Origin of the sequence: Vibrio clamense (genome assembly GCF_050337905.1) — a bacterium.
Lineage (GTDB): Bacteria > Pseudomonadota > Gammaproteobacteria > Enterobacterales > Vibrionaceae > Vibrio > Vibrio cortegadensis.
Map to the genome: position 1 here is coordinate 57672 of NZ_JAKJTJ010000022.1, position 230686 is coordinate 288357.

The window sequence follows — 230686 nt, forward strand, 5'->3', positions numbered from 1 at the left end:
CGGGTTCGCTGCTGGGTCACCAAAACGTAGCTCAATACGACGTGCTTTCGGGCTTGGCACGACTGGAATACGGATAGATGCAGAACGGTTACGTGCTGAGTAAGCAAGCATTACAGGCGCTTCGAATCCAGGAACAAGACGCTTGTACGAGTTTGTCGCTGGGTTTGCAAATGCGTTGATTGCACGAGCGTGCTTGATGATACCGCCGATGTAGTAAAGTGCCATTTCAGATAGGCCGCCGTACTTGTCACCTGCAAATAAGTTTTGGCCGTCTTTGTTTAAAGACATATGCACGTGCATACCAGAACCGTTATCACCAGCGAGTGGTTTTGGCATGAATGTCGCTGTTTTACCGAAAGCGTGCGCTACGTTATGTACCACATACTTATAGATTTGAGTTTCATCTGCTTTATTCGTCAGCGTGTTGAATCGAGTCGCAATTTCGTTTTGACCCGCAGTCGCTACTTCATGGTGGTGTGCTTCAACAACTAAGCCCATCTCTTCCATTACTAGACACATTGCAGAACGAATATCTTGAGATGAATCAACAGGAGCTACTGGGAAGTAACCACCTTTAACGCCAGGACGGTGACCTTTGTTACCACCTTCGAAATCAGCACCAGTATTCCATGCCGCTTCTACGTCATCAATTTTGAAGAAAGAACCTGACATATCTGTTGAGAATTTCACATCATCAAATAGGAAGAATTCTGGTTCTGGACCAACAAGAACAGTATCAGCGATACCCGTTGCGCGTAGGTATTCTTCAGAACGTTTTGCGATTGAGCGAGGGTCACGATCGTAGCCTTGCATTGTTGCAGGCTCAAGAATGTCACAACGAATGTTGAGTGTTGGATCTGCAGTGAATGGGTCTAAAACCGCACTTGCTGCATCTGGCATCATTACCATGTCAGATTCGTTGATTCCTTTCCAGCCAGCAACTGAAGATCCATCAAACATTTTACCGTCTTCAAAGAAATCAGCATCAATTTGGTGAGAAGGAATTGAGATATGTTGCTCTTTACCTTTTGTGTCGGTAAAGCGTAGGTCAATAAACTTAACTTCGTTTTCTTGGATTAGCGACAGAACATTTTCTACTGACATCGTGGATAACCTCCAGTGTTATTAAATCGATATTGGGTGCGATTCTATTCATTAAGAGTAAATAGTAATCGGCATTGATTAATGACCATTTGCATAGAACTAATCGATGCTGACTATTCTTAATGAGCTTACATAAAGAGTAAGCCAAAACCGTGCCAAAAAAATTATTCCTTTAATTTCATTGATTTGAAGCGTTTGTGATTTTGTTTTTATCTTCTACTGCACCAAGATGATCCTGAGACGCACTGTTTTGGTGCATTTTATTGATGATGCACTAAAATGAATCACAAACGCATACTATTCAGCATCTTCTTGCAGATATTGTCAATCCACTTTTTATAAGAAAGGGCGCTTATATGTGTGTTATTCGTCACTTTTGGAGTGGATAAGAAATAAAAATTTCAATTCAGATCACATATTTTTGGGTTTCTGCAGAATATCTGGTATATTATTGACCGTTTTTTAAATCAGTTGGCGGCACTCCTGCGGCTACTTTTTATGAGTGAATCGAAAATCCATGTCTACTCCACAGATTGATAAGTTAAGAAATATCGCGATTATCGCGCACGTTGACCACGGTAAAACAACTCTGGTTGATAAATTGCTACAGCAATCAGGTACACTTGAATCTCGTGGTGAAGCTGAAGAGCGCGTCATGGATTCGAATGATATCGAAAAAGAACGTGGCATCACGATTCTTGCTAAGAACACAGCAATTAATTGGAACGATTACCGTATCAACATCGTAGATACTCCTGGACACGCGGACTTCGGTGGCGAAGTTGAGCGTATTATGTCTATGGTAGATTCTGTTCTACTGATCGTTGATGCAGTTGATGGCCCAATGCCTCAAACGCGTTTCGTTACACAGAAAGCATTCTCACACGGTCTTAAGCCGATCGTTGTAATCAACAAGATTGACCGCCCTGGCGCTCGTCCTGATTGGGTTATGGATCAAATCTTTGACCTATTCGACAACCTAGGTGCTACTGATGAGCAACTAGACTTCACAACTGTTTACGCATCGGCTCTAAACGGCTGGGCAACAATGGAAGAAGGCGTTGTTGGCGAAGACATGGAACCACTGTTCCAAGCGGTTGTTGATACAGTAGAAGCTCCACAAGTTGACCTTGATGGCGCACTACAAATGCAAGTTTCTCAACTAGATTACAGCTCTTACGTAGGTGTTATCGGTGTTTGTCGTGTAACTCGTGGTTCAGTTAAACCTAACCAACAAGTTACAATCGTTGGCTCTGATGGCAAGAAACGTAACGGTAAAGTAGGTACGGTTCTTGGTTACCTAGGTCTTGAGCGTCACGAAGTTGAACAAGCGAATGCTGGTGACATCATTGCAATCACAGGTCTTGGTGAGCTGAAAATTTCAGACACTATCTGTGACGTAAACGAAGTTGAAGCGATGACTCCGCTTTCTGTTGATGAACCAACAGTAACAATGACGTTCCAAGTAAACACTTCTCCGTTCGCGGGTAAAGAAGGTAAGTTCGTTACTTCACGTAACATCCTTGAGCGTCTTGAAAAAGAACTAGTACACAACGTAGCACTACGTGTTGAAGAAACAGATAGCCCAGACCGTTTCCGCGTTTCTGGTCGTGGTGAACTTCACCTATCTATCCTTATCGAAAACATGCGTCGTGAAGGTTTCGAGCTAGCAGTATCTCGTCCAGAAGTAATCATCAAAGAAGAAGATGGTAAGCTAATGGAACCGTTTGAAACGGTAACTATCGATGTTGTTGAAGAGCACCAAGGTGCAATCATGGAAAGTATTGGTGTTCGTAAAGGCGAACTAACTGATATGGCACCAGATGGCAAAGGCCGTGTTCGCATGGACTTCATGATGCCTTCTCGTGGTCTTATCGGTTTCCAAACTGAATTCCTAACAATGACGTCTGGTTCTGGCCTTATCTACCACTCATTTGATCACTACGGCGATCACAAAGGTGGCGTAATCGGTCAACGTGCGAACGGCGTACTAATCTCGAACGGTATGGGTAAAGCAGTAACTTACTCACTATTCAACCTTCAAGATCGTGGTCGTTTATTTGCAGAGCACGGTGACGAAGTATATGAAGGTCAAATCATCGGTATTCATAACCGTGCAAACGACCTGACTATCAACTGTCTACGTGGTAAGCAACTAACTAACGTACGTGCATCTGGTACTGATGAAGCTCAAACGCTTTCTCCTGCTATCAAGTACACACTTGAGCAAGCTCTAGAATTCATCGATGATGATGAACTAGTAGAAGTAACACCAGAAAGCATTCGTATTCGTAAGCGTCTTCTTACTGAAAACGAACGTAAACGTGCAAGCCGTCCAGCGAAGTAATTCGTTAAACGCGTAAGCAAAAATCTAAGGCCCTGCTAGAAATAGCGGGGCTTTTTTTTAACTAATCAATGTGCGTTACATTGAGGCGAATAGATGAAATACGATATGAAGCCTATTGTTATTACAGGTGGCCCTGGTGCAGGAAAAACGACATTAGCCAATGCATTGGGAGCTTGTGGCTTTAAGGTCTACTCTGAAGGTTCACGCACTCTGATTGAGCAACAGAGCCAATTGGATGATGGAGTATTACCGTGGACGGATTTACCCGCATTCGCTGAGTTGTGTTTAGAGTTGATGGCGGAACAAAAGCGGGCCGCATTAGCCGATGCAAAGATGAGCATTATGGATCGAGCGATCCCTGATATTTGTGCTTATTTGGAGCAGGGAGAGATTGAGGTAAGTGAAGCGTATCGTAGCGAGAGTTTGGGCTACCATCAAAAAGTATTTCTTTGTGCACCGCAGCGTGAGATTTACGTCCAAGATGACGTGCGTCCTCACCCGTTTACGGAAGCGTTAGAGATCCATCAGAAGTTAGTTAAGGTTTATCAGGCTTTTGATTATGAGGTGGTGAATGTACCGTGGGGAAGTGTCGCTGAAAGAGTGGAATTTATTCTGGCTGAATTGCACGTACCATCAGTGGAACAATACGATTGCTAAAGTAAACGCGACAAACATTCTATGCCGCGTCCACTTTGCCTATAAATAATGTTGTTGCTTGCTGTTTTCGTATTTTGCTGTTCAGAGATTTCGCTATTTAGCCGCCTAGTTATTTAGCCGTCTAGTTATTTAGTAGACCCGTTATCTAACAGCCCAGTTATTCAACAGATCCGTTATTTAGCATTCAACTTTTTCAGAAATTTATCGGACTCTGCGATAGCGGTATTCATCTGTTTAATCGCATAACTAATATCTTGCTCCAATGACATAAACTCTCCTTGAAGTGAGCCTATCGCACTCGCGTTTAAGTTATGTTTTAAGTAGAGAGTATTGTCACGCAGTGTATTGAGCACGGGCGTCATTTTTTGCTCTGCACGTTTCATCGCTTTCAGCATCGCCGTGTAAGAGGTTTTGGTCTCACGTAGCTTTTGTTCGCTTGAACGACGTAATTTACTGCTGGTGTATAAATCTAACTCGGTTTGCCATTCATCAAACAGCGCATCAGAAACATCTTCGATAGCGGCTATTTTATTGCGAACATCTTGTGCCGCTTGCTCGCTGTCTTGGTATTTATCATTTATTTTATTATAAATGGCCTCAAGCTCGCCTCCGTCAAATTTGGTCAGTGCTGATAACGCTTCGAGAGCACTGGTAAACTCTTGTTGGGCATCTTGTTGAGACTCTTTGGCATCCTCAACGCGATCGACCATGATGTCTCGTTTATGGTAGCCGACTTGTTCCATTGCTGAGTAATATGCGCTTTGACATCCACTTAACGTAAAAACTGATAGCAGAATGATAAGTACGTAGGGCATCCTATTTCTCCATACATAGGTATAATCAATTATTAATAAGACTATGAACGAGTTATTTGGGAGATACAAGTTGAGAATCGAACAGATTACACAGCAATTGGTGCCATTTGGACGCTATTTGCTCACGCGAATGAGCCATGACCGAGTCAATGTAAATGCGGGCTACCTTGCTTACATTACGCTGCTTTCGATTGTGCCACTGCTGACTGTTTTGTTATCGATACTGTCTTCATTTCCAGTTTTTGAGAATGTAGGCGTGGTATTACAAAAATTCATCATCACTCATTTTGTCCCTGCGGCGGGAGATGCGGTTCATGGCGCATTAACCGAATTTGTCGCCAATACTGGGAAAATGACGGCAGTTGGCGCTGCATTTTTGTTTATTGCGGCATTAATGTTGATTTCGAATATTGATAAGAATCTTAACTACATTTGGCGAGTGACTGCAAAACGCCGCGCTGTCTTTTCATTTTCAATGTACTGGATGGTATTGACGCTTGGTCCTGTACTGATTGGTGCCAGTATTGCGGCAACATCGTATGTGACCTCTCTCAACTTTCTGGAGAGTGAAACGATCTCTGGGGTATATCACACATTACTTCGCTGGCTGCCTTTTATCCTCTCTTTAAGTACTTTTGTTGGCTTATATCTGTTGGTTCCAAATAAGAAGGTACACATTAGCCATGCGGTGATGGGTGCATTAGTGGCGGCACTGCTTTTTGAGATGAGTAAGAAAGGCTTTGCCCTTTATATAACCCAGTTTCCTTCTTACCAATTGATTTATGGCGCATTAGCCGCAATTCCTATCCTGTTTGTGTGGGTGTATTTATGTTGGTTGATTGTATTAATTGGGGCGGAAGTTACAGCAGCATTAGGCGAAAGTGCTCAGTGGAGTTCGAAGCAAGAAGTGCTAAACTCGACCATAATTAGTGATGAAGAAGAAGGAATTACCAGTGATAGCACTGATCCAAAGAGTAAGTGAAGCCGCTGTTAAAGTGGAAGGTGAAGTCGTTGGTGAGATAGAGCAAGGCTTATTGGTGTTGCTCGGCGTAGAAAGAGATGACGATGAGGCAAAAGCGAAACGCTTGATGGAGCGTGTGACGACTTATCGCGTGTTTGGTGACGATGACGACAAGATGAATTTGAATGTAAAACAAGTCAATGGAAGTGTACTTGTGGTCTCTCAATTTACTTTGCCTGCGGATACAAAGAAAGGCACCCGAGCCGGATTTTCTCGTGGCGCTCACCCTGCCGACGCTGAGCGTTTGTATGATTTCTTTGCTGATCAATGTGAGCAAGTATTGCCAACTGAACGTGGTCGCTTTGCTGCTGATATGAAAGTATCATTAGTTAACGATGGTCCCGTGACGTTTTGGTTGCAGGTATAGCGGTAAATAGGATTTTTCTAAAAAAGGATTTTCATGTTTAAACTTATTACTCCAAAGACGGAGAATCAGCTAAACAAGTACTACCATTTTCGCTGGCAGATGCTACGTGAGCCATGGCGGATGCCGATTGGTTCAGAGCGAGATGAGTATGACCCAATGAGTCACCATCGGATGATTGTTGATGGCCGTGGTCGACCTATCGCGGTTGGGCGACTTTACATTACCCCCGATAACGAAGGGCAAATTCGTTTTATGGCGGTGAAAAACTCGGCTCGAAATAAAGGGATGGGATCTCTGCTCCTTGTGACCCTTGAGTCTCTTGCACGTCAAGAAGGGGCTAAACGTCTGGTTTGTAGTGCGCGTGAAGATGCGATTTCATTTTACGAGAAGAATGGTTTTGAAAGCCAAGGCAACTTGAATGACCAACGCGGGCCTGTACGTCATCAACAGATGATTAAACCTCTCGATCCAATGGCAGATGTGCTTCGTCGGCCAGAATGGTGTAGTGAACTGCAAGAACGCTGGGAGAATCATATTCCGATCAGTGACAAGATGGGAATCAAGATCAACCAGTACACGGGATACCAATTCGAGTGTAGTGCGCAGCTCAATCCAAACTTAAACCCACACAACACCATGTTTGCGGGTTCTGCCTTTACCCTCGCGACTTTAACGGGGTGGGGGATGGCTTGGTTATTGATGAAAGAGCGTAACTTGAAAGGGGATATTGTGTTGGCTGATAGCAATATTCGTTACCGCCACCCCGTTGAGGAGAGCCCCGTTGCGATGACTTCTTTAGATGGGATCAGTGGTGATTTGGATCGGCTGGCTTCAGGGCGTAAAGCTCGGATTGTTATCAATGTCACTATCTATAGTGGAGACGTCGCGGCGGTGCAGTTTATTGGAACTTACATGCTGCTACCCAACTATAAAGCGGTGCTAAATAGTAGCATGTAAGCGCAATGATAATAATTGCGCCCTTGTCACGATAGTGGCCAGTTCATTAGCGATGGCCGTATGGATCAATCTTGAATGAGCGGGGTAATATACCAATCGTAGTAAATAACTGGTCATCCTAGCTTGTTAAAATATTCGATAACGGCGTTAGAAATTTTGATTGTAGAATAACTACTTATCGAAAATTTCTGCCTTGTTCTCAAGCATTTTTCCTACGCTTTTTATGACCATCTACTTACTGTGATTGGTATTATCCGTTAAGCATTGATCTTCGGCTTGGCTAATATCAGAAGTCAGCGCTCCAGTGTGTTTCTGACAAGCTTGTTGATACTCTAGCATAACCTTCTCTTTCTTTGGTAACGCTAGATCGTATTGCCCTTCAATTTTCCCATCAATATCACTTCCAATGATGGTGATTTTATTGACATTAATTCGCCCTCGATCCATTTGAATCTGAATATCTGAGATCTCTACAGGGACGGATACCTCTTCCTCATTTTGAGTCATAAACTCCGCTGATGGCGTTATGGTTTCATTCTCTTTTAGTACCTCTTTTAGCTCCTCTTGAGTTTGAGGCTGAAGCTGAGAGGCTTGTGTCGGCAGCGGTTTCGGTGCTATGTGCTGTTGAGGTGGGTTCGTAATCGCAGCATTTCGAATCGAGCCTTGCAGCTGCCCCGTTAAAGAGTGAGCGAACATGAGTTTATCTCCTGCGAGCCCTGACGCGGTGAGTTCGAATTCAGCTAAACCATGCAGTTCAAAAGGTAACTTCAAAGGCTTAACTAGAGGTTGAATGTCTAGCCCATCGACACCAATCTCGAGTTGCCATGGTTGACTCGGCTTAGAAAATGTCATGGTGGCGCTGGCTTCGATGTAACCTTGTTGTAAAGGGAAGAATAGGCGATTGAGCCGCCAGTCACCATGCTGACTCTCCATTTCAAAGAGCCCCTGTGAGGCCACAATATTTTGATAGCTGGCACTGTTGGCACTCATGGTTAATGAACCATTCCAGATACCTTGGCGACCTTTCCTGATGAGTTCTAACGACTTTCCTTCCGCACTCATGCCTGAGAGTTGCCAAAATGGTTCAGTCGCAAGTTGAATAAATTGGCTACGTTCAATGTTGAGTTGCTCAATAGAGAGTGATTGATAATCGTGAAAAAGCTTGCCTAACCAGTGAGTTGAGTTCTCTTGCTCTGCTATCCATTTGACACCGTTGATCGAGAGATTTTGTAGCTTGGCAGAGTTGGGTGAGAACTGCCCATTAAAAGCAACAAACCCTTGAAGTAAGGAGGCATTGAAATTCGATATCTTAATGGAATTAGGAAAGAAATTCGCTTGAAAACTCGGCTCGATCCACTGCTCTCCTTGATAAATAACACTTTCCGCATTGAGTGATAAATATCCAGAGTCTTGCTGCCAAATGTTCGTTGGAAAAGTGAGATCTTCAATCGAGGCGTCAACATTAATAAGGTGGATGTCATTGAAAGCTAAATCGCTGTTTAGGATGTCGACACTATTAAGATCCCAATTCACTGGAGCAATGTTTTCCCAAGGCTTGGCAAGAATACGTTCTACCTGTTTCTGGTTTAGGTTGAGCTTATTGAGAGTGACATTGATGAGTGACCAACGATCATTTATCTGTTCTGCTTGTCCTGATATTTGAGCATCACGCCACTCAAAAGAGAGACCATAAATAGTGCTGCGCTCTTGCTTGTAGTTGCTGCTGATCAGCAGTTGATTGAACGCCTCACCTTGCCAGTAAACCTGGTCAGCACTGAGCTGAACTTTACCAAATGGCATGATCTGGTTGGCGTGCGACCAAAGTGGTTTTTCTATTTGTATATTCATTCCACGGGCACTGAAATGACCGTCTGAATAATCCAAATTATTGATGGCTAATTGAGAGACTAGGACGTTCTCTGGTGGATGGGTCGCGTTGATGCCTTGCTGTAGGCTTAACCCGTCAATCAAGACGCTATCAATGGCAAGCTTGCCCTCTTTTATCAGGCGAGAGTTCAGCCAGATATCCACTTGATCAATATAGCTTAGGTCTGTTTTTTCAAAACTTACGTCATGCAGAGTGAAGTGAGTCGGGAACTCGTACGTCACTTTTTTAATATGGGTTGGTATCAGGATCGAAGACGATGGATATTGGATGCTAGAGTGTTGACTGGCAAGCCGTTGAGAATAAGAAGAGAGCAGTGAATTAACCAGCGGGGTCGCGTACTGAGTGTGTAATACGCCTATTAATACACATAACGTGGCCGTTAGCAGCAGAAGCAGAACAATGACTGCTTTAATGGCTCTATTCATTCCCTGATTGCCTTTTTTCAATATTCAGATTGATACAGTGGCCCAAATTCGATCTTTCATCAACAAAAAAAGCCCCTCAAAAGAGGGGCTTGCTCGTGATTTCTTGGTTTTAGTCTAGTTGAGGGCCTGCTGCAACGAGTGCTTTACCTTCGTCATTATCAGTGTATTGAGCGAAGTTTTTGATAAAGCGTTGTGCTAGATCTTCCGCTTTGCTACTCCACTGTAGTGGATCGACGTACGTATCTCGTGGGTCCAAGATTTCGGCATCAACACCATGTAGAGATGTTGGTACTTCTAAATTGAACATTGGGATAATCTTCGTTTTAGCATCATCGATAGAGCCATCTAAGATAGCGTCAATAATACCGCGAGTATCTTGGATGGAGATACGTTTACCCGTGCCATTCCAACCAGTATTGACAAGGTAAGCTTCCGCGCCAGCCGCTTCCATACGTTTCACCAGTACTTCAGCATACTGAGTTGGGTGAAGTGTTAGGAATGCAGCACCAAATGCAGCAGAGAACGTTGGTGTTGGCTCTGTGATGCCACGCTCTGTACCTGCCAGTTTAGCGGTAAAGCCTGATAGGAAGTGGTACTTCGTTTGTTCTGGCGTCAATTTAGAAACAGGAGGTAGTACACCAAATGCATCCGCGGTTAAGAAAATAACTTTCTGAGCATGGCCTGCTTTTGAAACTGGCTTAACGATATTATCGATGTGGTGAATTGGGTAAGACACACGAGTGTTTTCTGTTTTAGACCCATCATCAAAATCGATAGAGCCATCGCCACGAACCGTCACATTTTCTAGTAGTGCATCACGGCGGATCGCGTTGTAAATGTCAGGTTCCGCTTCTTTTGAAAGACGAATGGTTTTCGCGTAGCAACCACCTTCAAAGTTAAAGATACCTTCATCATCCCAACCGTGCTCATCATCACCAATGAGCTGACGTTTAGGATCGGTAGATAGAGTCGTTTTACCTGTACCAGAAAGACCAAAGAAGATCGCAACGTCGTCTTTTTCACCAACGTTTGCAGAACAGTGCATAGAAGCGATGCCTTTTAGAGGAAGTAGGTAGTTCATCATTGCGAACATACCTTTTTTCATTTCACCACCGTACCAAGTACCGCCGATGATTTGAACGCGCTCTGTTAGGTTGAAAGCCACGAAGTTTTCAGAGTTAAGACCATGCTCTTTCCACTTAGGATTAGTGGTTTTTGCACCATTCATAACAACGAAATCAGGTTCGAATGAAGCAAGTTCTTCTTCTGAAGGGCGAATGAACATATTTTTAACGAAGTGAGCTTGCCATGCGACTTCAGTAATGAAGCGAACGGCTAGGCGTGTATCTTGGTTCGCGCCACAGTAACCATCGAGTACGAATAGACGTTTACCTGAAAGCTGCTCAGTGACTAACGCTTTTAGATCGTCCCATACTTCAGGGGTGATGGCTTTGTTGTCATTTTTACCTTGATCAGACCACCACATCGTGTCGCGTGTTGTCTCATCTTTAACGATAAATTTATCTTTTGGTGAGCGTCCAGTAAAGATACCAGTATCAACTGCAACCGCACCTAGTTCCGTTACTACGCCTTTTTCGTAGCCTTCTAAACCTTCGCGCGTTTCTTCAGCAAACAATTGGTCATAACTAGGGTTATGTACAACCTCAGATACGCCAGATAATCCATGTTTTGTCAGATCGATTTGTGCAGCCTTTGTATGTTCCATAACGGTCATAGGTGCTCCTTGTAGGATATTTTGTAGGGATTTTGTAATAATTTTTGTTTTGTAATCTGCTCACCATGCTAACAACGAGATAGGGAGAAAACAGGGATATAGTTCAAAAAATACCCATGTCATATTCGTGGATTTAAGTGTCTCGTCACATATTGGCGCCTATTATTTTATCCTGTCCGCAATCCTTTGCGCTAGAGCTAAATGATTATTAATTTCAAAAAAATAAGTGAGGAATTTGGCCGTTTAAGCCTTGCTATGACTGGGTTTGGATCACAAAAAAGGCCAGCGAAATGCTGGCCTTAGTACGGGTTTTATGTGCTTCTTAATTTATGCAAATTAATGAACAGTGTTGCTATCACTGGCAGCATCGCTGTACATGGTATCTACGTTGCTCTTGTCGAACGTGTAATTCGTGCCGCAGTAATCACAATGTAAAGAAATAGATCCTTCCGATGCAAGAATGTCGTAAACCTCTTCTTTTGCAATCGTCATGATGGCAGATGCACTACGTTCACGTGAACAGCCGCAATGAAATTCCACATCTTGAGGTGTAAATACTTGTACTTTTTCTTGATTATATAAGCGATAAAGCAGCTCATTTGCTTCAAGAGTGAACAGTTCTTCATTTTTAACAGTATTGGTTAGCTGCTCTAGGTGCTCAAAGTCGTTAGGAGAACCTGTTCCATCCGGCATTACCTGCAACAGCATACCCGCTGCATGAGCTTTACCTTGGTGTTCACCTAAGCGAATCCATAAGCGGGTTTTAAGTTGCTCTGAACGCTCAAAGTAACCCTCTAGCACTTGTGCAAGGTTGTCACCCTCTAAGCCAACAACACCTTGATAGCGTTCGCCCTTCTTCGGCGTAATGGTGATCACTAGGTGGCCTTTACCAATAAGGTCATGCAAACCAGCATCATCAGCAATATCACCTTCAAAGCGTGCGACACCACGAACTTTCTGATCGTGGTCGCCATTGATTACCGCAAGAGATACGGGACCATCGCCTTGAAGTTGTAGTGTGATTGAACCTTCAAATTTTAACGTTGCCGTTAATAGAGTAGTGGCTACTAGCAATTCACCCAGTAAATTTTGAACGGGTGCAGGGTATTCTTTGCTAGATATAATTTGTTGGTAAGTTTCGTCTAATTGCACTAATTCGCCACGAACCGATAGGTTGTCAAATAGGTAGCGGTTTAAAACGTTTTGTGCCGTTGGTTTCGTTGTCATAAGGGCGATCCAGCTTATTGTTGCTTAAATTTAATGATGTTGCGGCGCTGCTTTTTATCAGGGCGGCGTTCAGGGCTTGGGCTAACGGCATGTAACTTGCGATCTTGTGCATGTTGCTCACGCTTGGCCACGCTTTCTTGTGTTTCTGTATAAAGGGTTTGAGCTTCTGGTGCTCCTCGTCGCTGATCAGAGACTTTCTCGATAGTGACGGTTTTTTCTTCATTTCCTTGACGCAAAGTGATAACTGCCCCAAGTTCAACAATTTTACTTGGTTTACTTCGTTGACCATTATAGTGGACTTTGCCACCATCAACCATGTTACGAGCAACGGAACGAGTCTTGTAAAAACGTGCCGCCCATAACCATTTGTCTAGCCTTACTGCTGATGTTGGGGAACTCATAACGCGAATGTACCTCTAAGTGAGATGGTGAATCGTCATATACTGCTGCTAACAATGGTGATTGCGATCAAATTTTTCAAGGTTACTTGCAAATTCAGTCTTCGCTCTCAGCCTAATTTGTTGACTGTGTTATAGTTCGTCCCTATTTTACCCGCGATAAAATTGGCGGTTAATATGCGTATGGTAGAAAGCCAAGAATGAAGAAGGAATCGAATTTTTGAAACGATTAGAGCTCGGAAGCGGAATCAATAGTAGCCCGCTATATATGCGGTTATTGAATAACGGGCCAGCACTCCAGCAACAGATCAGTTTTGTACTAACACTAGTCTTAATCGCAGCGTCTGCTTGGATACTAGGGCAAATCATATGGTTCGTTCAGCCTCAAAGCGGAGCTCTAGTCCCATGGAAAGCGCAAGTCTCTCAAAACCGTGGTAATCATCAATCGCAGCAGATGGATCTATCTGACTTACAAAGTATCAACCTGTTTGGCGCTTATGATGAAAAAAGACCTCAAGTGATCGCTAAACCTGTTGTGCAAGATGCGCCGAAAACACGTCTTAATCTTGTGCTCGTGGGTGCGGTGGCAAGTTCAAACCCTAATACCAGTTTAGCGGTTATAGCCAATCGCGGTAAGCAAGCGACATACGGTATCAATGAAGAAATTGAAGGCACTCGCGCTAAGTTGAAAGCGGTATTGATTGATCGAGTCATTATTGATAACTCTGGACGAGATGAGACGTTAATGCTCGAAGGTTTAGAGTATAAGAAGCTTTCCGTTTCGGAACCGAGTAATAAAAAAACCGTTTCTAATGTCCGTGGTAACAACCCATCAAGCGCTCGTGATAAGTTAGCCAAGATAAAACAAACGATTACTCGTGATCCACAACAGATATTCCAATACGTTCGTCTATCCCAAGTTAAGCAGGGTGGTAAAGTACGAGGCTATCGCGTTAGCCCGGGTAAAGAGCCAGAGTTATTTCAGTCGGTTGGTTTACAAAGCGGCGATATAGCCACGCAACTGAATGGGTTAGACCTCACCGATCCAAAGGCGATGGGGCAAATATTTAGGTCGATTTCTGATTTGACAGAGCTGAGTCTCACTGTCGAGAGAGATGGACAGCAACACGACATCTATATTGAATTTTAGCGACACCATCATCGATATTGATAACGAATTATACATTTAAGATAAGAAGACAGACTCATGCCACATGGGGTGAGTAGAGGGAGAGGTTCGTGAAACATTGGTTGAAGAAGAGTGCATGGTTGTTAGCGGGATGCTTATTCTGTACTCCAGCGGCTATCGCAAATGATTTTAGTGCGAGTTTTAAAGGAACAGACATTCAAGAATTCATCAATATTGTTGGTCGAAATCTAGAAAAAACCATCATTGTTGATCCTGCCGTTCGAGGCAAAATCGACGTCCGTAGTTACGATGTACTCAATGAAGAGCAGTATTACAGCTTCTTCTTGAACGTATTAGAAGTCTACGGTTTTGCGGTGGTTGAAATGGACACCGGCATCTTGAAAATCATTAAAGCGAAAGATGCAAAAACCTCAGCAATTCCTGTAGTGGGCAATAACGAACGCATTAAAGGCGACAGCGTGATCACTCGTGTTGTGGCTGTAAGAAATGTATCTGTTCGTGAATTATCTCCATTATTACGTCAGCTAAATGATAATGCGGGCGCGGGTAACGTCGTTCACTACGACCCTGCTAACATTATTTTGATTACTGGCCGTGCAGCGGTGGTGAATCGCTTAGCGGAAATCATCAAACGTGTTGACCAAGCGGGTGACAAAGAGATTGAAGTAGTAGAGCTAGCAAATGCCTCTGCTGCTGAAATGGTACGTATTGTTGAAGCGTTAAATAAAACCACCAATACAAAAAATACCCCTGCTTTCTTACAGCCTAAATTGGTGGCCGATGAGCGCACCAACTCTATTCTGATTTCAGGTGACCCGAAAGTGCGTGAACGCCTACGTCGTCTGATTGAACAACTGGATGTTGAAATGGCGACCAAAGGTAATAACCGTGTGGTTTACCTGAAATACGCGAAAGCAGAAGACATGGTGGATGTGCTAAAAGGCGTATCAGACAACCTGCAAGCGGAGAAACAGTCGGGCGGTAAGAACAGTAAAACTAAGCGCGGTGATGTCGTGATTGCGGCGCATAAAGGCACCAATTCTCTCGTGATCACCGCTCCGCCAGATATCATGAATGCGATTCAAGATGTGATTGCTCAGCTTGATATTCGTCGTGCACAAGTGCTGATTGAAGCATTGATTGTTGAGATGTCAGAAGGCGACGGGGTGAACCTAGGTGTTCAGTGGGGCAACCTAGAAACCGGCGCGATGATCCAGTACGGCAACACGGGCGCATCAATCGGCCAAGTGATGGTTGGATTGGAAGAAGCAAAAGATCAAAATAAGGTTGAATATAAGCTCGATAGTAATAATAACCCAGTACCAATACAAACCACGGAAGAAGGTGATTACTCTACTTTAGCAAGCGCATTAGGGAAGGTGAACGGCGCAGCCATGAGTGTAGTCATGGGTGACTGGACTGCCTTGATTAGTGCTGTCGCGACAGATTCTAATTCGAACATCCTCTCTTCTCCAAGCATTACAGTGATGGACAATGGCGAAGCTTCTTTCATCGTGGGTGAAGAAGTACCGGTATTGACGGGTTCAAGTGCGAGTTCGGGTAATGACAACCCATTCCAAACCGTTGATCGTAAAGAAGTGGGTATCAAGCTGAAAGTGGTACCACAAATCAACGAAGGCGACTCGGTTCAGCTACAAATTGAGCAAGAAGTATCGAACGTTCTTGGCGCGAATGGTGCGGTTGATGTCCGTTTTGCTAAACGTCAGCTTAATACGACCGTGATTGTGCAAGATGGACAGATGCTGGTGCTTGGTGGTCTGATTGATGAGCGTGCATTAGAGAGTGAATCTAAAGTGCCGCTATTAGGTGACATTCCGTATTTGGGGCACCTATTTAAATCAACCAGCACTCAAGTTGAGAAAAAGAACCTGATGGTGTTCATTAAGCCAACCATTATTCGTGATGGAATGAGTGCTGATGGCATTACTCAACGTAAATACAACTACATTCGAGCTGAGCAGCTATTCAAAGCGGATCAAGGCTTGAAGTTGATGGATAACAGCTTGATTCCGGTATTGCCTGAGTTTGGTGATGACATTCGTCACCCCGCAGAAATTCAAGCGTTTCTAGATCAAATGAAAGAGACGCAATAATGGTTGATATGTTGGATACGGCGCCAGCTTATCGTCGTCTACCTTTTAGTTTCGCCAACCGATTTAAACTGGTATTGGAGTACGCTCACCCAGAGCGTCCCCCGATCTTGTTTTATGTTGCGCCCATCAAGGCAGCGGCATTAATGGAAGTTCGTCGAGTGCTAAAAGGGGCTTTTACGCCTGAAGCGATTTCAGAAGAGCTGTTTGAAAAAAAACTGACCGATGCCTATCAACGTGATTCGTCGGAAGCGCGTCAGTTAATGGAAGATATCGGAGCCGATAACGATGATTTCTTCTCTCTTGCGGAAGAACTACCACAAGATGAAGACCTACTTGAGTCGGAAGACGACGCACCTATCATCAAATTGATCAACGCCATGCTTGGTGAGGCGATCAAAGAGGGTGCTTCTGATATTCATATTGAGACATTCGAAAAAACCTTATCGATTCGCTTCCGTATCGATGGTGTGTTGCGCGACGTTCTAGCGCCAAGCCGTAAACTCTCACCACTGTTGGTGTCGAGGGTTAAAGTGATGGCCAAGTTGGATATTGCAGAAAAGCGTGTTCCACAAGATGGTCGTATCTCTTTGCGTATTGGTGGCCGAGCGGTGGATGTGCGTGTTTCGACCATGCCATCATCACACGGTGAGCGTGTGGTAATGCGTCTTTTAGACAAAAACGCGACCCGCTTAGATCTACACAGTTTAGGCATGACAGCCGAAAATCATGAAAATTTCCGCCGTTTGATCAAACGTCCTCACGGTATTATTTTGGTGACGGGCCCGACGGGTTCAGGTAAATCAACCACCTTGTATGCGGGCTTGCAAGAGCTGAATAGCAACGAGCGAAATATCCTCACGGTTGAAGACCCGATTGAATTTGATATTGACGGTATCGGCCAAACTCAAGTTAACCCAAAAGTGGATATGACGTTTGCGCGTGGTTTACGTGCCATTCTTCGTCAAGATCCCGATGTGGTGATGGTCGGGGAAATTCGTGACCTAGAGACGGCGCAAATTGCGGTTCAAGCATCATTAACGGGTCACTTAGTGATGTCGACATTGCACACGAATACCGCTGTTGGTGCGATTACTCGTCTGCGTGATATGGGGATCGAACCTTTCCTTATCTCGTCATCATTATTGGGAGTATTGGCTCAACGCTTAGTGAGAACATTATGTTCAGACTGCAAAGTGCCTTACCAAGCCGATAATGAGCAGAAGAAACTGTTTAATCTCGGCAGTGATCAAGAGTTGGTGCTGTACAAAGCTCATGGTTGTGAGCAGTGTAATAACAAAGGCTACCGTGGCCGAACGGGTATCCATGAACTTCTAATGATAGATGAATCCGTCCAAGAACTGATTCATGGCGAAGCGGGTGAACAAGCGATTGATAAGTGCATCCGATCTAAAACGCCAAGTATTCGTGATGATGGCTTAGCGAAAGTGAAACGTGGCATAACCTCGCTTGAAGAAGTTATGCGAGTGACTAAGGAAGCATAATGGCGGCGTTTGAATACAAAGCCTTAAACGAAAAAGGCAGACAGAAAAAAGGGGTTATCGAAGGTGATAATGCTCGTCAAGTTCGCCAGCGTTTAAAAGAGCAAGGCTTAGTCCCGATTGAAGTGGTGGAAACACAGACCAAAGCGAAAGCCGATAAAGCCAGTGGTAAATCTTCAGGTTTTAAGCGTGGCATCAGTACGCCTGATCTCGCTTTGATTACGCGTCAGTTATCGACATTAGTACAATCAGGCATGCCACTTGAAGAGTGCTTAAAAGCCGTTTCTGAGCAGTCTGAAAAACCACGAATTCGCACCATGATGGCCGCTATTCGTTCAAAGGTGACGGAAGGTTACACGTTGGCAGACAGTTTTGCGGATTATCCGCATATTTTTGATGAACTGTTTCGTTCAATGGTTGCTGCGGGTGAAAAATCGGGTCATTTAGATGGCGTTTTGGAGCGACTTGCCGACTATGCTGAAAACCGCCAAAAGATGCGTTCTAAGTTGCAACAAGCGATGATCTATCCGGTTGTGCTTGTCGTCTTTGCTGTGGTGATTGTGTCATTTTTGCTGGCAAGCGTGGTGCCAAAAATCGTCGAACCTATTTTGCAGATGGGTCAAGAGCTGCCTCAATCCACTCAAATACTGCTAGCATCCAGCGAATTTATTCAAAACTGGGGGTTGATGCTGCTCTCTGTGGTCGTGGTCAGCATATATCTTTGCAAGCTTGCCTTGAGTAAACCTAGCATTCGTCTGAGTTGGGATAGAAAAATCCTCTCGATGCCGCTGATCGGAAAGATATCGAAAGGATTAAACACCTCCCGCTTTGCCCATACATTATCGATTTGTACGTCGAGTGCGATCCCTATTCTGGAAGGGATGAAAGTGGCAGTGGATGTGATGTCGAATCAGTATGTGAAAAATCAAGTCACGGCCGCAGCTGATAATGTGCGCGAAGGTTCGAGTTTGCGTAAAGCCCTTGAACAAACCAAATTGTTTCCACCAATGATGCTGCATATGATCGCCAGTGGTGAACAAAGTGGTCAGTTGGAGCAGATGCTGACACGAGCGGCGAACACGCAAGATCAAAACTTTGAATCTACCGTCAATATCGCGTTGGGTATTTTTACCCCTGCACTGATCGCGTTAATGGCGAGTTTGGTGCTGTTTATTGTGATGGCAACCTTGATGCCAATGCTGGAAATGAATAACTTAATTAGTGGGTAGTGTCGTCAATATACGCAGTCAATTTTACACACTATTAATATAATGCATCGTCAATTTTAGAGCTGTCTTGTCAGCAATTAGAGAATTTTAGTTCGGAGAGAAACATGAAAAATAGAATGAAAAAACAAGCGGGCTTTACACTATTAGAAGTCATGGTTGTGGTGGTTATCTTAGGCGTACTCGCAAGTTTTGTTGTTCCGAACTTGTTAGGTAACAAAGAGAAAGCCGACCAACAGAAAGCCGTGACCGATATTATCGCGTTAGAAAATGCGTTAGATATGTATAAGCTAGATAACAGCGTTTACCCAACAACAGACCAAGGCTTAGAAGCGTTGGTCACCAAACCAAGCAGCCCTGAGCCACGTAATTACCGTGACAATGGTTACATCAAGCGTCTTCCAAATGACCCATGGGGCAACGAGTACCAATACCTTAGCCCTGGTGATAACGGTAATATTGATATCTTTACGCTTGGTGCTGATGGTCAAGAAGGTGGTGAAGATATTTCAGCCGATATTGGCAACTGGAACATTCAGGACTTTCAATAAGAGATAGCGTGGGTAGCGATTTCGCTGCCCATTTTACTCTTATGAGCCCCGATCAATATCAAGTGATACGGCGGTTATATAACATAGTATGACAATCAAACGAGCCACAGGCTTTACCCTCATTGAGATTATGCTGGTATTGGTACTACTTTCCGTTAGTGCCGTAGCGGTGATCGCGACGCTGCCTGATAATAGTGATGATCTTAGTAAAAAACAGGCTCAACGCTTTTATCAGCGCTTCATGTTACTCAATGAAGAAGCAGTGCTAAGCGGTAAAGATTTTGGTATTCGAGTTGATGAGAGTAAGTCTACTTATGTTTACCTCACGCTGGCGGCTGATGGTTGGCAAGAGCTTGAGATGGACCGAATTCCAGCGGTGACAGAGTTAGATGAAAGTATCGCACTTCAGCTAACCTTGGGCGGTGGTGCGTGGGGAAGTGATGACCGACTTTTTGAGCCGAGCAACTTATTTGATGAGAACATGTTCGGCGGAGATACCCAATCTGACAATCTCTTCGCTGATGAAAAGAAGAAAAAACCTCAAAAACCACCACAACTCTTTTTACTCTCAAGTGGTGAACTGACTCCGTTTGTTTTAGCGATTTATCCCAACGTTGGAGATGCTGCTCAAGATGGTTGGCGTATTTCCGTGAAAGAGACGGGAGCGGTGCATCTACTCACCCCTGGAGAGAGCGATGAAGAATAACCGAACTCGTGGGATGACGTTGTTAGAAGTGCTGGTGGCACTCGCGATTTTTGCGACCGCAGCCATAAGCGTGATTCGATCGGTGACTCAGCATATTAATACTGTCAGCTATCTAGAAGAGAAGATGTTCGCAGGAATGGTGGTTGATAACCAGATGGCGAAAGTACTGCTGAGCACTGATAAGTTAAAAGCTCAGAAAGGCGAAGCTGAAATGGCAGGTAGAACTTGGTATTGGAAAGTAACGCCGGTTAACACCAGTGGCGACTTACTCAAGGCGTTTGATGTGAGTGCTTCATTAGAGAAAGGCGGAAGCCCATTATCGACGGTGAGAAGTTATGTGGTTAAATAAACGATCCTCAAACCGCTCAACCGCGAGTTCATCCATCAAATCTGCAGGCTTTACCCTGATTGAAGTTTTGGTGTCGATAGCCATTTTCTCTACCTTAAGTCTTGCGGCTTATCAGGTGGTGAATCAAATACAGCGCAGTAATGAAGTCTCTTTAGAGCGCAGCACTCGAATTAATGAACTTCAACGTTCACTGGTCATGATGGACAGTGATTTTCGTCAAATGGCGTTGAGGCAGTTCCGTACTGATGGCGAAGAGCCGACATCTGCCCTTCTTCAGTGGCAAGAGTATCTGTTGGACTCTGACGCGAAAGGGGTCATGTTTACTCGTTTAGGTTGGCATAACCCACAACAGCAATTTCCTCGTGGGGAAGTGACTAAAGTCGGCTATCGATTAAAAGAATCCACCCTTGAGCGTGTCTGGTGGCGTTATCCCGATACACCAGCAGGGCAAGCTGGCGTGGTGACACCGCTGCTGACTCAAGTGGAAAGTTTAGATTTACGTTTTTACGATGGAAAAAGCTGGCAGAAACAGTGGCAGAGCAAACTCTCTCTACCCAAAGCCGTTTCTGTAGTGCTAACTCTTGAAGATTTTGGCGAAATTGAGCGGATTTACCTCACGTCGGGCGGAAGCATTAAGCTTCAAGATAATGCTAATTCTCAGGATTCGAGCAGCAGTTCTCAAGTGAGTGGTGGCAACAATGGTTAATACCTCTCGTGTGAAGCTGAAAGCGCTCAATCAACCAAGACGCCGACAAACGGGTGTCGCGTTGATCGTGGTTTTGATGTTACTAGCCATCATGGCTTCCATCGCAGCCAGCATGTCTGAGCGTCTGTTTGTGCAATTTCAGCGTGCCGGAAATCAGGTGAATTACCAGCAAGCCTATTGGTATAGTTTAGGAGTTGAATCGTTAGCAAAAGTGGCGATTGAGCAGAGCTACAAAGACAGTGATACCGTGAACCTTAACCAAGGTTGGGCGTTAGAAGAACAAGTGTATCCACTTGATTATGGAGAAGTATCTGGGCGAATTATTGATCGCCAAGCCTGTTTTAATCTGAATGCATTAGCTCAAGTAAAAGCGAATCTGTCATCTACGGATCGTCCATATTTAGTTAAAGTATTGCAACGGTTGTTAGAGGAATCTGATGTTGAAAATTATTCAGCAGAGGTCATCTCTGATTCGGTGTGGGAATTTGTCGACAGCGATACCAATGTGACCTCCTCTTCTGGTGTAGAAGACAGTACTTATGAAGCGTTAAAACCCTCGTATCTCTCGCCAAATAGTTTAATGGCAGATAGCAGTGAATTGCGAGCGGTGTACCAAGTTAAAGGTGACGTGGTTCAGAAAGTTGATAATCTCGTGTGCGCTCTACCAACCGACAATTGGCGTTTAAATGTGAATACACTCGCGCCGGAGCAGGCCACGCTTTTAGTCGCAATGTTTGATCCTGAACTCAGTGAGTCGAATGCTAAAGACTTGATCGAAAGCCGTCCTTTTGATGGTTGGGCAAGTGTGGATGAATTTATGGCAGAGGCCGATATTGCCGCTGTTAATGAGAAAACAAAGAAGCAGGCAAAATCTTACTTAAGTGTAGATAGTGCTTATTTTGAATTGGATGCACAAATTTTAGTGGATGATTCGCGGGTGCGGATCCGAAGCCTTTTGTACAGCGATAATCGGAAAACTGTGACGGTAGTACGCCGTCGTTTTGGAGGGATCAGTGAGCGAGTTTCTGACCGTTCGGCTGAGTAGCGAACATAATGTACCGATCCAATGGCTTGTTTGGTCTACAAACCAAAGTGAAGTGATTGCGAGTGGCCAGTTAGACAGTTATTTACAATTAGAAGAGTTGGTGCCTTATGCACAGCAGAGAACCACGATCGTCTTACTGTCGAGCAGCGATGTGGTTATGACGACGGTTGATATTCCGGCAGGCGCGGCGCGTCAGTTTGAAAGTATGTTGCCTTATTTGGTGGAAGATGAGATCGCTCAAGATGCCGATGAGCTGCATTTTAGTGTCTTAGAGAAATCAGGTCAGAAAGCGTCAGTTTGTGGGGTTGATCAGAATTGGCTCAGCCAAATATTAGGTCAATTCAAACAGCTTGGTATTGAGATCAAAAAAGTCTTACCGGATGGATTAGCATTGCCAGTCGTAGATAATGGTATGAGTGCGGTGCAGGTTGGTCAGCAGTGGTTGATGCGCAAAAATGCTTATCAAGCGGTGGCGGTTGATCAAGATTGGCTTCCACTGTTCTGCCAGTCAGATTGGTTTTTAGGATCGGAAGCGGATACTGAAGGTGCTGCTGAGCAAAGTATACAGTGCTACAGCGAACTGCCCGACGAATCCGTGTTAGTTGGCTCAACCTGTAAGTGGGAGCAGCAGCCAGCAACGCTTGTGATGCAGATCCTCGCGCAAGAGGCGATAGCCAGCTCTATCAACTTATTAACGGGCCACTTTAAACCCAAGTCATCATTACTGAAATACTGGAAAACGTGGCAAAAAGTCGCGATTGCTAGCACCTTTTTGATCGCCGTTTTAGCTACGCAGCAAGTGTTACTCGTTAATCAGTATGAAGCTCAGGTGAAAGCTTATCGCGCCGAAAGTGAACGCATTTTCCGTAGCGTGTTCCCTGATAAAAGAAAGATCCCAACAGTGAGTTACCTAAAGCGTCAAATGACGACTGAGCAGCAACGCTTGTCTGGTTCTGGCCAAGCGGATTCTATGCTTACATGGATAAACCTACTGCCTAAAACGTTGGGGACCATCTCTAGTATTGAGTTGCAAAGCTTAAAATATGATGGCAATCGTGGCGAAGTTCGCCTCCAAGCAAGCGGTGCCGATTTCCAAAATTTTGAACAAGCACGAGTTAAGTTGTCTGAACAATTTAATGTTGAACAAGGCCAACTGAATCGCACCGGTGATTCGGTGATGGGCAGTTTCGTCTTAAAGCGTAAGTGAGGGAGAAAACAGTGAAGAATTTACTTTCCTTACTACAAACGTGGTGGACGAGTATTAGCCAGCGTGAGCAGCGATTAGTGATTGGTTGCTCAGTGTTACTTACAATTGGCGTGATTTACTGGGGGCTGTTGCAACCATTGAATGTACGAGCGGAACAGGCTCAACTTCGTATCACCAGTGAGAAACAGCTGCTTAGTTGGGTAGAAAATAAAGCGGATGAAATTGTTGCGTTACGCAGTGCTGGCGGCATTAAAGTCTCTAATCAGCCACTTAACCAGATTATTTCTTCCTCGACTCGAGGTTATAAAATTGAATTAATTCGGGTTCAACCTCGTAATGAAATGCTACAGGTTTGGATTAAACCTGTGCCTTTCAATCAGTTCCTCTCTTGGATCGCTTATCTAAAAGATCAGAAAGGGGTTGAGGTTGAATTTATGGATATTGACCGCTCAGAAAAATCGGGTGTGATTGATGTGAATAGACTCCAATTTAAGCGAGGCAATTGAAGTGAAACGCGGGATTCTTTATAGCGTCATATTTGTATTGGTATTCTCAGTCAGTTTGTTGGCTCATCTACCCATCTCTTTTGTACTGCAACACATGCCGAGCGTTCGAGGGCTTAAAATCGAAGGCGCTCAAGGTACGGTTTGGCAGGGTCGAGCGGATCAAGTGAGTTGGCAGAAGCGAAATTATGGTGCTGCAAACTGGGATTTTCAGTTAAGCCAACTATTCCAAGCGAAAGCTGAATTTGCCGTCCGCTTTGGACGTGGCAGTGATATTGGGCTGCATGGTAAAGGCATGGTTGGGTATGGTTTGTCGGGCCCTTATGCGGAGAGTGTTGTGGCGTCAATGCCAGCAGAGCAAGCATTAGCCTTATCTCCTATGCCAATTCCCGTTCCTGTGACTCTGAATGGTCAATTAGAGCTAACCATTAAGCAGATGACTTACGCGAGCCCTTGGTGCCAAGCGGGTGAAGGTTCACTGGCGTGGAGTAGTAGCAGTGTTGAATCGCCAATTGGAAGCCTTGATTTAGGGCCAGTGATTGCCGACTTTACTTGTGCGGATAGTAAGATCAGTGCGAAGGGTGGACAGCAGAGTTCCAATGTTAGCAGTGAATTTACCGGTGAGTTAACCCCTAACCGTCGTTATAGCAGCCAAGCGTGGTTTAAACCTGGCGCCGAATTCCCTGCGGCTATGAAGGCACAATTAAAATGGTTAGGTAATCCTGATGGGCAAGGTAAGTATCAGTTTAACTACCAAGGCCGTTTTTAAGCCGATGTTTCTCAGAATCTGGTTAGGTTAGCTGTCACTGGCTAGGTCTAGCGGAGACGGATTACGTTTCGCTGAAACTGAGCTGTGTATTGCTTCTGCACTTAATAAAAATCCCTCGCACTTGTCGAGGGATTTTTGTTTGCATGAATGCCTGTGAGTATGGGGTGATTAATCTTTCACTTGCAGAATATTGTCCCAAGGTAGGGCTTCATCACCGATAACAATAAAGTTAGGGTTCTCCAATGTATCTCTTTCGTTGTATGAGAGTGGATCCAGTAGGGTACTTAATATTCGGCCACCGGCCTCTTCAACGATGCATTGAGTCGCGGCGGTATCCCACTCTCCAGTCGGTCCTAAACGAAGGTAACAGTCCACTGCTCCTTCTGCGACTAAGCACGCTTTGAGTGCCGCAGAGCCGAGAGGAACAAGATCATAATTCCACTGAGCGCTCATGCGATTGGTGATGCAATTGATGTCTTGGCGACGGCTGATCGCAATGGCAATAGATTGCTGACTGCCTTCATGTTTGTGAGTTTTAATCTTAACGCTCTCAGCCATGTCAGGGATTTTCCATGCCCCTTTCCCTTGATAGGCATAATAGGTGACACCAGAAACTGGCGCATATACTACACCCATCACCGGTTTGTTATTTTCGACAAGAGCGATGATGGTTGCGAAGTCACCACTACGAGCAATAAATTCTTGGGTGCCATCAAGAGGGTCAACCAACCAGTATCGATTCCATTGAGAGCGCTGTTCGAAGCTGATATCGGTATCTTCTTCAGAAAGAACCGGAATGTCTGGCGTGAGCTCGGTCAGTCGCTCCATGATCAATTTATGCGCGGCAAGATCGGCACTCGTTACTGGAGTTTCATCACTTTTAGTAAACGCTTCATACTGTTTGGATTCGTAGATATCTAGAATCAACTGTCCAGCAGAACGAGCGACTTCAATGACTGATGGAATAAGATGAGACAAATCTTTTGTAATGGGCATAAACGTTCCTATTTATTCTCCGAGTGTCGGTAAAGCTCGCAATGTGAGTAGTAGCGCAGTAATGCTTCTGGCTTCGCAAAAATCTAAATGAGTCAGTAACTCTTCGGCTTGTGCCAGTGGCCAACGTACTATTTCCAGTGGCTCTGGTTCATCCCCTTCCAGTGTTTGTGGGTAAAGGCCTTGAGCGATGAACAGCGTCATTTTACTGGAAAAATAAGAGGGGGCGAGAATGACCTCTTTTAACGGTGTTAGTTTGTGACTACCAAAACCTATCTCTTCTTTTAATTCACGATCTGCAGCTTGCAACGCGGTTTCACCTGCATCAATGAGCCCTTTTGGAAAGCCTAGCTCATAACGTTCCGTTCCGGCGGCATATTCACGCACTAATAAAATATCACCGCGTTCTGTAATAGGAACCATCATGACTGCGTGGCGACCACTCGGTTTCATGCGTTCATAGGTTCGTTCAACCCCATTAGAGAAACGCAGATCCATTGATTCGATAGAGAATAGTTTTGATTGAGCGACGATCTGTTGAGCCAGAATCTCAGGCCCTTTCTTTTTGCTCATGTTCGCTCACTCCTTAGCGTTGGTCACTTTCAATGATGAGAGTCTCTAATATATGGGAAAAAGTAATGATTTGGAAAGGGTGAGTTTTTAAGTAATCGATTTATTTATCGATATATATCAGTAATGAGGGCTCTATTCGTAAAGTGTCACAACAGAATCGTTTTACTGCCGGAACTGGGGCGTCACCTATTTTGAGAAGGGCATTCATTCATCGGTGATTTTCAGGTAAAGAAAAGGCTGACACTTTCATGTCAGCCTCTCAATATTTGGGTTGGAACTACTTTTTTCTAAGTAAACGCTTTCTTCTTAGTAAGCACTCTCTTCTTAGTAGTAAGAGTGTTCGCCGCGATCGTGCTCTGTTGCATCACGAACCGCAGTTAGTTCACCTTCGAACTGTTGAAGCAGCTCTTTCTCGATGCCTTCTTTTAAAGTGACATCAACCATAGAACAACCGTTACAACCGCCACCAAAGGCAACAATTGCTGCGCCATCTTCAGTGATCTCAACAAGGCTTACGTGACCGCCGTGGCCTGCCAGTTGTGGGTTAACTTGAGTTTGGATGGCGTATTCTACACGTTCCATCAGTGATGCATCGTCAGCCACTTTGCGCATTTTCGCATTTGGCGCTTTTAGCGTTAACTGAGAACCCATCTTATCAGTGACAAAGTCAATCTCTGCTTCATCTAGGAAAGGTAAGCTCAGCTCATCAACATACGCTGAAAAGTGTTCAAAAGGTAGCTGTGTATCCGTGGATTCAATCGCTTCTTGTGGGCAGTAAGATACGCCACACTCTGCGTTTTGAGTTCCAGGGTTAACCACGAATACGCGAATATTCGTGCCTTCAGGCTGCTGACCTAATAGGTTAGCAAAATGAGATTGAGCAGTTTCTGTAATTGTAATATTTGACACGACGAATACCTGAGTAAAATTGTAGGTTATTAGCACCATTCTACTCCTGTCAGAATATGAATTCAGCCCTTTTTTATTCTAATTCACCTCTTGTTATAACCAAATGAATCGCAAGAGTTTTAGCTGGCTGGTTCAGGAGTACGGCATACACAGTAAATATCAATTCTTTCGACGCCCACTTCAAGTAGTAATTTACATAAATGTCGTACTGTACATCCTGTGGTAACGACATCATCAACAATCGCGACGTGAGAAGCCTTTGGTATCCGTGATAATTGGAACGCTTGATGAAGGTTCACTTGCCTCTGCTCTTTAGATAACCCCTGTTGTGCGGGGGTAGACCGAGTGCGAATAAAAGCTTGTTTAAGGTGGATTGAGTTTGGGGATTGTTTTGCCAGATAGTGAGCGAGCAGTTCACTCTGATTGAAACCTCTTCTTATGTATCGTTGCCAATGTAAGGGGACGCCAGTGATGATGGGAGCGGGTTGATCAATGTTATTAGCGAGTAGTCGAGCCAAGTTTTTAGCGAACCAGTATTTCTTTTGATACTTAAATTGATGAACGTAGCCAGAGGTCGGGAAAGTGTAATCATTGACACAATATAAGCGGTGCCATAACGGTGGGTTTGATAAGCAGTTACCGCATTGATCTACCGTCGTTAAGGTGGGGATCCCACAACGTAGGCAGCGGGGTTGAGATAGAAAGTATTGATAGCAGTGCTGGCACCACATGTCCGTTACCAAGCGATTCTCTATATTGAGCCCGCACAAATGGCACTGGCTTAATCGGTTGAGGAGTGTGGTTTTTTCTCGCCAATGAGATAACATGAATTTCACTTAATAGATGGACAACAGAGATACGTTAGCGTGATAGCAACGTCGCTCAGTATGGAATTAGTGGGAGAATTTGAGAGCATGAGCACACCTTTATATTGGCATGTCACTGGGCGAGGCAATGATCTGGTTTTAGTTCATGGCTGGGGTATGAATGGCGCGGTTTGGCAGCAGACGGTTGATGCGTTGTCTCCTCATTTTCGTGTCCATGTTGTCGATTTACCCGGCTATGGACACAGTGCGGAATGCCACGCTGAAAATCTTGAGCAAATTGCCCAGCAGCTTCTTGAACAAGCGCCAAAGCAAGCTATTTGGGTTGGTTGGTCTTTAGGTGGATTAGTCGCCACGCACATGGCGCTGCATCATGCGGATTATGTCAGTAAGCTCGTGACGGTTGCCAGTTCTCCTAAATTCTCCGCCGAAAAACCATGGCGCGGAATACAGCCTAACGTGTTGAGCGCCTTTACGGATCAACTGGTGGATGATTTTCAAACGACGATTGAGCGTTTTATGGCGTTGCAAGCGATGGGGAGTCCTTCTGCGAGACACGATCTTAAGCAGCTAAAACAAGCGGTATTGTCGAGGCCGATGCCCAACCCAAAATCGTTACTCGCAGGGTTAACCATGCTCGCGGATGTGGATTTGCGCCATCAACTGCCTGATCTCTCGATGCCGTTACTGCGTTTGTATGGGCGTTTAGATGGGTTGGTGCCAATTAAGGTCGCAAAGGATTTGGATAAAAGCTTACCGGAAAGTGAGCAGTTTATTTTCACTCAATCGTCGCACGCGCCTTTCATGACCGAGCCTGAGGCATTTTGTCATCAGTTGATTCGTTTTGACGAGCAAGTATAAGTGTAAATAAATTGCTAAATAAATGAACAAACTGGTCGATATATAACCTAACCAAACAGAGCGCTAGGTTTGAACTGACCTGTAGTGAGTTGATGAAAACGAGCGATTGCTTTGAATGGGGCTGTTTGGAGACAAGCAGAGAGTAACTTCGGGCGATGCTGAGGAGGTTTCGACGATGATTGTGTCACCCACGACAGTAAGTGTGCCACTGATCGCCCCATCGGTAAATGTACAAACGGAACAGGTTGCGCGCGACAATAAAGTGCGAGAACCCGTAATGCCGACCGTAGCGTTAGCAAAAGCCAATGCGGAGCGTAAGGTTAAAGCAGACGATAAACGTCGAAGGCAATCTTCTTGGGATCCATCAGAGCACCCTGGGTATTCAATGGAAACAGAGTCAGAGACTGCTGCTGTTAATCATGAAGAGTTGAAGGACCCAATAGATAGGTTGTTCGATTTGATTGCTTTACAGACCTATAGCAAAGATCAAGGCAAGAGTTACACCATACGATTTCGGCTGCCTAAGCACATTTTAGATGCAGCGATTAAAGAGGGGCAAATGGAGCGACGGCGAAAGGTGATTAAATATCATTATGGTCATGCTGTTGTACCCAATACACCTTCAGAAGTAATAGCGATACTATGAACATGATGTTAATGATCAGAGCCATCGAATAAAGGCCAATACGCAAGTATTGGCCTTTTTATTGGTTTATCGCGCTAATTGGTTCATCGCGCTATTTGTTCATCGCATTATGAGCCCATGACTGATTAGTTCATGAAAGATTCGCTCATGGAAGATTAGCGACTATTTTTTTGCTTTAGCAAATGCCGCCGCGAAAGCGCCACCCATTGCTGCATTTTGAGGAGCAGAACGCTGATCTCGGTTTTGTTGTTGTCGACCTGACTGTTGACGCTCTTGCTGTTGGCGTGCCGGTTTCGATGCTTGGTTTTGTCCTGAAGAGCGTTGGCTGCGATTATCTTGTCCTGGCTCATCGTTAAGGCGCATTGTCAGAGCGATACGTTTACGCTGGGCATCAACTTCCATGACTTTTACTTTCACGATATCACCCGCTTTCACCACTTCTCGTGGATCGGCAACGTAGCGATCGGTTAGCGCAGAAATATGCACTAAGCCATCTTGGTGAACGCCGATATCAACGAAGGCACCAAAGTTAGCCACGTTTGATACAACGCCTTCCAGTACCATGCCAATCTCAAGATCGGAAACCGTGTTTACCCCTTCTGCAAATGTCGCGGTTTTGAACTCTGGACGTGGATCTCGTCCTGGTTTATCAAGCTCTTTGATGATGTCGGTGATCGTAGGGACACCAAAGTTATCGTCAGTGTAATCAATCGCATGCAAACCGCGTAGGAACTGGCTATCGCCAATCAAGCCTTTCACATCTTTGCTGTTTTTTGCTGCGATGGTTTTCACTAATGGGTACGCTTCTGGGTGAACAGAAGAGGCATCTAGAGGGTTTTTACCATCCATGATTCGTAAGAAACCCGCACACTGTTCAAAAGCTTTTGGCCCAAGACGCGCGACTTTCTTCAATGCAGTACGAGCTTCAAATCGTCCATTTTCATCGCGGTAATCGACAATGTTCTGTGCAATCGTATTTGAGAGGCCAGCAACCCGCGTCAGTAGAGCGGCAGAAGCGGTATTCACATCAACACCAACCGCATTCACACAATCTTCAACAATCGCGTCTAGACGTTTTGCTAGCATGCTCTGGCTTACATCGTGCTGGTATTGGCCCACCCCGATAGATTTTGGATCAATCTTCACTAACTCTGCGAGAGGATCTTGCAAACGACGAGCAATCGACACCGCGCCCCGGATTGATACATCCATGTCTGGGAACTCTTTTGCCGCTAATTCGGAAGCCGAATAAACCGATGCCCCAGCTTCGCTCACAATGATTTTTTGTACTTTTAGGTTGCCGCGTTTAATGACATCAGCAACGAAAGAGTCCGTTTCACGTGAAGCCGTACCATTACCAATCGCAATCAGATCAACGTTGTATTTTCGTACCATCTGCTCAACGACATGAGCGGATTTGTCGTACTGCTTTTGTGGTGGGTGAGGGTAGATGGTTTCTGTCGCGAGGACTTTACCTGTCGGGTCAACAATCGCAATCTTAGAGCCAGTACGTAAACCCGGATCAAGCCCCAGCGTTGCACGAGGCCCAGCCGGTGCCGCCATGAGTAGATCTTTTAGGTTGGTGGCAAACACTTCAATGGCTTCCACTTCCGCACGCTCTTTCATGCTGCCCATCAGCTCAGTTTCCATGTGCATTGATACTTTAATGCGCCACGCCCAGCTGATCACTTGTTTACGCCAAGCATCGGCGGGTGCATTGCTCAGTGAAATGCCGTAATGGTCGGAAATAATCGTTTCGCAGTAAGAGCTACGAATACTTTCATCTTGCGCGGGATCGGCATTCATAGAAAGTTGTAAGAAGCCTTCGTTGCGGCCACGTAGCATCGCAAGCGCACGGTGTGAGGGGGCTTTGCTGATCGCCTCATTATGTTCGAAATAGTCTTTAAATTTTTCGCCTGCTTGCTCTTTGCCTGCGACCACTCGCGCAGAAAGTTCAGCGTTACGGGTTAGATAAGTTCGGACTTTTTCGAGTAAGTTCGCATCTTCGGCAATGCGTTCCATGATAATGACTCTTGCCCCGTCTAGTGCCGCTTTGGTATCCGCAATGCCTTTGTCGCTGCTGATGTATTTATCCGCTTCAGACTCAGGGTTGGTCTGTGGTTCATTCCATAATTTGTCGGCGAGTGGTTCAAGTCCCGCTTCAATGGCGATTTGGCCTTTGGTGCGACGTTTTTGTTTGTATGGAAGGTATAAATCTTCAAGGCGAGTTTTACTGTCTGCATCATTGATCTCTTTTTGCAATTCAGGTGTCATCTTGCCTTGGTCTTGAATCGCCTTGATGATGCTTTGACGGCGATCATTAAGCTCTCTGAGATAAGATAAGCGAGTGTCTAAATTACGCAGTTGAGTATCATCGAGTCCACCCGTCACCTCTTTACGGTATCGGGCAATGAAAGGGACGGTGTTTCCGTCATCGATTAAGGTAACCGCTGCGATCACTTGCTCAGAGCGTACATTCAGCTCTTGAGCAATTTGTTGGCAAATAACTTGGCTCATCCGTGGGGTCTCATCTCTATTTCAGGCTAAACTTTCTTAGCTCTAGCCGTCGGTATGAATAATTTTATGCTAATAACATGGGGGCGAAGTTAGCTATTTCCAATCTCACCCGATGAAGTTGTCAATTCTAAATAGATATTGAATTTTTATTACACTGTTAAGTTAATATTTTGTCAAAACCTCAACTTCAATCAGAACTTATGAGCATATGAGGGCTCGAATGTGGATAATTAGTAATCATGAACGATATGGGAATATAGAATGCTGAAGATACCATCAATACTGACATCATTGGTCGATGAGATACGAACCGTTGCTACTCGGTCTTTTTCGCTTATTGTTACGCCAGCGAAAACAGTATTGGCTGCTCGTTTATCCCTTATGTCGCTTATATCGTTCATGTTACTGCTCATTTTGATGTCGTGGAGCGTCGGTTTACAAGCAAATGAACTCTCTTCTGCGACCACTCAATACCCGGTGTATGAAGTCGATAATAAAATTGTCTTAGGGCGAGTTGAGCGTGTCTATTATTCAGATATTGATGCTTTAAGTGGTGTCCCTTTTGTCGGGAAAATTGATACCGGAGCCGACACCACTTCCATGCATGCCGACAATATTCAAGTCTTCAGCGACACTCCTGAACTGCAAGGTTTACCGAAGCTAGAATTATTGAAAGCGCTAGAAAAAGCGTTTGATAAAACACCGGACAGGGTAAGTGCGAGCGTCTCTTTTACTCTTCGACACCCTTACACAGGAAAAGAGGTTAAGGTGCAACGTCCTCTTGAAAATATAGGTGTTATCCGCAGCCGAACCAGCGAAATGCCCCTTTATCGACCCGTCATTAACTTGCCATTGACCATTGCAGGAAAGACGGTGAACACCAAGGTGAACTTGACCGATCGAGGTAACTTTTCAGCCTCTATCTTGATAGGAAAAAGCTTTCTTGAGCATAACGCTTGGGTATTAGCAGGCTATGATTACTTACAACAGCAGCCGAACTCGAAAATTGTGGGGAAAAAAGAGCAGTTAGAGTTAGCGGGCTTACCGATTGAAACGTGGTTCCTTGGGATCAACCAATATTCCAATATGCATGCTGAAAACATCCATGTCGATCCACAAGCACAACGTGTTACTTTCGAGATGGTCAGTGTTGAGGGGATAAAAAAAATGTTGTCATTACCCTTGGTGCGAATGTTGAATGTGAATGGTCACGAACGCCCATTGGTTAACTTACCCGTCATGCTTGGTGATGAGGTTCACTATATGCAGGCGTATTTAAAAGACAGAGGTGAGTCATCTTCCATATTGAGTGTGGGGCAGGATACGTTGAATCAATACTTCATGATTGATACCGATGAAGAGGATTTCCTTGCGACTCAATTGAAAGCGGAACCATCGACAAAAAACGGCAAAGTGAACGCTTCCCAATACACTTATCAGCAGAGAATTGATCAACATAAGCCTTTAGTTGTCTCTACCTTTGAACACGTTGTGATTGATGGTTACAAACTTCAAGCTGAGCCCTCTTTTACAGTAAAAACGCCAATGCTTAAAGTCGAAAGCTATGAGATGACAACGGGGGCAAGCCGCACGGTTAGCTACTACTTGAAAGATAGTGCAGGCAATAAACAGAAAATAACCAAACCAGTGATCAAAAGAATCAAAGTGGGCAATTCAGTAAGACCGATTATTGAGGGGGATTTTGAATTAGGTGGGCGACATAAAACGCTTCAATTTGCTTTAGAAACACTCGACCAAGATAAAGAAAATGACGCTTACTTTGTGATTGGTAAGAAAATGGTAAAAGATGGCGTGCTTATCAATACGCGCTCCGATCACTTATTGGAAGACTATCCACTGTTTCGAGCAGGACACATTGAAAAGGCGACCGTGGAAGGGATGACCTTTCCGGTTAAATTGGATACCGGTGCCGATGTAAGTTCAATGCATGCTCTTAATATTAAACAATTCAAGCAAGATGGAAAACCGATGGTGAGCTTCACCTATCAAAATGAGCAGGGACAAAAACAAGATTTCACTCAACCTATGGTGGATGTGATGCGAATCAAAGCGAAGAAAGGTGAGAAACCAACCATTAGGCCTGTAGTTGAGATGAACGTGCAACTGGGGAAGGTAAATAAAACCATTCGGGTAAACCTTCAAGATCGCTCTCGATTCCGCTACAGCATGATCTTAGGTAAGAACTTACTGAAGTACGGAGCGCTGGTGGGGAGTGATGAGGACTACTTGCTGAATCAATGACAGTCGAGACTGATTGACAATGATGACTCATTTTCGGTACTACTAGATAAAACTTTACTCGTATAGAGATGCGACATTGAAAACCAAACTGATTACTCGGGAAGGCTACAACAAACTGAAGCAAGAGCACGATTACCTATGGCATGAGAGACGCCCAGAAGTGACCAAAATTGTTACTTGGGCAGCAAGCTTAGGCGATCGCTCTGAAAATGCGGATTACACTTTTAATAAGCGTTTATTAAGACAAATTGATCGCCGAGTTCGGTTTCTACGTAAGTTCTTACCGGATGTCACGATTGTTGATTATTCACCTCAGCAAGAAGGAAAAGCCTTTTTTGGTGCGTGGATAGAGATCGAAAATGAAGCTGGTGAAGTGAAAAAGTTTCGTATTGTTGGCCCTGAAGAAATTTATGGAGATAGTAAAGGCTACATCTCGATAGATTCACCAATGGCGAGAGCACTGCTCAAAAAAGAAGTGGATGATGAATTTGTGGTGCGTACACCAGAAGGTGATAAAGAGTGGTTCATTAACTCAATCACTTACGAGAAGCCGCAAGCATAGCCGAGCGCTTAGTTAATAATATCGTTAAGCATTGAGTTTGGCCTGAACGAACGGTGGGGCTACAGGTAATGCTTGATGTGACATACTTGTCGAAATACTGACCAAGTTAGGCGAGTTGATGCGTTACTATGTAGGCAAAGGCAACAAACGTTAACAATTATTTAGGCGACTTTTTCCCTGAGTCTGTTACATTTTTCACTGCCTTATCTCTTGAGGTGGACGCTTTTAATAGGTGGAATCAGTAGATGCAAGAAAATCATAAAATATTAGTGGTCGATGATGACGCGCGTTTGCGTGCATTACTAGAACGTTACTTGTCTGAGCAAGGCTTCCAAGTACGTAGTGTCGCTAACAGTGAGCAGATGGACCGCCTGTTAACTCGTGAAAATTTCCACCTTATGGTGCTGGATCTCATGTTACCTGGGGAAGATGGCTTATCGATTTGTCGTCGTCTTCGTAGTGCCAATAACATGCTGCCTATCTTAATGTTAACGGCAAAAGGCGATGAGGTTGATCGCATTGTTGGGCTGGAAGTGGGTGCCGATGATTATTTGCCAAAACCCTTCAACCCACGTGAACTGCTTGCTCGAATTAAAGCGGTGTTGCGACGCCAAGTAGTAGAAGCTCCGGGCGCGCCAAGCTCAGAAGAGTTGATGGTTGAATTTGGTGAGTTTCGCTTAAACCTTGGTACTCGCGAAATGTTCCGTAATGAAGAGCCGATGCCGCTAACGTCGGGTGAATTTGCGGTACTTAAATCTCTAGTTACCAATGCGCGTGAACCGATGTCGCGTGATAAGTTGATGAACATGGCTCGTGGCCGAGAGTATTCTGCAATGGAACGCTCTATCGATGTTCAGATCTCACGTTTACGCCGAATGTTAGAAGAAGATCCAAGCAAACCACGCTATATTCAGACCGTGTGGGGTTTGGGGTATGTGTTTGTGCCAGATGGAAAAGAGGCATAACCCAATTCGATAAACCCTTGGCATGTTCCGAGGGTTTTTTATTTTCAGGTTAGACTTTCTCCTCACCTCTCACTCCCTGTTTCTCACTCGCCAAAGGTTTTCTAGATGCGTATTCGTAGCTCCCTTACTCAATCTATATTGCTGTTCATCACTCTGTTGGTGGCAAGCCAAGCTTATTCGTATTACGCCGTGTTCTATTACGCTCTGATGCCGAGCATGCAGCAGTTTAATAAAATTTTGGCGCATGAATTACGCTTGGTGCTAGACGAGCAAGATGAACTCGACTTAAAAACACCTTTAAGAAGACAGTTGCTTGAAGAGCTTGGTGTCACCATTCATGGCAAAGGCACCCCTTCGACGGAAGAGTTTGAGCATGCTGTGACCATCGATTTAATGAGTGAAGAGATGAGTGAAGAACTTGGCTCCACCACTAATGTTAGATTGATTCTCGGTGAAGATAGTTACGTATTATGGATGGATATCGATGCGTTGCCAAACTCGTTAATTCGGATCCCATTATCGGAGTTACAAGAGGAAGACTTTGCGCCTTTGTTTAACAATAGTTTGTTGATGGCACTGTTAATCATCGCTGGAGGTTGGCTATTCATCCGCCTGCAAAATCGACCATTAGTCGCCCTCGAAAAAGCGGCCAAAGTGGTTGGGAGCGGAGAAATTCCATCCCCCTTACCAGCAAAAGGTCCGTCAGAAATTCGTTCGGTGACGCGAGCATTTAACCAGATGTCCAAAGGTATTCAGCAGTTAGAAGAGGACCGCGCGTTATTAATGGCGGGCATTAGCCATGATTTACGAACGCCTCTGACTCGTATACGTCTTGCGACTGAAATGATGTCACCAGAAGATAGCTACTTAGCGGAAGGGATCATCAGTGATACCGAAGAGTGTAATCAGATCATCAGTCAGTTTATGGATTATTTGAAGCCTGTGAATGTGGAGTCGTTTGAAAGTGTGGATTTGAACGATATTGCCAGCGATGTTGCCAGTGCTGAAGGGGGGTATGAGGTTGAAATTGAAACACATATTGACCACACCATAAAACTGGCGCGAGGCAATCCCATTGCGATGAAGCGGGCGGTGAGTAATTTGGTGGTAAATGCACTGCGTTACGGTAATGGTTGGGTACGAGTGAGTACTGGAATGACGGCTGATAGCAAATTGATTTGGGTGTGCGTTGAAGACAATGGGCCCGGAATTGAATCGAATCAGATTGATAAACTATTCGAACCTTTTACTCGTGGCGATACCGCAAGAGGGAGTGAGGGAACAGGATTAGGTTTAGCCATCGTCAAACGGATTGTGAGCCAGCATCATGGTTCGGTTGTGATGAATAATCGCAGTGACGGTGGGCTCAAAGCTCAAATTAATTTTCCTGTTCGTGGTTAGATCATTGAATTTATGACTGTCTCTTAAAAATAAAAATGAGTTTGACGCGATATGGCATCAAACTCATTTCTAGCTTCTAGCTTCTAGCTTCTAGCTTCTAGCTTCTTCTGCTTCGATCTCTTCATCTTCTAATTTTTCAGGAAGCAAAAGGTTAAGCAAAATTGCGGTTACCCCGCCAGCGGCCACACCTGAAGAGAAGATGTTTTTGATGAACTCCGGCATAAACTGCAAGATCTCAGGTTTTTGTGCGATGCCCAATCCCATTGAAAATGAGAGTGCCATGATGAGAATGGCACGGCGATCAAGATCTACACGTGAAATGATTCGTACCCCCGCAGCGGCAATCGTACCAAACATAACAATCGTCGCTCCGCCAAGAACCGGCTCAGGGATCAACTGTACAAAACTTGCAACGCCCGGGAACAAACCAAGCAGTATTAGCATGCCTGCAATAAAGTAGCCCACGTAACGGCTTGCAACACCTGTCAGTAAAATGATGCCGTTATTTTGGCTAAAAGTAGAGTTCGGGAAAGTATTAAATACCGCCGCAATCGCCGAATTCAGGCCATCCGCGAGAACACCACCTTTGATGCGCTTCATGTAAACAGGGCCTTTTACTGGCTCTCCGGATACTTCTGAAGTAGCTGTAATGTCGCCAATCGCTTCCAGTGCCGTGATGAGGAAAATAAGAACCAGTGGGATGAATAGAGACCAGTCAAAGCTTAAGCCAAACTGCATCGGAACCGGTAGCGCAATAAGTTCTGTTTCTGCCAGTGTTGAAGTGTCAATCATGCCCATGAAGTAGGCCATCATGTAACCGACAAACATGGCAATCACAATGGAGGCAACACGAATATAAGAGTTACTTGAACGGTTTAATATGACGATTAAGCCAAGAACCGTCCCTGCCAACGCGAGCTTATCTAAGCTACCAAAACTGCCATCGGCTAATGCTGAGTAGCCTCCACCGATAGAAACCAAACCCACTTGAATCAAGGTTAGGCCGATAAGTGTTACGACGATGCCAGATACGAGTGGAGTGATAATACGACGCGCATGTTCAAGTACGCGAGAAAGTAGAATTTCACTAAATGATGCTACAAGGATGGTGCCTAAAATGGCAGCCATGACGGTATCAATGCTTGCGCCTCCGGCTTTTAACGACAAACCTGCCGCAATAATAGGACCGATAAAATTGAAACTTGTTCCTTGAATGGAGAGCAAGCCTGATCCGATAGGACCAATGGTTTTAATTTGGATAAACGATGAAATACCAGAAGCGAACAGTGACATGCTGATAATGGTATTTGTCTGCTCAGGTGTGACACCTAGAGCTTGGCAGATAATCAAAGAGGGCGTGATGACGGCGACAAACATGGCGAGCAAGTGCTGTGTGGCCGCAAAAAGTGTTTGTAAAAGCGGTGGGCGATCATTGAGTTGATAGATCAGTTCCGACTTGCGTGCTGCGTTCGGGGTTTTCATGTGTTTATCCTAATTGTGACTAAGTTGCTTAGAGTTCGCTGAATGGGAACGCTAAGTTGAGTCGGTCTTCATCTGTGATTGCTGTTAATCAGAATCGACTCAGGTTGGGTTGAGTAGTGTTCTTACTCAAAATTTGTGCGCGATTATAAATAAACGAAAACAAAAAGCAAACGGTTGCGTGCGTGTTGTGGCGAGAAATTGATCTGAAATAAACAAACCGAACGGGTTGTGCCCATTCGGTATATTTGAGGAAAGCTCAGCTTGGAAAGGAGAGCCTAAAAAGGATCTCGTAGGAAAAGGGCTCTTAGCAAGGCGCTTTTAACAAGAGGCTCTGAACAAGAAGCTCCTAACAATAATAGCTATGCCTTAGCGTAGACGTCGCGATCACCTAGCCAGCGATCGATAATTGCGAGGGCATTATCAGGATAACTATCGTGAATGTAGCGCGCCATGCGCTGAACTTCTGGAATTAAGCGTTGATCTCTCACTAAGTCTGCAATTTTGAAATCGGCCATTCCGGTTTGCTTGGTGCCAAGCAGTTCACCGGGTCCACGGATCTCTAAATCACGCTGTGCAATTACAAATCCATCATTACTTTCGCGGAGCACCCCTAAGCGCTTTTGTGCGGTTTTTGATAATGGTGCGTGATACAAGAGTACACAATGACTCGCGACTGAACCTCGCCCTACACGGCCTCTTAGCTGGTGGAGTTGCGCTAAACCGAGCCTTTCTGGATTTTCGATGATCATTAAACTTGAATTAGGCACATCCACACCGACTTCAATAACCGTCGTCGCGACTAATAGATGCAGCTCGTTATCCTTGAACTGCTTCATGACCGCTTGTTTTTCTGCCGATTTCATTCGACCGTGCACCAGACCAATTTTCACATCTGGCAAAATGCGTTGCAGCTCTTCCGCCGTATCCGCTGCCGCTTGCGCTTCCAAAGCTTCTGACTCATCAATCAGTGTGCAGACCCAATAAGCTTGTTTTCCCTCATTAAGACAGGCATTTCGCACTCGTTCAATAATATCATCGCGTTTGGTATCGGGAATGGCGACGGTTTGGATCGGGGTTCTTCCCGGTGGCAGTTCATCTATCACTGAGGTTTCGAGGTCGGCATACGCTGTCATGGCCAGCGTCCTTGGAATGGGAGTCGCGGTCATGATTAATTGATGTGGATACGAGCCCTGTTTTGCTCCTTTTTCACGTAACTCTAGACGCTGGTGGACACCAAATCGATGTTGTTCATCAATGATCACAAGAGCGAGGTTTTTAAACGCTACATGTTCCTGAAACAGTGCGTGAGTTCCCACTACCATTTGCGCTTCGCCGCTGGCAATGCGCGCCAGTTCAGTCTCTTTGGCTTTACCTTTGAGTTTGCCTGCAAGCCAACCTACTTGTACTCCCATGCTTTCAAACCATTGGCCAAAATTGATGGCATGTTGCTCTGCGAGTAGTTCTGTTGGGGCCATTAGTGCCACCTGATAACCATGCTCAATCGCTCTAACCGCGGCAAGTGCAGCAACCAATGTTTTTCCGGAACCCACATCGCCCTGAACCAAGCGCATCATAGGGTGAGACTTGATTAGGTCATCTTCAATCTCTTTCACCACGCGAGATTGGGCATTGGTTGGAGTAAACGGAAGTTGTTGCAGTAACTGCTGTTTGAGATTGGACACTTCCGCGAGTGGCAAAGCAACATCTTGTTGTCCTTTGCTTCGAACAGAGAGCATAGAAAGATTTTGTGCCAGCAACTCTTCAATAATAAGGCGTTGCTGAGCTGGGTGTCGCCCTTCATCAAACTCCTCAAGATTAATACTTGGTGGTGGACGATGAATGGTATGCAGCGCTTCCCCTAGCGTAATTTGGTGATCGTATAATCCTGACGGTAATAGTTCACTGACGGCTGCTTTATCGAGTAGGGTTAAGGCTTGATCGGTCAGGTTACGTAGTGTTATTTGCCTTAACCCATCGGTGGTGGGGTAGACGGGCGTTAGGTTTTGCTCAATATCTGGCTTTTGAGTTGGGACGTAAAATTTATAATCAGGATGAACAATTTCGAGTCCGATTCCCCCACGCTTGATCTCTCCATAAGCATGAACTTGTTTCCCTTCGGTAAAGTTGTTCTTCATGCCGGCGGTAAAATTGAAAAACTTCAGGCTCACCGTGCCATTGCCGTCACTGATTTTCACCGACAGCATTTTACGTTTGCCGAAGATGGTATCGACGCTCATGACTTTGCCTTGTACCGCCGCCCATAACCCAGCATGCAGTTTGACCATGGGATGGATACGAGTGCGATCTTCGTAGCGAAGTGGCAGATGAAAGAGCAGATCTTGAACGTTATTGAGCCCGACTTTTGCTAGCTTTTCAGCGACTTTGGCACCCACTCCAGAGAGCGAAGTAAGGGAGATGGCTGAAAGGAGTTGGGACATAAATAGCGCTCTTACAGAAAGGAAAAATAGATAAACTATTCAAGCATTTTACTGTCTTTTTGTACAGGGAGAATTTGCAGTGATATGAGACAGTTATTGAATTGAGCTAATGATGACGATGTGAAATATTGAGCGACGAGATACAAAAATACCCTGTATTTGGCTTATTGAGAATAAGTAAAACACAGGGTATTCAATATCTAAATCGGCTTTATTTGCGTTTCGTTTATGGGCGCAATATTGACGAGTCCCAAACGAGTACGCTAGCCGTTAGTTCTTCTTTCGGCGAACCTTTAGAACATGCGGCATGACACGAATACGTTTCATGATTTTCGCTAGATGTACGCGGTCTTTGGTGGTCAATAGCACCGTCACGGTGTACAGACGGCCATCGCGCTCTTCTGTTGAAAGGCCATGAATGTTTGAACCCGTCTTAGAGATCACATTGGTTAACTCTGCCAATGCACCTTGATGGTTTTGAACATCAACTTGCAATTCAGCGGTAAACTCTTGATCGTATTCATCAGACCATTCAACCGCCATGTACTTGTCTGGCTCACGTTGATAACCGCGAACATTCGGACACGTTTCACGGTGAACCACTAAGCCTTTACCCGGTGATACATGCGCAATGATGTGATCATCAGGAATTGGGTGACAACATTTGGCGAAGTTGAGCAGTATGCCTTCAGCACCACGGATAGGCAGCTTTTTCCTCGGCTTGCCGTCTGTGCCTTCGACTTCTGTTAATTCATCTGCTGAGCCAAGTAAGCGACGAGCAATAACAATACTCATTAACTCACCCAGTCCAATAGCTGCCAGCAACTCATCCATGTCAGCCATTTTCAGCTCAGAAAGAACATGTTGAACGTTTTCTTCTGCGAGATCCGTAATTGAGCTCTCACCCAATGCGTGATTTAGCAGACGACGACCCAATGTGACGGAGTCTTCACGGCGCATGGTTTTCAGAACTTGACGGATCTTAGTTCGAGCGCGAGAAGTCACAACATAGTTGAGCCATGCAGCATTTGGACGAGCACCAGGCGCGCTGATGATCTCAATGGTTTGGCCATTTTTGAGCGCTTTGCTGAGTGGGTAAGGATTAAGATCGACTCTTGCTCCTACACACATATTGCCAACGTCAGTATGCACGGCATAAGCGAAATCGACAGCCGTTGCGCCTACTGGAAGTTCAACGATGCGACCTTTTGGCGAGAAAACGTAGATCTCATCTGGGAACAGATCAGATTTCACATTTTCAATAAATTCAAATGAGTTACCGGCGCTTTGTTGCAACTCTAATAAGCTTTGCATCCAGCGCTGAGCTTTCACCTGAGCGGTTGTGCCAGTGCGATCGCCATTGCCTTTATAAGACCAGTGTGCCGCGACACCTTTGTCTGCCATTTGATCCATATCTTCAGTACGGATTTGCACTTCCACAGGCACGCCGTGAGGGCCAACCATTGAAGTGTGCAGAGATTGGTAGCCATTGGCTTTTGGTACTGCAATGTAATCTTTCATGCGACCAGGACGTGGCTTGTACAGGCTGTGTACTTGACCAAGCGCACGATAACAAGTATCGGCACTGTCTACAACGACACGAAAAGCGTAGATATCCATGATGGTGTGGAAACGCTGCTCTTTGGTTTTCATCTTGTTATAGATGGAGAACAGGTTCTTTTCACGACCAAATACACGAACGTTAAGGCCAACATCTTCAAGACGGCCTTTGATTTCGGTATGGATACGCTCGATCATTTCGTTACGGTTGCCACGCGCGACCTTCACCACATTTTTTAAAACGCGGTAACGGTTAGGGTATAAAGCTTCGAAACCGAGCTCTTCAAGTTCAGTCTTAATATTATGAATACCAAGACGATGAGCAAGAGGAGAGTAGATCTCTAACGTTTCACGAGCAATGCGGCGTTTTTTATCGGGGCGTAATGCTCCCAAAGTGCGCATGTTGTGAGTGCGGTCGGCAAGTTTGATCAAGATAACGCGAATGTCTTGCACCATGGCAAGAACCATCTTACGAAAGTTTTCGGCTTGCGCTTCTTTGCGATCACGAAATTTAAGCTTATCCAGCTTAGATACACCATCCACAAGCTCAGCCACAGTAGTACCAAATTGAGCTTCGAGCTCCTCTTTGGTCACTTCAGTATCTTCAATAACATCGTGAAGAAGGGCTGCTTGCAAGCTCTCAATATCTAGGCGCATTTCCGCCAGAATACGAGAAACAGCAACAGGGTGGATAATATACGGTTCACCGCTTGAGCGGGTTTGCCCTTCATGGGCGTCTCTCGCTACCACATAAGATTGACGCAGAGCCTCAACTTGAGGCTCTGTTAGGTATTCTTGGGCAACGTCTTTGAGGCTATCAAATAGATACAAATTAAAGGCCCGGAAGGTTACTTGATTCGAATAATCGTATTAACGAGTGTGAGCGATGCTGCTAACTGCTGCTAGCTCTGCCGCTTCTTGCTCTTGTTGCTCTTGACGTTCACGAGCATCTAATACGTCTTTAGTGATAAGGCCTTCTTCGATTTCGCGAAGTGCGATAACCGTTGGCTTATCATTTTCTTCAGGCACTAGTGAATCTTTACCGCCAGTCTGCATCTGACGTGCGCGACGTGCAGAGATAAGAACTAGGTCGAAACGATTACCAACTTTTTCAACAGCGTCTTGTACAGTTACGCGTGCCATAAGAGAACTCCAAATAGTTTATTAAATTTATTTTTAATGACGAGAAAGTATACAAGCTAAAAAGATTACTTTCTAGCTTGCTGTTTACTTATTCTCTAAGGAAAGCACTGTTCTCATAAGAAAACGGGTTAGTTGAGAGTGATTACTCCGCTAACAGTGCGGTCAGCATACCAGTATACTTGGCAGACTGTTTATCTTGTTTCAAACGTTCAGCACGAATAATTGCTCTGAAATCCATCAATGCAGCATCAAAGTCATCATTAATGATCACATAATCATATTCGCTGTAATGAGATATTTCTGATTTCGCTTCACTCATGCGTTTTGCAATAACTTCTTCGCTATCTTGGCCGCGCGTATTTAAGCGACGCTCTAGCTCACCATTTGATGGTGGCAGAATAAAGACGCTTTTTGCCTGAGGCATTTGCTTGCGGATCTGACGTGCACCTTGCCAATCAATATCAAGGAAAACATCAATACCTTTGTTTAGGTTATCTTCAATCCAAACTCGTGATGTGCCGTAGTAGTTACCAAATACTTCAGCATATTCGAGGAACTCTTCTTTCTTGATGAGATCTTCAAAATGGTGTTTTTCTACGAAATGGTAATGCATACCATCTTCTTCACCTGGGCGCATGCCTCGAGTGGTATGAGATACAGATACCTTCATTGCGTAGGTTGGGTTGGTTTCCAGCATAGCTGAGATTAAGCTCGATTTTCCTGCGCCGCTTGGTGCAGACACGATGTAAAGAGTACCTTTGCCCATCTGTATTATTCCACTGTTGTTTTGGATTGTATGCCAGCTAAAAATTGCCGACATAGTAAAGATAGCACCAACCTGTATCAAAAAACGTGATTGTGAGTTTTATCGATATTCAGGTCAGAAAAATGGAGGCGAAGAGTAGCACGATCTTGAAGATCTTCTCAAGAAAAAGCTGTTTGTGCTCGTGTAAGAAAAACGCTCAAGTAAGCTTTAATAACGAGCAAAGACTGCTTGAATTATGTTCGATGTCAAAATAATGTGAAATAGTTACTTATTATTCATAATATCAATGTGATTTTTAATTGAAATTTAATAGTATATTATGTCATTTAATTTGTAGTTAGTTAGGGTTTTAAAATGTCAGACAGTTTACTTATCGTTGATGATTCATCGTTTTCTCGCCGAATGATCAAGCGCGCAATTCCACAAAGCTGGGAAGTAAGCATTACTGAAGCTTCGGGCGGAGAAGATGCACTTTCTCAATGCTCAAACTCTAATTTTGATATTCTTTTCCTTGATATTACAATGCCGGACATAGATGGTATTGAAGTGCTTAAGCGCCTTAAAACGATGGAATACAGTGCAAGTGTTTACGTTATTTCTGCGGATATTCAACCTGCAATACGTGAAGAAGCGTTCCAACTTGGCGCAAAAGGCTTTTTACCAAAACCGATCTCTGCTGAAGAGCTTGAATCATTTTTACGCCAGGAGGGCGTGCAATTATGAGTTCGATCCATTTAAATGCTGATGAGTTTGATGCGCTGCGTGAGCTGACTAATATTGGTATGGGCCGTGCAGGTGCTAAATTATCTGAGCTGTTTGAAAGTAAGGTGAAGCTATCTGTCCCTCATGTTGATTTAGTATCACAAGAAAAGATCACCGCTTTAGTCCAAGATTTTGGTCAAAAATCTGATCCAGTGAATATCGTGCAACAAGAATTCATTGGTGAAATGATTGGTCGCTCTTCAGTTATGTACGGTGGTGGAACGTTTACTTCATTAATGGGTTACTTAGGCTATGATGAAGAAGACGCAACATCAACGGCAACTCAACATGAAATTCTTAATGAGTTAACGAATGTCATTAATAGTGCGAGCCTTTCTGGTTTATCGGAAGAGTTGCAACTTGATTTACACCTGTCTCAGCCTGCAATTTTGTTCTTTGATACGCAAAGTACTCAAGTTGATGATAGCCGATTAGCGTACTCGGATTCCGATGCACATATTCTATTGATTGATATTAAGTTAGAGATCGAAGAGAAAGGCGTGCATTGTGACAATATTATCTCTTTAAAAGAGGAAGGGCTTATTAACCTAGTCTCTTCACTACGGAAACTGATGGCATGATAGAAAGTGGTGAATTTGATTTCTCTTCGGTTCTAGAGTCGATGTCAACAGCGGGCGTTTTTGCTGTTGACCGCCGTCTGAATGTGATTTTTTGGAATCGCTTCATGGAGATCCATAGCAAACTCAAATCAGAAGAGATTCTTAATCAACACTTACCTCGGTTTTTCCCAGAACTCAAAGAAGGCTGGTTTGCCAAAAAAGTGCGTTCAGTGATGGTGCTAGGAAATCAATCCTACACCAACTGGACGCAGCGCCCGTACTTGCTACATTTCCCGACGAGTCAGTTTTCGGGTGTTGAGTCATCGCAGATGTATCAAAACTGTGCGATGTGGCCGTTGCTGGATACGAATGGCACCGTCCAAGGTGTGTGCATCTCGATACATGATGTGACCGAGATGGCTCAAGCACAGTTGTTGCTTGAAGAGGCGACAGAGCAAGTACTGACTCTTGAAGAGACAAGTAACCGTGACGAACTCACTGGTTTATACAACCGCCGTTACTTCTTTGAACAGCTAAACCATGACATTGCGCGTTGTAAGCGTTATGAATGGTCTCTGACATACGCGATTTTTGATGTCGATAAATTTAAACATATCAACGATACCTATGGTCACCCAGTTGGCGATGAAGTCTTAAAAGAGCTGGGAAATCGTGTTCATCACTGTTTGCGAACATCTGATACGTTATGCCGTTTTGGTGGCGAAGAGTTTGTTCTTCTACTGCCTAATTTACCTGACGAATTCGCGCGCGGTGTATTAGAGAGAATTTGCCAATCTATCGCGAAAAAACCAATTACTGTCGATGGTGTCGATATTCCAGTCACGATTAGCGTGGGCGGCGGCATTGTGGATTTTGAAGTGCCTGCAAAAGATATTTTATCTGATACAGATAAAGCACTTTATAAAGCAAAACAGAGTGGCAGGAACTGTGTCGTAATGGCTTCTGATTGCAAGAATGATTGATTTTTATATGCTTCGATTAATATCAGAAAAGCCCTAGTGATTAGGGCTTTTTTGATCCGATAGAGTCAGAATGGCGATTAGAATATTAAACTCATCAAAAATCAAATGGATGCACTCAAGTCTTTCTTTGTTATTAATTATTGACCACCAATTTAACCACCAGTGGTTCACTTCCTAGATACAAGCCTATTAGGCTATGAAGTACCTTAACTCAACCCCCCTGCCTGACGCAAAGTATCAGCTTTGAGTTTCCTTCTCCAGTTACGTGATAGTTATTCATATCTCTATGGGTGTTATAGTGTCCATAAATTACAAAATAACGCTATAATAGACATTACTGTATCCAATAAGGCTGCGTATGAAATTTTCACTTTTAGATGATACCGATGTAAGCCAAGCTTTTTCTACTCATCTGCGTGGCTTACGCAAACAAGCGAAGCTATCGCGAGAGGCACTGGCCCAGCGTAGTTGTGTACCTGCTTCGACCATAAAAAAGTTTGAACTCACCGGACAAATTTCATTTCGTCAGCTGCTGCTTTTGTGGCAGTCGCTGGATTCACTAGACAGACTTTATCAATTGACACAAACAACGTCTGACCGTACCGCTTTACCGACCAGTATAGAAGAGGTGCTTAAAGATGAGCTTTAAATCCATCCAAAAGTTGAATGTGGAGCGCACTCTCACAACGGGCGAAACTGTATCTGTGGGTGTATTAGCGCAAAACCGCCAAGGTGTTTTCTTTCAGTACGATGAAAACTATATAAGCAGGTTTGGCAATTTATCCCCTTTTACGCTTCAAGATGATGCGCGATTGCAGCAAGCACAGAAAGGGCCGCACCAAGGCATTCACGGCGTTTTTGGTGATAGTCTTCCCGATGGTTGGGGTTTGCTGTTGCAAGATCGAGTATTCCGCCAACAAGGTATTTTGCCAGCACAAGTAACAGCAATGGATAGGCTGGCTTTTGTTGGCCAGCAAGGAATGGGGGCATTGTCTTTTACGCCTGTATCAGAGCTCTCATTAGAAAATCGTTCAGATATTGATTTGGAAACACTTGGCCTTGAAGCCCAAACCTTGTTCGACCAGTCCCTCTCTGATGAGTTAGACGGTAGCACTCAGCAAGTGTTAGCAACCTTGGTAGCCGTCGGTAGCTCTGGCGGTGCTAGACCTAAAGCGCAAATTTATATGCCTGCTGGCGACGCGACCCAATGCCGCACCTATGCACAACCTGGCGATGAAGCATGGTTAGTTAAGTTTACTTCTAAGAACTTAGCCTTGGGCCACGAAGAAGGTTTGTGTGAAGCGGCCTATTTAGAAATGGCTGGGTTGGCAAAATGTCAGCCACCGACGTGGCAGTTAATCGAAGCACCTACAAGTAGTGGTGCTAAAGCATGGCTTGCGTTAAAGCGTTTCGATTATTTACCCGCGCAAGAGAAGGCTGGGCGTTTACATATGCACAGTGCCTGCGGCTTATTGGATGCTGATTTTCGAAGCCCGAGCTTAGACTACAGCGACCTTATTAAAGCCAGTCGTCAACTCTGTAAGTCACCAGCTGCTGGGCAACTTCAATTTCGTCGCGCAATGTTTAACTTATTTGCCGCGAACCAAGATGATCACAGTAAGAACTGGGGCTTTTTACAGGCAGATAATGGAAGCTGGCAACTCGCACCATTTTACGATGTAACGTTTAGCCCTCACCCTTTTAACGAGCATGCTACTGCCTTTGCTGGCTACGGAAAAGCGCCACCACTCAAAGTGATGCAAAAGCTGGCTGCTAGTGCAGGCTTTGCTAATTGGAAGGAAGCGCAGCAATGCATTCAAGAGGTAGTTGATGCCACTAGTCAGTTTAGGCAGCTTGCTAAGCAACACGGGGTGAGTAAGACCACTGTGTCAGCGATAGAAAAAACACTTGCAGAGCGTAAGCAAGAAAATGCGGCATTGCTGGTTTGAGGTGGCGTTTCTTAAGTTGGCGTAGCATTAAGATAAAATAAGACGAGTAGATAAAACATGAAACCAGGTCGAAATGAACCTTGCTCTTGTGGCAGCGGTAAAAAGTACAAACGTTGCTGCATGAACAGTATATCTAAGCAACACGCATCAATGCTGGATGATATTGAGCAAGTTGCTGCAATGAACCCTAACTTGTCTATAGAAGAACTTAATATTGTTGCAGAGCAAAAAATGAAGGCGGCTAATGAACGGCCTCATCCTGACTTTTGTGGCCTTTCGCCAACACAAATGAGTAATTGGTTTTATGCACCTTTCAAGGAATTGGAACAGGTCACGATAAAGACGCCAGACGATCTTAAGACCAGCCCGGTGATGCGTTACTTAAAATTGATATTAGATGAAGCAATGCAAAACGATGGCTCATTTAAAGCCACCAGCAAGGGCAACTTACCGACAATAATCGTCAAACAGGCCAGTGAATTATTGCCAGAGTTTGCAGTATCTCAATTTGAACGACATATCAGTATCAGTGAATATGCAGGCAGTAACGAAGATAAATTTAATGCATTGCATTACAGCCGAGTGCTAGCAGAGATAGCGGGTATAATCTATCGCCGCAGTGGCCGTTATCATGTTAAAAAAGCAGCTCAAAAGCAGTACCTAGCACACGGCATTCAAGCGTTCTTTATCCCAATGCTCGAAGCGGCAACCTCTCAGTACAATTGGGGCTACCTAGATGGATGGGAGCACGAGATTGATTTAAGAACCTTCTGGCTATTTATGCTGTGGCGCTTGCAAAGTCATGGCAATACAAAGCAGTTGATTGAAGAGGTCATTACCGCATTCCCTGACTTACTGCTGAGATGCCCTGAAGATGAGTACTCGACCCCAAGTCAGCTACTAGGCACAATGATTGAATCGCGTTTTATTAAACGGTTTCTGGAGTTTTGGGGTTTTGTGACGGTTGCGCCAATGAAGCATATTGATGATTTCCGGGCGCCAAATAAAGTAGAAGTTCAGCCATTGATGACGCTCGCTTTCCAATTCAAGCTTGAAATCTGATAAAGGGAAGAGGATGTGTTAGATATCTCGATGCTAGATAAGGGTGTAAGTCAGCTAAAGGGGGTTATGCTTTGGATTTCAGGGATGTCATCATTACTTTTTAGCCGTTAACTTAATTATTAATGGCTATTGTTTTACCCACCGTTAACCTTTGTGGTAAATCTATCATGCCCACCATCGTATTAAATAATACGATGGTGGGAAGGTATTTTAATTACTTAAATACAATTGTAAATTTACTCGATATTCTGGATCTGCTCGCGCATTTGTTCGATAAGCACTTTCAGTTCAACACCTGAAGCGGTGATATCGGTACTGATTGATTTTGATGCCAGCGTGTTCGACTCACGGTTGAACTCTTGCATCATGAAGTCCAGTTTACGGCCGCATGCGCCACCTTTCTTCAATACTACGTTGGCTTCTTTAACGTGAGAATCTAAACGGTCTAGCTCTTCTGCAACGTCAGATTTTTGTGCCAGTAGAATAAGCTCTTGTTCCACGCGAGAACCTTCAAGTTCGATTTTAGCGTCTTCAAATTTAGTCAGTAGACGTTCACGTTGCCACTCTAGGATTTCAGGCATACGAGCGCGTACTTTTACCACTTCATCGGTAATTGCATCTAGACGCTGTACAATGAGCGCCTTCATGTTCTCACCTTCGCGAGCACGGGCGTCAATAAATTCTGCAATCGCATCGTTGAACGCTTCAAGTAGGTCTTTATTGATGGCATCCATGTCTTGCTCTGGTGTTTCCATCACTCCAGGCCAGTTCATGATTTGGAATGGATTTAAGCGGCTCTCTTCGCCAGTCATACCCATTACTTGGTTGGCTGCATTGATCACTTGCTGAGCTAGGCCTTCGTTAATGCTTAATTCGCCTTTAGCTGCAGGGTTCGCTTCAAAGCGCAGGTTACATTCAACTTTGCCGCGAGCAAGACGCTTGCGAAAACGTTCGCGTAGAATTGGCTCTAAACCACGGAACTGCTCTGGCATGCGAAAATAAGTTTCTAGATAACGTTGGTTTACGCTGCGGATTTCCCAAACGGCGGTACCCCAGTCACCTTTTACTTCTTTACGTGCATAAGCGGTCATGCTGTAGATCATTGAATTGTCCTTTACTTAGGAGAGATGAAAATTATGTGGTCGATATGTTAGCACAGAAAATAGAAAAGAGACGAGATGAGCCTATCGCGTACTCGACCCTAAAGCCTTCTTTCGTTATAATCTCGCCCCAACCGAATTCATCCCATTCATAGGTAGTATTTCATGCGTCCAAATGACCGCGCTGTAGATCAAGTTCGTCCAATTAAAATTACTCGTAACTTTACTGCTTATGCTGAAGGCTCAGTATTGGTGGAGTTCGGCAACACCAAAGTATTGTGTAACGCAACAGTAGAAGAGAACGTGCCACGTTGGTTGAAAGGCCAAGGTAAAGGCTGGGTAACCGCTGAGTACGGCATGTTACCGCGTGCAACTCATACTCGTAACCGCCGTGAAGCCGCAAGTGGCAAGCAGGGTGGTCGTACAATGGAAATCCAACGTCTTATCGCTCGTAGCCTACGTGCTGTTGTGGATTTAAAAGCGATGGGTGAAATCATGATCACCGTTGACTGTGACGTAATCCAAGCGGATGGCGGAACTCGTACTGCTTCTATTTCTGGTGCAAGTGTGGCAATGGCTGATGCAATCCAAAGCTTGATTGCAAAAGGCAAACTGAAAAGTAACCCGATGAAAGGGCACGTTGCGGCCGTTTCTGTTGGTATCGTAAACCAAGAAGCACTGTGTGACTTAGAATACACGGAAGACTCAGCAGCCGACACAGACATGAATGTTGTCATGACAGAAGATGGCAAGATGATTGAAGTGCAAGGCACCGCAGAGGGCGAACCGTTCAGTCATGCAGAGTTGTTAGAATTACTGGCTCTGGCAAATAAAGGCATTGCCGACATTGTCGAAGCGCAGAAATTGGCGTTAGCCGAATAATTTATTGAGTAGCTCCCAATTTGGGGGCTATTTTTTTATCTGGTTTTCCCCAACCAGTGACTTTATATAGGCCAGTAGTCGTGGCCTTTATTATGAGAGGAAAAACATGAAAGCATATCAACGTGAATTTATTGAGTTTGCACTAGAGAAAGAAGTTCTAAAGTTTGGTGAGTTTACTTTAAAGTCTGGTCGTAAGAGCCCTTACTTCTTTAATGCTGGATTGTTTAACACAGGACGTGATTTAGCGCGCTTAGGTCGTTTCTATGCTGCAGCGTTGGCGGATTCTGGCATTGAATTTGATGTGTTGTTTGGCCCTGCTTACAAAGGGATCCCAATCGCCACTACAACCGCGGTTGCTCTGGCTGATCATCATGATGTGGACACGCCTTACTGTTTTAACCGTAAAGAAGCGAAAAATCATGGTGAAGGTGGCAACCTTGTCGGAAGCGATCTTGAAGGTCGAATCATGTTGGTTGACGATGTGATCACAGCAGGTACCGCAATTCGTGAATCTATGGAGATCATCCAAGCGAACGGTGCTGACTTGGCTGGCGTATTGGTTGCGATTGACCGCCAAGAAAAAGGTAAAGGTGAATTGTCTGCGATTCAAGAAGTAGAGCGAGATTTCGGTTGTGCGATCATTTCAATCGTCAGTTTGACAGACCTTGTGACTTTCTTAGAAGAGAAGGGCACCAGTGTTGAGTATTTAGAGGCGGTGAAAGCGTATCGTGCTCAATACGGGATTTAGTTTTTCGCACGGGTAAAGCACCCAAGCTGATGCGCTGCTTAATACTATGAGTGGTTAAAAAAACGCGGATACCCAATTGGGATCCGCGTTTTTGTTGATTCGCTATTTTATTTGAGCGCTGAGCAGAGCCCAGTAAGCATCAAAGTTTTCAGTCGGCTGATATTTAAAATCAGAACGAACAAAACGATTCAAACTCCCTTCCACTTGACCAAGCAGTTGTGCCGCTAAAATACCTTCATCAACAGGGAAAGATTTGCCTTCACGTAGTTTTCTTTCTCTTAAAATCTGGCGTAAAGAGGTTTCAATACGCTCAAACAGTTGATTAATTCGTTCACGCAGTCGTTCGTTTTCAAACATCAACGCATGACCCGATAAGATCCGAGTTAACCCTGGGTTTCTCTCTGAAAATGCCAGTATTAATTGAAGCACCAGTCGAATGCGTTCCAGCGTATCCTTTTCTTCATCAAGAATACGGTTAATTCGTGACATGAGTGAATCTTCAATAAATTCAATCAGCCCTTCAAACATTCGAGCTTTACTTGGAAAGTGTCGATATAAAGCAGCTTCAGATACTCCGACCTGTTTTGCCAGCTTTGCCGTTGTTATGCGTGAAGCACCATCGGTAGACTCTAACATCTGAGCAAGCGCCTGAAGTATCTCTTCACGACGATTGGTTTTTCTTGTACCGGCCATGACTCCGATTCCTTGTTATAACTATATTTGAATAGACATTATTTTTATTGTTTGGGGGTTATCCCAATAGGTTGATTCTAATCTGTTTGATGATTTCTTGTCCTAACTCTAACTTAGAAGCGAGAGGTAACGCCTTTTCGCCACCTTGCCAAAATAGGTGCAAAGCGTTGTCGTTGCTATTAAACCCTTGCCCCGGCAGAGAGACATCATTGGCACAGATCATATCTAAGTTTTTACGACTTAGTTTGGAGCGAGCGTAGGTTTCCACATCTTGAGTCTCTGCTGCAAAGCCAACAGTAAAAGGTCGGTTCTCTTTTAAATTGGCAACGGCTGCAACGATATCTGGATTTTTCACCATATGAATGGTCATTGAGTCGACATCATCGGTTTTTTTCAACTTTTGATCCGCAATCTGAGCCGGGCGGTAATCCGCGACAGCAGCACAGCTAATGAAAACATCATGACTCGTTGCATGTTCTAGTGCGGCATCATGCATCTGTTGTGCGCTAGAAACATTAATTCGATCTACATTCGTAGGAGTGCTAAGGGAAACCGGGCCGCTGATCAGTGTGACTTTTGCCCCTTGTTCTGCCGCAGATTGAGCAATCGCGTAACCCATTTTTCCAGAGCTATGGTTGGTAATATAGCGGACAGGATCAATCGCTTCGCAGGTTGGGCCTGCAGTGATCAAGATTGATTTTCCTTGCAGAGCTTTAGGTTGAAAAAATGCTTCACAGTGATGCACTAACTGCATAGGTTCGAGCATGCGCCCTGGGCCAACATCTCCACAAGCTTGCTCACCAGCCGCTGGACCCCAAATAGTCATACCACGGCGCTGTAATGTGGCGATGTTCTCTTGAGTCGCGAGGTTTTGATACATTTGCTGATTCATTGCAGGAGAGACCGCAATCGGTGAATCTGTCGCAAGAACCAGAGTGCTCAATAAATCATTGCCCATGCCAGCAGCCATACGAGCAATGAGATCGGCAGTCGCAGGGGCCAATAAAATGAGATCCGCCCATTTGGCTAACTCAATGTGTCCCATCGAGGCTTCAGCTGAAGGGTCAAGCAAGCTACTTGATACTGGTCTGCCAGATACGGCCTGCATGGTGAGCGGAGTGATAAACTCTTTCGCTGCTTTTGTCATCACGACTTGAACGTCAGCACCGCGTTCGATGAGGCGTCTTGTGAGTTCTGCACATTTATAGGCTGCAATACCGCCACTTATTCCAAGTAGGATTTTTTTTCCAGCAAGTGTTTTCATCAATTATTCTCCAGATTTATCTCAGGATTTTATCACAGACATTTGATTATTTTTGCTCTTCTTATGGATAAAAGAGGAACAAGTCAAAGCAATAGGATGCGGTTTATTCAAATTTATAGAAAGATCGGCTTACTCACAGATATTCCTAAATGTGAAGGCATGATATTGATAATCAAACAATAACAACAATAGGAATATCAATGTTACTTGCGCTAAAAAGTAAAACGAAACTGCTGCTTCTCACGGTCATTCCTCTTATAACCATTACCGCTTTGGTGACTCTGGTTTACTACTGGAACGGAACTAAGAGCCTAGATATTGAAGCAGAAGAGTATCGTACTGAACTCGTGGACACGAAAAAAAGCGAGCTACAAGCCTACTTAATGATGGGCGTGACCGCCGTTAGTGAGTTGTATGACTCCGATATCAATGGTGAAAATCGAGCTCAAGCAAAGGCGATTCTTAAAGCGATGCGCTTTGAAAGTGATGGCTACTTCTTTGCTTATGATTCTCAAGGGGTCAATACGCTTCATGCGATCAAACCACAATTAGAGGGAAAAAATCTTTATGGCTTAAAAGATGAGAACGGTGTGCCCGTTATTGCTGGTTTAATTGACGCGTCTAAAAATGGCGATGGTTTTCTCTATTTTTCGTGGCATAAACCATCGATAGATAAACAAGCTCCGAAATTAGGTTATGCGGAATACATGCCTAAATGGGATTGGGTGTTAGGCACAGGTATCTATATTGATGACATTGATCAGCAAGTGTCGATGTATCGGTTAGATAGAGAGAACCAACTGAAAGAGCATACACTTTCTGCTATTGGGTTATCGTCTGTCGGTTTGTTGCTTACTATCCTGATCGTGAGCTTTTTTGTGTCAAAAGGCATTGCACCATTGCAGCATATCGTGGATTCGTTAAAAGATGTGGCGGCTGGAGATGGCGACTTAACTGCCCGATTAAAAGTAGAGAGCCAAGATGAGATTGGTGATGTCGCGTTAGCATTTAATGAATTCATGGATAAGTTACATCCTCTTATTCAAGATATTCGACAATCGGCAGAATCTGTCCAGCAAGCTGCGAGCGATTTAGACAGTCAAACATGTGGTGCCAGCAGTCAGATGCAAACCCACTGCCTTGAAACCGACAAAGTGGTTACTGCTGTGACTGAAATGAGTGCGACCTCTCGTGAGGTGGCCAATAATACCAATGCGACTTCAAGTGCGATTGAATCAGCAAATCGTCAAATTTCAGATGCTCAAGAAGAGGTCGATTTGGCTATTAACGGGATCGAAAGCTTAGTGAGTGAAGTGAACACCACTTCTGAAGCGATTCAGGCATTAAGCCAGCAAACTGAAAAAATCACCAATGTATTGCAAGTGATCGGTGAGATTGCGGGTCAGACAAATCTGTTGGCCTTGAATGCTGCGATTGAAGCGGCAAGGGCTGGCGAGCAGGGTCGTGGTTTTGCTGTGGTGGCGGATGAGGTGCGCTCGTTGGCAAGCCGTACCCAAAACAGTACTCAAGAGATAAGTGAAATGCTGCAGTCTTTACATTCAGGGGTGAGTTTAGCGGTTAGCACCATGAATTCCAGCCAAGAGCGCGGTAATCAAACTGTCGCGGAGTCCGTGCAAATTCGAGATAGCTTGATGGGAATTCAGCAAGCGGTCGGGACTATTCAAGATATGGGGATTCAAACCGCCTCTGCTGCCGAGCAACAAAGTGCTGTTGCGGAAGATATTAATCAGAACTTAGTGTCGATTCAGCATATTGTTAATGAGTTAAGTGGGAACTTGCAGCAATCTGAAACGATCAGTGCAACGCTGTCAGAATCCGGTAAGCAAATGAGCGCTTTGGTCGGACACTTTAAGCTATAACTCTCTATCTTAGTTAATTATCAATTACATTAAACATTAGATCCTCTCTAATAACGGCGAAGGAAAATTGCAACCTTCGCCGAATCTGTTTCCTATAGTGAAAACTTAGGGAGCTTATATGAGCCTAAAATCCATTCCAGCTGAATCTATGCCACGTGAGAAGTTACTCAATCATGGCCCCCACTCACTCACTGATGCAGAGCTACTGGCTATTTTTCTACGCACGGGCACGAAAGGAATGAATGTGCTTGAGCTTGCCGACTTTTTGATTAAAGACTTTGGATCGCTTCGGCGGCTCTTTTCCTCTACTGAAGAGGAGTTCTGCAGCCACAAGGGACTTGGCACTGCAAAATATGTCCAGTTACAAGCCATTGTAGAGATGACCCAACGCTATTTAGCAGAAACGCTAAAGCGGGGAGATGCACTAACGAGCCCGGAGCAGACGAAGCTTTATCTATCGAGTGTGTTGCGAGATCGGCAGAGAGAAGCGTTCTATATATTGTTTCTAGACAACCAGCATCGTGTCATTCGTGATGAAGTGATGTTTGAAGGAACGATTGACGCTGCGTCTGTGTATCCAAGAGAAGTGGTTAAACGTGCCCTTTATCATAATTCTGCCGCTTTAATACTGGCACATAACCATCCAAGTGGTGTTGCAGAGCCCAGTCAGGCGGATCGAAGAATCACCAGAAGGCTGTGTGAAGCGATGGAACTTGTTGATATTCGGATACTTGATCACTTTGTTGTAGGGGATGGAGAGGTCGTCTCTTTTGCCGAAAGAGGGTGGATGTAAACATGACGTAGATCTATTTCACATTTTAGGTTGTGACATCGTCAGAATCTGCTATTATTCGCCCACTAATTTTTGAACCTAAATCAGCTCAATTACTCATTGAAAGCCGCCTTGCTCAAAAAAAGATCACGAAATCCGTCAAAAGGATCTGTTCGGGTCTTGAGCAATGCATATCAAGTTAGTATAATGCGCGACCTTTGATAGCCTTGAATGGATTTTCCATAATGGTTTTACCTCTATTTTCATAATTGATAGAGAGGTTCGGCCACCAAGGTTGATATCGAGCTGAAACGATTTGGAGAGACATTCATGTCCCGAGTATGCCAAGTAACTGGTAAGCGTCCAGTAACGGGTAACAACCGTTCGCACGCACGAAATGCTACCAAGCGTCGTTTTCTGCCGAACCTACAAACTCACCGTTTTTGGGTAGAGAGCGAAAAACGTTTTGTTAAACTACGTCTAACTGCTAAAGGCATGCGTATTATTGATAAGAAAGGCATCGATGCTGTTCTTGTTGATATCCGTGCACGTGGCGAAAACGTTTAAGAGGAATTAAGCAATGGCTAAAGGCATTCGTGAGAAAATCCGTCTAGTATCTTCTGCTGGAACAGGTCACTTCTACACAACTGACAAAAACAAGCGTAACATGCCAGGCAAATTTGAGATCAAGAAATTTGATCCAGTAGTTCGCCAGCACGTTATGTACAAAGAAGCTAAAATCAAGTAATTGATTTCCTTCGATGTAAATAGATAAAAACCCAGCTTTCGAGTTGGGTTTTTTTATACCCAAAATTCAAGTTTCGCTTATCGGCAACACTCTTATTTCTATTATGGTGTTAATGAGCTTCAGACTCTCGATGAGATTTTGTTCGTTCCAATGTTTCTATGTTAAATTTACTCTCATACCGAATAGATGATCTTATTAAATATGATCGTTTTTGCCGACTTTAGCCGCAAGGAGCAGCCATTGAATCGCCCAGCCCGTCGCCGTCGTTGGAACAATATCTTAATTTTAAGTGTTGTTGCTTTCATGGCGGTGTTAAACCTACCTTCGGTGATTAAAACTTATTTAGTAGAAGAGCCGATCAGTCGTTATCCCTATTTACTGGATCCAAACAGTGACGTTCAGGCATTGCACTTTAATCAATGGTCATTAGAGCAAAACCAAGGGCGATGGCGATCAAGCTTGCCAACAGAAGTCGCTCCGGAAGCGTTAGTTGAAAGGTGGCGTGATCTGGTTGGAACTAACGTTGATTCAGAGACTTACAATGGTTTGAAACCACTGTTGAATAACCCTAAAACGGTTGAAGTGTGGTATGAAGATCAGGAAGAGCCTCAGAGGATCACTTACTATCAAGCGCCTCAATTTTGGTTATTAAAAAATTGGCAAGGTGAGTGGATTGCGATCTCGGTAGAGAAAGATTTCCTATTCCCTATGGAGGCCAGTGAATAACCATGCCTGAATTACCAGAAGTTGAAGTCAGTAAAATGGGAATTTCGCCTCACCTAGTGGGTGAAACCATTGATAAGATTATTGTTCGCCAGCCCAAACTGCGCTGGCCGATACCGGAAGAGATTCATTTATTGCATGGCAAAGTGGTCAAAAGCATTACTCGTCGTGCGAAATACTTGTTAATTAATACCGATGAAGGCTCTGCGATAGTCCATTTGGGTATGTCGGGATCATTACGAGTTCTCGACAATGATTTTCCTGCAGATAAACATGATCATGTGGATCTCAAATTAACCAATGGAAAAGTACTTCGTTATAACGATCCACGACGCTTTGGTGCTTGGTTGTGGTGTGCACCTGGTGAATCTCATTCCGTTCTAGATAATTGTGGGCCTGAACCGTTAACTGATGATTTTTATCCTGAGTATGTAATGGATAAAGCGAAAAAAAAGCGGGTTGCGGTGAAACAATTCATTATGGATAACAAAGTGGTGGTTGGCGTCGGTAATATCTACGCTAACGAATCACTCTTTAATGCTCACATTCATCCTTTACGACCTGCAAATAGCCTTTCTCTGCTTGAATGGACTCGATTCGTTCATGACATTAAGCAAGTACTTGCTACCGCAATTAAGCAAGGTGGGACAACGCTAAAAGATTTTTCTCAAGCGGATGGTAAACCGGGGTATTTTGCTCAAGAGTTGCAAGTTTATGGTAAAGGTGGAGAGCCGTGTCCTAAATGTGGGTCAATACTGCAAGAGCAAAAAATTGCCCAACGTAATACTTTTTTCTGTGAAGGGTGCCAGAAGTGAACCTCACATAAACAAGATTAAATAATGTGCTATATTGCAGAGCTTAAAATATTTGAATTATATCTACACCTTATAAGTGATTTATCATGAACTTCCAGCATAATTTTCGCCACCTGATTCGAGTGATCTCGACCTTGGTTTTGGGTGGCCTTATCCTCTTGTCTCTCGCCCGTGGTCTTTTCTTTAGCCAAATTGTTGAATTTGAGCAATTGGTTGGTTTAAGTAGTGATGTGTGGCAAGCCTTTATTGTTGGAGCTCGATTTGATGCGAAAATTGTCTCTATCGCTTTTGCGCCTCTATTACTTATTGGGTTGAGTGTTGGTGCTTTCCCAAAGGTATATCAACGTTTCTCTCGTGGTATTCCAAGTTATGTCGCTCTTATTTTCTTTCTCTTAGCGGCCTTCTCAATCGGTAATTACTATTACTATGTGACATATGGTAGCTACATTGATGTTTTCGTGTTTGGTTTGTTTGATGATGATACGAAAGCCGTGCTGGAAAATGCGTGGGAAGATTACCCGATAATTCACTCATTTTTAGCGTCAATTGCTATTTCTGCTTTAGCATTTCTAGGTACCGCTAAGCTGTTACGCCGAGCGGAAAAGTGGCAGTGGAGTAAGCGTCATTGGGCCGTTACTACTGTCTCTGTTGTGTTGACTATTTTAGTCTATGTGGTGATTGCTCGTGGTTCGATTGGTACTTTGCCGCTTAAGCGTTATCACGCGAATGTTTCTCAGTACAAAGCGTTGAACATAATTACTCCCAATGCATTTATGGCGCTCGATTGGGCAAAAAGTGACTATAAGAAGCAGTCCAAATTTGAACCTATTTCAGCCGAAGCCGTTGAAGCTCAGATGTTGAAAGTGTTAGGCCAACCAACCCCAGTTTATCAAACCCCTAAAAATGATTATTTAGAAGCAAATAAGCCCAACGTTGTAATGGCGTTGATGGAAGGGATGGGGATGAATGTTCTTATTGAGGATGACGCGAGTAATAACGACCTACTTGGCTCGTTACGTGAAGGCTTTGAGCAAGATTTTGTATTTAAGCGCTTTCTTGCCGGAACATCCGCAACCATTGATAGCATCGTCATGATGCTGTTCCACAGTAATATACCGACCATTAGCCATTCAAGTGCTCAGAAGGTGGTGCTACCAAGTTCGGCGGTATTGCCTTATAAACAGGCTGGTTACGAAGTGGTGTTTATTTATGGCGGCAACAGTATGTGGCGTAATTTGGCGAATTATTTACCGCGCCAAGGTTTTGATACGGTTTACGATGAAAACAGCATCAAAAAAGCGTTCCCAGCGGCAGAAGAGTACGCTGATACTTGGGGTGTTCCCGATGAGTATACGTTCAAGTTTGCTCGTAAGTTACTAGATGAAGCTGAAAAACCCTTGATGATTTACATCATGACGGTAACCAATCATTCTCCATTTAGAGCGCCAGCTGATTATCAGCCTAAGCCAGTGAAAGTAAGCGAACGGTTAACAACACTGCTTGGGCCTATGGAAGATCAAGCGCATGCTTTACTGGAAACGTATCAGTATTCGAATGATTCACTAGGCCAATTTGTTCAAGGGATTAAAGGCTCTGAGTTAGGAAGTAAGACGATTGTAGCCGCGTCTGGTGATCACCGTGTGCGATATCTAGAAACAGAGACGGCGAGTGAGTTTGGCTTAACATTTGGCGTTCCATTTTATATGTATGTGCCAGATGTGATATTGGAACATTCTGATTATCGTTTTGATCGTAATCGAATCGGTTCCCATCGAGATGTTTTTCCTACGTTGTATAATTTTAGTTTATCGGATCAATCTTACGTCTCTCTGGGAGGTGAGAATTTGTTGTCATCCAATGCGATTAGTAATATTGGCTATAACGCATCTCGAAGTGTCCATGGCCTAGGTTCTTATGCTAATTCTCAGCCTGAAAAGTTATATCCATGGAAAGATTTATCCAGTTTGAAGTCTGATCCAGTGACGACGGAAAATGTAGATGCGGATTGGAGTGAAGAATATCGTAAGCTTCAGGACTACTATTTACGTTCACAGGTAGTTATTGGTAAAGACAATTAAGAGAAGTTAGAGGCACAGTTTTAAAACAAAGCTGTGCCTTTACAGTTTTTTGCTTTTTGCTTTTTGCTTTTTGCTTTTTGCTTTTTGCTAATCGCCATTTTTAGCGTGTAGAGCATCCGCAATTATTTTAGGTACAAACTGCGATACATCACCACCATGGATGGCAACTTCTCTAACAATGGTTGAAGAGATGAAAGAGTACTCTTCTGCTGGCGTTAAAAACACACTCTCAAGCCCTGGCATTAGGCGGCGATACATATTCGTAAGACCAAATTCGTACTCAAAATCGACGGTGGTACGTAAGCCTCGGATCAGCACATTCGCATTGACCTGTTTTGCAAAGTCCACCATTAACCCGCTGAAGCCTTGAGCTGAAACGTTATCTAGGTGTTGGGTTATTTGTTTACAGAACTCAACACGCTCTTCCAAGGTAAACATGGTGTTTTTGCTTGGACTTGCCGCGACCGCAATAATGACCTCATCAAACATACTGGCCGCGCGTTCGATTAAATCCAAATGACCGTTAGTCATAGGATCAAACGTTCCTGGGTATAAAACTTTTTTGGTCATCATCCACGCTCTATTTGTTGATATATGATTTCATATTCTTGTGCTGTTGTTTCTATTTCAAACTTAATTAAGTTGTTCTTGGCGCCTAACTTGAGTTGCTCATAGAGTTCGTCAGATTGTTTGATCTTTTGTATGAGTTGACTCAGTTGCGCAGCATCCCCTACATCAAATAATAATCCAGAAACGCTATCTTGGATTACGTCAGGTATCCCTCCGGCTTTGGAGCCTATAACAGGAAGGCCTGCAGCCATCGCTTCAAGAATTACCGATCCCATCCCTTCAGTGTAGGAGGTATGAATTAATAAATCTGCCGCCTCGAACCAATCTCCAATATTCGGTTGATTGCCTACTAAAGATACGTTGCCGATATCATGTGCTAACTGCTGAAGTGATTCTTCTTCTGGCCCATCGCCAAGCAAAGCAAAGTGGATATCTGTTTGAGATTGCAGCTCTTTTGCCGCGTTTATCGCGACATCAAACCCCTTATGAGGGTACATTTTAGCGGCTTTTATGACTAAAAATTTATGGCTAAACTGCTCTCTTATTTTTTGTACAGCAACAGGATCGTAGGAATAACGCGCAGGAGAATCGGGAATGAAAGAACACTTAGCATCAGGATGACGCCCTAATACCACTTCAACTACTTTATTACTCACACCGGTAATATGAGCAGCAGCAGCATATGCCATCCGTGATAATCTTTTGTTTTTTAATGGGTTATCAATTCTTCTTGTTATTATATATTGAGTTCCAAACAACAATTTTTGTATATACGCCCAGTAGATAGCTCGCCCTTCATGGACATGCATCACCGTGCAATCATTAGTAATACATCGCCTATGATTGAATAAAAAATGTTTGGTAGGAAATAACCGACATGGCAATTTTTTTACTTCATCATAAAAAGGGCTTCTGGGGTGAGCAACAACTGTTATGTCATAACCCATTTCAATTTGGTGTTTAATTAGCACTAAATTTTGTCTTTCACCACCACTAAACCCCGTTGCTAAGTTAACATGGCAAATGTGCATGTTTGATCCTTATTTATCAATAATTTGAGCGTGGTTTTAGAATGCTTGATCAGGTTTTTTAGCCGATGTTCGGATCCACAAATCCGCATATTTGATGATGGTATAGTGCGTTGATAGAAGCGAAAGTAGTAATCCTTGTTTGCCGTCGAGAAAACCAGCTTTAATGATATACATTTTAATGAAACAGGCGATGGAATGAGTAATGATTTGAGAAAATCGTCCTTTCTTACCTTGTTTTGCTTTATCTGCACTCCAGGCTAAAGCATACGAGTTCGACTTCCTTAAATAATGCTGTAAATCATTATAAGTAAAGTGGATGGCATCTCCATCGAGTTGCTTTATCTGCATCCCCTGAGTAACTTCCACTTTTTCGTGAACTTGAGCATCGTTGTATTGGGTAAGTTGCGTTGGGTAGAGACGAACAACATTGTCAGGATACCAACCACAATGGCGGATATAGCGACCAAACACCCAATTTAGACGGCAGATACTATATAACGTATTCTTTTCATTAGTACTTACGGCTTGCTGGATGCTCTGCTTTAGTTCTGGAGTGACTCGCTCATCAGCATCTAGCCATAACACGAAATCGGACTCTATATACTGCTGAGCGACTCTTCGTTGAGGCCCAAATCCAGGCCAATTCTCATTAACATAAAATTTGTCGGTGTATTTAAGGGCGACATTTTTCGTGTCATCACTGCTGCCTGAATCTAAGATTACGATTTCATCAACCCAATCAGTGACAGTTCGCAAGCAGGCATCAAGATTTTGTGCTTCGTTTTTAACGATAAGTGCAACTGCGATGGTAGGTGTATTGCTATTGGGCATCTGAGTCGTTACCTTTTGTTATTTGTTCAAATGACTGGATTACTGCTTCAAGTGAAATCTCTGCCATCACGTGATCACCTTTTACTCGAGTGCTCCAAGCTAATTGCTCGACAGGTTTATTGTGTTGTTGCTCTGCGAATAAATCATAGACGCTAACCACATTGTGTAAATTATTATATGGGCCTGTTCGTTTTGGATTACTGTGTCCATACAAGCCGATCACCGGAGTGCCTTGAGTGGTGGCTAGATGAGCAGGGCCAGAGTCGGGCGCTAAAACTAAATCTGCAAGCTTAATCACAGCCGTCAGCTGTTTTAATGTGGTCTTCCCGACTAAGTTAAGAGCACTATGTTTCATCTTGCTTTGAATGGCTTGCGTGAGCGTTTGTTCTCTTTGTGAAGGCGATCCGCATAAAGCCACTTGATACCCCTGATCAATCACATGATCTGCGAATTGAGCATAACGCTCTGTTAGCCAATTGCGTTCGTCTTTACTGGCCGCAGGACAAATTAAAATTGTGGGTAATTGCTGGAGAAGCTTGTTGGCAGCATCAAAATCCTGCTGAGTAATCGGCAGTTGCCAGTTGGGATCACTTGGTGGCACGCCTAAATAATGAATAAAAGAGAAAAAACTATCGAGTACATGTTGTGATTGAGTATCCGGTATTTTTTTATTGGTAAATAGCCATTGTCCTTCTTTGGCACGTTTAAAATTAAATCCCACTTTATACTTGGCTTTGATGCCAGTCGTTAGAAAGCTGGCTCTTAATGCTAACTGCATGTGAACTAAAGCATCAAACTTGCGGTCTTTTAATTGTTTCCATACTTGCCTCATGCCCGCGAGGCCGGTTTTCTTGTCAAAAACAATGAGCTCAACACCATCGAGGCCGTCAAGTAGCTGAGCTTCTACTTTACCGATAATCCAAGTAATTTTTGTCTCAGGCCAATGGCTTTGCAAAGCTTGGATCGCTGAAACGGCATGGCAAACATCACCAATAGCGGAAAGCCGTAAAAAACAGACAGAATCAGGCGCTTGAGAAAAGAGAGGCATAACGAAGGCTCATAAAATTAATTGGCTAAGATTATGCAGATAGACGAGATAAATGTAAAATAGCGCGCACTAGACCTATTTAACAAAAGACAGAATAGAGAACTATGACACAGGTGAATCAAGGAAAACCGGGTAATACTGGTATTAAGCGTGTAATTAAGGCCACTGGTTACTCTATACAGGGGTTAAAAGCCGCTTTTAAGCATGAAGCAGCCATTCGTCAAGAGCTTGGTTTATTAGTGGTTGCTATTCTGCTGTTATGTTGGCTTGATGTGACGATGTTAGAACGCATTGTGATGTTAAGTTCAGTTGTGCTTGTGTTGATTGTGGAGTTGATTAACTCTGCGATTGAAGCGGTTGTCGATCGTATCGGCGTTGAGCACCATGAACTCAGTGGCCGAGCAAAGGATATCGGTTCTTCTGCGGTTTTAGTTGCATTGGTTCTCGCCGGTTTTATTTGGCTGACGATCATTGTTAGCCATTACTTTCATTTATAGCACTGACTTAATTATCGGTTTATAGCACCTAATATGATTCAACATATCGTAATGGCTAACCAAGCATTTTGGTTTGATGACCAACTACTCAAAGAACCGGTTGAACGTGTTTTCGACGCGGAATATTGGCATGAACAAAGCAAAGTAACAGGTAGTGCGACTGGTCGAGGAACGACTTGGTTTGTGCAGCTTGAAACTATGCAAGCTGCTTTGCGCCATTATCGACGTGGTGGCTTGTTTGGTAAGTTAGTTAAGGATCAGTACTGGTTTACTGACTGGAACCTGTCGCGTAGTGCTGAAGAATTTAACCTACTCCATCTGTTAATTGATGCTGGCGTAAATGTACCTAAGCCAATCGCAGCACGCGTGACAAAAATGGGCTTAACCTATAAAGCCGATTTATTAAGTGAAAAAATACCCAACGCCAAGGATTTAGTGGATATATTACAAATAAGATCATTGAGCAGAGATGAATATGTTTCTATTGGCTGCGAAGTCGCGAAAATGCATCAGGCAAACGTGAATCACACCGATCTTAATATCCACAATATCTTAATCGATGGGCAGAACAAGGTGTGGATTATCGATTTCGATAAATGTGCCCAAGAGCCGGTCGCATCAAATGGGAAATGGAAGCAAAGTAACCTAGATCGTTTGCTGCGCTCGTTTAAGAAAGAACAGAAAAAACGTAATATTCAATGGGACGAACCTGAGTTCCAGTATTTATTTAGTGGCTATCAGCGCGGTGCTGGTCGTCAATCATCACGTTCAGTATAGGAAGATTCAATGCCGTTTAAGCAAAAACTCCATGCGCATGGCTGGTTTATTCTCTTTAATGCGCTAGTGGCCATTGCGATTGCTTGCCGTTACTACGCATTTTTACCTGAGTTCCCATCCGACTCTCTTACTATTGTGTTTCTGTTCGCTGGAACCTTTAGCCAAATGGTATTGCTCGCGGCATTGATCGGTTTGATCTCTATGCCTGCTTTGCTGTTGCCTAAGCGTGGTAGAAACCTTGTTCAAGCGGTTATTGCTTCCTTAGGCATTGCTGTTTTGTTCATTGATACGATTGTCTTTGCCCAATACCGTTTTCATATAAATGCGGTCGTTCTTGACCTTGTATTGTCTGGACAGGTGGTGAGTTTTCCATTAGTGACGTGGTTAACCGTTATTGGTGGCGTGTTGGTTTTGCTTGCTGCTCAATTTGCAGTAGTAACTTGGCTAGAACGCAGTAATAACCCAGTGAGACAAGCGCCATTAAATCGTTACAAACTCGGTAAGAAATTTGCTTGGGTGACGTTTATTACGTTATTAATAACCAATGTTACCCATATCTGGGCGGCGGCAAATGTTTATCAGCCTGTCACTATGGTTAAGCGTTACCTTCCGGTTTTTTATCCTGCAACAGCAAACTCGTTTATGGAAAAAAGAGGTTGGATCGATCTCAAAGCAATCCAACAACAAAAAGCGATGAGTATTCGTCCGAAAAGTGACTTAAATTATCCACTGACGCCAGTGAAATTTAATGCTGTAGAAGCACCAACCAATATCTTACTCGTTGTAGTCGATTCATGGAGAGCGGATACCTTTAACGCAGATAACACACCATATATGTGGGAATACGCGAAAAATGGTGTAATGTTCCAGGATCATATCGCAACCGGTAACGCTACTCGTACTGGTATCTTTGGTCTATTTTATGGGCTGCCTGGAACTTATTGGCACGGCTTCCTTGCCAACCAACAGTCACCAGTATTGGTTGATAGATTACAAGAGCTTGATTACCAACTAGGTCTATTCTCAGCTGCTCGCCTAACGAGCCCAGAGTTCCACCAAACTGTATTCGTAAATGTGCCAGATATACGCGTTACCTCTATTGGTCGATCCCCATCCGCTCGTGATAAACGTTTAACGGAAGATTGGATGGATTGGTATGATAAACGCGATAAAAGTAAGCCAGCATTTTCATTCTTATTTTATGATGCGCCACACGGCTATGACTTCCCGGCTGATTTTGAGCATAAATATGAGCCGATGATTGATAGGGTTGATTATCTTGAACTAGATAATGATTCTGATAGAGAAGGTTTCATTAATCGCTACAAAACCAGTGTTCGTTATGTCGATACCCAAGTGAAACGTGCTTTAGATAAGCTCAAAGCGGCAGGTGATTTGGAAAATACACTTGTTATTATCACTGGTGATCACAGCCAAGAGATGAATGACAACAAACAAAACTACTGGGGACACAACAGCAACTTCACTCGCGCTCAAACCCATGTGCCATTTGTGATGTTCGGCCCAGGCGTCAGTTCTGTTGGTCAATTGGCTGATAATGCGAAACTGACCACTTCCCATGAAGATGTAGCTCCTACATTAATGAACCATTATTTAGGGTCAACGGGTGAAGTTGAAAGCTACTCTACAGGTGCTGATTTGTTTGGTGACAAGGTGAAACGCGACTGGATCATGAGTTCAAGTTACAGTGGATACGCTATTATCTATGATGATGTGATCATTGAAGTAAATGGTACGGGGCAATCTCAAATTCTTGATAGCTCTTATCGACCACTAAAAGGCGAAACCATGAACTATCAATACGTCCAGCAAGCGCTCGAGAAGATCAGTCGTTTTAGGAAGTAGTTTTTTTAATACAAGCAATCGTAATTACGGCCCTTACTACGCATCTAATTTTCAGTAAGGGCGGTAGATATAGTGATACAAAAGCTGGAATTAAGAGGTCAATGAATGCGTGATTTTACCCAATGGGAAGTCATTGGAAAGGGTAGAGAACGAACTTGTTATCAGGATCCTGAGGATAAATCCCGTTGTATAAAAGTGAGCCGTAAGAGCAACGCAAAGCAATCTTTGAAAGAGATCAAATATTTTAGTTTATTGAATAAAAAATCATGCCCTTTTACACATATCCCGAAAATGTATCAGGTTATAGAACAAGCTGATCTAATAGGTGTGGAGCAAGAGGTGATACTCGATGACTCTGGATCTATCTCTAAAACATTGCACTTCTATATTGTTGAAGAAAGAACTTATGCAGAAATGGATGCATTTTATGAGCAGTTAGCGATATTCAGAGATTACTTAATAGAAAACCATATTATCCCTAGTGATTTGGTTATGAGTAACCTGCTTGTCAGGCAAAAGAACGATGAGCTAAGAATTTATATGATAGATGGTTTTGGTGCTGCAGAATTCATTCCTTTATCAAACTATATTCCGTGGCTAGGCCGAAGGAAAATAGAAAGAAAATGGGAGCAGTTTATGAGTAAATTGCTAAACCCGTCGGTGAAGACATACCAAAAAGATTTTTATACTCGATATATTGAAACTTAAGCATCACCGCTCATAAATTAGAGATCTGATGATTTCCATCATCAAGGTGACGATCCACTTATTCGATAATCAAAAAAACTATAAGGTTTGACATGAAGATTTTAGTTACCGGAGGTGCCGGCTTTATAGGTTCAGCCGTTGTGCGCCATATAATTAATGCAACGAGTGATACCGTGGTGAATCTAGATAAGCTTACCTACGCTGGTAATTTAGATTCCCTTGCCGATATTATGGATAATCCTCGTTATTCATTTGAGCAGGTTGATATATGTGACAGAGAATCTCTTGATCAAGTTTTTAGTCAACATCAACCAGATCTGGTAATGCACCTTGCCGCAGAATCGCATGTTGATCGCTCAATTGATGGACCAGCAGCCTTTATTGAAACGAATATTTTAGGCACGTATACCTTACTTGAAGCTGCTCGCCGCTATTGGTTACAGCTTAATGATACCCGCAAGTCAGCTTTTAAATTCCACCACATCTCAACAGATGAAGTCTATGGTGACCTAGAAGGCACGGATGATCTATTTACAGAAAACACATCATATGCTCCAAGTAGCCCTTATTCTGCATCAAAAGCTTCCAGCGATCATTTAGTTCGAGCTTGGCAGCGGACTTATGGTTTCCCCACTCTTGTGACTAATTGTTCAAATAACTATGGACCTTATCACTTTCCAGAAAAGCTGATTCCTCTAATGATCTTAAATGCTCTTGAGGGAAAGCCACTTCCTGTATATGGCAACGGAATGCAAATTCGAGATTGGTTATATGTCGAAGATCATGCTCGTGCGCTATATAAAGTGGTGACAGAAGGAGAGGTTGGTGAAACCTACAATATTGGTGGTCATAACGAAAAAGCGAACATAAAAGTCGTTCAAACTATTTGTTCGCTTCTAGAAGAGTTGCGACCTAATAAGCCACAAGGTGTAGCGCATTATCAAGATTTAATTACCTATGTAACAGACCGCCCTGGTCATGATGTTCGCTACGCAATTGATGCTACAAAAATTGCGAGTGAGTTGAATTGGACTCCGCAAGAGACTTTTGAATCCGGAATTCGTAAAACCGTTGAGTGGTATTTATCAAATAAAGAGTGGTGGAGCCGAGTGCTTGATGGCTCTTATAGCTTAGAGCGTTTAGGGGGAGGGCTGTAAAGATGAAAGGAATAATTCTAGCGGGTGGATCTGGTACGCGGCTTTACCCTTTGACTCGTGGCGTCTCTAAGCAGCTATTGCCTGTTTATGATAAGCCTATGATCTATTACCCGTTGTCAGTATTAATGCTGGCTGGAATTCGAGAGATTCTCGTGATCACCACTCCTGAAGATCAGGATGGATTTAAAAGGCTTTTAGGTGATGGGAGCGACTTTGGCATTGAACTTGAGTATGCCGTTCAACCAAGCCCTGATGGTTTAGCTCAAGCTTTTATCATAGGCGAAGACTTTATCGGCGATGACTCAGTTTGCTTAGTTCTTGGTGATAATGTTTTTTATGGTCAAGGTTTTACACCTATTTTGCAACGAGCGGCATCACGAGAAACAGGGGCGACTGTCTTTGGTTATAAGGTGAAAGATCCCGAGCGGTTTGGTGTTGTAGAATTTGATTCACAAATGCAAGCGTTATCGATCGAAGAGAAACCTGTTATTCCTAAATCAGACTATGCAGTCACGGGATTGTATTTTTATGATAATCAAGTTGTTGAGTTAGCGAAAAAAGTAAAACCTTCAGCGCGAGGTGAATTAGAGATATCCACTTTAAATCAAATGTACCTAGATTTAGGGAAGTTGAATGTCCAATTGCTAGGTCGCGGTTTTGCTTGGCTAGATACGGGAACTCATGAAAGCTTACAAGAAGCCTCCTCTTTTGTTCAAACCATTGAGAATGTACAAGGGCTAAAAGTTGCTTGCTTGGAAGAAATTGCCTACAGGAATGGTTGGTTAACTAGTGAGCAAGTGATGGTCGCTGGAAAAGCATTACAGAAAAATGATTATGGGCAGTACTTGCTAGCATTACTTAACGAATAAGAACAAACAGTATTTGGCTCTATTTGTAGAGCCAAATATTGGAGTGTGTAACGGAATAACCATTGCGAATATATAAGTTCATAGCAGGAATGTTACTCGTTTGAGTTGCTACATTTATAGATGAAGCATTATGTTGGCTTGCGTAATCTTCAACAATTGTGAGTAGTTTTGAACCTACCCCTGTGCCTCTAAAATCTTTTGATACACCGATTAACCCAATCGTACAGCTATCTAACTGAATTTTTACCGTAACATAGCCCATAATATTGCCTTTGGTATCTTTAATAAGCAGGCACGCGTCATCAAATTGTCCAAGAACTGCTTTTCTTAGCCACTCCAAATAGAACTGGTTTCTCTCTTCTTGACTAAACCAAGGTTCAATAAATCGGCTATGATGATAGATGTTGTCTGCCATAGATAGCAATTGTGGTAGGTCTGTCGAAGTCGCTATATCTAGTGGCAAACCGTGTTGTGTGCCAACCTGTTTAACGAAACCTATATCCCCCTCACAATAAACAAACCCATCCTGCTGGAGTTGCTGTTTTTTGTTTAGATCATCACTGGCGATACGTGTCGTGATAACATCAAAATTAGAGCTATTATCGCAATGAATACAACTTTTTTCCCAAGTAACATCGCCAATGCAGCGGTTAAAAAAAGAAGAATCCCACGAACGAGGGACATATGTCAGTATACTTTTTTTCATTTGGAGATAGTTTCCTGCAATGTGGTGGTAACGTTAAAGACAATGAAGATGTTATCATAGACGTATATGATGAAGGCTTAAATTTATATTCTTAGCCAGTCCATTTTATCTTAGTAGCGAGTTAACAGTATGATACCTTTCAATAAAGCCCCAGTGACCGGACTAGAGGTTGATTTTATCCAGCAAGCGGTAAATAGTGGTAAGTTAGCTGGAGATGGCGATTTTTCTAAGCGATGTGAAAAATGGTTTGAGGATACAACAGGCAGTTTAAAGACACTGCTGACACCTTCATGTACGCATGCTTTAGAGTTAGCAGCACTTCTTATCGATACGCAGCCTGGCGATGAAATCATCATGCCAAGCTATACCTTTGTTAGTACGGCAAATGCTTTTGTGCTAAGAGGCGCTAAGATTGTTTTTGTTGATATTCGCCCAGACACGATGAATATTGATGAGAATTTGATAGAGGACGCGATCACCTCTCGTACCAAAGCCATTGTGCCAGTTCATTATGCGGGCGTTGCATGTGAGATGGATACGATAATGGCGATTGCTAGTAAGTATTCTCTTTATGTAATAGAAGATGCAGCACAAGGCGTGATGTCAAAGTATAAAGACAAAGCTTTAGGATCTATTGGTCATATGGCGGCGTTTAGTTTTCATGAAACAAAAAACTACACCAGTGGTGGTGAAGGTGGCTTGCTACTTGTTAATGATAAATCTCTCGTCTCACGCGCCGAAATTATGCGAGAAAAAGGTACGAATAGAAGCCAATTTTTCAGAGGTATGGTAGACAAATACACTTGGGTTGATATAGGAAGTAGCTTATTACCAAGTGAGATTCAATCAGCTTACCTTTGGGGGCAATTGCTTGAGGCTGAGAAAATTAACGACAAGAGATTGGATGACTGGCATTTTTATTACAAGGCTCTGAAACCATTGGCCGATAGCGGCAAAGTAGCGTTGCCCATTATTCCTGAGGGTCTGACGCACAACGCACATATGTTCTACCTCAAGCTTAAAGACTTTAAATCTCGAACTGCGTTTATAAAGGAGATGAAAAATCAAAATATTTTGACGCCGTTTCATTACATTCCTTTGCATTCATCTCCAGCAGGGCAAGACTTTGGTGTCTTTTTTGGGGAGGATATATTTACAACAAAAGAAAGTGAAAAATTGGTTCGGTTACCAATGTATTACGGTTTAGGCTCAATAGAAAGAGATGAAATTGTTGCAGCTATCTATAAAAGCTTGGAGTCTTAATGTTTCAACTTAAACATGTATTTGTTATTGCAGCCAAAGATAACTTTTTTTACTTAAATGCTGACGCTCTCATCAACAAAGCTGGTGTCGATCCAAATAAAATGGCGGTACTCGTTTTTGGCGCAAGCAAAACGGATGTAGACATGATGATGAAGGTTGATGGTGTTACATACGACACCGTCAACGAGCAAAATATAGCCGCACTCATTGAGGCTAAAACAATAACTTTTATGTCGGTCAATGCTCAAAATAGCCAATATATTAATAATGTACTTGAGCTAGATAGCAATATGGTTGATAAAGTGCATATTTTTGTTACCGATGATGAAGTAGATCGTTGGAATCAAAGCTATCAGAAATACGGTGAACTTAAGGTTAGTGTTTCACCAAACATTACTCAGCAGGAAGTAGATGCAATTAATAAATTGCGTTTGTTTATCGGTCATTCTGGGACGTTTATTACTAAAGTAAGAGAGATTTTGAAGCGAGATGATGTGAAGTTCATTGATGCTGGTGTGATCTTCGATACTTTAGCCTGTAATATCATAGCCCCTCTTAATGAAGCGATATTGAAAGGTGATAAGTCGGTAGGAAAAGAGCAAAAAATACTTATTGGAACAAAACAAAAATCATTTGATTTAAGCGAAATTAAATCAATTTTGCTTTCACTTTGCCAATATAAGGCAGGAGAAAGCTATAAAATACTTCTGATGTGGCATAAGAAGCATAGAAAACAGAGAATACTCCTCGACCTATACATTACATGGCTACGTCATGTGAAGCGGCAAACAATTGATATTTCATATGTCACAGCGTTATCTCCAGTGGCATATACAGCATTGATCTCTTCATGTTCACATATTGTCTTGCAGCGTCGAGGTGGAGCAAGTACCGTCCGTTCTTACCTTAAGTTAGGTAAAGGTATTCTTTGTGTCCCTGCTGGTTCAGAAAATGAATTTGGATTCGAAGACGCATTAGGTTTAGATGTCATCAGTTTTCATTCGTCTGATGAGTTAGTTTCAGGAATACTTAATTCGAAAATTAATATTCGCTTGAATGCTGAAAAAACTATAGCGGAAGAAAATCGATCAATCAAAATATTAAAACAAATATATCTTTAATAGTTGAATGTTTTTCGTAAAGGTGAATGTAGTTAACGGGATACATTACCAATAATTTGTCGTGCAGGCGCGACTTTCGTTTTTATAAATAGGGTGTGACTTTGAAATTTAGGGAAGATATAAATGGCTTGAGGGCTATTGCTGTTATGGGGGTGGTGCTTTTCCACTTTATGCCAAAGAACCTCTCAGGAGGGTTTGCTGGTGTTGATATCTTCTTTGTTATTTCAGGTTTTTTAATGACGGGGATTATATTCAACGGCTTCGAATTAAGTAAGTTTTCAATACTTAAATTTTATCGTTCAAGGCTTAATCGAATAGTTCCAGCATTAGCATTTCTATGTATTGCGATCATGTTTTTGGGTTGGTTTATATTAATACCATCAGACTATAAGGTATTAGGGAAGCATGTAACCAGCAGTATGTTATTTTTCTCCAATATTACGTATCTGAGGGAATCTGGATATTTTGACGCCGCATCACATGATAAATGGCTACTGCATACTTGGTCACTGTCCGTTGAGTGGCAGTTCTATTTAATTTATCCATTAATATTGGTTGCTTTGAAGCGTGTCTTATCAGTTAAAGCAATGAAGAAAGCTGTTTTAGTTTGTACTGCTATTGGGTTTATTGTGAGTGTGATAGTGACTTACAGATGGACTGAATCAGCTTATTACTTGCTTCCAACAAGAATGTGGCAAATGTTGATTGGAGGTGTGGTTTTCTTATATCCAATTACACTGAAGGATAATAATAAAAGATTCCTCGAAGGTCTCGGCGTCTTCATGATCTTAGGGTCTTATTTTTTCCTCTCAGAGAAACAGCCTTGGCCAGGTTATTGGGCTCTTGTACCTGTATTAGGAGCGGTACTTATCATAGTATCGCATCGAGGAAAAAGTACCATTACAGGTAATTACTTTTTTCAAAAGATAGGGGCTTGGTCATACTCTATTTATCTTTGGCATTGGCCTATTGTTGTACTTATTAATTACTACGCTCTAAGCAGCCTTTATAATTATTTGGGGATTATACTCTCAATCTTAATTGGTTGGGGTAGTTATGCATATATTGAAAGTATTAAATTTAATAGAAACAGGTTTAATGTAAGTGAGTATAGGAAAAATAAAGTTTGGCATCTGGTTCCTCTTCTATTCTTATTAATTGTAGGTATAGGTGGGCGAGTAATATACAAAACAAATGGTGCCGAATGGCATTATTCACAACGTGTGATTGATGTTGTTGGAGAAAGGAACAATAAAAATCCAAGACGAAAAGAGTGCCATGTTGGTGCAGGCAAGGTTCCTGAGTGTGTTTATGGGAATGGTGAATTAGGTGCTATCGTGATTGGCGATAGCCATGCACAAAGTATTGTTCGTAGTGTCGAGGCATCACTTCCAAATGGCATGAGTGTGTTAGATTGGACAATGAGCGGTTGCAGAACCATTGAGAATATATTTAACACCTTAAATCATGGTTTGGTGGATAATTCTTGTGGTGAGTTTATCTCTTACGCAATTAGCGAGATGAAAAAATATCCAAGCGTACCCGTCATTATTGATAATCGTTATCTCTATACCTTGTTAGGGCCAAATGAAGTTGAATTACAACATGAAAGAGATATTGTTACTGAATTCATTCCAAGTACAGAAAATTACACCGTTCGAAATGAGGCGTACATTTCCGCTATGAATGAAGCATTCACTCAAACTGTCTGTAAGTTTTCTGAAAATAATCCAGTATTTTTACTGGAGCAAACGCCAGAGCTCAAGCTACATGTGCCTAAGGTGATGGCCAGAGAAATTATGAAAGGGAATGATAACTTTCGAGTTAAAATTTCATTAAAAGAATACCAAGATCGAAACTTGATATTAGAAAGCGTAGTCACAAACCTGCGAGAACAGTGTCATGTGAATTATATTTCGGTAGCTAAGCACTTTTGTGATGATAACTATTGTTATGGAGATATCGATGGCCGGCCAGTTTATTTTGATGATGACCATTTGAGTGAATTTGGAGCTTCAATGTTAATCCCTGACATGCGAAATCAGTTGAAGCCACATCTATAATTAACCTTATAAACTTGGGTTAGTACTTTTGAAGTGTTTTTTTGTCTGTATAATCGTCACTCTTTATTTTTTATTTTATGAGTGATTAATGATTGCAAGTGGATACAGAGATGATATCAGTGGCTTAAGGGCCTTAGCTGTTGTTATCGTCATTCTTTTTCATACAGGGTTTACGTCGGTTTCTGGTGGGTATGTCGGTGTCGATGTATTCTTTGTCCTGTCTGGATTCTTAATTACTTCGATACTGTACAAAGACCTTGTCGCAGGAGAGTTCTCCTACAAGAAGTTCTACCTTCGTCGTGTTAGACGGCTAATTCCGGTACTGCTAGTCGTGCTTGCTTTTACCCTCACGACTTGTTGGTTCTTTCTTTTACCTGAAGATTTTTATCGTACAGTAAATGGAGCCGGGACGGCTTTCCTTTCTGTAAGTAACTTTTATTTCAGCAATATAACGTCAGGGTATTGGGGGGCAAGAAGTCAGCTTGTTCCTCTCATCCATACTTGGTCGCTATCGGTTGAAGAGCAGTTTTACATCATTTGGCCAACTCTTCTTCTGTTGCTGTTTAAAGTGTTTAAAAAACAGCGCCTTTCATCTTTTGTGCTACTGCTGGTCGTTGTATTTCTAGGACTGTCAGAATACCTTGCTCGTTATAGCCCAAACAGTGCTTACTACCTATTACCTGCTCGTTCATACGAACTGCTTATGGGTGCTTGGCTAGCATTAACTCTTCATCGCATCCCCGTTATTAACGCTAAGTTGAATCATTTATTATCAATAATTGCATTGGTTAGCATTGTCGCGATGGCTTTTGTTTTAAGAGAGGGGAGTGTCTTTCCTGGGATCAACGCTGCGGTTGTATGCCTTGCGACTGTGATTTTGTTAATTACGGGTAAAGATAAAGACAATCAAGGGATTATCAATAAATTGATGTCTAATAAGGTTATCGCTTATATCGGCTTGATTTCCTATTCATTGTATCTGTGGCATTGGCCGATCAATGTTTTTTGTAACTACCTTTCAATTGAGAAAACTCTACCAATTAAAGCTGCGATATTGACGCTTACCTTTGTCATGTCGGTTCTGAGTTATCATTTTGTTGAGCAAGCTTTTAGATTCAAGTATGTATTTTCACCACGTAAAACCTTTGCCTTATTTCTTGGGGTTCCGTTTGCCTTATTGCTCTCAACCGTTTTAATAACTAAAGAGCATGATGGCTTTCCTGAGCGGTTCTCAGGTGAAGGCAACGATCGCTTATCTGTTTTTATTTCAACTAATTACAATGATTGTACTGCGGCATACTGTGGGCCTGAATATAAGAACAAATTTTCGACCGATTATATAGAATCAGATTTTTTATTGGTGGGAGACTCACACGCGCAATCTATGGAAGGCTTTTTTAATTCATTAGCCAATGATGCAGAAAAGCAAGGGACGCTTGTATATAACGGCGGGACACCTTTCTTAGTGGATGTCGAACGTTATGATACGAAGCGAGAAGGTTTCACATCGTACTCCGCAAAAAACAAACAAACGCAAGAGATGATAGAGAACTTCAAAGGTGACACCGTTGTCCTGACTGCTCGTTATTCAAAATATGTGGATGAATTTTATGATTCGTGGTTTATGAGAGAGGGGGATACGCCTTCTTATGAGCAATCCTTAGAAAACTTTAAATCTAGCATGATTAGCACTATTGACTATATTTTAAGTCAGGACAAGAGGTTAATCATTGTTGAGGATGTGCCGTATTTTCCTGTCGATAAGTCAAAATGTGAAATTTTGAAATCACGCTTTGAAGGCTCAACGCTTTGTTCAAGTAGTGAAGACCGAGCGGTTATTGAAGACTTTCAGCAGTTTGAAACGGAATTCTTTGCGAAAGTGAAGCCACTCTATCCACAAGTCCTTTTTATCAATACACGAGAATTGCTTTGTGACTCACAACAATGTTACGTCGCAAAAGAAGGGTTAACGTACTACAAAGATAATGGACACTTAAATTATGTCGGTTCAAAAGCTCTTGGACAAAAGTATCTACAGCGTGACAGTAATCCATTAAATTAAGCATTTATCACAAGGGTTAACCTATATTACTGGGTTAATAGCGGTGAAGTGGCGAAACGCTTCGAACATAGAGTAATTTAGTCCCAGCTGAAATCACTTTTAGCTGGGACTTAGCTTTCGCCATTCGTAACCTTGGTTTAAAATCCTACTATTACTAACAAAAGTAGCCATCATATGAATTCAACTCTCTCTCTTATCGGCCGCACCGATGCCCTTTTTACTCAAGATATCTCTAGCCATGAAGCTGAGCTGTCGCGAATTGTGTCTGAATCTCGCTTTCTAGTTCTAGGTGGCGCGGGATCTATAGGTCAGGCTGTGACCAAAGAGATCTTCAAACGTCATCCTCAGAAGCTTCATGTTGTTGATATCAGTGAAAACAATATGGTGGAGTTGGTTCGTGATATTCGCAGCTCATTTGGCTACATTAATGGTGATTTTCAAACCTTTGCATTAGATATTGGTTCTATCGAGTATGACGCATTCATCAAAGCCGATGGGCAGTACGACTACGTATTGAACTTATCTGCTCTTAAACATGTTCGCAGTGAAAAAGATCCGTTTACTTTAATGCGTATGATTGATGTGAATGTGTTTAATACCGATAAAACTATTCAACAATCGATTGATGCGGGAGCTAAGAAATACTTCTGTGTGTCGACAGATAAAGCGGCTAACCCTGTCAACATGATGGGCGCGTCTAAACGTATTATGGAAATGTTCCTAATGCGGAAGAGTGAGCAGATGGCTATCTCAACCGCCCGCTTTGCGAATGTCGCCTTTTCTGATGGCTCTCTTCTGCATGGCTTTAATCAACGCATTCAAAAGAATCAGCCGATTGTGGCGCCAAACGATATCAAACGCTATTTCGTTACCCCTCAAGAATCCGGTGAGCTTTGTTTGATGTCTTGTATCTTTGGCGAAAACCGCGACATCTTCTTCCCTAAACTGAGTGAAGCGCTACACCTAATTTCATTTGCAGACATTGCCGTTAAGTACTTGAAACAAATTGGTTATGAACCACACTTGTGTGAGAGTGAAGATGAGGCGCGTGAACTCGCTAAAACATTACCTGCACAAGGGAAGTGGCCATGTTTGTTTACTTCTAGTGATACAACGGGTGAGAAAGACTTTGAAGAGTTTTTTACTGATAAAGAAACACTAGATATGGGTCGCTTTGATAATCTAGGTATCATCAAAAATGATCCGCTTTATCAGCAAGAACTTCTTGAATTATTTGAACAAAAAATTGGTCAAATGAAGTCAGAACGTCAGTGGACCAAAGAAGAAATTGTGAAATTATTCTTTACCATGATCCCTGATTTCGGGCACAAAGAGACAGGCAAATACCTTGATAGTAAGATGTAATCTAGAGTGCCGAATTTAGTGTGTTAATCGATAAGCTTCAAATAACGTAGAGAGTTGAGTAATGAACAAGACACCACTAGTTGAGTTTGTACGAGATATTTATCAAACCAATGACTTCATTCCACTGCATGCCCCAACGTTTGACGGCAATGAGCAGAAGTATGTTTTAGAAACCATCCAAAGCACTTTTGTATCGAGTGTCGGCAAATTTGTCGATGAGTTTGAGCAGAAAATAGAAGCTTATACGGGTACAAAAAAAGCGGTGGCGACAGTTAATGGGACAGCTGCACTTCATGCCGCGCTTTACATGGCAGGTATTCAAACTGGTGATTTCGTTATTACTCAAGCTCTGACGTTTGTCGCGACGTGTAATGCCTTACACCATATGGGTGCTGAACCGATCTTTGTTGATGTGTCACCAGTGAGTTTAGGGCTTTGTCCTAAAGCCATGGATGAATACTTAACGCAACATGCACAAGTTACAGACACTGGCTGTATTCATAAACAAACTAAGCGCCCAATCCGTGCGGTTGTACCCATGCATACTTTCGGCCACCCTGTTGAGTTAGATGAATTGATTGCCGTTTGTCAGAAGTGGAATATTGTTTTAGTTGAAGACGCTGCTGAAAGTTTAGGTTCTTTTTATAAAGGTAAGCATACAGGTACTTTGGGCGATTTTGGAGCGGTCAGTTTTAATGGTAATAAAATTATTACCACTGGTGGAGGCGGCATGGTGCTATGCAAAACAGTAGAGCTTGGCGCTCGAACCAAGCACGTCACGACAACGGCAAAAGTGCCGCATCCTTATGAGTTTTATCATGATGAAGCGGGATTTAACTATCGCATGCCAAACTTAAACGCAGCTTTGGGTTGCGCTCAAATGGAAGTGCTAGAGCCATATCTAGCACAGAAGCGAGTGTTGGCGGGTCGTTATCAAGCGTTTTTTGCTGAGAGTGATTTCCAATTTGTGGTTGAACCTGAATATGCTCAATCTAACTACTGGTTAAATGCGGTGATTTGTCCATCAGTACAAGCTCGTGATGACATGTTAAAGCAAACAAACGAATCAGGTGTTATGACTCGGCCTATTTGGCAGTTGATGCATCGTTTGCCTATGTTTAAAGATGCGCCTCGTGGTGATTTAACCCAGTCAGAGCAGATTGAAGCGCATTTGATTAATTTGCCGAGCACACCTATAGCTCTGTAGTTGTAAAAAAGATAACAAGAGATAGTCGGTTTATTATGAGCAAGCAAGTCATGAATAAGAAAATAGCCGTTTTTACAGGCACAAGAGCAGAGTACGGTCTGCTCTTTTGGCTTTTAAAAGACATTCAGAATGCTCCAGACCTTCAGTTGCAACTTTTGGTTTCAGGCATGCATTTATCTCCAGAGTTTGGCGAAACGTATCAGCAAATAGAAGCGGATGGTTTTGTGATTGATGAAAAGATTGAGATCCTTCTTTCATCAGACTCTGCTGTAGGTACGGCTAAAAGTATGGGGCTTGGGGTATTAGGCTTTTCAGATGCTTTAGCACGTTTGAAACCGGATGTGTTGGTCATTTTGGGCGACCGCTTTGAAGCGTTAGCTGCCGCGCAAACAGCCATGATCATGCGTATACCCATCGTTCATTTGCATGGTGGTGAGATCACCGAAGGCGCATATGATGATTCGATTCGTCATGCCATCACTAAGCTTAGCTACCTGCATGGCACATCAACGGAAGAGTATCGCCAACGTGTGATACAGCTTGGTGAAGATCCGAATCGAGTACAAAATGTTGGAGCTATTGGGTTAGATCACCTTAAGCGTGCAACATTTATGTCGGTCCCTGAGCTATCCAAGTCATTGGATTTCACTCTCGATAAGCCTTTCTTTTTGGTCACTTACCATCCTGTAACACTAGGTAATGAAGCGCCAGAAGAGAGTTTCCAAGCTTTACTCAATGCGTTGGATGAGTACCCCGATCATCAAGTTATTTTAACCTATCCTAATGCGGATGATGGTGGGCGACGTATTATTCCAATCCTTGAAGAATACGCACGTAATAACCCAGAACGAGTGTTCGCTATCCCTTCTTTAGGGCAGGTTCGTTACCTGAGTTCCGTTATGCACGCTACTGCTGTTATTGGTAATTCATCAAGTGGCATTATTGAAGTTCCAGCGTTTGATGTTCCAACGGTCAATATAGGTTCGAGACAAAAAGGACGCTTAGCCGCTAAGAGTGTTTTGAATGTGGAAGCAGAGCAGTCATCAATATCAGAAGCCATTCAGAACGCGATTTCTCGTGCTTACAAGGATGGTGATGAACATATTCACAATCCATATGGTCAGGGTGATACCAGCGGTCAAGTCATTGAAATGATCAAATCGTTGCAATTCACCCCAAGTAAAGCGTTTTACGATATAACTTTTAACGATGTAGAGTGAGAGAGTCATGACCTTAATTATTGCAGAAGCAGGCGTTAACCATAATGGTGATGAAAATCTCGCCTTTCAACTTGTCGATGCGGCTTATCACGCAGGCGCTGACATTGTTAAATTCCAAACCTTTAAAGCAAAAAACTTAGTAACAGAAGAAGCGGTTCAAGCAGAATACCAAGTGACGAATACTCAAAAGCAAGAATCACAATTAGCGATGTTAAGCCGATTAGAGCTTTCTTATGATGTACACCATCAGTTAGTTAAGCATTGTGAATCGTTAGGTATTGAGTTTCTCTCAACCGCATTTGATTCAGAAAGCCTAGATTTTTTAGTGAATGATTTAGGGTTAACACGCCTTAAAATTCCTTCAGGTGAGATCACAAATGCCCCATTGGTACTAGAACATGCACGTACAGGTTGTGATTTGATTGTGTCGACCGGAATGGCGACGCTATCGGAAGTTGAAGCCGTTTTAGGGGTGATCGCCTTCGGTTATACCGCTGATAAAAACGTGGAGCCAACGGAATTAGCATTTCAACAAGCTTATGCATCTGAGCAAGGTCAAAAAGCTCTGAAGAAAAAAGTGACGATATTGCACTGTACGACAGAATATCCAGCGCCTATGGCTGAAATTAACCTTAAAGCGATGGATACATTAGGCCGTGCATTTGAATTGCCAGCAGGTTATTCCGATCATAGTGAAGGGATTACTATCCCAATAGCGGCAGTGGCTCGTGGTGCTGTCTTAATTGAGAAGCACTTTACGCTAGATAAAAATATGGAAGGGCCCGATCATAAAGCCTCACTAGAACCTGCTGAGCTTACGGCTATGGTGACAGCCATTCGTCAAGTCGAAGTGGCATTAGGTGTTGGCGTAAAAAGCCCAACGGTCTCCGAAGTGAAAAATAAAGCGGTGGCGCGTAAAAGTTTAGTGGCAGCGAAAGCCATTCAACAAGGTGAGCTTATTACAGAAGACAACCTCACGATTAAGCGTCCAGGCTCAGGCATGTCACCATACCACTATTGGACATTATTAAATCAGCCAGCAAGTCAATATTATCAAGCAGGGGATTTGATTTTTGAGTAACTCGTCTCTTAAGCCTATTGTCGTCATTGGTGGCGGCGGCCATGCTAGCGTGTTAGTGGATATTTTACGCTCTCAAAAGCGGAAAATATTAGCCATTGTTTGCCCCGATGATATCAGCCAACGCAGTGTGTTTAACGGTATCCAGCACTTGAAGCAAGATGATGACGTATTGCAGTTTTTACCTGATGACGTCGTGTTAGTTAATGGCATTGGTATGCTGCCAAAGTCACACTTAAAGCGTAAACTTAATGAGTATTACCTCTCCCATGGCTACCAGTTCGAGACGGTGATTGCAAAGAGTGCACAAGTTTCGTCATTTGCCGTCATTGAACCTGGTGTGCAAGTATTTGCGGGGGCCATCGTCCAAGTCGGCGCATTTGTTGGTGCTCATAGCGTGATTAATAGTGGTGTCATTATTGAGCATGATTGTCATATTGGTCGTTATAATCACATTGCGCCAAGGGCGACGTTATGTGGACAAGTGACAACTCAAGATGATGTATACGTTGGAGCTGGTTCTACCGTTATTCAGAACATTAAGCTAGAGCAAGGTTCAATTGCTGGTGCTGGTGCTATAGTGACAAAAAATATCGCCTCTCAGCAGATTTGTTATCCAAGTCGATCGATAATAAAGGCGTCAAAGTGATCGGTTTGTGTAAAGTGTGTTGTCATTTAAAAGTTAATATAAAAAAACATGAAGGTAAGTCATGAGTCATAGCTGGAAAAATGTATTAATAAAGCCAACCAGTACACTGCGTGATGCATTGGAAATTATTAATAATGAATCACTTAGGGTTGTGCTTGTTGTTGATGAACAGGACAGCTTAAAAGGGGTTGTGACTGATGGTGATATCAGACGTGGTTTGCTTGATAATTTACCGTTAAATGCTGAAGTTCAGCTCGTCATGAACATCTCACCGACAACCGCTGATATAAATACCCCTAAAGATGAGCTTATTGCGGAAATGGAGAGCAAAGGAATTCTGTCTATTCCATTGCTAAATAAGGGTAAAGTCGTTGGCCTTGAAACATTACACGGCGCATTAAGCCGTCCTGTTTATCAAAATCCGGTATTCTTAATGGCTGGTGGTTTTGGTACTCGTTTACGACCATTGACCGATACTTGCCCTAAGCCGATGCTAAAAATTGGTAACAAACCTATTTTAGAAACGGTGATCCGCAGTTTTATTAAGGCTGGTTTTGTAAACTTTTATATTTCAACTCACTATATGCCAGAGCAGATCGAACAACATTTTGGCGATGGCTCCGATTTGGGCGTTAACATCACTTATGTTTACGAAGAGTCGCCGCTAGGAACGGGTGGAGCATTAGGCCTTTTACCAAAAGATTTACCGCAAGACCTGCCACTCATCATGATGAATGGTGATGTTTTGACGAAGGTTGATTTTCAACGGTTGCTTGAGTTCCATACAGAAAATCAAGCAGATGCAACCATGTGCGTTCGTGAATATGATTATCAGATCCCTTATGGGGTTATCAATGGCGAAGGCAATAAAATTACCAGCATGGTTGAAAAGCCAATTCAACGATTCTTTGTTAATGCTGGTATTTATGTTGTGTCGCCGAGAGTAATTCAATCCGTTCCCGAGAACCACCATATCGACATGCCAACACTGCTTGAAGAGCATATGGTTGAGCGTGAAAATATTCTCATGTTCCCTATTCATGAATATTGGTTAGATATAGGTCGTATGGATGACTTTAATCGTGCGCAAGCGGATATTCATACGCTAGGGTTGGATTAATGATTATGAATAGCATCATTAATAAAGTTGCTGTAATTGGGTTGGGTAATATAGCCACTCGTCATCGTCGTAATTTGAAGGCTGTATTTCCAGGGGCTGAATTGCTGGTTATGTCGGCAAGTGGACGCATACCGGAAGAAGCCATCAGTGATAGCGACGGAATTGTGGCGAGTGTTGAAGCTTTAATAGAAGCGAAAGTTGAGTTGGTTATTGTTGCGTCGCCGGCCCCTTTTCATGCTCAGCATGCAATCCCATTGATTGAAGCTGGTATTCCTACGTTAATAGAGAAGCCAGTAACAACCACGAGTGAAGATGCCGATTCAATTCAAAAAGCGATAGATGAGCATGGTACGCCTGTCGCGGTAGGCTATTGCTTACGTTATCTTCCTTCAGCCAAGGAGCTGAAGAGATTGCTCGATAACAAGGTGATTGGTACCTTGTACAATGCGCATATTGAAATTGGTCAATACCTACCAGACTGGCGTCCAAGTAAAGATTACCGAGATTGTGTGTCGGCCAATAGACATTTAGGTGGTGGGGCTCTCTTTGAACTCAGTCATGAGTTAGATTATGCTCAGTGGCTGCTAGGGCCTCTTCATTTACAGCATGCTTTATTACGTTCCTCTGAAGAGCTTAATTTAGAGGTCGAGGACATGGCGGATATCACCGCATTAACCGATACTGGTGCTGTCGCGACCATTCATTTGGATTTTTTACAGCGCAAAGCGCATAGAAAATGCAGCTTTGTGGGGAGCTACGGGCGAATAGATTGGGACTTGATTCAGAACCAGCTTACTTTGACGACTGCAACAGAAACTCGCGTTCTTTATAGTGAACCTGAGTGGGATAAGAATAAGATGTACGTTGCTATGATAAAAGATTTTGTACAGATGATTGGGCAAAATGGGCATACGTGTACAGAGTTGGCAGAAGCAGTAACGACCGTCCACCTAATTAACGATATTAAGCACAAAGCTTGTAAGCTATAGAGAAATAGAATGAAAAATTTTGCGTTCATTTTTGCTCGAGGAGGCTCTAAAGGTCTCCCTGGAAAAAATATTAAGCCGTTAGCTGGAAAGCCGCTGTTGCAATACTCCATTGATACAGCACTTGCATCGCCATCTATCGACAGAGTGTTTGTTTCGACTGATGACACCGATATTGCAAAGGTGGCGATTGAATCAGGTGCGATATTGATTGAAAGACCAGAGGAGCTCGCCACAGATACAAGCCCTGAGTGGCTATCATGGCGTCATGCCATTGAGTGGGCTAATGAACATTACGGTAAATTTGAGGGCTTTGTTAGCTTACCTGCGACAAGTCCACTTCGTGGCGTTGTGGATGTAGAAGCTGCAATTGAAAAGCGTTGCGACGTCGATGCCGATATCTGTATTTCAGTGACCCCAGCAAGCCGTAGCCCTTTCTTTAATATGGTAAAAGAGACGCAAGATGGCTTTGTGGAGTTGGTGAATAAACCAGACTCAGATGTCACTCGTCGTCAAGATGCACCTGAAGTTTTTGATATCACCACGGTTGTGTATGCAACGACACCAGAGTTTGTATCAAATCATTATGGGTTGTTTTCTGGGAAGGTGACTAGTATTGAAGTACCAAAAGAGCGTGCGGTTGATATTGATGATATTTATGACTTTAAGCTAGCTGAAGCGATTGTACAGGAATACCGAGAATGAAGAGTTTATTAAATAATCACAAAGTACTGATTGCTGGTGCAGGCGGTTTACTGGGTGCAAAAGTGGTAAAGCACGCTTTAGAGCAGGGTGCGAACGTCATTGCGGCAGATATTAACCTTGAATTGATGAGTGAAAAACTCATTGCCCAAGATGTAAATATTGGAAGTTCGGAGCTAGAACTTGTGAAGCTGGATGTAACCAGTGAATCTGATATGAAAGCGTTCTTTGCTTGCCGGAATGATATTACTGGTGCCGTTAATAGTACTTACCCGCGCAACAAAACTTATGGTGCACACTTTTTTGATGTGTCATTAGATAGCTTTAACGAAAATTTATCATTGCATTTAGGCAGCGCGTTTCTATTTACTCAGCAATGTGCCGCTTATTTTAAGAATAATCAAACACCATTCTCACTGGTTAACATTTCTTCAATTTATGGGGTGGTTGCACCTAAGTTTGATATTTACGACAATACACCAATGACTATGCCTGTTGAATATGCGGCAATTAAGTCCGCTATTTTGCACCTAAACAAATACGCATCGGCCTATGTTAACGATAGCCGATTCAGAATTAACTGTGTGAGCCCTGGTGGTATTTTTGATCATCAGCCTGATGCTTTTTTAGAAGCATACAAGAGTAATACTCACGGTGCAGGTATGCTGGACGTCGAAGAAATCATTGGTTCAGTACTCTTTTTACTTTCAGAGCAATCTAAGTTCGTCACTGGACAGAACATAATCGTCGATGATGGCTTTAGCCTGTAACGAAAACATTCAAAGTGAATAAAATGAAAATAGCAATAATTGACTATGATATGGGCAATGTTCGCTCTATTGAAAATGCGATCAACCATGTCGGAAACTACGAGATTCAAGTCACCAATGATCCCGTTATCATTGAAGCGTCAAATTGTATTATTTTACCCGGTGTTGGCGCTTTTCCTGATGCTATGAAAAAGCTGCATGAAAAACAACTGGTGGATGTACTAACCCATGAAGTGATGACTAAGAAAAAACCAGTTCTCGGTATATGTCTTGGTATGCAGTTGTTATTTGAATCATCGGAAGAGATTCAAATAACAACAGGACTTGGTTGGATCCCTGGTAAAGTGGAATACATGAAACCGGGTCAAGGACTGCGTGTACCTCATGTGGGTTGGAACTCATTGATTTTACAAAAAGATCAGAGTGTATTTGACTACCTTCATGATGATAAAGATTTTTATTTTGTACATAGTCTGTGGGTTAATTGCTCGGCAGAATATAAGCTAGCAACTTTTGACTATGGCATCGAAATGACAGCGTCAGTGCAGAAAGAGAATGTGGTTGGGATGCAGTTCCATCCAGAGAAAAGTCAGAAGAATGGCTTGGCAGCAATGAAGAGCTTTTTAGATTGGGCTCAAATTCAATCAACAGGTGGCAGTGATGCTTAAAACTCGATTAATTCCATGCATAATTACAAAAGGTGAGCTTGTTGTTCAGAGCTTCGGTTTTAAAAAATACTTGCCGATTGGTAATGTAAAAACGGCGATTGATTTTTTTGTAAACTGGGATGTTGATGAAATTGTCGTTAATGATATTGATGCAACAAAAGATGGACGAGAGCCAAACCTAGAGTTGGTGAGTTGGGCGGCAAGAGAGTGTTTTGTTCCTTTAACTGTCGGTGGTGGTATTAAGAGCATCGATCATATCCGTCAGCTTTTAAAAGCCGGTGCGGACAAAATTGCTATCAACTCATTAGCGATTGAAACGCCAAGCTTTATTACTGAATCATCGTCTCTTTTTGGTAGCCAATGCATTACCGTCTCTATTGATGCAATTGAACAAGATGATGGTTATAAAGTTTATGATTATCAACAAGGTATAACATTAGATTTAGATGTTGTTGAGTGGGCTAAAAAAGTGGAATCTCTTGGCGCAGGCGAAATTCTACTGAACTCTGTCGACAGAGATGGTAGCCGAGAAGGATATGACACCCAGTTACTTCGCAGTGTTAGCGATAATGTTTCTATTCCAGTGATAGCTCTTGGTGGTATTGGTCGTTTTGATCAGCTTGCCGACGGTGCTATTGAAGGTGGATGTCAAGCGTTGGCTGCAGCAAACATCTTCCAACATATGGAACACAGTACTATTGCGGCTAAAGCCCAGATGAGAAGTGCAAATTTGAACGTGAGATTAAGCTCAGAAGTGAAATATGAAAACTTTGAGTTGGATTTCCTTGGTCGCCCCTACTAAGTGTATAAATTATGAAATATTGTAAACGTTGTTTGTATCCAGAAAACCACGCGCTTAATTTAATACTCGATAATGATGGAGTATGTAGTGGTTGCCGTGTGCACGAAGAAAAATACCAAATTGATTGGCAGAAGAAAGAGCAAGAGCTAGAGCAATTATTGGCTCACTATAAGGTCAGAACTGGTTCTCACTACGATTGTGTGATCCCTGTGACTGGAGTGGGAGATGATTTCTTCATTGTTGATTTGATTAAGAATAAATACGGCCTAAACCCGTTGCTTGTTACCTATAACACTCACTTCTCAACCAAAGTCGGTATTAGAAACCTCGCTCGTCTTATTACTGAACTTGATTGTGATCATATGACATCAACAGTGGGCCCGGATACAGTCAAAGAGATTACCCGCTTAACGTTAGAAAATATGGGTGACATGTATTGGCATGTACTGGCAGGCAGTCAGACATTCCCAGTTCAAGTCGCGACAAAACTGGATATCCCACTGATTATTTGGGGTGTTAATGGTTGGCTAGATCAAGTGGGAATGTTCAGCCATCACGACAGAGTGGAAATGACCAAAAAGGTTCGCAAAGAACATGCTCTACGTGGAGTGGATGCAGAGCACCTTATTGGCGGCAGCCAAAAGGTTTCGGTAAAAGATCTACAAGCATTTACATATCCTTCAGATGAGCAGTTAGAAAAATCGAGAGTGCGTGGATTATATGTAGGTAACTATGTTCAATGGGATTCGCAGCAACAAATTGAAAATATGATTGAGCGTTACGGTTATGAAACGCATGAACAAGAACGCACGTACAACCGTTATGAATCTATCGCTTGTGCCAATAATGCCAGTGTTCATGACTACATTAAATATTTGAAATTTGGTTATGCCAAAGTGAACGACCATGTAGCCAGAGATATTCGCTTGAAGCGTATTTCTCGTGAACAAGGTTTAGCATTAATTCGCCAATACTTACCAATAAAACCAAAGGCACTGGGCCGCTTCTTAGAGTGGGCGGAGCTAACAGAAGATGAATTTTATCAGTACATTGATAAATTCCGCGATTCTAAAGTGTGGGAAAAAGACGACGCAGGTGAGTGGGTACTAAAAGAGTCTGTCTTAGATCTTCAACTTTCAGAAAACGAGCAAGAGCTCGCCGTTGAAGATCCTCGCGAGTACAAGCAGACAGATCTACTGGAATCTCAATCTTTCGATGATGAGTATATTTTACTAGGCCGTACTTACATTGATGAAGAAAACTTTAAGGCGAAAGAAGGGTAAATTATGAAATTTTGTTCAAATTGTGTAATGCCTGATACGAAGCCTGGTATTGTTCTCGATGATCGTGGTTTTTGTAATGCTTGTCGTACGAAAGAGATCAAAGAAACTATCGATTGGACTGCGCGTCGAAAAGAGCTTGATGCCATCGTGGATGATATCAAGGCTCAAAACAACCCATTTTATGACTGTATTGTTGCAGTGAGTGGGGGGAAAGATAGTTGGTATCAAGCAGCGGTATTGGCTGAAGAGTATGGCCTGAAAGTGCTTTGTGTGACATTAGCGGCTCACGTGCCAACTACAGAAGGTATTGATAACCTTAACGAAATGATTAAAGACTTAAATGTCGATCATATGAAAATCACCATTAAACCAAGTGTTTTTCGTAAGATCAGACAGAAATGTTTCCTTCGTCAAGGTGAGCCTAACTGGGCAGAGCACTGTGCTATGTTTTCAAGTGTTGTGAATACCGCTCTAATTTATGACGTACCGTTGGTGGTTTGGGGGGAAGATATCGCCTTTGAGTTTGGTGGTTTGCAGCGTGCAGAGAGTAAGCCTTCTGCTCTAGCGATCAACAAAAGTGACCTCATCAAAGAGAAGACTATCCATGACTGGCTTGATGATGATATTTCTGAAAGAGATATCTTCTTCTACAAATACCCTGATTACCAGAAGTTGCAAGATGCTGGCGTGAAGAGCATTTACCTTGGTCACTTCTTACGTTGGTACGGTAGACAAAACTATGAGTTTGTCAAAGAGCGTGGTTTTGTTGGGCGTAGGGCTGGCCCACTCCCAGGAAACTTCCTAGATTACGATAATATTGATGAAAAGTTGTGTGAAATTAATATTTGGTTCAAGTACCTAAAGTTTGGTTTTTGGCGTGCGACAGACCAAACTTGTTATGATATCTGGAACGATAGAATGACAAGAGATGAAGCTGTTGATATCGTCAATCGTTTGCAAGGTGAGTTCCCTGGTAACGATCTAAATCATTTCCTACGCTTTCACGATATAACAGAAGAGCAATTCTGGGAAACTGTAGAGAAGTTCCGCAACCATGATCTTTGGGAGAAAGTAGATGGTGAGTGGAAGCTTAAATACCAATTAGATAAAATTCCGCTGAAAGGGAAGGAGTGATGCAAAAGCTCTACAGCAAATTTAAATTCTGGCTAGAAGCTCCAAGAATTGGACCTGATATGCCTCTGACGCATTGGATGCTCCACTCTAAGCGTTTAGGAAATTTCTTGTGCCGTCGGAAATTTAAAGCAATGGGAGAAGGGGCTTCTGTTCGTGCTGGTGTTTATGCGGTTGCCACAGATAAAATTACGCTAGGTAATAACGTTACAATTAGGCCTGGCAGTATGTTACATGCAGATCCTGAGCCCGACGGTGCAGAGATTATTATTGAAGATGATGTGCTTATTGGATCTTCAGTACATATTTATCTTGATACTCATGCCTATGATGACATCAGTAAACCTATTTTTGCTCAAGGTTTTTATCCTGCCAAATCCGTTAAGTTAAAAGCGGGTTGTTGGATCGGTGCAAATGTGGTGATTTTACCTGGTGTTACCATTGGTAAAAATAGTGTGATTGGTGCGGGATCTGTCGTAACTAAATCAGTACCAGATTATTGTGTTGCAGTAGGTAACCCCGCTAGGGTGATTAAACACCTAGATGAGAGCTAGCGTACTCACGATAAGATAGTATTAAAAAGCCTACATAATGTAGGCTTTTTACTTTTTATTAAGATTCAAATTGTTTCATTAAATACTGATTAAATGAATCAGATAATGTACCGGCTAAGTCTTCATTTTTAAGTACTTGGAGAGGGATTTCGCTGTATATAATCGATAAAGTATAGAGAGCCGTAGATGAGTAGCCGTAGAGTTTGGATAATTTAATCTTTTCTTTACCAATTTCTCTTTCGATTGGAGATGAAGAGTTATGTATGGTGACACCTTCAAGCTCTGAAACTGCTTTGAAAATATCATCTTGCTCCATTCTATGCGGAAAATAAATCATTCTTTTTCCGGACTCTTGGATAACTGATTTTATGGTACTTAAATATCCTTCAGGCTGAATCCCTTCTTTATACACACCAACATTCGCCTCTCCAATAAAACCAATCGGACCGTTAGGGTCAAAACATGCTTTACTGTCTAGTGTTGATCTCAAGTCAGACATTGTATTTTTGTGTAACTTGATATTATCTTCTGGCAACTTAAAAACGGTAAACATTTCAAAGTTAGGGAGCCTACCGACTGAACTCGGCGGTGCTATGCCTTGAATTCGTAGTAGGAAATCATTCAGAAGACGTTTTCGTGTGTAAGATTTTTGGGGGCGGATCTCTTCTTCGTATTCAACTAAGGTTGCGAGTCCATCATCCAGATAAATAATTTTGTCGGCCAAGACATTTTGTATAAATACATTACTTCTCCAACCGTGATATTCGCTTAAGAAAAGGTGATCAATATGCGAGTGGTGCTTTTTGATCTTATTAATCACTTTCGGGACATGAAAAGTTCGATTGCTACGAGGAATGCGAATAATTTTATCCCAAACACTCTCATCGAGAATCTCTTCCATGTTTTTCTTTCCTCGTTCAGCAACCTGCTCAACGAGAACTAATAGATTATTGGTGGTGCCAAAGTGTACTCTTGCCTCATTGGCACAAATGTACTGGAAGGGAGAGGTAATGACGAAAACATTCATATGCTTACGAACCTTGATTATCAGATAATTGTATTGAGTTAGATATGGAGCCTTGATTGTGTTTAACAACCTTTAAAGCCTGATTGCGCATAGACTTACCAGTCGCTGGCTCATTGAATATTTCGAGTAGTCGAGCTTGAATTGATGACTTTGAACAAATCACAATACCATGTGTGTCATGCAATGCTTCAACAATCTCTTTAAAATTAAAATAACTCGGTCCAGTAATGATAGGGATACCCAAAGCGGCAGGCTCTAACACATTATGCCCGCCGACTTTCTTGCCGAGTAAGCTACCGCCCATAAAACAGACATCTGCTGCGCCCATCAGTACTAGCATTTCACCCATAGTATCACCCAGATAGACTTGGGTTTCTGTTGATAGGGTTTTAGTTGCTAGGTCTTTAATTGCCGAAGCTTCGGTTGATGAGGTTCCAGCAGCTGAGGCTCCAACGGTGATAGTTTCATCCGAGGTGCGCCTCGTGCTTGTAAATTTTAAACTTTTACATAGATCAAAAACTTCATCAAAACGTTCAGGGTGGCGAGGGACAAGGATCAGCAACGCATCAGGATGCTGCTTTAATACTTCTGCATGAGCAGCAAGCACTTGCTCGTCTTCCCCTTTATGCGTACTAGCTGCAATCCATATTGGGCGATCAACGCCTAACTGTTCCCGTAGAGCTTTACTTTGTTCAATGGTTTGATCAGAGATAGTGATATCGAATTTTATCGAACCTGTGGTCACTAGCTTCTCTTTACTAACACCAAGCTGAGCAAAGCGTTCCTTATCGGAATCAAATTGGCATAGCACTTTCGTCAAACATTTTTCAATTTGATTAAATAGCGGTTGAACCTTAGCGTAGTTCAGGAAAGATTTTTCAGATAGACGCGCATTCACCACATAGATAGGAATGCCGGCTTGGTTTACTGCGTTAACCGTATTTGGCCACAATTCGGTTTCAATGATAAGCATTTTACTTGGCTGAATCGCTTTCAAGAATCCTTTTACAGCAAAAGTAAAATCCAGTGGCATGTATCGGTGTTCAATCATTGTGTGAGCACTTGCTAACTTGGCTATTTGCTCTGCACCCGTGCTTGTTGTTGTGGTCACAATAATCGGTTGCTGCGGGTTTTGCTCTAGCATTTTTTTGATCAGTGGCGTGGCGGCAATGCTTTCCCCTACCGACACAGCATGAACCCAAACAGGCTTGATATTACTGTTTTCTGCTGCATTGATAAGCGGAGGCGTGACGCCAAAATGCTCTTTCCAACGAGAACCAAACTTAGGCTTATTGGGTTTCGACTTATATAACCCAAACAATAATAGGGGGGAAGCTAAGCTAAGCAGTAGCGTATAGATCAAGCGAACAATCATGCTTCACTCGCTTGGTTTGGTTGCTCTTTCGCTAGTACTTTGACTGATTGACGTTCTAAGCACTCTAAAATTTGCGTAGGGTACAACTCTTTCATGCACTTCGAATGACCAAGTGGGCATTCGCGTTTTTTACATGGAGAGCACTCAATACCAGTGTAAAGAATATCGCCAGTATGAGTTAATGGCGGTGCATAATCTGGAGAAGTTGGGCCGTAAACGCCGACCACATAGCAACCGACCGCCGATGCCACGTGCATCAATCCTGAGTCATTACTCACCACGCTTTCACATGCAGCCAGTAGATCAACTGCTTCAATTAACGAAGTTTTTCCCGCCAAAATATGAATGTTGGAGTGAAGCTCTGATGGAATGCGGCTGACAATGTTTTCACAAACCGGTAAGTCGTTTTGAGACCCAAATATCCATACTTGATAGCCTTTCTCACACATTGCTTCAGCGACAGTAGCATAGTGCTCTTGCGACCACATTTTTGCAGTACCAAACGCCGCGCCAGGGCTTAAACCGATGGCCTTTTGGCTACGATTGAGCTGATGCTTTTCTAAAGCGGCATCTTGTGCGATTTTATCAATATGTAGGCTAGGGTAGGGTTGTTTGTCTAATCCGCCAAGCGAACTCGAATCGATCATGTTCACTTTTGGATAGCCAAGAGCAATGTATCGTTCAACCATATATTGGAACGATTTTTTGTTCGGGCGAATATCGTTCAACAAACCGTAACGCATTTCACCTGTCCACCCAATACGGGTTGGAATGCCTGCAAACCAAGGGATCAGAGCTGACTTGGCTGAGTTTGGCAGGATATAAGCGTGTGTGTAATGCTCATTTTTCAGCTGTTTTCCTAAGCCACGACGGCCAAAGAAATTAAACTCACCATGACCAAGAGGCATTTCAATGGCTTGATTGACCTCCGGCATACGTTCTAGGATTGGTTTGCACCACGCCGGAGCCAAGACATCAATCAAAGCGTCTGGTTCTTGCAGTTTGAGAGTCATGTAGAGTGATTGCGACATCACCATATCACCGATCCAAGATGGACCAATAATGAGAATTTTTTTTGCAGACATCACTTCGTCTCTCTATTCATTATCTTTTTGTGACGCACTTACTTGCTCCGCATAGCGTGATCGCATTTCTCGGTAGAAATGACGTCCATCGGTCTGTGTGCGTAAAAATCGTAGCGTCCACATATAGTGTTCAGGTTGTTTTCCGACAAAACTCTCAATCGCTTGATTCATCTCTCGCGCATTCTCTGCATCACTGCCATTTTGCGCTATCGGAGGAAGGAACTCTATCACGTAACGGCCTGTCTCTGGATCTATGGAAGCGAAAGTAGGAATGACGATCGCTTTAGATAGCTTTGCAACCTTTGCTAAACCTGGAAATGTGGCTTTGGTGGTGGCAAAAAAATCAACGAACTCACTTACCTCTTCACCATGATCTTGATCGGGTGAGTAATAGCCAAAGTAGTTGCCTTTAATGGCTTTCACATAAGGTTTTATTCCGGCAGAGCGCTCATAAACCCTACCACCATATTGCACTCGTTGTCGGTGCATCAGCCAATCGGATATCAGATTTTTCTGCTGCTTGATCATGGCAACTAAAGGGATACCTTGCGAAGCTAATACCACGGCTGGCACATCAATTGCCCAAGAGTGTGGAACGAAAAGAACAAACTTCTCTTCTCGTTCTATGCATTGATCCATATAGTGTCTGTTGATCATGTCAGTATTAGCTTGTAGCCACTTTGCTGAACGTGATGAAAGCAAACTGAATCGCATCATCACGATTCCAGCAGAGTACAAGCTCTTATACACTAATGTCTCTCGAGCGGTATTATCGAGCTGAGGAAAGCAGTGCAAGAGGTTAGCTCTGATATTATTAACGGCATTACGATTGGACTTGATCATATGTGACGCAATCAAATGTGCTAACCATTTATGTACTTTGAGTGGCAATAGGGCAAATGGCACGGAGAGTATAACGGCTAACCAGGTTCCCCAATATTTAGGCGCAAGAAATCGCCACTCAAAAGTGGGGTTATAGGCTTTAGGATCAAAATCGTTTTGGTTTTTATTCATAATTTTTCTAGAGTGATACTTCGCTAAATACCAGAGTGTCTTTCTAACCCATTACTTATTAATCATTGGCATGTATTCAGCGATACCTTCCGCTACGGATTTAAATTGATGCTGACATCCTGCCGCTCGCAATTTGGTTAAGTCAGCTTGAGCGAATTCCGGATAGGTTTCTTTCAATAACGCTGGATCGTCAATCGCCTCAATCTCACTTTTCCCATGATACTGAACAACAGCTTTAGCCATATCGCCTAAAGATTCAGCTTGGCCCGTTCCGACATTGTAAATACCAGAGATACCATTTTGTAAAAACCAAAGATTTACCGCGACAACATCGCTCACGTGTACGAAGTCACGCTTAAAGTGTTCGCTGCCAGCGACAATAGTCGGCGCATTTCCTGCGTTGAGTTGTTGGTTCAGTTGGAATGGGAGTGAAGCCTGCTCACCTTTATGTTGCTCGCGCGGGCCGTAAACACTGAAATAACGCAGAGCGGTAATTTGAGAAAGCGTTTCACCGTGCGCTTCTGCATCTTCCCATAAGCGGCGAACATAGTTATCGAACTGCTGTTTAGAATAACCGTAAACATTCAGTGCACTTTCAAATTGCTTCTCTTCAATGAAGTTGTCGCTGCGATCACCATAAATTGCGGCTGATGACGCGTAAAGGAATGGGATTTGACGCTCTAAACAGTAATGCAGCAGCTCTTTTGAATACTCATAGTTGTTGAGCATCATAAATTTTCCATCTGTTTCAGTTGTATCAGAGCAAGCTCCTTGGTGGAAAATCGCGTCAATAGGGCCAAACTCTTCGCCAGACATTAGCTGAACCAGAAAATCATCACGATCCATATAATCGGTGATATCAAGATCCACTAAGTTTTCAAATTTCTTACCATTTTTTAGATTATCGACAACTAGAATGTCGTTAATGCCCGATTCGTTTAATGCTTTAACAATGTTGCTGCCAATCATGCCAGCGCCACCAGTAACGATAATCATAAATATTCCACCAAAGATAAAAAATACTTAAGAATTTTAGCAGAGAAGAGAAATGGTTACGAGTATGTCATGTGGGTTGGGTTTAAGTGGTAAGTATGGATATCGATTCAAACAAAAAGGCTGACAATAATGCCAGCCTTTGGTTTTTTATTTGCGTGCTCTTTATTTATGAGTCCGCTAGATTCGTACGTCGTCGCTTCATGGTTTACTCAACGCTGTTAGGGCGCTGATACCACTGGCTTCTTGCGTCTGTCTCATCAAACAGGTGATATTTACGGTTCAGAGTTTGTCCGCCATCACGAGTAATTGGCTGCCATGCAATATTGCCGCGGCTGGTGCTTGGCTTAACGGTTAAAATATCAAATGGAATCGAGATGTAGAAACCTTTGTTATAGCTGCCTTCACCATACTCTTCGGTGGTTAAATCCGTTACCGTTGCAAACGCACCGACAATCATGCCTGATTTAAACTGCTTAGAGAAATCGACGCGGGTACCCATATCGCCGCCTAAGAATTTACCGACACTCACCTTAAATAGCGTGTTCTGCAATAGAGACCATTCAGGCATGTAGTAACCGGTTAATTGTCCTGTTGTGCCTTTATCTAACACATACGCTTGGCAGTTAACTTGGCCAGGAGAGCAATTGCTAGCATCATAGCCGTCGTAATACACATAGGCTGAATCAAAAGTACCGAACCAGCTATCAGGGTCACGTTGAGAAACAAGGTTGGCATCTAAACCAATGGCCCAATTCTTGTTCATTGGTCGATACAGTACTTCGCCACCTACACCAGCAAACATGGTTTCTAGGTAGCCACCGTAAGCTTGGGTATAAATCTCATCAGTCGGTTGTTCAAACCAAGTGAGCTGCAAATTACTCAAGCGTATAGGGTTATCATGTACATAAGATCGGAACATAGTACGAACACGAGGAACCGCGAAGTTGTTGATGTGTGGGTTTTGCTCAATGTAGTTAAATTTGTCGTAGTTATCCGCCAAATTAAAGTAGATTGAACCACTTGCTTCTAGGTTATCCGTCAGCCACACATTAGCATCCGTATTGAAACCGATGTTATATAGATAGAACGCCTCTGGCCCACCTAAAGACTGTGACAGTACAGGTGATAAACCAACATTCCAGCGCTCTTTATTAGTCGCAAGCGTTGAGCTTGTTGAGCCGTCTGATGCACTTTTCTGTTGGCTTTCACTATGTGGCTCAATTTGCTGCGTTGCATCACTCGCTTTAGCGCCAATGTACTGATAAGTCGCGGCTTGGCGATATTGCTCTGCATCGACTTGAGTTTCTGTTAGGTCAATACCGTGGTTATTTTCAACGATACGATAAGTCGAAATTGTCTGCGGAGTGTCGTTTGCAAGAATGGCGGCCACGCGATCAACCGCTTCATCACGGTTGCGGTACTTAACTTGCTTACCCGTTACAATTAAGGTATCGCCATCTTGTTCAATAGTGCTTTGCTCATAACCCGCATTGTTTTCTAATTGCTGTGCGACCTGCTGCCAATCTGTGGATTGTTCTTGATCTGCATTCGCGCCTTCATCATTGGTGAACTCCGAAGGTCGAGCTGACACCGCTTGTTTTGGTTCATCGCGCCATACCGCTTTCATTTCATCAAAATTGGTATACAGATTGAATCCGAACGTAACAGTATCACCGCGTTGGTAGCTGAGTTTCGCATCGCCCCAATTACCAAATTGATACAGCACGCCAATATTCCATGGCGTATGTTGAGGCATTGGCTTCGTTTGATACTCTTCGCTGTAATCATTGGCGTCATATTCGAGTTTTAAGCGCAGTGGCTGATAAGGAGTTTGATATTCAATTCCGCCATATAAAGCTGCAGGGCCTTTAAACCAACGCTCAAAATCAACACTGCCGCCGGCGCCTTTAAATTCACTCGCACGGTCGCAGAATTTGTCACTGACTTTACAAAATGGATTGGTGAAGTTGCCGCTTTGGCCAATATAACCCCAGCCCATACCTAATGTGACATCAAGTGGTCCAAAGTTCTTAGTACCAGCAATAAACTCCCCATCAAACAGGCCTGTGCCACCAAAATCACGGATACCGATAGATGTTTCAGGCAACCAGTAGCTCTCTTCTAGCAAGCGGAATTTAAAATCGATCCCTTTATCGGTATATAAGTTATCGCCACTGTAATTAGGGTCTGGATTAAACAGCATGTCTGGCACGCGAGTATAGCGAATGGTGGTTTCGAACCAAGGGAACAACTGAATCGAGGTGTAGTAGTGTTGGTAGTCTTCATTAATGTTGACCCCAAAATTAAACTCGCCCTCTTTTGCCATTCGTCCGCTTGGCATCTGCATTAAGCCCACACCGCCAAAATCGGTTTGAGAAGGACGTAACTGGACGGGGTGCAACTTGCTAACGGTTTGTTCGCTGGTGGTGATAGATTCATTTGCGAACGCTGGATTTAATACTAGTAACAGTGAAGTAGAAACCAGAGTTCTAGAAATCAGGGCTGTAGCGTTGAATCGTGCTGAACGTGAGGTTGATTTATCAATAGAGTGAGTATTCATTAACCTTTAACCTCATATTGCATTGGGGGGGTCTGTATAAAGCTGTTTTTTATAAAGCTGTTTTGTATAAAACCAAGCAGAGTGACGATATCTTGTTCTAGCTTTTTAAGATCATTATCAAACACGCTTAAACCTGAAGAATTAAAGCCAATAAAAACAGTGCTACCGGGCATTAGGTTCATATGCTGGTTATTCCAGTAAGCGAAGCCTACTTTTTGAGTTCGGCCGTCAGGGGAAATGACCCAGGCATCGCTATTGTTTGATTGAGCGAGTAGAGCCGTTTGTTGAATGTAGTCGCCAAGTTGTTTGCTCGCGCTAAAAGGTTGCTGCGTTTGTTCAACAAGACCAAAAAAAAGAACAGTATCAGGGCGTGAATTTAACTCTAAAGCATAAGACCCAGGAAGCGAGGGGTTAAGAGATGGGTCTAAGCGAATCGTATCTAAATCAAGGTTGATATCTTCACGGTATGCGAACGACACCTGCTTGAGTTGCTGGAGTAGCATCGCTGCGTTTTGTTGGTAATCAATGTCTGAACTTAATGCTTCAAGCTGTTGAACAACACTATTGAACAGCGCGTCTGCTTGACTCTGTTTATCTAAATTAAACAGCTTATAGCCTTCTGGGTATGGAGAATAAGAAGAGGCGGTTTGAGCTGCATATTCTTGAACGACAGACTCTTGATCGAAATATAGCTGATTAAGAGCATCACTTAGTACGCGATCAAGTCGAACACTTTGATCATACTCCAAGCCAATACCTTGCAGAGTCATTGAAACCGTTGTGTTCTCTCGGTTGTCGGTGGCATTCGCAGAGCTGATAACCCCTAACGGCAAAGCCAGCGCCAGCAAACCGACCTTAAGCCATTTAAGTGGCAAATTGATTGATAAATTCATCATAGCTACTTCGGACATAGTTACTTTGGACATGGTTACTCTGGATATGGTTACTCTGGATATAGTTATTCTGGATATAGTTATTCTGGACATAGCTACTCCGCAAAAGGCTTAAGGATATCGATTTCGATACGGGTCATATCAGGGCCGACATATTGAATGCTTTTGACTACGTTTCCGTTATCGGTAATCCAATATTGGTTAGTGAAACTCTGATCCAATTGAGGGAGATGAACCTGCTCTTGCCATTGAGTGGTATTTTTCGACCATATTACAGAGTCAAGTTTCTGTTTGCCCTGCTTTATTAGAGTGATATCCGCTTGATAGCCGTAGTGATTACCTTTAGGCCAGTCATAGGTTGCATGCTGAACCTTGCCCTCTAGCCACTCGTTGTGGGTTTGGGAATCTGAGTTCGTATGGGGTTGGTTTATAACTTTAGAACGACGAGCAAGGTTTTCAGTTGGCAGTTTCAACGTTTTGATTACTTTGCCATTCTCGGTTACCACCATTGCATTGTCTGATGATACCCACTTAAGTTGAGTACTTCCCGTTGCTGGGTTTTTCTCAGCAAACGCCAACACCATAAACACGCGAGCGCCGTCGTTAAAACGCATATAGCTGCTGGCATAAGGCAGTTTGTTAATATCTTCTGCTGTCATAGTGATATCATCAAAGCCATAGGCGGCCTCTTTGATGGTGTCATTCACATGCGAAAATTTTTGTACGCAGCCAGTGAGTAGCGCCACGCCCAGCAAGCCAGCGGCTTTCCAAGTAGAACTACCAAAATGATTGAATTTCATGAGAGAAAACAGCCCTGTATTAAAGTTTTTGAGTAAGCCTTCAGAGGATATGTTGAAACCTAGACTTTGAGCGTTAGTTTATTATTAATTGTGGTGCTAATAAAGAGCGAGTCATAGCAAAAAACCAACGCTTTCACGTTGGTTTTTATTATCTAATCAGGTACAAACAATCGCGATTAAAGCTGTTTGTACCATGATGTCGTGGCTTATTTAGCAGTACCAGTAGTACCAGTAGTACCGTCGTTGCTGCCTGAAGCAACAGCTACAGTTGTTACTGCTACAGCCGCGCCAACAGCAACAGCCGTTGTTGTTGCAGCACCAGCCGCAGCACCAGCCGCAGCAGTACCGCCAGCAGCGCCACCAGTAGAAGCACCAGCCGCTGCAGTTTCAGTTGCTGCGAAAGCAGAAGTAGAAGCAGCAAGTGCAACTAGCATTGTTAGAGCGATACGTTTCATATCTTTTCCTTGTTAAATATACAGTTTTAAACATCGATGTTTGAAGCTCATATTAAACTTCAATTACTGATGATAATGTAACCGGAGGCATATTGTAAACCAAAGGCGTATGTTTTTGATTATTACAGAACACTCTTCCTTATTACTAGCCCCGTTTTTTATGTTATTAATTGCACCGTAGACGCAAATATGGATAATAACCACACTCTTTTTTGAGTATAAAATAAAAAGAATAATTAAAATTGAATGAAACATCTGGACGACTCGTTTCGTGACAGATGGCGCAGTGTGGTTTGCGTTGACACCAATGGGCGGTAGCGTATTTACGTGCTTGCCTAGCTGCGAATGAAAACTCTTTATATATGAACGTAATGGTTAGTTCTACAAGGATAAATACATGCAAAAATATGGGTGGCTAAGGCCAAGTAACATGGCGCTCGCTATTGCTATGTTGACCTCTTCCTCTGTATTTTCTTCCCCTTGGCTTGAATCTCAAGATCCATTCTTACGCTCCTCTCTACTTTTATTGTCTGATTCCGGAAAAATCTCGTCTCCGGTAAATCACTACCCTGCCCGATGGTCACTGTTTGGTGATGATCTTGCAAACTTAGTTCCACAAAATGCCCAATACGATAGTTCTAGTATCGTAGTCGCCAACCAACAGTTAAAGCATGCACTTCAATCGGCAAAACTTAATCGTGGGAACCGCCGGGCGAAATTGGTTTACGGTAACGAAGCCAAGGCTCTGGGTAACTTATGGGGTAGTTCATCGGGTAGCTACGGCCAATTTAGCCGAGATGAGTGGGGCGCTTACGCAAGTTATGAACATCTAGATAATGATTTTGCCTTTCGTTTGTCATCCGGTTACAGCGATTACAATGGTGAGACTGAGGTGGTATGGGACGACTCATACCTCTCTTTGAACGCCGGATCTTGGCTGTTCTCTTTCGGCATCTTAGAGCGTTGGTGGGGTCAGGGTTGGCAGCATAACTTGATTCTAGGCTCTTACGCGAAATCCACACCAGATATCAGTGCGAACTATATCGCTGAGAACAGCCTTTTGGGTGTATGGAGCATAGAAACGGTATTAGGTAAGTTAGATGAAGCTGAATTCGACTACCACAGTGCAAACCGTTTGGTCGCCAAACCATTCTCTATTTTTGAATATGGGTTAACCTACCAGCACTGGTTCGATAAATTAGGCGATCAAGGAGAGAGTCAATTAGCTCTGGATGCCAAGCTTACTCTACCTCATGTATCCTCTCTTTATCACAGTCTCTACACTGAATTGGCTTCAACGTCTGAGTTATCCTCCGTTGGCGCTTGGTTGATAGGGTGGAGTGGAAGTGTTGAGGTAGCTGAGCATACTGCTCGTCTTGTTTTTGAGTCACAACAAGCGACATCTAAGCAAGATAGCGACCAGTGGCGATACGATTCTAGAGTCATTGATTATCCATCATCGAACAAACGGCAGTATCAGAATACTTATCAATTGGACGATAGCGTTTCTGCAGCGATCTATCTTCAGTTGAACAACGATCACAACATGAGTGTGAGCTACAAAAAATCAACCATTGAAACGGACACAATAAAAGTCACACAAGCCACCTATAGGCTCCCTGCTTTATCTGGCATGGTTCATTTTGGTGTGGATTATACTCAAATGAAACAAGACAACGAAACGAATATTTGGACTGGCTATGAGTTTAGGTTTTAGCTTCAATCTACCTAGAACCTAGAACCTAGAACCTAGAACCTAGAACCTAGAACCTAGAACCATTAGCCTCTAACTAAAGCATTAATTGAAACAGGCAACAGCATACATGTTCAGTAAAAAAACAGTCTTCGCTCTGATAGCCAGTGCCATAAGCTCCGGTGCATTAGCATTTAATCCAACGCCAGCACAGTTGCAACAATTTCAAAGTTTACCTAAAGCGCAGCAAGAACAACTTGCTCGTCAATATGGTGTTGATATCAGCGTTATCAGTGGCAAAGGTTCAAGTACGGCTAACGAAAAGAAAGCCGCTGCGCCTCAAATAGAACGCACTACAGCGCAATTGAAATCACGCCCTGCTTCAAACGTGAATAAATCGGATCAGCTTAAGCCCTTTGGTTATGATGTATTACTCGGTGAGCCATTGGAATTTGCCAATGTTGATAACCTGCCAGTTCCTCTTGATTATGTTATGGCTGCAGGCGACGAAATCAAAGTACAGGTTTATGGTAAGACGAGCCAAGATTTAAGCTTAACTATCGATCGTGAAGGCTTTATTCATTTCCCTGATTTTGGCCCGTTAGCGGTGTCAGGACAAACGTTTGAGCAGCTTCGTACCCAAGTTATAGATGTAATTAAACAAAAAATCATGGGTGTGGATGTTGTTGTCTCTATGGGTTCGATGCGCGCAATGCAAGTCTTCATCGTTGGGGAAACCACTCAACCGGGGGCTTACAACGTCAATGGCTTAACCTCTATGACTCAAGCACTGCTCGCGAGCGGTGGAATAAAAGAGACGGGTAGCCTGCGCAACATTCAATTGAAGCGTAAAGGCAAGGTGGTCGCTACATTAGATATGTACGACTTGCTCCTCAAGGGAGATACCTCAAGTGATGCGCGCCTATTAGCAGGAGATACGCTTTTCGTTCCAGCTAAAGCATCGAATGTGACTCTTGAGGGTGAAGTGATTCGTCCCGCACTCTACGAATTAAAGAATAACACCACCATTGGTCAGTTATTGAGTATTGCTGGAGGTGCGAAGCCACAAGCTTATCTTTCTCAAGTTAGTGTTCGACGTTTTACCTCTAACGGTATTCAGCAAATCACTTTAGATCTCGCTAAGTCAGCGGATCGTCGATTTGTGGTAAAAGATGGAGATGACATTCATATTGCACAGTCATCCAACTCACTGAAAAACGCGGTAGCGGTTCGTGGTGAGGTCGTGAGACAAGGGGCATTCAACTTTACTAAAGGGATGCGAATCAGTGATGTCATTGGCTCAATTGAAACCGATCTAAAACAGAGTGCCGATCTAAAATACGCGCTGCTCGTGCGTGAGAAAAATGACAACCGTGACATCGACGTTTATCAATTTAATCTACTTAACGCGATCACTAAGCCTCACTCAAAAGATAATCTTTTGCTGGCGGAACGCGATCAACTGTTTATTTTTGATAATGGTATTGAGTTGGGTTACTGGTTTGGCGCTTATGCCAATAAAAAAGCCAGCGCAAAAGCTGAATCTGTGGTTAAAGAGTATGTCGATGCTGAAACTGGCGCGGTAATCCTTGCGGAAGATACTGACAAGTTAAAGGTATCTAATGATAAACAGATTCTCTCTCAAGGTGGCGAGATTCGTAAAACCAGCCGTGAAGAGTTATTGAGCCCAATCATTGAACGCTTGAAAGCTCAATCTACCTTTGAGCATCCTGCCAGACTGATTGAAATCTCCGGTGCTGTGAAGTTCCCAGGCATCTACCCTTTACCAAAAGGTGAAAGTATCAGTAAAGTAATTGCTGCCGCTGGGGGATTAAAAGAGCAAGCTTATCTTAAGAGCTCAACCCTGACTCGCCGTAATACGCAAAATGATAAATTCTCAGTATCTCATATCAACTTCTCTTTAAGTGATGAGCTTGACGGTAATTCAACGGTAACGGTGCAGCCGCAAGATCATATCGTAGTGAAAACGCAACCGAATTGGCAACGAGATATGATCATTGAGTTGCAAGGAGAAGTGGTCTTCCCAGGCACTTATACCTTCCAACGCGGTGAAACCTTGCAAGATATTATTCAACGAGCAGGTGGCTTTACTGAGTTTGCTTACCCTCAAGGGGCGATTTTTAGCCGTGAGCGTTTGAAGCGCCAAGAGCAGGAGCGTTTAGACCTGCTTAACTTGCAACTTAAGCAAGAGATCGGCGGCTTAGCGCTGCGCCGTCAAAATTCATCAGCGACTTATACCACAAGCCCAACGGATGCGCTCTCCATTGCTGATGAGTTAGCAAAAGCAGAAGCAGTAGGTCGATTAGTGATCAACTTGCAAGAAGCGATGGCAGGATACAGATCGGCCAATGTGATGCTTGAAAAAGGCGATAAGCTATATATCCCAGCCCTTAACCCAACCATTAGTGTAATGGGTGAAGTGCAATATGCTTCTAACCATACTTTCAAACCGGGGATGACGGTTGAAGACTATTTAGCAACCGCTGGTGGCACCAAAAAACAAGCGGATACTGACCGTATCTATATTGTCAGAGCGGATGGCTCGGTTGACCTGCCAAACAACTCATTCTGGTTTAGCCGTAAAGAGAAGCCATTGGCTCCGGGTGATACCATCATTGTTCCAATTGATACCGATTACCTAGATGGTTTAAGCACCCTAACGTCTGCTACTCAAATCTTGTACCAAATTGGTGTCGCGTGGAGTGCGGTTAAAGACTAACTCTCGTTATTTGTATAATGCAGCGCCTACTTGTGGTGCTGCATTTCAATGTTTCATATTACTCAAAAATATAGTCTCTTTATGAATAAGCCTACGTTACAAGAATCAAATCAACCTTACCCATATTCAGCGCAATACCCTATCCAAGATAGCAGTGATGAGATTGATCTACGTGAACTGTTTGTCGCGCTTTGGCGTGGTAAGTGGCTCATTATCGCGACAACGTTTGTTTTTGCGGTAGGCGGCGTTCTATATGCGCTTTCTCAACCAAATACTTACAAAGCAGAGGTGGTACTTGCCTCTTCAAGTGATGGTGGCAAAGGCGGAATGGCTGCAATGGCATCACAGTTCGGAGGCCTTGCATCTTTGGCTGGCATCAATTTAGGCGGTGGAAGTACTGATGATAAAGGCATGTCTCTTGCGGTGCTTAATTCACGGCAGTTCTTAAATACCTTCATTACCAAGCATAACTTACTTGTGCCACTGATGGCGGCAACGGAGTGGAACGAAGGCGACAATTCCTTAGTGATTGAGCCGGAACTCTACGATGTAAAAACAGAGCAATGGGTTCGAGAGGTAAAACCGGGTAAATCTCAAATTCCAACCGATTGGGAAGCATATAAAGTATTTAAGAAGATCCTTAGTAGCTCTGAAGCAAAAGATACGGGTTTAGTGACTCTGTCTGTTACTCATTTCTCGCCAGTGATCGCTCAGGAGTGGGCAGAGCTGTTAGTGCAAGATTTAAATGCGTGGATGAAAGATAAATCTCTTAATGAAACCAAGCGTAATATAGGTTACTTAGAGCAGCAGTTAGAGAAAACTAATGTATCTGACATGAGAACGGTATTTTTTCAGCTTATTGAAGAGCAGACCAAAAACCTGATGCTGGCTGAAGTTGAAACCGAGTTTGCATTTAAAACGGTAGACCCAGCAGTGATCCCAGAAGAGAAAGCAGGCCCTAAACGTGCATTAATCTGCGTATTAGCAACCCTACTGGGTGGCATGCTAGGAGTGGCTGTGGTTTTAGTTCGGTTTGTTTTTAGAAAAGAAGATGAGTTGGAAGCTGAAAGTTAAGTCAAAAAAGAGCCTATTGGGGCGGTTTTAAAAAAATAAGAAAAATCTAGGTTTTATAAGGGATAGTCGAGAATAGACTGTCTCAAAATGAATAAAAAGTGTCTCAGTGTTTATTGTACAGCTGAGACATCCAGTCATGCATTTTGTAAAAATTGATAATTAAGAGTAGGCCGAAAATGTCTAAGAAAAAAATCCTGACGGTGTTTGGCACTCGTCCTGAAGCAATTAAGATGGCACCTCTCGTTCATGAATTAGCCGCAGATGAACGATTCGAAGCGAAATGCTGCGTGACTGCTCAGCATCGTGAAATGCTTGATCAAGTTTTAGAACTGTTTGAAATTACGCCTGATTATGATCTGAACTTGATGAAATCAGGTCAGACATTAAATGACGTAACGGCTAAGATCGTTCAGGCACTGAAATCTGTACTGGAAGATTTTAGGCCAGATGTTGTACTTGTACACGGTGATACTGCTACCACATTTGCGGCGAGTCTTGCAGCTTATTACGAACAGATCCCTGTTGGACACGTAGAAGCTGGACTTCGTACCGGTAATATTTATTCACCTTGGCCAGAAGAAGGTAATCGCCGCTTAACAGGTGCCTTAACAAAGTTCCACTTTGCTCCGACCGAAACATCTAAGCAAAATCTGTTAAAAGAAAACTTTAACCCAGCCGATATCACTGTCACAGGTAATACCGTGATTGACGCGCTGTTGATGGTAAAAGATAAAATTGATTCTGATAAAGATTTGAACGTTACGCTTTCTGCCCAGTTCCCGTTTTTAGATGAAGCTAAGAAATTAATACTGGTCACTGGCCATCGTCGTGAAAGTTTTGGTGGCGGCTTTGAGCGTATTTGTGAGTCGCTTGCCATTACTGCAAAAGCAAACCCTAATACACAAATATTATACCCAATGCATCTTAATCCAAATGTGCGTGAACCCGTCAATCGTATTCTTGCTTGTATTGATAACATTCACCTTATTGAGCCTCAACAATACTTATCATTTGTTTACCTAATGAACCGTGCGCACATCATTTTGACTGACTCGGGCGGTATTCAAGAAGAAGCGCCTTCATTAGGCAAACCTGTACTAGTAATGCGAAGTACAACTGAACGCCCAGAAGCGGTTGATGCAGGTACGGTGAAGCTTGTTGGTACTGATGTGGATAAGATTGTGTCGAATTTAAATATTCTTCTAACGAATGAAGAAGCATACAGAGAAATGAGCTTTGCGCATAACCCGTATGGTGATGGTAAGGCTTGTAAACGAATTTTAAACGAGTTAAATAAATAAAAGTTAGGGCTAGAAAATGTCATTTGAAACAATTTCAGTAGTTGGTCTTGGTTATATTGGCTTACCAACAGCAGCAATGTTTGCATCTCGTAAGAAAAAAGTAATTGGAGTAGACGTTAACCAAAATGCAGTAGACACTATTAACCGTGGCGAAATTCATATTGTTGAACCAGAGCTTGACGGTATTGTGAAAACAGCAGTTACGGAAGGGTATTTAAAAGCGGTGACGACACCGGAAAGTGCAGATGCTTTCTTGATTGCAGTTCCAACGCCGTTCAAAGAGTGCGATGAAGGTGAAATTCCAGAACCTGATTTGAGGTTTATAGAAGCTGCGAGTAAAGCTATTGCCCCTGTTTTAAAGAAAGGGGATTTGGTGATTCTTGAATCTACTTCTCCTGTCGGAGCAACAGAGCAGATGGCTGAATGGTTAGCTGAAGCAAGAAGTGATTTAACTTTCCCTCAAGTGGCAGGTGAAAATGCAGATGTCAATGTAGCGCATTGCCCTGAGCGAGTGTTGCCTGGTCATGTTGTCCGTGAACTAGTAGAAAATGACCGTGTTATTGGCGGCTTAACCACAACGTGCTCAGCACGTAGCGTAGAATTATATAAAACGTTTGTACAAGGTGATTGCGTTATCACAAACGCACGCACCGCTGAAATGGCAAAGTTAACCGAGAATTCATGTCGTGATGTTCAAATAGCATTTGCCAACGAGCTTTCAATTATTTGTGACAAACTGGACATTAATGTTTGGGAACTTATCTCTCTAGCAAATCGTCATCCTCGTATTAATATTTTACAGCCAGGCCCTGGTGTAGGGGGGCACTGCATTGCAGTTGACCCTTGGTTTATTGTGTCGAAAACCCCAAAGGAAGCCCAAATTATTCATACTGCACGTAAAGTGAACGATGCTAAGCCTAAATGGGTCGTAGAGAAAGTAAAACTAGCAATTTTGGATTTCTTACAAGCTAATTCAAATAAAAAGGCTAAAGATGTAACTATTGCATGTTATGGAATTGCATTCAAAGCAGATATTGATGATCTTCGTGAAAGTCCAGCTAAAGAAATTACTGTTGAGATTGCTAGAATACATGCTGGGCGTGTTTTGGTTGTTGAACCGAATATAGAAGAATTGCCAAAAGAACTGACAAATGCAGAAATAACGAGTTTTGAAAAAGCTGTGGCAGAGGCTGATATACATTTGCTTTTAGTTGATCATAAAGAATTTAAACAAGAAAATATCAACTCAGAATTTTTGATAGACACCAAAGGAATTTGGTAATTAATCTATGGTGCCTAGTAGATTAAGAAATAAGTATAAAGATAGCTAAGAGTGTTTATGTATGATTTATTTAAATAGTCCGTTAAAGCCAGACTTGAAAAAGTTAACACCATATCTAGAAAAAATAAATAAAAAAGGTTGGTACACTAACTTCGGTCCCCTTCATAAAGAGCTTACATTGAGACTTGAAGATTATTTAGGTGTTAAAAACCTGCTACTAACAAACAATGGCACATCTGCGCTTCAAGTTGCTGCAAAGGCGATTGGTAGCCGAGATATTCTGGCAACGCCATTTAGTTTTGTCGCTACCGTAAGTGCTTTTAAATGGCAAAAAGATGAACTTGCTTTTGCTGATATCGATAAGCAATCACTTAATCTATCTCCAAATGCGGTGAAGCTTGCGTACCATAAAGGGTGCAAGGCCGATACTTTGGTAGCAACTCATGTTTATGGTAACCCATGTGATGTTCATGCTTTTGATAAACTAAGTGAGAAAAGCAATTTCCAAATTATCTATGATGCGGCGCACGCTTTCGGCGTAAAGCTTAAAGGTAATTCAGTGCTAAATTTTGGTGATGCTAGCACTCTTAGTTTTCATGCCACCAAAATATTCCACACAGTGGAGGGCGGCGCAATAGTGTTTAAAGACAGAGTAAACTTCGAAAAAGCAGAAGAAATCATTAATTTTGGTATTCGCCCGGGACGTGGTGTGGTTGATATTGGTATTAATGCCAAGCTTAATGAATACCAAGCGGCAGTGGGTCTAGTAAATCTGGAAGAGATAGATAACATTCTTAATCACCGCGCAGAACTGTTCCATCAGTACCGTGAAGGCCTTAAAGGTGTTGTGGAATTACCTAAGTGGCATGAAGATACTAATGCTAATGGCGCTTATATGCCAATATTGTTAGAAAGTGCTGAGAAAATGAATCAAGTCGAAAAACATTTAGCAGATAACAATATTCAATCAAGGCATTATTTCGAGCCTTCACTAGATAAGATATTCGTAGATAGTCATAATTACGGTACGCGTAATAGTGTTTCAGCGGCTGAGCGAATATTATGTCTTCCGATGCATGCGCATTTGGATGATAAGTCAGTTAACAAGGTAATGAGCATTATCAAAGAGGTGGTCTAAGTGAATATTCTAGTTGTAAGTGATAATGAAGTTATTTTTAAGGAGTTTAGAGGAATATTTGAAAACAACTCAAGTGAGGGTTTGTTAGTTAAATATGGATGTTCACCGGAATCAAAAACTGATTTCGAGAATTGGAATGATGTTTGTGTGATAGATGTTAAATCTGATTATAATGAAATAATATCTGAGTATGACTTGGTTATCTCTTGTCATTGTAAAAAGATTTTTCCAGCTACTTTAGTGAATAGTGTTCGATGTATAAATATACATCCCGGACTGAATCCATATAATAGAGGGTGGTATCCTCAAGTTTTTTCTATTATAAACAAACTTCCACATGGTGCTACCATACACGTCATGGATGAAGAAATCGATCATGGTGATATAATATGCCAGAAAGAAGTTAAAATATTGCCTTATGATACGTCATTGGATGTTTATAAAAAAATTATTTCAGTGGAAATAGAGCTCTTTCGAGATAACTTTGAATTGATAATCTCTGGTAAGTATGAAGCTTGTGAGATGAGCGAGGAAGGTAATTATAATGGAGTTTCAGATTTTAAAGAGCTATGTAAATTAGACCTGAACAAAGTTGGAACGTTAGGTGAGCATATCGATTTACTGCGTGCATTAACCCATGGGAATTACAAAAATGCTTTCTTTACATACGACAACAAGAAAGTATATGTAGGTATAAACTTTCTTGTTGACAGTGTACGCAAATAGAGAATATTACTTTGATGAATACATAACGAATCAATGTGTGTTATCCGAGATTACTAATGTGATACAAGGAACTGACAGAGAGCAATCTCAGAGTTAATAGTTATACGGAAAGGTAACTATTTAATGTTAGTAAAAGATAATCAATCAAGCCACAATGCGAGTGATTCATTTGAACAAGAAGAAATTAGGCAACGAGGGCGTAAGATATTAAAAAGCTATATTGTTGTTCCGTTTACCGATAAGTTTGGATACTTCGCATCTAAATGGAAAGTCAAAACAGCTTTTGTATAGCAGCGACTTGTCAACAGGGAAGTGGTGAGATAGTGCCAAATACTACATTTCTTCTAAGGGAATGAAAGCAGAAGAACTTGGAAAGTTATGTTGAGGCCACAGGGGCGTTGCAAGTATGTACTGATTGTTTAATGCTGTAATGAATGAAAGTGACAACTGAATCACCTACAAGCATGTATCAGAAAGTTCGCGAATTCGCAAAATGTACATGAATTTTATTAAGCTTGTAGATATAGATAAAGGAACATTGAAACGCCGACAATTGAAGTACGTGCTAAATACAGAGTCCCGAGATAGAGTTTTGTTTGGCACTTAAGTGTTTTTCAAAACTTTGTAATACATGCGGGAATCCTGTAGCAAGCCTTTATTGACGGATTTTTATGAATTTTCTGTGGCGATAAGATTTTTTGTCGGATTGTAGTTAAAAGTTTAGAGTAATTAAGTATATATGAAAATCTTATATATAGGTCCAGGTTTTGGCAGTAATATGAGGCTGTGGTTAGAATATTTCGGAAATAAAATTGATTTCGATGTGTATTTACTACCTACTACAAGTTTAAGCGATGAATTTAAAGAAATGGAAGGGTTAAGATTTGTTTTTGGGCCTAGGGATTTATTCGATATAGTAAGGTTTATAAAGGACGTTAAAAAGCATGAATTTGATATAATTCATGTACATGGTGGATACAATAAGAAGTTAGTGTTGTTATTAAGTCAAATATCTAAGGGTAAGCTAATATTTAACTTATGGGGGCAGTGGTTTTATGATGGCTTAACAGATAGAAGTTTATTAAGATCTATATATTTTAAATATATAGTGAATAAATCTGACTTAATATTTGTTAACTGGTGGCATTTATATTTAAATTTGTGTGATTACTCAGCAGAAGTTAAGAGTAAAACAAGATTGACACTGTGGGGCAATTCCATGAAGCATAACTTGTTCTATGATGTAGAGAAAATAAACCGAGAGGTTAAGTATAGCTATAATATAGAAAAAGATGACTTCTTTATATTTATTCCAAGAGGAATGCTAAGGCATAATAATATACATCTAATTATAGAGTCGCTCTGTTTATTGAAAGGCAGGTTGAGAATTAATGAATATGAAAAAATTAAGGTGCTTATTAAAACTGCAAATGCAACTGACAAACAGTATCTAAATGAAATTGAGCAATATATCAATGAAAAAAAATTAGGAAATATCATAATTGAAGAAGGCATATTTTCTCCAAATGAATATGCTGACTTATATTCAAGAGCAGATCTGTCAATCTATATGAGTAATAATGACATGTTAACAAATGCAATTGTTGATGGAATATACTCGAAAACGAATTTAATTCTTAGTGATATCTCTCCATATATGGAGTTAAAGAATCGGTATGATCTTGATGTTACGTTATCTAAGATTGGTTCAAAACCGTTAAGTGAAGGGATATTAACGGTCCTTCTTAGGAAAGACAAAAAACACTTAGACAATAATTTGAAGAAAGTAGGCCAAGACTTTGTTTTTGAGAAGAATATAGAAAAGACAATTCGGTTGTATAATGAATTGATAAGTGGGGGGAAATAGATGTTTTCATCGTTGATAGCATTAGGTTATTTTTTTAAGCGCAAATCGATGAATGTGTTTGTATCTATAATAATAAAATTGCTTAGAATAATTTACTCATTTCAGTTTAGATTCAATAGAGAAATAGGTAAAAATGTCCTATTTTGTTATTATGGTTTAGGGGTTGTTATTCATGAAGATGTTGCAATTGGATCTAATGTGACAATCGCTCAGAACGTTACTATTGGTGGAAGATCGCAAACAGGCGGTTTACCAATAATAGGGAATGATGTATATATAGGAGCTGGTGCTATTATACTTGGCAATATAAAAATTGGTGATAACTCTGTTATTGGCGCAGGGAGTGTAGTGATTAGTGACATACCAGAAAATAGTGTTGTAGCGGGTGTGCCTGCTAAAGTTATTAAAATGGATATTGAAAATATACGAGATTACTTTTGATAAATAGACTATTGGATAAATATAAAGGGTTTGTGTATTTATTTAACTCTAACATACTAACTAAAATTTCAGTTTTTTCTGGTATGTTTCTAGTGGCTATGTTTGTTACACCTCAAGATCTTGGTCAAATTAGAACTGGATTGGCTTATGTAGAAATACTTTCTGTTGTTTCTCTTTTAGGTATGAATACATCTATACTTTATCATTGTAATTCAAAGGTAGATAAAGTACAGCTTCGAGGATATTTAACAACCTCATTGGTAATTTCACTTTTATTTTCAATGCTGATATTACTTTCTTTAGGTGCTTTTTTTTATAGTGAGATACAAGAAGCGAACGAATATTTTTTATATTTTTTGTTGTCGTTACCAACCTTAGTCCTAGCTGGGGTAAGCTTGGCCTTTCTACAAGCAACTCAGAAGTTCAAAGAGTTTTTTTACTCAACTGTGCCGCCTAAACTTATTGCTACATTTATATTGGTAGTATGTACATATTTTTTTTCAAAATTAGGTTATGTCTATGGTTATCTTATTGGTTCAATAATAACAGGTGTTTATCCATGTTACTATTTAGGGCAGTATATAAGATTTAATTTTATATCAATAGATAAGTTGACTAACTTACTGAAAGTAGGGAAGTACTCAATGATATCAAATCTCATTGGGGCTTTAGGTGTGTACTTAGGATTGATAATTTTATCTGGTAGTTCAGCAAGTAAGTTTGATGTTGGCCAAATTTCCTTTGCGTTAATTATTTTGGTTGGCTTCGATACGATAACTGCGACTGTTCAGCAGCATGCTATACCAAAATTGAATCTAGTTAAACTTAATAGAGATGAATGGTATTCTACGTTAATTAGTATAGAGAAAAAATTTGTTAAATACGCTTGGTTGCTGGGTTTTTTAACTTCGTTTTTATCATTATTAGTTTACAATGTTTTTGATGGGTTTAAGTATTCATCAGCATTGTTGTACTTTTCTGCGCTATCAGTTATATGGCCTATTGCTTCAGGATACACAGTTAAAGGTGCTGCCTTAATTTCTGTAGGAAGAACAAACCTAAATTTTAAATTTTCTTTATTTAGTTTTATTTTTATGGTTCCTCTTACTTATTTGTTAGTAAATGAATACGAGATTATAGGTTTGATTTCCTCAAGATTTTTTATTTCACTCTATTCTAGAGTTGTAATGACGAAGATATTTAATTCTTACATTCGAGATGTTGATGCAGCACAAAATCGTTAAGTTATTTTATGAAAATGGCCCGAAAATTTTCATATTTAAAGTTTTAAGGAGGGTTTTTAGGCCGATAAAGAGTCGACTCCTGAGTAGTTTGGTTTTTTTTAGGGTATATAAACTTATTCCTTTAAAGTTAGATACCTCAATTAATTATTGGGTTGATACGAATGTTTCTGATGAGTTACTTGTAAATTGCTTATATCATTCTTCTGGAAAGGGGTACTTATTAGGAAAATGGATCGATTTGAATCCTGGTAAAAAAATAGTGTATAAAGACTTAACATCTCATTTCGATTCGGGTTTTGATGTTAAAGATATCATGGAATCCTCTAGGATGAACTTTCTGCCGACTATGGCATTAAGTATTGATAATCCCAAGTTGTCTAAGGATGCCAGCTTGTTAATTGAAAAGTACTTGTTTAAACGACTTGAAGAGTTTCAATTAGATACGCAGTTTCAAAATATTAATATGTGGCTTTGCACAATGGATAGCTCAATTAGAATTTGTAATTTTATACTGACCATTCAGATTCTCAGCTATAAGGGTTATGATGTATCTTTGTTTAATGTTGATACTAGTATTAAGCTTCATTTCTGCAAGTTGATTTTTGATGATGAATTTAATTTCCAAGAAAGTAATAATCATTATTTGTTAAATTTGATTGCAGGAGGGTTTGTACTCTTTTCATCGAAGCCTACAACGTTAATTCGCCTGTTGAGAAAATTATATCTAAAGAGAATTGTTAATGAGTGCGCTAGACAATTTAACAGTGATGGGAGCAATTTCGAAGATTCAACCGGCTATCATCGATTTGTCTCAGAATCAGTGCTCTACTTTTATCATCTTTTGACTTGCAGTGTTGATATGGAGAAGTCTAATTTTGCATTTATTGATAAACTAGAGAATATAATAAAAAAAGCCCATAAATTTTCAGTAGATATTTCTACGACTGATTTTACACAACCTATTATTGGCGATAATGATTCAGGTTACTTTTTCGATTTTTACTGCACATTGAAGTTTAAAGATAATAGCCTTAGTTTTCAGGATAGAGTGAGAAATGTATTGAAAGTCCTTTATAAGCCAGAGGTTGATATATTTAATAGTTATATGAATACTTTTGACCAGCGGTTCGATAGTCATAAGGGGTTTATTGAAAATGTGGATAAACTTATTCTTGATTGTGGCAAGAGTGTAGGGCCCTGTAATCGAGAAATACTTTCAGAATCTGAATTTATATGTGATTTCTTCTCGAATAAAAGGGCTGTTTATACTTTATCTTTTTCAGGTGAGATAAGCCGAATCGTTTATTCTGACTTCGGGCTTTGCATATTAGAGTCTGACACTTTTAAGCTTTATTTTAAATTTAAAGGGTTATCAACGGGACACAGTCATAGTGATCTGTTATCAATATCACTATACATGCATGGTAAAGGTTGGGTGATTAGTGACCCTGGAACTTCGACTTATACAAGCTCTAAAATAGAGAGAAATAGAATGAGAGGTATACAAGCACATTTTACTCCTCTGGTTGATACTTTAAAGGGAACAATAGAGCCTGTAAACTTTATTGACTGGTTTAATGTAATTAGTTCATCAACTCAGTTTGTTATATCTGATGAATACATATTGGCCTCATACTCTTATCAAGGAATTGAAGTCAGCAGGCGAATTTCAGTTAATGAATCTCAACTCGTTGTCGAAGATTATTTGATGTCAGAGAGTCAATGTAAACTAATTCATAATAAGTCAACAAAAATTTACCATAGATATGGAGAGGCAAGTGAAGAAGATACTTTTGATATGTCCAAAATTTACGCCAAGCAACACTGTATCAGTTCATCGCAATAAATTTTTCGTAGAGAAGCTGAGTGTAGAAAATAAAGTAGATATTTGGGTGTCAGACCGAAAAACAAATTATAGTGATTTTTTTAATGAAGTGACAGTTCTTCCTGAAGGGTTGGTTGATTCTTTTAAAAATGTTTTTAAAAATGGACATGGTATTAAAAACTATGTTTATAAGCATGGTAGTAAATACGACCAGGTTATTATATCATGCCCTGAATTTACTTTGCTTTCGTTTGCAATACCATTCAGAAAGCTTGGAGCTAAAGTGATTCTAGATATTAGAGATCTCCCTGATATGATATACTTCAATTATAAAAAACAGGGTGTTTCTTTATTATTTTTAAGATATTTATTTTTGAAAGTTGTAGAAAGTTATATAAAGTTTATATCTAAAACTTCCGATTTAGTTATTTGTGTAGGTCTAGAGTCTGAAAGAATATTAAATGACTGGGGAATTAATGCTGTTTCAGTACATAATGGTTTTCTTGAGTCAGACGTAACTAATCATAGGCCTGAAACAAAAGTGATTAGTCATAGAAAAATTATTAAAATCGGTTGTGGAGGTAATGTCTATGACTTCAGAGATAGTGAGGCCCTCAGGAATTTAATTGATGTTTTAGATAGCGAAAGTAGTTATATGTTTGAGCTTCATCATTATGGGAAACTTTCAAGCAAATTATTGGGTTTTGTTTCTAAAAAGAAGTATTTAAAATATTATTCTTACTCTCAAGTTGATCGTGAAATCTACCTCAAGGCTTTAGTGAATTATGATTTATCTTTGCTTGTGACTTCTGATTGTTTGATTTGGGAACCTACCACTACAGTTTTTGACTATATATTATTGAATAGTAAAATACTATTTGTTGGTAGTGCTAAAGAAGCCAAAAATATACTTATCTCATCAAAAACGGATTTTATAGATTGTAATGATATAGACATTCCTCAGTTAATAGAATTTGTAGAAAGAAAAGCTATAGTTCGTAATGAGATAGACTTATATAGCAGAGAGTTTCAGTATGAGAAGTTTAAAAAGTATTATGAACGGTTATGTAATTAAAGCAGACGTAAACTTACTTTTGTTTCTTATCTTAGTTATATCGCCGCTGTTTGATTTGGCAACTGGATTGTTAATGTCTTTAGGTATATTGATTGAGGGGGCAGTAGCAACACCATCTCAATTTATCCGCTTGATATTAACAGTTTTCTCCGTTTACTTACTAAGACGGTACTTGCATTTTTACACGTCTCTATTAGTATTGTGTTTTTTTATTTTCATTGAAATCTTTTCTGCGTTTACATATTTAAACATTAGCGGTTTTCTTTTTTCTTTAATGAACTTGTCTAAGTTATTTTTGCTCGCAATGATGGTTATGGTTGTTTATAGAAAGAGAGAAGATATTTCTTCGGAGGTGGTCCTAAAGTTAATAAAGTTTAATAGTTACTTGGTTTCAGTTGCTATAATATTTTCGTCATTAACAGGTTATGGGTCTCAGACCTATATTGAAGGCTTTGGTACGAAATCTTTCTTTGCATCTGGTAACGGTCTTGGGATTTATTTGGGCTGTTTAAGCTTACTTAATTTGTTTTTGTTACTATTTTATAAGAATAAAAATTTCTTTCTAGTTTATGTGTTATCAACGTTTGCATTATTACTTGTAGGAACTAAGACTTGTGCTATATTTTTTCTCGTGTCTATTTTTCTTTACTTCTATTATAGTAAATATCGAATTTTATTTTTTTCAGTTCTTGGTCTTTTTGTAGTTTCTTTCTGGTCATATTTATATGATTTTTTAATTGTTGCATTTGATGTTGTTTTATTTAGATTTGAAAAGTCGGAAGGGTTGATGGATTTCATTTTAAGTAGTCGAGTCGAATATTTTAAAGATGCAGTTTCTATGTTTAATGTCGATGGTCTTTATTCTTTAAGGGTCCTTAGTGGTTTAGGGGTTTTTGTTTCTTTTCAAGAGTTGAACGATAAAGTATTTTACGATACTTTAGAATCGGATGTGTTAGATATATTCTTTATGTATGGTGCCATTGGGTTTTCTTTGGTTTTTACTTTTTATTGTATGATGTTGAGTGTGGTTAGACGTAATTTTATTTTACTGCTATCTGTTATTTTACTTGTTTTTCATTCTTTTTTGGCTGGACATGTATTATTTAATGGTATGACTTCATCTTTGTTTGTATTAATTTTAGCTGTACACTCTATGACATTAAAAAGGAAATTGCATGAATAAAAAATTTTTATTGATTCATTTGTTTGACGACTATAGTGGTAGCCCGAAGGTTTTGTCCTCTTTTATTAATGTGCTAAAAAAAAATGGTGTTTTATTTGACGTTTTTATTGGTTCCGGTTCTAAAGGGTTTATAAATTCTTCATCTACGACTAGCTCTTTTCTTTATAAAAGATCTAATTGTAAGTTGATAACATTGTTTTTTTATCTTGTCAGCCAGTTTGTACTTTTCTTTAAAGTGCTAAAATGGATTTATAATAATAAAAAAGAAGATAAAATAATACTTGTTAATACTTTACTACCTTTTGGTGCAGCGCTAGCGGGGAAAATGTGTAATGTGGAAGTTAATTACTACCTTCATGAGGTAAGTATTAGCCCTAAGTTACTTAATTTTACTTTAGTAAAGGTTATGGAATGTACGAGTAGTTATAATTTATTTGTTTCTGATTATGTTAAGGGGGTTTATACAAACTTACCTGGTTGTGTTATTTATAATTGTGCGGACCCAATGTATGAGACGATAAATTTGACAGACGATGCCTTGTATAACAAGTGGTTAAAAAAGAATGTTCTTTTAGTCTGCTCTCTAAAAACCTATAAAGGATATTTATCCTTTATAGAAATTGCTAAAGAAAATGACTTTTTGTTTACTTTAATATTGAATTGCTCTCAATCAGATTTCCATGAATTAAATCGTGGGCTTGATTTACCCCCAAACATTGATGTAGTCTTTCGGCCTCAAAAATTGGCTGATTATTATATAGATTCGTTCTTAGTTTTTAATCTATCAGATCCCCAATATTGGATTGAAACTTTTGGGTTAACTATACTGGAAGGCATGTTTTCGTATTCCCCAATTATATGTCCTCAAATAGGTGGGCCGGCTGAATTAGTAAGAGATAATTGTGATGGCTGGCATATTAGTTTCTTAGATAAAAATAGAATTTCGAGCAAATTAAGTTACTTATCTAAAGATTATGATAAGTGGTTATGTTTTTCACGTTCAGCCAGATCAAGAGCTGAAGAGTTTAGTAATTCGAGATATGAATATGAAATATGTAGAACGTTTTCTATCTATAATTAAATTTTATTTGTCAGAACTTTATTTACAGGTGCCCAATTTTTTTCGATTGGGTGGTTTCTATCGTGAGTATTACAAATTCCTCATCGATAGTGATGGTTGGAATGATTCAGAAAAGTTTAAATATCAATTAACGTTAAGGGATAGAATACTAGATGATGCAACCAAATATGTGCCATATTATTCCCCCCATAAAGAATCGAAATTTGATGGTCTTGATATACTAACTAAAGTTCATATTAAGAATCACCGTGCTATTAGTTTTGTATCTAATAAGATTAGTCTAAAAAAAATAAAGGCTAAATATACAGGAGGCTCAACAGGAGAGCCTTTAGAGTTCTATAATTCTAAAAAGGCGTCTTTACGAGAGTTTGCCCATATTGATTGCATTTTATCTAAATTTGAATTTTCTAATAAAAAATCTTATAGAAAAGTGTTTATTAGAGGTGCAGTTCTTCCTGGAGGACGAAGCGTTTTAAAGATCGGGCGTTCTTTGTATGTATCTTCTTTTCACCTGAGCAAAGATAAGATACCTAATATTTTAAATTCTATCTTGGAATTCGATCCTCATATTATTAATTGCTACCCTTCTTCAATTAAAGAGCTAGCATCGTTTATTAATAGCAGTTCTAATAGTTATAAATTTAACTCACTATCTTTAGTTTATGCCAGCTCCGAAGTCTTTTCTTATACTGATAAAATCAGTGTTAAAAAAGCCTTCAACTCAAGTATTTGTGATCATTATGGGAATAGTGAGTTTTCTGTTTTAGGCTATCAAGTTGACTTTGAGCCAGGCGTTTTCCCTTTCCAGTACTCATATATAGAGCTTTCTAGTGATAATGAATTAATCGCGACTTCACTTATTGAGCGTGAATATCCTTTTTTGAAGTATGCTACTAATGATTATGTAGTAGATCCTATGTTTAGTGATTCTGGCTTAGTCATAGGTTATAAAAGCATTCGTGGTAGGACACAAGATTATATAACAGATAAACTTGGCGCTAAGATCTATATTTCAAGTTTAAACTTTCATGATGACAGCTTTTTAGGGGTAAATGGTTATCAGTTTTATCAACCAGAAATGGGTATGGTTACTATGCGTATTCAAGCAGATTCGTCTTTGGTCATGACTAATTTGCAATCTTACTTGGAACAGCGTTTACAAAACTTTACTTTTAATATAGCCATATGCGATCAATTAGAAAGAACACGTGTAGGTAAAGTTAAACTAGTTATCAAAGACAATCATAAGTAGTTAAGGATTTTTATGAAAATTTTAGTCACCGGAGGCGCGGGATTTATAGGCTCTGCAGTAGTTCGTCATATTATTGAAAACACCACGGACTCAGTAATTAATGTGGATTGTTTGACTTACGCGGGCAATTTAGAATCATTAGTTACTATAGAGTCAAGTGGGCGTTATGTATTTGAGCATGTAAATATCTGTAACCATGCAGAGCTTGAGCGCGTATTTAAACAGCATAAACCAGATGCTGTTATGCATCTTGCCGCTGAGAGCCATGTGGACCGGTCGATTACTGGTCCTGCCGCATTCATTGAAACTAACGTAGTGGGTACATACACGCTACTTGAAGTGACGCGTGCTTACTGGGATGGCTTAAGTCATGATGATAAGCAAGCATTCCGTTTCCATCACATTTCTACTGATGAAGTATATGGTGACTTACCCCACCCTGATGAAGTAGAAGATTCTAGCAACCTTCCCATGTTCTTGGAAACTACGCCTTATGCCCCCTCAAGCCCGTACTCGGTATCTAAGGCATCAAGTGATCACTTAGTCCGAGCTTGGCTGCGCACCTACGGTTTACCTACGATTGTAACCAACTGCTCGAACAACTATGGTCCGTACCATTTCCCAGAGAAACTCATTCCGCTAGTTATTCTAAACGCGCTTGAAGGTAAAGACCTACCAATCTACGGAAAAGGCGATCAAATTCGTGATTGGCTGTATGTTGAAGACCATGCTCGTGCGCTATACAAAGTTGTTACGAAAGGGGGGATTGGCGAGACCTACAACATAGGTGGTCACAATGAGAAGCAAAATATTGAAGTGGTAAAAACTATTTGTGCCACCTTAGATAAGCTCGTCCCTAAAGCCGCAAAATACGAAGAGCAGATCATATTTGTGACAGATCGACCAGGGCATGATCGACGCTACGCCATTGACTCTAGCAAAATGCAACTTGAACTTGGCTGGATGCCGCTTGAGACATTTGAAACTGGTCTAGAGAAGACTGTGAAGTGGTATCTAGATAATGAGCAGTGGTGCAAGAACGTCCAAGAGGGTAGCTACCAACGTGAACGTTTAGGCATTTCAGAGGGAGTTAAATAATGAAAGGTATTGTATTAGCAGGTGGCTCAGGTACGCGTTTATACCCATTAACTCGTGGTACATCAAAACAAATGCTGCCGATATATGATAAGCCTATGGTTTATTACCCAATATCTACCCTTATGCTGGCAGGCATTAAAGATATCTTAATTATTACTACTCCTGAAGATCAAGCTGGTTTTAAGCGTTTATTAGGTAATGGTAGTGATTATGGTATCAATCTGGATTACGCGGTTCAACCGAGTCCTGATGGTTTGGCGCAAGCTTTCATTATTGGTGAAGAGTTTATTGGTGATGACTCAGTATGTTTAGTCTTGGGTGATAACATTTATTACGGCCAGCACTTTAGCGAGCAATTATTAAACGCAAGCCTCCGTACAGAGGACGGGATAGCTAGTGTATTTGGTTATCAAGTGCATGATCCTGAGCGTTTTGGTGTTGTTGAGTTCGATGAAAACATGAAAGCTATCTCGATAGAAGAAAAGCCAGCAAAGCCGAAATCGAACTATGCTGTAACTGGGCTCTATTTCTACGATAATTCAGTTATTGAGTTCGCAAAACAAGTTAAGCCATCTGAACGCGGTGAGCTAGAAATTACGACTTTAAATGAAATGTACCTCAATGCTGGTAAATTATCTGTTGAGTTATTGGGACGTGGTTTTGCATGGCTGGATACAGGCACCCATGAAAGCCTGCAAGAGGCGGCAAATTTTGTGGAAACCATTCAGAATGTACAAGGGCTGAAAGTAGCTTGCTTAGAGGAAGTCGCCTTTAATAATGGCTGGTTATCGAAACTAGAATTACTCACTATTGCTCAGCCTATGCTTAAAAATGAATATGGTCAATACCTCAAACGAATCGCAGAGACAAAGTAGTGACTCAATTACTTAAAGTATTGGTAACCGCCAAAAACGGTCAAGTAGGCTATTGCTTGACTGAGCGATTAAAGACAAGAGCAGATGTTCAACTATTTAGCTTCGATCGTACAGAGCTTGATATTACTAATAAGCAGCAAGTTGAAAAAGCGTTCAACGAGACGCAGCCAGATATTATTATTAATGCAGCCGCGTATACAGCAGTAGATGAAGCTGAAAATGACATTGCAAACGCGTTTGCAATTAATGAAACTGGCCCGAAATATTTAGCAGATATGGCTGTTCAGTTTGAAGCTATACTCCTACATATTTCTACAGATTACGTTTTTGATGGAAGTAAAGATAGCCCGTATCTCGAAACCGATACGCCAAGCCCACAGAGTGTATATGGTAAAAGTAAACTTGCCGGTGAACAGGGCATTATAAGCAGTGATTGTAAACATGTAATCCTGCGTACCGCTTGGGTATTTGGCGAGCATGGTAATAACTTTGTTAAAACCATGCTGCGCCTAGGGGCAGCAAGGGATACATTAGGTGTTATTGGAGACCAATTCGGTGGTCCCACCTACGCAGGTGATATCGCTGACGCTCTTATAGCCATAATGGATAATTACCAATGTGAAGCGCAAAATGGGATTTATCACTTCTCTGGTGCGCCACAGGTGAGTTGGTATCAGTTTGCAACATCGATTTTCGAAAATGCTAAACATCATGATTTGGTGTTAAAAGAATTAACAATTAATGAGATACCAGCAACGGCATACCCATTACCTGCACCTCGCCCAGCGAATTCACGTCTTAACTGCGAAAAGGTTGAAACCGTATTTGGTATTAGACCCAGTAACTGGCAACAAGCACTTGAGAATATAATGGCATATAAATAGGCAGAGTTAGAAAGAACTAAAATGAAAGTAATCGATACTAAAATACCTGATGTAAAAATCATCGAACCTAAAGTGTTCGGGGATGAGCGTGGTTTCTTTATGGAAACCTGGAACCAAAAGCAGTTTGAAGAGCTAGTGACGGGTAAATCAACACAGTTTGTCCAAGATAACCATTCTAAGTCGAAGAAAGGTATCTTACGCGGCCTGCATTACCAAACAGAAAACACTCAAGGAAAGTTGGTTCGAGTCGTATCAGGCGAAGTGTTTGATGTGGCGGTCGATATTCGAGAAGGCTCGCCAACGTTTGGCCAATGGGTCGGTGAGTACCTTTCATCAGAAAACAAGCGCCAGTTGTGGGTGCCAGAAGGCTTTGCTCATGGTTTTTATGTGACTAGTGATGAGGCTGAATTTGTTTATAAGTGTACTGATTACTATCATCCAGAAGCTGAGCTTGCAATAATTTGGAACGATCCTGAAATAGGGATTAAGTGGCCTATTGATGAGATACCAAAGTTATCGTCAAAAGACTTAAATGCAAAAGCTTTAAGCGGAGTTAAACGACTCTTATGAAGAAAGTTGCAATTGTAGGTACTGTAGGTATTCCAGCATGTTATGGGGGGTTTGAGTCTTTAGTTGAAAACTTAACTCTGAATTCGGGTGATAGACTGGAATATACAGTTTATTGCTCATCAAAAAGTTATTCAGAAAAGCTAGCTAGTCATAATAATGCAAAACTAGCATATATCCCTTTGAAAGCTAACGGAATCCAGAGTATTCCTTATGATGTTTTATCATTAATGCAATGCTTAATTCAACGGTCTGATGTTGTTCTTATATTAGGAGTATCAGGGTGTATATTTTTACCTATTTTTCGGTTTTTATCTAAAAGTCATGTAGTTACAAATATAGATGGTCTGGAATGGAAGAGAGAAAAATGGGGAAAATGGACTCGCCGTTTCTTAAAGTGGTCGGAGTCTTTGGCAGTAAAATACTCAGATGTTGTTGTTACCGATAATCAAGCCATTACTGACTATGTTAAAGATGAATATGCAATCAATAGCAATACGATTGCGTATGGTGGTGATCACGCTATACGAGATATCGATGTGCCTAGCAAACAAGATGAGTATGCCTTGGGACTTTGTCGCATTGAGCCAGAAAACAATGTCGCAATGATTCTTGAGGCATTCTCAAGAACGAAAGAAAACCTAAAGTTTGTCGGTAATTGGCAAGCCAGTGAATTTGGACGCAATCTCAAGAATCAATATAATAGCTTCAATAATATTGAATTATTAGATCCAATCTATGATTTAGATGAGTTGTATAAGCTTAGGAGTGGATGTTCACTTTATATTCACGGTCACTCCGCTGGTGGAACAAACCCATCGTTGGTTGAGATGATGCATTTTGGTATACCTATTATGGCCTTCGATTGCAACTTTAACCGTTATAGTACAGACAACAAGGCGTGCTATTTTGAGTCGAGTAGAGATTTGGTCAAGTTGTTGAATACCAATCAAGTGGAAGATTTAGAAGCGAATGGCGCTGCTATGATAAAAATTGCCAATCAGCGCTATACTTGGCATCAAATTGCTAAGGCTTACGAACATATTTACAGTTAGTCAGTACTATTGGTGAGATCGTTTTTGATCCTTTTACTTTAATGAAAAGAATTAGTTAAAACTGTAACCGTTTCAATTATGAGACAGTTTTGAGACACGTTTATAGCTTAAAAAAATGCCGCAATAGTCGAATGAGACGATTGCGGCATTTTTGTATGTCGATGGCGAGATTAAAATGCTTTCTCAGGTAACCCTTTTAACCTTCTAACATAACTTGTAATACGCCAGATATGGCTAAGTATGACGGCATAGGCTAAGAAGCAGGCAATGAATAGATAAAACATCACAGGCTCTGCGATACCTGCTGTTTCTCCGTAAATCCCAAACCCAGCGTATAAACTTGCAATGGTGCAAATAGTTAGCAATGTCTGCTTAGAGCTAAGTCCTAAGCGTTGGAAAATATGATGCAAATGTTCACGATCTGGTTTGAATGGTGAATCGCCGCGTTTTACTCTTCGAATCATGATTGCCGTCATATCCATTAATGGCACCGCAATAAGCCAAAGTGCGGTCACAGGTCGCATCAATGATGAGGTCTCATCTTGGCTTACCCCTAGTAGCAACCAAATCACAGTAAAGCCGATCATCATGCTGCCAGCATCCCCCATAAACACTTTTCTTTCTCTACCTAGAATGCCGAGGTTCATGAAGATATAAGGAATCATTGCTACAATAAAGACAACGCATAAGTAGGCAAGACCCCACTCCATATCGACATTAAGCAAAATAGCTAATCCCGCAAAAGTTACGATGGATAGCCCACCAAGTAACCCATCGATACCATCTACCATGTTAAAGGCGTTAATTGCCCCAATAACTGCAATTACCGTTACGATACCGCCCATCCAACCTAAATGAACTTCCCCAAAACCAAACATATTGCCTAAGCTCATCAGTTCAATATCTGCGAAGTAAATCATGCAAATGGAGAGCCCGGCTTGAATACCAAGTCGAACTTTAAAGCTCAGATCGCATTTATCATCGACTGCACCGACTAGTGTCAGTAAAACGATCGAGGATAAATAAATCATGCTGTGTTGAATGACATCAGGTTTGAATGCGATGAACTGTGCGATACATATACAGATTGAAATGCCGCCAACCAAAGGTACTGCGCCAGTATGGAATTTTCGAGCATTAGGTTTATCTACTAAGCCGATATTTTTTGCTATTTTTCTCATCAAGAATAGGGTGGAAAATGAAAAGAAAAAGACAAAAGTTAGTTCTAACAACATATTATTAGCCAATCATTTAATTATATTTTATTGATCGAATTTTAGCTTAAATTTCATATTTTCGAAAGTGGGTTGCCGTTAATAAGGAAGTAACACATGGCTTTTCTTAATCCAAACTATTTCCCAGAACTGCGATTTACGACATCCTTGCTTCAAGAAAATTATACCTCCTTCGCACTCTTCTATTTGTCTGATTGTAAGTGTCTCTTAGTGGGCTAAGAATTATGTATGAATACATATAGTCACCAAGGAGTTCGCCATGCTCTTCATCACCAACCGTACACCACTGCAATCGGCTCGTTCCAACGCTGGGCGGCGCATTGGGTTTAATTACCAAAATACCGATGTGTCGAAGTGGCTTTATTTTTGTGAGCGTCATGGTGAGAACGACTATACTGAAGTGACCTCTCAGCCCTTCTTCTCTCGCTTGAAATTATTGCCAACAAGGACTCAGCTGCTGTTCTATATCCATGGTTTCGATAACAACATGGAGCCCGATATTTTCCACAGAGCGCAGCAACTGCAAAACTTTTTAGATGAACAGGTGGATTTGCAAAAGAGAGCTCGAGTATTGGTGATTCCACTGATTTGGCCGTGTGATGACGACAGTAAGTTACGTATTATCGATGATTATTGGGACGACCAAAAAGCCGCCGACCATAGTGGCATCGCCTTTGCGCGTCTGCTGTGTAAATTTGATGATTGGCGCAGAGCTGGCGAACAACAAGCGGAGCCTTGCCTACGCAGAATGAACTTACTGGCGCACTCCATGGGCAATCGAGTATTAGTCAATGCGCTGCAATCTTGGGTGGAAGAGCTCGGTCGCGGTGCCATGCCAATGATGTTTCGTAATATTTTCATGGTTGCTGCTGATGTTGAAAATCACATTCTTGAACCCGAACATCGTGGCCGCTATGTGTTGGACGCCGCCAAAAATACCGTGGTCTATTACGCCAGTGATGATTTGGCTATGTCCGCATCCAAAGTGGCAAATTTACGTCATATCACCTGTTCACGTCGTCTTGGAATGACAGGGCCGGAAAGCATCTCAAAACTATCTGCTAAGCGCGTGTTCGAGTTCGATTGTGATAGCTTCAATAACCGTTTGGATCCGCCACTTGGTCATAGCTATTTTCTTACTAATCAGAGTGGGGAAGTCAGTCCTATTATTCCTCATATTGCAAAAGCCATTGAAACTGGTTGTGTCAGCTTGAATTGGTGAGCTAATGGTTAACCGTTGCTTTGATAAATATCGCTAACGAATATTTATCATCTATTAACTATCACTTATTAACTAACAACGAGCAGCAGGAGGCATAAATGGAAGTAATTCATCATGGAGGTAAAGATACGGTCACAGGATCTTGCCATGAATTGAAACTGGACAATCGTAGCTTGTTGATCGATTGTGGTCTGTTTCAAGGGAGCGATAGTCGTCCACTGCCGATTGAGTTTCCCACTTCACATATCAAAGCCTTAGTCGTCACTCATACCCATATCGATCATATTGGGCGTCTTCCTTGGTTGCTCGCCGCTGGTTTTAAAGGGCCAATCTACTGTACGACAGCCACCGCAGAGTTAATCCCCTTGATGCTAGAAGATGGCTTGAAACTGCAACTGGGATTGAATCGAGGCCAGCGAGAGCGAGTGTTGGAGTTAGTGCAAAAAAGGATCAAACCCGTTCCGTATCATCGGTGGTTGCCCCTTTCTTTAGCAAAAGAAGTTTTAACAACGAAAGCTTTAAAATCTAAAGCCTCAGAACCGAATTCTCGGGTGTATATACGTTTCTCTCCTGCGGGGCATATTCTTGGTTCGGCCTATGTCGAAATCAAACTGCCAAATGATGAAGTGGTGGTGTTCTCTGGCGATCTTGGCCCGCGTAATACACCGTTGTTGCCTGATCCAAAACCGCCTAAGCGTGCCGACTATCTCTATATTGAAACCACTTATGGCGATAAAACTCATGACAGTGTGGAACAGAGAAGTGAAAGGCTAAAAGCGATCATTAATCGCTCCTTGAAAGATGGCGGAACCATACTGATCCCAGCGTTTAGTGTCGGCCGAACTCAAGAGCTACTGTTTGATATTGAACGGCTGATCCATCAATCCGATATCGAAGGGGATATTCCGATTATTTTGGATTCACCTTTAGCAAGTAAGGTGACGAAATCCTATCGTCGCTTTAAAAAACTGTGGGGAAAAGAGGCTAAGTTTCGTTTGGAGTCCAAACGTCATCCTCTGGCTTTTGAGCAGTGTGTAGTGATAGATGATCACAAGCAGCACATTGCGTTAGTCAATCGGCTAGCGACAACGGGAGAAGCGGCGATCGTGATTGCTGCATCGGGAATGTGCCAAGGGGGAAGGGTGATGAACTATTTGAAAGCTCTGCTACCAGACAAGTGCACCGATGTTCTTTTTGCGGGTTATCAAGCCCATGGCACATTAGGCAGGGAGATTCAAAGCGGTCGCTCACAAGTGGTGATTGATGGGCAAGAGATAGAGATAAACGCGCAGCGGCATACGATGTCTGGGTACTCCGCTCACGCTGATCAAGCGGATCTGCTCGCCTTTATACGCGGAATCGAAAGCCCAATTAAAGAGTTACATTTGATCCATGGAGAGCCAGAAGCCAAGCAGCAGTTTATGGATAAATTAGTTGAGAGTAATGTAGAAGAAATTATCCAGTAAGGGTGTTTAGCCTCTATTTGTTTATAAACTCCAGTGATTATTAACGAACATAAAACAATCAGAAAAGCTAGAAATAAAGGTGGTCGTCCTGTATTATTCGTAGCCAATTTATATTCGGTGACACAGAGAACATGACAAACAAAAGCACAAAAATCTTGCTTGCGGCATCAATGGTATCCGCTGTACTTATGGGTTGTGGTGGAGGCGGTGGTAGCTCGTCTGGCGGCTCTTCTGCATCAATAGCAGGTAAAGCCATTGATGGATACATTATCGGTGCGACGGTTTATCTCGATTTAAACTTTAACGGTCAAATGGAAAGTAACGAACCTAGCGTTGTAACCATAGAAGAGGGAGAATTTGAACTCATCATTCCTTCAAACATCGCTAAGTGTTCTGAATATGTGCCTGTTGTGGTTGACGTGCCTGTTGGTGCTATTGATACGGATCACCCAGATACGCCAATTGATGAAGCGTACCAGATGACCATTTCTCCTAAGTTTGCTTTGACTACCGATAGTGATTTGCTCAATCTCACTCCGCTGACTTCCATTGTATGGACGCAAGTAGAGCAAGAGCTACGAGATAGCAACGGCGGGCAACTATCTTGTGATAGCGTGCTTAAAGGTGAAGCGTTAAGACAAGATATTAAACAGCGTTTACAAGCCCAAGAGATACGTGTTGCTGAACGATACAATGTTACTGTGGATGAGTTATACAGTGATTACATTGCGACTGGTGGAGACGCGGGTAATAAGCTTCATGAAATGGCAAAAAAACTCGTTCCTGGTCTTCAAAAATCGTATGCCGAAACCAAAGAGCTCATTGATGCAAACCCTGATGCTCGCTCTGCTTGGGTCGAATACTTTTTTGGTAAGTGGGCGACTGATGATAGCTATGACGATGAATGGTATCGAAGAGAGTTTGTCCAAGCGGTAAACGGTGACTACGACTCTGAAGTTTATCAAGTGTCAGAAGATCTAGAGCAGAAGATGAATTTGTTCAGCAAAGATACGGCGAAAAGAAGAACGCGAGGCAGTATTGAAGCAAACCAGTTCATCGGTATCAGAAGGGAGATTCAGTCTGGATTCTCATGCTCACTTGCAGAGCAGTTGGAAGTCATGAATTCAACCGGTCAATACGGGATCATTAATAAAGTATATTTTAATGTTCAAGATTGGGATGAGTGTGTGAATGCTGATTTTGATGGTGACGGCAACCATATTACTCAATCAATACTTTCGATGAGATACGATACTCACTCGGATGACTTCACCAGCTCAGAGCATGTTTACGATGAAGATCATACCAGTGGTTTTGAGTATTTGATTGGGAATACCGACACAGTAACCGCTGATGAGTTGGTTGCTATTGCTGACAGAATTAGCACTAATTTCTACGATGAAAATGATTACGGCTCAAGCTTTTGGTTGCGTTCTAAAAATGAATTTGGGGATGATCCAAAACAGATCATGACCAATCATGATCGTGATGGCAATTGGACCAAACAGTCCTATTACCAAAATGGCACTCAACTTAAAATATGTGGAGACTCTGAAGCGAGCATGACGGAAGCCGGTTGTGAGTTTAATGAAGGGTAGACTTAAGCATTAAGCATTAAGCATTAAGAAAAAGGACCCGTTTTATTTATCTGTGAATAAATAAGAGGTGCTAGTTTCTATCTTTAATTGAATATTTTTCGTATAAAGCCCTCTTAACTCTCGATAGTTAAGAGGGCTTTTTTCATGTATGAGAAGGCAAAAACTGGATAAGCAGACACAAAAAAGGCCAACCTAAGTTGACCTTTCTAATGCTAAACTCTAAAACTAGAATTCGAAGCAGTGCTTAAAATTAAGCTTTTGCTTCCGCTGCTGCTTTAGCGATAGCTGCAAAGCTTTTCGCGTCTAGCGCTGCGCCGCCAACTAGAGCACCGTCGATGTCTGGTTGTGCGAAGTAAGCTGCTGCGTTTTCTGGTTTAACAGAACCGCCGTATTGGATAACAACTTTCTTAGCTACTTCTTCAGATTTCTCTGCGATGTGAGCACGGATTTGAGCGTGGATGCGTTGTGCATCTTCAGCTGTTGCTGCTTTACCAGTACCGATAGCCCAGATTGGTTCGTAAGCGATGATCGCGCCTTCAAGAGCTTCAACGCCTTGAGTGTTGATTACTGCGTCAAGTTGACGAGCACATACAGAAACCGTTTCGCCAGCTTCGTTTTGAGCTTCAGATTCACCGATACAAAGAACAGGTGTTAGGCCGTTCTCTTTTAGGAATGCGAATTTCTTAGCAATGAACTCGTCAGACTCAGCGTGGTATTCACGACGCTCAGAGTGACCGATGATGATGTGAGAAGCACCGAACTCTTTAAGCATTGCTGGAGACATGTCGCCAGTGAATGCACCGCTGTTGTTTAGGTCAGAGTTTTGAGCACCTAGGATGATTGCGCTGCCTGCTTCAGTAAGCGTACGCTCAGCAAGATCAACAAATAGAGCTGGTGGAGCAACTGCAACGTCTACGCCTGTCACGCCTTCAAGTTCAGCGTTAAGACCGTTTAGAAGCGCAACAACCATTTCTTTGCTGCCGTTTAGTTTCCAGTTACCCATAACTACAGGATGACGCATAGGATTTTCTCCGCGATTAATTTATGTGAAAGTTAATATGTAAAAAATAAACTTGATTACGTAAGAATATAACAGATTAATAAGTTTAGATCATGACTGTAGTCATGTCTTTCTTGGATCGAGAGAAATGTTCTTAATCTTGACATCGAAGTGCAGGATAGAAGCGAGGTAGGAGTATTTCATTTAGTCAGTGATCCGACATACAGATTAATCCTTATCTTCTCGGTTTTTTCAGTGTTAATTGCTATTAATGGCATCTCAAATACGATCCATGATGGTCATCGAGTTTTTCATGACCTTAAATCGATATAAGGAAGATAAAATGCCTAACCTAGTAATGGAGTACTCCAATTCGGTAGACGATCGAGTGAATGTTCAGGGGCTGCTGGAAGATTTACACAACGTGGCACTGCATTGTGGTCTGTTTGATGTTGGCTCTGTGAAATCTCGAGCTCTGCGTTGCCATAATTGGTTGATAGGTGATGAAGGTGATAGTGTCGATTTTATTCATGTGAATTTTGAGCTATTGGTTGGCCGTACTGAAGAGCAAAAGCGGGAGCTCTCTCGTCAGCTCATTGAAGTGCTTCAAGGGCAAGCCAGTCATGTGCGCAGCTTAACAGTGAATATGCGCGATATGGATACCGCCTGCTTTCAGAAAATCATTAACTAGTACTCTCCTTGTCGTTAGGTGGTTATGGAATAGTGGTGGGATACTGGCGGTTTAATTTTTTAATATTTAGGTAGAAAGATGTCGATTAAAGAGTTGTTACTTTCATTTCAAGGGCGGATAGGGCGAAAAGTTTTTTGGATCTGGAACCTTATCTATTACGCGGCTATTTTTGGTTTTGCGATCGGTATAAATATTCTATTCCCGGTATACGCTTATTTGTTGTTGCCTGTTTTCTTATTGATCTTAATGGTTCCGGATTTAGCGATCACCGCAAAACGTTGGCACGACAGAGATAAATCTAACCGCTGGTTATTTCTTAACGTGCCTCTTATTGTCGGGCGTTTAATGACACCTATGGCGGGGGCAGCATCTGCAACGGCAACGCCTTCCGCTCCTGAACTGATGGCGACGCTGGTGGCGTTCGTATGTGGAATCTGGATCCTTGTTGAATGCGGGTTTATGAAAGGCACCACCGGAGACAATCAATACGGTCGCGACCCGCTTCAACGATAGGAAGAAAATAAGGGACCGATAAAAAGATAAATAGAAAGTTAGAATAAAATGAGAAAGAGGTGTGGGCCTCTTTCTCATTTTTCTCTTAGAGTAAAAGGAATAATATCCGCTGAATGTGTAGGCGTTACGTTTGCATCATCGTCAAGGACATACTCACCCCCAAGTACACCTTGAAATTTTACAACCTGTACCGATAACTCTTTCATTAACGTGATATTGATGTGATTGGGGTTCTTACAGTGGCTAACCACCAGATCGATATGGCTTTGCTGAGCGCGTAATCGATGCTGCATCACATCCGATGCTGACTGAATCATCTCTTCACACATCTCATGTTTGAGCTGCTTAAAAGCTTGAGGGTTATTTTTAGCCAAAGCGACTAAATCATCAAATGGTGGCAAGGTTTGGTTGGTTAGAGGAAATCCCATATCACTCTCCTACGCGCTATTGATAGTTGGCACACTATCAAAGCATAAGAGAGTTTTGTGGTTAATTCTTGCTCGATTTATTGCATTCTTAAATTTGAGACATTTATTCTCTACGGCAAATTTTGGATCTGATAGGTGCAGCGTCGCTCACCTTGAGTGATATGTTCTGAACGTTGAACCGTGTACGCCTCACCAAGTAGCTGTTGGAAAACATTTAATTCAGATTGGCATAGGTTAGGGCAGCGAGTTGCTGCTTTACAGATCGGGCAGTGATTCTCTACCAATAAGAAACCGTGCTCATTTTTGATAAGCTCAGCCATATAGCCCTCTTGTTCGCGAAGTTTGGTCAGCGCTTCAAGTTTCTCTTCTAGGCTATTACAGTCGGCCAACGCTTGTTGGTATTGAGCCAGCGTTTGGCTTTCGCGCTTGGCTGCGACTTGAGCTAAGCCTTCCGGGCCAAATAAACTTTCTACCGCATCAATCACCTGCACGGAGAGTTCACTGTGACGATCGGCAAATTGCGCATGACCTTTTTTCGTTAAAGACCAGTGGCGGGTCGGCCGTCCGACTTTCACTTTAACGTCATGAAAGGCCAAAATACCATCGTCTTCAAGACCTTGGAGGTGTTGACGAGCCCCCATTGTGGTCATGTTAAGATCGTCAGCCAGTTGCTTTGCGGTGACGGCTCCATCCCGTTTGATGCTGTGTAATATCCTATCGATGGTCTTCATTGTGTCCCTGCCTTATGATTCATCTTCATTATGAAGTATGAGCTTAATAAAGCAAATAACTTACTATTCAGAAATTATGGACTACAGCAGAGTGAGTGTGAATTGTCATCAGATAAAAAACGCAGCCGGAAGTGGCTGCGTTTGATGTAGACATTCGTTTGTATTGCGCCAAGCTTAAAAATTTAAAAGCATAGAAGCTTAAAAGCTCAAGGCTGGGAACATAACGTTAGAAACCTACAGGATAAAGTCACGCACTTCAGCGTCTTTACGCTCTAAGTAGTGAATCGACTTGATGCGACGAATGGTGCGACAGCGACCGCGGATCAGCAGTGTTTCTGTTGTCGCGATATTGCCTTTACGTGTGATGCCCTCAAGTAGATCGCCTTTGGTGATCCCTGTAGCGGCGAAAACTACATTGTCGCTGCGTGCCATATCATCCATTTTCAGTACGATATTAGCTTCAACGCCCATCTCTTTACAGCGAGACAATTCTAGCTCACCGTGAGTGCGGTTTTCAGGTGTATCCCCTTTCACATCATGACGCGCCAACAATCGGCCATGCATGTCGCCATCTAGAGCGCGAATAACCGCCGCAGAAACTACGCCTTCAGGAGCGCCGCCGATGCAGTACATCACATCCACTTCGCTGTCTGGCATGCAAGTTAAAATAGACGCCGCTACATCGCCATCAGGCACGGCAAACACTCGAACGCCCATTGCTTGCATTTGGGTGATCACTTCATCATGGCGAGGTTTTGCAAGGGTGGTGACCACTAAAGTATCAAGGGTTTTCCCTAACGCTTTTGCGATGTTTTCTAGGTTCTCTTCCAAAGAAAGATGCAAATCGATCACCCCTTTTGCGCCAGGACCGACAACCAATTTCTCCATGTACATATCAGGGGCTTTTAGGAAGCTGCCTTTTTCGCCAGCCGCTAGAACTGCTAATGCGTTCGATTGTCCCATCGCGGTCATGCGAGTACCTTCAATTGGGTCTACCGCAATATCCACTGCATCGCCACCGACACCGACTTGCTCGCCAATAAAGAGCATTGGAGCATCATCGATTTCACCTTCACCGATAACAATCTCACCGCTGATTTCAGTTTTGTTCAATAGGCTACGCATCACTTCTACCGCGGCACCATCTGCGGCGTTTTTATCGCCACGGCCAAGCCATTTATAACCAGCTAGTGCTGCACCTTCGGTTACACGAGAGAATGCCATTGCCAAATCGCGTTTCATGTTGACTCCAAATAAATGAAAGAGAGATAAATAGGAAATTTTGGCAGGATTTTACCATATCAGAAAGGTAACGTTTGCCTTTTTCCATCGCTTTAGTGTTTGCTGGTTTTAAAGTTCGTCTGCAATGTAGATTTTTATGGGTAATGGATACGCGATTTGGCTCACTTGAGGTGAGAAAAGTTAGGCTTATGTCAATTTGCGTTGTTTTTTTGAGCGAATGGTAAAAAATATCGAATATAGGGAGTGTCTATCTGCGCTGTGCTGAGTAGAATGAAGCAATATTAGTGAAGTAACCTTCGCCCAATCCAATAAATCATAGGAAGGCCTATATGTCTTTTGAAGTACTAGAACAACTGGAAGCTAAAATCCAAACTGCTGTTGACACAATTGCACTACTGCAAATGGAAGTTGAAGAGCTTAAAGAAGAGAAACAGCAACTAGCAACTGAAGCGACTGAGCTAAAAGCAAACCGTGAAGAGCTAGAGCAAAAAGCTCAACAGATGGAACAAGAACATTCAGCTTGGCAAGATCGCATTCGCAATCTTCTAGGCAAAATGGATGACGTAGAATAAGCGATTAGCTTTGCCTTGGTAAAAGGGCGAATACGTTACTAAAGAATACGAAAACGCCTGCTGAATGTTCAGCCGGCGTTTTTATTTGTGTTATCTATCAGTTATTCGCTAACGCACGTGAGAGGTGACGCCAATTTAGTCGTTAGACTCAAGCTCATCTTCGTCATCAAGCTCGTCTTCTTCAGCTAATTCGAATTCAATATCTAACGGCTCTTGGGAAAGGATAATGCCTGTATTATCAGCGTAGAGGTAATCTTCAGGTAAGAAGGTCACACTGCCAAAGTTCACGGGTACATCAATTTCACCAATGTCTTTTTGAGTCGCGCCGACAGGGATAGAGGCAAGTGCTTGGATGCCGATGCTCATGTCTTCAAGTTCATCCACTTCACGAACGCAGCCGTAGACCACAATGCCTTCCCATTCGTTCTCTTCAGCAAGAGTGGCAATGTCGGCATCAATGAGCGCTTTACGCAAAGAGCCCCCGCCATCGACCAGTAAAATACGACCTTCGCCGTTCTCTTCTAAGACAGAGCGGATCAGCCCATTATCTTCGAAGCATTTTACTGTGGTGAGTTGACCAGCAAAAGAGGCGCTACCACCAAAGTTGCTGAACATTGGCTCTACGACATCGACTTGATCTAAGTAGACATCACACAGGGCAGAGGTGTTGTATTCCATAGCGTACCTTCTCTTTTAAATTATCAATCTGATTTGAGTATATCGGGCGCTGAAGCCAATGCAATGACAAGGCTCAATTAACTCACTAGAGTTTGAGCTATCACGACTCCTGCAAATAATAGATTGGTAATGAGCGAGCATTTTACGATAACCGGCATCATCGGCGCGATTTGAGCGGGTTTATCGGCGGCCCAAACGGCTTTACTGTGCTTGATTACCATGATTAAGCTTAGTAGGAATGGCAGGCTGATCCACAGGGGTTTGCCTTGTAAGGTGAGATAAAGCGCAAAAGCAAACAGTGCGCCCCCTAATAATAGAGAGTGATACTGCTTGGCTTTCTGTTGGCCTAGTCTCACGGCAACGGTGCGTTTCCCACACGCTTCATCGTTTTCAATATCGCGCATGTTATTGATGTTCAGAACGGCAACAGCCAGTAAACCACAGCCTAATGATGGGAGAAACAATCCAAACTCAAGATTACCCGTGTGCAAGAAGTAAGTGCCCGACACGCCAAGTAAACCAAAGAATATGAAAACGGAAATATCACCTAACCCTACGTAGCCATAAGGTTTACTGCCCATGGTATACGCAATGGCGGCAATAATGGCGAGCACGCCGAGTCCGATAAACGCCAAGATACTTTCAAGACTACTGAGGGCATAAAAAACTAAGCTCAAACCTGAGATGATGGTCAGCACGATATTCAGCGCAATGGCTTGTTTCATGACTTTCGGTGTGACCGCGCCAGATTGCATGGCTCTGACTGGGCCAAGACGTTCATCGTTGTCTGTGCCTTTTACTGCATCTCCGTAGTCATTCGCAAGGTTAGACAGTATTTGCAGCAATGTGGCGGTGAGAAAGGCCAATAGTGCGACAGGCAGAGAAAAATGACCAGCTGAAAAAGCGAGACTACTTCCTGTAAGAATCGAGACTAAAGCGAGAGGGAGTGTTTTTGGTCTTGCGGCATCAAGCCAGATCAGGAGTGACTGTTTCATTCGGTATTCATAGTTTTATACAATAAAGTCAGTATACGCGCTTTTTTTGATGAATAAAAAGCCCACTCGAAAGTGGGCTTAGAATTAGATCTCAGATAAAGCTTTGAATACGGATATTCAGTGAGTTGAAAACCGCGTCAATTACAGAATGAAGCGACTTAAATCTTCATCATCAACGAACTCGCCTAACCGTGAGCTAACGTATTCTGAATCGATGGTTAACTGGCTGCCTGATTTCTCGGTTGCATCAAATGAAATCTCATCCATTAGGCGCTCCATCACGGTATGCAAGCGACGTGCACCAATGTTTTCAGTGGTTTCGTTCACTTTCCATGCCGCTTCTGCGATTTGGTGGATGCCTTCTTTGGTGAATTCGATATCCACGCCTTCGGTTTTCATTAGCGCAACGTACTGCTCAGTCAGTGACGCTTTTGGTTCTGTTAGAATACGCTCGAAATCATGGCTAGAAAGTGCTTCAAGCTCAACTCGAATTGGTAGACGACCTTGTAATTCAGGGATCAAATCAGAAGGTTTCGCGACTTGGAATGCACCCGATGCAACAAACAGAATGTGGTCAGTTTTAACCATGCCGTGTTTGGTTGAAACGGTGCTGCCTTCAATCAGTGGAAGCAAATCACGCTGAACCCCTTCACGGGAAACATCTGGGCCTGAGCTTTCGCCACGTTTACAGATTTTATCGATCTCATCGATGAAGACGATGCCGTTGTTTTCAACGTTGTAAATCGCATTCTCTTTTAGCTCTTCAGGGTTAACCAGTTTTGCTGCTTCTTCTTCGGTTAACGCTTTGAAGGCATCTTTGATCTTCATCTTGCGTTTTTTCTTGGTGTCGCCAGCAAGGTTTTGGAACATGCCTTGCAGTTGGTTGGTCATCTCTTCCATGCCAGGAGGAGCCATGATCTCTACACCCATTTGTGGCGCGGCAACGTCAATGTCGATCTCTTTGTCGTCCAGTTTGCCTTCACGTAGCTTCTTGCGGAAGATTTGACGAGTGTTAGAGCTGGTCTCTTCTGCTGGTTGCTCGTTTTGACCCCAAGCATCACGAGCGGGTGGCAGTAGGGCATCTAAAACGCGATCTTCTGCTTGCTCTTCAGCGCGGTATTTTACTTTTTCCATCGCTTGTTGGTGCGTCATTTTCACGGCAACATCGGTCAGGTCGCGAATAATGGTTTCCACCTCTTTACCGACATAACCCACTTCGGTGAACTTTGTTGCTTCCACTTTGATGAAAGGTGCATTAGCTAATCGAGCTAAACGACGAGCAATTTCTGTTTTACCCACACCAGTAGGACCAATCATTAGGATATTTTTTGGTGTCACTTCTACGCGCAAGCTCTCTTCAAGCTGCATTCGACGCCAGCGGTTACGTAGAGCAATCGCGACAGAACGTTTAGCGTTATCTTGACCAATGATGTGGCGGTTCAGTTCGTGAACTATCTCACGAGGAGTCATCTCAGACATGTTTATTCCTTAAAATCTATTCAATGCATGGTTGATGCGATACACAACACTATTTTTTGGTGTCTTCGCTGTTGTCAGCGTCAATGTCTAGTTCTTCAATAGTGTGGTGGTGGTTGGTGAATACGCAAATATCACCAGCAATTTTTAGTGATTTTTCAGCGATTTCACGCGCATCTAAATCCGTGTTCTCTAAAAGAGCAATCGCGGATGCTTGAGCAAAATTACCGCCAGAGCCAATGGCAATGAGGTCATTTTCAGGTTGAACCACATCGCCATTCCCGGTGATGATCAATGATGCAGTTTCGTCAGCGACAGCAAGCAGTGCTTCTAACTTTCTGAGCGCGCGATCGCTGCGCCAATCTTTTGCAAGTTCAACGGCCGCTTTGGTTAAATGACCTTGATGCATTTGAAGTTTGCTTTCGAAGCGTTCAAATAGAGTGAAGGCATCAGCAGTGCTTCCAGCAAATCCAGCCAGAACTTGATTGTTGTAGAGACGACGAACTTTACGTGCGTTGCCTTTCATTACGGTGTTGCCAAGAGATACTTGTCCATCACCCGCGATGACGACTTTATTATTACGGCGTACAGATACAATAGTAGTCACGAGTTGGCCTCTATTATTTAGATTACTTATTACTTGAGCTTCCGTGTGGTATCCGCGGGAACTCACATAAATGAAAATATGGTTTCGATAAAAACTATATGAGGATAAAGAGAAGGGAATTCAAGGGACAAAAAAGGGTAAGCGTTGAGGCTTACCCTAATTATGTCAATTAATGTGTTATTGCGTATCTTTCCAAATTGCGCACGGCTCAATCTTCGCTCGTTGCAGTTTATGACGATCTCGCTCAGCATCGCGTTTGAGTTTGTATGGCCCTAAAACAACACGGTACCAACTGCTGTTCTCTTTCTTGCGAATTTTACTGTTGATCCCTTGAAAAGCGATATCGAGTTTGCGGCTTTCTGCTTGAGACATCGATTTATAAGCACCGCACTGCATGATGTATGGAATGGCAGAGACAACTTGTTCTTTGGCTTTCACTTCCACTTCGCGGTTCGGTAATGAATCGACGTAATCCCACTTCTCTTCAGGAGGGGGCGGAAGGGATTTCGCTGGCTTAGGTTTCGGCTTGGTTTTGACCACAGGCGCTGGTGGTTCAGGATCGTTACTTAAAATATACAGCCCATAACTAAACCCACTTAGCAGAAGAACGGCTAAGAGTCCGATGCGCCACGGCTTTCGGCGTGGAGCTTGTTTTTTGGTCGGCTTTTTAGGGGCTCGACCGCGCTTTACATAATCTTTATTCGCCACAGCATTATTCGACAGTTAAATTCTCTGCTCTCATGGTAATCCAGATTGAGTGGATAGAACAGTAGGAGAGATAAAAACGGAAGCAGCGCACTAAAATGCACTGCTTCAAATCATTTTCATTCTTTTAGGCTTTCAAAATCGACAAGCAATCAACTCATTCGTGGTGGCGCAGCACTGCCGCGAACGATCAATTCAGTCTCAAGGAGCCTTGAACCAGCACTGACTTCGTTTCCTTTGAGAAGTTCTAACATCATCAATACGGCTTGGCGTCCAATTTCATATCGAGGCTGAGAGATGGTCGTCAGAGGTGGATCGCAATATTCAGAGAATTGAATGTCATCAAAGCCAACAAAAGAGAGATCTTGTGGAACGCGTAAGCCTAGTTTTTTCGCTTCTTGAATCGCTCCAATAGCCATGGTGTCGTTATGACAAAAAATAGCAGTTGGTGCTTCTGGTAGAGACAGTAGCTTTCTCACAGCCCTTGCCCCCGCTTCAAACGTAAAATCACCTTGTACCGTAAAGGTTGGATTCATGATGATCCCCGCTCGACGCAGCGCTTGCTGATAACCTTGTTGACGGAATTTACATAAGGTTGCCGATTCTGGCCCTGTGATTTGAGCGATACGTTTGTGCCCAAGTTGGGTGAGGTAGTTCACTGCATCGAATGCTGAAGTTAAGTTATCGATATGGACAGTAGGGAGCTCAAGTTCTGGTGCAAATTCACACGCCATGACCATCGGAGGAAGGTTTTTCTGTTCAGGTTTACTGACATCAAAAGGAAGGTCGGTACCCAGCAATAGCATACCATCGGCTTGTTTGGTAAAGACGAGGTTTACAAGGGAAGACTCACGCTTCTTCTGTTGCCCACTGTCACCAAGGAGGACTAAGTAGTCAAACTCCATGGCGGTATCTTCTATGCCTCGTATGATCTCAGTAAAGTAAGGATCGCAAATGTCGGGAATAATGGCGACAATCGTTTTTGATTCATTTCGGCGTAAATTTCTTGCCAAAGAGTTCGGTGAATAACCAGCTTCTAAAACAGCATCTTCAACACGTTTACGGGTTGAGGATGATACTTTTTCCGGATTCATTAACGCACGTGATACGGTCGCAGTTGATACTCCAGCCAGCTGGGCAACATCCTTCATTGTCGCCATACTAAATCCTCTTAAGTCACTTACTTACATGCCAATACGGCATTTAATTATTGTTTTAATGAATGAAATACGTCAGTTACATTTTTTAACGTTTTCTGTTGAGGAGATAGTTTATTCAATTCCAAAGAGAAAGTTACGGGCTGTTTAACAAAAATTACATTGTCTATGTGACTTCGCTCACGATAAATGTGAATACATTTTCTGATTACATTGTCATTAGGGGCATTCGCACCATCAACTAAGATCTTGGGGCTCGATATCTAGCGACCAACGCACTTTTTTGGCGCTGGGTAACAGATTAATCGCAGGCTTCGCGCTATAGAGCAGCTTTTGCATTAATGGTCTGCTTTGAGTTTGAAGCAGTAATTGCCAGCGTGATTTCCCTGCTCGTTTCGCTAATGGCGCCGGCGTCGGGCCAAGCACCATGCAGCTATCATCAAACAGTGGATGAGCTTCAAGGGTATGTCGCACTTGGCGAAGAAATTCTTCTACCTGCTGCGGGTTGTTTGCTTCAGCCCTAAAAAGCGTTAGATGGGAATAGGGTGGCAATTGCGCCATTTTTCGCTCTTCCAATGCGCTAATGGCAAAGTGGCGATAATCTTTGTGCAGCAATGCTTGTAATAGCCCGTGTTCAGGGTGATGAGTTTGTAAGATTACTTCTCCGGGTTTACTGGCGCGTCCCGCTCGTCCTGCCACTTGAATAAACAGCTGAGCCAAACGTTCAGCCGCTCGAAAATCACTGCTGTAGAGTGAACCATCAATGTCGAGCAAACCTACCAATGTCACATTGGGGAAATGGTGCCCCTTAGCAAGCATTTGAGTGCCGATAAGAATTTGGAACTCACCTTTACGAATCGATTCTAAAGCAGACTCTAAACTGCCTTTACGGCGCGTACTGTCACGGTCAATTCGAATCGTTTTGTATTCTGGGAAAAGTTGCTCTAGCTGTGTTTCAAGTTGCTCTGTTCCGACCCCAACGGTAACAAGCTGAGTGGAACCGCACCCATGACATTGATGGATGACAGGTTGCTGAGAGCCACAGTGGTGGCAGCGAACTTCACTGCTGTGCTGGTGGAAGGTGTAGTAAGCATCGCAGCGTTTACATTCTGCAATCCAGCCACACTCATGACACATCAAAGCAGGGGAGAATCCGCGTCGATTTAAAAACAGCATCACTTGGTTGCCCGCTTTAAGGTGGCGGCGCATTTCGGCAATCAGTGGCGCTGATAATCCACTTTCTAAATAGAGCCCTTTCACATCCAACACTTTATTGGTGGTTGGAAGGGCAACCCCTGCTCGTTGGCTTAAGGTTAGATGATGGTATTTACCACTGAGCGCATTATGCAGCGTTTCAAGTGCTGGCGTCGCGGTGCCAAGAATGATGGGGATCTGCGCTTTGTTCGCGCGCATAATGGCGACGTCACGGGCGTGGTAGCGTAGGCTGTCTTGTTGTTTGTAAGAGGCATCATGTTCTTCATCGACGATAATAATGCCAAGATCCGCAAAAGGCGTGAACAGAGCTGATCGAGTACCAATGACAATGCCCGAAATATTGTCACGAGCAGAAAGCCAAGCGTTCAGACGTTCGGTGTCATTTAACCCTGAATGGATCACTTCAACAGGCACATTAAACCGTTTTTTAAAGCGGTTAATGGTCTGTGGGGTCAATCCAATCTCAGGAACCAGCACTAACGCTTGTTTTCCCTGTTCGAGGATGGGCTTAATCATATTCAGGTAGACTTCGGTCTTCCCCGAACCCGTCACCCCTTCTAATAAATAGCAGCCGAATTCGGTTTGGCTGTTGACGGTGGCGATCGCAATCGCTTGTTCTTCATTGAGCTTAGGCTTATCGCAATCGGCTTCAACCTGATGGTTCCATGCCGTGATCTTTGGCTTTTTCTCTAATGATTCAATCCACCCTTTATCTTGCAGGGTTTTCAGTACAGTGCTGCCCACTTCGTGATCGATAAACTCTTGGTGAGGCACATTGCCATTTTCGAGCATATGCATCACTTTCGCTTGCTTGACTGCACGACCAAACCCTTGCATGAGCTGATTTTTCCCTGATGCGGTCAGTTGCCATTCCACCAAGGTGGCAAAATCAGCGGCTTTCCCTTTACGTAACGCAGAAGGAAGCGCGTTGGTTAGGGTTTCACCTAGGGGATATTGGTAAAACTTGCTGCACCAGGTTAATAGGGTATACACCGACTCAGAGAAAACAGGTTGGTTATCTAAAACGTGTTTAATGCTTTTTAGCTGCTCACGGGGGAAGTCGGATTCATTGACCAGTGCTGTGACAATCCCGACTAATGTTTGACGACCAAAAGGCACAGAGACTCGCCCACCAATAATTGGAAATAGGTGGCTAGGGATAAGATAATCGAACTGCTTATCTAGGGGAACAGGCAGAGCGATTCGAGCTATTGATGGGCGCATAGGGTCATAAATTCGGCACAATGATGAGAAAACACAGTCTAATTTAATCAGTTAGGAAATTCGAGCTATCTTATTCCTAAGTCGACTAATGAAAGGCGATAAAAGTCGCTATGCTGGCGTTCTGCTTAGGTTCAAACCGGAGTGAATGGTCTTTATTCGGAGAGATAAGCCGTAATAAAGGCGTGTAAAACATTTAACGGTGAAAAAACTATCAAATTGGTTGATCCTAGGCAGGGGATTCATTACTATACTGCGCCTTAACGTCATGGCTTATTTTACCTTTGAGTAATTTAGCGGTGGCAATAATTTTTTAAACTACGTGTGGTGTCCGGCTTAGATTCGGATGGCGACACGGCCTAACGAGGTTATCCCATGAAAACTGGAATCCACCCAGAATACAAAGCTGTAAGCGCAACTTGTTCTTGTGGCAACACATTTGAATTCAACTCTACTCTAGGTAAAGATTCAATCCACCTAGACGTATGTGACAAATGTCACCCATTCTACACTGGTAAGCAACGTATCGTAGATACAGGCGGCCGTGTTGATCGCTTCAACAAGCGTTTCGGTGCTCTTTCTAGCAAGTAATTCTATTACTTTTGCTACACCGAATGAAAAAAGGACGCCATGGCGTCCTTTTTTATTATCTGCATTTTAGTGACATCTTCTAATGACTGGTCGAATGAGTAGATGAATCTGGTTTTTTAATGAATCAGATCGCAATCCTATCTATGAAGATTGACTTACATCAATTAATATTAGCATTCGACTCCATCATCACATTACCTTTTCGGGGATACTGCACCTATGTCAGACGACAATCACCAAGAGCTCTCTTCAGAAGAACTATTTCGCCAACAAGCACTTGATTACCATGCCTTCCCAAAACCGGGGAAAATTGCTTTAGAGCTAACCACGCCAGCAGACTCAGCTGAAGATCTGGCACTGGCCTACAGCCCAGGTGTTGCAGAACCTGTACGTGAAATCGCCCAAAACGTAGAGAACGTTTATAAGTACACAGCGAAAGGTAACATGGTAGCGGTGATCTCAAACGGCACCGCGATCCTTGGTTTAGGTAATCTTGGTCCAATCGCATCAAAACCTGTGATGGAAGGTAAAGCGTTACTGTTTAAACGTTTTGCTGGCCTTGATTCTATCGATATCGAAGTTAAACACCGCACTATCGACGAATTTGTCGACACAGTTGCGAACATTGCAGACACGTTCGGTGGTATTAACTTAGAAGATATCAAAGCACCAGATTGTTTTGAAATTGAGCGTCGTTTGATTGAACGTTGTGATGTGCCTGTATTCCATGATGACCAACACGGTACCGCGATTGTAACGGCAGCGGGCATGCTGAATGCGATCGAACTTCAAGGTAAGAAATTAGAAGAGTGTACGATCGTTTGTCTTGGTGCGGGTGCAGCAGCTGTCGCCTGTATGGAGCTACTGATTAAGTGTGGCGCGATGCGTGAAAAAATCTACATGCTTGACCGTAAAGGCGTGATCCACACTCGCCGTGATGACATCAACGAGTACAAACAGCGCTTTGCGAACAATACCGACAAACGCACGTTGGAAGATGTGATCGATGGTGCTGACCTATTCTTAGGCGTATCGGGTCCAAACCTTCTTCCGGCTGAAGCGCTGAAATTAATGGCCGACAAGCCTGTTGTATTTGCATGTTCGAATCCAGATCCAGAGATCAAACCTGCATTAGCTCATGAAGTGCGTAATGACCTGATTATGGGTACTGGCCGTTCTGACTATCCAAACCAAGTGAACAATGTTCTATGTTTCCCATTCATTTTCCGTGGTGCGTTAGATGTACGTGCAAGCGTGATTAATGATGAGATGAAACTGGCGGCGGTAGAAGCGATTCGTCAACTTGCTAAAGAGCCTGTTCCTGCTGAAGTATTGAAAGCGGCGGGTGTGGATGCACTTGAGTTTGGCGTCGATTACATTATTCCTAAACCGATGGACCCACGTTTGTTACCACGCGTAGCAAAAGCTGTGGCTGTGGCGGCGGTTGAATCTGGTGTAGCTCGTATTGAGATGCCAGAAAACTATATGCAGTAAGAACGTAATATGCAGTAAATACACGACGTAATAAATCTGCATGCTAGCGAGAGACTAAAAAGCCGCCAAACATTATGTTTAGCGGCTTTTTTAATGAGGCTAAGTTGGGACAACGCCCAAACGAACCAATGACATCAGCAGTAAGCGGTTACTCTTCGTCGAATGTTTCGAATTCGATGCCCATTGCAGTCATTAATTCTTTTGCTTCGGTTGGGATCTCATCCGGACGATCTTTACGTAGATCTTCATCAGTAGGAAGAGGTTGCCCAGTATAAGCATGCAAGAAGGCTTCACAAAGAAGTTCACTGTTTGTTGCGTGGCGTAGGTTGTTAATCTGACGGCGAGTACGCTCATCAGTGAGTACCTTTAATACTTTTAATGGGATCGAAACGGTAATTTTTTTAACCTGTTCGCTCTTTTTTCCATGCTCTGCGTATGGACTAATGTATTCACCATTCCAGTCTGCCATTGCGCACCTTCATTGTTATTGTTAGTTGTTTAAAAATAATAGGAGGGGATTTTAGCGGGATTTACCGCCATAAGCAAAGACATATAGACGTCTAGATGTGTTGACGGCTTACTCTTATAAACGTAAAGTGACATAAAGTAACGAGAATAACAACTCTCTAACACAGTGCCTTGATATCAATCAAGGTGTTGTGAGCATCGAATTCGACTTGGAAAGGAAACACATATGAGCAGCCGGAAGCCCGCGACTATCGCCGTACGAACAGGAATTGAGTCAGATTCTCAGCATAATGCCGTTGTCCCACCGATTTATCTTTCGACCAATTACAGCTTCCCAGCCTTCGGTGAAGTGCCTAAATATGACTATACCCGTTCTGGTAATCCAAACCGAGGATTATTAGAAACGGCACTGTTTGAGTTGGAATCGGGAAAAGGGGCAGTGGTCACAAATTGCGGTACATCGGCGCTCAACCTTTGGGTTTCTGCTTTTTTAGGTCCTGATGATCTGATTGTCGCACCGCACGATTGCTATGGTGGTACTTATCGCCTGTTTAATACGCGAGCACAAAAAGGGGACTTTAAGGTTCTTTTTGTTGATCAATCAGACCGCGCTGCGTTGGATGCTGCGATTGCTCTGAAGCCGAAATTATTACTGCTTGAAACGCCGTCAAATCCGCTCGTTCGTGTTATCGATATCGAAGAGACATGCATTAAAGCTAAGCAAGTCGGGACGCTAGTGGCGGTCGATAATACCTTTTTGACACCTGTGTACCAAAAGCCATTAGAACTCGGTGCGGATTTTGTGATTCACTCGACCACTAAGTTTATTAACGGTCACTCGGATGTGATTGGTGGTGTGGTGGTGACAAAAACAGAAGAGCATGCAGAAGAGTTGGCGTGGTGGGGAAACTGCATTGGCGCAACAGGAACACCATTTGATAGTTACATGACGTTACGTGGCATACGCACTCTGGGCGCAAGAATGCGTGTGCATGAAGAGAGTTCGATAGCCATCCTTAGCGAACTTCAGAAGCAATCTTTAGTCGATGTTATCTATCACCCAAGCCTGCCTGATCATCCTGGACATGATATCGCGAAGAAGCAGCAGTCTGGTTTTGGGTCTATGCTGAGCTTTGAGTTTGCAGGCAGTTTTGAACAACTGAAATATTTTGTCGATCAACTCGAATTATTCTCTTTAGCGGAATCTTTAGGTGGCGTTGAAAGCTTGATTTGCCACCCAGCGTCGATGACTCACCGTGCGATGGGGGAGGAAGCCTTGGCGGAAGCGGGCATTTCACAGCATTTATTACGTTTATCGGTTGGGCTAGAAGATGCTGACGATTTGATTAACGATTTATCACAAGCTTTTGCGAAAGCGGAGCGATTTACGGACGATGGAGAGGCCGTTTAAATGAGTGTTATTCGTCAACTGCATAAATTTGGTGGCAGTAGCTTAGCTGATCCTGAGTGTTATCAGCGCGTGGTGAATATTCTTAAAGAGTATTCGGGAGCGGATGATTTAGTGGTGGTGTCAGCGGCAGGGAAAACCACCAACCGGCTGATCGAGTTTTTAGAAGCGCTGGATAAAGATGGGCGTTTGGCGCATGAGGCTTTACAGTCATTGCGTCAATTTCAGACTGAATTGATTGAAACCTTGCTGAGTGGAGAAGCACAAACGGCTTTGCTTGCAACGTTGAATGCTGAGTTTAGTGCGCTAGGGGAGTTAACCACTCCGCTTTCGGCAACCGACAAAGCGAATGTGTTAGGCCATGGTGAAGTATGGTCGGCTCGATTGTTAGCTGAACTATTGTGTCAGCACGATCTTGCGGCTGTAGCTCAAGATGCTCGTGAGTTTTTACGGGCAGAAGCGGGTACTCAGCCAGAAGTCGATCGCGCGCGCTCTTATCCGTTGCTGAAAGAAATTCTTGCCCAACATACACATCATCGAATCGTGATCACCGGATTCATGGCGCAAGATTCCACTCATGAAACGGTCTTGCTTGGTCGAAATGGTTCGGATTACTCGGCAACTGTGATTGGTGCATTAGCGGAAGTGAGCTGTGTGACGATTTGGAGCGATGTGGCTGGCGTATACAGCGCTGACCCAAGGCTTGTCTCTGATGCCTGTCTTCTGCCTCTGCTGCGCTTAGATGAGGCGAGTGAGTTGGCTCGCCTTGCTGCCCCAGTATTGCATAGCCGCACTTTACAACCTGTCGCGCAAAGTGCGATGGATTTAAGTTTACGCTGTAGCCATCAACCCGAATCGGGATCGACTCGAATTGAGCGAGTGTTAGCTTCAGGGCGCGGCGCTAAGATCATTACCTCGTTAGATGAGGTGTTGTTGATCCAACTGACGTTTACACAGGGTCATGATTTTAAGCGAATTGAAACGGACGTATTGCAGAGCCTAACTCGGGCGCAACTTGAACCTTTGGCTTATGAAGTCCAATCGGATCAGCACTGTTTGCGTTTAGCGTACACAGCAGAGATTGCTGGTGGCGCTCTTAGCCATTTGCAAGATTGTGCGGTGGAAGCCGAAATCAAATTGAAAGAGGGTTACTCGCTGATCGCGGCCGTTGGTGCTGGCGTCACTAAAAATCCAAATCATTGCTACGGTTTCTATCAGCAGTTGAAACACTCCCCAGTCGAATTTGTGTCGGAGTCGCTATCTGGATTAAGTTTAGTGGCGGTTCTACGCCGCAGTGAAACACCACCTTTAGTAAAAGGCATTCACACTCAACTTTTCCAAGCTCAGAAACGAGTAGCATTGGTATTGTGTGGTAAAGGCAATATTGGTTCGAGTTGGTTATCTCTGTTTACCGAGCAGAAAAGTGAGCTAGAAAAACGCCGAGGCATGAGCTTTGATTTGGTGGGTGTCGTGGGAAGCCAAACGTATTGGTTTGATGATAAAGGGATAGACCCGACCACAATTGATGCCCGCTTTAATGACGAATCCATTGCAAATAACAGTCACGAATGGTTAGAGCGTTTAGGTGCGATTCAAAATTATGATGAAGCTGTGGTGTTAGATGTTACCGCGAGCCAAGAGTTGGCCGAGCAGTACTTGAATATCGCGCATCAAGGTATCCACTTAATTTCAGCTAATAAAGTGGCCGGTTCCGCTTCTGGTGAGTATTACCATCAAGTTCAAGATGCTTTTGCAAAAATTGGTCGTCATTGGTTGTATAACGCGACAGTAGGGGCGGGGCTTCCAATTAATCATACCGTTCGAGATTTGCGTGAGAGTGGCGATGAGATCATTGCGGTATCGGGTATTTTTTCGGGGACGCTTTCATGGTTATTCCAGCAATTCGACGGCAGTGTTCCCTTTAGTGAGTTGGTTGATCTCGCATGGCAACAAGGGCTGACGGAACCCGATCCTCGATCGGATTTAGATGGTTCAGATGTGATGCGTAAGTTAGTTATTTTAGCGCGAGAATCAGGGTTAGAGATTGAGCCCGAAAATGTGAAGGTTGAATCTCTGGTTCCGGCAGAATTACAAGATCTGTCATTAGATGATTTCTTTGACCACGCTTCTGTCTTGAGTGAAGAGTTAGCCGAGCGTTTAGAAAAAGCTCAGAAAGAGCATAAAGTGCTGCGTTATGTCGCTCGTTTGGAAAAGAATGGGAATGCGAGTGTGAGCGTCGAGGCGCTTGCGAAAGAGCATGCGCTAGCGAACTTACTCCCTTGTGACAATATCTTTGCGATTGAGAGTAAGTGGTACAAAGATAACCCTCTGGTCATTCGAGGCCCAGGTGCGGGAAGAGAAGTTACCGCTGGTGCTATTCAATCAGACCTCAATAGGATGTCTGCGCTGTTTTAAGTGGTGATCGACGTTGTTTAAGTAGTAAGTCGAGGGGGCTCTTCTTATCGCCTTCTAACATCATCTGTCGATACTGGATCAACAGGCCCTAACCAAAGGAGCGAAATCATTCGCTCCTTTGTTGTTTCTACGGGAGCTATTGGGTTTTGTATTAGGGCCTTTGTGTTTTCTGGCAGAGGGCTTTGTGTTTTTTACAGAGGTGAGGATCTTATGTTCTTTGCGGGTGAGCTTTGTGTTTTCCATTAATAATGAACTATCTTCACTTTGAACATGAGAAAAATTCATAATCATCCTGTTGACATTAAATCGTATTCATTCCATTCTGTGGACATATAGACGTCTAAACGTCATTTAAGGATTTAGATTATTGCGTGGCAAAGATGGCCACAGGGAGAGTTAAGATGGGATATACACACGCAGGCCATATCGACGCCTTAAATCAGAATATTGCCGAACTTTCTGACAACATCAATGTGTCATTTGAGTTTTTTCCACCAAGCAGTGAAAAAATGGAAGAAACCTTATGGAACTCTGTCCATCGATTAAAGACTCTTCAACCTAAATTTGTTTCAGTTACTTATGGTGCCAATTCTGGCGAGCGAGATCGTACTCACTCGATTATCAAAGAGATCAAAGATCAAACAGGATTGGTCGCAGCCCCTCACTTGACCTGTATTGATGCAAGTCGTGAAGAATTAATCAATATTGCAGACGATTACTGGAACAATGGCATTAAAAACATTGTGGCACTGCGTGGTGATATTCCTGCAGGTGGCGGTGCGCCCGACATGTACGCATCAGACTTAGTGAAACTGCTTAAATCTCAGCATGATTTTGATATCTCAGTTGCGGCTTTTCCTGAAGTTCACCCAGAGGCGAAAAGTGCTCAAGCGGATTTGATTAACTTAAAGCGTAAAGTGGATGCTGGTGCCGATCGTGCCATTACTCAATTCTTCTTTGATGTAGAGAGTTACTTACGTTTTCGTGACCGCTGCGTGGCGGCAGGCATTGATGCTGAAATTGTGCCGGGCATTCTACCTGTTTCCAACTTTAAGCAAGCATCACGCTTTGCTGCGATGAATAACGTAAAAGTACCAGGCTGGATGGCACAGCAGTTTAACGGTTTAGACGATGATCCTACGACACGACAACTCGTTGGTGCCAGTCAAGCGATTGATATGGTGAGAACACTAAGCCGAGAAGGGGTGAAAGATTTTCACTTTTATACTCTGAATCGAGCTGAAATGACCTATGCGCTTTGCCATACACTTGGCGTGCGTCCTGCTTAAGTTCACGTCCAAGCTAAAGTTCACGTCCAAGCTAAAGTTCATGTCCAAGCTAAAGTTCATGTCCAAGCTAAAGTTTACGTTTAGCTTAGGTTTACATCCAACTATAGCTTATAGGTACAGTTTTAGCGGATAGAGATAAAGATAGAAATAGAGACTAAAGCTGAAGGGAACAGAAATAGAAAAGGGTTAGTGCAAATGCATTAACCCTTTTTGGTATTTACTTCAATGAACTGATTTGAACTTACGCCATTGCGCCTAATTCAGCTATTACTTCATCAGCCCATGATACCCATGCTTCGCGAATAACAAGGTTACGGCGAAGTGTTAGACGCTCTAAACGAGCTTGCTTATCTAGAGACGCTGGTGTTGCGTAGTAAGCCGCTTCGATCTCTTTGTAATGCGCTACAAGTTTACGAGATTCTTCAACCAACTCTATTAGTTGTGCATGATACGCTGTTGAAGGTTGTACAGCGCATGCCATCAGCTTAGCAGAGAACTCATCACGAACGGTTGGATGAGCGGTAGGTTGATCAAACCATGCACCAAGTGCACCACGACCAGCATCTGTGATTGAGTAAACTTTACGGTCGGGTTTACCTTCCTGCGGTTCTAAAACACATGTAACTAGCTCGTTCTGAGCCATTTTGTTTAGTTCACGGTAAACTTGTTGGTGGCTTGCTTTCCAAAAGTAACCGATGCTTGCAGAAAATTCTTTGGTGATATCGTAACCGGTTGCGTCGCGAGTACTTAAAACGGTTAAGATTACGTGTGGTAATGACATGTCTTCAATCCAAATGGTCAATAAACTAACAAATTCGCTTAAACTTCAAGAGTGCTTCTAATGGCACGTATTTGTAATTATGTTTAAGCGACTCCAACCTTATAAATAGTTGGTACTGTCACCTTGAAAAGCCGTTTATCACCTAGGTTGGTATGAGTACATACCAATAAGCTGCGGAAATATTTTGATTAGAGTGCTTTCGCAGCGGAGAGGTAGTATATCTAAATAATAAGCATAAAGTAGAATAGCCGGACAAAATAACCCAAAAAACTGACAAAATGCTCAATAGTGGAATTTAAAAGAATAAAAGGCCGCACATGGCGACCTTTTTGTCTCGTTTGTAGAGGTTTTAACTGCTATCCAGTGTTTCGCATTCCGGCTGCAATACCCGCAATTGTCACCATTAATGCCTCTTCGAGTTCAGGCTGTGGTGTTTCTGACTGACGAGTACGGTACAGCAGCTCGGCTTGAAGCATGTTCAATGGCTCAACGTAGATGTTACGTAAACGAATGGATTCTAATCCCCACGGGTCGCTTTGCATCAAGTTCTCGTTGTTCTCTACGTTCAATACCGCTTTGATATCTTTCTGCAGTTGCTCACGTAGACGATCACCCAGTGGAATGAGTGATTCATCCACTAAACGTTGGTCATAGTAACGAGAAATTTCGATGTTACATTTCGAGTAAACCATTTCCAGCATACCAAGACGAGTCGAGAAGAATGGCCATTCGCGGCACATATCTTCTAAAAGCGCTTGATGGCCTTTATCGATAGAGTATTGGATTGCTTCACCTGCGCCTAACCAAGCTGGTAATACTAAGCGGTTTTGGCTCCATGAGAAAATCCATGGGATGGCACGTAGACTTTCAACGCCGCCTTTCGGGTTACGTTTTGCAGGGCGTGAACCTAGCGGTAATTTACCTAACTCTAACTCTGGTGTCGCAGAGCGGAAGTAAGGAACAAAATCAGGTTCACCACGAACGATATGACGATAAGCCTCGCATGACACTTCTGACAATACATCCATCAGATCGTACCATTCTTGTTTTGGCTCTGGTGGTGGCAGAAGATTCGCTTCTAAAATCGCACTCGCATAGATATTGAAACTGTTGACAGCAACATCAGGCAAACCAAGTTTGAAGCGGATCATTTCACCTTGTTCAGTCACACGTAAACCGCCTTTCAAGCTTTTTGGTGGCTGAGACAATAGTGCAGCATGCGCAGGAGCGCCGCCACGGCCAACCGTACCACCACGGCCATGGAATAAGGTCAGCTCGATATCCGCATCTTCACTGATTTTCACTAACGATTCCATCGCACGGTATTGCGCCCAACCCGCAGACATGACACCAGCATCTTTAGCTGAATCAGAATAACCAATCATCACCATTTGGTGGTTTTGGATGAAACCGCGATACCAATCGATAGAGTAAAGTTGCTTCATGACCTCTTCAGAGTTATTCAAATCGTCAAGGGTTTCAAACAGTGGGCAAACATCCATGCGGAATTCACAGCCACTCTCTTGAAGAAGTAAATGCACGGCTAATACATCTGAAGCGGTACGAGCCATCGAGATCACATAAGCACCAAACGCTTCGCGTGATTGAGACGCAACGATTTGGCAAGTATCCAGAACCTCTTTTACCTGCTCTGATGGTTGCCAATCTCGTGGTAGTAATGGGCGTTTTGAACTTAGCTCATTCACGAGGAACGAGATCTTGTCTTGTTCGCTCCAGTGCGCGTAATCACCAATGCCGAGGTAGCGAGTCAGTTCAGACAGTACATCTGAGTGGCGCGTGCTCTCTTGACGAATGTCTAGGCGAACGAGGTGAACCCCAAAGGCTTTGATGCGACGTAAGGTATCGAGTAGTGAACCTCCCGCAATCACATTCATGCCACACTCTTGCAGAGATTGGTAACACGCAAACAGCGGTTCCCATAGCTCATCAACGTGCTCAAGAATCGCTTTGTTTGGCACCTCTTTACCGTTAATTTTCGCTTCAAGCACTTCGATAGTGTCTTGCAGTAGTGTGCGAATGCGTTTCAAAATGGCACGGTAAGGTTCGTGCTCATCATTCGCTAATTGACGAACGGTATCATTGCACTTGGTCATTGATAGTTCGCTGATCAGCTCTTGAATATCGCCAAGATAAAGATCGGCGGCTTTCCAGCGAGATAGAAGTAGAACTTCACGCGTGATTGAGTGAGTCACAAATGGGTTACCATCGCGATCGCCACCCATCCATGATGAGAAATGCACTGGGCGAGCATCAATCGGTAGACCTTCACCAAGATAACCCGTTACACGTTCATCGAGTTCACGTAGGAATTCCGGTACCGCTTCCCACAGTGAGTTTTCAACCACAGCAAAGCCCCATTTAGCTTCATCTAATGGTGTAGGTCGCTGTTTACGAATGACATCAGAGTGCCAACCTTGAGCGATTAATTGCTCTAAGCGACGTTCTGTTTTATGACGCTCTTTAGAAGAGAGATCGCTCAGTTCTAGTTTTGATAAACACTCATTGGTTTTGACCAGTTTATTGATCATGGTTCGACGAGTGATTTCTGTTGGGTGTGCGGTGAGTACGAGCTCAATATTTAAATCTCGAACAGCTTGCGCTGCATCTAACTTGCTAATTTTATTTTGAGTTAATTTTGAGAATAGCGAGTTAATGGCGTCGGGTTCACATACATGTTCTTCGCAGTGGCGTGAAATTGTATGGTATTGCTCTGCCATATTGGTCAGATTTAGAAATTGGTTAAAAGCGCGCGCTACTGGAGTCAGTTGCTCATTTGGCAGATTCTTGATCTCTTCAATAAGAGCGTCGCGATCGGCTTGATTCCCTGCTCGAGCGGATTTAGAAAGCTTACGGATAGTCTCTACTTTCTCTAGAATAATGTCACCATGAGCTTCTTGAATAGTGTTACCTAACAAGCGGCCCAACATGCTCACGTTGCTTTTGAGCGCGGCGTATTTTTCGTTCATTGTCATCCTGCCTCGTAAATTAATTACATCCATTGTTCCTTGTTAAGTACACAATCTAGCGAAAAGTGCTGTATGTAGTCAAATAAAGCAGACTAAGTTTGCAATTATTAACTGCAACGATGAAATGGGCTGGGAATTCTATTCATTTTCACTACTGAGGTGAAAATTTATTACATAATCGGGAGTTAGCAAGCTCAAAGTGAGATGAATACACTCACTTTGGCTTAAAAATCGAAATTATATAGAGGCAAATAATTTCATTAAGAGAAATATGGAAAGGTTTAGAAACAATATTTATGCATTGCCTTAGACAAAATATTAATTGTGGGATCAATAAAATCTAAACTAAGAAATTCGTCAGGTTGGTGTGCTTGATCAATAGAGCCGGGGCCTAACACCAAGGTTGGGCACAACTGCTGAAGAAAAGGCGCTTCCGTGCAGTAGTTTACCGTAGCTGAGGGGGTGTCACAGATCGACTCAACGCCAGCGATAAATGGGTGATCATGTTGGCATTCATAACCGGGAATGGGCTCATGCAAAGGCGTGATATCAATTCGGCCTGACCATTTCGCTTCAACCTCTTTAAGCGCATCTCGCAGTAAGTTATCTAATCCATCTAAACTGATCCCAGGCAGAGGGCGCACATCATAATGAAGTTCACAACAGCCACAAATTCGGTTGGCGCTGTCTCCTCCATGGATATGACCTAAATTGAGTGTTGGGCTTGGAATGGCAAATCCGGGGTGATGATACTCTTTGACCAACTTGTCACGCAGTTGCATTAAGGCAAACATCACTTCATGCATGATCTCGATAGCATTGACCCCTAACGCGGGATCGGAAGAGTGCCCTGAGCGCCCTGTGATTCGAATGGCATTGGCGACATGACCTTTATGGCCTCGGATAGGCACTAAGCTTGTGGGCTCACCGATGATGCAGTAATCCGGTTTGAAAGGGGCGCTTTCAGTAAAGTGGCGTGCGCCCAACATGGTGGTCTCTTCATCGCAGGTCGCAAGCACATAAAGAGGCTTTGTCTGTTTGCTCCAATCTACCTTCTTGACCGCTTCAATAATAAAAGCGAAGAAGCCTTTCATGTCAGCGGTACCTAAACCGTAAAAGCGATTATTCGATTCGGTGAGTTCGTGAGGGTTAAAGCTCCATTGCCCTTCATCAAAGGGAACCGTATCGCTGTGTCCTGCCAGTAGTAGTCCACCTTCCCCCGCGCCTTTTTTTGCAATGAGGTTGTGCTTGCCGGGTTCAACTTCGATGACTTCGACTTCAAATCCAATGTCTTTTAGCCAAGTCGCCAATTTTTCAATGACTTTTGCATTTCCTTCGTCCCAGCTTGAATCGGTTGAACTGATCGAGGATGTCGAAATTAGGCCTCTGTAGACCTCTATAAAACTGGGTAATTGCATATTATCTTCACTTCTACTGTTGACAGAAATTATATAAGACGGTAAAACACATATTAAAGCATTATTACTGAATAAAAAATCAATAAAAGCTGAATTTTTTGTATTAATAATCAGTTTTAAGATCGTCGATTACCTTAAAAATTGGATGTGTTGAGATGTTGAAAACCACAATTATCGGAGCTAGCGGATATACCGGAGCAGAGCTTGCTTTGATGGTTAATAAACACCCAAAGCTTACGCTAGCAGGTTTATATGTTTCAGCCAAGAGCGTTGATGCAAGAAAGCCAATAGCCGCTTTACATGGCAAGCTTTTGGGTTTGATTGATATGCCCGTTCAGCCTTTGCTTGATCCACAAGCGGTAGCGGCGGAGTCCGATGTGGTTTTTCTCGCGACCGCTCATGAAGTGAGTCACGATTTAGCTCCTATATTTTTAGAACAAGGTTGCCAAGTTTTTGATTTATCTGGCGCGTTTAGGGTGAAAGGTGAACGTTTTTATCAGGATTTTTATGGTTTTGAGCATCAGTACCCACAGTGGTTAGACAGTGCAGCTTACGGGCTAGCCGAGTGGAATGAAGCGGAAATCAAACAGTCTCAGTTGATTGCGGTAGCGGGTTGTTATCCGACCGCTTCACAACTCGCAATTAAGCCATTGGTTGATGCTGGTTTAATTGATACGACTCAGTGGCCTGTGATTAATGCAACCAGCGGTGTGACAGGTGCAGGGCGTAAAGCAAGTATGACCAATAGCTTTTGCGAAGTGAGTCTACAGCCTTACGGGATATTTAATCACCGTCATCAACCTGAAATTGCCAATCATTTGGGTTGTGATGTGATTTTTACTCCGCACCTTGGCAATTTTAAACGTGGGATCTTAGCGACGATCACCATGAAGTTAGCACAGGATGTGACTGACGCGGATGTTCAGCAAGCATTTGAACAAGCATATAAGGATAAACCTGCGGTTCGCTTGTTAGATAATATACCGAGAATTCAAGATGTAGAAAACACACCTTTCTGCGATATAGGTTGGAAGGTGCAAGGGCAACATATTATTGCTGTATCAGCGATAGATAATTTGCTAAAGGGAGCCTCTAGCCAGGCGATGCAATGTTTAAATATTCACTATGGTTTTAAACCATTAACAGCACTTGTTTAAGGAAGCACGATATGAGTCAAAACGAGCAGTCATTAGTAATTAAGTTAGGTGGTGCAGCCCTTTCATGCACAGAGACACTTAGCAAATTATTTGGTGCGATTTCCGCGTACCAGCGACGAGCTCAGCGACCTATCGTCATCGTTCATGGCGGTGGCTATTTGGTAGATGACTTAATGTCGAAGCTCAAGCTTGAGACGATGAAAGTCCAAGGTTTACGTGTAACACCTTACGATCAGATCCCTATGGTGGTAGGTGCGCTAGCCGGAACAGCAAATAAGCTGCTTCAAGGTCAGGCGGTAAAAGATGGAATTAATGCAGTAGGGTTAAGCTTAGCCGATGGCGGTCTATGTGTGGTGGAAGAGCTTAGCCCTGAATTGGGTGCAGTAGGTAAGGCAAAACCGGGTAATGCCAATGTATTACAAGCGGTGCTTTCTACGGGCGCATTACCGATCATCAGTTCTATTGGGCTTACGTCTGAAGGGCAGATGATGAATGTGAATGCTGACCAAGCCGCCGTTGCCGTTGCAGGCGCATTGGATGCAGAGCTTGTGTTTCTTTCTGATGTCAGTGGTGTGTTAGATGGTAAAGGCCATCTCATTCCGAGCTTGAATCATCAACAAGCTGACGCACTGATTACTGGCAAAGTAGTCACGGACGGAATGATTGTAAAAGTTGAGGCGGCGCTACAAGCAGCCAGTGATTTGGGACGACCAGTTGAAGTTGCAACATGGCGCTACCCAGACAAACTAGCCCAACTATTTGCAGGTGAAAACATCGGAACTCAATTTTTACCCCGATGAGTTAGTTTTTAATTGTTAATGACAAACTAACCACCCAATCAAAGAATTATAGATTTTATAATAAATATGGATATACCCCGAGGAACTGACCGCCAAAGTGCAGCCCGGGCAATAGGAGTAAGAACATGAGCAAAGTTAACGTAAATAAAGTAGTAGTAGCGTATTCAGGCGGTCTAGACACATCTGTGATCATTCCATGGTTGAAAGAGAACTATGACTGTGAAGTGGTTGCATTCGTGGCAGATGTGGGTCAAGGCGATGAAGAGTTACAAGGCATTGAAGAGAAAGCCATCGCATCAGGCGCAAGTGCTTGTTATGTTGCCGATCTAAAAGAAGAGATGGTCGCCGATTACATTTTCCCAACGCTAAAAACAGGCGCTTACTACGAAGGTAAATACCTACTTGGTACGTCAATGGCGCGTCCAATTATTGCGAAAGCACAAGTTGAGTTAGCTCGTAAAGTGGGTGCTGATGCGTTGTGTCATGGTTGTACTGGTAAAGGTAATGACCAAGTTCGTTTTGAAGGCGCATTTGCGGCGCTTGCTCCCGAGCTTCATGTTATTGCCCCTTGGCGTGAGTGGGATCTTGTGAGCCGTGAAGAGTGTCTTGATTACCTTGCTGAGCGTAATATCCCTTGTACGGCTTCGCTGACAAAAATTTATTCTCGTGATGCTAACGCGTGGCATATCTCGACAGAAGGTGGCGTGCTTGAAAATACGTGGAATGCACCGGATGAAGATTGCTGGGCTTGGACCGTTGATCCAGAACAAGCGCCAAACGAATCTGAGTACGTGACTCTAAAAGTTGAGAACGGAGAAGTTGTAGCAGTTGATGGTGAGACGATGACGCCATACAACGCGCTGGTTTATCTCAACGAGAAAGGGGCGAAACACGGTATTGGTCGTATTGATATTGTAGAAAACCGTCTTGTTGGAATGAAATCTCGTGGTTGCTACGAAACTCCGGGTGGCACCATTATGATGGAAGCGTTGCGTGCAGTAGAGCAACTGGTGCTTGATAAAAGTGCATTCGAATTCCGTGAGGAGCTCGGTGTGAAAGCATCTCATCTTGTATATGATGGACGTTGGTTTACTCCGTTATGTAAATCAATTTTAGCGGCAACGGAAGAGCTAGCGAAAGACGTTAACGGTGAAGTGGTGATCAAGCTTTATAAAGGTCACGCAACGGTGACTCAGAAGCGTTCTGAAAACAGCTTGTACTGTGAAGAGTTTGCGACTTTTGGTGAAGATGAAGTGTATGACCAAAGCCATGCGGGTGGCTTCATCCGTCTTTACTCACTGTCTAGCCGTATCCGTGCGCTAAAACAGGCAAAAAAATAACGCGATACCTAGGTTAGATTAAATCGTTAGAACCTAGAAGCTATCTTCTAGGTTCTATTTGTATCTACGCGGTATGAATTTTATGGCTTCTCATCACACACTAAGCCTCAACCGCGATAGAAAATATAAAGACGTAAACTCAATGGAGAAGAGCAATGGCATTATGGGGCGGAAGATTTACCCAAGCAGCAGATACTAGATTCAAAGATTTTAATGACTCACTTCGTTTTGATTATCGTTTGGCGGAAGAAGATATTGTTGGCTCTATCGCTTGGTCTAAAGCACTGCTTTCGGTCAATGTGCTGACAAAAGAAGAGCAGCAGTCTCTAGAGTTCGCTTTAAATGAACTCAAGCATGAAGTTTTAGAAGACCCGGCACAAATTTTACACTCTGATGCTGAAGATATTCATAGTTGGGTCGAACAGAAGCTCATTGGTAAGGTCGGTGATTTAGGTAAAAAACTTCATACTGGCCGTTCACGTAATGACCAAGTCGCGACGGATTTGAAATTATGGTGTCGTCAGCAAAGCCAGCAGTTGCTAATCACTTTGGATCGACTACAAGCTCAACTAGTGAATGTTGCTCAGCAGCATCAAGCGACCGTTCTGCCGGGTTATACTCACTTACAAAGAGCACAACCTGTGACATTCGCTCACTGGTGTCTTGCGTATGTTGAGATGTTTGACCGTGATTATTCTCGTCTGAGTGACGCGATGAAACGTTTGGACACGTGTCCACTCGGTTCAGGTGCGCTTGCGGGGACGGCTTACCCAATGGATCGTGAACAAGTTGCCCATGATTTAGGTTTCCGCCGAGCAACGCGTAACTCACTCGACTCGGTTTCAGATCGCGATCATGTGATGGAGCTTATGTCAGTTGCCTCTATCTCCATGTTGCACCTTTCTCGTCTGGCTGAAGATATGATTTTCTATAATTCAGGTGAATCTGGCTTTATTGAACTGGCGGATACGGTGACTTCAGGTTCATCTTTAATGCCACAGAAAAAGAACCCAGATGCGCTTGAGTTGATCCGTGGCAAAACAGGTCGAGTATATGGCTCATTAGCGGCAATGATGATGACCGTTAAAGCCCTGCCATTGGCGTACAACAAAGACATGCAAGAAGACAAGGAAGGGCTGTTTGATGCGCTTGATACTTGGCATGACTGCATGGAAATGGCGGCTCTCTGTTTTGATGGCATTCAAGTGAATGGTGAGCGTACGTTGGAAGCGGCACAGCAAGGTTATGCGAACTCAACAGAGTTGGCGGACTACTTGGTGGCAAAAGGAATTCCTTTCCGCGAAGCGCATCATATCGTTGGTGTGACGGTTGTTGCTGCGATTGCAAAAGGCTGTGCACTAGAAGAGTTATCAATTGCCGAAATGAAAGAGTTTTCTGCTGTGATTGAGCAGGATGTGTATGAAATTTTGACCATAGAGTCATGCTTAGAAAAACGTTCGGCACTGGGTGGGGTATCACCTAAGCAAGTGGCTTATGCGGTTGAGCAAGCACAGAAGAAGATCGATCAAAGAGATCTTCCTAACGGTAATTCGTAAGGATTATTTTTACGATTTTTCTATTGTTAAAGGTTTGATTTTATAGATTATTATTTAAAATTAGCAAATGCTAACAAATAAATTTTATATTTTTTGAACTAACTGAAAAAGCGGCAGTCTTAATTGTACCACTGCTTTTTCTTAGAAGAATCTAAGAAGGCCCCTAACCAATTTGGATTAGGGGCTTTTTTCTATCTGCGATCTGGGTTTGGAATGGGACTTGAATCTGCACCTGAATAGAGAGCTAAGCTTTCGGCCTACCATGATCCTTTTATTTTTTATGCTTCCTTTCTCTCCAAGGAAAGATCACATACTTCATCCATAAATGGAGAAACAATAAAGCATTAAAAGCAAACCCCGCCATGATCAATGTGACTGATTCAATACTGGTGGGCGCCTCTTTAAATCCAAACCACCAGACAATCCAGCATAGAACGGATAGGACGGTGAGTTGATCCATACAGCGTTGGCAGCGTCCGATTTTTTTCCAAAACCAAGCGCTTCGGCAATCATTACAAGCCATGGGTTCCGCTCAAGTGAAAGTAAGAACTCAATTATATTCCGGCTTTACCCTGTTGTCTGTTTGTCTGCGCTTTTTTCTTATCTTGCTACCGAGTGGCTGCTTTTTAAGAATAAAAAAACGACGATACCAAAGCATCGTCGTTTTTATCTGACAGCAGAGTGGTTAAGCCCCTGCGGTGTTAAAGCATGATGTTATTAACCGTGAACGGAATTATTAACCGCGAACGGTGGTATTAACAACCAGGGCCACAATCTAAGCAATGTTTGATCATCTCTGGACCTAAATGCAGTTTGGCATTTAAATCACGCAGTGCAGTACGTACTCCCTCTTCAATAACCGGGTGATAAAATGGCATATCTAGCATTTCAGATACGGTCATTTTGTTCTGATGCGCCCATGCTAATAGGTGAGCGAGGTGTTCTGCATTCGGTCCCATCATTTCAGCGCCTAAGAATCGGCCAGTCCCTTGTTCGCCATACACATGCAGCAGACCTTTGTTACGCAGCATAACACGTGAACGACCTTGTCCTTCAAACGACACTTCACCTGTTGCAAAGCAGCCGCAAGTCCCTAAGCGTGTGGTGATTTGTTTGTACGTTTCACCAACCATCGCAATTTGTGGATCAGAGAATACCGCTGAAATGGCTGAACGGCGTAGTCCCGCTCGAATATCAGGGAATCGTCCTGCATTATCGCCTGCAATACGACCTTGATCAGCCGCTTCGTGAAGCAGTGGCATTTGGTTACTGGCATCACCAGCAATAAAAATACTGCCGACGGAGGTTTGCAGTGTGTAATGATCGGCGGTTGGAACACCACGTTCGTCGAGTTCTATTCCTGTGTTTTCAATCGCCAACTTATCAGTATTTGGACGACGCCCTGTTGCTGCAAGTACGTAATCAACAATGAAGGTTTCAAGTTCGCCGTCATGGTTGATGAACTGGATTTCAACCTTGTCATCACCTTCACCCGTTGGCGAAGGAATGCGTTTCATGCTTTCGACTTTAACGTCAGCATCAAGGTAGAACTCCTCTTGGAAAGCTTTATTGGCGTAAGCCATCACTTCAGGATCGGTAATTGGACCAACTTGACCGCCTAGACCAAAGATTTTGGTTTTTACGCCAAGACGATGCAGAGCTTGACCAAGTTCTAAACCAATCACTCCTGGGCCAAATACGGCTACCGCTTGAGGCAGATCGTCCCAGTCAAACACATCATCGTTAATCACTAAACGATCGCCAAGTTCATTCCAAACGCCAGGGTAGGCAGGTCGAGAACCTGTCGCAATAATAATACGCTTAGCGTTGACTTGCGTGTGGTCATCAACAATTAAGGTGGTGTTATCGACGAATTTTGCGTAGCCAGAAATTTTATCCTCAGCTGGGATCTCATCGACGCCTTCTAGTACGAAGCCAACGAAACGGTCTCGCTCACGTTTGACTCTGTCCATGACTTCTCGGCCGTTGATCACAACTTTACCTTGCGGATGAATTCCAAAGGCTGGTGCTTTTTCGATTTGATGAACGCTTTCTGCCGCGGCAATCAGTAGTTTAGAAGGCATGCAACCAACACGGGCGCAAGTTGTGCCGTATGGGCCGCCTTCGATCATCACAACACTATCTGTGTGCGCTTTTGCTGCTCGGTAAGATCCAAGTCCTGCGGTGCCACCACCAATGACGGCTACATCAACGTTTATCTGTTTCATAATGAGTTCTCTGGCTGTTTACTTAACTTCAATAGAATGTTTTGTATGGCTTACCATGATGAATTGATTTCTGGCGACCGCTTAAGGTGAGCCAGAAACCGATTCAAGTTGTAAGCAATGCTTTAAAGTTATTAAGCGTTATTTTGCTAGATGCACTTCAAGCTCTTCGCTACCACCGATGTGTTTACCACCAATGAAAACTTGTGGAACGGTTGTGCGACCAGTGATTGCACGTAGGCTTACCGTTGTTGCGTCTTTGCCTAAAATAACTTCTTCATATTGAAGACCGTTATCAATCAAGTTTTGTTTCGCTTTCGCACAGAAAGGGCAGCCAGGCTTAGTAAATACCGTAATAGACTCTTGCTCTTTATGGTTTGGTGCAAGGTAGTTCAGCATGGTATCGGCATCAGATATTTTGAACGGGTCGCCAGGTTCGTTTGGTTCGATGAACATTTTTTCTACCACGCCATTTTTCACTAGCATGCTGTAACGCCATGAACGTTTGCCAAAGCCAATCTCGTTCTTGTCTACAAGTAAGCCCATGCCATCTGTGAACTCACCATTACCATCTGGAATGAAGGTGATGTTTTCTGCTTCTTGGTCAGCTTTCCACGCGTTCATTACAAACGTGTCGTTTACTGAAACACAGACAATTTCGTCAACGCCATGCTCTTTAAATACAGAAAATAGCTCGTTGTAACGTGGTAAGTGGCTTGATGAACATGTTGGAGTAAATGCACCCGGCAAGCTAAATAGAATGACGGTTTTATCTTTGAATAGCTCGTCGCTAGTTACATTTACCCAAGCGTCACCTTGGCGAGTTGGGAAAGTGACTTGTGGTACGTTTTGGCCTTCTTTAGATGCAAACATAATGTTTCCTTTCAATTTTCTTTAATGAGTTTGGAACGTTTTATTTCATCGTTCCGTTTTGTTGAAGCTATTATTGAAGATTTGCTTTGATAGTTCTAATCGTTTGGTGCTATGGTTTTGATAGATATTTCCTATCAAGTATGAATTCAAACAGGAAAACGGTTTTATGAACATTCGTGATTTCGAGTACCTAGTAGCTTTAGCCGAACATAAGCATTTTCGTAAAGCAGCAGAAGCGTGTTTTGTTAGCCAACCGACATTAAGTGGCCAGATAAAAAAATTGGAAGAGGAACTTGGCACAACATTGTTGGAAAGAAGCAGCCGTCGAGTATTGTTTACGGATTCTGGTTTGCAGTTGGTGGAGCAAGCGAAAACCATCTTAAATGAAGTGAAAACGTTCAAAGAGTTGGCGAGTAGACAAGGCGATGCGATGTCAGGCCCGATGCATATTGGTTTTATTCCGACCGTGGGGCCTTATTTACTCCCTAAGATTGTGCCTCAGTTGAAAGAGCAGTTTCCAGAGTTAGAGCTGTACTTGCATGAAGCTCAAACTCATCAGCTTGTCCGTCAATTAGAAGAGGGGAAGTTAGATTGCTTGGTGTTGGCTTCTGTTGCTGAGACGGCTCCGTTTAAGGAGCTTGAGGTTTACAATGAACCATTGAGTATTGCGGTGCCTTGCGATCATGAATGGGCGGAATTAGATCAACTGGATATGTTGGCGTTGAATGGAAAAACGGTGCTGAGTTTAGGCGATGGTCACTGCCTAAGAGATCAGGCGCTAGGCTTCTGTTTTGCTGCAGGAGCAAAAGATGATGAACGTTTCAAAGCAACCAGTCTAGAGACGTTACGAAACATGGTGGCGGCAGGGGCGGGGATCACCTTACTTCCTCAGCTCTGCTTACCGAAGGAAAAAGTGAAAGATGGCGTGTGTTATTTAAAAGCCGTTAACCCTGAACCATCACGTAAAATTGTTCTCGCTTATCGTCCTGGATCGCCATTGAGAAAGCGTTTTGAGCAACTCTCTTCTGCAATTGAATCTTGCTTACCTGAATTTGAGTAAGCGGGGGCGATTTTTGGGTCGCCGTAAAAAGAACAAAGCCAGTGAGGTAAATCATCACTGGCTTTGATTGCTTGGTTATTTACTTACTAAGTACGTTTAACCTGTAATTAGAAAAGCGCTTCACTCTCTGTTGAGTCTGAAGTTGAGTAGATATTGTCACCCAAGTTCTCTTCCACATAATCCGTTGGCTCTGTGCCTTTTAAGAAGTACTCAAACATGGATGAGCCATCAAACTTGTTGGTTAACAGTCCGGTTTCGCGGTCGATTCTAACGCGAACAATGTTCTCAGGTAGCTGCTTGCGTTGTGCTGGCGTGTTTTCTAATGCCACTCGCATGAAGCTCACCCAAGCAGGTTGCGCTGTTTTAGCTCCCGCTTCACCGCCACTGATTTGATCTTTTCCAAGGTTCTTATTGGGTTTTGATTTTCCAAGTTTACGATTGTGGTTATCAAAACCGACCCAAGCGGTGGCAACAATGCCTGGGCCATAGCCGTTGTACCATGCATCTTTTGAGTCGTTGGTGGTTCCGGTTTTTCCGCCAATATCACGGCGTTTAAGCGGCTGAGCGCGCCAACCGGTTCCGTTCCAGCCAGTTCCTTCTCGCCAGTTACCACCACCCCAAATGTTGCTGTACATCATTTCACGAACTAAGAACGCCGTTTGTTCAGAGATCACTTGTGGTGCGTATTTAGGTTGCTCTCCGTCAGGCAAGATATCTTGTTCATTGAACTCATTATCTTGTAGAGCGAGATCATTCGTGTCATTCGTATTGCTATCAGTTAAGCAATCTTGTCGGCATACGGTGGTTGGTGTCGCTTCAAAAATGACATCCCCATAAGGCCCTTCAAGACGATTAATGTAGAAAGGCTCAACGTAATAACCGCCGTTCGCGAAAACAGAGTAGCCTTGCGCCATTTTAACTGGGGTTAAACTGCCCGCGCCCAATGCAATGGTCTCTGAGCGAGGCACTTGGTCAATATCAAACCCAAAACGAGTGAGGTATTCACGAGTTTCATCTAAGCCAACATTACGTAATACTCGTACTGCCATGACGTTTTTCGATTGTGCTAAACCAATGCGTAAACGAGTTGGGCCAATGTACGTTGGTGGCGAGTTTTTTGGTCGCCATGCTGTGCCTTGGCTTTTGTCCCATTGGTTGATCGGCGCATCATTGACTAAAGAGGCAAGTGTGTATCCTTTGTCTATCGCGGCAGAGTAGATAAATGGCTTGATACTGGAGCCCACTTGTCGAACCGATTGAGTCGCTCGATTGAATTTGTTGTGTACAAAGTTAAAGCCACCGACTAAAGAGAGTACAGCGCCATTTTCTGGGTTCATTGCCACAAAGGCCGTATTCGCATTCGGCACTTGGCTTAAGCGCCATTCAACCATAGTGCTATCGGCGTTTTCTTCTGATGTTGGTTTCGAATCGGCTTGAGCTAACGTTACCGCACGAACCCAAACTTGTTCACCTGTCGCTAGAATGTCAGTCGCACTTTGTGGTGCTGGCCCCTGACGGTCGTCGGTCATGAATTTACGAGCCCAATTCATACCTTGCCAAGTGATCGTCTCTTCACCTCTGTTTTTGACCCAGATCGTTGCCGATTTCGGCTCGACCTTAGTCACGACAGCAGGAACCAATTCACCATAGGTTGGCTGTGACTTCAGTGATTTTTCTATTTGTTCAGTATCGAAAGCTGTTTGTTCTGGTGTCCACAGAGTGCGCTCCGCACCGCGATATCCATGGCGTTCATCGTAAGCGATAAGGTTATTAATCGCAGCCGTGTTGGCTGATTTTTGCAGTGTAGAATCAACGGTTGTATACACTTTCATTCCAGAGGTATAAGCCTCTTCACCGTAGCGTTCTACCATCCATGCTCGGGCAATTTCTGCCACATAAGGGGCACTGAGTTCAATTTCAGCACCATGGAACTTCGATGTGAGCACCTCTGCGCGAGCCGCTTGATACTGCTCTTGAGTGATGTACTGCTCATCTAGCATTCGCATTAATACAACATTACGACGATGAGTCGCACGCTCAACCGAATAGATAGGGTTCATTGTGGATGGCGCTTTTGGTAAGCCTGAAATGAGAGCAATTTCACCAAGTGAAAGATCTTTTAGCTCTTTACCAAAATAGGTTTGCGCGGCAGCTCCTACACCATAAGAGCGGTGTCCGAGGTAAATTTTGTTGAGGTAAAGTTCCAGAATTTCTTGTTTGGAAAGCAACTGCTCAATGTGGACTGCGATAAAAATCTCTTTGATTTTACGCATGATCTTTTTCTCGTTAGTTAAGAAAAAGTTTCGAGCGAGTTGCTGGGTGATGGTACTGGCACCTTGTTTTGCGCTGCCAGATGCAATCACAGTGATCGCCGCACGGGTGATACCAATGGGGTCAAATCCAAAGTGATCATAATAACGACTATCTTCGGTCGCAATAATCGCCTCAATCAGCTCTGGTGGCATCTCTTCTAGTTTCAGAGGGATACGTCTTTTCTCACCAAATTGAGAGATCAATTTGCCATCTTGGCTGTAGACCTGCATCGGTGTTTGGAGTTTTACATCGCGTAATGTCGCAACGTCTGGCAACTCTGGTTTCACGTATAAGTAGAACCCAAAAATTGTACTCACTCCAAGAATGGTGCAAATAAATGAAAATATGAACAATCGCTTTATGAACTTCACCGGATAATCCCTGATTAGTTGAGGCTGCCGGGCTGTAAACCCTTGTACTCTAGGCTAAATATTTAGCTCTGGTGTTAATTAACGCTTATTTAACCAATATTCACAACCTTTTTGAGCTAAGTAATACACTGGAGCTAAGTTGTATGGGTAAATCATTAATTACTGGTATTGATATCGGGCATCACAGCATTAAAGCGGTAGTACTGAAATCAATGGGTGGACGTTATGCTCTGATGAGTTATCAAGAGTTGCCTATTACAGATGGTATTGTCGCTGATAACCACACCCTGAATTATCAGAAAATTGTAAAGAAATTAAACGAACTAAGAAAGGGGCTACCTCTATTTAGTCGTCAAGTCGCTATTTCGATCCCGGACAATGCCGTAATCAGCAAGGTGTTGCAAATCGACAGTGAGCTACAAGATAGAGAGCTCGAATTCGCGCTTTATCAAGCCTTTTCCCAGCAGTCTCCATTTCCGATTGAAGAGGTCAGTTTAGATTTTATCAAACTTGATGATAAACATAGGCTTAAAGCGGGCACTCTGCCAGCGTCAATCGATTCGGTCTCTCGAACACCACGAACTCCCCCTCATGCTTCGACCTCTCACGCTTCGATGACGAGCTATCAAGTGTACGCGACTCGTAAAGAGGTGGTAGCAAGCCGTGCTGAAGTAGTACTGAAGGCAGGAATGACGCCTTATGTGGTGGACGTTCAGGCTCATAGTTTATTGCAAGTGTGGCAGTTGCTCGCGCATCAGCATCCAGATAAGAAAAGTTGGATGCTGGTGGATGTCGGTTTAACACAGATCTCGCTATGCAGCATTCCTGAGGGAAAATCGCCTTTCCATAAAGATATCGCTTATGGGACTCGCCACGCCAAATCTTTAGATGACAACCCATCACTTGATGCCGCTTCCGATCATAACGTAGACCGATTTTTCCAAGAAGTATTTGAGCGGATTCGGCGACAGCTTCAACTTTATGCATCGGTGAATAATCAGAAAACGGTGGAGGGTATCTGGCTGTCTGGAGGAGGGGCAAACATTCCCATGCTGTCGGAGCATTTGAGTCGAGAATTGAGCCTAGATTGTGAAATTTTAAACCTTTTTAGTCTGTTTGAGGATAAGACATCGAAACGGAAGGTGCTTAGGGCAGATAGCCAGGTATACAGCACGGCTGCGGGGTTGGCGGTGAGTGGGATTCAATGGATGGAGGCGGCTCATGTTAGACAGTAGTCATGCATTACATCGGGTAAACCTATTGCCGTGGAGGGAGACAAAGCGCGCACAGCATCGTCGCCGGTTTTTCGGTTTGGTCATTCTGAGCTTTTTGCTGGCAGTTGGCATTCAGTGGGGTGGGGGGCTCTATTTCTCTGATCAAAAGAGCCAGCAACAAGCGCGGCTGACTTACCTTAAGCAATATATCGCCCAGTTAGATTCTAAAATTGATGCTCTGGATGTGGTGAAGCAGGAGCATGATTCGATCATGACGCGTTTAGACATGGTTGAAAAACTGCAGAGAGGGAGAAATAAAACGACGGAGTTAATGAACTTAATTGCTCAACTGATTCCTGAAGGGGTGTATGTCGATAAAATCAAAATGAATGGTCAGGATCTTGAGCTATCAGGGATCAGTGATAGCACCGCTCGCTTGGCAACGATGCTCGATAATTTAGAGCGTTCTTCATTGCTGGTTGATGTAGAGATGCACTCAATCGTATTGGGCAAAAAGCGTTTTGGGATCGATTTTCAAACCTTCAATGTGTCGTTCACTTTTAATTTGTCTGAGGAAAAGAGAGAGACAGAAACTGACGAGCTGGTGGCTTCGCAAGCTAAATTAGGAGGATCGCATGGTTAACTTCCAAGAGCTTGATATGGACGAAATCACTGAGTGGCCGCTTGTTGCTCAGTCACTGGTGCTTTTAGTGCTGATCCTTGTACTTCAAGGTGTCGGAGCGTGGTTTTATTGGGTGCCTCAAAATGAGGATTTACAACAGCTAAAGCAGCAGGAACAAACGCTTAAATCTACCTTGCACATCAAGGCCAATAAAGTGGCTGTGTTGCCAATGTTGCAGTCTCAACTTACGGAGTTGACCAGTCGTTACGATTACCTGTTGCAACAGCTACCCGTGCAGAAAGAGCTAGCGAGCATGTTGGCATCGGTGAATGAGCTTGGGTTGGACCATGACTTAACCTTTACTCGAATCGATTGGGGTGAGAAGCAAAATCAGGATTTTCTGTATCGCTTACCGCTGAATATTGAGTTAACGGGTAGTTATCACGACATAGGTGACTTTGCTGAAGCGATTGCCAAACTGCCAAGGATCATCAGTTTTGATGACGTAGATTGGCAAAGGGTCAGTCAAGAGAGCAGTACTTTGCATTTTCGAGTTCGAGCCTATACCTACCAATTCAAACCGGAGGTGAAAAGTGAAGGCTAACCCTAACCCTAACCCTAACCCTATATGGGCACTCTGTGTGCTCCCTCTACTCATAATGGGTTGTAAGGCAAATCATGAGCCATTAGATGAATACGTCCAGCAAGTTGAGCGGCAAGTGCGTAAACAAGCCATTCAGATTGAACCCGCGGCTCAATTGTCCGTGCAGCCCTATACACAGCGAATGGGGCGAGAACCCTTCGTTCTGCCCAAAGAAGCTGTGGTTCACACTCAGCCTAAGGTCAAGACGGATTGCTGGCAGCCCAGATCTCGCTCTAAATCGGGTCGGTTGGAGCGTTATCCGATTGGAAAATTACGCCTAAAAGGAGTGATGGGATCTGGTGGTGCGATATCGGGACTTGTGCAGACGCCATTAGGAAGCGTTGAGAAAGTCAAAAATGGGCAGTACATGGGCCTCAATAATGGCCAAGTGATTCAAGTGAATGCGAAGTACTTATTAATTAATGAGACGCTGCCTGATGGCTTGGGCTGCTGGTATAAGCGTCATGTTAAGTTGGCATTGAAGTAGCCTAGATTTGAAGCGGCTTAGATTTAAATGGCTTAGGTTTGAATAGCTTAAATTTGAAATAGTTTAGGTTTGAAATAGTTTTAGGATTGAGACGTAAATATGATGAATGGAATAGAGATATTAATGCGCTGGTTTATTCGAAGCGCCATCGTTGGTGCACTGTGCTTGGCCTCAACGGCAGGCGCAGCTGACCTGACACTCAACGAGCTACAAAATATTGACTTTAAACTGAATAAGGACAAAGAAGCAGTCATTATTGTTGAATTAAGCTCACGCTCCATTGTGGTGGATGTGAAGAGAGGTTATTTGAATGGAGAGAAATCAAAGGTCGATACTTTGAAAAGTACGCCTCAAGGGTTACAAGTTGAGCTGATTAATACTCAGGTATCGGATGAGCAGCTCAATATTATTGATGTAAAAGATTTCTCGACGATAGTAAATAATATCGAGGTATCGCGTAATAAACACAACACGCAGCTCGACATTCGCGTATCGGAAGATTATCAGTACAGTTATGCGTTAAAAGATCGTTTTCTAGAAGTGACGGTGAGTCCTGTTATAGAGCCCGTACCCGAAAAGAAACAGAGTATTTTGGATAAAGAGGGGAAGTTGATTTCACTTAATTTCCAAGATATTGCAGTACGAAACGTATTGCAGCTGATTGCCGATTACAATGATTTTAATTTGGTGGTGTCAGATTCGGTATCTGGCAACTTAACGCTGCGTTTAGATTCAGTTTCATGGCAGCAAGCGCTTGATATTATTCTACAAGTTAAAGGGTTAGATAAAAGAGTCGAAGGTAGTGTCATTCTTGTCGCGCCTAAAGAAGAGTTGGATCTTCGTGAGCAGCGGGAACTAGAAAAGCTACGCATGAATGATGAACTTATTGAGCTTAAATCAGAAATCCTCACCATCAACTTTGCTAAAGCATCAGATATCGCTGAGATGATCATGGGGGAGGGGGAAATCACGATGCTGTCTGAGCGCGGGTCCCTTACGATTGACGAAAGAACCAATTCATTATTGATACGAGAGTTGCCAGAGAATATTGAAGTGATACGCAGCATTGTTGCCTCACTGGATATTCCGGTGAAGCAAGTTCAAATTGAAGCTAGGATCGTGACCGTCAAAGAGGGCAACCTTGATGAACTTGGGGTTCGTTGGGGGTTCTCATCCACTAATGGGTCTACAACAATTGGTGGTTCGCTTGAAAGTAACTTAGGCGCTATCGGTATTTACGATGGCGGTGGCAGTGATGGCGGTAGCGATGGTGGTGATGAAGGCAGTGGCGGCGTCAGTATTGATGACTTTTTGAGTGTGAACCTTGCCGCCACATCGCCTAATGCTTCGAGTATTGCGTTCCAGGTGGCGAAATTAGGATCGGATACGCTGTTGGATTTAGAGCTTTCGGCATTGCAGCAAGAGTCAAAAGCCGAAATTATTTCTAGTCCTCGTTTAATCACCACCAATAAAAAACCAGCTTACATTGAACAAGGTACCGAAATTCCATATTTAGAAGCGGCGTCGAGTGGAGCGACATCGGTATCATTTAAAAAAGCGGTTCTAAGTTTAAAGGTGACGCCACAGATCACGCCCGATAATCGTTTGGTGCTCGATTTGAGTGTAACCCAGGATCGTCCGGGCCAAGTGGTGAAAACGGGAACGGGAGAGGCAATTGCCATTGATACACAGAGAATTGGAACTCAAGTTCTGGTTAATAATGGGGAAACTGTGGTTTTAGGGGGGATTTTTCAGCACAGCGTGGTCAATAGCGTCGATAAAGTTCCACTGCTTGGAGACTTGCCATTATTAGGGGCACTTTTCCGCCGAAGCTATGAAAACATTGGGAAAAGTGAGCTTTTAATTTTCGTTACACCTAAGGTTGTAGTGCAATAACTGCTAAAATTTACGCCATAGATCAAAATATAATTTGCATTAGTGGCATCATACCTTGATAATTTCGGGTCTTATCACGAGATATCTGTGAGGAATTGGTGCCACAGGCCTTTATTATTTCAGTTTTTATACTGAACACCTTGTGGCGATGTCATTGAATTAACGTTGTAAATTACTGCTAAACATGGCTGAGAAACGCAATATTTTTCTTGTTGGCCCGATGGGCGCCGGCAAAAGTACAATAGGTAGACACCTAGCATCCCAACTTCATATGGAGTTTTTGGACTCTGATACTGTAATCGAAGAGCGCACTGGCGCTGATATCGCTTGGGTATTCGATGTTGAGGGTGAGGAAGGTTTCCGTAAACGCGAAGAATCTGTAATCAACGATTTGACTCAAGAACAGGGTATTGTTCTTGCGACAGGTGGTGGTTCAGTGATGAGCAAAGAAAACCGTAACCGTCTATCTGCACGTGGTATCGTTGTATATCTTGAGACAACGATAGAAAAGCAACTTGCTCGCACTAACCGCGACAAGAAGCGTCCTTTACTTCAAACTGACAACCCACGCGAAGTTTTAGAAGACTTAGCAGTGGAACGCAATACACTTTATGATGAAGTGGCGGACTATACGGTTCGTACTGACGATCAAAGTGCAAAAGTGGTAGCCAACCAGATCGTAAAAATGCTAGAAGAACGTTAAGTTCATTTTTTGGAGATCAAACCATGGAACGGATTACGGTCAATCTAGCAGAGCGTAGCTACCCTATTTCTATTGGCGCCGGGTTATTTGACGACCCGGCGTACCTTTCTTATTTGTCGGCAAAACAAAAAGTCGTCGTGATCAGCAATGTGACCGTCGGGCCTTTGTATGCGGATAAAATCCTATCTTTACTTGAACACGTTGGATGCCAAGCCTCTCTGCTTGAACTTCCTGATGGTGAGCAATACAAAAGTCTTGATACGTTTAATTCAGTGATGAGCTATTTGCTGGATGGCAACTATGGACGAGATGTTGTTGTGATCGCATTAGGTGGCGGAGTGATTGGTGATCTTGTGGGATTTTCGGCTGCGTGTTATCAGCGTGGTGTCGATTTCATTCAAATACCAACAACACTCTTGTCGCAAGTAGACTCTTCTGTTGGCGGAAAAACAGCCGTTAACCATCCTATGGGTAAAAATATGATTGGGGCTTTTTATCAACCTCAGTCTGTCATTATCGATATCAACTGCTTATCAACGTTACCTGAGCGTGAATTCGCAGCGGGCATGGCGGAAGTGATTAAATACGGCATTATTTATGATGGCGAATTCTTCTCATGGTTGAATGAGCATTTAGAGGATTTATATCGTCTGGATGAAGAGACACTGATTACGGCAATTGCACGTTGTTGCGAAATTAAAGCTGAAGTCGTTGCACAAGATGAAAAAGAGTCTGGAATCAGAGCGTTATTGAACCTAGGTCATACATTTGGTCATGCGATTGAAGCGGAACTAGGTTATGGTAATTGGCTGCATGGTGAAGCGGTTTCTTCAGGAACGGTCATGGCGGCGAAAACCGCGCAGTTACAAGGTCTTATTTCTCAGCAGCAGCTTGAACAAATCATCTCTATACTGAAGAAGGCGAAGTTACCAATACATACGCCAGAAAGCATGTCTTTTGATGATTTTATGAAACATATGATGCGAGACAAGAAAGTCCTTTCAGGGCAACTTCGCTTAGTTCTACCGACAGGAATCGGAAGTGCAAGTGTGGTCTCTGATGTTCCTGAGGCGATGATTCAGCAAGCAATCGATTTTTGCCGCAACATATAATAATGATGGACTCTTTGCTTTTCTCGCATCATCGGGGTGAGTGAACGTCCTTCTTGTTTGTGCTTTTATATCGCAATCAATCCATAATTGCGAATACCTAGCCAGTAGGGATGTTAGATGAGTTTGGCTCATGAAATGCGAGTATTAGAATTAGAATCTCAGATAGAGTTGCTAGAACGACTGCAGCTCTTGACGAACTTTGGTTCTAATTTGATTACCGTAGATGGTGGTAAAGGTTCAGGTAAATCTTGGTTAGCCCAACGTTATTTAGAAGCGTGGGCTCAAGATCAAAACCAATGTTTGTTACTTTGTCATCCGAGCCAAAATGATGAGCAACACCGTGCGATGTTGCTGAGTCAGTTAGTCTCTGATCCATTATTTAATCAACACGATCCTCTCGTTGATAGCTTACAACGCCTGTTAGATGGCGATGCTGTCGATGTGGTGATCGTGATTGATGATGCTCATTTGTTGAGTGAAATCTTAGTTTCTGAACTATGGTTATTGGTTTTAGAAGCGCAGCATAATAGCTTGTGGAATATCAATGTCGTCCTCTTTACAGAGTCGAACTGTTTAGATCCTTTACTTACTCGCTTAAGTTATGGGCAAGAACATAAACCGATCGACATTGAAATTGATGCATTGTCAGCCAGGGAGGCCGAACAGTTTTTTGAATCATTAGTGGTACGTTATGTTGCTGATGATATGGAGAAACGAGTTCGTTCAGCATTCAAAAAAACAAAACCATTACCCGGTGAGTTAATGGCTTTGGGGGATCTGAAAGTGGAAAAAAGGATTATTATTCAGGCAATGGTGGGTTCGCCAGTTCGAATTTCGATGGTCGTCTTGTTGCTCATCATCATGATTGGGGGTGGTTATTGGTGGTTGTTAAGTCAGCCAATGCCAGAAGATCCTGAGCAAGCCATTGTACCCAATTTAGAGTTAACGGTCGTCTCAGAACCTGAGGCGAGCTTATCTGCATCGACGTCGTCTACATCGAGCTCGGTTAACCGACTAAATCAAGAGACTGAGGTGGATGACAACTACGCAGGGGCGGAAGATGATTCTTTAGCATTGCCGCCTAACGTCGTAAGTAAAACAGCAAGTGTTGGATTTACAGAGCCTTCTCAACAGAGAGTGGTGATCACATCAGATGTGGTTGATGCCCTGTTAGATGGTAAGTCCGATAGCATTGGTCGCGATGTGATTGAGACTGACGCCGCTGATACCAGCTCAGTTGATACTAGCGTAATTGATAATGCTGTCGTGGATGCTATGAAGAGATCACAGCAAGCAGCAGAGCCTGCTGTTGACTCGACTGAAGCCGCAGACACGCAAAGTGCTATTGCAGACGCAACAGCCGCGATTGCAGTAAATGAAGAGCAAGCTGCTCCGAACAAAGTCATCACCTTCTCCTTTGCGAGAGATGAGCTGAAAGCCTTGTCACCACGCAGCTATACACTTCAGCTTGCCGCAATGAACTCTATGGAAGATGTTCAAGTATTTATTGAAGATAACAATATCCAGCAGCAAGTTCGTGTGTATCCAACCGCTCGTAATGGTCAAGATTGGTATATCGTGACCTATCAAGATTATCCAACCATTCAATTGGCTCGAGATGCGGTAGAAACGCTACCAAAAGCGCTTCAAAATCTTGGTCCTTGGGCTAAATCTATGAATCAAGTACATAGAGAGATAGAACGTGCGAAATAACACTGAGCTTCTTGGCAAAATATGTTACATTCCGCAGCCTTATTTTGTGGTTGGTAAGTAGAGCGGTAAATGAAAAAGCAGAGAGCATTTCTAAAATGGGCTGGTGGTAAATATGGCCTAGTTGAGGACATACAGCGTCATCTGCCGCCTGCACGTAAATTAGTCGAGCCTTTTGTTGGGGCTGGCTCCGTGTTTTTAAACACAGATTACGATCACTACCTTCTCGCCGATATTAACCCTGATCTGATTAATTTGTATAATCTGATTAAGGAGTCTCCTCAAGCTTACATTACGGAAGCAAAACGTTTTTTCACGCCTGAATATAATCGCAAAGAAGTATACCTAGACGTTCGAGCGCAATTTAATCAAACGGATGATATTTTTTATCGCTCGTTGGCTTTTCTGTATATGAACCGTTTTGGTTTCAATGGTCTATGTCGTTATAACAAAAAGGGTGGGTTTAATGTCCCATTTGGATCGTATAAAAAACCGTACTTCCCTGAAAAAGAACTGATCTTCTTTGCTGAGAAAGCGAAGAAAGCGACTTTTGTATGTGAAGGTTATTCAGAAACCTTTAGTCGAGCACGTAAAGGTTGTGTTGTGTATTGCGATCCGCCTTATGCACCGCTGTCGACAACGGCCAACTTCACTTCATACGCAGGAAATGGTTTTTCACTCGATGATCAAGCTGCCCTTGCTGATGTTGCAGAAAAAGCCGCCTTTGAACGAGGGATCCCTGTGCTTATCTCCAATCATGACACAACATTGACTCGACGTTTGTATCATGGTGCTGAGCTTAACGTGGTAAAAGTAAAGCGTACCATCAGCCGAAATGGTGGTAGCCGTAATAAAGTCGATGAATTACTGGCACTTTTTCATGATCAGAAGAATGCTTTAACCCAAGAGCCATCTAGCGAAAGCTAACATTTCTCCAACTATATGACCTCAAAGCTAGGATCTAAACGATTGCTTAGGTAGAATTGCGCCCGAAATTTGTCGCAACTCACTCACATTTTGTGAGCTAACTTATTAGCCTTAAGAGGTCAGGTATGAAAGATTTTCTCATTGCACCATCTATTCTCTCTGCAGATTTTGCTCGTCTTGGTCAAGACGTAGAAAAAGTACTCGCTGACGGTGCTGATGTTGTTCACTTTGATGTCATGGACAACCACTACGTACCTAACCTGACTTTTGGTGCGCCAATCTGTAAAGCGCTTCGCGATTACGGCATTACAGCTCCAATTGATGTACACCTAATGGTTAAGCCAGTGGATAGCATCGTTCCTGAGTTTGCTAAAGCAGGCGCAACGATGATCACTTTCCATGTGGAAGCTTCTGAGCATATCGATCGTACTCTTCAACTGATAAAAGAAAATGGCTGTAAAGCGGGTGTTGTGCTAAACCCTGCGACGCCGCTTTCTTGCTTGGATTACATCATGGATAAAGTGGATATGATTCTACTGATGTCTGTGAACCCAGGTTTTGGTGGCCAATCTTTCATTCCAAACACGTTAGATAAGCTACGCGCCGTTCGTAAAATGATTGATGAGTCAGGCCGTGAAATCCGCTTAGAAATTGATGGCGGTGTTAAAGTAGATAACATCCGTGAAATTGCAGAAGCGGGTGCCGATATGTTTGTTGCGGGTTCTGCTATTTTTAATCGTCCTGATTACAAAGAAGTGATTGACGAAATGCGTGCAGAGCTTGCAAAAGTTAAGCGTTAATCGTAAAAATAGATGATGGTAATCGGACGACTTGTTTTGATTACCTTTGATATAAGGAGCGAACTGTCGCTCCTTTTTAGTTTTCCAACCAAAATACGACGCTAGGAAGCTCACCATGACTCTGAGTAACATTAAACTTATTGCCTTTGATTTAGACGGAACATTGCTTGATAGCGTGCCTGATTTAGCGGTCGCAGCGGATAAGGCGTGTCAGTCATTAGGTTTTCCAGCGGTTACCGAAGAACAAGTTCGTGATTATGTGGGCAATGGGGCGGATATTTTGATTGGCCGTGCGCTAAGCCAAAGCTTGGATATCAGCCCTGAGTTGAGTGATGAACTAAAAGCGGATGCTCGTATCCGATTCGATGAGTTTTACGCACAAGGCGGGCATAAACTGAGTCATCTGTATTCAAACGTCCAACAAACATTGAAAACACTGCACCAAGCGGGTTTTATATTGGCGTTAGTCACCAATAAACCATCAGTCTTTGTGCCAGAGGTATTGGCGCAACATGATATCGCCAAGTACTTTACCGATGTCATCGGTGGCGATTCATTTCCGGTTCGTAAGCCAGACCCTATTGCATTGAATTGGTTACTTGAAAAACACAGCGTCAGTGCTGAACAGATGTTGATGGTGGGCGACTCAAAAAATGACATTTTAGCGGCTAAGAACGCGGGCTGTGCTTCATTTGGCTTAACGTATGGTTATAACCATGGCGAGCCAATTTCAGCCTCAAACCCAGGCTATATCGCCGATGATATTCAACAATTAGTCGATGTCGTTATGGTTTCTGCCTAAAGCGGCGAAAAGTTGATAACTTCGACTAGTAAAATACTCGCCAATGAGTACACTGCAAAGACCGTATATCATAAGTGAATGCGGTTTAATCTAATATAGAATTCATTTCAATTCTCAGTTTGAAAGTTAGTAATAAGGAATCACAACTATGAGCAGACCCATCGTATTAAGTGGTGTTCAACCGTCTGGTGAACTAAGTATCGGTAACTACTTGGGTGCTCTACGTCAATGGCAACAGATGCAAGACGACTATGATTGCCAATACTGTGTTGTTGATCTTCATGCGATCACGGTTCGTCAAGATCCTAAAGCGCTGCATGAAGCAACATTAGATGCATTAGCAATTTGTCTCGCGGTTGGTGTTGATCCTAAGAAGAGCACGCTATTTGTTCAGTCTCACGTACCAGAGCATGCTCAGCTTGGTTGGCTTCTAAATTGCTACACTCAAATGGGAGAGCTGAGCCGTATGACTCAGTTCAAAGATAAATCAAAACGCTACGCAAATGACATTAATGCTGGTTTGTTCAACTACCCAGTATTAATGGCGGCAGATATTTTACTTTATGGTGCGCACCAAGTTCCTGTAGGCAGCGATCAGAAGCAGCATTTAGAATTGGCTCGTGATATCGCTAACCGTTTTAACAATTTATACGGAAGTGAAGAGCAAGGTATTTTCCAAGTGCCAGAACCGTACATTCCAACAGTGAATGCTCGTGTGATGAGCCTGCAAGATGCAACGAAGAAAATGTCTAAGTCGGATGATAATCGTAAGAACGTCATTACTTTGCTTGAAGACCCGAAATCGATTCAGAAGAAGATCAACAAAGCGCAGACAGATGCCGAAACTCCACCACGTATTGCACATGATTGGGAAAACAAAGCCGGTATTTCGAACCTAATGGGTCTGTACTCTGCGGCAACAGGTAAAACGTTCGAAGAGATCGAAGCTCAATACCAAGGCGTAGAGATGTACGGACCGTTTAAGAAGGATGTTGGTGCGGCATTAATTGAAATGCTCACTCCTATCCAGTCTGAATATCATCGTATCCGTGCCGATCGAGCTTACATGGATGAAGTGATGAAAGCTGGTGCTGAAAAAGCATCTGAACGCGCGGCAGTCACGCTGAAAAAAGCGTATGAAGCGGTCGGATTCGTTACTCGCCCATAGATTTAACGCTTTTTGAGTATTTATAAAAAACCACCTTATATTAGGTGGTTTTTTATTAGGTGTCGCTAAATTACTGATTATTCAAAGTTGTATGATTTATAAAACCGGGATCTAGATCAAGATAATGTAATCTGTTAAAGATAATTCTCATAATAATACCTATTTCTGTTGAAACGATATTTCTCGTCATAAAGTTGCATTCTCAAGCGTGATGTCAATCGCACAAAATATGGATGTGACTTCTTATTGTCATACTAAAGTGTGATATTCGACTTTCTCTCAGTATTTAGAGCCTTTACTCCGCGCGTGTTTATGTGTGCTGCCGTCAATTTGAAAGCTTGATTTGTCTATTCATGCCTTTTATTGATTTGTGCTCTCTATTGGTGAGGCGAACATCTAATAATCATACGAAATGAATATGAGTCAACAAGGACATTGATATGACCCAGAGAAATGCAATAGCGATTGCGTTGTCTTCGCTTTTTATTGCTTGCGGTGCAAACGCAGCAACCATCTATAAAAATGACAATGGTGATTTTCTAAAGCTTTACGGTGAAGTAGGCGTTGGTGGGCACATTGGTGCAGATTACGAGTACGGTGAGTTTTATAAAGACCAGAGTTTTATTGATGACTCTTTTGCCACAATGGGCGTAAAAGGCCTTAATGGAAAAATGCATTACCGCCTAGAGCTAGATTATGAGCGCGAAAACTGGAAATACGGTTCTGGCGATATGGTTCTAGCGATTGATAAAGTGTTCTTGGGTTATGACCTTTACCAAACTCAAGGTTACTCGCACTACATTGAAGCCGGTTTAACGGATACTGCATTTGATGATTACGATAAATGGGGTGACTTTACTTTCGATACTACGGTAGAGACGGGTGAAGCGGGCGACCAAGACATGACAGTGAAATACGAAGGTCTGTATTTTGATGTTATCAAAGTGGGCGCGTCATACAGTTACGACAGTGAGTCATCTTCAGGCTCTAAACTGGGTGAAGTGGTGAACGGCTACGTTGGCTACTTTGGCGAGCGTTTCTCTGCAGTTGTTGGAATGGAAGGTCGCGCAGGCTCTGACGGTGAATCTAAATACGGCGAGCAGCGCTTAGTTGGTTTCGGTGCGCGTTTTGCTGCAACTGATCAAATTCATATCGGTGTGAATGCCTTCTTTGAAGATGAAGATGTCTCAACCACTGATGCTGTCTGTATTGCTAACTGTGCTGATAATGATGACGATAATGATGTAAACCAATACAACGAATTTGAAACTCAAGAAAACAAAGGTTACTTAGTCTCAGCTAAATACATCTTTACTCCACAGTGGGAATTCACAGCATCATACAACTTCGAAGAGTATGAAAAGTGGGCGATTGCTAATAAGAATGAGCAAGCTGCAAGTGGTGAAGATAAGTATAGCTGGGGCGATGAGCGCACTTGGGGAACCATTGGTGTGAACTACAAACCGACTAAATCAAGTGTCATTGCTTTAGAGATGAATACTGGTGAAGCAGCACAAGATGCTTACGCATACGCGCGCGTTTACTTCTAATTAAATCAGAGAGAATATGAAAATGAATAAAAAAATGACTCTACTCGCTGGTGCGATTAGCAGTGTATTAAGTGGTGCTGCGCTGGCCGATATCAATGATATTGTGATTACAGAGTATGTTGAATCAAGTGTTGATGCGTATGCCGTAAACAGCGCAGTTGAAATTACAAACTTTGGTTCTACTGATTTCACATTCACAGATCATGCTTTGTATTATAGTCAATACAAGAACAAAGTATTGAAACCAGATGACTCAACACCAGTATTGAGCGGTGTGGTGATTCCTGCGGGTAAATCAATCGTTGTTGTTGCAGATAACGCGACATCGGAACTTAAAGCAGCGGTAGCCGTTAATGGTGCGAATATTATCTATTCAGGTAGTTATAACGATGCTAGTGGCGGTACTGCTATTGGACACGATGCTCTAAACTTTAACGGCGATGATGCAGTTTGGATCGGTTCTGACACCGATGCCACGGTTATTCACGATATTATTGGTGTGGATGGTACTGCATGGGGGAAAGAAGTTACTTTCCGTCGAACAAATGATGCGATAACGCCAGATAAAACGTACGAAGTTCTACATTGGGCGAATATGGGGTCTGATGTATACACTGATTTAGGTCTACCGACGTTAGAAACGCCACCGCCACCACCAACACCACCGACAGAAGTGACCTTAGCTGAAGTTCAAGGTAGTGGTATGTTCTCTCCTTTAATTGAAGAGGAATTTGGAACCCCACTGAGTGAAGAGAAATTCTATCAAACAGAAGCGACTTACAAACTCACAGCTTATGTTGGTTACGCTCTACCAAGTGCAGGTAGTGGTCTTTCTAAAGGCTTTTTCCTATACGATAACGATGGCAACCCGCTAACCTCTGACGGTCTATTTGTTTTTTCAAGCACTTCGCCTGAAGTCGGTAAAGAAGTGACGGTTGTAGGGCAGGTTCGTGAATACTATGGTCAAACTCAGCTTTCATTAACTGAAGATATCGTTGAGACGGGTAACAGTATTACGCCACCAAGCCCTGTAGATCTAAAGCGTCTGCCTGAAGATGGTGGGTCTTTTGCTAAAACCTTAGAGCGTCATGAAGGCATGTTAGTCAAACTTGTTGAAGACATGGATGATGTGAAAGCAGGCAACCAAGACATGCGCGTGACTCGTGCATTTGCGTTCGATTTTGAGCTTTACCATAAAGGTAAATTCCGTAATAACCTTGCTTTGGCGTATGAAGAGCCTAACTTCCACCCGAACCAAGAATATGTGGCGGGTAGCTTTGAGTCGCTCTCGAAGATTGAACAAAACCGCGACGCAACTCTGTTCTTAGAAAGCGAAAAAGCACCGAGTAACGGTAAGATCCCTTACTACGCTGACTTTAGCTATGACAAGCCTATTCGTATTAATGATGGCATTAAGAATGTTGAAGGTGTTATTGCTTACACTTACGATGAATATCGTTTAGTTGTAAAAGATCCTGAAGCGGGTGGTTATCAGATGCAAACATCTGATATTACTCCAAACACACCACGTCCAGAGTCGAAGAAAAATAAGTATGGTGATGATACTGGCGAATATGACATTGTAGATGAGCAGTACGATGACGGCTTTACTATTAAGGTAGCAACACAAAACGTATTGAACCTTTTCAACTCTCCTTATGGCGGTAGTGATAATAAGTTTGGTGATAACCGTGGTGCTAAGACTGAAATTGAGTATGAACGTCAGAAAGCTAAAATTGTTGAAGCTATTTATGGTTTAGATGCTGATATTCTTGGTTTAATGGAAATTGAGAATAACGGTTTTGGTGACTTTGGCTCGCTCAAAACATTACTTGCAGCGGTAAATGCCAAGTATGACGAAGAAGATTACGCAAACCGTGGCGATCAAAACTCAATCCATAATCGTTATGTCTTTGTAGGCTTTGATAGTAATGGCGATACGATTCTTGATGAAAATGACACTATAGGTTCCGATGCAATCACATCGGGCGTAATTTACCGTCCGTCTAAAGTGTCGATTGTTGCTGGTCAAATTATTCAAATGCCAGAGCAGCACGCTCCGGTCGTTGAATATCCAGAAGGTGGTGCCCTTATTGATGATAAAGGCGAAGTTCGTGAAAGTGGTGACAACTATCAACGTAATTCAGTTGCTGCGACGTTCAATGTTCTTAATACCGGTAAAACACTAACGGTTGCGATTAACCACTTGAAATCTAAAGGCTCTACATGTCATGAAGATTGGGTAGGTTGGGATCAGTGGGATAACTTTGACCCAGTAAATGATGATGTTCGTAACGATGATTACCAAGGTTCATGTGAGAACTTCCGTGTATCTGCTGCTTACCAGTTAGGTACAGAAATGGCGAAGATCGGTGGTGATCAAGTTATCCTTGGTGACATGAACTCTTACACCTACGAAGATCCGATGTTGGTGCTAACAGATAACCCAACTAAAAAAGAAATTTATGCTTCAAGCTATACATTTGTAGGTAAAGATGTATTTGAGAAAAATGGTCAAAAAATCAATACCACATTTGGTTACTTGAACGCTGTTGATCTTAAAACACCTGAAGGTAAAACCGCATGGAGTTACTCATACAACAATGAGATTGGCTCGTTGGATCACCTGTTAATTACGCCTTCATTGAAAGATCGTTTAGTTGATGCGGCTGATTGGCACATCAACGCGGCTGAGTCTTCATTGAACGATTACAGCAACTACAAAAAATCGTCAAACGAAACTGAAAACCCGTTTTATGAGCAAACACCAATTCGTTCATCAGACCACGATCCAGCAATGGTATCTCTAGGCTACAAATATGGTGAAGCTGGGATGCACATTGCAGTGAAGAGCAGCCGTGCAGATGTTCCTTATGCAATTAGTGTTACACAGTCTGAGTTGCCAGATAATTTTGCTGCTCTGACTGATGAGGAAAAAGCTGAGATTACGGCGAAGCGTGATGCTGAACTGCCTATGAGTGGTGATGTCGCGGAGCTTACTATCTCGCCAATGCCTGAAGGTGTTTCTTTACCTAAAGTGACCCTTACAGAAGATGGCAATCAAACCGTAATGTTTGACGTCGTTGGACTTCCTACTGGTGAGTTTACGTTTGGTATGAAGCTAACACGTACTGAAATGTCAAGAGCTGCAGGTGATGTGACTGTCATTGATAGCAAATCGGTTGCGGTAACGGTTGATAAGCGTGATTCAAGCAATGTTAAACCAACTACACCATCATACGATGGTTCAGGTGGTGCGTTTGGATTTGGCGCTCTATTGTCACTGTTCGGCTTTGGCTTCTTACGTCGCCGTCGTCAGTAATCTGACTTAAGGGCTAGCGCTTTTGGCGCTAGCCCTTTTTATTACATGAATTTCGGTAATAGAACGTGAGATTACCGATGTATGAAACTTGTTTACCCATGAGGTTTAACAATGAAAAAAAGTTTAATAGCGGCAGCGATTGGTGCTGTGATTGCACCGAGTGTATACGCAAATGTAGTTATCACAGAGGTCGTTGAAGGCTCTAAAAGCAATAAAGCGATTGAAATAGCCAATGTAGGTTCTTCTGCCATCACTTTAGATGGTTATAGCTTAATGATTGAATCGAATGGCGCTGGCGATTGGAAAAATCCATTTGATCTAGCAGGTATCACCCTTCAGTCTGGTGATACTTATGTTGTGGCTAATTCGAGTGCTTCGGATGAGTTAAAAGCGCTAGCGAATGACTTTGGTACTGTAACTTACTATAACGGAAATGACGCGATTTCATTGCAAAAAGATGGTGTTGTCGTCGATATTCTAGGAAACATTGATGGTGAGAAGTTTAACGAAAATGTCACTCTTAAACGTACAGATATGTCACCGAGTACGACTTACGACGCCACTAAATTTGAAGTTTTAGCTACGGATGACTGGGCCGATATAGGCAAAGTAGAGCTTGGTGAAGGTAGTAGCGGTGCTGTTTTGATCTCTGAACTGATTGAAAATGGTAACGATAAAGCCGTTGAATTATACAACGGTACTAGTGAAGCCATTGATTTATCAGAGTATAAAATCATTGAATATAATAACCAAGGCTCTGGTGGTGCACCGAAAGAGCTCGCTCTTTCTGGCACACTCGAAGCTGGTGGTGTTTATGTGATTGCACATAGTCAACTAGCTGGTAAGTATCCAGATGTTGTCGATCATACGTATGATCTTGGATTCAATGGTAAAGGTGGTGATGCAGTTGTCTTAGCGAAAGGTAGTGAGCATCTTGATATTGTGGGCTTTGTTGCTTCAGATGCCGCAGATGTTTTTGAAAACTTATCACTGCGTCGTAAAGATTTATCTTCTCCATCTATCACCTTTGACAGCAATGATTGGGATCAGTCTAAAAAAGGTGATGCAGATTTCTACGATAGCTTAGGAAAAGTAGACGGCGCTACACCTCCGGGCCCAGATCCTGACCCTGACCCAGATCCAACACCAGATACATTAATCAGTGCGCTACAAGGCGACTCTTGGGCATCTCCACATACAGACCCTGCAAATGGTAAATTCATCTCAGATGACGTTTTCACTGTCGAAGGTGTGATCACCGCAATTCAAGGTGAAGCGCTTGATACTGATGGTGCTGTTGGCTTCTTTATGCAAGATGAAACGCCAGATTCTGATCCAAAAACATCTGATGGTATTTTTGTTGTTGCTAGTGTGGCCGATCTTTCGATTGGTGACAAAGTGGCCGTTACAGGCCCGGTTGAAGAAAAATATGGTTGGACACAGATTCCAGCAACTGCCGTTGTAAAAAATGGGACAGGTACGGTTTCTGCAACAGAAGTTCAGAGACTTGATAGTGATCCTGAGTTTGATTTTACCTTAGAGCGCCACGAAGGCATGCTAGTTAAGCTGACTTCAATTTCTGATATGAAAGTATCGCGTAGCTACAGTATGGATGATGGCCCTAAACGCTTCAACATGGTATTAGCACAAGGTAAAGCGAACGTTCATCCAAACCAAGCTTTCTTCCCAGGTACGCAAGAGGCCGATCAAGCGGCTGATTGTAATGATGATGCGCGTCTTGTCGTCGAGTCTTTAGCGAAAGATACGGTTGGTATACCAACGTGGTACCCTGACTTTGGTAATACAGATGTAGACCAAAATGGCTCAACGGAAGACTTTATCCGTGTAGGTGACCGTGCAAATAACCTTCAAGGTGTCGTAGGCTACTCGTACTCTGATTACCGTATTTTTGTTACAGAAGAAGCAAATAACGACACCTTTATGGCTCGTGGTAATAACCGAGATGTAGCGCCTGATTTGAAAGAAGGTGATATCCGCGTAGCAACATTCAATGCCAACCAATATTTCAATAGTGTTCAAGGCGGCGGTGAAACGAATGATTTCCTAGCACTTGATGCATCAGCAGGTGCACAAAGCTCAACTGAATTTGATCATCAAACTCAAAAGCTTGTGAAGGCTCTTACCCTATTAAATGCTGATATTGTTGGCTTGATGGAAATCGAGAACAATGGGTTTGGTGAAAGCTCTGCCATTTCTTACTTAGTCACTCAACTTAATGCAGAGTTAGAAGAAGAGCAGAAGTACAACATTGCAAGTGCTGAAGGCTTAACGAATGTTGGTGAACTTGCGACAAGCAGCTACGTTATCTTCCGTCCTAGTAAGGTTGGTCTTGAGTCATTAACTGTGATCCCTATGCCTGAGCAGCATTTAGAAGACGATACTGTGATTGCTCAGCATGATGCGGTTGTACCAGTATTTTCATTTAAAGATCGTGACGAAACGTTAACCCTTGCCGTTAGCCACTTCGCTGACCGTGGTGAAACTTGCTTAAGTGATGATGCTTTAGAGCGTCAAGGTGGTTGTGCTGACTTACGTGTATCGGCGGCAGACTATCTTGGTCAGCAACTGGCAGACATGAGTGGTGAAAAAATTATTCTTGGTAGCTTAAATGCTTACACTAAGGAAGATGCGATTACGGTTCTAACTGATCGCACTTCTGCTCCTGAAGATTACAAGATCACAGCAGCAGCCAATACTTTTGTCGGTGATACTCCTCTACATGGTGATGCAGGGGCTGATATTACCAAAACTTATGGCTATGAAAATGTATTAGCGATTGTTGATCCTAATAGCTTTAACGCTGTTCGTGGTGATGCGAATGGCAGCCTAGACTATATCCTGACATCTGCAGGATTGAAGTCTAAAGTGGTTGACGCAACTCACTGGAATATTAATGCTTCTGAATCTGAGTTACTTTCAGCGGGCTATGAAGTAGGACAGAAGTATTCTGATGCATTCCGCTCAGCGCAAAACGATCCGGTTGTACTGTCAATTGCATTCAATGGTAAACCACTAGATCCGGTGGACCCTGTTTACCCAGATCCGGATAAGCCGATTGCCCCTGGTACGCCAATTGAACTGCCTTCTGAGCCTATCAATGAACCTCGCACAGAAACGCCAGTTGCAAATGGTACCTTTAACTACTTTGTTGACTTAACCAATTACTCTAACTCTGCTTATTTGAAGGTGGGCGATGAGGTTTCTGTGAGCTTTAGTAATGCAGATTCGGGTTTTGTTGCGACATCTTCAAATGTACAAAAAGACACGCTTGATCAGTTTGAAATTGCACTAGGTTGGACTGAAGTAGCAATTTCTAGCCTCGAAGTTGGTGACTACACAGTAACAACGTCGGTAGAAGGAAGTGTACTCGAAACTAAGCAAATGTCTGTTACTCAAACTGCTAGTAGCGGCAGCAGTGGTGGTTCATTTGGATTCGGTGGCTTATTGAGTTTATTGGGCCTTGGTTTCCTACGTCGTCGTTTGAGCAAGTAACTTACTGCATTAAGGAGTAGGGGCTCTGTCGCCCCTAAAATAAAAGTATGAAAAAGACACTACTGACTTTACTTATTCCGTGTGCATTCGGTGCTAATGCAGCTTATGAACAGGCGCATGATCCTCATGTGGTAGGTGGGCTACCAACGCTAACCTGTGAAATGACGATTAAAGAGCCTGTTGAGCCACCAATTCCACCGGGTGAAATTCATAATCCAGATGGTTATTACGATAGTGCGCTTGATAAAACTGGCGATGAGCTGAAGCTTGCGCTGAATAATATTATCTCGACAGGTATTACCAAGCTTTCATACAGTGACGTTTGGGGGGCGCTAGGTATTACCGATGAAGATCCTAATGATCCAAAGAACGTTATTTTGATGTACACAGGGCGCTCTCAGCTGAAAACGTTCAGCAGTAGCGGTAATAATGATGGTGATGCATGGAACCGTGAGCACTCGTATCCTAAGTCAAATGGTGGGTTTAACGACAGCAGAGCATCTGCATATACTGATATCCATCACCTTCGCCCAACAGATGCATCAATAAATAGTGAGCGTGGGAATTTAGAATTTGATAATGGAGGCTCTCCTACATCAGAATCACCAGCAGCAGGAAACAAGAAAGATGGAGACTCGTTTGAGCCGCGTGACGCTGTGAAAGGGGACGTAGCTCGTATGATGTTTTACATGGCGACTCGCTATGAAGGAAAAGATAGTAGCGATGCTGCTAATCCAGATCTTGAACTAGTTTCCAGCGTGACGGATAACGGAACCGCTTTGGGTAACGTTTGTGTCCTATTGGAGTGGAGCTCTCAAGATCCTGTGGATCACTTTGAATTTAACCGTAATAGCAAAATTCAAGGTATTCAAGGTAACCGAAATCCATTCGTAGACAACCCTCAATGGGGCGAAAATATCTTCAGAAAAGACTGTACGAAATAGTCATGTTAAAGGGGCGTATTTATACGCTCCTTTTTTTGATCAAAAATACACAGATCCATATAAGATTATGATAAACACTTGCCTTTCCCTCTCGGTACTGCACAATACACCATCTATTCGCCTGTTTCCTATAGAGTAATCGATACTTCCCATGCTACTAATCATCGACAATTACGACTCATTTACCTACAACCTATACCAATATTTTTGTGAGTTAGGCGCGGAAGTGAACGTTGTGCGTAATGATGAAATCGATATTGCGGGTATTGAAGCGTTAGCGCCGACCCATTTAGTGATCTCCCCTGGGCCTTGTACTCCGAATGACGCGGGGATCTCACTTGAAGTTATCGAGTATTTTGCAGGAAAATTGCCGATTATGGGGGTTTGTTTAGGGCATCAAGCGATTGCTCAAGTTTTCGGTGGCGAAGTGGTGCGTGCAAGACAGGTTATGCATGGTAAAACCTCTCCCATTAAACACACAGGAAAAAGTGTGTTTAAAACGCTGAACAACCCTTTGACCGTGACACGCTATCACTCCCTAGTGGTAAAAAATGACACGTTGCCTGATTGTTTTGAACTGACAGCGTGGACAGAGCTTGAAGATGGAAGCATGGATGAGATCATGGGCTATCAACATAAAACCCTCGCGATTGATGCGGTTCAGTTTCATCCGGAATCCATTAAAACAGAGCAAGGCCATCAATTACTGGCAAATTTCCTTTTACGATAGTCCTGTTTTTGGCTATTCATTACGCTCCAACACCTGACTCGGATCACTTTTCTTAACATTTTCTTCATCTATTTTATTGTGGATATTCTATGCAAGTTTATTCGCGCTATATCCCTCGATCCTCTTCTATGCCTTGTATTTCCTCATTTAATAATTACTAGCACGCAATTTATCCGGAAAAAAATTCATAAAACGATTTGATTGCTGCATAAGTAGTCACATATAGTGAGCTTTGAACTATTATTTCTGCAAGTAAAAGAACAATCTACTATTGAAATAGTTAATTAAATGTAAATACAATGCTGCATTAGTAGAAATGCCAAACAAAATATTCATCATAATGAAACCCTCATCGATTTCATAAAATGAGAGGCATCTACCTGGCATGCAGTATCTAAAGGAGTGCAATGACAATGGAAAATAAAGTAGAACGTAGTTTGTTTAATGAGGTGATGGTGCCTTGTTATAACCCAATGGAAATGATCCCTGTGAAAGGGGAAGGCGCAAGAATTTGGGATCAGCAAGGTAACGAGTATATCGATTTTGCTGGTGGTATTGCGGTGAGCTGCTTAGGTCATTGTCACCCTGCTATGGTGAACGCTGTAACAGAACAAGCAAACAAACTGTGGCATTTAAGTAATGTCATGACCAATGAACCAGCACTTCGTTTAGCTAAGAAGCTAACAGAAGTCAGCTTTGCAGATAAGGTCTTCTTTGCAAACTCAGGTGCAGAAGCAAACGAAGCAGCACTGAAACTGGCTCGTCGTTGGGCTGCTGATGTTCACGGTGAAGAAAAATCTGAAATTATCGCGTTCCAACAAGGCTTCCACGGTCGTACTTTCTTTACGGTCACTGTGGGCGGTCAAGCGGCGTATTCTGATGGCTTTGGTCCTAAGCCGGGTGATATCACTCACCTGCCTTACAATGACGTAGCCGCGCTAGAAGCGCATATTTCTAGCCGTACTTGTGCCGTGATGATGGAACCTCTCCAAGGGGAAGGCGGCATCATTTCTCCTACTTCAGAATTTGTTCAAACGGTTCGTGAGCTGTGTGATAAGCACAACGCACTACTGATTTTTGATGAAGTGCAAACAGGCAATGGTCGTACTGGCGATTTCTATGCTTATCAAGGTCTTGGTGTGACGCCTGATATTCTGAGTACTGCAAAATCTCTTGGTGGCGGCTTCCCGATTGGCGCAATGCTGACAACGGACAAACTGGCCCCTCATCTTAAAGTTGGGACTCATGGCTCTACTTATGGTGGTAACCCACTAGCGTGTGCCGTCGCAGAAGCGGTGGTTGATGTTGTTAGCCAACCTGAAACGCTTGCTGGCGTGAAAGAGCGTGAAGCACTGTTCCGCGCAGGTTTAGAGAAAATTAACGACAAATACAACATATTCAGCGAAGTTCGCGGTAAGGGCTTACTGCTTGGGGCGGCGCTGAATGATGAATGGCAAGGTCGAGCACGTGACGTACTCGTTGCAGCAGGCAAAGAAGGATTAATGGTATTGGTGGCGGGTCTTAATGTCGTCCGTTTTACACCATCATTAGTCATCACAAAACAAGAAATAGAAGAAGGTTTAGCGAAACTAGATAAAGCGATCAGCACTCTAGTTTAATTTTCGTTAAAGCCTCATTTGCACAGCCCAGTGGTAATAACTTAATGGAGTTATGTTGGGCTGTGTTGTTTGCATCTGGAGGGAATATTGATGCTGGTTGTTCGCCCAATAAAAAAATCAGACTACGATGCGCTGCATACATGCGCAGTAGAATCTGGACATGGATTTACATCTCTTCCTGTTAACGAAGAACTGTTAACAAATCGAATTACTCATTCTGAATACAGTTTTAGCAAAGAAAGCGTGACTGAACCTGGTGATGAAGGCTACCTAATGGTGGGCTTTGATACTGAAACGGGTGAAGTTGCGGGTACCACGGGTATTGAAGCCTCTATCGGTTGGGATGTCCCTTTTTACTCTTATCACATCAGTAAAGTGGTCCACTCATCGAATAAGCTCGGTGTGAATAATGTGGTTAAGCTTCTGACTTTTGGCAACAACTACACAGGATGCAGTGAAATTTGCACCTTGTTCTTACGCCCTGATTTTCGTAAAGGCTTGAATGGTCGTTTGATGTCTAAGAGCCGTTTTTTACTGATGGCTGAGCACCCACACCGTTTTTCAAAGACTATTTTTGCAGAAATGCGCGGTGTATCGGATGCTGATGGAAATTCGCCATTCTGGCAGTGGCTACAAGATCACTTCTTCTCGATTGATTTTACTCTCGCAGATTACTTAACCGGAATTGGTAAGAAAGGCTTTATTGCTGATCTTATGCCGAAGTTGCCGATTTACATCAACTTGCTGAGCCAAGAAGCTCAAGATGTGATTGGTGTTGTACATGAAAATACTCGACCTGCATTGAAGTTACTTGAAAATGAAGGGTTCACCAATCGTGGGTACGTTGATATTTTCGATGCTGGCCCAACAGTAGAGTGTGATTTACGTAATATCGACTCTGTGCGAGATTCGATTCGTGCGAAAGTGGTGATTGCTGAACATTCAAGTTCACAAGCTTACTTGATGGGTAATACCTCGTTTGAAAACTTCCGAGCAGTGGCGGCGAAAGGTGCGTATGACCTAGCCAGCGAAAGTGTGATCCTATCCTCTGAGGTGGCGGAAGCGCTTGAAGTGAATGAAGGTGATTTTGTTCGGTTATTAGCGCAATAGATAAATGATTGTGCGATGTGATTAACAAGCTATCTCATTGTCATAGCCAGTCAACAAATCATTGGCTGGCTATGTGGATAGGAATTATTTAGAAGGAATTAAGATGACTCAATGGATCGCAGGTGAATGGGTTGCAGGACAAGGTGAAGCGATGACTTCACTCAGCCCTTTCAATAATGATGTCATTTGGCATGGTGATAGTGCCACTCCCGTTCAAGTTGAATCAGCGGTTAAATCCGCTCGATTGGCATTTCAAAGTTGGAAGCATCTTTCATTTTCAGAGCGTGAACAGGTCGTACTAGCGTTTGCTGAAAAAGTGAAAGAGAACAGCGAAGAGATCGCGCAGATCATCGCAAAAGAGACGGGTAAGCCAATTTGGGAAACGCGTACTGAAGCGGGTGCGATGGCGGGTAAAATTGCTATCTCAATTCGAGCGTACCACGAGCGAACGGGTGAAGCTTCTCGTGAAGCGGCAGGCAATCAAATAGTACTGCGCCACCGACCTTTAGGTGTCATGGCGGTATTTGGGCCTTATAACTTCCCTGGTCACTTGCCAAATGGCCATATTGTACCTGCGCTTCTTGCGGGCAATACCGTGGTCTTTAAGCCATCAGAACAGACGCCTTGGACAGGTGAGTTTGTGATGAAACTGTGGCAACAAGCGGGTCTACCTGCTGGTGTCATTAACCTTGTACAAGGGGCAAAAGAGACGGGGATTGCTCTTGCTGATGCGAAAGGAATCGACGGTGTTCTCTTTACGGGCAGTGCGAATACCGGACATATCCTTCATCGCCAATTTGCAGGGCAACCAAGTAAAATGCTGGCATTAGAGATGGGTGGAAACAACCCAATGGTCATCTCTGATAAATACGGCGATTTAGACGCGACGGTATACACCATTATCCAGTCGGCCTTCATCAGTGCAGGTCAGCGTTGTACCTGTGCACGTCGTTTGTATATCCCATTTGGCAGTAAAGGTGATGCACTTCTTGAGAAGTTAATCAGTGCGACTCAAAAGATTCGAGTTGATCAACCGTTTGCTGAGCCAGCCCCGTTTATGGGCCCACAAATTTCAGAAGCGGCAGCGAAGTTTATTTTGGATGCTCAAGCGAACCTGCAATCGTTAGGTGGTGAAAGCTTAGTGCTTGCGAAAGGCTTAGAGGCGGCATTTGTGACACCGGGTATTATCGATGTAACACAAATCGTCGAGCTACCAGATGAAGAGTATTTTGGCCCGTTACTACAGGTTATTCGTTACGAAAGCCTCGATGCGGCGGTTGAAATGGCAAACGACACTCGATTTGGCTTGTCTGCTGGACTTGTGTCTACAGACGATGGTGAATGGGATTACTTTGTGGATCACATTCGCGCGGGCATCGTGAACCGTAACCGCCAATTGACCGGAGCGAGTGGTGATGCGCCATTTGGTGGCCCCGGTGCTTCTGGTAATTTACGACCAAGTGCTTACTACGCTGCTGACTATTGTGCTTATCCAATGGCATCAATGGAAGGTGAAGAGACATTACTCCCTGCCACCTTTAGCCCTGGTCTAGAGCTTTAGGGCTACGGTAGGCGGAAACCTCAATTCAGTACTAAATGGTTATCGAATGCAGAGTGATACAGCATGAGATAACCTTTTTTCTACAGCAAACTCGGTCTACAGACCCTAATAAATACAACAAGGAGGCGTCATGACGCCAGATGTTTTATTTGAATCCCTATGGAAAGATTATATTCAACGCCTTTGCCCTTCTGCGGATAAGGTTCATCAATTGCTTCGCGAAGATGCTGAGCTGATTAATGATCACATCGCACTTCGAACGTTTAATGTTGCTCCTCTTGGGATTGAAACCTTAGCGAAGCCTTTTTTAGCATTAGGGTATAAAGAGTGTGGTGATTATCTATTTGAAAGCAAAAAGTTGGTTGCAAAGCATTATGAACATGATGATCCAAACCAACCAAAAGTCTTTATTAGTGAACTGAAAGTGGAAGAGTGCTCTGAAGCGTTACAAGGCATCGTCGCTAAACTGGTGGATCAAGTGGATGCTCAACAATTGAAGACTCAGGACTTCTTATACAGTGGCCGTCAATGGGAACTGAGCTTTGAAGATTACCAAACTTTAGCAAAAGAGAGTGAATACGCCTCTTGGTTAGCGGCTCATGGTTATGGTGCTAATCACTTTACAGTCAGTGTGAATCAATTAAATGACTTTAGTGAAGTTCAAGAGGTGAATGATCATCTCAGTAGCGTTGGGTTTGTTATCAATGGTTCTGGGGGGGAGGTTAAAGGCTCACCAGAAGTGCTATTGGAGCAATCATCGACCATGGCCGATCGCGTATTGGTCCAATTTACTGAGAGTGAACAAGTTGTCCCTGGCGGGTTTTACGAGTTTGCGAAACGTTACCCAATGAATGATGGTCAGTTGTACACGGGTTTTGTTGCTGCGTCAGCCGATAAGATCTTTGAGAGTACAAACGGCTAGATCATTAATACGAGCGCATGGCGTAACAATTAGCTAATAAAAAACCACCAATAGCGATATTGGTGGTTTTTAAATTTTATAGTGTTTTCAGTAACGCGAACTAGCGAGTACCGTAAACTACAATTGTCTTACCGTGAGCTGAAATCAAGTTCTGCTCTTCTAGCATCTTCAAGATACGACCAACCGTTTCACGAGAACAGCCAACGATTTGACCGATTTCTTGGCGAGTGATCTTAATTTGCATGCCATCAGGGTGAGTCATTGCATCAGGTTGTTTCGCTAGGTTTAGTAGCGTTTGTGCAATTCGGCCCGTTACATCTAGGAATGCTAAGTCACCTACTTTTTGGCTAGTAACTTGTAGACGGTTTGCCATTTGCGCTGAAAGACGCATTAGGATGTCTGGGTTTACTTGGATAAGTTGGCGGAATTTCTTGAAAGAAATCTCAGCAACTTCACAAGGAGATTTTGCTCGAACCCATGCTGTACGCTCTTGGTCTTCTTCAAAAAGACCGAGCTCACCAATGAAGTCACCTTGGTTAAGGTAAGACAAGATCATCTCTTTGCCTTCTTCATCTTTAATTAGTACCGCAACTGAACCTTTCACAATGTAATACAAAGTTTCGGCTTTTTCACCTGCGTGAATCAGCGTACTTTTTGATGGGTACTTATGAATATGACAGTGTGAAAGAAACCACTCTAATGTTGGGTCGGTTTGAGGTTTACCTAGAACCATAATATCTCACTTCCTCTGCAGGGTACGCTTGCTGCTTTCCATAATTAGCAAAGCCTAGTAGTAGGCAGTTCCGTTAGGATAAGAGCACTCTTGTTAGTGCTACAAGCTATCTTGTGTTTCGGTTAGGAATAGTATCCTTTTTCCTAATCCATTTCTTGATTTTAATCGTGTCATTGCCACGATCTTCTACGCAAAACTGTGCACATGATCACGGTATGAAAAGTAACCGAGATTTAAGCGTGATGACTAACCAATTTTTCCTGTTTCAATCAGCTGTTGCAGGATTGGTCTCACGATGAGTTCCATGGCAAAACTCATTTTCCCTCCCGGCACAACCAGTGTGTTATGGCGTGACATGAAGGAGCCATCAATCATGGCTAATAGGTACGGAAAATCAACATTTTTAATCCCACGTAGACGAATGACAACAAAGCTTTCATCTAAACTTGGGATGCCTTTTGCATTCAATGGGTTTGATGTATCAACGGTTGGCACTCGCTGAAAGTTGATATGAGTGCGAGAGAATTGAGGGGTAATATAATTCAAATAGTCATCCATTGAACGAACGATCGAATCCATTACCGCTTCTCTGGAGTGGCCACGATCTCGTGTATCGCGAACAAATTTCTGAATCCACTCTAGGTTGACTATTGGCACCATGCCAATCAATAAATCGACATGCTGTGAAACGTTGATGTCGCCATCTACGACCCCACCGTGCAATCCTTCATAGAACAACACATCAGAGTCAGATGAAATGTCCTGCCATGGGGTAAAAGTGCCGGGCATTTGGTTGTAGGGTACCGCTTCATCGAATGTATGAAGGTAACGCCTTACTTGGCCAACACCCTCATTGCCATACTCTCTGAAAAACTCAGCCAAAGCAGGAAAGTCATTCGCTTGAGGGCCGAAATAACTGATGTGTTTACCCTGTTCTCGGGCTTTGCGTATTTCCACATCCATCTCAGGGCGTGTAAAACGGTGGAAACTATCTCCTTCAACCCATGCTGCTTTGACATCCATCATATTGAACATCTTGCGGAAGGCTTCAGAAGTTGTTGTAGTACCAGCACCGGAAGAGCCAGTCACTGCGATTATTGGGTGTTTTGCGGACATGACAAACCTTGTCTTGAAGTAACGTACTTGTTAGCAATCGGTAACACTATAACACGTAAATGTGATCTGTCATGGTCTGCTATGCGGTTAAACTCGATTTCGAATCTGAATATCAACGGTTTCATGTAGCTCAGAAAATACGACGTTTGCCTCTCCGGACTTAAGTTGGATAATGACCTGATCCACTTTATCTTGCAGTGAAAACTCAAACTCGCCGTAATCGGTGCCTTCTCTAAGAACAAACTCTTTGATTAAGTTTTGTAACGTTTCAGGTTCGATCTCTTGCCACGGGATGATCATACATACCTCTGAATTTTTGGTTGGGAGTGGAATGCTAGGATATGAAGCGAGAGGCTTTATACCCAAGTTGATCCCAAAAACCAATACCGTATTTACATTTCACTCATTTATCTGGGATCGGGCGGATCCTAGCGTTTACATTATGATTGGTTCAGAAAGCTTTCGTAATACGCAGGAATGGCCTTTTCTAGCCAGAAAGTTGGTTTGAGCGCATGGCCAGTTAAAAAGCCGACATGACCACCTCGTTCAAATAATCGGTAGTCAATATTCTCAGGCAAAACAAAACGAGGGATCACCGCATCGGTCATGAATGGATCATCTTTGGCATGAATAAACTGAGTTGGAATGGTGATCTGTTTGATCTTATGGATCCCTGAACACTGTTGATAATAATCTTCAGCGTTTTTAAATCCATGAAGAGGTGCGGTGATCAAGTCATCGAAGTCGTACAAGCGAGAGACTTGTTTAATGCAATTGTCGGTTACCCCGAGCTCTTCACTCAGTAAATGCTGCTTTTTGAGTGCATTGTGCTTGAGTGAATTGAGTAGGTAGTTTCGATAAACCTTGGAAAAGCCTTGCTCAATGCGTGAAGAACAAGCTGCAAGATCAAGAGGCGCAGAAACAACGGTCGCGGCATTGATAATAGGGTCATCTCGATAGGTGGCTAAATAATTGGTTAGCATATTGCCGCCCAAGGAGATCCCCACAGCAACTTTGGGCTGAGTTGGAAACTGTTGCTGAATATAGTTTAAGAAAAGACGCGCATCTTCTGTTTCGCCAGAGTGATAGGCTCTTGCCAGTCGATTCGGTTTTCCACTGCATCCACGGAAATGCATCATGACTGAAATCCAGCCATCTTGAGCAAAAGCATTCATTAACCCGTTGGCGTATGGGCTATTGAAGCAACCTTCTAGTCCATGAAAAAGAATGAATACCGGTTTCGTTTTGGCTTGCTTAGTCGTCCAGTCTTCACTCCATGCAAGATCAAGAAAATCCCCATCAGGCGTATCAAGAGTTTGCCAAAGAGGATCAAATAGTGCTTTTTTTCGAATAAAGCGCGGCATCAATGTCTGCAGGTGAGGATTACTTAGCCCTTTAGCTGCTGTGAATATAGTCATAAATCAAACTCATTCATTGGGTTGGAGTGGAGTAGTGTTTGAAGCGCAATGAGCCCTTTCTTTAGTTGAGCTTGGTTGATTGGCGAGCTAAGTGCAAGCCTTACCGCAGGGGAAATACTGCCTGCTGGTGGGGAAAATAGTTCTCCAGATTTCACCACAACCCCCATTTCAGCGGCTTGAGCGACGAAATCACTCAATCGCCAGTGCTCTGGGAGTGGTAACCATAAATGGAAGCAATCTCGCTTATACACTGGCTGAAAAGGGGAGAGATATTCGAGGGCTATCGCTAGCCGTTGCTCCATTTCCTGACGAATAATATCAAGCGTTTTATCTGCATCCCCATTGGCGGTCATTTCACACGCTAAAGCGGTCAATAGAGGGCTCACCATCCAACTGTGATTTTGCAAGGTTGAAACCAAAGGTTGGTAGAGTTTCTTCGGGGCGTGTAAGTAGCCCACTCGCAATCCGGGGGCTAAGCATTTAGAAAAAGCGCCAATGTGAATCACCTGCTCAGGATCGAGATTCACCATTGGAGGGTAAACCTCAGCGGCAAGCAATCCGTTTACATCATCTTCAATGATCAATAGATCATACCGCTTACAGACTTCGAGTATGTCGAGTCGCCTCTGTTGAGACATGATGGCCGTCGTCGGGTTTTGAAAAGTTGGGGTAAGGTAGATAAAGCGTGCTTGATATTGTCGGCAAGCCGCTTCTAATCCCGCAGGTGTAATCCCTTGTTCATCCATTTCGACCCCTTTGACCGATAGCTGTTTTTGCCTCGCTAAACTGAGGAGGCCGGGATAAGTACTTTTTTCTACCAGTAAGGTGTCCCCTGCGCGAGTGAAAGCATCAATAACGATTTGAACGGCATGCTGAGCGCCTGAACTAAATAATAACTGCTGTGGATTAAGATTAACGCCTTTGCTATCGAGCCAGTGGCAAATCTGCTGCTTATGAGACTCTAATCCATGAGGTTTTTGGTACAGCATCAGTTGCTCAATCAGTTGGGGGGATTGCGAGAGGGTCGCCATTGCCTGATTAAGCATATTACTCCGCTCAATTTTTGGCGGAATGTTGTAGCCAAAATTGCACTCATCTGGATTTTCGGTGCTCTCTTCAAAGCTCCAGCTGCTCTTGTTTTTATCGGCAATAAAAGTTCCAGATCCTACTCTTGCTTCGACAAGCCCACGTCGTTCTGCTTCTGCATAAGCACGGGTGATAGTACCAACAGTCACTTGTAATTGGTCTGCAAGTTTACGTTGAGTCGGTAATTTTTGGTTGGCTTTGAGATCTCCATGATCAATTTGCTTAGAAAGCTGATCAGCGATCTGTTTGTACATCGGTGTTGTACTTTGCTTAGACAGCGTCATTTCTTGAATTGTCATGGTGACAATAAACCTTTTGCTAATAATAAAACGCATTGTTATGGTCATTGTGTGCAAAGTGAAACAAAAACTCAACAATTAGTTCTTTAAATGGATGATTGTATCGATACAATTTTAAGGAGTGTTCAATGGAGTGGCAATTTTTTCTATCGGTAGCATTATTTGCATTGGTGATGACAGGCACGCCAGGGCCAAATAATGTCATGTTGACCGCCTCTGGTGCTAATTTTGGCTATCGTCGGTCTATCCCTCACTTTATCGGTATTGGATTTGGCTTGATCAGTTTGATTTCCCTGAATGGCCTGGGGCTTGGCGTATTGTTTCAAACCTATCCTGAGATCCAAGATGCTTTGAAGATCCTCGGCAGTGCTTATTTGCTCTACTTAGCGTGGAAAATCGCTTTTTCCAGCGCGATGAGCAAAGGGGAAGGTAAGGCAAACAAACCGATGACTTGTTGGGAGGCGATTCTGTTTCAATACTTAAATCCTAAAGCTTGGATGATGTCGATTACAGCCGTTGGATCCTTTGCGTATTCGGGCGAGGACTACTGGTGGTCGATTGCTGCGATATCTATCATTTTTCTACTTGTTCAGGTACACACGTCATCGGTGTGGGTTGGGTTTGGTGCATTCATTAGGCGTTGGCTATCAACCCCGAAAGCATGGCAACGATTTAACCTCGGTATGGGGACTTTAACCGCGAGTTGTGTGGTGTTTATCTGGTAATAGTAATGTCACGGGTTATGGGTTATGGGTTATGGGTTATGGGTTATGGGTTATGGATCTAGCTATTTGCGATTTTTGGCGCGGGTTCTGAAAAGGCGGGATAGAGTTGTTCACCGCCGAGTTGACGGCAGTAACGCAGAGTCAGTGGTTCACTGTAGTTATTGTGTAGGCGAAGTGCATTAATACAATCGACGAGATCAGACTGTTGTTGTCGTTCTAGCTGTAATTCGAATTGTAACGCTTCTCGGTAGAGTGAGTCAGGGGTGTGGGATTTGAGATGGCGACGAAGCTCTCGGTAACTATGAAGCAGTGATTCTGAACGGCCAAGGCACTCTTGTACCTTATGCCATTCACTTTCTTGGAAGGCAACCTGCTGTTCGTCGAGCCATTTGAGCAGTAGTAGCAGGTTCACATTCCCGTGGAATTGATTTTGGAGCGTTAAGCACGCTTCTTTAACTTCTCGCACACTATAATATTGCAAGCTAAATTGCCATAAGCGTTCTAAGGTCAAAGATATGTTTACGTGCTCTTGGCTCATTCGATACTAAATTCCTTTTCCATGGACTCAAGGTCTTCTTGTCCAGACATCCATTCTAACTCTGTCTCTTCCAATTCCGATTTGCTTGATGCTTGTAGCGCGAGTACTTGAGTAAGTTTAGCTTTATTTTCTGCATCATAAAGTGATGTGTCTGATAATTGTAGTTCTGCTTCGCTTAACTGTTCGCCTAATTTATCCATTTTTGCTTCAAGCTTGGTTAAATTTTTGCGGATAGGGGCGGTCAGCTTTCTAAATTCAGCTTCACGACGTTTTTGATCTTTCTTTGATGCCGCACTGTTTGCGCTGTCTTTTGCTGGAGCGAGAGCTTGTGCTTCTTTTCGCTCTAGTTTTTGTTGATCGGTTAACCACTTGTAGTAATCAACTAAGTCACCATCAAAAGGCGCAACTTGACGATCATGAACTAAATACAGGTCATCGGTCGTAGCACGGAGTAAATACCTATCGTGGCTGACAATCACCATCGCACCTTCGAAGGTTTGCAGAGCCATGGTTAACGCTTGACGCATATCCAAATCAAGGTGGTTGGTTGGCTCATCGAGCAGTAGTAAGTTTGGTTTTTGCCAGACTAATAGAGCCAATACTAAACGGGCCTTTTCACCACCAGAAAATGGCGCGACTTTATCAAGGGCTTTTTCGCCATTGAAACCAAAGCTGCCGAGGTAATCTCGTAGTTGTTGTTCTGTATGTTGTGGCGCAATCTGCATCATATGTTGCAGTGGCGTCTCTTCTGGATGCAAGGTCTCAAGTTGGTGCTGAGCGAAATAGCCAATCTTCACACCTTGAGAGTAATTGAATTCGCCAGATTGCGCTTCAAGTTCACCAGAAAGTAATTTGATCAGCGTTGATTTACCCGCACCATTGCGACCCAATAGACCGATACGGCTGCCCGGAACGAGGTTTAAACGAATCTTTTCGAGGATAAGGTTGTTGTCGTAACCCGCAGACACTTCATCCATCATCAAAATTGGGTTTGGCAGAGCGGATGGCTCTCTAAACTCAAAGCTGAACGGATTATCGAACTGCGCAGGTAGCACTTGTTCCATCTTCTCTAAGGCTTTGATTCGGCTCTGAGCTTGGCGAGCTTTCGATGCCTTGTAACGGAAACGGTCGATGTAGCTCTGCATGTGCGACATCTGTTTTTGCTGCTTCTGATACATGGATTGTTGCAAGATCAGCTTTTGAGCACGTTGCGTTTCAAATGACGAATAGTTGCCAGTGTACTCATTGAGTAATTGGTTTTCGACATGAATAATTCGGTTCACGATAGGGTCTAAGAAGTCTCTATCGTGAGAAATTAAGATCAAGGTGCCAGGGTAACTCTGTAACCAACGCTCTAACCACATCACCGCATCCAAATCCAAGTGGTTGGTCGGTTCATCGAGCAATAGCAGATCGGAACGGCAGAGTAGGGCTTGCGCTAAGTTCAAACGCATACGCCAACCACCAGAAAACTGAGTAAGATTCCAACTCATCTGCTCTTGGCTAAAACCAAGGCCATCGAGTAGTTCTGCCGCGCGGGCATTAATGCTGTAACCACCAATCGTCTCTATTTTGCCATGCAGCTCTGCAACCAAAGTGCCGTTGTCGGCTTGTTCGGCTTCGAGCAATGCATTTTCGAGGCCGCGATATTCTCTGTCTCCATCAATCACATACTCTATGGCTTTACGCTCTAGAGCCGGAGTCTCTTGCGCTACCCATGCTAATTCCCAGTGGCTTGGTTGGTGGAAGGTACCAGCATCTATCGACAGCTCATCTTTCAATAGAGCGAATAGGGTGGATTTACCGCAACCGTTTTTGCCGACAAGGCCGACTTTATCGCCAGGGTGAATCGTAGCGGATGCTTGGTCGAGTAGTGGTTTTCCGCCGCGAAGCAGTTGAATATCAGAGAAAGTAATCATAAAAATCGCATTGAGATTGGAGGTGATTAGGCGGTGAGCATAGTAGGATGAAACCAGATAAAAGTCGATCATTATACAAATTGGGTTATGATGCAGAAATCATATAACAATTTGATAACTAGCCTCAACTCTGGATAAGAAAGTCTAAAAGCTTATTAATTTTAAATGGTTAGTCGATTTATTTGCTCAGTGTTGCAATTTTAGATGCATAACAAGGCAAAATCACAAGTCAGTAGCTTGTCTATTGCGGTGATTTTAACGCGGTTAGGCGCGAAAAGAGCAGTACAGAGCGGCTTCAATTATCCTGAGTTGAGGCTAAGCACCCAAGGAAGAACGGTTAAAGAATGAGTGATACCCAACCTCAAGTTGCATCACCGCTTAAGATATTGGTGATATACGCGCACCCCGAGCCGCATAGTTCGATAGCCAATCAGGCCATGATCAAAGCGATTGAACCTTTGGGGCATGTTCGTGTGCACGATCTTTACGCCACCTATCCTGACTTCTTTATCGATGTTAATTTCGAACACCAGTTACTACTTGAGCATGATGTCATCGTGTTTCAGCATCCTCTTTATATGTATTCATGTCCTGCTTTATTAAAAGAGTGGTTTGATCGCGTTCTATCTAAAGGCTTTGCGTTTGGCCATGAATGCGCACTAGAGGGTAAATATTGGCGCAGTGTCATTACGACTGGCGGTCAAGAAGGCGCGTTTGGTGCGCAGGGTTACAACAAGTATCCACTGGAAGAGATTTTACAGCCATTTGAGTTAACCGCATCACTGTGCCGTATGCACTGGTTAGATCCATTAGTGCTGCACTGGGCTCGAAACATTAATGACAAGGAGAGAGAGCACCACGCCGATAGGTATCGCCACTGGTTACAAGATCCATTAGGCAAGTTTTCTGAACAACTATCAGCGACAGATGGAGATGCGGATGGCCAGTGAGTTTCTACAGAGTAGCGTGATTTTTCTTTCTGCCGCGGTGGTGGCGGTTCCACTTGCTCAGCGTTTAGGGCTTGGTTCTGTTCTGGGTTACTTATTAGCCGGAGTTGCTATTGGCCCTTGGGGATTAGGGTTAATTAGTGATGTGGAAGCCATTCTTCATTTCTCTGAATTTGGTGTGGTACTGCTGCTGTTCTTAATTGGTTTGGAGTTGAACCCTAAAAAACTTTGGACGATGCGAGGGCCCATTCTCGGGCTTGGTGGCGCACAGGTCTGTATTACGACCTTATTGATTGCGGCTATCGCTTATATGTTCGGCTTAAGTTGGCAAACCAGTTTAGTGATTGGTATGGGATTAGCCTTGTCATCTACCGCCATTGCGCTACGTGTTATCGAAGAGCGTGAACTGAGTGGTAAAGAGGCAGGACAGTCTGGTTTTGCTGTGCTGCTTTTTCAAGATATCGCGGTGATCCCAATGTTGGCTATGCTCCCATTATTAGCAGGGAGTACCGGAGGCAGTTGGGCTGACATGCTGTGGATGCTCGGCGGAGTCTTTGGGTTATTGATTGGTGGGCACTTTTTGCTGCGACCGCTGTTTCGGTATGTAGTGATGAGTGGCGTGCGTGAGCTGTTCACCGTTGCGGCGCTGTTATTGGTGATTGGTATTGCGGTATTGATGCAGAAGATTGGCCTATCGATGGCGCTCGGGACATTTTTAGCGGGTGTGCTATTGGCCGAGAGCGAATATCGTCATGAATTAGAGATAGCGATCGAGCCATTTAAAGGCTTGCTGTTGGGGTTGTTTTTTATCTCCGTAGGGATGGCGGTTAACTTAGGTCTGCTGGCAGAGAGTCCGCTGGCTATCTTGATTGCCGTCACCGCTTTAGTCGTATTTAAAGGCTTTGTGCTTTATGGATTGGCTCGTATTTTTGGCATTCAAACCAAAGCTCGAAGCCGAATGGCGATGATTTTAAGTCAAGGTGGTGAGTTCGCCTTTGTGATTTTTACTGCTGCCAGTGCGCAAGGTATTTTGTCGGGGGAGCAGGTCTCTTTCTTATTGGTTGTGGTGAGCTTATCTATGGTCACCACGCCATTAATGCTTAAACTACAAGACAGGTTTTTCGCTCGCGAACTTAATCAAATCAGTGAAGATGCGATGCAATCTGATGTGGTTGATCGTAGTCCAAGAGTGATCATTGCAGGCTTTGGTCGTTTTGGGCAGATTATTGGTCGGTTGATGTACGCCAATAAGATCCGTATTACCGTATTAGAAAGTGACGCGAGCCAAATTCATTTATTGCGTAAGTTTGGCTATAAAGTGTTTTATGGGGATGCGACTCAGTTGGATTTATTACGAGCTGCGGGGGCAGATAAAGCGGAAGCGATTGTGCTGTGTACTGACTCTCCTGATGAAATCATGAAAATTGTTGATATCTGCCGACAGCATTTTCCACGTCTAAAAATATTAGCTCGTGCACGTAGCCGTGTTGAGGCTTATCAATTAATGAATCATGGTGTTAATAATTACTCTCGTGAGACCTTTTTAGGGGCACTTGATTTAGGGCGACAGGCTCTTACTGAGTTGGGTATGCATCCTTATCAAGCAAAGCGAGCTGAAGCACATTTTAGAAAGCTAGATAACTCGATGCTTAAAGAGTTACTGCCTCAGCACAGTGAAGATAAAGAGCTCGCATTGCGATCGAAAGAAGCGCGGAAAGAGTTGGAAGAGATATTTGGTCATGAGATGGAGAACGATCGCCAGTCTCGTAACTATTGGGAATAGAAAAAGGAACTAGACGTGAAACAGAGAAAACGCTTTATTGCAGGAGCAAGTTGTCCAAATTGTAAAACGCAAGACACCCTTCGCTGGTGGATTGAAAACAATATTGAGTTGGTTGAGTGCGTCGAATGTGACTTCACTGAGCAGCGTAAGCCTAAATCTGTAGATAAAACTGAACATGCGACACAAGAAATGATCGGTATTTTTAAACCAGAATGATTGAGTTTCGCCAATTCATCCCCATAATGTGGGGATAAGTTCTTATGTGACCTTTATTTCGTCCTAAGAGCATGATCTTCTTTAGGCCTAGTTGTCACTATCTAGAGCTTTTATTCCCTTGGAGTACACATGAAAATTGAAAAGAACGTAGTAGTAAGCGTAGCGTATCAAGTTAAACTTGAAGACGGTGTGGTTGTCGATCAATCAACAGTTGAAGCACCGCTAGATTACCTTCACGGTCACAACAACCTAATTACTGGTCTTGAAAAAGAGTTAGACGGTAAAGTTGCAGGCGATAAATTCTCAGTGACAGTATCTCCAGAAGATGCTTATGGCGAACACAGCGATGACCTAGTACAACGCGTTCCTGCTGATGTATTCCAAGGTGTTGAAGAAATTGAAGTGGGTATGCGTTTCCTCGCGGATACTGACCAAGGTCCAATTCCTGTAGAAGTAACAGAAGTTGATGGCGACGAAGTTGTTGTTGATGGTAACCACATGCTTGCTGGCCAAACTCTAACGTTTGACGTTGAAGTTGTAGCGGTTCGTGAAGCAACTGCAGAAGAAGCTGAACACGGTCATGTACACCAAGAGGGCGGTTGTGGTGGCCACGGTCATGATCACGACCATGAAGGCGGTTGTTGTGGTGGCGAAGGCCATGATCACGACCACGGCGAGAAGAAAGAAGGCTGCTGTGGCGGCGGCGGTTGTGGTTCTCACTAATTCCGCATTGAAATGACTTCTAAAACCCTCCAAGTTGGAGGGTTTTTTTTATGCCTTTAATTTAAGGCCCTTTCTGATCTGACAGGTTGACTAATGACAGGCTGGCACGGATATTAAGTGCTAATGAATAGTCTGCTGATACTGAGCGGAACGCTATATTTCTACATAAAAGGGTGTTTTATGCGTCAACCATTTTCTATCGCGATACATGGTGGTGCGGGTACGATTTTGCGTGAGCAGATGAGTGACGGGCTAAAGTTGGGTATTTTAACCACCTTAGAGAAATCGGTGAGAGCTGGCTATGATATTTTACAAACGGAAGGTGATGCGGCGGATGCGGTTGTCGCCGCGGTGAAAGTGATGGAGGATTGCCCACACTTCAATGCTGGTAAAGGTTCAGTGTTAACTCATCAAGAATTCATCGAGATGGACGCTTCAGTGATGCATGGGAAAAAGATGGATGCTGGAGCCGTTGCTGGGGTTCGTCATATAAGAAATCCGATTGAATTAGCCCGCGATGTGATGAGAAAAAGTGATCACGTGTTACTGATGGGCGAAGGGGCTGAGCAGTTTGCTTTCGATCAGGGCTACCAATATACCGAACAAGATTACTTCCTTACCGACCGTCGTTATGAGCAGCTTCAATCGATGAAAGAGAAAGGTTTGTTTGCGCTTTCAGAAGCCTCTTATGAACACTCTGTTGAACAACAGAAGCCGCAATTAGAATCGCCTCTTACAGGAAGCCAAACTGCTTCAGCGTATCCTGATGATAATAAATATGGCACCGTTGGAGCCGTCGCACTGGATCAGCAAGGTAACTTGGCGGCCGCAACGAGTACGGGCGGCGTCACCAATAAAAAATATGGTCGTGTTGGCGATTCACCCATAATAGGGGCGGGTACGGTTGCTGAAAACGGTAATGTCGCGGTCTCTACAACGGGGATGGGCGAATTTTTCTTACGTAAAATGGTGGCCGGAGATGTGGCTGCTCGTATGCGTTATTTGAAAGAAAATGTACACACGGCTTGTGAGAATATTATTCAGGGGGATCTAAAAGCGATGGGAGGAGAGGGCGGATTGATCGCGGTCGATGCCCAAGGGGATATCCACTTTGCAATGAATAGCTCAGGAATGTATCGCGCGAGTATTGATGTCGATGGGAAGTTCAGTGTCAAAATTTACGCAGATGAATAGGACTTAGTTTTCCTTGTTGTTATCCCTACTGACTCTAGATGTAAGAAGCTTATCTAATAAAATAAGCTTCTTATCGAATCGAGAACTCAGGGAGCAAAGACAAGACTCATCACATTAATAGTGAGGTGGTGGTGTCTCTTCCGTTGGATCGGCTAAATTCGAAGAGTCCATATTTTTCACTTTTCCGACAACAAACTTCATCTGATCTTGCATACGAGTGATCAAAAATTGTTGTTGGCTTAAAGCATCGTTGAGTTCATCAATCGTCTGCTCTTGGAATGCCAGTTTGCACTCAAGATCATTGATGCGATCTTCGAGCTGTTGAATGTTTTTATCAGTCATGATTAATCGTCTAGTTTCCAAGCTTGAGCTATGCCAGCAGATGTGGCTGTTATCACACGTTGCTGTAAATCGAAGGCTGCATCATACACCACTGCGCGTGGAGGACGAGCATCTTTTAGCGGTTCGACTTCAAAACCATCAGTGCGTTTACCGCTTTTTGTATCCCAAACCATCACTCGGCCAGAGGGCGTTCCTGTAATGAGTTGCGAGCCATCATCAGAAAATCGAGCGGCAGAAAAAATAAGCTGGCGTGATAAGCTACTTAGTGCTGACACCTTCTCACCGGTTTCTAAATTCCAGACAAATGCACCATTTCCGCCATCAGAGGTAAAGGCAAGTTTGCCATCTCTCTGTAGCGCGACGCGATTCACGCGCTGCTCATGTTCAAAGGTGCGCAGTACTAAACCGGATTGGGTATCCCACAGGTAGGCTTTGTAATCGTTCCCTCCAGAAAGCGCAAAGCGACCATTCGGTGAAATCGCAACAGAATTAATTTTTTCTCTATGCGCAAGGAACTCTATGCGTCTTCCGGTGACTAAGTCCACATAAATAGCTTTACCATTTGATAAACCTAGTAGAACTTGGTCACCATTACTGGCGATATCAACATCGCGAATTAAACCATCAGAGATAGACCATAGCCCTTCAGATTGGCTCCAAGCCAAATCCCAAACGGCAAAGTTTATTTGACTGGCGGTAATCGCAAAACGGCCATTGTCAGAAATGCGAATACGAGATACGGTATTCGCTTGTGGATCTTGTTCGCCAAGTTGAGCCAGTTGCTTTCCTTCAACAAGATCCCAAAAGAGTAAATGGCTCTGTTTTGAATAGAGTAGCGCAAATCGACCATCACGACTGAGCGCGAAGCTGGTGGAGCCTTGAGGTTCAATTTCCCAACGCTGTTCATCTTTGCTCGAAAAAAAACACCCATTTAACATGGTGATGACAATGGCACATAGTATTGAGTGAGAAATTATTCGCATCAGCTCTCATAATCCAGTTTGTGTCTAAAGACATATAACTAGTATATTGGAACAACAATTTAATGCACCCATCTAAACATGAGATTTGTGCACCATAACAAATGGCTAGTCCATCTTTGGAGAAATAAATGAAATCGATTTTTAAAGTGTCGCTACTTGCAGCAACAGTAATGCTAGCAGTGGGTTGCCAAAAAGAAGAAGCACCAAAAGCAGAAACGGCACCAGCAGAGCAAGTTCAAGCAGAAGCCGGCAAAACCGTTCACTTTAAAACAGAAGATGATAAAGCGGCATACGCAATTGGCGTGTCATTCGCAAACTACTTGAGCACAAGTATTGATAAACCGAGTGAAATTGGTATTGATCTAAATAAAGAGTTGGTTCTTAAAGGTATCGAGCACGTTTTCGCAGGTACCCCAGAAATGAGTGAAGAAGATACTCGTGCCGCGTTGGAATCTTTAGACAAGCGTGTGTCAGAAAAAATGCAGGCACAAGCTGCAGAAAAGTCAGCAGCAGCAAAGAAAGCGGGCGATGATTTCCGTGCGAACTTCGAAAAACAAGAAGGCGTAACGAAAACAGAATCAGGTTTGCTGTACCAAGTAATGTCAAAAGCTGAAGGTGAATCACCAAAAGATACTGATACTGTTGAAGTGCACTACAAAGGCACATTGATTGACGGTACTCAATTTGATAGCTCTTATGATCGTGGCCAACCAGCAACCTTCCCTCTTAACCGCGTAATTCCAGGTTGGACTGAAGGTGTTCAACTGATGCAAGTGGGTTCTAAATACAAGTTTGTTATCCCTTCAGAATTAGCGTACGGCGCACAAGATACGCCAACGATTCCAGCAAACTCAACACTGGTATTTGAAGTGGAATTATTGAGCATTGATAACGGAACTAAAACTGCAGTTCAGTAATATCTAAACAATATTTCTAATAAAGCCTGAAGCGATTCAGGCTTTTTTTATGCAGGAAGATAAAGGTTATAGCGCTAATTTTGTAAGAGATTAGTTGTTTTAAATCACTAGTTAGCCAGTTACATTGATGTGCAATTAAAATTTTCTGATAAACTTACATCAATTTGTTGATTTTTCGTTCTAAGGCTAATTTAAAGTGACAACCACAGAAACAGTAAATGCTGATATGTTGCTCGAAATGGAATCCGTTACCGTGATGCCATTTAGTGAGCATGACAAAATCATTCTTAAATCTTATGAAGCCGTGGTCGATGGAATTGCCAGTCTCATTGGGCCATTCTGTGAAATTGTTTTGCACTCTTTAGAAGATCTAAATACATCGGCGATTAAAATTGCCAACGGTGAAAATACAGGACGTCAAGTCGGATCACCCATCACCGATTTAGCGCTGAGAATGTTAAAGGATATTGAAGGCTCAAAACGTAACTTTTCTCGTTCATATTTCACCCGTGCAAAGGGTGGGGTGCTAATGAAATCTATCACAGTTGCAATACGTAACGGTGAAGAGCGAGTGATTGGTTTATTGTGCATTAACGTTAATTTAGACGCGCCATTCTCCCAAGTATTACAGTCGTTTATGCCAACACAAGAAGCGGAAGAAGCGGCGTCATCAGTTAACTTTGCAAGTGATGTTGAAGAGTTGGTTGACCAAACGGTTGAGCGCACAATTGAAGATATTAATGCCGATAAATCGGTATCGAATAATACTAAGAATCGCCAAATCGTAATGGAACTTTACGACAAAGGGATTTTTGATATTAAAGATGCTATCAACCGTGTTGCGGATCGCTTGAACATCTCAAAACATACCGTCTATTTGTATATTCGCCAGCGTAAAGTTGAAGATGGAGAGGCGTAATGGCCTCTGAAAATAAAGCGCAACAAGCGGCTGAAAAACTCACATATACACTGGTTGTTAATGGCTCAGTTTATGGGAGTCAATCCGCAAGAACGGCGTATCTGTTTGCTCAAGCATTGCTCGAAAAAGGGCACCATTTGGTCAGTGTCTTTTTTTATCAAGATGGTGTTAATAACGGCTCTCGCCTTACTGTGCCAGCGAATGATGAATTTGATCTCGTCAAACATTGGCAAGAGTTAGCTGAGCAACATTCAGTAAGGTTAGAGACTTGCGTAGCGGCGGCATTACGTCGTGGTATTGTCAGCGAGAGCGAGTCTAAGCAACACGGTTTAGACTCCGACAACTTAGCCAGTCGTTTTAATCAAAGTGGCTTAGGCTCATTAGCAGAAGCATTATTGATGCAAGATAGAGTGGTGCAATTTTGAAGTCGATTGCGTTTGTGTTTAAAAGCTCTCCTCATACGACAAGCAAAGGGCGTGAAGGCTTAGATGCTTTATTGGCGGCCTCTGCATACAGTGAGAACATCCATGTGTTTTTTATCGCAGAGGGCGTTGCTCAGCTTATTTTAAATCAGCAACCGGAAGTTATTTTAGGACGAGATTACATCAGCGCGTTCAAACTGATGGAATTATACGAGATTGAAAATATCTATGCCTGTCAGGAAAGTTATGAACATATGGGGTTGTTAAAAACGGCAACAATTTTAGAACCTGAGTGGTTATCCAAAAGTGAAATTACGGCCAAACTTCAGCGTTGTAATAAGATCCTTACCTTCTAGTTTTAAGAGATGAAATTATGCTTCATATCGTGAAAACCCCCCATCAAATACCTTCTGTTTTAGCGTATTTAGCTGATCAAGATGCCGTGATTTTGGTCGAAGATTCAATTTATGCTATCAATGAAGGTCATTTCTCGCATTTTTTGCTGAAAAATTGTCCAGCTTCAGTTTTTTTTCTTTCGAACGATGCATTGGCCAGAGGTTTGACTTTATCGATAAATGAATTTATTCAACATGTTGATTTTGAAGGGTTTGTTGAGCTAACTGTTGCGCATGAGCAATCAATGACATGGGAGTAATTCCAACTCTAATTTCTCGCACACTGCTAGATGGCTAAAATAAATGCGATCTTGATTGTATATTTCTTGACACACCCCTCACTGCTGAATAGAATTTTGCGTCCCTATTTATACTAAGTATCGATAGGGCTAGATTTTTCACAAAGCTTACTTTCAAGTAATTCAGGAGCTATTTAATGGCAACTATTAACCAGTTGGTACGCCAGCCTCGTGCAAAGCAAGTTGTTAAAAGCAACGTGCCAGCACTAGAAGCGTGCCCACAAAAACGTGGTGTATGTACTCGCGTATATACTACTACTCCAAAAAAACCGAACTCAGCATTACGTAAAGTATGTCGTGTTCGTCTAACTAACGGCTTTGAAGTTACTTCATACATCGGCGGCGAAGGTCACAACCTTCAAGAACACAGTGTTGTTCTTATCCGTGGTGGTCGTGTTAAAGATTTACCAGGTGTGCGTTACCACACTGTACGTGGCGCACTTGACTGTGCTGGCGTAAACGACCGTAAGAAAGGTCGTTCTAAGTATGGTGTTAAACGTCCTAAGTCTTAATGCGTCTTTTTTAAAAAGAAAGCGTTAAGTAAGGCCAAACACTATTTTATTTATTATTCTGAAAAGTTTTGGAAAAAACCTGAAGAAGACAACGGAGAATATCCATGCCACGTCGTCGCGTTATAGGCCAGCGTAAGATCCTTCCAGATCCTAAGTTCAAATCTGAGCTGCTGGCAAAATTCGTTAACATCCTTATGGTTGACGGAAAGAAATCTACTGCAGAGAAAATTGTTTACACTGCACTAGAAGTTATGGCTGAGAAATCTGGTAAAGATCACTTAGCTGTATTTGAAGAAGCTCTTGAAAATGTTCGTCCTGCGGTAGAAGTTAAATCTCGCCGTGTGGGTGGTTCAACTTACCAAGTACCTGTAGAAGTTCGTCCGGTTCGCCGTAACGCTCTTGCTATGCGTTGGGTAGTTGAAGCTGCGCGTAAGCGTGGTGAAAAATCTATGGCTCAACGCCTAGCTGCTGAAATGCTAGACGCGTCTGAGAACAAAGGTACTTCGGTTAAGAAACGTGAAGACGTTCACCGTATGGCTGATGCTAACAAAGCATTCGCACATTACCGCTGGTAATACCTTTTTAGTGCTGCGGGCTTGCCTGCAGCACTTCTTTATTTTCTAAGCTTTCCTTTTTAAAAACCATATTTTAAAAGAGATAGAAAATAGGGTTTATTCATATTTCTAAAGTGATTGTTAAATTACATTTTTAATATTAATAGTCCCTACATAATGAGGATACAATCGTGGCTCGTAAAACTCCTATTGAGCGCTACCGTAATATCGGTATCTGTGCGCACGTAGATGCAGGTAAAACAACCACAACTGAGCGTATTCTGTTCTATACTGGCCTTTCTCATAAAATCGGTGAAGTTCACGATGGTGCGGCTACCATGGACTGGATGGAGCAGGAGCAAGAACGTGGTATCACTATCACTTCAGCTGCGACTACTACATTCTGGCGTGGTATGGATGCGCAATTCCAAGATCATCGAATCAATATCATCGATACCCCAGGACACGTAGACTTTACCATTGAAGTAGAACGCTCATTACGCGTACTTGATGGAGCAGTTGTCGTTTTCTGTGGTTCATCTGGTGTAGAACCTCAATCTGAAACCGTATGGCGCCAAGCTGACAAATACAACGTTCCTCGTCTTGTGTTTGTTAACAAAATGGACCGTACCGGAGCAGATTTTCTGCGCGTAATAGAACAAATTAAAGAACGTCTTGGTGCTAATCCTGTTCCTATTCACCTAAATATTGGTGAGGAAGAGAATTTCAAAGGTGTAATTGACCTTATCAAGATGAAAGCGATCAACTGGAATGAAGCCGATCAAGGCATGACCTTCTCATACGAGGAGATTCCAGCTGATATGCAGGAATTGGCAGATGAGTGGCATAATAACCTTGTTGAAGCAGCTGCGGAAGCAACTGAAGAGCTAATGGATAAGTACCTTGAAGAAGGTGAATTAACAGAAGCTGAGATCAAGGAAGCGTTACGAATTCGTACTCTGAATAATGAAATCGTACTGGCCACTTGTGGTAGTGCATTCAAAAACAAAGGTGTACAAGCTGTTCTTGATGCTGTTGTTGAATATTTGCCTTCTCCAATTGATGTTCCAGCAATTCAAGGTTTGGATGAAGATGAAAATGAAGTTGAACGTCATGCAGATGACAATGAACCATTTTCAGCTCTTGCATTTAAAATTGCGACAGACCCATTTGTTGGCACTTTAACTTTCGTACGTGTTTATTCTGGAGTGGTTGAAAGTGGAAAAACCGCTTACAACTCGGTGAAGAAACAGCGTGAACGTTTAGGGCGCATTGTTCAAATGCATTCAAATAAACGTGAAGAAGTGAAAGAAGTGCGAGCAGGTGACATCGCGGCTATTATTGGCTTAAAAGATGTAACTACTGGTGAAACACTGTGTGATCAGAACCATAAGATTGTTCTTGAGCGCATGGAGTTCCCAGATCCAGTTATTCAGATCGTTGTAGAGCCAAGCTCTCAAGCTGATCAAGATAAAATGACTATTGCGTTAAGCAAACTTGCTGCAGAAGATCCCTCATTCCGCGTTGATATGGACGATGAAACGGGTCAAACCCTGATTTCAGGTATGGGTGAACTGCATTTGGATATCATCGTTGACCGCATGAAGCGCGAATTTAACGTGAACTGCAATGTTGGTAATCCACAAGTCGCTTACCGTGAAACTATCCGTGGTACAGCGAAAGCTGAAGGGAAATTTATCCGCGAACACGGTGGTAAAGGGCAATACGGTCACGTATGGCTGAAACTAGAACCGTCTGAAACGGGTGAAGGTTTTGTCTTCGTAAATGAAATTGCCAATGGTACAGTACCGAAAGAGTACATCAGCTCAGTATCGAAAGGTATTGAAGAGCAGATGAACAATGGTGTTCTTGCTGGTTATCCTGTATTGGATATTAAAGCGACACTGTATGATGGTTCTTACCATGAAGTAGATTCAAGTGAGATGGCGTTTACAATCGCTGCCTCTATGGCTTTCAGAACTGGCGCTCTCGAAGCTCAACCAGTTCTGCTTGAGCCTGTGATGAAAGTTGAAGTAACTACTCCAGAAGACTGGATGGGTGATGTTGTTGGCGATATTAACCGTCGCCGTGGCCTCATCGAAGGTATGGACGAGGGAACAGCTGGCCTGAAGATAATTCGTGCACAAGTTCCGTTGTCTGTCATGTTCGGTTACGCAACTGATTTACGTTCTGCGACACAAGGTCGTGCTTCTTACTCTATGGAGTTTAGTGAGTACGCCGAAGTGCCAAAAAATGTTGCAAATGCAATCATTGCAGAGCGTGGTTAAACAAGCAGGATGTATATTTCTCCAATTTTTTGAAGAATCCATACGTCCAAATATTGCGCTGACGAGAGTTGGCGCATAAAATAGCAAATTCTGGCGCGTCTCGATCAATAATGATCGTGGCGAATCATAACTAGGAAGGAACACGCTCGTGTCTAAAGAAAAATTTGAACGTACGAAACCGCACGTAAACGTTGGTACTATCGGCCACGTTGACCACGGTAAAACAACTCTAACTGCTGCTATCTGTACTACACTTTCAAAAGTGTACGGTGGTGAAGCTAAAGACTTCGCATCTATCGATAACGCTCCAGAAGAGCGTGAGCGCGGTATCACAATCGCAACTTCTCACGTTGAGTACGATACTCCAGAACGTCACTACGCACACGTAGATTGCCCAGGACACGCGGATTATGTTAAAAACATGATCACTGGTGCTGCGCAAATGGACGGTGGTATCCTAGTTGTTGCTGCGACAGATGGCCCTATGCCACAAACTCGTGAGCACATCCTACTTGGTCGTCAAGTTGGTATTCCTTACATCATCGTATTCATGAACAAATGTGACATGGTTGATGATGAAGAGCTTCTTGAGCTAGTAGAAATGGAAGTTCGTGAACTTCTTTCTGAATACGAATACCCTGGTGATGATCTTCCAGTAATTCAAGGTTCTGCTCTTGGCGCTCTAAACGGCGAAAAACAGTGGGAAGATAAAATCGTTGAGCTTGCAGAAGCTCTAGATTCTTACATTCCTCTTCCAGAGCGTGCTGTAGACCTTCCGTTCCTACTTCCTATTGAAGATGTATTCTCAATTCAAGGTCGTGGTACTGTTGTAACTGGTCGTATCGAGCGCGGTATCCTACGCGTAGGTGACGAAGTAGAAATCGTTGGTATYAAAGAAACTACAGTAACTACATGTACTGGTGTTGAAATGTTCCGTAAACTGCTTGACGAAGGTCGTGCAGGTGARAACGTTGGTGCACTTCTACGTGGTACTAAGCGTGATGACGTTGAACGTGGCCAAGTACTTGCTGCTAAAGGTTCTATCAACCCACAYACTAAGTTTGAGTCTGAAGTATACGTACTKTCTAAAGACGAAGGCGGCCGTCACACTCCTTTCTTCAAAGGTTACCGTCCACAGTTCTACTTCCGTACAACTGACGTAACAGGCGATATCACACTTCCAGAAGGTGTTGAAATGGTAATGCCTGGTGACAACGTTCAAATGACGGTTGAGCTAATCGCTCCAATCGCAATGGACGACGGTCTACGCTTCGCAATCCGTGAAGGTGGCCGTACAGTTGGTGCTGGTGTTGTTGCTAAAATCTTTGCTTAAGATTTGACTAACTACTAGTAAAAAGGGCATCATTTGATGCCCTTTTTTCTGTGTTAACCTTTAAGGTTATATAAAAGAGTAGATTTGATGGTTTTTTCATCAGTTTTTACTTTAAAAGCATAGAAAAAAGGTTAAGTTTATCTTAATCGATAAATAAAGTAGCGGCTCTGTGAATGTTTTGGAGTGGTTACAAGGAAATAGCCCTGCAACAGCGGGGTATTGTCGTCTATATTTATGACTTATCACAGGTTGGTTTTATGAAAGCAAATGCTGAAACTCCTGATAGCTCAAGTGCAGCAGATACTTTTAAGTGGTTTATCGCTTTTGCTCTGTTAGCCGCCGCTGTTGTGGGTAATTACCTGTATGGTGAATTATCGGTAGTAATTCGCGTTGCAGGTGTCGTTGTTCTTATCGCAGGTGCATTAGGCACTGCGGCAACAACAACTAAAGGTAAAGCTGCGATCTCTTTTGCTCAAGAGTCTCGAGTAGAAGTTCGCAAAGTTGTTTGGCCTACTCGCCAAGAAACTATGCAAACTACGTTGATCGTATTAGCTGTATGTATTGTAATGGCATTAGTGCTATGGGGCATTGACGGCATTATGGTTCGTCTTGTTGCATTCGCAACTGGTGTGTGAGGATTCTAATTCATGAGTGAAGCTCCAAAAAAACGTTGGTATGTAGTTCAAGCCTTTTCTGGTTATGAAGGTCGTGTATCTCAATCGTTACGCGAACATATTAAAATGCATGACATGGAAGAATTCTTTGGTGACGTACTTGTACCGACTGAAGAAGTGGTAGAAATGCGTGCAGGACAACGTCGTAAAAGCGAACGTAAGTTCTTCCCTGGTTACGTACTTGTGCAAATGATCATGAATGATGAATCATGGCACTTAGTTCGTAGCATTCCACGTGTTATGGGCTTCATTGGTGGTACCTCTGATCGTCCGGCACCAATCACCGACAAAGAAGCTGATGCTATCTTGAATCGTTTAGAGAAAGCGAGCGAAGCTCCACGTCCTAAAACGATGTTTGAAGCTGGTGAAGTGGTTCGAGTTAATGATGGTCCATTTGCAGATTTCAACGGTACAGTTGAATCAGTAGATTACGAGAAAAGCCGCATTAAAGTGTCAGTATCGATCTTTGGTCGTGCTACGCCTGTTGAACTTGAATTCGGTCAAGTGGAAAAACTTGATTAAAAACTGGTCTTTTAGACTTGTTATAGGCGTGAAATGTGATTATAATTTCGCGCCTTTTTACGCTATTGCGGAAAAGAATTTTACAAACGGGGAGCTCACCAATAGGTTGGCGTTAGTACCCAAAATTTAGGAAATATCATGGCTAAGAAAGTTGAAGCTTATATCAAACTGCAAGTAGCAGCTGGTATGGCAAACCCAAGTCCACCGGTTGGTCCTGCTCTAGGTCAACACGGCGTTAACATCATGGAATTCTGTAAAGCGTTCAACGCAAAAACAGAATCAGTAGAGAAAGGTCTACCGACTCCAGTTGTTATCACAGTATACAGCGATCGTTCTTTCACGTTCGTAACTAAGACTCCACCTGCTGCAGTTCTTCTTCTGAAAGCTGCTGGCATTAAGTCTGGTTCTGGTCGTCCGAACACTGAGAAAGTTGGTACTGTTACTGACGCTCAAGTTCAAGAGATCGCAGAAACTAAAGCTGCAGACATGACTGGCGCAGACATCGAAGCGATGAAGCGTTCTATCGCAGGTACTGCTCGTTCAATGGGCCTAGTGGTAGAGGGTTAATAAAATGACAAAACTTACTAAGCGTATGCGCGTTATCCGCGACAAAGTTGAAGTGACTAAAGAATACGAAATCAACGAAGCAGTAGCTCTTCTTAAAGAACTAGCAACAGCTAAATTCGTAGAAAGCGTTGATGTAGCAGTTAATCTTGGTATTGACGCTCGTAAATCTGACCAAAACGTTCGTGGCGCAACTGTGCTACCACACGGTACTGGTCGTGATATCCGCGTTGCTGTGTTCACTCAAGGTGCAAACGCAGAAGCAGCTAAAGCAGCTGGCGCAGACATCGTAGGCATGGAAGACCTTGCTGAGCAAGTTAAGAAAGGCGAAATGAACTTCGACGTAGTTGTTGCATCTCCAGATGCAATGCGTGTTGTTGGTCAACTAGGTACAATCCTAGGTCCTCGCGGTCTTATGCCAAACCCTAAAGTTGGTACTGTAACTCCTAACGTTGCTGAAGCAGTTAAAAATGCTAAAGCTGGTCAGGTTCGTTACCGTAACGACAAAAACGGTATCATCCATACTACTATCGGCAAAGCATCTTTCGAAGCTTCACAGCTTCAAGAAAACCTAGAAGCTCTTCTAGTTGCTCTTAAGAAAGCTAAGCCTTCTTCAGCGAAAGGTACTTTCCTGAAGAAAGTAAGCATCTCTACTACTATGGGTGCTGGTGTTACTGTTGATCAAGCAAGCTTGAACACTACAGTAAACTAATTTGCATAGGCGATGAGTTAGTGTATAATTCGTCGCCTAATAAATTGTGGTTGGGTGAATTTTGAAGCAATTCAATTCTCATCTATCTCCAAGACCGTAGGCGCTGTTATTTATCGAATGATATTTGATGGCTTAATGCAACCTACGTAGGCGATTTAGGATTGTAGGTCATTTTTTGGCGTTCATGAATATATCGTAAACGCTCTCTACATAACGTAGTGAGTGCTGTAATCACAACCAGAGGTTAATCCAAATGGCTTTAAATCTTCAAGACAAAAAAGCAATTGTTGCTGAAGTCAACGAAGCAGCCAGTGGTGCACTTTCTGCAGTTGTAGCTGACTCTCGTGGCGTTACTGTTGGCGCGATGACTTCTCTACGTAAACAAGCGCGTGAAGCGGGTGTTTACATGAGAGTTGTTCGTAACACACTAGCACGTCGTGCAGTAGAAGGTACTGAGTATGAGTGTCTACAAGACACATTTACTGGTCCATCTCTACTTGCATTCTCTAACGAGCACCCAGGTGCTGCAGCACGTCTTTTTAAAGACTTTGCTAAAGAGAATAAAGACTTCGAGATCAAAGCTGCTGCATTTGAAGGCGCAGTTACTGATGCTGATGTACTAGCGACACTACCAACTTACGACGAAGCAATCGCACGCCTAATGATGTGCATGAAAGAAGCTTCTGCTGGTAAACTGGTACGTACTATCGCTGCTGTTCGTGACCAAAAAGAAGAAGTTGCGGCATAAGCCCTGCTTTAAATTGGTTACTATTTAAACTTATTGTTGACTTAAAAGAGAATTGTTATGTCTATTACTAACGAGCAAATCCTAGACGCAGTTGCAGAAATGTCTGTAATGCAAGTTGTTGAGCTTATCGAAGCTATGGAAGAGAAATTCGGTGTAACTGCTGCTGCTGCAGTTGTTGCTGGTGGCGCTGCTGCAGAATCTGCAGAAGAGCAAACTGAATTCGACGTAGTTCTAACTGCAGTTGGCGGAAACAAAGTTTCTGTAATCAAAGCTGTACGCGGCGCAACAGGTCTTGGCCTGAAAGAAGCTAAAGGTCTAGTTGACTCAGCTCCTGCATCTCTAAAAGAAGGCGTTGAAAAAGCTGAAGCTGAAGCGCTTAAAGCGACTTTAGAAGAAGCTGGTGCAACTGTTGAAATCAAGTAATTATTACTTGATTTCTTAGCCTAACGGCTAATGGCTGGTGGTTTATTAACCACCGGCCTTTTTGCGCTGTAGGGTATAGGTGAATTTTCCGCTGTTTTTGCACCTTTATCTGAGCAAAAGTATTTCGCATAAACTTTGTCGAAATACCACTACTGGAAAACAGTTGTTAGTCACTACCCCCCTCCTTAGCAAAAGATTAAGGAGCAGAGATTGGGTAGTTTGGGTCACTTATCAGCGAGCTGAGGAACCCCATGGTTTACTCTTATACCGAGAAAAAGCGCATCCGTAAGGATTTTGGTACTCGTCCACAAGTTTTGGACATTCCATACCTGCTATCGATCCAGCTTGATTCTTTCGATAAATTTATTGAACAGGATCCAGAAGGACAATACGGTCTTGAGGCTGCTTTTCGTTCTGTATTTCCAATTCAGAGCTATAACGGCAATTCCGAGCTGCAATACGTTAGCTATCGTCTTGGTGAGCCAGTTTTTGATGTTAAAGAATGTCAAATCCGTGGTGTAACTTATTCAAAACCACTACGCGTAAAATTACGTTTAGTTATTTTTGATCGAGATGCACCGGCAGGTACCGTAAAAGACATTAAAGAACAAGAAGTCTACATGGGCGAAATTCCGCTTATGACAGACAATGGTACCTTCGTAATTAATGGTACCGAGAGGGTTATCGTATCCCAGCTGCACCGAAGCCCAGGCGTGTTCTTCGACAGCGATAAGGGTAAGACCCACTCTTCTGGTAAAGTTCTATATAACGCACGTGTAATCCCTTACCGTGGCTCATGGTTAGACTTTGAGTTCGATCCTAAGGATAACTTATACGTACGTATTGACCGTCGCCGTAAATTACCTGCGTCGATCATTCTTCGTGCACTTGGTAAAACGACAGAAGAGATCCTAGATCTGTTCTTCGACAAAGTGAACTTCGAAGTTAAAGATCAAACGCTACTTATGGAACTTGTTCCAGAGCGTTTACGTGGTGAAACTGCATCATTTGACATTGAAGCAAATGGTAAAGTTTATGTAGAAACTGGCCGTCGCGTAACTGCGCGTCATATCCGTCAACTTGAAAAAGATGGCGTTGATTTCATCGAAGTACCTGTTGAGTACATCGTTGGCAAAGTTGCGGCTAAAGACTACATTGATGAAGCGACTGGCGAAGTTATTGTTGGTGCAAACCAAGAAATCAGCTTAGAAGCTCTTGCTAACTTGTCACAGGCAAGTCATAAGCAACTAGAAGTATTATTTACTAACGACCTAGACAATGGTTCGTTCATGTCTGACACATTGCGTGTTGACAGCACAGTAGATCGTATTTCAGCTCTAGTTGAAATCTACCGCATGATGCGTCCTGGCGAGCCACCAACGAAAGAAGCAGCTGAATCTTTGTTTGAAAGCTTATTCTTCTCAGAAGAACGTTATGACTTATCGACTGTTGGTCGTATGAAGTTTAACAGTTCAATTGAGCGTGAAGATGCTGGTGAGCAAGGTACGCTAGACGAAACTGACATCATCGCAGTAATGCGTAAACTGATCGGAATTCGTAACGGTAAAGGCGAAGTGGACGATATCGACCACCTTGGCAACCGTCGTATCCGTTCTGTTGGTGAGATGGCAGAAAACCAATTCCGTGTTGGTTTAGTTCGTGTAGAACGTGCAGTTAAAGAGCGTTTGAGCCTTGGTGACCTTGATGCAATCATGCCTCAAGACCTGATCAATGCTAAGCCTATTTCTGCCGCTGTTAAAGAATTCTTTGGCTCTTCACAGCTTTCACAGTTTATGGACCAAAATAACCCATTGTCAGAAGTAACGCATAAGCGTCGTATTTCTGCTTTAGGTCCTGGTGGTCTTACTCGTGAACGCGCAGGCTTTGAAGTACGTGATGTACACGTAACTCACTACGGTCGTCTATGTCCGATCGAAACGCCTGAAGGTCCAAACATCGGTTTGATTAACTCACTTTCAGCATTTGCACGTTGTAACGATTTCGGTTTCTTAGAAACGCCTTATCGTCGTGTTGTTGATGGTGTAGTTACTGACGAAGTTGATTACCTGTCTGCTATTCAAGAAGGCCAGTTTGTTATCGCTCAGGCGAACGCTGCTCTTACTGAATCTGGATCTTTTGCTGATGAGTTGATTACTGCTCGTCAAAAAGGTGAATCAGGTCTTCACCCTCGCGACCATGTAAACTACATGGACGTTGCAACAAACCAAGTAGTATCTATCGCTGCTTCGCTTATCCCGTTCCTAGAACACGATGATGCGAACCGTGCATTGATGGGTGCGAACATGCAACGTCAAGCTGTACCAACACTAAAAGCTGATAAGCCATTAGTAGGTACAGGTATCGAACGTAACGTAGCGGTTGACTCAGGTGTAACTGCTGTTGCTAAACGTGGCGGTATGATTCAGTCTGTTGACGCGTCTCGTATCGTAGTTAAGGTTAATGAAGATGAGTTAGTACCTGGCGAAGCGGGTATCGACATCTACAACCTAACTAAGTACACACGTTCGAACCAAAATACATGTATTAACCAACGTCCAACCGTGCTTCCTGGTGAACCAGTATCTCGCGGTGATGTAATTGCTGATGGTCCTTCAACCGACCTTGGTGAATTGGCGCTTGGTCAAAACATGCGTATCGCATTTATGCCTTGGAATGGTTACAACTTCGAAGACTCGATCTTAGTATCTGAGCGCGTAGTTCAAGAAGACCGTTTCACGACAATTCACATTCAAGAACTATCTTGTGTGGCTCGTGATACTAAGCTGGGTTCTGAAGAGATCACTGCTGATATTCCAAACGTAGGTGAATCTGCTCTGTCTAAACTAGACGAGTCAGGTATCGTTTACATTGGTGCTGAAGTTAAGGGTGGCGACATCCTAGTTGGTAAAGTAACCCCTAAAGGTGAAACACAACTGACTCCTGAAGAGAAGCTACTACGTGCTATCTTCGGTGAAAAAGCATCAGATGTTAAAGATACATCACTACGTGTACCTAACTCTATCTCAGGTACAATCATTGACGTTCAAGTTTTCACTCGCGATGGCGTAGAGAAAGACAAGCGTGCGCTTGAAATTGAACAAATGCAGCTGAAAGATGCTAAGAAAGACTTAACTGAAGAGTTCCAAATTCTTGAAGGTGGTCTACTAGCTCGTGTTCGCACTGCACTACTCAATGGTGGTTACTCTGAAGCTAAGCTTGATGCGATTGATCGTAAGAAGTGGCTAGAACTAACGTTAGATGACGAAGCACAACAATCACAGCTTGAGCAACTTGCTGAGCAGTGGGATGAGCTTAAAGCAGACTTCGATAAGAAGTTTGAGACTAAACGTCGTAAAATCACTCAAGGTGATGATCTAGCGCCTGGCGTTCTTAAGATTGTTAAAGTTTACCTAGCGGTGAAACGTCGTATCCAGCCTGGTGATAAGATGGCGGGTCGTCATGGTAACAAAGGTGTAATCTCTAAGATTAACCCTGTTGAAGACATGCCATACGATGAGAAAGGTCAGCCTGTAGACATCGTTCTGAACCCACTGGGTGTACCATCACGTATGAACATCGGTCAGATCCTAGAAGTACACTTAGGTTTGGCTGCAAAAGGTATCGGTGACAAGATCAACCAAATGCTGAAGGAACAACAAGAACTGCATAAGTTCCGTAACTTCCTACAGACGGTTTATGATCTCGGTAACACTCGTCAGAAAGTTGATATTGCTGAACTGTCTGATGATCAAGTGCGTACCTTGGTTCAGAACCTACGTGGTGGTCTACCAATCGCTACGCCTGTGTTCGACGGTGCTTCTGAAACGTTGATCAAAGAGCTATTGAAATTAGGTGACCTTCCTGAATCTGGTCAACTAAAATTATTTGATGGCCGTACAGGTGATCAGTTCGAGCGTCCTGTAACTGTTGGTTACATGTACATGCTAAAACTGAACCACTTGGTTGATGACAAGATGCACGCGCGTTCAACTGGCTCTTACAGCCTAGTAACTCAGCAACCACTTGGTGGTAAAGCTCAGTTCGGTGGCCAGCGTTTCGGTGAGATGGAAGTATGGGCACTAGAAGCATACGGTGCTGCATATACTCTACAAGAAATGTTGACTGTGAAGTCGGATGATGTGAATGGCCGTACTAAGATGTATAAGAACATCGTAGATGGCGATCACAGCATGGAACCAGGCATGCCAGAATCGTTCAACGTATTGTTGAAAGAGATTCGCTCGCTAGGTATCAACATCGAGTTAGAAGATAAAGAGTAATCCTTAGGGATTATTTGTTAGAAAGGCGCTCGCCGAGCGCCTTTTCACTCCTTACAGGGGCTGATCGTGAAAGACTTATTAAACTTTCTAAAAGCACAGCATAAGACCGAAGAATTTGATGCAATCAAAATCGGTCTTTCTTCACCGGACATGATTCGTTCATGGTCTTTTGGTGAAGTTAAAAAACCAGAAACAATTAACTATCGTACGTTCAAGCCTGAGCGTGATGGTCTGTTCTGTGCGCGTATTTTTGGTCCAGTAAAAGACTACGAATGTCTTTGTGGCAAATATAAGCGTCTGAAGCACCGCGGTGTTATCTGTGAGAAGTGTGGCGTAGAAGTTACACAAACTAAAGTTCGTCGTGACCGTATGGGCCACATTGAACTCGCTTCACCAGTTGCTCACATCTGGTTCTTAAAATCACTACCGTCTCGTATCGGTCTACTAATGGATATTCCATTACGTGATATCGAACGTGTTCTTTACTTCGAAATGTACGTAGTAACAGAACCGGGTATGACGGATCTAGAAAAATCTCAGATGCTTACTGAAGAAGAGTATCTAGATCGCCTAGAAGAGTGGGGTGACGAGTTCACTGCTAAGATGGGTGCAGAAGCGATCAAAGATCTGCTGTCTACTATGGATATGCACCAAGAAGCTGAACAAATGCGCGAAGAGTTAGAAACAACTAACTCTGAAACTAAGCGTAAGAAACTGACTAAGCGTCTTAAGTTAGTTGAAGCATTTATTCAGTCTGGCAATGATCCACAATGGATGATCCTTACGGTTCTTCCAGTACTTCCGCCAGATCTACGTCCTCTAGTACCACTAGATGGCGGTCGTTTTGCGACTTCTGATCTGAACGATCTATACCGTCGTGTGATCAACCGTAACAACCGTTTGAAGCGTCTTCTAGAGCTAGCTGCTCCGGACATCATCGTACGTAACGAAAAGCGTATGCTGCAAGAGTCTGTTGATGCACTTCTTGATAACGGTCGTCGTGGTCGTGCGATTACAGGTTCTAACAAGCGTCCTCTGAAATCTCTTGCTGATATGATCAAGGGTAAACAGGGTCGTTTCCGTCAGAACTTGCTTGGTAAACGTGTAGATTACTCTGGTCGTTCTGTAATCACAGTAGGTCCAACTCTACGTTTGCACCAGTGTGGTCTTCCTAAGAAGATGGCACTTGAGCTATTCAAACCATTCATCTACAGCAAGCTAGAAACTCGTGGCATGGCGACGACAATCAAAGCAGCTAAGAAAATGGTAGAGCGCGAAGAAGCGATCGTTTGGGATATCCTAGACGAAGTAATTCGTGAACACCCAGTACTATTGAACCGTGCACCAACACTTCACCGTCTTGGTATTCAAGCGTTCGAACCAGTACTAATCGAAGGTAAAGCGATTCAGCTTCACCCACTAGTGTGTGCGGCATATAACGCCGACTTCGATGGTGATCAAATGGCGGTACACGTACCACTGACTTTGGAAGCTCAACTAGAAGCTCGTACCCTAATGATGTCGACGAATAACATTCTGTCGCCAGCATCAGGTGATCCGATCATCGTACCTTCTCAGGACGTTGTATTGGGTCTTTACTACATGACACGTGACAAGATCAACGTGAAAGGTGAAGGTATGTACCTTGCTGGCCCTGAAGAGGCTGAGAAGGCATACCGTACTAAGACTGCTGAGCTACATGCTCGCGTTAAAGTACGTATCACTGAAACAGTAGTAGACGAAGACGGTAACAGCACAACAAACACTGGCTTAGTTGATACAACTGTTGGTCGTGCAATGCTATGGCAAATCGTACCGAAAGGTCTTCCATACAGCATCGTTAACCAAAAGCTTGGTAAAAAACAGATCTCTAACCTGCTTAACGAGGCATATCGTAAGCTTGGTCTGAAAGATACCGTTGTTTTTGCTGACCAAATCATGTACGCAGGTTTCGCATACGCAGCACTATCTGGTGTTTCTGTTGGTATCGACGATATGGTTGTACCTCAAGCGAAGTACGACGAAATCGACGCAGCTGAAGAAGAAGTTCGTGAAATCCAAGATCAGTTCCAATCTGGTCTAGTTACTGCTGGTGAACGTTACAACAAAGTTATCGATATCTGGGCGTCTACCAACGACCGTGTTGCGAAAGCGATGATGGATAACCTATCGTTCGAAACAGTAGTTAACCGTGATGGTGATGAAGAACAGCAAGAGTCGTTTAACAGCATCTACATGATGGCTGACTCGGGCGCTCGTGGTTCTGCTGCACAGATTCGTCAGTTGGCGGGTATGCGTGGCCTGATGGCGCGTCCAGATGGTTCAATCATCGAAACGCCAATCACAGCGAACTTTAAAGAAGGTCTAAACGTACTTCAATACTTCATCTCAACGCACGGTGCGCGTAAAGGTCTTGCCGATACAGCACTGAAAACGGCGAACTCGGGTTACCTAACTCGTCGTCTAGTAGACGTTGCACAAGATGTTGTAGTACATGAGCACGATTGTGGCACTCACGAAGGTATCGACATGATGCCTCACATTGAAGGTGGTGACGTTAAAGTTGCACTTTCTGAGCTTGCTCTTGGTCGTGTTGTTGCTGAAGATGTTCTTAAGCCTGGTACTGAAGATGTACTGATCCCACGTAATACTCTAATTAATGAGAAGTGGTGTCAGATCATGGAAGATAACTCTGTAGATAGCATGAAAGTGCGCTCAGTAGTTACCTGTGATGCAGACTTCGGTTGTTGTGCACAGTGTTACGGTCGTGACCTAGCACGTGGTCACCTAGTGAACCAAGGTGAGGCAGTTGGTGTTATTGCTGCTCAATCTATCGGTGAACCGGGTACACAGCTAACGATGCGTACGTTCCACATCGGTGGTGCGGCATCTACTGCAGCAGCAGAGAACAGCATCCAAGCGAAAACAACTGGTACTGTGAAGCTTCACAACGCTAAGTTTGTAATCAACAAAGACAAGAAACTGGTTATCACCTCTCGTGCATCTGAGATGACGATTGTTGATGAGTTCGGTCGTACTAAAGAGAAGCACAAACTTCCTTACGGTTCGATTCTGAGCAAAGCAGACAACGATTCAGTAGAATCTGGTGAAGTTGTTGCTAACTGGGAAGCGCACACCATGCCAATCATCACTGAAGTGGCAGGTCGCATCCAATTTGTTGACATGATCGATGGTGTTACCGTTACTCGCCAAACAGATGACCTAACAGGTCTATCTTCAAGTGAAGTGACTGACGCAGCCGCTCGTCCAGCAGCAGGTAAAGATATGCGTCCAGCTATCAAACTTGTTGATGCAGCAGGCAACGATGTAATGATTCCTGGTACTGATATGCCAGCTCACTACTTCCTACCTGGTAAAGCGATTGTTAACATCGAAGATGGCGCAGAAGTTGGCATCGGTGACACATTATCTCGTATCCCTCAGAAATCTGGCGGAAACAAAGATATCACCGGTGGTCTACCACGCGTAGCCGACCTATTCGAAGCTCGTAAGCCGAAAGAGCCTGCGATCCTTGCTGAACACACAGGTACTGTGTCGTTCGGTAAAGAAACGAAAGGTAAGCGTCGTTTAGTTATTACTCGTGATGGCGGTGACGCTTACGAAGAGATGATTCCTAAGCACCGTCAGCTAAACGTATTTGAAGGTGAGAAGATTGAACGTGGTGATGTAATCGCCGACGGTCCTGAAACTCCACATGATATTCTACGTTTACGTGGTATCCGCGCAGTAACTCAGTACATCGCAAACGAAGTACAAGAAGTATACCGTCTACAAGGCGTTAAGATTAACGATAAGCACATTGAAACTATCGTTCGTCAAATGCTTCGTAAGTGTACTATCACTAAAGCGGGTGACTCTGAGTTCCTACCTGGTGAGCAAGTTGAATACTCACAAGTTAAGATCGCTAACCGTGTACTAGAAGCAGAAGGCAAGGAGCTAGTGAGCTTCGAGCGTGAACTACTAGGTATCACTAAAGCATCTCTTGCAACTGAGTCATTCATCTCAGCAGCGTCGTTCCAAGAAACGACTCG

The 230686-nt window shown here is 43.0% G+C and carries 204 protein-coding genes and 1 pseudogene (2 of these 205 only partly in view); 143 read left to right on the forward strand and 62 right to left on the reverse strand.

What is annotated here, in order from left to right:
• Nucleotides 1-1104: the 5' portion of a glutamate--ammonia ligase gene (gene glnA / locus L4C39_RS09600; protein ID WP_017053836.1), read on the reverse strand. Its footprint begins 306 nt before the window's first position; 1104 of the gene's 1410 nt are visible here — the first part of the coding sequence; its start codon is at nucleotides 1102-1104; the stop codon falls past the left edge of the window.
• A 517-nt stretch (nucleotides 1105-1621) separates the two neighbouring features.
• On the opposite strand from glnA, the gene typA reads away from it, so the two are divergent.
• Entirely contained in the window at nucleotides 1622-3451 is a 1830-nt protein-coding gene (gene typA / locus L4C39_RS09605; RefSeq protein WP_113796172.1) for a translational GTPase TypA, read from the forward strand.
• 105 nt (nucleotides 3452-3556) lie between these two features.
• Entirely contained in the window at nucleotides 3557-4108 is a 552-nt protein-coding gene (locus L4C39_RS09610) for an AAA family ATPase (protein ID WP_261889457.1), read from the forward strand.
• A gap of 173 nt (nucleotides 4109-4281) precedes the next feature.
• Here the strand turns inward: L4C39_RS09610 and L4C39_RS09615 are convergent, their stop codons facing one another.
• Nucleotides 4282-4923 carry a DUF2959 domain-containing protein gene (locus L4C39_RS09615; protein WP_017053833.1) on the reverse strand — a complete coding sequence of 214 codons (642 nt, stop codon included), beginning with the start codon at nucleotides 4921-4923 and terminating at the stop codon, nucleotides 4282-4284.
• A 43-nt stretch (nucleotides 4924-4966) separates the two neighbouring features.
• On the opposite strand from L4C39_RS09615, the gene L4C39_RS09620 reads away from it, so the two are divergent.
• From L4C39_RS09620 to L4C39_RS09630, 3 genes are read left to right on the forward strand one after another with little or no spacing between them, the layout of a single operon-like run.
• On the forward strand, nucleotides 4967-5905 hold the full coding sequence (locus L4C39_RS09620; RefSeq protein WP_017053832.1) for a virulence factor BrkB family protein: 939 nt from the start codon (nucleotides 4967-4969) through the stop codon (nucleotides 5903-5905).
• Nucleotides 5877-6311 carry a D-aminoacyl-tRNA deacylase gene (dtd, locus tag L4C39_RS09625; protein ID WP_017053831.1) on the forward strand — a complete coding sequence of 145 codons (435 nt, stop codon included), beginning with the start codon at nucleotides 5877-5879 and terminating at the stop codon, nucleotides 6309-6311. Before L4C39_RS09620 ends, dtd begins: the two co-directional genes overlap by 29 nt.
• A 33-nt stretch (nucleotides 6312-6344) precedes the next feature.
• Nucleotides 6345-7268, forward strand: coding sequence for a bifunctional GNAT family N-acetyltransferase/hotdog fold thioesterase (locus tag L4C39_RS09630; RefSeq protein WP_017053830.1), 924 nt, complete (start codon nucleotides 6345-6347; stop codon nucleotides 7266-7268).
• Nucleotides 7269-7499: 231 nt separating this feature from the next.
• Here L4C39_RS09630 and L4C39_RS09635 read toward each other — a convergent pair whose 3' ends face one another.
• The 4 genes from L4C39_RS09635 to hslR form a co-directional block, all read right to left on the reverse strand.
• On the reverse strand, nucleotides 7500-9581 hold the full coding sequence (locus L4C39_RS09635) for an AsmA family protein (protein WP_429745576.1): 2082 nt from the start codon (nucleotides 9579-9581) through the stop codon (nucleotides 7500-7502).
• Between the two features lie 109 nt (nucleotides 9582-9690).
• Nucleotides 9691-11316, reverse strand: a complete 1626-nt coding sequence (pckA, locus tag L4C39_RS09640; protein WP_017052072.1) for a phosphoenolpyruvate carboxykinase (ATP) — start codon at nucleotides 11314-11316, stop codon at nucleotides 9691-9693.
• Between the two features lie 336 nt (nucleotides 11317-11652).
• A complete protein-coding gene (hslO, locus tag L4C39_RS09645) occupies nucleotides 11653-12543 on the reverse strand; it encodes an Hsp33 family molecular chaperone HslO (RefSeq protein WP_113796180.1) in 891 nt (296 codons plus the stop codon).
• A gap of 14 nt (nucleotides 12544-12557) precedes the next feature.
• Nucleotides 12558-12944 (reverse strand): ribosome-associated heat shock protein Hsp15, encoded by a 387-nt coding sequence (hslR, locus tag L4C39_RS09650; RefSeq protein ID WP_113796182.1) that lies wholly within the window; start codon nucleotides 12942-12944, stop codon nucleotides 12558-12560.
• Between the two features lie 217 nt (nucleotides 12945-13161).
• Between hslR and gspC the strand changes: the two genes are divergently transcribed.
• From gspC to L4C39_RS09710, 12 genes are all read left to right on the forward strand, one after another.
• Entirely contained in the window at nucleotides 13162-14091 is a 930-nt protein-coding gene (gspC, locus tag L4C39_RS09655; protein WP_040887159.1) for a type II secretion system protein GspC, read from the forward strand.
• Between the two features lie 89 nt (nucleotides 14092-14180).
• A complete protein-coding gene (gspD, locus tag L4C39_RS09660; RefSeq protein WP_429745579.1) occupies nucleotides 14181-16205 on the forward strand; it encodes a type II secretion system secretin GspD in 2025 nt (674 codons plus the stop codon).
• On the forward strand, nucleotides 16205-17707 hold the full coding sequence (gspE, locus tag L4C39_RS09665; protein WP_017052067.1) for a type II secretion system ATPase GspE: 1503 nt from the start codon (nucleotides 16205-16207) through the stop codon (nucleotides 17705-17707). The genes gspD and gspE overlap by 1 nt, the downstream gene beginning before the upstream one ends.
• Nucleotides 17707-18933: a type II secretion system inner membrane protein GspF gene (gspF, locus tag L4C39_RS09670; RefSeq protein ID WP_017052066.1), complete on the forward strand. Its 1227-nt coding sequence runs from the start codon at nucleotides 17707-17709 to the stop codon at nucleotides 18931-18933. Before gspE ends, gspF begins: the two co-directional genes overlap by 1 nt.
• 104 nt (nucleotides 18934-19037) lie before the next feature.
• Entirely contained in the window at nucleotides 19038-19481 is a 444-nt protein-coding gene (gene gspG / locus L4C39_RS09675) for a type II secretion system major pseudopilin GspG (protein WP_017052065.1), read from the forward strand.
• Nucleotides 19482-19569: 88 nt separating this feature from the next.
• On the forward strand, nucleotides 19570-20187 hold the full coding sequence (gene gspH / locus L4C39_RS09680; RefSeq protein ID WP_261888705.1) for a type II secretion system minor pseudopilin GspH: 618 nt from the start codon (nucleotides 19570-19572) through the stop codon (nucleotides 20185-20187).
• The gene (gene gspI / locus L4C39_RS09685; protein WP_017052063.1) at nucleotides 20177-20536 is read left to right on the forward strand and encodes a type II secretion system minor pseudopilin GspI; all 360 of its coding nucleotides are present in this window, start codon (nucleotides 20177-20179) and stop codon (nucleotides 20534-20536) included. Before gspH ends, gspI begins: the two co-directional genes overlap by 11 nt.
• Complete coding sequence (gene gspJ, locus L4C39_RS09690; RefSeq protein WP_136994066.1) at nucleotides 20523-21242, forward strand: type II secretion system minor pseudopilin GspJ; 720 nt, start codon at nucleotides 20523-20525, stop codon at nucleotides 21240-21242. Before gspI ends, gspJ begins: the two co-directional genes overlap by 14 nt.
• Nucleotides 21235-22287, forward strand: coding sequence for a type II secretion system minor pseudopilin GspK (gspK, locus tag L4C39_RS09695; protein WP_017052061.1), 1053 nt, complete (start codon nucleotides 21235-21237; stop codon nucleotides 22285-22287). Before gspJ ends, gspK begins: the two co-directional genes overlap by 8 nt.
• Entirely contained in the window at nucleotides 22256-23494 is a 1239-nt protein-coding gene (gene gspL, locus L4C39_RS09700; protein WP_017052060.1) for a type II secretion system protein GspL, read from the forward strand. The genes gspK and gspL overlap by 32 nt, the downstream gene beginning before the upstream one ends.
• 11 nt (nucleotides 23495-23505) lie before the next feature.
• Entirely contained in the window at nucleotides 23506-24000 is a 495-nt protein-coding gene (locus tag L4C39_RS09705; RefSeq protein ID WP_017052059.1) for a type II secretion system protein M, read from the forward strand.
• 1 nt (nucleotide 24001) lies between these two features.
• Nucleotides 24002-24766, forward strand: coding sequence for a type II secretion system protein N (locus tag L4C39_RS09710; RefSeq protein WP_113796190.1), 765 nt, complete (start codon nucleotides 24002-24004; stop codon nucleotides 24764-24766).
• Nucleotides 24767-24934: 168 nt separating this feature from the next.
• Here the strand turns inward: L4C39_RS09710 and cysQ are convergent, their stop codons facing one another.
• From cysQ to L4C39_RS09730, 4 genes are all read right to left on the reverse strand, one after another.
• Nucleotides 24935-25762, reverse strand: coding sequence for a 3'(2'),5'-bisphosphate nucleotidase CysQ (gene cysQ, locus L4C39_RS09715; protein WP_017052057.1), 828 nt, complete (start codon nucleotides 25760-25762; stop codon nucleotides 24935-24937).
• A 12-nt stretch (nucleotides 25763-25774) separates the two neighbouring features.
• A complete protein-coding gene (nudE, locus tag L4C39_RS09720; RefSeq protein WP_113796192.1) occupies nucleotides 25775-26332 on the reverse strand; it encodes an ADP compounds hydrolase NudE in 558 nt (185 codons plus the stop codon).
• Between the two features lie 324 nt (nucleotides 26333-26656).
• Nucleotides 26657-27241, reverse strand: a complete 585-nt coding sequence (gene nfuA, locus L4C39_RS09725; protein ID WP_029203303.1) for a Fe-S biogenesis protein NfuA — start codon at nucleotides 27239-27241, stop codon at nucleotides 26657-26659.
• 119 nt (nucleotides 27242-27360) lie between these two features.
• The gene (locus tag L4C39_RS09730; RefSeq protein ID WP_084654766.1) at nucleotides 27361-28068 is read right to left on the reverse strand and encodes a ComF family protein; all 708 of its coding nucleotides are present in this window, start codon (nucleotides 28066-28068) and stop codon (nucleotides 27361-27363) included.
• Between the two features lie 87 nt (nucleotides 28069-28155).
• Here L4C39_RS09730 and bioH point away from each other — a divergent pair, with 87 nt between their 5' ends.
• Both bioH and L4C39_RS09740 read left to right on the forward strand, forming a co-directional pair.
• Nucleotides 28156-28926: a pimeloyl-ACP methyl ester esterase BioH gene (gene bioH, locus L4C39_RS09735; protein ID WP_171756973.1), complete on the forward strand. Its 771-nt coding sequence runs from the start codon at nucleotides 28156-28158 to the stop codon at nucleotides 28924-28926.
• A 175-nt stretch (nucleotides 28927-29101) separates the two neighbouring features.
• Nucleotides 29102-29572: a hypothetical protein gene (locus L4C39_RS09740; RefSeq protein ID WP_029203301.1), complete on the forward strand. Its 471-nt coding sequence runs from the start codon at nucleotides 29102-29104 to the stop codon at nucleotides 29570-29572.
• 162 nt (nucleotides 29573-29734) lie between these two features.
• Here the strand turns inward: L4C39_RS09740 and L4C39_RS09745 are convergent, their stop codons facing one another.
• Nucleotides 29735-32089 carry a Tex family protein gene (locus L4C39_RS09745; protein WP_171756972.1) on the reverse strand — a complete coding sequence of 785 codons (2355 nt, stop codon included), beginning with the start codon at nucleotides 32087-32089 and terminating at the stop codon, nucleotides 29735-29737.
• 381 nt (nucleotides 32090-32470) lie between these two features.
• Here L4C39_RS09745 and L4C39_RS09750 point away from each other — a divergent pair, with 381 nt between their 5' ends.
• From L4C39_RS09750 to envZ, 4 genes are all read left to right on the forward strand, one after another.
• Nucleotides 32471-34351 (forward strand): putative ATP-dependent zinc protease, encoded by a 1881-nt coding sequence (locus tag L4C39_RS09750; RefSeq protein WP_489686399.1) that lies wholly within the window; start codon nucleotides 32471-32473, stop codon nucleotides 34349-34351.
• Nucleotides 34352-34427: 76 nt separating this feature from the next.
• Nucleotides 34428-34913, forward strand: a complete 486-nt coding sequence (greB, locus tag L4C39_RS09755) for a transcription elongation factor GreB (protein ID WP_017052049.1) — start codon at nucleotides 34428-34430, stop codon at nucleotides 34911-34913.
• Between the two features lie 245 nt (nucleotides 34914-35158).
• Nucleotides 35159-35878, forward strand: coding sequence for an osmolarity response regulator transcription factor OmpR (ompR, locus tag L4C39_RS09760; RefSeq protein ID WP_017052048.1), 720 nt, complete (start codon nucleotides 35159-35161; stop codon nucleotides 35876-35878).
• Between the two features lie 105 nt (nucleotides 35879-35983).
• Nucleotides 35984-37279, forward strand: coding sequence for a two-component system sensor histidine kinase EnvZ (gene envZ / locus L4C39_RS09765; protein ID WP_017052047.1), 1296 nt, complete (start codon nucleotides 35984-35986; stop codon nucleotides 37277-37279).
• 90 nt (nucleotides 37280-37369) lie between these two features.
• On the opposite strand, the gene L4C39_RS09770 is transcribed toward envZ, so the two are convergent.
• The 5 genes from L4C39_RS09770 to gmk form a co-directional block, all read right to left on the reverse strand.
• Nucleotides 37370-38761 (reverse strand): uracil-xanthine permease family protein, encoded by a 1392-nt coding sequence (locus L4C39_RS09770; protein ID WP_136994061.1) that lies wholly within the window; start codon nucleotides 38759-38761, stop codon nucleotides 37370-37372.
• A 359-nt stretch (nucleotides 38762-39120) separates the two neighbouring features.
• Nucleotides 39121-41199, reverse strand: a complete 2079-nt coding sequence (gene recG / locus L4C39_RS09775; protein WP_429745588.1) for an ATP-dependent DNA helicase RecG — start codon at nucleotides 41197-41199, stop codon at nucleotides 39121-39123.
• A gap of 270 nt (nucleotides 41200-41469) precedes the next feature.
• On the reverse strand, nucleotides 41470-43590 hold the full coding sequence (spoT, locus tag L4C39_RS09780; RefSeq protein WP_113796205.1) for a bifunctional GTP diphosphokinase/guanosine-3',5'-bis pyrophosphate 3'-pyrophosphohydrolase: 2121 nt from the start codon (nucleotides 43588-43590) through the stop codon (nucleotides 41470-41472).
• A gap of 39 nt (nucleotides 43591-43629) precedes the next feature.
• On the reverse strand, nucleotides 43630-43902 hold the full coding sequence (gene rpoZ, locus L4C39_RS09785) for a DNA-directed RNA polymerase subunit omega (protein ID WP_004735648.1): 273 nt from the start codon (nucleotides 43900-43902) through the stop codon (nucleotides 43630-43632).
• A 142-nt stretch (nucleotides 43903-44044) separates the two neighbouring features.
• Nucleotides 44045-44668: a guanylate kinase gene (gene gmk / locus L4C39_RS09790; RefSeq protein ID WP_113796207.1), complete on the reverse strand. Its 624-nt coding sequence runs from the start codon at nucleotides 44666-44668 to the stop codon at nucleotides 44045-44047.
• A 354-nt stretch (nucleotides 44669-45022) separates the two neighbouring features.
• Here gmk and L4C39_RS09795 point away from each other — a divergent pair, with 354 nt between their 5' ends.
• The 6 genes from L4C39_RS09795 (at nucleotide 45023) to L4C39_RS09820 (ending at nucleotide 49984) form a co-directional block, all read left to right on the forward strand.
• Entirely contained in the window at nucleotides 45023-45391 is a 369-nt protein-coding gene (locus L4C39_RS09795) for a response regulator (RefSeq protein WP_017052042.1), read from the forward strand.
• Nucleotides 45388-46011, forward strand: coding sequence for a chemotaxis protein CheC (locus tag L4C39_RS09800; protein WP_017052041.1), 624 nt, complete (start codon nucleotides 45388-45390; stop codon nucleotides 46009-46011). Before L4C39_RS09795 ends, L4C39_RS09800 begins: the two co-directional genes overlap by 4 nt.
• A complete protein-coding gene (locus L4C39_RS09805; protein ID WP_113796209.1) occupies nucleotides 46008-46973 on the forward strand; it encodes a sensor domain-containing diguanylate cyclase in 966 nt (321 codons plus the stop codon). Before L4C39_RS09800 ends, L4C39_RS09805 begins: the two co-directional genes overlap by 4 nt.
• 358 nt (nucleotides 46974-47331) lie before the next feature.
• Nucleotides 47332-47622, forward strand: coding sequence for a helix-turn-helix domain-containing protein (locus L4C39_RS09810; RefSeq protein WP_113796211.1), 291 nt, complete (start codon nucleotides 47332-47334; stop codon nucleotides 47620-47622).
• Nucleotides 47612-48922 carry a type II toxin-antitoxin system HipA family toxin gene (locus L4C39_RS09815; protein WP_171756967.1) on the forward strand — a complete coding sequence of 437 codons (1311 nt, stop codon included), beginning with the start codon at nucleotides 47612-47614 and terminating at the stop codon, nucleotides 48920-48922. The genes L4C39_RS09810 and L4C39_RS09815 overlap by 11 nt, the downstream gene beginning before the upstream one ends.
• A 57-nt stretch (nucleotides 48923-48979) precedes the next feature.
• Entirely contained in the window at nucleotides 48980-49984 is a 1005-nt protein-coding gene (locus tag L4C39_RS09820) for an SEC-C metal-binding domain-containing protein (protein WP_113796215.1), read from the forward strand.
• Nucleotides 49985-50220: 236 nt separating this feature from the next.
• Here the strand turns inward: L4C39_RS09820 and L4C39_RS09825 are convergent, their stop codons facing one another.
• On the reverse strand, nucleotides 50221-51087 hold the full coding sequence (locus L4C39_RS09825) for a YicC/YloC family endoribonuclease (RefSeq protein ID WP_017052171.1): 867 nt from the start codon (nucleotides 51085-51087) through the stop codon (nucleotides 50221-50223).
• Between the two features lie 162 nt (nucleotides 51088-51249).
• Here L4C39_RS09825 and rph point away from each other — a divergent pair, with 162 nt between their 5' ends.
• Together rph and pyrE are read left to right on the forward strand one after the other, a co-directional pair.
• A complete protein-coding gene (rph, locus tag L4C39_RS09830) occupies nucleotides 51250-51966 on the forward strand; it encodes a ribonuclease PH (RefSeq protein ID WP_017052172.1) in 717 nt (238 codons plus the stop codon).
• A gap of 106 nt (nucleotides 51967-52072) precedes the next feature.
• Nucleotides 52073-52714 carry an orotate phosphoribosyltransferase gene (gene pyrE / locus L4C39_RS09835; RefSeq protein ID WP_113796219.1) on the forward strand — a complete coding sequence of 214 codons (642 nt, stop codon included), beginning with the start codon at nucleotides 52073-52075 and terminating at the stop codon, nucleotides 52712-52714.
• A gap of 102 nt (nucleotides 52715-52816) precedes the next feature.
• Here pyrE and slmA read toward each other — a convergent pair whose 3' ends face one another.
• Together slmA and coaBC are read right to left on the reverse strand one after the other, a co-directional pair.
• The gene (gene slmA / locus L4C39_RS09840; RefSeq protein ID WP_017052174.1) at nucleotides 52817-53407 is read right to left on the reverse strand and encodes a nucleoid occlusion factor SlmA; all 591 of its coding nucleotides are present in this window, start codon (nucleotides 53405-53407) and stop codon (nucleotides 52817-52819) included.
• A 58-nt stretch (nucleotides 53408-53465) separates the two neighbouring features.
• Nucleotides 53466-54671, reverse strand: a complete 1206-nt coding sequence (coaBC, locus tag L4C39_RS09845) for a bifunctional phosphopantothenoylcysteine decarboxylase/phosphopantothenate--cysteine ligase CoaBC (protein ID WP_171756953.1) — start codon at nucleotides 54669-54671, stop codon at nucleotides 53466-53468.
• A gap of 200 nt (nucleotides 54672-54871) precedes the next feature.
• Here coaBC and L4C39_RS09850 point away from each other — a divergent pair, with 200 nt between their 5' ends.
• From L4C39_RS09850 to L4C39_RS09880, 7 genes are all read left to right on the forward strand, one after another.
• Entirely contained in the window at nucleotides 54872-56551 is a 1680-nt protein-coding gene (locus L4C39_RS09850; protein ID WP_429745596.1) for a methyl-accepting chemotaxis protein, read from the forward strand.
• Nucleotides 56552-56669: 118 nt separating this feature from the next.
• Entirely contained in the window at nucleotides 56670-57344 is a 675-nt protein-coding gene (gene radC, locus L4C39_RS09855; protein ID WP_429745598.1) for a RadC family protein, read from the forward strand.
• A 309-nt stretch (nucleotides 57345-57653) separates the two neighbouring features.
• Nucleotides 57654-57890, forward strand: a complete 237-nt coding sequence (gene rpmB, locus L4C39_RS09860; protein WP_004728407.1) for a 50S ribosomal protein L28 — start codon at nucleotides 57654-57656, stop codon at nucleotides 57888-57890.
• Between the two features lie 13 nt (nucleotides 57891-57903).
• Nucleotides 57904-58071 (forward strand): 50S ribosomal protein L33, encoded by a 168-nt coding sequence (rpmG, locus tag L4C39_RS09865; RefSeq protein ID WP_002535344.1) that lies wholly within the window; start codon nucleotides 57904-57906, stop codon nucleotides 58069-58071.
• A gap of 201 nt (nucleotides 58072-58272) precedes the next feature.
• Entirely contained in the window at nucleotides 58273-58797 is a 525-nt protein-coding gene (locus L4C39_RS09870; protein WP_429745874.1) for a hypothetical protein, read from the forward strand.
• A 2-nt stretch (nucleotides 58798-58799) separates the two neighbouring features.
• Nucleotides 58800-59609, forward strand: a complete 810-nt coding sequence (gene mutM, locus L4C39_RS09875; RefSeq protein ID WP_429745603.1) for a bifunctional DNA-formamidopyrimidine glycosylase/DNA-(apurinic or apyrimidinic site) lyase — start codon at nucleotides 58800-58802, stop codon at nucleotides 59607-59609.
• 86 nt (nucleotides 59610-59695) lie between these two features.
• The gene (locus L4C39_RS09880) at nucleotides 59696-61687 is read left to right on the forward strand and encodes an LTA synthase family protein (protein ID WP_429745605.1); all 1992 of its coding nucleotides are present in this window, start codon (nucleotides 59696-59698) and stop codon (nucleotides 61685-61687) included.
• Between the two features lie 87 nt (nucleotides 61688-61774).
• On the opposite strand, the gene coaD is transcribed toward L4C39_RS09880, so the two are convergent.
• From coaD to L4C39_RS09900, 4 genes are read right to left on the reverse strand one after another with little or no spacing between them, the layout of a single operon-like run.
• Entirely contained in the window at nucleotides 61775-62260 is a 486-nt protein-coding gene (gene coaD, locus L4C39_RS09885) for a pantetheine-phosphate adenylyltransferase (protein ID WP_017052181.1), read from the reverse strand.
• Nucleotides 62257-63288, reverse strand: coding sequence for a glycosyltransferase family 4 protein (locus tag L4C39_RS09890; RefSeq protein WP_171756949.1), 1032 nt, complete (start codon nucleotides 63286-63288; stop codon nucleotides 62257-62259). The genes coaD and L4C39_RS09890 overlap by 4 nt, the downstream gene beginning before the upstream one ends.
• Before the next feature lie 36 nt (nucleotides 63289-63324).
• Nucleotides 63325-64119, reverse strand: a complete 795-nt coding sequence (locus tag L4C39_RS09895; RefSeq protein WP_136994051.1) for a glycosyltransferase family 2 protein — start codon at nucleotides 64117-64119, stop codon at nucleotides 63325-63327.
• Nucleotides 64109-65167 carry a glycosyltransferase family 9 protein gene (locus L4C39_RS09900; protein ID WP_429745609.1) on the reverse strand — a complete coding sequence of 353 codons (1059 nt, stop codon included), beginning with the start codon at nucleotides 65165-65167 and terminating at the stop codon, nucleotides 64109-64111. Before L4C39_RS09900 ends, L4C39_RS09895 begins: the two co-directional genes overlap by 11 nt.
• 104 nt (nucleotides 65168-65271) lie before the next feature.
• Between L4C39_RS09900 and L4C39_RS09905 the strand changes: the two genes are divergently transcribed.
• The 6 genes from L4C39_RS09905 to rfbA (L4C39_RS09930) all read left to right on the forward strand — a co-directional run bounded on the left by L4C39_RS09905 (nucleotide 65272) and on the right by rfbA (L4C39_RS09930) (nucleotide 71041).
• On the forward strand, nucleotides 65272-65664 hold the full coding sequence (locus L4C39_RS09905; RefSeq protein ID WP_371711847.1) for a diacylglycerol kinase: 393 nt from the start codon (nucleotides 65272-65274) through the stop codon (nucleotides 65662-65664).
• 33 nt (nucleotides 65665-65697) lie between these two features.
• The gene (locus L4C39_RS09910) at nucleotides 65698-66441 is read left to right on the forward strand and encodes a 3-deoxy-D-manno-octulosonic acid kinase (protein WP_136994048.1); all 744 of its coding nucleotides are present in this window, start codon (nucleotides 65698-65700) and stop codon (nucleotides 66439-66441) included.
• Nucleotides 66442-66450: 9 nt separating this feature from the next.
• Complete coding sequence (locus L4C39_RS09915; protein ID WP_171756945.1) at nucleotides 66451-68307, forward strand: DUF3413 domain-containing protein; 1857 nt, start codon at nucleotides 66451-66453, stop codon at nucleotides 68305-68307.
• A 105-nt stretch (nucleotides 68308-68412) separates the two neighbouring features.
• The gene (locus tag L4C39_RS09920) at nucleotides 68413-69015 is read left to right on the forward strand and encodes a YrbL family protein (protein WP_171756944.1); all 603 of its coding nucleotides are present in this window, start codon (nucleotides 68413-68415) and stop codon (nucleotides 69013-69015) included.
• Nucleotides 69016-69107: 92 nt separating this feature from the next.
• Nucleotides 69108-70172, forward strand: coding sequence for a dTDP-glucose 4,6-dehydratase (rfbB, locus tag L4C39_RS09925; RefSeq protein WP_429745613.1), 1065 nt, complete (start codon nucleotides 69108-69110; stop codon nucleotides 70170-70172).
• A 2-nt stretch (nucleotides 70173-70174) separates the two neighbouring features.
• Nucleotides 70175-71041 (forward strand): glucose-1-phosphate thymidylyltransferase RfbA, encoded by an 867-nt coding sequence (rfbA, locus tag L4C39_RS09930; RefSeq protein ID WP_429745615.1) that lies wholly within the window; start codon nucleotides 70175-70177, stop codon nucleotides 71039-71041.
• Between the two features lie 19 nt (nucleotides 71042-71060).
• Here rfbA (L4C39_RS09930) and L4C39_RS09935 read toward each other — a convergent pair whose 3' ends face one another.
• Nucleotides 71061-71747: a GNAT family N-acetyltransferase gene (locus L4C39_RS09935; RefSeq protein WP_429745617.1), complete on the reverse strand. Its 687-nt coding sequence runs from the start codon at nucleotides 71745-71747 to the stop codon at nucleotides 71061-71063.
• Between the two features lie 129 nt (nucleotides 71748-71876).
• On the opposite strand from L4C39_RS09935, the gene rffA reads away from it, so the two are divergent.
• The 18 genes from rffA (at nucleotide 71877) to L4C39_RS10025 (ending at nucleotide 91791) form a co-directional block, all read left to right on the forward strand.
• Nucleotides 71877-73010: a dTDP-4-amino-4,6-dideoxygalactose transaminase gene (gene rffA, locus L4C39_RS09940; protein WP_429745619.1), complete on the forward strand. Its 1134-nt coding sequence runs from the start codon at nucleotides 71877-71879 to the stop codon at nucleotides 73008-73010.
• On the forward strand, nucleotides 73010-74131 hold the full coding sequence (locus L4C39_RS09945; RefSeq protein ID WP_429745621.1) for a hypothetical protein: 1122 nt from the start codon (nucleotides 73010-73012) through the stop codon (nucleotides 74129-74131). The genes rffA and L4C39_RS09945 overlap by 1 nt, the downstream gene beginning before the upstream one ends.
• A 101-nt stretch (nucleotides 74132-74232) precedes the next feature.
• Nucleotides 74233-76194 carry an acyltransferase family protein gene (locus L4C39_RS09950; protein ID WP_429745623.1) on the forward strand — a complete coding sequence of 654 codons (1962 nt, stop codon included), beginning with the start codon at nucleotides 74233-74235 and terminating at the stop codon, nucleotides 76192-76194.
• 88 nt (nucleotides 76195-76282) lie between these two features.
• Nucleotides 76283-78256, forward strand: a complete 1974-nt coding sequence (locus L4C39_RS09955) for an acyltransferase family protein (RefSeq protein WP_429745625.1) — start codon at nucleotides 76283-76285, stop codon at nucleotides 78254-78256.
• Between the two features lie 174 nt (nucleotides 78257-78430).
• Nucleotides 78431-79621 (forward strand): UDP-N-acetylglucosamine 4,6-dehydratase, encoded by a 1191-nt coding sequence (locus L4C39_RS09960; protein WP_171756869.1) that lies wholly within the window; start codon nucleotides 78431-78433, stop codon nucleotides 79619-79621.
• Nucleotides 79622-79682: 61 nt separating this feature from the next.
• A complete protein-coding gene (locus tag L4C39_RS09965) occupies nucleotides 79683-80828 on the forward strand; it encodes a LegC family aminotransferase (RefSeq protein WP_171756868.1) in 1146 nt (381 codons plus the stop codon).
• A 35-nt stretch (nucleotides 80829-80863) separates the two neighbouring features.
• On the forward strand, nucleotides 80864-82048 hold the full coding sequence (gene neuC, locus L4C39_RS09970; protein WP_429745627.1) for a UDP-N-acetylglucosamine 2-epimerase: 1185 nt from the start codon (nucleotides 80864-80866) through the stop codon (nucleotides 82046-82048).
• Between the two features lie 7 nt (nucleotides 82049-82055).
• Complete coding sequence (gene neuB / locus L4C39_RS09975; RefSeq protein ID WP_429745629.1) at nucleotides 82056-83129, forward strand: N-acetylneuraminate synthase; 1074 nt, start codon at nucleotides 82056-82058, stop codon at nucleotides 83127-83129.
• Nucleotides 83122-83775, forward strand: coding sequence for an acetyltransferase (locus tag L4C39_RS09980; RefSeq protein WP_429745631.1), 654 nt, complete (start codon nucleotides 83122-83124; stop codon nucleotides 83773-83775). Before neuB ends, L4C39_RS09980 begins: the two co-directional genes overlap by 8 nt.
• 61 nt (nucleotides 83776-83836) lie before the next feature.
• Nucleotides 83837-84895, forward strand: a complete 1059-nt coding sequence (locus L4C39_RS09985; protein ID WP_429745633.1) for a nucleotidyltransferase family protein — start codon at nucleotides 83837-83839, stop codon at nucleotides 84893-84895.
• A gap of 5 nt (nucleotides 84896-84900) precedes the next feature.
• Complete coding sequence (locus L4C39_RS09990; protein WP_429745635.1) at nucleotides 84901-85884, forward strand: Gfo/Idh/MocA family protein; 984 nt, start codon at nucleotides 84901-84903, stop codon at nucleotides 85882-85884.
• Between the two features lie 9 nt (nucleotides 85885-85893).
• On the forward strand, nucleotides 85894-86586 hold the full coding sequence (locus tag L4C39_RS09995; protein WP_429745637.1) for an acylneuraminate cytidylyltransferase family protein: 693 nt from the start codon (nucleotides 85894-85896) through the stop codon (nucleotides 86584-86586).
• Complete coding sequence (locus tag L4C39_RS10000; protein ID WP_171756862.1) at nucleotides 86583-87353, forward strand: oxidoreductase; 771 nt, start codon at nucleotides 86583-86585, stop codon at nucleotides 87351-87353. The genes L4C39_RS09995 and L4C39_RS10000 overlap by 4 nt, the downstream gene beginning before the upstream one ends.
• A gap of 23 nt (nucleotides 87354-87376) precedes the next feature.
• A complete protein-coding gene (hisH, locus tag L4C39_RS10005) occupies nucleotides 87377-88021 on the forward strand; it encodes an imidazole glycerol phosphate synthase subunit HisH (RefSeq protein ID WP_171756861.1) in 645 nt (214 codons plus the stop codon).
• Nucleotides 88014-88823 carry a HisA/HisF-related TIM barrel protein gene (locus L4C39_RS10010; RefSeq protein WP_429745640.1) on the forward strand — a complete coding sequence of 270 codons (810 nt, stop codon included), beginning with the start codon at nucleotides 88014-88016 and terminating at the stop codon, nucleotides 88821-88823. The genes hisH and L4C39_RS10010 overlap by 8 nt, the downstream gene beginning before the upstream one ends.
• Before the next feature lie 11 nt (nucleotides 88824-88834).
• The gene (locus tag L4C39_RS10015; RefSeq protein WP_171756859.1) at nucleotides 88835-90106 is read left to right on the forward strand and encodes an N-acetyl sugar amidotransferase; all 1272 of its coding nucleotides are present in this window, start codon (nucleotides 88835-88837) and stop codon (nucleotides 90104-90106) included.
• Nucleotides 90107-90109: 3 nt separating this feature from the next.
• Nucleotides 90110-91240 (forward strand): N-acetyl sugar amidotransferase, encoded by a 1131-nt coding sequence (locus L4C39_RS10020; protein ID WP_429745642.1) that lies wholly within the window; start codon nucleotides 90110-90112, stop codon nucleotides 91238-91240.
• The gene (locus tag L4C39_RS10025) at nucleotides 91240-91791 is read left to right on the forward strand and encodes an acyltransferase (protein WP_429745644.1); all 552 of its coding nucleotides are present in this window, start codon (nucleotides 91240-91242) and stop codon (nucleotides 91789-91791) included. The genes L4C39_RS10020 and L4C39_RS10025 overlap by 1 nt, the downstream gene beginning before the upstream one ends.
• Before the next feature lie 58 nt (nucleotides 91792-91849).
• On the opposite strand, the gene L4C39_RS10030 is transcribed toward L4C39_RS10025, so the two are convergent.
• The 9 genes from L4C39_RS10030 to L4C39_RS10070 form a co-directional block, all read right to left on the reverse strand.
• Entirely contained in the window at nucleotides 91850-92818 is a 969-nt protein-coding gene (locus tag L4C39_RS10030) for a polysialyltransferase family glycosyltransferase (protein ID WP_171756856.1), read from the reverse strand.
• Nucleotides 92819-92822: 4 nt separating this feature from the next.
• A complete protein-coding gene (locus L4C39_RS10035) occupies nucleotides 92823-94193 on the reverse strand; it encodes a 3-deoxy-D-manno-octulosonic acid transferase (RefSeq protein WP_429745646.1) in 1371 nt (456 codons plus the stop codon).
• Nucleotides 94190-95278, reverse strand: a complete 1089-nt coding sequence (gene waaF / locus L4C39_RS10040; RefSeq protein WP_429745648.1) for a lipopolysaccharide heptosyltransferase II — start codon at nucleotides 95276-95278, stop codon at nucleotides 94190-94192. The genes L4C39_RS10035 and waaF overlap by 4 nt, the downstream gene beginning before the upstream one ends.
• 12 nt (nucleotides 95279-95290) lie before the next feature.
• Nucleotides 95291-96292 carry a lipid A biosynthesis (KDO)2-(lauroyl)-lipid IVA acyltransferase gene (locus tag L4C39_RS10045; protein ID WP_429745650.1) on the reverse strand — a complete coding sequence of 334 codons (1002 nt, stop codon included), beginning with the start codon at nucleotides 96290-96292 and terminating at the stop codon, nucleotides 95291-95293.
• A gap of 51 nt (nucleotides 96293-96343) precedes the next feature.
• Nucleotides 96344-97288, reverse strand: coding sequence for an ADP-glyceromanno-heptose 6-epimerase (gene rfaD, locus L4C39_RS10050; protein ID WP_429745652.1), 945 nt, complete (start codon nucleotides 97286-97288; stop codon nucleotides 96344-96346).
• A gap of 205 nt (nucleotides 97289-97493) precedes the next feature.
• Complete coding sequence (locus L4C39_RS10055; RefSeq protein WP_429745654.1) at nucleotides 97494-99848, reverse strand: YjbH domain-containing protein; 2355 nt, start codon at nucleotides 99846-99848, stop codon at nucleotides 97494-97496.
• Complete coding sequence (locus L4C39_RS10060) at nucleotides 99848-100774, reverse strand: capsule biosynthesis GfcC family protein (RefSeq protein ID WP_429745656.1); 927 nt, start codon at nucleotides 100772-100774, stop codon at nucleotides 99848-99850. The genes L4C39_RS10055 and L4C39_RS10060 overlap by 1 nt, the downstream gene beginning before the upstream one ends.
• 62 nt (nucleotides 100775-100836) lie before the next feature.
• Nucleotides 100837-101541 carry a YjbF family lipoprotein gene (locus L4C39_RS10065; RefSeq protein ID WP_429745658.1) on the reverse strand — a complete coding sequence of 235 codons (705 nt, stop codon included), beginning with the start codon at nucleotides 101539-101541 and terminating at the stop codon, nucleotides 100837-100839.
• Nucleotides 101542-101747: 206 nt separating this feature from the next.
• Entirely contained in the window at nucleotides 101748-101996 is a 249-nt protein-coding gene (locus tag L4C39_RS10070; protein ID WP_136994023.1) for a hypothetical protein, read from the reverse strand.
• 397 nt (nucleotides 101997-102393) lie between these two features.
• Between L4C39_RS10070 and L4C39_RS10075 the strand changes: the two genes are divergently transcribed.
• From L4C39_RS10075 to L4C39_RS10175, 21 genes are all read left to right on the forward strand, one after another.
• On the forward strand, nucleotides 102394-103713 hold the full coding sequence (locus tag L4C39_RS10075; protein ID WP_429745660.1) for a capsule assembly Wzi family protein: 1320 nt from the start codon (nucleotides 102394-102396) through the stop codon (nucleotides 103711-103713).
• A gap of 106 nt (nucleotides 103714-103819) precedes the next feature.
• Nucleotides 103820-106429 carry an SLBB domain-containing protein gene (locus L4C39_RS10080; protein ID WP_429745662.1) on the forward strand — a complete coding sequence of 870 codons (2610 nt, stop codon included), beginning with the start codon at nucleotides 103820-103822 and terminating at the stop codon, nucleotides 106427-106429.
• A gap of 81 nt (nucleotides 106430-106510) precedes the next feature.
• Nucleotides 106511-107503, forward strand: a complete 993-nt coding sequence (locus L4C39_RS10085; protein WP_429745664.1) for a Wzz/FepE/Etk N-terminal domain-containing protein — start codon at nucleotides 106511-106513, stop codon at nucleotides 107501-107503.
• 176 nt (nucleotides 107504-107679) lie between these two features.
• Nucleotides 107680-108804: a non-hydrolyzing UDP-N-acetylglucosamine 2-epimerase gene (wecB, locus tag L4C39_RS10090; protein ID WP_429745666.1), complete on the forward strand. Its 1125-nt coding sequence runs from the start codon at nucleotides 107680-107682 to the stop codon at nucleotides 108802-108804.
• 16 nt (nucleotides 108805-108820) lie between these two features.
• Nucleotides 108821-110086: a UDP-N-acetyl-D-mannosamine dehydrogenase gene (gene wecC / locus L4C39_RS10095; protein ID WP_429745668.1), complete on the forward strand. Its 1266-nt coding sequence runs from the start codon at nucleotides 108821-108823 to the stop codon at nucleotides 110084-110086.
• Between the two features lie 61 nt (nucleotides 110087-110147).
• Nucleotides 110148-111224: a DegT/DnrJ/EryC1/StrS family aminotransferase gene (locus L4C39_RS10100; protein ID WP_429745670.1), complete on the forward strand. Its 1077-nt coding sequence runs from the start codon at nucleotides 110148-110150 to the stop codon at nucleotides 111222-111224.
• Nucleotides 111225-111950, forward strand: a complete 726-nt coding sequence (locus L4C39_RS10105) for a dTDP-4-amino-4,6-dideoxyglucose formyltransferase (protein WP_429745672.1) — start codon at nucleotides 111225-111227, stop codon at nucleotides 111948-111950.
• A 123-nt stretch (nucleotides 111951-112073) separates the two neighbouring features.
• The gene (locus tag L4C39_RS10110) at nucleotides 112074-112241 is read left to right on the forward strand and encodes a hypothetical protein (RefSeq protein ID WP_429745674.1); all 168 of its coding nucleotides are present in this window, start codon (nucleotides 112074-112076) and stop codon (nucleotides 112239-112241) included.
• A 448-nt stretch (nucleotides 112242-112689) separates the two neighbouring features.
• A complete protein-coding gene (locus L4C39_RS10115; RefSeq protein WP_429745676.1) occupies nucleotides 112690-113817 on the forward strand; it encodes a glycosyltransferase family protein in 1128 nt (375 codons plus the stop codon).
• Nucleotides 113818-114258, forward strand: coding sequence for a serine O-acetyltransferase (locus tag L4C39_RS10120; RefSeq protein WP_429745678.1), 441 nt, complete (start codon nucleotides 113818-113820; stop codon nucleotides 114256-114258). It abuts the gene before it with no gap.
• Nucleotides 114259-114290: 32 nt separating this feature from the next.
• Nucleotides 114291-115502 carry an oligosaccharide flippase family protein gene (locus L4C39_RS10125; protein ID WP_429745876.1) on the forward strand — a complete coding sequence of 404 codons (1212 nt, stop codon included), beginning with the start codon at nucleotides 114291-114293 and terminating at the stop codon, nucleotides 115500-115502.
• Nucleotides 115483-117348, forward strand: a complete 1866-nt coding sequence (locus L4C39_RS10130; protein WP_429745680.1) for a heparinase II/III domain-containing protein — start codon at nucleotides 115483-115485, stop codon at nucleotides 117346-117348. Before L4C39_RS10125 ends, L4C39_RS10130 begins: the two co-directional genes overlap by 20 nt.
• Nucleotides 117281-118402 (forward strand): glycosyltransferase family protein, encoded by a 1122-nt coding sequence (locus tag L4C39_RS10135; RefSeq protein ID WP_429745682.1) that lies wholly within the window; start codon nucleotides 117281-117283, stop codon nucleotides 118400-118402. Before L4C39_RS10130 ends, L4C39_RS10135 begins: the two co-directional genes overlap by 68 nt.
• On the forward strand, nucleotides 118362-119585 hold the full coding sequence (locus L4C39_RS10140) for an O-antigen ligase family protein (protein WP_429745684.1): 1224 nt from the start codon (nucleotides 118362-118364) through the stop codon (nucleotides 119583-119585). Before L4C39_RS10135 ends, L4C39_RS10140 begins: the two co-directional genes overlap by 41 nt.
• Nucleotides 119578-120666: a glycosyltransferase gene (locus L4C39_RS10145; protein ID WP_429745686.1), complete on the forward strand. Its 1089-nt coding sequence runs from the start codon at nucleotides 119578-119580 to the stop codon at nucleotides 120664-120666. The genes L4C39_RS10140 and L4C39_RS10145 overlap by 8 nt, the downstream gene beginning before the upstream one ends.
• Nucleotides 120632-121918 carry a hypothetical protein gene (locus L4C39_RS10150; protein WP_429745688.1) on the forward strand — a complete coding sequence of 429 codons (1287 nt, stop codon included), beginning with the start codon at nucleotides 120632-120634 and terminating at the stop codon, nucleotides 121916-121918. Before L4C39_RS10145 ends, L4C39_RS10150 begins: the two co-directional genes overlap by 35 nt.
• A 12-nt stretch (nucleotides 121919-121930) precedes the next feature.
• A complete protein-coding gene (rfbB, locus tag L4C39_RS10155; protein WP_429745690.1) occupies nucleotides 121931-123016 on the forward strand; it encodes a dTDP-glucose 4,6-dehydratase in 1086 nt (361 codons plus the stop codon).
• Nucleotides 123016-123891, forward strand: a complete 876-nt coding sequence (gene rfbA, locus L4C39_RS10160; protein WP_429745692.1) for a glucose-1-phosphate thymidylyltransferase RfbA — start codon at nucleotides 123016-123018, stop codon at nucleotides 123889-123891. The genes rfbB (L4C39_RS10155) and rfbA (L4C39_RS10160) overlap by 1 nt, the downstream gene beginning before the upstream one ends.
• Nucleotides 123891-124775: a dTDP-4-dehydrorhamnose reductase gene (rfbD, locus tag L4C39_RS10165; protein ID WP_429745694.1), complete on the forward strand. Its 885-nt coding sequence runs from the start codon at nucleotides 123891-123893 to the stop codon at nucleotides 124773-124775. Before rfbA (L4C39_RS10160) ends, rfbD begins: the two co-directional genes overlap by 1 nt.
• A 21-nt stretch (nucleotides 124776-124796) precedes the next feature.
• Nucleotides 124797-125345, forward strand: a complete 549-nt coding sequence (gene rfbC / locus L4C39_RS10170) for a dTDP-4-dehydrorhamnose 3,5-epimerase (RefSeq protein WP_429745696.1) — start codon at nucleotides 124797-124799, stop codon at nucleotides 125343-125345.
• Entirely contained in the window at nucleotides 125342-126397 is a 1056-nt protein-coding gene (locus tag L4C39_RS10175; protein ID WP_429745698.1) for a DUF1972 domain-containing protein, read from the forward strand. The genes rfbC and L4C39_RS10175 overlap by 4 nt, the downstream gene beginning before the upstream one ends.
• Before the next feature lie 170 nt (nucleotides 126398-126567).
• On the opposite strand, the gene wecA is transcribed toward L4C39_RS10175, so the two are convergent.
• Nucleotides 126568-127632, reverse strand: a complete 1065-nt coding sequence (gene wecA, locus L4C39_RS10180; RefSeq protein WP_429745700.1) for a UDP-N-acetylglucosamine--undecaprenyl-phosphate N-acetylglucosaminephosphotransferase — start codon at nucleotides 127630-127632, stop codon at nucleotides 126568-126570.
• Nucleotides 127633-127891: 259 nt separating this feature from the next.
• Here wecA and L4C39_RS10185 point away from each other — a divergent pair, with 259 nt between their 5' ends.
• The 3 genes from L4C39_RS10185 to L4C39_RS10195 all read left to right on the forward strand — a co-directional run bounded on the left by L4C39_RS10185 (nucleotide 127892) and on the right by L4C39_RS10195 (nucleotide 131918).
• Nucleotides 127892-128854, forward strand: coding sequence for an alpha/beta hydrolase (locus L4C39_RS10185; RefSeq protein WP_429745701.1), 963 nt, complete (start codon nucleotides 127892-127894; stop codon nucleotides 128852-128854).
• Nucleotides 128855-128952: 98 nt separating this feature from the next.
• On the forward strand, nucleotides 128953-130320 hold the full coding sequence (locus L4C39_RS10190) for an MBL fold metallo-hydrolase RNA specificity domain-containing protein (protein ID WP_429745703.1): 1368 nt from the start codon (nucleotides 128953-128955) through the stop codon (nucleotides 130318-130320).
• Nucleotides 130321-130451: 131 nt separating this feature from the next.
• Nucleotides 130452-131918 carry a hypothetical protein gene (locus tag L4C39_RS10195; protein ID WP_429745704.1) on the forward strand — a complete coding sequence of 489 codons (1467 nt, stop codon included), beginning with the start codon at nucleotides 130452-130454 and terminating at the stop codon, nucleotides 131916-131918.
• Nucleotides 131919-132168: 250 nt separating this feature from the next.
• Here the strand turns inward: L4C39_RS10195 and tpiA are convergent, their stop codons facing one another.
• A complete protein-coding gene (gene tpiA / locus L4C39_RS10200) occupies nucleotides 132169-132939 on the reverse strand; it encodes a triose-phosphate isomerase (RefSeq protein WP_429745706.1) in 771 nt (256 codons plus the stop codon).
• A 322-nt stretch (nucleotides 132940-133261) separates the two neighbouring features.
• On the opposite strand from tpiA, the gene L4C39_RS10205 reads away from it, so the two are divergent.
• Both L4C39_RS10205 and L4C39_RS10210 read left to right on the forward strand, forming a co-directional pair.
• Entirely contained in the window at nucleotides 133262-133609 is a 348-nt protein-coding gene (locus L4C39_RS10205) for a 5-carboxymethyl-2-hydroxymuconate Delta-isomerase (RefSeq protein WP_017052610.1), read from the forward strand.
• A gap of 78 nt (nucleotides 133610-133687) precedes the next feature.
• Nucleotides 133688-134122, forward strand: a complete 435-nt coding sequence (locus L4C39_RS10210; RefSeq protein ID WP_429745708.1) for a DUF805 domain-containing protein — start codon at nucleotides 133688-133690, stop codon at nucleotides 134120-134122.
• A gap of 74 nt (nucleotides 134123-134196) precedes the next feature.
• Here the strand turns inward: L4C39_RS10210 and L4C39_RS10215 are convergent, their stop codons facing one another.
• The 3 genes from L4C39_RS10215 to glpX form a co-directional block, all read right to left on the reverse strand.
• On the reverse strand, nucleotides 134197-134550 hold the full coding sequence (locus L4C39_RS10215) for a DUF3135 domain-containing protein (protein ID WP_113798130.1): 354 nt from the start codon (nucleotides 134548-134550) through the stop codon (nucleotides 134197-134199).
• A gap of 110 nt (nucleotides 134551-134660) precedes the next feature.
• Nucleotides 134661-135281, reverse strand: coding sequence for a helix-turn-helix transcriptional regulator (locus L4C39_RS10220; RefSeq protein ID WP_429745711.1), 621 nt, complete (start codon nucleotides 135279-135281; stop codon nucleotides 134661-134663).
• Between the two features lie 234 nt (nucleotides 135282-135515).
• On the reverse strand, nucleotides 135516-136523 hold the full coding sequence (gene glpX / locus L4C39_RS10225; protein WP_113798134.1) for a class II fructose-bisphosphatase: 1008 nt from the start codon (nucleotides 136521-136523) through the stop codon (nucleotides 135516-135518).
• A 329-nt stretch (nucleotides 136524-136852) separates the two neighbouring features.
• On the opposite strand from glpX, the gene zapB reads away from it, so the two are divergent.
• Nucleotides 136853-137095 carry a cell division protein ZapB gene (gene zapB / locus L4C39_RS10230; protein WP_017052605.1) on the forward strand — a complete coding sequence of 81 codons (243 nt, stop codon included), beginning with the start codon at nucleotides 136853-136855 and terminating at the stop codon, nucleotides 137093-137095.
• A 135-nt stretch (nucleotides 137096-137230) separates the two neighbouring features.
• On the opposite strand, the gene rraA is transcribed toward zapB, so the two are convergent.
• From rraA to priA, 7 genes are all read right to left on the reverse strand, one after another.
• Nucleotides 137231-137773: a ribonuclease E activity regulator RraA gene (gene rraA, locus L4C39_RS10235; RefSeq protein ID WP_113797231.1), complete on the reverse strand. Its 543-nt coding sequence runs from the start codon at nucleotides 137771-137773 to the stop codon at nucleotides 137231-137233.
• Nucleotides 137774-137850: 77 nt separating this feature from the next.
• Nucleotides 137851-138768 (reverse strand): 1,4-dihydroxy-2-naphthoate polyprenyltransferase, encoded by a 918-nt coding sequence (locus tag L4C39_RS10240; protein ID WP_429745714.1) that lies wholly within the window; start codon nucleotides 138766-138768, stop codon nucleotides 137851-137853.
• A gap of 141 nt (nucleotides 138769-138909) precedes the next feature.
• Nucleotides 138910-140247 carry an ATP-dependent protease ATPase subunit HslU gene (hslU, locus tag L4C39_RS10245; RefSeq protein ID WP_113797229.1) on the reverse strand — a complete coding sequence of 446 codons (1338 nt, stop codon included), beginning with the start codon at nucleotides 140245-140247 and terminating at the stop codon, nucleotides 138910-138912.
• Nucleotides 140248-140296: 49 nt separating this feature from the next.
• Nucleotides 140297-140851 carry an ATP-dependent protease subunit HslV gene (hslV, locus tag L4C39_RS10250; protein ID WP_017052601.1) on the reverse strand — a complete coding sequence of 185 codons (555 nt, stop codon included), beginning with the start codon at nucleotides 140849-140851 and terminating at the stop codon, nucleotides 140297-140299.
• Nucleotides 140852-141028: 177 nt separating this feature from the next.
• The gene (ftsN, locus tag L4C39_RS10255) at nucleotides 141029-141559 is read right to left on the reverse strand and encodes a cell division protein FtsN (protein WP_017052600.1); all 531 of its coding nucleotides are present in this window, start codon (nucleotides 141557-141559) and stop codon (nucleotides 141029-141031) included.
• A gap of 149 nt (nucleotides 141560-141708) precedes the next feature.
• The gene (gene cytR / locus L4C39_RS10260; protein ID WP_171756791.1) at nucleotides 141709-142716 is read right to left on the reverse strand and encodes a DNA-binding transcriptional regulator CytR; all 1008 of its coding nucleotides are present in this window, start codon (nucleotides 142714-142716) and stop codon (nucleotides 141709-141711) included.
• A gap of 234 nt (nucleotides 142717-142950) precedes the next feature.
• Nucleotides 142951-145152: a primosomal protein N' gene (gene priA / locus L4C39_RS10265; RefSeq protein ID WP_429745717.1), complete on the reverse strand. Its 2202-nt coding sequence runs from the start codon at nucleotides 145150-145152 to the stop codon at nucleotides 142951-142953.
• 372 nt (nucleotides 145153-145524) lie between these two features.
• Between priA and rpmE the strand changes: the two genes are divergently transcribed.
• Both rpmE and L4C39_RS10275 read left to right on the forward strand, forming a co-directional pair.
• Complete coding sequence (gene rpmE / locus L4C39_RS10270; RefSeq protein WP_017052597.1) at nucleotides 145525-145740, forward strand: 50S ribosomal protein L31; 216 nt, start codon at nucleotides 145525-145527, stop codon at nucleotides 145738-145740.
• Nucleotides 145741-145959: 219 nt separating this feature from the next.
• On the forward strand, nucleotides 145960-147234 hold the full coding sequence (locus L4C39_RS10275; RefSeq protein WP_261888780.1) for a malic enzyme-like NAD(P)-binding protein: 1275 nt from the start codon (nucleotides 145960-145962) through the stop codon (nucleotides 147232-147234).
• Between the two features lie 148 nt (nucleotides 147235-147382).
• Here the strand turns inward: L4C39_RS10275 and metJ are convergent, their stop codons facing one another.
• Nucleotides 147383-147703, reverse strand: a complete 321-nt coding sequence (gene metJ / locus L4C39_RS10280) for a met regulon transcriptional regulator MetJ (RefSeq protein ID WP_017052595.1) — start codon at nucleotides 147701-147703, stop codon at nucleotides 147383-147385.
• Nucleotides 147704-147928: 225 nt separating this feature from the next.
• On the opposite strand from metJ, the gene L4C39_RS10285 reads away from it, so the two are divergent.
• The 3 genes from L4C39_RS10285 to metF all read left to right on the forward strand — a co-directional run bounded on the left by L4C39_RS10285 (nucleotide 147929) and on the right by metF (nucleotide 152814).
• Nucleotides 147929-149113: an O-succinylhomoserine (thiol)-lyase gene (locus tag L4C39_RS10285; protein ID WP_429745720.1), complete on the forward strand. Its 1185-nt coding sequence runs from the start codon at nucleotides 147929-147931 to the stop codon at nucleotides 149111-149113.
• On the forward strand, nucleotides 149114-151525 hold the full coding sequence (locus L4C39_RS10290; RefSeq protein WP_429745722.1) for a bifunctional aspartate kinase/homoserine dehydrogenase II: 2412 nt from the start codon (nucleotides 149114-149116) through the stop codon (nucleotides 151523-151525). It begins immediately after the preceding gene.
• Between the two features lie 401 nt (nucleotides 151526-151926).
• Complete coding sequence (metF, locus tag L4C39_RS10295) at nucleotides 151927-152814, forward strand: methylenetetrahydrofolate reductase (RefSeq protein WP_017052592.1); 888 nt, start codon at nucleotides 151927-151929, stop codon at nucleotides 152812-152814.
• 241 nt (nucleotides 152815-153055) lie between these two features.
• Here the strand turns inward: metF and L4C39_RS10300 are convergent, their stop codons facing one another.
• From L4C39_RS10300 to argE, 3 genes are all read right to left on the reverse strand, one after another.
• On the reverse strand, nucleotides 153056-153595 hold the full coding sequence (locus tag L4C39_RS10300) for a PadR family transcriptional regulator (RefSeq protein ID WP_429745724.1): 540 nt from the start codon (nucleotides 153593-153595) through the stop codon (nucleotides 153056-153058).
• A gap of 356 nt (nucleotides 153596-153951) precedes the next feature.
• On the reverse strand, nucleotides 153952-156582 hold the full coding sequence (gene ppc / locus L4C39_RS10305) for a phosphoenolpyruvate carboxylase (RefSeq protein ID WP_029203376.1): 2631 nt from the start codon (nucleotides 156580-156582) through the stop codon (nucleotides 153952-153954).
• A gap of 281 nt (nucleotides 156583-156863) precedes the next feature.
• Nucleotides 156864-158000 (reverse strand): acetylornithine deacetylase, encoded by a 1137-nt coding sequence (gene argE / locus L4C39_RS10310; protein WP_113797215.1) that lies wholly within the window; start codon nucleotides 157998-158000, stop codon nucleotides 156864-156866.
• A gap of 155 nt (nucleotides 158001-158155) precedes the next feature.
• Between argE and argC the strand changes: the two genes are divergently transcribed.
• The 4 genes and pseudogenes from argC to argH all read left to right on the forward strand — a co-directional run.
• Nucleotides 158156-159157 carry an N-acetyl-gamma-glutamyl-phosphate reductase gene (gene argC, locus L4C39_RS10315; protein ID WP_429745727.1) on the forward strand — a complete coding sequence of 334 codons (1002 nt, stop codon included), beginning with the start codon at nucleotides 158156-158158 and terminating at the stop codon, nucleotides 159155-159157.
• 11 nt (nucleotides 159158-159168) lie between these two features.
• Nucleotides 159169-159957 carry an acetylglutamate kinase gene (argB, locus tag L4C39_RS10320; RefSeq protein ID WP_429745729.1) on the forward strand — a complete coding sequence of 263 codons (789 nt, stop codon included), beginning with the start codon at nucleotides 159169-159171 and terminating at the stop codon, nucleotides 159955-159957.
• 125 nt (nucleotides 159958-160082) lie between these two features.
• A complete protein-coding gene (locus tag L4C39_RS10325; RefSeq protein WP_017052586.1) occupies nucleotides 160083-161297 on the forward strand; it encodes an argininosuccinate synthase in 1215 nt (404 codons plus the stop codon).
• A 155-nt stretch (nucleotides 161298-161452) separates the two neighbouring features.
• A pseudogene (gene argH, locus L4C39_RS10330) lies at nucleotides 161453-162832 on the forward strand (argininosuccinate lyase); the annotation flags it as partial.
• A gap of 292 nt (nucleotides 162833-163124) precedes the next feature.
• Here the strand turns inward: argH and L4C39_RS10335 are convergent.
• From L4C39_RS10335 to L4C39_RS10345, 3 genes are all read right to left on the reverse strand, one after another.
• The gene (locus tag L4C39_RS10335; protein ID WP_429745731.1) at nucleotides 163125-163376 is read right to left on the reverse strand and encodes a DUF3624 domain-containing protein; all 252 of its coding nucleotides are present in this window, start codon (nucleotides 163374-163376) and stop codon (nucleotides 163125-163127) included.
• A 232-nt stretch (nucleotides 163377-163608) separates the two neighbouring features.
• Complete coding sequence (locus L4C39_RS10340; protein WP_429745733.1) at nucleotides 163609-165081, reverse strand: dihydrolipoyl dehydrogenase; 1473 nt, start codon at nucleotides 165079-165081, stop codon at nucleotides 163609-163611.
• Between the two features lie 138 nt (nucleotides 165082-165219).
• Nucleotides 165220-165951, reverse strand: a complete 732-nt coding sequence (locus tag L4C39_RS10345; protein ID WP_429745735.1) for a glutathione peroxidase — start codon at nucleotides 165949-165951, stop codon at nucleotides 165220-165222.
• 166 nt (nucleotides 165952-166117) lie between these two features.
• Here L4C39_RS10345 and oxyR point away from each other — a divergent pair, with 166 nt between their 5' ends.
• Nucleotides 166118-167011, forward strand: a complete 894-nt coding sequence (oxyR, locus tag L4C39_RS10350) for a DNA-binding transcriptional regulator OxyR (RefSeq protein ID WP_017052581.1) — start codon at nucleotides 166118-166120, stop codon at nucleotides 167009-167011.
• A 107-nt stretch (nucleotides 167012-167118) separates the two neighbouring features.
• Here the strand turns inward: oxyR and L4C39_RS10355 are convergent, their stop codons facing one another.
• Entirely contained in the window at nucleotides 167119-169695 is a 2577-nt protein-coding gene (locus tag L4C39_RS10355; protein WP_429745737.1) for a penicillin-binding protein 1A, read from the reverse strand.
• 143 nt (nucleotides 169696-169838) lie between these two features.
• On the opposite strand from L4C39_RS10355, the gene pilM reads away from it, so the two are divergent.
• The 21 genes from pilM (at nucleotide 169839) to L4C39_RS10460 (ending at nucleotide 197050) form a co-directional block, all read left to right on the forward strand.
• A complete protein-coding gene (pilM, locus tag L4C39_RS10360) occupies nucleotides 169839-170930 on the forward strand; it encodes a type IV pilus assembly protein PilM (protein WP_429745739.1) in 1092 nt (363 codons plus the stop codon).
• On the forward strand, nucleotides 170917-171552 hold the full coding sequence (locus tag L4C39_RS10365) for a PilN domain-containing protein (protein ID WP_429745741.1): 636 nt from the start codon (nucleotides 170917-170919) through the stop codon (nucleotides 171550-171552). The genes pilM and L4C39_RS10365 overlap by 14 nt, the downstream gene beginning before the upstream one ends.
• A complete protein-coding gene (locus L4C39_RS10370; protein ID WP_017052577.1) occupies nucleotides 171545-172135 on the forward strand; it encodes a type IV pilus inner membrane component PilO in 591 nt (196 codons plus the stop codon). Before L4C39_RS10365 ends, L4C39_RS10370 begins: the two co-directional genes overlap by 8 nt.
• A gap of 55 nt (nucleotides 172136-172190) precedes the next feature.
• Nucleotides 172191-172661: a pilus assembly protein PilP gene (locus tag L4C39_RS10375; RefSeq protein ID WP_429745880.1), complete on the forward strand. Its 471-nt coding sequence runs from the start codon at nucleotides 172191-172193 to the stop codon at nucleotides 172659-172661.
• Nucleotides 172662-172760: 99 nt separating this feature from the next.
• Entirely contained in the window at nucleotides 172761-174557 is a 1797-nt protein-coding gene (locus L4C39_RS10380; RefSeq protein ID WP_171756781.1) for a type IV pilus secretin PilQ, read from the forward strand.
• Nucleotides 174558-174741: 184 nt separating this feature from the next.
• Nucleotides 174742-175260 (forward strand): shikimate kinase AroK, encoded by a 519-nt coding sequence (gene aroK, locus L4C39_RS10385; RefSeq protein ID WP_017052574.1) that lies wholly within the window; start codon nucleotides 174742-174744, stop codon nucleotides 175258-175260.
• Nucleotides 175261-175283: 23 nt separating this feature from the next.
• Complete coding sequence (aroB, locus tag L4C39_RS10390; RefSeq protein WP_429745744.1) at nucleotides 175284-176372, forward strand: 3-dehydroquinate synthase; 1089 nt, start codon at nucleotides 175284-175286, stop codon at nucleotides 176370-176372.
• A 117-nt stretch (nucleotides 176373-176489) separates the two neighbouring features.
• Entirely contained in the window at nucleotides 176490-178085 is a 1596-nt protein-coding gene (locus L4C39_RS10395; protein WP_429745746.1) for an AAA family ATPase, read from the forward strand.
• Nucleotides 178086-178154: 69 nt separating this feature from the next.
• Nucleotides 178155-179009, forward strand: a complete 855-nt coding sequence (locus L4C39_RS10400; RefSeq protein WP_017052571.1) for a Dam family site-specific DNA-(adenine-N6)-methyltransferase — start codon at nucleotides 178155-178157, stop codon at nucleotides 179007-179009.
• Between the two features lie 125 nt (nucleotides 179010-179134).
• The gene (gene rpe, locus L4C39_RS10405; protein WP_017052570.1) at nucleotides 179135-179809 is read left to right on the forward strand and encodes a ribulose-phosphate 3-epimerase; all 675 of its coding nucleotides are present in this window, start codon (nucleotides 179135-179137) and stop codon (nucleotides 179807-179809) included.
• Nucleotides 179810-179924: 115 nt separating this feature from the next.
• Nucleotides 179925-180611: a phosphoglycolate phosphatase gene (locus L4C39_RS10410; RefSeq protein ID WP_429745749.1), complete on the forward strand. Its 687-nt coding sequence runs from the start codon at nucleotides 179925-179927 to the stop codon at nucleotides 180609-180611.
• A gap of 148 nt (nucleotides 180612-180759) precedes the next feature.
• On the forward strand, nucleotides 180760-181779 hold the full coding sequence (gene trpS / locus L4C39_RS10415; protein WP_429745751.1) for a tryptophan--tRNA ligase: 1020 nt from the start codon (nucleotides 180760-180762) through the stop codon (nucleotides 181777-181779).
• Nucleotides 181780-182219: 440 nt separating this feature from the next.
• On the forward strand, nucleotides 182220-183329 hold the full coding sequence (locus L4C39_RS10420; protein ID WP_261888794.1) for a porin: 1110 nt from the start codon (nucleotides 182220-182222) through the stop codon (nucleotides 183327-183329).
• 22 nt (nucleotides 183330-183351) lie between these two features.
• Nucleotides 183352-186651 carry an ExeM/NucH family extracellular endonuclease gene (locus tag L4C39_RS10425; RefSeq protein WP_429745753.1) on the forward strand — a complete coding sequence of 1100 codons (3300 nt, stop codon included), beginning with the start codon at nucleotides 183352-183354 and terminating at the stop codon, nucleotides 186649-186651.
• A gap of 111 nt (nucleotides 186652-186762) precedes the next feature.
• A complete protein-coding gene (locus L4C39_RS10430) occupies nucleotides 186763-190164 on the forward strand; it encodes an ExeM/NucH family extracellular endonuclease (RefSeq protein WP_429745755.1) in 3402 nt (1133 codons plus the stop codon).
• Between the two features lie 47 nt (nucleotides 190165-190211).
• Nucleotides 190212-191108: an endonuclease I family protein gene (locus L4C39_RS10435; RefSeq protein WP_429745757.1), complete on the forward strand. Its 897-nt coding sequence runs from the start codon at nucleotides 190212-190214 to the stop codon at nucleotides 191106-191108.
• 151 nt (nucleotides 191109-191259) lie between these two features.
• A complete protein-coding gene (locus L4C39_RS10440; RefSeq protein ID WP_429745759.1) occupies nucleotides 191260-191838 on the forward strand; it encodes an aminodeoxychorismate/anthranilate synthase component II in 579 nt (192 codons plus the stop codon).
• A 407-nt stretch (nucleotides 191839-192245) separates the two neighbouring features.
• Nucleotides 192246-193457 (forward strand): aspartate aminotransferase family protein, encoded by a 1212-nt coding sequence (locus L4C39_RS10445; protein ID WP_029203370.1) that lies wholly within the window; start codon nucleotides 192246-192248, stop codon nucleotides 193455-193457.
• A 90-nt stretch (nucleotides 193458-193547) separates the two neighbouring features.
• Complete coding sequence (gene astA / locus L4C39_RS10450; RefSeq protein ID WP_113797184.1) at nucleotides 193548-194567, forward strand: arginine N-succinyltransferase; 1020 nt, start codon at nucleotides 193548-193550, stop codon at nucleotides 194565-194567.
• A gap of 103 nt (nucleotides 194568-194670) precedes the next feature.
• A complete protein-coding gene (gene astD / locus L4C39_RS10455; protein ID WP_371712080.1) occupies nucleotides 194671-196128 on the forward strand; it encodes a succinylglutamate-semialdehyde dehydrogenase in 1458 nt (485 codons plus the stop codon).
• Nucleotides 196129-196258: 130 nt separating this feature from the next.
• The gene (locus L4C39_RS10460; protein ID WP_429745761.1) at nucleotides 196259-197050 is read left to right on the forward strand and encodes a DUF1338 domain-containing protein; all 792 of its coding nucleotides are present in this window, start codon (nucleotides 196259-196261) and stop codon (nucleotides 197048-197050) included.
• 100 nt (nucleotides 197051-197150) lie between these two features.
• On the opposite strand, the gene crp is transcribed toward L4C39_RS10460, so the two are convergent.
• The 5 genes from crp to L4C39_RS10485 all read right to left on the reverse strand — a co-directional run bounded on the left by crp (nucleotide 197151) and on the right by L4C39_RS10485 (nucleotide 201702).
• Nucleotides 197151-197783: a cAMP-activated global transcriptional regulator CRP gene (gene crp, locus L4C39_RS10465; protein WP_004729651.1), complete on the reverse strand. Its 633-nt coding sequence runs from the start codon at nucleotides 197781-197783 to the stop codon at nucleotides 197151-197153.
• Between the two features lie 246 nt (nucleotides 197784-198029).
• Entirely contained in the window at nucleotides 198030-198899 is an 870-nt protein-coding gene (locus tag L4C39_RS10470) for a phosphoribulokinase (RefSeq protein ID WP_113797178.1), read from the reverse strand.
• Between the two features lie 87 nt (nucleotides 198900-198986).
• The gene (locus tag L4C39_RS10475) at nucleotides 198987-199199 is read right to left on the reverse strand and encodes a YheU family protein (protein ID WP_017052557.1); all 213 of its coding nucleotides are present in this window, start codon (nucleotides 199197-199199) and stop codon (nucleotides 198987-198989) included.
• Nucleotides 199200-199339: 140 nt separating this feature from the next.
• Nucleotides 199340-200317: a hydrolase gene (locus tag L4C39_RS10480; protein ID WP_429745779.1), complete on the reverse strand. Its 978-nt coding sequence runs from the start codon at nucleotides 200315-200317 to the stop codon at nucleotides 199340-199342.
• Nucleotides 200314-201702 (reverse strand): aminotransferase-like domain-containing protein, encoded by a 1389-nt coding sequence (locus L4C39_RS10485; RefSeq protein ID WP_429745781.1) that lies wholly within the window; start codon nucleotides 201700-201702, stop codon nucleotides 200314-200316. The genes L4C39_RS10480 and L4C39_RS10485 overlap by 4 nt, the downstream gene beginning before the upstream one ends.
• 128 nt (nucleotides 201703-201830) lie before the next feature.
• On the opposite strand from L4C39_RS10485, the gene L4C39_RS10490 reads away from it, so the two are divergent.
• Complete coding sequence (locus L4C39_RS10490; protein WP_429745783.1) at nucleotides 201831-202427, forward strand: LysE family translocator; 597 nt, start codon at nucleotides 201831-201833, stop codon at nucleotides 202425-202427.
• A 58-nt stretch (nucleotides 202428-202485) separates the two neighbouring features.
• Here L4C39_RS10490 and L4C39_RS10495 read toward each other — a convergent pair whose 3' ends face one another.
• Complete coding sequence (locus L4C39_RS10495) at nucleotides 202486-202965, reverse strand: TIGR02444 family protein (protein ID WP_171756770.1); 480 nt, start codon at nucleotides 202963-202965, stop codon at nucleotides 202486-202488.
• Nucleotides 202962-204884, reverse strand: coding sequence for an ABC transporter ATP-binding protein (locus tag L4C39_RS10500; RefSeq protein ID WP_017053161.1), 1923 nt, complete (start codon nucleotides 204882-204884; stop codon nucleotides 202962-202964). Before L4C39_RS10500 ends, L4C39_RS10495 begins: the two co-directional genes overlap by 4 nt.
• A 344-nt stretch (nucleotides 204885-205228) precedes the next feature.
• On the opposite strand from L4C39_RS10500, the gene kefG reads away from it, so the two are divergent.
• From kefG to L4C39_RS10525, 5 genes are all read left to right on the forward strand, one after another.
• On the forward strand, nucleotides 205229-205834 hold the full coding sequence (gene kefG / locus L4C39_RS10505; protein WP_429745786.1) for a glutathione-regulated potassium-efflux system ancillary protein KefG: 606 nt from the start codon (nucleotides 205229-205231) through the stop codon (nucleotides 205832-205834).
• Nucleotides 205818-207614: a glutathione-regulated potassium-efflux system protein KefB gene (gene kefB, locus L4C39_RS10510; RefSeq protein WP_113797164.1), complete on the forward strand. Its 1797-nt coding sequence runs from the start codon at nucleotides 205818-205820 to the stop codon at nucleotides 207612-207614. Before kefG ends, kefB begins: the two co-directional genes overlap by 17 nt.
• Before the next feature lie 15 nt (nucleotides 207615-207629).
• Nucleotides 207630-207830, forward strand: a complete 201-nt coding sequence (locus tag L4C39_RS10515) for a YheV family putative zinc ribbon protein (protein WP_017053164.1) — start codon at nucleotides 207630-207632, stop codon at nucleotides 207828-207830.
• A 129-nt stretch (nucleotides 207831-207959) separates the two neighbouring features.
• Entirely contained in the window at nucleotides 207960-208553 is a 594-nt protein-coding gene (gene slyD / locus L4C39_RS10520; protein WP_017053165.1) for a peptidylprolyl isomerase, read from the forward strand.
• Nucleotides 208554-208733: 180 nt separating this feature from the next.
• Nucleotides 208734-209747, forward strand: a complete 1014-nt coding sequence (locus L4C39_RS10525; RefSeq protein ID WP_429745789.1) for an isoaspartyl peptidase/L-asparaginase family protein — start codon at nucleotides 208734-208736, stop codon at nucleotides 209745-209747.
• Nucleotides 209748-209861: 114 nt separating this feature from the next.
• On the opposite strand, the gene L4C39_RS10530 is transcribed toward L4C39_RS10525, so the two are convergent.
• The gene (locus tag L4C39_RS10530; protein ID WP_017053167.1) at nucleotides 209862-210089 is read right to left on the reverse strand and encodes a SlyX family protein; all 228 of its coding nucleotides are present in this window, start codon (nucleotides 210087-210089) and stop codon (nucleotides 209862-209864) included.
• Between the two features lie 2 nt (nucleotides 210090-210091).
• Nucleotides 210092-211072, reverse strand: a complete 981-nt coding sequence (locus L4C39_RS10535) for a WD40 repeat domain-containing protein (RefSeq protein WP_017053168.1) — start codon at nucleotides 211070-211072, stop codon at nucleotides 210092-210094.
• Between the two features lie 128 nt (nucleotides 211073-211200).
• Between L4C39_RS10535 and fkpA the strand changes: the two genes are divergently transcribed.
• The 17 genes from fkpA to rpoC form a co-directional block, all read left to right on the forward strand.
• Nucleotides 211201-211989 carry an FKBP-type peptidyl-prolyl cis-trans isomerase gene (gene fkpA / locus L4C39_RS10540; protein ID WP_429745792.1) on the forward strand — a complete coding sequence of 263 codons (789 nt, stop codon included), beginning with the start codon at nucleotides 211201-211203 and terminating at the stop codon, nucleotides 211987-211989.
• Nucleotides 211990-212185: 196 nt separating this feature from the next.
• Nucleotides 212186-212908 carry a helix-turn-helix transcriptional regulator gene (locus L4C39_RS10545; RefSeq protein ID WP_017053170.1) on the forward strand — a complete coding sequence of 241 codons (723 nt, stop codon included), beginning with the start codon at nucleotides 212186-212188 and terminating at the stop codon, nucleotides 212906-212908.
• Nucleotides 212908-213333 carry a sulfurtransferase complex subunit TusD gene (gene tusD, locus L4C39_RS10550; protein WP_017053171.1) on the forward strand — a complete coding sequence of 142 codons (426 nt, stop codon included), beginning with the start codon at nucleotides 212908-212910 and terminating at the stop codon, nucleotides 213331-213333. The genes L4C39_RS10545 and tusD overlap by 1 nt, the downstream gene beginning before the upstream one ends.
• Nucleotides 213330-213686 carry a sulfurtransferase complex subunit TusC gene (tusC, locus tag L4C39_RS10555; RefSeq protein ID WP_017053172.1) on the forward strand — a complete coding sequence of 119 codons (357 nt, stop codon included), beginning with the start codon at nucleotides 213330-213332 and terminating at the stop codon, nucleotides 213684-213686. The genes tusD and tusC overlap by 4 nt, the downstream gene beginning before the upstream one ends.
• A 17-nt stretch (nucleotides 213687-213703) precedes the next feature.
• On the forward strand, nucleotides 213704-213985 hold the full coding sequence (gene tusB / locus L4C39_RS10560) for a sulfurtransferase complex subunit TusB (RefSeq protein ID WP_113797156.1): 282 nt from the start codon (nucleotides 213704-213706) through the stop codon (nucleotides 213983-213985).
• Nucleotides 213986-214161: 176 nt separating this feature from the next.
• Nucleotides 214162-214536, forward strand: a complete 375-nt coding sequence (gene rpsL / locus L4C39_RS10565; RefSeq protein ID WP_012549145.1) for a 30S ribosomal protein S12 — start codon at nucleotides 214162-214164, stop codon at nucleotides 214534-214536.
• Between the two features lie 104 nt (nucleotides 214537-214640).
• Nucleotides 214641-215111, forward strand: a complete 471-nt coding sequence (gene rpsG / locus L4C39_RS10570) for a 30S ribosomal protein S7 (protein ID WP_012604916.1) — start codon at nucleotides 214641-214643, stop codon at nucleotides 215109-215111.
• A gap of 170 nt (nucleotides 215112-215281) precedes the next feature.
• On the forward strand, nucleotides 215282-217378 hold the full coding sequence (fusA, locus tag L4C39_RS10575; protein ID WP_113797154.1) for an elongation factor G: 2097 nt from the start codon (nucleotides 215282-215284) through the stop codon (nucleotides 217376-217378).
• A 148-nt stretch (nucleotides 217379-217526) separates the two neighbouring features.
• A complete protein-coding gene (gene tuf / locus L4C39_RS10580) occupies nucleotides 217527-218711 on the forward strand; it encodes an elongation factor Tu (RefSeq protein WP_261888623.1) in 1185 nt (394 codons plus the stop codon).
• Between the two features lie 257 nt (nucleotides 218712-218968).
• Nucleotides 218969-219346 (forward strand): preprotein translocase subunit SecE, encoded by a 378-nt coding sequence (gene secE, locus L4C39_RS10585; protein ID WP_017053176.1) that lies wholly within the window; start codon nucleotides 218969-218971, stop codon nucleotides 219344-219346.
• Nucleotides 219347-219358: 12 nt separating this feature from the next.
• On the forward strand, nucleotides 219359-219907 hold the full coding sequence (gene nusG, locus L4C39_RS10590; protein ID WP_017053177.1) for a transcription termination/antitermination protein NusG: 549 nt from the start codon (nucleotides 219359-219361) through the stop codon (nucleotides 219905-219907).
• Between the two features lie 138 nt (nucleotides 219908-220045).
• Nucleotides 220046-220474: a 50S ribosomal protein L11 gene (gene rplK / locus L4C39_RS10595; RefSeq protein WP_113795395.1), complete on the forward strand. Its 429-nt coding sequence runs from the start codon at nucleotides 220046-220048 to the stop codon at nucleotides 220472-220474.
• A gap of 4 nt (nucleotides 220475-220478) precedes the next feature.
• Nucleotides 220479-221183 carry a 50S ribosomal protein L1 gene (gene rplA, locus L4C39_RS10600; RefSeq protein WP_113795396.1) on the forward strand — a complete coding sequence of 235 codons (705 nt, stop codon included), beginning with the start codon at nucleotides 220479-220481 and terminating at the stop codon, nucleotides 221181-221183.
• A gap of 253 nt (nucleotides 221184-221436) precedes the next feature.
• On the forward strand, nucleotides 221437-221931 hold the full coding sequence (gene rplJ / locus L4C39_RS10605; RefSeq protein ID WP_045103110.1) for a 50S ribosomal protein L10: 495 nt from the start codon (nucleotides 221437-221439) through the stop codon (nucleotides 221929-221931).
• 57 nt (nucleotides 221932-221988) lie between these two features.
• On the forward strand, nucleotides 221989-222354 hold the full coding sequence (rplL, locus tag L4C39_RS10610) for a 50S ribosomal protein L7/L12 (RefSeq protein WP_113795397.1): 366 nt from the start codon (nucleotides 221989-221991) through the stop codon (nucleotides 222352-222354).
• A gap of 251 nt (nucleotides 222355-222605) precedes the next feature.
• Nucleotides 222606-226634 carry a DNA-directed RNA polymerase subunit beta gene (gene rpoB, locus L4C39_RS10615; protein ID WP_017053182.1) on the forward strand — a complete coding sequence of 1343 codons (4029 nt, stop codon included), beginning with the start codon at nucleotides 222606-222608 and terminating at the stop codon, nucleotides 226632-226634.
• 66 nt (nucleotides 226635-226700) lie between these two features.
• Nucleotides 226701-230686, forward strand: the 5' portion of a protein-coding gene (rpoC, locus tag L4C39_RS10620) for a DNA-directed RNA polymerase subunit beta' (protein ID WP_113795399.1). It continues 217 nt past the right edge of the window; 3986 of the gene's 4203 nt are visible here — the first part of the coding sequence; it begins with the start codon at nucleotides 226701-226703; the stop codon falls past the right edge of the window.

Coding starts and splice junctions, on each gene's coding strand:
- L4C39_RS10000 (WP_171756862.1), top strand. CDS start 86,583: ATGAAGAGTTTATTAAATAATCACAAAGTACTGATTGCTGGTGCAGGC.
- L4C39_RS10035 (WP_429745646.1), bottom strand. CDS start 94,193: ATGATTGTTCGCTTGATCTATACGCTACTGCTTAGCTTAGCTTCCCCC.
- nudE (WP_113796192.1), bottom strand. CDS start 26,332: ATGAGCAAAAAGAAAGGGCCTGAGATTCTGGCTCAACAGATCGTCGCT.
- L4C39_RS09635 (WP_429745576.1), bottom strand. CDS start 9,581: ATGAATAGAGCCATTAAAGCAGTCATTGTTCTGCTTCTGCTGCTAACG.
- L4C39_RS10120 (WP_429745678.1), top strand. CDS start 113,818: ATGTTTTCATCGTTGATAGCATTAGGTTATTTTTTTAAGCGCAAATCG.
- L4C39_RS09915 (WP_171756945.1), top strand. CDS start 66,451: ATGCCGTTTAAGCAAAAACTCCATGCGCATGGCTGGTTTATTCTCTTT.
- L4C39_RS10345 (WP_429745735.1), bottom strand. CDS start 165,951: ATGTTTGCATCTAAAGAAGGCCAAAACGTACCACAAGTCACTTTCCCA.
- L4C39_RS10240 (WP_429745714.1), bottom strand. CDS start 138,768: ATGAAACAGTCACTCCTGATCTGGCTTGATGCCGCAAGACCAAAAACA.
- L4C39_RS10400 (WP_017052571.1), top strand. CDS start 178,155: ATGAAAAAGCAGAGAGCATTTCTAAAATGGGCTGGTGGTAAATATGGC.
- neuC (WP_429745627.1), top strand. CDS start 80,864: ATGAGCAAGCAAGTCATGAATAAGAAAATAGCCGTTTTTACAGGCACA.
- L4C39_RS10205 (WP_017052610.1), top strand. CDS start 133,262: ATGCCTAACCTAGTAATGGAGTACTCCAATTCGGTAGACGATCGAGTG.
- L4C39_RS10370 (WP_017052577.1), top strand. CDS start 171,545: ATGGTTAACTTCCAAGAGCTTGATATGGACGAAATCACTGAGTGGCCG.
- L4C39_RS10500 (WP_017053161.1), bottom strand. CDS start 204,884: ATGATTACTTTCTCTGATATTCAACTGCTTCGCGGCGGAAAACCACTA.
- argE (WP_113797215.1), bottom strand. CDS start 158,000: ATGCAATTACCCAGTTTTATAGAGGTCTACAGAGGCCTAATTTCGACA.
- priA (WP_429745717.1), bottom strand. CDS start 145,152: ATGCGCCCATCAATAGCTCGAATCGCTCTGCCTGTTCCCCTAGATAAG.
- rpoZ (WP_004735648.1), bottom strand. CDS start 43,902: ATGGCACGCGTAACTGTACAAGACGCTGTTGAAAAAGTTGGTAATCGT.
- L4C39_RS09850 (WP_429745596.1), top strand. CDS start 54,872: ATGTTACTTGCGCTAAAAAGTAAAACGAAACTGCTGCTTCTCACGGTC.
- L4C39_RS09920 (WP_171756944.1), top strand. CDS start 68,413: ATGCGTGATTTTACCCAATGGGAAGTCATTGGAAAGGGTAGAGAACGA.
- gspK (WP_017052061.1), top strand. CDS start 21,235: ATGGTTAATACCTCTCGTGTGAAGCTGAAAGCGCTCAATCAACCAAGA.
- pyrE (WP_113796219.1), top strand. CDS start 52,073: ATGAAAGCATATCAACGTGAATTTATTGAGTTTGCACTAGAGAAAGAA.
- L4C39_RS09820 (WP_113796215.1), top strand. CDS start 48,980: ATGAAACCAGGTCGAAATGAACCTTGCTCTTGTGGCAGCGGTAAAAAG.
- pilM (WP_429745739.1), top strand. CDS start 169,839: ATGGGTAAATCATTAATTACTGGTATTGATATCGGGCATCACAGCATT.
- zapB (WP_017052605.1), top strand. CDS start 136,853: ATGTCTTTTGAAGTACTAGAACAACTGGAAGCTAAAATCCAAACTGCT.
- L4C39_RS09880 (WP_429745605.1), top strand. CDS start 59,696: ATGAACTTCCAGCATAATTTTCGCCACCTGATTCGAGTGATCTCGACC.
- L4C39_RS10060 (WP_429745656.1), bottom strand. CDS start 100,774: ATGTCCAAAGTAACTATGTCCGAAGTAGCTATGATGAATTTATCAATC.
- L4C39_RS10430 (WP_429745755.1), top strand. CDS start 186,763: ATGAAAAAAAGTTTAATAGCGGCAGCGATTGGTGCTGTGATTGCACCG.
- gspJ (WP_136994066.1), top strand. CDS start 20,523: ATGTGGTTAAATAAACGATCCTCAAACCGCTCAACCGCGAGTTCATCC.
- L4C39_RS09745 (WP_171756972.1), bottom strand. CDS start 32,089: ATGAGCCAAGTTATTTGCCAACAAATTGCTCAAGAGCTGAATGTACGC.
- L4C39_RS09870 (WP_429745874.1), top strand. CDS start 58,273: ATGATCGTTTTTGCCGACTTTAGCCGCAAGGAGCAGCCATTGAATCGC.
- L4C39_RS10030 (WP_171756856.1), bottom strand. CDS start 92,818: ATGAATGTTTTCGTCATTACCTCTCCCTTCCAGTACATTTGTGCCAAT.
- rfbC (WP_429745696.1), top strand. CDS start 124,797: ATGAAAGTAATCGATACTAAAATACCTGATGTAAAAATCATCGAACCT.
- L4C39_RS10395 (WP_429745746.1), top strand. CDS start 176,490: ATGAGTTTGGCTCATGAAATGCGAGTATTAGAATTAGAATCTCAGATA.
- trpS (WP_429745751.1), top strand. CDS start 180,760: ATGAGCAGACCCATCGTATTAAGTGGTGTTCAACCGTCTGGTGAACTA.
- aroK (WP_017052574.1), top strand. CDS start 174,742: ATGGCTGAGAAACGCAATATTTTTCTTGTTGGCCCGATGGGCGCCGGC.
- L4C39_RS10070 (WP_136994023.1), bottom strand. CDS start 101,996: ATGAAACGTATCGCTCTAACAATGCTAGTTGCACTTGCTGCTTCTACT.
- gmk (WP_113796207.1), bottom strand. CDS start 44,668: ATGGGCAAAGGTACTCTTTACATCGTGTCTGCACCAAGCGGCGCAGGA.
- tusB (WP_113797156.1), top strand. CDS start 213,704: ATGCTTCATATCGTGAAAACCCCCCATCAAATACCTTCTGTTTTAGCG.
- rpe (WP_017052570.1), top strand. CDS start 179,135: ATGAAAGATTTTCTCATTGCACCATCTATTCTCTCTGCAGATTTTGCT.
- rffA (WP_429745619.1), top strand. CDS start 71,877: ATGATACCTTTCAATAAAGCCCCAGTGACCGGACTAGAGGTTGATTTT.
- rpsG (WP_012604916.1), top strand. CDS start 214,641: ATGCCACGTCGTCGCGTTATAGGCCAGCGTAAGATCCTTCCAGATCCT.
- bioH (WP_171756973.1), top strand. CDS start 28,156: ATGAGCACACCTTTATATTGGCATGTCACTGGGCGAGGCAATGATCTG.
- rfbA (WP_429745615.1), top strand. CDS start 70,175: ATGAAAGGAATAATTCTAGCGGGTGGATCTGGTACGCGGCTTTACCCT.
- L4C39_RS10340 (WP_429745733.1), bottom strand. CDS start 165,081: ATGAAACAGATAAACGTTGATGTAGCCGTCATTGGTGGTGGCACCGCA.
- wecC (WP_429745668.1), top strand. CDS start 108,821: ATGTCATTTGAAACAATTTCAGTAGTTGGTCTTGGTTATATTGGCTTA.
- L4C39_RS10485 (WP_429745781.1), bottom strand. CDS start 201,702: ATGACAATTCAAGAAATGACGCTGTCTAAGCAAAGTACAACACCGATG.
- rplL (WP_113795397.1), top strand. CDS start 221,989: ATGTCTATTACTAACGAGCAAATCCTAGACGCAGTTGCAGAAATGTCT.
- L4C39_RS10435 (WP_429745757.1), top strand. CDS start 190,212: ATGAAAAAGACACTACTGACTTTACTTATTCCGTGTGCATTCGGTGCT.
- wecA (WP_429745700.1), bottom strand. CDS start 127,632: ATGTTGTTAGAACTAACTTTTGTCTTTTTCTTTTCATTTTCCACCCTA.
- slyD (WP_017053165.1), top strand. CDS start 207,960: ATGAAAATTGAAAAGAACGTAGTAGTAAGCGTAGCGTATCAAGTTAAA.
- rpsL (WP_012549145.1), top strand. CDS start 214,162: ATGGCAACTATTAACCAGTTGGTACGCCAGCCTCGTGCAAAGCAAGTT.
- pckA (WP_017052072.1), bottom strand. CDS start 11,316: ATGACCGTTATGGAACATACAAAGGCTGCACAAATCGATCTGACAAAA.
- L4C39_RS09620 (WP_017053832.1), top strand. CDS start 4,967: ATGAACGAGTTATTTGGGAGATACAAGTTGAGAATCGAACAGATTACA.
- L4C39_RS09750 (WP_489686399.1), top strand. CDS start 32,471: ATGTCGCTTATATCGTTCATGTTACTGCTCATTTTGATGTCGTGGAGC.
- L4C39_RS10025 (WP_429745644.1), top strand. CDS start 91,240: ATGCAAAAGCTCTACAGCAAATTTAAATTCTGGCTAGAAGCTCCAAGA.
- L4C39_RS09615 (WP_017053833.1), bottom strand. CDS start 4,923: ATGCCCTACGTACTTATCATTCTGCTATCAGTTTTTACGTTAAGTGGA.
- metF (WP_017052592.1), top strand. CDS start 151,927: ATGGGATATACACACGCAGGCCATATCGACGCCTTAAATCAGAATATT.
- rplJ (WP_045103110.1), top strand. CDS start 221,437: ATGGCTTTAAATCTTCAAGACAAAAAAGCAATTGTTGCTGAAGTCAAC.
- L4C39_RS09985 (WP_429745633.1), top strand. CDS start 83,837: ATGAGTCATAGCTGGAAAAATGTATTAATAAAGCCAACCAGTACACTG.
- L4C39_RS09795 (WP_017052042.1), top strand. CDS start 45,023: ATGTCAGACAGTTTACTTATCGTTGATGATTCATCGTTTTCTCGCCGA.
- L4C39_RS10145 (WP_429745686.1), top strand. CDS start 119,578: ATGAATAAAAAATTTTTATTGATTCATTTGTTTGACGACTATAGTGGT.
- rfbA (WP_429745692.1), top strand. CDS start 123,016: ATGAAAGGTATTGTATTAGCAGGTGGCTCAGGTACGCGTTTATACCCA.
- L4C39_RS09900 (WP_429745609.1), bottom strand. CDS start 65,167: ATGCCTCTCTTTTCTCAAGCGCCTGATTCTGTCTGTTTTTTACGGCTT.
- coaD (WP_017052181.1), bottom strand. CDS start 62,260: ATGATGACCAAAAAAGTTTTATACCCAGGAACGTTTGATCCTATGACT.
- hslU (WP_113797229.1), bottom strand. CDS start 140,247: ATGTCTGAGATGACTCCTCGTGAGATAGTTCACGAACTGAACCGCCAC.
- gspH (WP_261888705.1), top strand. CDS start 19,570: ATGACAATCAAACGAGCCACAGGCTTTACCCTCATTGAGATTATGCTG.
- L4C39_RS09815 (WP_171756967.1), top strand. CDS start 47,612: ATGAGCTTTAAATCCATCCAAAAGTTGAATGTGGAGCGCACTCTCACA.
- L4C39_RS10285 (WP_429745720.1), top strand. CDS start 147,929: ATGAGCAGCCGGAAGCCCGCGACTATCGCCGTACGAACAGGAATTGAG.
- L4C39_RS10475 (WP_017052557.1), bottom strand. CDS start 199,199: ATGATCATCCCGTGGCAAGAGATCGAACCTGAAACGTTACAAAACTTA.
- slmA (WP_017052174.1), bottom strand. CDS start 53,407: ATGGCCGGTACAAGAAAAACCAATCGTCGTGAAGAGATACTTCAGGCG.
- L4C39_RS10210 (WP_429745708.1), top strand. CDS start 133,688: ATGTCGATTAAAGAGTTGTTACTTTCATTTCAAGGGCGGATAGGGCGA.
- L4C39_RS10410 (WP_429745749.1), top strand. CDS start 179,925: ATGACTCTGAGTAACATTAAACTTATTGCCTTTGATTTAGACGGAACA.
- ompR (WP_017052048.1), top strand. CDS start 35,159: ATGCAAGAAAATCATAAAATATTAGTGGTCGATGATGACGCGCGTTTG.
- L4C39_RS09910 (WP_136994048.1), top strand. CDS start 65,698: ATGATTCAACATATCGTAATGGCTAACCAAGCATTTTGGTTTGATGAC.
- oxyR (WP_017052581.1), top strand. CDS start 166,118: ATGAACATTCGTGATTTCGAGTACCTAGTAGCTTTAGCCGAACATAAG.
- L4C39_RS09730 (WP_084654766.1), bottom strand. CDS start 28,068: ATGTTATCTCATTGGCGAGAAAAAACCACACTCCTCAACCGATTAAGC.
- rph (WP_017052172.1), top strand. CDS start 51,250: ATGCGTCCAAATGACCGCGCTGTAGATCAAGTTCGTCCAATTAAAATT.
- L4C39_RS10460 (WP_429745761.1), top strand. CDS start 196,259: ATGACGCCAGATGTTTTATTTGAATCCCTATGGAAAGATTATATTCAA.
- fkpA (WP_429745792.1), top strand. CDS start 211,201: ATGAAATCGATTTTTAAAGTGTCGCTACTTGCAGCAACAGTAATGCTA.
- L4C39_RS10175 (WP_429745698.1), top strand. CDS start 125,342: ATGAAGAAAGTTGCAATTGTAGGTACTGTAGGTATTCCAGCATGTTAT.
- L4C39_RS10335 (WP_429745731.1), bottom strand. CDS start 163,376: ATGGCTTGTAATGATTGCCGAAGCGCTTGGTTTTGGAAAAAAATCGGA.
- aroB (WP_429745744.1), top strand. CDS start 175,284: ATGGAACGGATTACGGTCAATCTAGCAGAGCGTAGCTACCCTATTTCT.
- L4C39_RS09905 (WP_371711847.1), top strand. CDS start 65,272: ATGACACAGGTGAATCAAGGAAAACCGGGTAATACTGGTATTAAGCGT.
- L4C39_RS10015 (WP_171756859.1), top strand. CDS start 88,835: ATGAAATATTGTAAACGTTGTTTGTATCCAGAAAACCACGCGCTTAAT.
- wecB (WP_429745666.1), top strand. CDS start 107,680: ATGTCTAAGAAAAAAATCCTGACGGTGTTTGGCACTCGTCCTGAAGCA.
- L4C39_RS10020 (WP_429745642.1), top strand. CDS start 90,110: ATGAAATTTTGTTCAAATTGTGTAATGCCTGATACGAAGCCTGGTATT.
- L4C39_RS09965 (WP_171756868.1), top strand. CDS start 79,683: ATGAACAAGACACCACTAGTTGAGTTTGTACGAGATATTTATCAAACC.
- tusD (WP_017053171.1), top strand. CDS start 212,908: ATGGCCTCTGAAAATAAAGCGCAACAAGCGGCTGAAAAACTCACATAT.
- rpoB (WP_017053182.1), top strand. CDS start 222,606: ATGGTTTACTCTTATACCGAGAAAAAGCGCATCCGTAAGGATTTTGGT.
- L4C39_RS10150 (WP_429745688.1), top strand. CDS start 120,632: ATGAAATATGTAGAACGTTTTCTATCTATAATTAAATTTTATTTGTCA.
- L4C39_RS10300 (WP_429745724.1), bottom strand. CDS start 153,595: ATGTCATTACCACACGTAATCTTAACCGTTTTAAGTACTCGCGACGCA.
- L4C39_RS10365 (WP_429745741.1), top strand. CDS start 170,917: ATGTTAGACAGTAGTCATGCATTACATCGGGTAAACCTATTGCCGTGG.
- recG (WP_429745588.1), bottom strand. CDS start 41,199: ATGTCCCAACTCCTTTCAGCCATCTCCCTTACTTCGCTCTCTGGAGTG.
- hslR (WP_113796182.1), bottom strand. CDS start 12,944: ATGAGTTCCCCAACATCAGCAGTAAGGCTAGACAAATGGTTATGGGCG.
- L4C39_RS10055 (WP_429745654.1), bottom strand. CDS start 99,848: ATGAATACTCACTCTATTGATAAATCAACCTCACGTTCAGCACGATTC.
- L4C39_RS10110 (WP_429745674.1), top strand. CDS start 112,074: ATGTTAGTAAAAGATAATCAATCAAGCCACAATGCGAGTGATTCATTT.
- L4C39_RS10530 (WP_017053167.1), bottom strand. CDS start 210,089: ATGACTGATAAAAACATTCAACAGCTCGAAGATCGCATCAATGATCTT.
- L4C39_RS10215 (WP_113798130.1), bottom strand. CDS start 134,550: ATGGGATTTCCTCTAACCAACCAAACCTTGCCACCATTTGATGATTTA.
- L4C39_RS09800 (WP_017052041.1), top strand. CDS start 45,388: ATGAGTTCGATCCATTTAAATGCTGATGAGTTTGATGCGCTGCGTGAG.
- L4C39_RS10525 (WP_429745789.1), top strand. CDS start 208,734: ATGCGTCAACCATTTTCTATCGCGATACATGGTGGTGCGGGTACGATT.
- L4C39_RS10195 (WP_429745704.1), top strand. CDS start 130,452: ATGACAAACAAAAGCACAAAAATCTTGCTTGCGGCATCAATGGTATCC.
- L4C39_RS09825 (WP_017052171.1), bottom strand. CDS start 51,087: ATGATCTACAGCATGACCGCTTATGCACGTAAAGAAGTAAAAGGTGAC.
- L4C39_RS10100 (WP_429745670.1), top strand. CDS start 110,148: ATGATTTATTTAAATAGTCCGTTAAAGCCAGACTTGAAAAAGTTAACA.
- L4C39_RS09810 (WP_113796211.1), top strand. CDS start 47,332: ATGAAATTTTCACTTTTAGATGATACCGATGTAAGCCAAGCTTTTTCT.
- secE (WP_017053176.1), top strand. CDS start 218,969: ATGAAAGCAAATGCTGAAACTCCTGATAGCTCAAGTGCAGCAGATACT.
- L4C39_RS10045 (WP_429745650.1), bottom strand. CDS start 96,292: ATGAATAAAAACCAAAACGATTTTGATCCTAAAGCCTATAACCCCACT.
- rfaD (WP_429745652.1), bottom strand. CDS start 97,288: ATGATTATCGTTACTGGTGGCGCTGGCATGATTGGCAGCAACATTGTT.
- L4C39_RS09890 (WP_171756949.1), bottom strand. CDS start 63,288: ATGCACATTTGCCATGTTAACTTAGCAACGGGGTTTAGTGGTGGTGAA.
- kefB (WP_113797164.1), top strand. CDS start 205,818: ATGCGGATGGCCAGTGAGTTTCTACAGAGTAGCGTGATTTTTCTTTCT.
- L4C39_RS10075 (WP_429745660.1), top strand. CDS start 102,394: ATGCAAAAATATGGGTGGCTAAGGCCAAGTAACATGGCGCTCGCTATT.
- L4C39_RS09895 (WP_136994051.1), bottom strand. CDS start 64,119: ATGCCCAATAGCAATACACCTACCATCGCAGTTGCACTTATCGTTAAA.
- metJ (WP_017052595.1), bottom strand. CDS start 147,703: ATGGCAGACTGGAATGGTGAATACATTAGTCCATACGCAGAGCATGGA.
- rfbB (WP_429745613.1), top strand. CDS start 69,108: ATGAAGATTTTAGTTACCGGAGGTGCCGGCTTTATAGGTTCAGCCGTT.
- envZ (WP_017052047.1), top strand. CDS start 35,984: ATGCGTATTCGTAGCTCCCTTACTCAATCTATATTGCTGTTCATCACT.
- argC (WP_429745727.1), top strand. CDS start 158,156: ATGTTGAAAACCACAATTATCGGAGCTAGCGGATATACCGGAGCAGAG.
- nusG (WP_017053177.1), top strand. CDS start 219,359: ATGAGTGAAGCTCCAAAAAAACGTTGGTATGTAGTTCAAGCCTTTTCT.
- L4C39_RS10190 (WP_429745703.1), top strand. CDS start 128,953: ATGGAAGTAATTCATCATGGAGGTAAAGATACGGTCACAGGATCTTGC.
- L4C39_RS09610 (WP_261889457.1), top strand. CDS start 3,557: ATGAAGCCTATTGTTATTACAGGTGGCCCTGGTGCAGGAAAAACGACA.
- L4C39_RS10290 (WP_429745722.1), top strand. CDS start 149,114: ATGAGTGTTATTCGTCAACTGCATAAATTTGGTGGCAGTAGCTTAGCT.
- L4C39_RS10130 (WP_429745680.1), top strand. CDS start 115,483: ATGCAGCACAAAATCGTTAAGTTATTTTATGAAAATGGCCCGAAAATT.
- L4C39_RS10495 (WP_171756770.1), bottom strand. CDS start 202,965: ATGAGCCAAGAGCACGTAAACATATCTTTGACCTTAGAACGCTTATGG.
- L4C39_RS10375 (WP_429745880.1), top strand. CDS start 172,191: ATGGGTTGTAAGGCAAATCATGAGCCATTAGATGAATACGTCCAGCAA.
- L4C39_RS10220 (WP_429745711.1), bottom strand. CDS start 135,281: ATGAAGACCATCGATAGGATATTACACAGCATCAAACGGGATGGAGCC.
- L4C39_RS10325 (WP_017052586.1), top strand. CDS start 160,083: ATGAGCAAAGTTAACGTAAATAAAGTAGTAGTAGCGTATTCAGGCGGT.
- gspF (WP_017052066.1), top strand. CDS start 17,707: ATGGCGGCGTTTGAATACAAAGCCTTAAACGAAAAAGGCAGACAGAAA.
- rpmE (WP_017052597.1), top strand. CDS start 145,525: ATGAAAACTGGAATCCACCCAGAATACAAAGCTGTAAGCGCAACTTGT.
- L4C39_RS10275 (WP_261888780.1), top strand. CDS start 145,960: ATGTCAGACGACAATCACCAAGAGCTCTCTTCAGAAGAACTATTTCGC.
- astA (WP_113797184.1), top strand. CDS start 193,548: ATGCTGGTTGTTCGCCCAATAAAAAAATCAGACTACGATGCGCTGCAT.
- L4C39_RS09945 (WP_429745621.1), top strand. CDS start 73,010: ATGTTTCAACTTAAACATGTATTTGTTATTGCAGCCAAAGATAACTTT.
- rplA (WP_113795396.1), top strand. CDS start 220,479: ATGACAAAACTTACTAAGCGTATGCGCGTTATCCGCGACAAAGTTGAA.
- L4C39_RS09740 (WP_029203301.1), top strand. CDS start 29,102: ATGATTGTGTCACCCACGACAGTAAGTGTGCCACTGATCGCCCCATCG.
- mutM (WP_429745603.1), top strand. CDS start 58,800: ATGCCTGAATTACCAGAAGTTGAAGTCAGTAAAATGGGAATTTCGCCT.
- L4C39_RS10445 (WP_029203370.1), top strand. CDS start 192,246: ATGACAATGGAAAATAAAGTAGAACGTAGTTTGTTTAATGAGGTGATG.
- L4C39_RS09955 (WP_429745625.1), top strand. CDS start 76,283: ATGATTGCAAGTGGATACAGAGATGATATCAGTGGCTTAAGGGCCTTA.
- gspI (WP_017052063.1), top strand. CDS start 20,177: ATGAAGAATAACCGAACTCGTGGGATGACGTTGTTAGAAGTGCTGGTG.
- cysQ (WP_017052057.1), bottom strand. CDS start 25,762: ATGCCCATTACAAAAGATTTGTCTCATCTTATTCCATCAGTCATTGAA.
- tpiA (WP_429745706.1), bottom strand. CDS start 132,939: ATGCGTCATCCTGTAGTTATGGGTAACTGGAAACTAAACGGCAGCAAA.
- astD (WP_371712080.1), top strand. CDS start 194,671: ATGACTCAATGGATCGCAGGTGAATGGGTTGCAGGACAAGGTGAAGCG.
- glpX (WP_113798134.1), bottom strand. CDS start 136,523: ATGAAACGCGATTTGGCAATGGCATTCTCTCGTGTAACCGAAGGTGCA.
- ppc (WP_029203376.1), bottom strand. CDS start 156,582: ATGAACGAAAAATACGCCGCGCTCAAAAGCAACGTGAGCATGTTGGGC.
- kefG (WP_429745786.1), top strand. CDS start 205,229: ATGAGTGATACCCAACCTCAAGTTGCATCACCGCTTAAGATATTGGTG.
- neuB (WP_429745629.1), top strand. CDS start 82,056: ATGACCTTAATTATTGCAGAAGCAGGCGTTAACCATAATGGTGATGAA.
- argB (WP_429745729.1), top strand. CDS start 159,169: ATGAGTCAAAACGAGCAGTCATTAGTAATTAAGTTAGGTGGTGCAGCC.
- L4C39_RS10080 (WP_429745662.1), top strand. CDS start 103,820: ATGTTCAGTAAAAAAACAGTCTTCGCTCTGATAGCCAGTGCCATAAGC.
- L4C39_RS09995 (WP_429745637.1), top strand. CDS start 85,894: ATGAAAAATTTTGCGTTCATTTTTGCTCGAGGAGGCTCTAAAGGTCTC.
- L4C39_RS10535 (WP_017053168.1), bottom strand. CDS start 211,072: ATGCGAATAATTTCTCACTCAATACTATGTGCCATTGTCATCACCATG.
- L4C39_RS09960 (WP_171756869.1), top strand. CDS start 78,431: ATGAATTCAACTCTCTCTCTTATCGGCCGCACCGATGCCCTTTTTACT.
- L4C39_RS10085 (WP_429745664.1), top strand. CDS start 106,511: ATGAATAAGCCTACGTTACAAGAATCAAATCAACCTTACCCATATTCA.
- hisH (WP_171756861.1), top strand. CDS start 87,377: ATGAAAATAGCAATAATTGACTATGATATGGGCAATGTTCGCTCTATT.
- L4C39_RS10380 (WP_171756781.1), top strand. CDS start 172,761: ATGATGAATGGAATAGAGATATTAATGCGCTGGTTTATTCGAAGCGCC.
- rfbB (WP_429745690.1), top strand. CDS start 121,931: ATGAAAATTTTAGTCACCGGAGGCGCGGGATTTATAGGCTCTGCAGTA.
- L4C39_RS09935 (WP_429745617.1), bottom strand. CDS start 71,747: ATGAAAAAAAGTATACTGACATATGTCCCTCGTTCGTGGGATTCTTCT.
- L4C39_RS10010 (WP_429745640.1), top strand. CDS start 88,014: ATGCTTAAAACTCGATTAATTCCATGCATAATTACAAAAGGTGAGCTT.
- L4C39_RS10425 (WP_429745753.1), top strand. CDS start 183,352: ATGAATAAAAAAATGACTCTACTCGCTGGTGCGATTAGCAGTGTATTA.
- rpmG (WP_002535344.1), top strand. CDS start 57,904: ATGGCTAAAGGCATTCGTGAGAAAATCCGTCTAGTATCTTCTGCTGGA.
- rraA (WP_113797231.1), bottom strand. CDS start 137,773: ATGGAATACAACACCTCTGCCCTGTGTGATGTCTACTTAGATCAAGTC.
- gspG (WP_017052065.1), top strand. CDS start 19,038: ATGAAAAATAGAATGAAAAAACAAGCGGGCTTTACACTATTAGAAGTC.
- L4C39_RS10470 (WP_113797178.1), bottom strand. CDS start 198,899: ATGTCCGCAAAACACCCAATAATCGCAGTGACTGGCTCTTCCGGTGCT.
- crp (WP_004729651.1), bottom strand. CDS start 197,783: ATGGTTCTAGGTAAACCTCAAACCGACCCAACATTAGAGTGGTTTCTT.
- L4C39_RS10480 (WP_429745779.1), bottom strand. CDS start 200,317: ATGACTATATTCACAGCAGCTAAAGGGCTAAGTAATCCTCACCTGCAG.
- L4C39_RS10185 (WP_429745701.1), top strand. CDS start 127,892: ATGCTCTTCATCACCAACCGTACACCACTGCAATCGGCTCGTTCCAAC.
- L4C39_RS10490 (WP_429745783.1), top strand. CDS start 201,831: ATGGAGTGGCAATTTTTTCTATCGGTAGCATTATTTGCATTGGTGATG.
- waaF (WP_429745648.1), bottom strand. CDS start 95,278: ATGTCTGCAAAAAAAATTCTCATTATTGGTCCATCTTGGATCGGTGAT.
- cytR (WP_171756791.1), bottom strand. CDS start 142,716: ATGGCGACAATGAAGGATGTTGCCCAGCTGGCTGGAGTATCAACTGCG.
- L4C39_RS10440 (WP_429745759.1), top strand. CDS start 191,260: ATGCTACTAATCATCGACAATTACGACTCATTTACCTACAACCTATAC.
- gspE (WP_017052067.1), top strand. CDS start 16,205: ATGGTTGATATGTTGGATACGGCGCCAGCTTATCGTCGTCTACCTTTT.
- L4C39_RS09990 (WP_429745635.1), top strand. CDS start 84,901: ATGAATAGCATCATTAATAAAGTTGCTGTAATTGGGTTGGGTAATATA.
- coaBC (WP_171756953.1), bottom strand. CDS start 54,671: ATGAAAACACTTGCTGGAAAAAAAATCCTACTTGGAATAAGTGGCGGT.
- L4C39_RS09770 (WP_136994061.1), bottom strand. CDS start 38,761: ATGAAAACCCCGAACGCAGCACGCAAGTCGGAACTGATCTATCAACTC.
- L4C39_RS10065 (WP_429745658.1), bottom strand. CDS start 101,541: ATGAAATTCAATCATTTTGGTAGTTCTACTTGGAAAGCCGCTGGCTTG.
- typA (WP_113796172.1), top strand. CDS start 1,622: ATGTCTACTCCACAGATTGATAAGTTAAGAAATATCGCGATTATCGCG.
- L4C39_RS10140 (WP_429745684.1), top strand. CDS start 118,362: ATGAGAAGTTTAAAAAGTATTATGAACGGTTATGTAATTAAAGCAGAC.
- rpmB (WP_004728407.1), top strand. CDS start 57,654: ATGTCCCGAGTATGCCAAGTAACTGGTAAGCGTCCAGTAACGGGTAAC.
- L4C39_RS10115 (WP_429745676.1), top strand. CDS start 112,690: ATGAAAATCTTATATATAGGTCCAGGTTTTGGCAGTAATATGAGGCTG.
- L4C39_RS09805 (WP_113796209.1), top strand. CDS start 46,008: ATGATAGAAAGTGGTGAATTTGATTTCTCTTCGGTTCTAGAGTCGATG.
- radC (WP_429745598.1), top strand. CDS start 56,670: ATGAGCCTAAAATCCATTCCAGCTGAATCTATGCCACGTGAGAAGTTA.
- rplK (WP_113795395.1), top strand. CDS start 220,046: ATGGCTAAGAAAGTTGAAGCTTATATCAAACTGCAAGTAGCAGCTGGT.
- L4C39_RS10420 (WP_261888794.1), top strand. CDS start 182,220: ATGACCCAGAGAAATGCAATAGCGATTGCGTTGTCTTCGCTTTTTATT.
- L4C39_RS09630 (WP_017053830.1), top strand. CDS start 6,345: ATGTTTAAACTTATTACTCCAAAGACGGAGAATCAGCTAAACAAGTAC.
- hslO (WP_113796180.1), bottom strand. CDS start 12,543: ATGACAACGAAACCAACGGCACAAAACGTTTTAAACCGCTACCTATTT.